Here is a 230,686-nt window from a genome sequence, read left to right on the forward strand (position 1 = left end):
CGGCCCGCGTCGCGTTCGCCGTCCCGACGGGGGGCCGGGCCCGCGTGTCGGTCGTCGACGTCCGGGGCCGGGAGGTCGCCGTGTTGGTCGACGGGGTCGTCGCGGCGGGCCGGCACGAGGCGGTCCTCGAGTCGGCCGGGCTCGCGGCGGGGGTGTACCTCGTCCGGGTCGAGGCCGGCGGGCGGGTCGCGACGCGCCAGGCCGCCGTCGTCCGGTAACGGGCGCCGGGCCGGGTGCTACCCAAACAGGCCCAACGGGGGCCGCCCCTCCGGGGGCGGCCCCCGTTGTTTTCGAAGCCTCCCGCCGGTCGCCTTTACACATTGTCCCCGGACCCGCGGTTGCGCGGGTGACGTCACGACAGGTATCCTGCCCGTGGTCGGCCACCCAGTGGTCACCTGATGGGGCTATAGCTCAGTTGGTAGAGCGCTGCAATCGCACTGCAGAGGTCAGGAGTTCGAATCTCCTTAGCTCCACACCCCAAGGGGCTCACGCTCACGCTGGTGCCCTCCGCGTTCGGGTACGAAGCGGGAGCGGAGGTCGGGGCGCTGGGGCACTCATTGAGGGGGGGGGCCGAGCCGAGGGCCGTCCGCCTCGGGCCGTGCGCGAAGCGCTTCCGCGGCGTAGCATCCGGGATCGCCCCACCCCGCCCGCATGGACTCGCTGCTCGGCTCGCTCGACTGGACCGTCGTCGCCCTCTACTTCGCCGTCGTGTTCGGCGTCGCCATCGCCGCCACGCTCCGTGAGCGACGGAGCGGGGGGGGCGAGGACTCCGCCGACTACTTCCTCGCCGGCCGGAACGTCGGGTGGTTCGTGATCGGCGCGTCGCTGTTCTCGTCGAACATCGGGAGTGAGCACCTCGTCGGACTGGCGGGCTCGGGCGCGACCAGCGGCGTGGCGCCGGGCCAGTTCGAAGTGCTGGCCTCAATCATCCTCCTGCTGCTCGGCTGGGTGTTCGTCCCGTTCTACCTCAAGAGCGGCGTGTTCACGATGCCCGAGTTCCTGGAGCGGCGGTACTCGGCCGGCGCGCGGTGGTACCTCGCCACGATCTCGATCCTGGCCTACGTCCTGACCAAGATCTCGGTGACCATCTTCGCCGGGGCCGTCGTGTTCTCGGCGATCGGCGTCCCCTTCTGGACCGGCGCGCTCATCGTGGTCGGCGTGACCGGCGCCTACACGGTCTTCGGCGGGCTCCGGGCCGTGCTCTACACCGACCTCCTCCAGACGTTCGTGCTCATCGGCGGGGCCGTCGCCGTCACGGTCGCCGGGCTCGGCGCCGTCGGCGGGTGGGGCGCCATGACCGAGGCCGTCGGGCCCGGCTTCCTCGATATGTGGAAGCCGATGTCCGACCCCGACTTTCCCTGGACCGGCATCCTGTTCGGCGCGCCGATCCTCGGCATCTGGTACTGGTGCACGGACCAGTTCATCGTGCAGCGGACGCTCTCGGCCAAGACCATCGACGACGCCCGCCGGGGCACGATCATGGCCGGCTTCCTGAAGCTGCTGCCCCTGTTCATCTTCGTCCTCCCGGGCATGCTGGCCGCGGCGCTCGTGGCGCAGGGGAAGCTCGAGCTCGGCGACCCGAACGAGGCGCTCCCGACGCTCGTCGCGGCGCTCCTGCCGATCGGCCTGCGGGGTCTCGTGGTGGCCGGCCTCCTCGCGGCGCTGATGTCGTCGCTGTCGAGCGTGTTCAACTCGTGCTCGACGCTCATCACGTGGGACGTCTACAAGAAGCTGAACCCGGGCGCGAGCGAGCGCCAGCTCGTGTGGGTCGGCCGGCTCTCGACGATCGCGCTCACCGTGCTCGGGCTGGCGTGGATCCCGTTCGTGGAGGCCGCCGAGGGCGGGCTGTACGTCTACATCCAGTCGGTCCAGGGCTACATCTCGCCGCCGATCGCGTCGGTCTTCCTGCTCGGCCTGTTCTGGTCGCGCCTCAACGCGCAGGGCGCCATCGCGTCGCTCCTGACGGGCCTCGTGCTCGGCGTGGCGCGGCTGTCGATGGAAGCCTCCGGCGTCGACGCCGGGCTCTTCACGGGGATGAACTTCCTCCACTTCGCCATCGCGCTGTTCCTCGTGTGCTCGGCCGTCCTCGTGGCGGTCAGCCTCATGACGGCGCCGCCGCCGGCCGACAAGATCGACGGCCTCACGTTCGGCACGGCGAGCCGCCCGCTGAGCGGCCCGGCCCAGATCGCCGTCCCGGAAAAGGTCCTGGCCTCGGACCCGGCGTGGCGCCGCGTCGACGTGATCCTCACGGCCGTCCTGCTCCTCTGCGTCGCCGCCGTCTGGATCGTGTTCTCGTAGCCGCCGGGCGCTGGCCCCTCGGCCTCGGTCGTCTCGTGCGGGACCCCACGGGACGACCGAGGCGGGCAACCGCACGCGCGGCGGCGGGTACGCCTCTCCCCTGCCCGCCCGACCGTGATCTACCGAAGCGCCCCCGACTACCGCCCCGCCCCAGACCGCTACGACGCGATGGACTACGTCCGCTGCGGGAGGTCCGGCCTGAAGCTGCCGGCCGTCTCGCTCGGGCTGTGGCACAACTTCGGCTCTGTCGACCCCTACGAGAACGCCCGGGCGATGGCGCTACGGGCGTTCGATCTCGGCATCACGCACTTCGACCTCGCCAACAACTACGGGCCGGAGGCCGGGTCGGCCGAGGTCACGTTCGGGCAGATCCTCTCGGACGACCTCGGCCCGTACCGCGACGAGCTGATCATCTCGACGAAGGCCGGCTACCGGATGGGGCCCGGACCCTACGGCGAGTGGGGCTCGCGGAAGTACCTCCTGGCGAGCCTCGACCAGAGCCTCGACCGGATGGGGCTCGAGTACGTCGACATCTTCTACAGCCACCGCTACGATCCCGACACGCCGCTCGAGGAGACGATGGGCGCGCTCGCCCACGCGGTCCACACGGGCAAGGCGCTCTACGCAGGCGTCTCGAACTACCCGCCAGAGCCAACCCGCGAGGCGGCCCGCCTCCTCGACGAGCTCGGCGCACCCCTCCTCATCCACCAGCCGAAGTACTCGATGCTCGTCCGCGACCCGGAGGACGGGCTGTTCGACGTGCTGGCGGACGAGGGCGTCGGCAGCATCGTGTTCTCGCCGCTCGCGCAGGGCCTCCTCACGGACAAGTACCTCGATGGGATCCCGGAGGACTCACGCGCAGCCAAGGCGACGGGCTTCCTCCGCGAGGACCAGGTGACCGACGACGTGATCGAGACGGTCCGGCGACTCCGCGAGATCGCTCGCGACCGCGGCCAGTCGATGGCGCAGCTGGCGCTCGCGTGGACGCGCCGTCGGCCGGAGGTCACCTCGACGCTCATCGGCGCCAGCCGGGTGGGGCAGATCGAGGAGGCCGTCGCGATGCTGAGCCAGCCGCCCCTCGACGACGACGAGGTCGGCGTCATCGCCGACATCCTCGGCTGAGGGCCGTGCGTTGGCTCGTCCCCTTCCTCGCCCTCGCCGCCTGCGCCGACACCCCGCAGTCGGTGACCGAGGCTCCGACGCCGCCCGCCTCGGTCGACCCGTCGGGTGCCCCCGGCCGGTCGCTCGACGGCGCCGAGGCGGGGCAGCTCGTCTACGTCCCCGCCTACTCCCACGTGTTCTCAGGCGACGGGGAGCGCGACCTCCTCCTCACGGCCACCCTCAGCGTCCGCAACGCCGACCCGGAGCGGCCGATCCGGTTGGAGGGCGTCCGCTACGTCGGCTCGGAGGGCCAGACGATCCGCTCCTACGTCGACGCGCCCCAAGCGCTCGGGCCCCTCGCGACGGCGTCGTTCGTCGTGGCCGAGAGCGACCGGGCGGGCGGCGTCGGCGCCAGCTTCCTGGTCGAGTGGACCGGCGGCGCCGGCGGGGTCCCGCCCGTCGTCCAGGCCGTCATGATCAGCACGGCCGGCCAGCAGGGGATCTCGTTCGTGACCGAGGGCCGCGTGGTCGCCGAAGCCGGTCAGCCGTAGATCGCGACGAGAGCGGCGCCCAGCGTGACGAGCCCGGCCCCGCCGAGCCGCGACCGCCCTGCGCCCCGCTCGCGCAGCAGCACGATGCCCGCGACGACGCCGAGCAGGATGCTCACCGACGAGAGGGCGATGACGTAGCCGGCCGGCGCCCGCTCGAGTGCGTTCTGGAGCCCGACCTGCTGGACCGCGTAGAGCGCGCCGGCCGCGGCCGTCCACCCGAGCCAGGACGTGGGGGAGGCCACCTCGGGCGCCGTGCGGAGGGAGCGGGGCAGGAAGGGCGCCGCCGCGAGGAGCGCGACGGCCGAGCCGAGCGCGAGCGTCACGGCCCACGGCATCGCCCCCGACGCCGCGATCCCGATCTTGTGGACGACGGCCGTCACGCTCCAGGCCAGGACCGAAACGCCGGCCCACCGGCCGGCCGGGTGCGTTGCGAGCGCCCGCAGCGGCTCCCAGAGGCCCCGAGCGCCCCCCAACCCCAGCACGTACACGCCGACGGCCACGAGCCCGATGCCCGCCAGCGCGCCGGCCGTCGGCTGCTCGCCGAGCGCGAGCGCCGCTCCCAATGTCACGGTGACGGGCAGAAGCCCGAAGAGGGGCGACACGAGCGAGAGCTCGCCCTCGCGGAGCGCGAGCGTGAACGCGACGGTCCCGACCAGCTCGAACGGGATCGCGATGGCGACGGCCCACACATAGTCCGACCCGACCGGACGCGCGAGGCCCGCGCCGACGACGAGCGCCAGCAGGAGCCCGCCACCGACGGCCCGATACGCCACCGTCGCGCCGACGGCACCCGCGCACGTCAGCGACCGTTTGAGCGCGAACCCCACGCCGGCCGCGCCGACCGCGGAGAGGAGCGAGAGCCAGATCCACATGGGCCGGAAGATGCGGCCGGAGTCGCGGCCAGGCCGCCAGCCCGCGGGGATTTCGCAGGGGACGGCTCAGGTGCCCCGGAGGAACTCCGCGATCCGCGCCGCCACCACCGGGTCGGCGAGGTAGCCGGCGATCCCGTGGCGGTTCTCGGTGAAGTTCTGGACGTCGCTCTTGTTCTCGATGGCGGGCGTCACGCCGAACGTGTGCTCGTCGAGCGGCGCCAGCGCCACGAGGTCGCGGTCGTCGTAGGCGTTGAACCAGTGGCCCACGCCCGGCGGCGACCTCAGCGGGGCGTCGATCTTCGACTTGATGGCCCGGATGCCGAGCGGCGAGCCCACCGTCACGAGCCGCGGGTAGGCCGGCGACGCGGCCCGGTTGTACAGCACGTTGTACGTGACGACGGTCCCGAGCGAGTGGGCCAGCACGACGCACGGCCCGTCGCCGAGGGCCTCCTGGACGACGGCGTCGATCTTCCGTCGGACGCCCCGGAACGTGAGGTACACGAACACGTCGCGCGTGAAGGCGTCGATCACCTTCGTGTTGAGGCCGGGGATCCGGTCGAGCGCCCGGAGCGCGCCCTGGACCCACTCCCAGTTGCCCGGCCCCTTCTCGGTCGCCACGTCGTCGACCTCTCGCCGGATGTCGGCGTCGTCCAGCTGCGCCCGCTCGGCGAGCTCCTGGAAGATCTGCCCCCGGAGATCGGCGTCCGCGCTGGCGTCCGGGTTGGGCCCCTTCGCGTTCACCTGCCGTCCCAACGGGGTGTTGACCTCCTCGACGAGACCCGCGAGGAGGTCGCCGTAGTAGGGGAACGCGACCTCGAGGTCGTCGGGGACCGAGGCGTTGGCGCGGGCGAGGCCGTAGGTGAGGGCGTCGAGCCACTCCTTCTTGAGGGCGACCGGGTCCTTGCCCTCCTGGGACCGGCCGTGGACCATGACGAGCTTCATGTCGGAACGGGTCGAGTGTGAGTTACCAGACGGTGCCGGCGGTGAGCGCCGCGCGGGCGATCTCGACGCCCTCGGGCGCGAGAGTCGTCCAGAGGGCGGGGATGACGTGGGGCCGGAGCGCCTCGTGGACGGGACGGTGAAGCGGATCGCCCGGGCTCAGGTGCGACCACCCCTGCGCGAGCATCGGCGCGAACGGCGCGACGTGGTCGAGCGAGACGGAGGCGAGGTCGAGCCCGCCCCGGACCGCCAGCAACAGCACGTCGAACGGAACCGGCGGCTCGTCGGCCTCCATGTAGCGGAAGACGTCGAGGGCCCGGTCGAGGCGGCCGGCTTGGGCGTAGCCGTAGGCTGCGTAGAGCCCCATGGTCGGGTCGATCCCCTTGAGCTGGCGGACCCGACTGGCGAACTGGGCCGCGTCCTCGCCCTCGGCCAGGAACCGGCCCTGCCGCGCCGCGGCGGCCGTGACGGCCTTCAAGCGTTCGAGCTCGTCGGCGCGGTGCTGGTAGTCCCCGTACCGCTCCGTCCCCTCCGACGGGACGTAGTTGACGCTCACGACCCGGCCGCCCTCGACCAACACGGTCCCGATGAACCCGGGAAGCACGGCGAGCACCGTGCCGGTCCCGTCGTCGAACGTGAGCACGAGCGAGGCCGGCTCCTCCCCCGCTCTCATCGGCCCGAGGCGGACGTGCCACCCCTCGACGCCGGGCGTGGAGCCGTCCTGGAACGGGTCGTCGGCGTGCCACCGGGACGAGACCGACGACGCCACGCCCGCCCCGATGACGGTGAAGCCCGTCCGCGTCTCGAAGTGCGGGCGGCCGCGGGCCCGGAGGAGCGTGTCGACCTGCCCGCCGAGGCCGAGGTCCTCGCCGAACTGCTCCATCTCGGAGGCCTCGTCGGGAAGCGCCCGCGGCGCGGACGCCGGCATGGGAGGAAGCTCGAACCGAGCTCCGAACCGCTCCTCGGCACGCCGGAACGTGGGCTCGGCGCCCGTCCCGACCGGACCGTGACCGCCCGCGCGCACCCCTCCGGTCCCCCGCGTGCCGCCATGGGTGGACGCGGGAGGCCGCGCTGCCCCCAACACGGCGAAGTACTTCGGGAGCGCGGTCTCGACACGGACCTCGGGGTCCTGAACCAGCGTCACGTTGACGCTCTCGGCGAGGAGCGGGACGGCCGTCTCGAGGTGCCGCTTGAGCTGGCGTGACGTGACCACCGACAGCCGGTCCGCCCCGACCTCCTGGAGCTCGGCGAGCGGGTTCGGCTCCAGTTCCAGGACGTCGAGCAGGCTGTCCGTAAACAGCCCGCGATAGGCGTCGGCCGCCTCGGCCTCGGGCACCTCGTAGGCCGGGTCGCCGGGCCGCGTCGCGTAGAACGTGTCGACCTCCCCCTGGGCCGGCGCCCGGCCGTCGTTGGGGAAGATGGCGCTCCCGTTCACGCGCCGGAGCTCTGGGCGGTCCGCCGCCGAGCGGCACGCGTCGGAGACGAACACGACGTGGGGGATGGCCGAGTTGCGGGCGTCGACGACGGCCTGCGTGAGGTTGACGGCCTCGCTCGGGTTGTACGGCGCGCCGGAGAGGAACCAGTGCTCGGCCCCCGGGGCGGTGAGAATCCCGTGGCCCGAGAAGTAGATGAGGAGCTGGTCGTACGTCCGTGCGCCGACCCACGCGGCGACCGCGTCGAAGAGGTCCGCCACGCGAACCTTCCGGTCGTCCTCGTCCGTGAGGAGGACGGTGTCACACCCCTGCCCCTTCGCCCAGGCCTCGAACTCCCGAGCTCCCTTGGATGCGGCCTGGAGCGGCATCATGCCGTTGGCCCGATCGACTCCGACGCAGAGAGCGGCCCGCTTGATCATGGTTCAGCGCAGAAGGTTGCCCCTCTCCAACGTAGGGCAACGGCGCCAAACGACCACCCCCTGGATCTCCAAATCCGTTCACTCCGGGATGCGCGAAGCCGTGCGGTCCCGCCCCGTCACCTCTCGCGTCGAACGGCCACGACCGTGAGGTCGTCGTCCTCGGCATCCGCCCCCTCGCCCCAGGCGTCCACGGCCGCGACGACGGCATCGACGAGCACGGCGGCCGTCGACGCATCGGCCCCTTTGAGCACACGGTCGAGGCCGACGGGGCCGAGCTCTTCGGCGTCGGGGTTGCGAGCCTCGGTGGCGCCGTCGGTGTAGAAGACGAGCGCGTCGCCGGGCGAGAGGTGCGCATGGGAGACGGAGAACACGGCGCCCGGGAGGACGCCCAGGAGCGGCCCGCCCGGCGCCAGCGCCTCGACGCCTCCCCCCGCCCGGAGCAGCCGCGGCGGCGGGTGCCCTGCCACCACCGACCACACGTCGCCCGACGGCTCGGCGACGGCCCACGCCAGCGTCACGAACTGGTGCGCCTCGGTGCTCGCGTGGACGAGCCGGTCGAGTTTGGCGGTCGCCGCCTCCAGTGCGGCCCCGAGGTCGGCGGCCCCGGCCAGTTCGGGGTCGACGAGGCGAAAGCCGGCCTGGAGCGTCGCCATCAGAAGCGACGCACCGATCCCCTTACCCACGACGTCGGCGACGGCGACGAGGGCGCGGCCGCCAAGGTCGGCGGCGTGGTACGTGTCGCCCGAGACGTCGCGGCTGGGCCTCCACCGCGCGGCGAGGTCGAGGCCGGGAAGCGCGGGCAGCGCCTCGGGCAGGAGCCGCGCCTGGACCTCCCGCGCGAGGCGGACCTCCTCCCGCATCCGCTCGCGCTCCAGCCGCTCCTCGACCCGGTCGGCGGTCTCGAGGGCGCCGACGGCAAGGGCCGCGAGCGCGGCCGTGAAGTCGGTCGTGTCGGCGTCGGGGGTCCAGTCGTCGCTGGCGAGGGCGGGCGGGCCGAGGAGGACGGCCCCGCGCGTGACGTCGCCGGCCCGAAGCGGGACGACCCACCGCCAGCCCTTGGCCACCAAGCCCGCGTCGTCGAGGGCCGCTGGCTCCGTGATTTCGCAGAGCGCCCGCGGGACCTCGATGGACTCGGCGCCGCGGGCGAGGACCGTGTCGAGCGGGCCGTCGGCGTCGGAGTCGCACAGCGCGACGGCGACGCGGCGGACGAGGAGTTGGCCCATGAGGGCGTACGCCAGCCGGTTGACGATGGCGTCGTGGTCGAGCGCTCGCCCGAACGCCTGCGCCAGTTCGAAGAGCGTCCGCAGCGCGTGGGCCCTCGACGCGAGGGCGCGGTTGGCGACGACGAGGGCCGCGGCCGACCGGCTGGCGGCCAGCGAGGCGGCCGTGGCGCCGGCCAGTGACCGCACCAACCCGATCTCGGCCGGCGCGTACGGCTCACCGCTCAGCTTCGGCCCGAGGGCGACGAGACCGATCCGTTCGCCGCCGTGAAGGAGGGGGGCTGCCAGCGTCAGCCCCGCTGCTTCGAGTGCGGCCGGCAGGCCGGTGCCCCCCGCCTCGGCGTCAGTCTGAATGAGGTCGCCCACGGCGACGTCGAGGCGGCCTTTCACGACCTCCACCCGGAGCCCGTCGTCCGTCACCACCGCGCCGACGGCTCGGGACGTGAGCAACCGGCTCATGAGGGCGAGCAGGAGCGCGCCGAGCGGGTCGTCGAGGTCGAGCGCGGAGTCCGTCGGGTCGTCGACGGTGCCGAGCGGAGCGGGGGCGGCCATGCCCGAAGCTAGCGCGGCCCTCAGGCCCGCTGCGGCCCCTCCTTCTCGAGGTGAATCACCTCGGCCTCGCTCATCTGCCCGTCCTCGACCCGCAGCCTCACGCACGTCTTGACCTGGTGGAACCCCTGGCGCCCCGCGGCGCCGGGGTTGAGATAGAGCATCCGCCCGAGGTTCGGGACGCGCTCGATGCGCAGGATGTGGCTGTGGCCACAGACGAAGAGGTCCGGCGGGTCGGCGCGGAGGGCCGGGCCGATGCCGGGCGCCCACCGCCCTGGCCGCCCGCCGATGTGCGTCATCCACAGCCGCACGCCGCCCACGCGGATCTTCACGTGCTCCTTGAACCGCCCGCGCACCGGCGGCCCGTCCACGTTCCCATACACCCCCACGACCGGCGCCAGCTTCTCGAGTCGATCCACCACCTCGGCGGGCCCGACGTCTCCTGCGTGGAGGATCAGGTCGACGCCCGCGAACACGTCGTCGAGTTCGGGGTGGTAGAAGCCGTGGGTGTCCGAGACGATGCCGAGGCGCACAGGGATGAGGGTGAGGGACGGGGAAGGTGCTTGCACGCCTCGCTCCTCACAACCCCAGGCCCTCGAATCCTCGCGATGCGCGATGGGCCGCTCTCTCCTCGAAACACCGGCTCCTTTGCCCGCCCCCTCACTCCCCGCCCCGGACGGCCCCTATCGCAACGTCAGGCGGAGGCCGACGCGGAGCTTCTCGATGCGCGGGCCGTGGCGGACGGGCTCGCCCTGGACGTCGGCCCAGGTAAACACCGGGACGCTCACGAACGGCGCCAGTTGGTAGTACGGCCGGCTGAACTCGACGCCCATCCGCATCCACCCGACGGCGCTCCGCACGCGGTCCGATGACTCCTCGGCGTCCTCGGAAAGGTCGTCGGTCGCGCCATCGGCCCCGCGAGCCTGGAGGATCGTGTAGTCCGTGGCCTCGGCCATGAGCCCGAACGCGACGCGGCTGCCGGCCGGGTCGAACAGGACGTTGTAGCCCCACGCCCCGCGGATCGACTGCCCGACGATGCGGGAGCGGACGAGGCCCGTCGTCCCGACGTTGAGGCGGCTGTCGGGCACGATGGGTTCGCCGGCCTCGTCCACGTCGAGCTCGCTGAGGACCGGGTCGCTGTACCCCGTGCGGAGGCGACGGATGCCGAGCGAGAGGTCGCTCGTGACCGACGGCGCGAGGGCCGTCTGGGAGAGGAACGCCACGTCGGTCTGGCGGAACCCGAGGCCGCCCTCGCTCACCGGGTCGACGGCGACGCGGATGGCGTAGTCGGTCCCCTCGTTGTGCCAGTACGGCTTGACGACGACCCAGCTCAGGCCCATCCGGCCGTTCTGGGCCGCCCCAGTCAGGTCGGCCACGAGCGCGAGGTCGACCTGGGGCAGGAGCGCGTAGTCAAGACGGGCGGAGAGCGAGAGGTCGCTGGGCGCCGGGGCGCCGGGCTCGACCCGATCGAGGAGGTCGGCGTCTCGGTAGGCCGCCTCGCCGGAGATCGCGAACCCGCCATAGAACCCGCGCCGCGCCGTCTCGCCGCCGTACGAGGGGTCGAGCGTTTGGAACGTGCCCTGGGCCACCGCCGGTGCCGCCATCCCCAACGCGATCGCAGCGAGCGCTCCTCGGATCGCGGTCGGGGTCATGGCAGAGGGGGCAGGTTCAGCGTGATAAATACGCGCGCAGGGAACGCACACGCAAGCGCGCACCCGCGAATAGGGCAGGCGCCTACACCTTCAGCCGAGCGCCGAGGCGGACGGGTAACGGACCGCCCGCCTCGGGCCTCGAACGCGCGGGGCTAGAAGCCCGGTTCCGCGGGCCGGCCGTCGCCGTCGCCCGAGGCGGGGGGGCGGATCACGCGGCGTTGCCCGCTCCGCGGCGGCATCGGCCGCTGGCGCCCCGAGGCGGGCCCATCCGGCGGGCCGCCCGGGCCCTCCGGGCGCCCGCCGCCGGACCGGCCGCCCGACGCCCGCTCCTGGCCCCCGCGCTGGGGGCCCGGCGTGGCGTTGCCGGACGTGCCTTGCGGAAGGTGCTCGCGCGGGATGCGAGGCGTCTCCGCGAACCGGCCGCGGTCGTCGAGCCGCACCCACGTAGCGGGGAGTTCATAGAGATACCTCCCGACGCCCCACTGGACGGCCGCCCGCTTCATGGCGCCAGAGAGGCCACCCTTGACCGCCTCGACCTGCGAGTTGTCGGCGCCGTCCCACTTCGTGACCCACTCGGAGATCGGCTGCCCGTCGGAGCCAGACCGCTCGACGCGGATCGAGATGCCACAGAGGACGCCGCCGTCGGGGCCCGGCTGGAACTCGTTGCGCCAGTCGGCCGGGCCGCAGACGTCGTCGAACCGCTGCTGGACGGCGCGGCTGGTGAGGTAGGCCATCGCGAGGCCTTTGGACTTGTCGCGCGTCGTCGCGCCCGGCTTCCACTCCACGTCGGAGGGCGGGAACGGGTCGGCGAGGCGGGGGAGGTCGGCGGCGTTCATGAGAGGACTGGAGGTTCTCCACGCAAGGTCGCGCGGGCGGGCGACACCTTTTTGTCACATCGCATCGACAGACGCACTCGGGCCGCCGCCTTGGTGGCGAAGGAATAAAAGCGCTTCCGACTCAACGACTGATCCGAAGCGCTTCCAATTCCTTGACTATCAAGGCACATCTCCTCTACTATCGACGACTCGTGCCCCCCATTTCGTCACCCACCTAAACAAATGAGGAAGGCTCTCGCCCTCGCCCTGCTCCTCGCACCGGCCCTCGTGCTGGCGCAGGACGCCACGCCGGACGCGGTTCAGACCAACCTGGACTACGTCTGGACGATCGTCGCCGCCGCGCTCGTGTTCCTCATGCAGGCCGGCTTCGCCCTGCTCGAGACCGGCCTGACGCGAGCCAAGAACGCCGCGAACATCATCATGAAGAACGTGATGGACGCCGCGGCCGGCTCCATCGTGTTCTTCCTCATCGGCTTCGGCCTGATGTTCGGCCCCTCCCTCGGCGGCTGGATCGGGACGGCCGGGTTCGGCCTGACCGGTCTCGAGGGCCAGGAGATGTCCTGGGTGTACACCTTCTTCTTCTTCCAGGCCGTCTTCGCCGCGACCGCCACGACGATCGTGTCGGGGGCCGTGGCCGAGCGGGTCAACTTCGCGGCGTACCTCATCGTGTCGCTCGTCATCAGCGGCCTGATCTACCCGGTCTTCGGGTCGTGGGCCTGGGGCGGCCTGCTCAACGGAGGTGGCTGGCTGGAGGGCCTCGGGTTCCTCGACTTCGCCGGTTCGACGGTGGTCCACTCGGTCGGCGGCTGGGCCGCGCTGGCGGGCGCGCTCGTCGTCGGCGCCCGCGCGGGCAAGTACGACGCCGACGGGAAGCCCGTCGCCATCCCAGGCCACAGCATCCCGCTGGCGGCGCTCGGCGTGTTCATCCTGTGGTTCGGCTGGTTCGGGTTCAACGCGGGCTCGACGACGGCCGGCACCACGGACATCGGGATCATCGCCGCCAACACGTTCCTGGCAGCCGGCGCCGGCGCCGTCGCGGCCATGGTCGTGACGTGGATCCGCGGCGGCATGCCGGACGTGGGGATGACGCTCAACGGCGTCCTCGCCGGCCTCGTCGGCATCACGGCCGGGTGCGACGCCGTCCTCCCGATCGGGGCCGTCGGCATCGGCCTGATCGCGGGCGTCCTCGTGGTCTACGCCTCGCTCTGGCTCGAGACGTTCGTCGACGACCCGGTCGGCGCGGTCGCCGTCCACGGCGTCTGCGGCGCGTGGGGCACGCTCGCCGTCGCCATCTTCGCGGCCGACGGGTTCAGCGTGGCCCAGCTCGGCGTCCAGGCCATCGGCGTCGCCGCGGCGTTCCTCTGGACGTTCCCGCTCGCCTTCGTCCTGTTCAAAGTGCTGAAGTCCGCGATGGGCCTCCGCATCGACGACGAGGTAGAGACGGGTGGCCTCGACCTCCACGAGCACGGGACGGTCGCCTACCCCGAGTTCCAGAACGCGGCCTACGCCGTCCCGGCCACTGCCGAGCCGGCTCACGAGCCCTCGACCAACGGCACCCACGCCCCCACCCCGGTCTCCGCCTGAGACCGGTCTTCCCCCCTGGTGGGCCAACGGCGGGGCCCGGGCGATGTCCCGGGCCCCGCCGTTTGTCGCGGCAGAGTGGCAGAGACGGCCGCCAGATCGGCACGAACGGTGTGGATCGGGTGAGCCTCGGGTAAAGGGTCGTATCCTGGGACAGCCCGGAACGGTTCTCGCCTCTGAAGCAGGCACCCCACGACCGGACCCATGCGCACGCCGACTCCTCCTGCCCCCTCCCGCCGACGCCGACTGGCGGCCCGAATCGCCGGGGCCAAGCGCCGTGCGATGGTCGTGACGAGCGCCGCGCTGCTCGCCGGCGGGGGCACCGCGCTGACCGTTGCGCCCTCGATTCTGACTTCGGACGCCCCGGCTGTGCCCGCCTCGGTGGCCGAGGCGCCGGTCGACGCCACGCCACCTCCAGCCACGCTCCTCCCGCCGGTCGCCCCGGTGAGCGACGTGCGTGAGGCGCCCGAGACGGACACCGAGGCGGGCGAAGCGATCGGAGGCGGCCGGGCGAGCTACTACGGCCGCGAACTGGCCGGCAACCCGACGGCCAGCGGCGAGCCGTTCGACCCGACCGCCCTCACGGCGGCCCACCGGACGCTCCCGCTCGGCACGCGCGTCCGCGTGACGCACGCCCGGACCGGCGAGAGCGTCGTCGTCCGTGTCAACGACCGCGGTCCGTTCCACGGCGACCGCGTGATCGACGTGTCGCGCGCCGCGGCCGACTCGATCGGCCTGACGCGTTCGGGTACGGCCGAGGTCGAGTTGGAGCGGCTGCCGAAGACGGGCGGCGCCCGGGGCTAAGGCACTTCCGCCTCCCCGGAGCGACGTCCGACAGTCTGCCGCACGGTGCGCAGTCGTGTCGGGCTGCCCTGCCACTCTCTCGGGGATCGAGGCTCAGACCGCGACGGATCGGCGCACGACGGCGCGTGAACCGTACTCGGAACGGCCTCTGCGTGTATGAGGACAGATTGATCTCTGGTTCCATGCACACACCCGACGACCCCCATCTTTCCTCTCGCACCTCGCACGGCAAGCGAGCCGCCGTCCGTCGACGCGTTGTCTCGCTGAAGCGACGCCTGAGGGAGAGCCGCAAACGAACCCGCGTCGCATCCGGGACGGCCGTCCTCGCGACGATCGCCGCGCTGGTTCTCGCTTTCCAGCCCGAGCCGGCGCCGCAGCCCGTCCCCCTCGGTTCGGGGCGTGCCGGCGTGTTCACCGTCTCGGATCGTGGCGAGCGGCCAGATCGAACGCCAGCCCGTCCCGCCGACCGTCCGACGGAGCCGGATGCGATGCGTGCTGACGCCTCTACGGAAGCTGACGCCTCTATGGAGGAAGGCGAGGCGAGCTACTACGGCGACGAGTTCGAGGGCCGGCCCACGGCGTCCGGCGAGCCGTTCGCCCAGGCCGCGCTCACGGCGGCCCACCGGACGCTCCCCATCGGCACGCGCGTTCGGGTGACGAACGTGTCGACCCAGGAGAGCGTCGTCGTCCGCGTTAACGACCGGGGGCCGTTCGCCAAGCGCCGCGTGATCGACCTGTCAAAGGCAGCGGCCCGCGAGATCGGGATGCTCGAGTCCGGGACGGCCCGCGTCCAGCTCGAGCTAGTGCGCGGGACTCACGTCTAGATCGGATCCTGTTCCGGCCGCCTCCGCCAGCCGCTGACGGAGCGCACCGACGTCCACGTTGCCGGGCGTGCCGGACGACGTGTAGGCCGCGAGCGCGTCCGCCTCGGTGGGCACGTCGAGGCGGTCGAGGTGGGTGCCGACCTCGCGGTAGGCGTCGCGGAACGGCGTCCCGGCCTCGACCCGCTTGAGCGCTTCGGCCGTCGCGAACAGGTCCGGCGACAGCGCCGCCCGCATCCGGTCGGCCTGCCACTCCACGCCCGGCAGCACGGCGGCGACGGCCGCCACGAGGTCCCGCGTCGCGCCGACGGCCCGCATCAGCGCCTCCTTCGTGAGTTGGAGGTCGCGGTGGTAGCCGCCCGGCAGGTTGGCCGGGAGCGTCAGGAGAAGGTGGAGCTCGGCCGTGAGCCGGTGCGCCGTCGCGCGGGCCAGCTCCAGCACGTCCGGATTCCGCTTCTGCGGCATGATCGACGAGCCCGTCGTGTGCTCCACCGGCAGTTTGACGAACCCGAATTCGGATGTCGCAAACAGGGCCAGGTCGCTCGCGAGCCGGTTCAGCGTGAGACCGAGTTGGACGAGGGCGTGGACGACGGCGCCCTCGGCCTTGCCACGCGACAGCTGGACGGCCGCGATCGCCTGCGTGCGCGCGAACCCGAGCCGCTCGGCGACGGCGTCGCGCGGGAGGTCGAGGACCGGCACGCCGTAGCCCGCCGCGCTCCCCCACGGCGACGTGTTGGCCCCGTCCGCCGCGGCGCGGAGGCCTTCGGTGTCGTCCGTCAACAGATCCGCGTAACCGGCGGCCCAGACGGCGACGGTCGTGGGCATGGCGCGCTGGCCGTGCGTGTAGCCGGGCATCAAGAGGGTCTGACCCGCCTCGGCGTGGTCGAGGAGCGCCCCGCCCACGTCGCGGGCGCCGGCGCCGATGCCCGCGAGCGCGTCGCGGAGCCAGAGGCGGAGGGCTGTGAGCACCTGGTCGTTTCGCGACCGGCCGGCGTGGATCTTCTTGCCCGCGTCGCCGAGCCGCGCCGTCAGCTCCCGCTCGATGACGGTGTGCATGTCCTCGTCCTCGGGCCGCACGACGACGTCGCCCGCCTCCCACGCTGCCCGGATTGCGTCGAGCGCGTCCGAGACCTCCGCCACCTCGGCCTCGGTCAACACGCCGACCTGCCCGAGCGCCCACGCGTGCGCCCGCGTGCCCTCGAGGTCGTACGGCAAAAGGATCGTGTCCCACCGCCAGTCCTCGCCGACGGTGAACCGCGTTACCCAGTCCTCGGCGGCCGTGCCTTTGTGCCAGATCGCCTGGCTCGAGGCTTGGGGGTCAGGGTTCGGGGCGTCGACTGGATCGGGCATGGGACAGCGGGCAGGCTAGACAAGAGAAGACTCCGAACTCACGACTCCGCGCTCGTGAAGTACCGCCGCGTGATGTCGGCGTAGACCTCGACGGCCCGCTCGAGCTGGTCGATCTCGACGTGCTCGTCGGGCGTGTGCGAGAGCTCGCTGCGGCCGGGGCCGATCTTGACGGCCGGAACGTCCGACAGGTGGATCCAGTCGGAGGCGGTGGGGCTGCCGAAGGGCTCGGCGTCGAGGCCGAGGCCGGCGAGCGCGGCGACCGTGGCGCGGGCGATGGGCGCGTCGGCGGGCGTCGAGCACGGGATGAGGCGGTCGGAGTAGACCTCGACGCGGCTCTCCAGCGCCCCGCGGATGAAGGAGGTCAGCTCGGCGTGCGTGGCGGCCGGCGTCGAGCGGACGTCGAGCGTGAACCGGCACCGATCCGGGACGACGTTCTTGGCCGTCCCACCCTCGATCAGGGTCGCCGTGAACGTCGGCTTGCCGAGGAGCGGGTCCGCCGTGTCATAGTCGAGCGCGTCGACCGCGAGGAGGTCGCGGGCGGCGACCGTCAGCGCGTTTTTTCCGAGGTGGGCGCGGGCGGCGTGCGCCGTCTCGCCGTGGGCCGTCGCGTTGAGGATGAGCAGGCCCTTCTGCGCGAGGCACGGCCGGAGCTCCGTCGGCTCGCCCACGAGCGCCGCGGTGGGCTCCGGGAGCGCGTCGCCGAACACGCGGGCCCGCATCTTCTCCATCCCGTTGTTCTCGGCGCCCGTCTCCTCGCACTCCGTCAGCGCGACGACGAGCCGCCCGCCCGACGGCGGCCGCCAGCCCGACTCGGCCAGTTCGACGAGCGCGGTCAGCATCGCCGCACCGCTGGCCTTCGCGTCGACCGCCCCACGGCCGTAGACGGCGCCGTCGACTCTCGTGGGCGAGAACGGCGGGTACGGGTGGCCCTCGCTCGGCGGCACCACGTCGAGATGGGAGCACAGAAGCAGCACCTCGTCGCCGTCGCCGAGGCTGGCCCACACGTTCTCGTCGAGCCGCCCCACGTCGAGACCGTCGACCTGGCGAAGCGTCATCTCGACGTAGTCGGCCGCCGCCTTCTCCTTGAACGAGAGCGACGGGATGCGGACGAGGTCGGCGTGGAGGTCGAGGACGTTCAACGGATCGGGTGAGTGAGGGCCGGACGAGGGGTGATGGGTCGGGATCGAGTCGGTCCGACTCGGTGTCGAGGCGGGCGGGGTCAGGGGACGACGGTGGTGCCGCCGCCGCCGGCGATGTCGGCCGGGGCGCAGACGCGGACGGCGGGCACGCCCCGCCGGAGCGCGGCGCGCGCGACCTCCAGCTTGGGCCGCATCCCGCCTGCGATCCAGCCCTCCGCCACGCCGGCCTCCACCTCCGCGGCCGTGAGCCGGTCGAGGCGGCTGTCGGGGTCGTCGGCGTCGCGGCGGACCCCGCCGGCCTCGGTCACGAGGTCGAGGCGGGTGGCCCCGAGCGCCGCCGCCAGCTCGAAGGCGACCGTGTCGGCGTTGACGTTGTACAGCGCGCCCGCGTCGTCGGCGCAGATCGTAGCGACGACGGGCGTGAATCCGGCGCCGAGGAGCGTCTCGACGAGCGCCGGGGCGACGCCGTCGACGTCGCCGACGTGCCCGAAGTCGACGGTCTCGCCATCCACGTCGCGCGGCGGCCGGCGGTGGACCCGGACGAGCCCGCCGTCGGCCCCGCTCACGCCAACGGCGCGGACGCCGGCCGCGCGCGCCGACGCCACGAGGCGGGCGTTGAGCTCGCCGCGGAGCGTCCACAGCATCACGTCGAGGTCGAGGTCGCTCGTCACGCGGCGCCCGGCAACGATCCGCGGCTCGTGGCCGAGGCGCCGTGCGAGCGCCGTCGCCTGCGGCCCGCCGCCGTGGACGAGCACGGCCGGCCCGCCCAGCGCCTGGACACCGGTCCAGACCTCGGCGACGGCCTCGGCATCGGCCAGGATCGCCCCGCCCAGCTTGACGACGACGGAACGGGAAACTCGGGGCTGAGGACTCTTCACGTCGGCCATTCCCTAGTCCCCGGTCCCGAGTCCCTCCAGTCCCCACACCCACTCCAGAACCGCCTTCTGCGCGTGGAGCCGGTACTCGGCCTGGAGCAGGTGGATCGCCCGCTCGTGGTCCAGCACGTCGCCGTCGACCACGACGCCGCGACGGACGGGGAGGCAGTGCATGAACGCGGCCCGGTCGGTCCGCGTCATGTCGCCGTTCGAGAGCCGCCAGTCGGCGTGGGACGCGCGCTGCCGCGCTTCCAGCTCCGGCGCGTCGTAGACCGTGCCGCCCGACCACGCCTTGGCGTAGACCACGCTCGCGCCGGAGAGCGCGTCGGGGCGGTGCGACGACTCCGTCACGGAGCCGCCGTGCTTGCTGGCCTCCTTCTGCGCGAGGGCGAGCACGTCGGCGTCGAGGCCGAACCCGTCGGGCCGCGCGACGATCACCTCCATCCCGAGCCGGGCCGCCATCATCACGGCCGAGTTCGGGACGGCGCGGGGCAGCGGCTTCGGGTGCGGGGCCCAGTGGAGCACGAACTTCTTCCCGCGCGGGTCGCCGACGTGATCGCAGATCGTCGCCGCGTCGCCGAGTTCCTGGCACGGGTGCCACCGCGCCGACTCGAGGTTGACGACCGGCACCGCCGAGGCGGCCACGGCGGCGCGGAAGGCGCGGTCCTCGTGGTCGGCCTCGTAGTCGCTCAGCGTCGCGAACGTCCGCACGCCGAGGGCGTCGACGTAGCGGCTCAGGACGCCGAAGGCCTCCTTGACGTGCTCGGCCGCGTCGCCGTCCATCGTCACGCCGTCGCGCGTCTCCAGGCCCCACGTGCCGGAGCCGGGCGTGAGCGTGACCGGGTGGGCGCCGAGGTGGGCCGCCGCGAGGTCCATCGACGCCCGCGTCCGAAGCGACGGGTTGAAGAAGACGAGCCCGAGCGCCTTGCCCGCCGCCGACTGTGTCCAGGCGCGGTGCTGGCGGTGCCAGAGCGCGCGGTCGAGGCACGCCTGCCAGGTCGCGGCGGGAAGGTCGGTCCAGGAGGTGAGGTGGTTCATCGGGGGAGCGGCAGAGGGGGTCGTCACAGTACGCCCAGGCGGCGCATGCCGCGGGCGACGCAGGGATTTATGCGTTCAAGACGTCCGCGAACCGGCCGAGGAAGTCGTCGACGTCGGCGTCGGGCGTCGTGAGCGGCGGCATGAGGCGGAGCGTGTCGGCCCGGCCGGAGGTCCCGACGATCACGCCGGCCTCGCGGAGCGCGCCGGCGACGGGCTTCGCCGGGCGGTCGAGCGACACGCCGATGAGGCAGCCGCGGCCCCGCACCTCCGTGACTCCGTCCACCTCGGCGAGCCCGTCGCCGAGGCGGGCGAAGAGCGCGACGGCCCGCGCCATGAGGTCGTCGTCGACGAGCTGCGCGAGCGTCGCCTTGACGGCCGCCATCGCCAGCATCCCGCCGCCGAACGTCGTGCCCTGGTCGCCCGCCTTGACCGTCGCCGCGATCGCGTCGTTCACGAGCACGGCGCCGACGGGGACGCCCGCGCCGAGGCTCTTCGCTAGGCTCACGAGGTCCGGCGTCACGCCGACGTGCTCGCCGTAGAGGAACGTGCCGGTCCGACCGACGCCCGTCTGGACCTCGTCGAAGATCAGCACGGTGCCCGTCCGGTCGCAGATCTCGCGGATCGCGCGGTAGAACTCGGGCCGGGCCTCGGTGATGCCGGCCATCGACTGCATCGGCTCGAGGATCAGCGCGGCGACGTCCTCGCCGGCCAGCGCATCCTCGACGGCGCCCTCCCAGCCGAACGGCACCCACGTCGTCTCGGGCAGCACGTCGCGGTACGGCGCGTGGTACGTGTCGCCGTAGGTCGCGGCCAACGAGCCCAGCGTCCGCCCGTGGAAGCCCTCGGAGAACGCGACGACGCGGTTCCGCCCTGTGACCGACCGAGCCAGCTTGAGCGCCGTCTCGTTGGCCTCCGTCCCCGAGTTGCACCAGAACGCGCGGCCCAGGCCGTCCGGCGCGAGGTCCACGAGCGCCTGCGCGGCCTCAGCGCGGACGGGGCTGTAGACGGCGTTGGAGTAGAACAGCATCTCGCCGGCCTGCTCCCGGATCGCCTCGACGACGCGCGGCGGACAGTGGCCCAGCAAGGCGACGCAGTGGCCGCCGTAGAAGTCGAGGTACTCGCGCCCCTCGTGGTCCCACACGTGCGTCCCCTCCCCGCGGACGAGCGCGACGGGCGGCTTGGCGTACGTCGGGAGCGTGACGGCGTCTTCGAGCGCCAGCGGATCGAGGACCATCGGTTGAGGGGGGATTGGGTGGAGGGAGCTTGGAACGGACAGGTCAACCGCTGGCGCCAACTCTCTCCCCTGTCCTCCCGAACGCAGTGACGGATCTCGCATCCGCTCGCGTCGCGCCCGTTTCAAGCGAAGCGGTCGAGTCCGGCGAGATCCTTCGCTCCGCTCAGGATGACACGGTGGCTGGGGTGGCGGTCGGCAGGGACGGCGCCTCCGTCGGGGCGGGGACGCCGGGCAGCAGCCCCAGCGCCTCGGGCCAGCCGAGGGCGAGGTTCAGGTTCTGGACGGCCTGCGAGGCCGCGCCCTTGAGCAGGTTGTCGAGCGCGAACCCGACGACGAGGTGCCCGTCCTTCTCGACCCAGCCGAGGTCGCAGAACGGCGTCCCGGTCGTGGGCAGCAGCTCCGGCAGTTCGCCCGGCGACAGGCGGACGCACGGACGCCCGCCGTAGGCCGTCTCGAACGCGGCCGTGACCTCGTCGAACGACGCGAGCGTCGCGACGTGGGCCGTCCCCCAGATCCCGCGCGTCCACGGGCCGCTCACCGGCACGAACTGGACGGTCGCCCCGCCGCCCAGCGTCTCGCGGACCTCCGCGAGGTGCCGGTGCGCCAGCACCTTGTACGCCCGGACGTTGCCATCACGGCGAGGGAAATGGGTCGTCGGCGAGGGGCGGGCGCCGGAGCCGGAGGCGCCCGTGAGCGCCGTCACGTGGGCCTCGAACGGCCCCTGCATCCGCGCGAACGGCCAGAGCGCGAGGCTGAGGCCGGTCGCGAAGCAGCCCGGGTTGGCAATCAGCGCCGCGCCCCGGAGCCGCCGGTGGTTCACCTCGGCGAGCCCGTAGACCGCCGCGCGCATCGCCTCGGGGTCCGGGTGTTCCAGCCCATAGACGGCCTCGTAGGTTTCGACCGAGCCGAGCCGGTGGTCGGCCGAGAGGTCGACGATCAGCCCGTCGAAGCCTGACCGGCGGAGCGCTTGGACGGCCGCGGCGCCCTGGCCGTGCTCGGCGCAGACGAACGCGACGTCGAACGCGGGCCCGCCCGCCTCGGCGTCGAGGTCGGCGGGGTCGGTGTAGGCGAGGTCGGTCTGGCCGCGGAGCTGCGGGTGCGTCGTGTGGACCGGCTGGCCGGCCTGGCTGCGGCTGGTGACGGCGACCGGCTCGACGAGCGGGTGGTTCAGAAGAAGCGCCAGCAGTTCGCCGCCGGCGTAGCCGGCGCCGTGGAGGACCGCGGCGCGGATCGGGGTCGGGGTGCTCATGACGAGGTCGGGATCACGCGGCGCGGGCCGTTGAACGAGAGCTTCGGCCCGCCGCCCGCCGCCCACGCCTTCCGCTCGGCGACGTCCTCGGCCACGAGGTCCGCGAGGGCGCCGGCCTCGGACCGCGCGTTGACGGCCGGGATGCCGAGCGACGTCTGGATGTAGCGCTTGCCCACGTCCGTGTCGGTCGCCGGCCCCACGACGACGCCGATCTCGGCGCGGTACCGCGTCCGGAATAGCTGATCGCAGGCCCACGCGCCCGCGAGGTCGGCCGCGGCGAGGACGTGCGTGGCCGTGAGCCGCTGGAGCTCCATGTCCTCGAGGATCTGGTCGACGCCGTACGGCCCGATCACGCCGTCGCCGAGCTCGAGGACGAGCGCGTCGGGCGGCGTGCCGTCGTCCGCCGTCGCGATCCGGTTGAGGTGGGCGATGATGCCCTTGGCGATCGGCACCATGTCGCGGCCGGTCGTGGCGACGGCGCCGGCCTGGAGGAAGCTGGCCGAGGCCACGGCCCCCTGCGCCACCATCGCGCGGACGTCGCGCTGGAGCGCCGCGCCCGTCAGCTTGGCCGCCGCCACGCGGAGCCCGCGCCCGGTCAGCTCGCCGACGAGCGCGGCGGCGGCGAACGTCTTGCCCGTGTTCATGGCCGTCCCCGACACCATCACGAGGGGGGCCGACTCGGTGAGGACCTCGACGGGGTCGACGGCCGTGTCCTGGATCCGCGCGTGCCGCGGCGGCTCGCCGGTGAGGACGGCGCCCAGCACCTCCACCCGCAGCGCCGGCCCGAGGTCGGGGTGCTCGGCCGCCACGCGCCCCAGAATGCCGCCCATGTTCTGGACGTGGAGCACGTCGCCCGGCGCGATGTGGCGCGGGATCCGCCCCGAGTACCCTTTCAATGCCTGCCGCTCGCCGAGCGCGCCGACGAGCGTCTGCCCTTTCGCGATGGTCCGGAAGACCCCGTCGGCGCCTTCGAGCTGGTTGTAGACGTCCTTGTCGTCGAGCGCGCGGACGGCGAGGCAGTACCCCTCCTCCGCCACGACGTAGGGCGAGACGCGGACCTCGTGGTCCAGCCGGCACGGCCCCGTGCTGCTGGCGACGTGGTCGACGGTGAGCGTCGTGATGGATCCGGTGGGCATGGCCTCGGGCGTAGGAGAGCGTGGGAGATCAGGTGCCAGCGCGGGCGGCCAGCCGGGCCTGGAGCCCGTAGATCTGGGCGAAGCCCTCGGCGTCGCGGCCGGACCACAGCGCGTTGTCCTCGCCGTAGCGGGCCACGCCCGCGTCGAACAGCGAGTGGAGCGACGTGGCTCCCTGGACGTGGATTGCACCCTTGAACCACTCGACGTGGACGTCGCCCGTCACGCGCCGCTGCGTGCTGTCGAGGAACGCCTCGAGGTCGCGGCAGATCGGGTCGAAGAAGAGGCCCTCGTGGACGAGCCGGCCGTAGAGATCGCCGAGACCGGCCTTCTGGACCAGCTGGAGCTGCGTGAGGACGAGCTTCTCCAACTCGCGGTGCGCCGCGATGAGCGTGAGCGCGCCCGGCGCCTCGAACGCGATCCGCCCCTTGATCCCGAGGATCGTGTCGCCGACGTGGATGCCCCGCCCGACGCCGTGCTCCGCGCCCTCGCGGTTGAGCGTCTCGACGAGCGCCACCGGGTCGAGCGATTCGCCGTCGATCGCCACCGGCACGCCCTGCTCGAAACGGATCGTGAGCTGGCGGCCGTCGTCGGGCGCGTCCTTGGGCGAGATCGTGTCAGGCCACGCCGCCTCGGGGAGGACGCCGTCGGTGTCGTGCGTCTCCTTCCCGCCGATCGTCGTGCCCCACAGGCCGCGGTTGACCGAGTACTCGGTCGTCTTGGCCTCGACGGGGAAGCCGCGCTCGCGGAGGTAGTCGGTCGAGGCCTCGCGAGAGAGCGAGAGGCTCCGGATCGGCGTCAGGATCTCCAATGCACCCTCGTCCCCTCGATCCGCCAGCAGGCGGAGGGCCGTGTCGAAGCGGATCTGGTCGTTGCCGGCGCCGGTCGAGCCGTGGGCCACGGCCGTCGCGCCGAGCGCGCGGGCCGCGTCGGCCAGGGCCTCGGCCTGCACGACGCGCTCCGGGCCCACGCACAGCGGGTACACGCCGCCGCGCAGCACGTTGCCCTTGACGAGGTACTGGAGCACGCGGTCCCACAGGTCGGCGCGGGCGTCGACGAGGCGGTGGCCGGCGGCGCCGAGGTCGGCGGAGCGGGCGGCGATCTGCCCTTTCTCCTCGGCGGTGAACCCGCCGGTGTCGACGGTGACGGTCATGACCTCGCGTCCGGTCTCCTCCTTGAGGTAGGGGACGCAGAACGACGTGTCGAGGCCGCCGGAAAAGGCGAGGGCGATGGGCGAGGTCTCGGGCATGGCGGGTACAAAAAACGCCGGCTCCTGGGGAGAGCCGGCGTCGGGGGATCGGATCCGCTGGGGTGATCGTGCGGTGCCGTCCGTCTAGGCGTCGTCTCCCGACCCGGGCTGAGCCGGTCGGCGTCGGGGACGTCGGGGGAAGGGACGGGCGGTCATCGCGGGGCGGATCGGAACCGACAGGATAGGCGCGACGCGTCGGATTCGTCAACGCAGGCGCGGTCCGGTAGCGCTTCCGTCCGTCAGAAACGCACGGTTGACCTCGCGGAGTCCCCGAATGCCCTTGCCCTGTCCGCCTCCGGCCCCCCTTCTTTGGGTCCGCCTCCGTCCCCAGACGATGCCTCTCCCCCTCCGCCTCGGCCTGCTCGTGGCCACCCTCGCCGTCGCCGGCTGCGACTCCGTCGGCGACGACGCCCTCATCACCCGCTACTCCGGCCCCGAGATCACCGAGGCGGACGCGACCGTCCCCAACCCGCCGTTCGGCCCCGCGGGCTGGCAGGCCAGCGGCGCGACCGGCACGGCCCCGCACGTCTCGCTCTCGCGAACGACCCTCTGCGGCGACGAGTGCAGCCGGACGCTCACGCTCCGCTTCGCCGGCTCCCCGCGCGACGAACTCCCCTCGTCGGTCGAGGGACGTGTCGTCGTCCAGCAGTACAATCCCGAGGGGCGCACGGAGACCGACCTGTCCGTTCGCCGCGTCGAGGTTCAGGACTGGGGACCAGAGGTCTACAGCGGCGTCGCCGTCGTCGACGCCGGGATTGGCGTGGACCGCGTCGTATTCTGGGTCGGCGAGCCGTTCCCCGTCACCGAGTAGCCCCGCCGGCGGCACGGAGCGCCAGCGGGGCGAGGGGTCCCGCCTCAGTGCCGAGGCGGGAGGAGTCGGCGGGCTACGCAGCCTTCTTCCGCTTGCTCACCTTGACCTCCGGCTCGGCCGTCGCCGCGCTGTCGCCGGACGTCGCGTAGCGGTCGCGCATCCGGTCGAGGAGGTCTTCGCGGTCCGCCGCGGTCAGCTCGTCGAGGTCCTGGACGCCGCAGTAATGACGCGCGGCGAGGAGCACCTGCGGGCGGCCGAGGCCGAAGCCCTCGGCCTCGGCGAGGAGGTCGGCGAGGGTGGGGCCGGCGGGGTGCGCGAGGGCCGGCTCGGGCAACACCCCCGGGGCAGGCGTCTCGACGGGCGCCGGGCCGACGCCGAGCTCCGCGAGCACGTCGGCGAAGTCCGGGTTCTCGAACACGGTCCCGACCGGGAGGTCCGGCGCGTTCGACTTCACGACGGTCGCGACGCGCTTCGTCTCGAACCCGTCCTGCCGCAACGACAGCTCCAGCATCACGTCGACGAAGTACTCCAGCCCGGACGACGTCATGGGCAGCACGCGGCCCATCTCGTTCTCCTCGCGGTCCTGCTTGCCGCGCGCCGCGATCTGGTCCGTGATGACGACGCACGCGCCGGAGTCGACGCAGAGGCGACGGAGGACCTCCTGGAACACGACCTGGTCGGCCTGGAGCTCCTCGGCGGACGGCTGGGCCGTCGGGTCGCCGGTCCGCTCGCGGACGGCCTGAACGGTCGCGCGGTGCTTCCGGCCGAAGTACATGGCCCACGAGTCGAGGGCGAAGCAGCCGTAGCCCTGCTCGGCGCGGCCCTCACCGAGGGCCCAGTCGACGAACGGGAGGAGCTCGTCGGGGTGCTCGACCTCAATGGCGTCGTAGTGCGAGCCGTCGGCACCGGGGAGGAGCCGGGCCTTCCGCTCGGTGTCGAAAAAGCAGAGGCGGCCGAGGCCGGCGTCCGCCAGGGAGGCGGCGAACCAGCTCTTGCCGGTGCCCGCAGGCCCGCGGACGGCGACGACGAGGCGCCGCTGCTGCGGCCGGCGGCTGAGGGGGTGGACAGTCATGGTTTCGTGGGGGATCGCCAGTGTGCTCCAGCGTAGGGCGGGCGGGGTGTCATCCATGCGTCACACGTGTGCGACAGAAGGTGGAGCGTGGGCAGATCTCCACCCACGCTCCACGCGCTACGACGCCTTCCGAAGCGGTGGCCGGTCGACCTCGACCTTCCGGAGCGGCCGGTCGGCGTAGGGGCCCCAGACAGACTCGAAGCGGCGGTCGAGCCGGCGGACGAGGACGTGGGGCGCCTGCCCGTTGGCGACGTGCCAGAGGTGCCGCTCGGGCGAGCCGCCGTCGGCGTCGAGCGCGTACGGGACGAGGACGCTCGGCTGCTCGGGTCGGACCGTGACCTGCTTCGCCTCCGCGCTCGCGAGCGTCCGGAGGTTGACCTGGCCCCGCTCCGAGAAGAGATCGGCGTCCCACTGGCTAGCGAGGTAGAGCACGTCGTCCATGTGGCCGAGGAGGTCCGACCCTCGGAGGCGGTAGATCGTGTCGACGGCGCCGTGGGCCAGGAGCGTGGCGTCGCGGCGGAGGCGCCGGTCGTGTTCGCGGAGCGCGCGGCTGCCCGTGGCGCCTCCCGACTCGAACGCGACACGCCGGACCTCGGGCGCGCCGTCGCCGGTGTCGACGGGCACCTCGACCACGAGGTCGAGCGTGAAGAACGCCGGGCCGGTCCCGGACTCGGGCCAGTCGGCGGAGGCGGGCACCTCGACCTCGACCTCGGAGCGGAGGTGGGCGTCCTCGCGGATGTGCTTGACAAGGTGCCAAGCCAGCTCGTCCTGGACGGCGCCGGGGTACGGCGGCTCGTAGTGCGGGCCGGCGGCGAGGGAGGTGGCCCAGTCGGTGGGGTCGCCGAGGCGGGCGGGGGTGGGTACGCGGGTCATGTCGACAGCGGTAGGGAAGGGCTGCGCGGGCTCTCGCGAACGCGCACGCGTATGGTATAGGGTGCGGGTGCCACCGGAATGTCACAGCCTGCCGGCCGGTGACAGCCCTCCCCCGCCCGCTTCCTCGACGGACCCCGAACGCCCTCCGCCCCCGGTTCCGGCTCAGCGCACCACGACGAGCGGCCGCCGCGCGAGCGTCGCCCCGCCGTCCACCACGCGGAGGACGTACGCCCCGGCCGCCAGCCCGCCCACCTCGACGGTCTGCTCAGCCGAGACGAGCGCCGCCGTCAGGACGAGCTTGCCGAGGGCGTCGTAGACCTCGACGCGCCGGTCGAGCGAGGGTGCCACACCGGACAGGGTGAACCGCCCGCGCGCCGGGTTGGGGAAGACGCGGATCGCCGCGACCTCCGGTCCGTCCTCGGCGGCCGTCCCCAGCGCCTCGACCACGATCCGGTCGAGGTTGAACGGCGCCTCGGTGCCGGCGTCGACCCGGAACCGGAACGGCTGGACGCCGGCGGCCAGCCGCATCGTCTGGCTCACGGCCGCGAGCGTCTGCCAGTCGCCCGTCTGCGGGACGGCGAACGTGGGGCTGAACGAAGGGCCGGACGCGAACGAGAACAGCCCCCCACCGTCCTGCGACGCCACGTACGCCGTGACCTCGTAGCGGGCCGTCTCGGCCACGTCGACGGTGTACTCGACCCATTCGCCATCGGCGACGTAGGCGAGCTGGAAGCCCCCGTCGTCGCGCGCCTCGAGGTCGACGCCCTCGTCCGGGCGATAGGCCCCAGGGATGTTCGCCGACTCGGTGTCGTGGTACGTCAGGCCCTCGCCGCCGACGTCGTAGTCCTCGGCCTCGATGGTGCCGGGAAGCGCGACCGGCGCGCCCCCGTACGGCGCCCGCTCGTACGGCACGACCGTCACGCGCTGCGGGTACGAGACCTTGTCCGGCCCGCCGTCCGTCCGCGAGACGACGCGGTAGGTGTAGTCGCCCGGCCCGCCGCGGAGCGTGTCGACGTAGGCCGTGAGCGCGCCGTCGATCTCGGCGACGGTCCGGTACGGCTCGGTCCCGAAGCGACGCTCGACGACGAGGCCGGCGCTCTGGGCCGGCGCGTCCCACGAGAGCACCACGAGGGTGTCGCTCGTGAGCGACGCCGCGAACCGGTTGGGGCCGTCGGGGAACGTGGAGATCAGGATGTCCTTGACGTCGTTCCAGTCGCGGTCCTGGCGCTCGTAGACGCGGAAGTCGCCGCCGTCGTCCCAGACCTGGAACGGGATGCCGTGCTCGAGGGCGCCGGCCACAAACGCGCCGTAGTGGCGCATCCTCGAGTTGTAGTCGCCGCTCCGGATCGCGCCGAACTCGCTCAGGATGGCCGGCACGCCTGTCGAGGCGGACCAGTCCGCGACCTGCTGGAAGGCCTGGGCGAGCTGGTTCCGGTCCGACGTCGAGCCCCACGTCCCCTGCCCTTCGAGCCCGAACAGGTAGGGGTCGTACGAGTGGTAGTAGCCGATGACGTACGGGTCGTCGGGGATCCGGGCGGCGAGGAGCTGCTGACGCGACGACCAGCTCGCGCCGGAGTAGAGCACGATCCGCGTCGGGTTCGTCCGGCGGATGATGGGGAGCACGCGGGCGTTCATGTCGTCCGTGTCCGCGAGCGTCATCGGGAGGAACGGCTCGTTGAGGATCTCGAACAGGAGCCGGTCGGACTTGTCCTGAAACCGCGTGGCGACCTGGCTCCAGAGGCTGTCGAGGCGGGCCTGGAGGACCGGGTTGTCGTAGTCCTCCTTGATCCAGTCGTCGTGGTGCGCGTTGAGGATGACGAAGAGGTCCCGTTCCAGCCCCCAGTCGACGACCTGCTCGACGCGGTCCATCCACGCCTCGTCGACCGCGAACGGGGCCGACGTGCCGAGGTGCTGGTCCCAGCGGACCGGGATGCGGACGGTCGAGAAGCCCGCCTCGGCGTAGTCGTCGAAGTAGTGCTCCTGGGCCGGGCCGTTGTTCCAGGCGCCCTCCTGCGGCGGCTCGAGCGTGTTGCCGAGGTTGATGCCGCGGCCCATCTGCGCGGCGGCCTCAGCGGGCGTGAGTTGGGCGTGGGCGGGCGTCGCGAGCGCGACGAGCGTCGCCAGCGGGAGCAGACGGGCCCAGTGCAGGCGGGCGGAGAGACGCGTCATGGCGACGACCTTGGGGGGCGGAAGGAAACACGCGGCGGCCGTGCGAAAACGCTTTCAGCCGCCTCGGCCGAAGATAGCGGCGAGCCCTGCCGGGCCAATCTGAGGCCCCGCCTGAGACTCGGCCCCGCCCCCGGGCGGCCTACCTTCCCTCCCCCCGGACGCCCCCCGATGCCCCGTCTCCGCCTCGTCCTCCTCGCCGCGCTCGCGGCGCTCGTCGCCAGCGGCCCGGCCGCGCAGGTCGGCTTCAGCTACTTCAACGGGCGGAACCACCCCGAGCTCGACTGGCAGGTGGCCACGACCGAGCACTTCGAGATCATCTACCCCGCCCGCCTCGCCGGCATCGAGGCCGAGGCCGCGGCGGTCGCCGAGGCGACCTACGACGCGCTCACCGTCAACTTCGCGACCGACTCGGCGGCCATCGCCTTCGACGACCCGATCCGGATCTACCTCTCCGACGAGGACGAGATCGCCAACGGGATCGCCTACAACGTCGGCGGGAGCGGGTTCACGACCATCTGGGTCCACGTCAACGACACGGCCGAGATCTGGACCGGCGACGTCAAGTGGCTGCGGAAGGTGATCGCCCACGAGGTGGCCCACCTCATCCACTACCGCGCGGTCCGCTCGAACCTCGGCCTCCTGGACATCTTCTTCGCCGACCCCTTCCCGGGCTTCTGGACCGAGGGCCTCGCCCAGTACGCGACCGAGCGGTGGGACGCCCAGCGCGGCGACCGCTGGCTGCGGACGGCGACGTTCGAGGACCGCCTGAGCTACACCGACGGCTCGTCGCCCCAGAACGGCCGGCTCCGCTACGCCGTCGGCAACAGCCAGGTGCGGTACCTCGCCCAGAGCCGCGGCGACTCGACGCTCGCGCAGATCCTCGCCCACCGGATCCCGGTGCTCCTCGGCCTCGGCCGCGTCCACGACTTCCGGACGGCGTTCGAGGCCGTGACCAAACAGAGCTACACCGAGTTCAACGAGGAGTGGCGGAAGCACGTCAACGTGTACTACAACACGCAGGCGGGGCAGATGGAGCGGCTCGACTCGCTCGACGCCAAGCCGTTCGGGCTGCCTGGCCAAGTCGTCTACGACGTCTCGTTCAGCCCGGACACGATGTGGGTCGCGGGCGTCGTCCTGCCGAGCCTCGCGCGGCCCGTCCGCCGCCTCATCGTCGTCGACAACCCCGGGGCCGACTCGACGCGGGCCCGCGAGCTGCGGATTCTGGCGGAGGGCTCGATCACCGGCCCCGTCGACTGGAGCCCGGACGGGCAGCGGATCGCCTTCGCGCGGACGCGCCGCGGCGCCTACGGCTCGCTCCTCAACGACCTCTACGTCGTGAACGCCGAGGGCGGCGGGCTCCGCCGGCTCACGACCGACCGCCGCGCCGTCTCCCCCACGTTCGCGCCCGACGGCCGGAGCCTCGCCTTCGTCGGCAGCGACGGGACGACGGCGAACCTGTTCGCGCTCGACCTCGACACGAACGAGGAGCGCCCGTTGACAGCCTTCACCGGCGACGTCCAGATCACGACGGCGCGGTGGAGCCCGGACGGGGCCCGCATCGCGTTCGCCCTGTTCGACGAGGACGGCACCCGCGACCTCGCCGTGCTCGACGTGGCCACGGGCGAGGTCGCCCGCCTCGGCACCGCGCCCGAGGCGGACCGGGCCGAGCGCGACGACCGGATCCCGATCTGGAGCCCGACCGGCGACTCGCTGGCCTTCACGTCGCTCCGCGACCGGGCGCCGAATGCGTTCACGGCGCCGGTCGAGCGCGCGAGCACCCGACCGGACACGCCTCCGGCTCCGGAGCCGAGTTCGCCGTTGGAGCCGACCGACCTCGGGCGTGGCATGGACATCGGACGCGGTGCGGTCCTCGGGCCCATCACCTCGCCGCCGGTCGAGGAGCGCGTCACCTTCCTCTACGACGGCGCGACGGTCCACGACTGGCTCCCGCCAGACAGCCTCCACCCGGCCGGGCGGCTGGTGCTCGTGGCGAGCGAGACGAAGCGCCGCGACCGCGTGTTCGTCGTCGACGCCCGCCGCCGGCCGACGGTCGTCTCGGACTCGGTCGAGGTCCCGCCGGCCTACGCCGCGTGGACGACGCACCGGCCGCCGCGGACCGTCCCCGACGCGATCGCCCCCGACCCGTCGCTCATCCGTGAGCGCCGCGAGTACAACTCGTGGACGAACATCACGCACGCCATCACGCTCGGCCTTCCCTACGGCGACCCCGGCGAGGACGGCGAGCTGTTCACGTCGGACGACGACTGGGGCGCGTTCGCCAACTCGCTGTTTCTGGAGCCGCTCGGGAAGCACCAGCTGGCGCTGCTGGCGGGCGTCTCCGTCACCCGGCCCGTCGACAAGTCGTTCCTGCTGCTGTCGTACGTCAACCAGCAGTTCACGCCGACGCTGACGCTCGACCTCTACCGCTTCCCGTCGCCGTCGAGCTTCTACGGGTCGAGCGTGCTCGTCGAGGACCTCACCGGCGGCGACGTCTCGGCGACGTGGACGCTCGACCTCCTCGACCGGCCCTACACCACGACGCTCGCCGGCACGCGGCTCCGCTACGCCTACGCCAGCCCGCTCGCGCTCGACCGGTTCGACGACCTCGACGACACCGGCCTCGGCGTGCCCGAGGCGGGCACCCGGTTCGACGCCCAGGTCGGCGCGGCCTACAAGTTCCAGCGGCCGTACCGGTGGAACGTGATCACGCCGCTCGACGGGACCGGGCTGCGGGCGCGCGTCACGGCGGGGATCCCGGCGCTCGGCGGCGACACGTTCGTCCGCCCCGACGTGCTCGGCTACTGGGTCTCGCCGTCGCTCGGGTTCGGGCGGCTGTTCGTGCAGGGCCGGGCGACGGCCATCTTCGGCGAGACGCTCGCGCAGGACTACGTCGGGCTGGCGCGCTACGACGACGTCGACCTCCAGGCCCCGTTCGTCGGCGCCGTCACGCTCGACGACGCCGAGCGCGTCCGCGGGTACCGGCGCTACGCCGTCGGCACGCGGGCGCTGTTCGGGTCCGCCGAGTACCGGCTCCCGATCGTGGCGGACCTCAACACGACGCTCCTCGGGCTCGTCAAGCTGGGCCCCGTCTCGCCGTCCCTCTTCGTCGACGGCGGCCTCGTGTGGACGGGCGCCGACGTCGACAACGCTGCGCGGCGCGTGGGCGTGGGGGCCGAGCTGGCGAACGTCCTGTCGCTCGGCGGCTTCGAGCTGCGCCACGCCGTCGGGCTGGCGGCGCCGGCCTCGACGCTGGACGAGCTCTGGAACGGCACGCGCGGGGTCGATGACCTCGACCTGTACTACCGGATCCAGGCGGCCGTGCCCTTTTAGCCCTCCCCACCTCGGCGCCGAGGCGGGGGGAGTGGGATGAGCCCGGTGAGCGACGAATTACGCTTGGGCAGGGGACGCTCTTCCCTGCCCCGATGCGCCTTCTCCTCCTCGCCGCCCTCGCGGTCGCCCTCCCGGCCGCCGCCCAGACGACCGTCACGGTCACCACAGACGCCGACGCGGGGGCCGGCTCGCTCCGAGCGGCCATCGGCGCCGTCAACGCGGCCGGCGGTGGGCGGATCGCGTTCGCCATCCCCGGCGACGGCGTCCACGTGATCGAGCTCGTGAGCAACCTCCCCGACGCGACCGTCCCGGTCGAGATCGACGGGCTCACGCAGCCCAGCGCCTCATGCGGCTCCGGTCCCCTGACGGTCCTCGTCGAGATCGACGGGTCGCAGATCGATCTCAACGCGCAGGGGGAAGGCGCCGCGGGCCTCGTCCTGCGCGGCGGCGCGAGCGTCGTCCGCGGCGTCGCCGTCCCGGCGATGGCCGGGTCCCAGAGTCAGGGTAACGGGACGTCCGTGGAGATCTTTGGCGACGACAACCGGGTCGAGTGCTCTGTGATCGGCCTCCGGGCGGACGGGACGGAGAGCGAGGGCACGGTCAACTTCTCCCTCATCGTCCGCGACTCCGGCAACGTGGTCGGCGGCGTCGGGCGCGGAAACGTCATCGGAAGCTCGTCGGCGGCCGTGAGCGGCGACGGCAACCGGATCGAGGGGAACGAGATCCGGGCCTCACTCCAGGTATCGGAGACCGGCCACACCGTCGGCGGCACGGGCGACGGAGAGGGGAACCGCATTCTCGGCGGCCTTCTGCTGAACGGCTCGGGCCACATCGTCCAGGGCAACGAGGTCGGTGGGACCCTCTCCGGAGGATCGGAGAGCGCAGGCATGGTCGTAGGGGGGACGGCGCCGGGCGCCCGCAACGTGGTGGGCGGGATCAGCCTGGACGGCGAGGGGTGGGTCGTTCAGGGGAATTACGTCGGAACGGACCCGGCGGGAACGGCCGTCGCCGAGGTCTCCCGGGGCGCCACCATCCGCGGAAGGGGCCACCTCATCGGCGGGACGGCCCCGGACGAGGGGAATCTGATCGTCGGCGGCGTCGTGATCCGCGGCGACGAGAACGTCGTCGTGGGCAACGAGATCGGGACGGACCGGACCGGCACCGTCGCGCTCGACGAGGGCGGCGTCGAGGTGGCGTTCGGAGCGACGGGCAACGTCATCGGCGGGACCGAACCGGGCGCAGGCAACGTGATCACGGCGGCTCCCTTCAGCTTCTACGGGGCGATCCGGATCTACGGCGGCTCATCGGCGAACCGGGTCCTTGGCAACTGGATCGGGACCGACCGGAGCGGGACCGTCGACTTCGGCAACCGGGGGATCGGCGTGCAAGTCGACGACGGATCCGACAACCAGATCGGCTCACCGGAGGCGCCGAACGTGATCGCGTTCGCGGACGACGCCGGCGTCCACGTCACGGGCGAGGCCACAGGCAACGCCGTCTCGGGCAACCTGATCTACGGCATCGGCGGCCTGTTCGTCGACCTCGATGGGTTCGACCCCGACGGCCCGACGCCCTCCGACGCGGGCGACGCTGACGAGGGTCCGAACCGGCTCCAGAACGCCCCGGCCGTCACGGACGCGAGCGCGACCGACGCCGCCGTTGCCGTCACCTACGCCGTCGACACGGCGGCCGCCAATGCGGCATACCCGCTCCGCGTCGAGGCCGTCGCTGTGTCTCCGTTCGGCGCCGTCTACCTCGGACACGACGAGATCCTGGAATCGGAGGCCGGGGACGCGCGCGACGCCACGTTCGCGCTCGGCGCCCCACTCGACGCGGGCACGTCGCTCGTGCTCATCGCGACCGACGCCGACGGCAACACGGGCGAGTCGTCGGCGCCCGTCGCCCTCACGGCCCCGACGGCCGCGGACGACGCCCCCGAGGCCGTCCCGTTCGCCGTCGCCGCGTGGCCGAACCCGGCGGCCGACCGGCTGGCGGTCACCGTCGTCGGGGCCGAGGGCACGACCACACGGATCCACCTTCTCGACGCGCTGGGGCGGCGGGTCGCCAAAGCGGAGGGCGCGCGAGCCGAGCTCGACGTGTCGGGGCTGGCACCGGGCGCCTACGTCGTCCGCGCGGAGGCCGGGGGACGCGTGACCACCCAGATGGTCACCGTTGCCCGCTGACCGCCTCCGCCTCGACGCCGAGGCGGGGCGACCTGACGGCAAAAAAACGCCCCGCCTCCGGTCGGAAGGCGGGGCGTACACGCGGAGGCGGTCGGTGCTAGGCCGCCTTCGCGTTGACGCGGTCCTCGGCGAGGAGCGTGAGCCGGTCGTCGGCCTCCTCCTCATCGGCGAGCGACTCGGCGAGGAGGTCGGCGGCGTCGGGGTGGCCGAGCTGCTCGGCCCACGTCGAGAGCGTGCCGTAGCGCGTGATCTCGTAGTGGTCGATGGCTTGGGCCGACGAGATGATCGCGGCGTCGCGCGTCTCGGCGTCCTCGACGTCCGAGAGGAGGTGCTTGGCCTCCTTCACGAGGCCGTCCATGGCCTCGCAGGTCACGCCCTCGGCCTTCTCGCCGAGCATCTCGAACACGCGCTCCAGCCGCTCCACGTGCTCATCGGACTGGTCGGCGTGCTCCTGGACGAGCGACTTGAGCTTCGCGTCGGTGGCGCGCTCGACGAACGTCGGGAGAAGCTTCCGGACCTGCTGCTCGGCGTAGTAGATGTCGCGGAGCGTGTGGAGGAAGAGGTCGTCGAGGGAGGTGATGGCGGACATAGAAGGAAAAGGATGTAGGAGAGGGCAGGAGGCGTACCGGGGCCTGCCATGGCCGTTCCTCCGATCGCGTGACCTCTGCATGAGTCCCGGGGCCGGCGCGAACCCGCCGCGACCCACCCGCGTGCCCGACGCCCCCCTCCCCTCCCCCTCGCATGACCCACTACGACCTCCACGACGTGTCGATGCCCGCGCTCGGCCTCGGCACCTGGCAGATGCGCGGCGCCGAGGCCCGCCGCGCTGTCGAGCACGCCCTCGCGATCGGCTACCGCCACGTCGACACGGCGGCGATGTACGGGAACGAGGCCGAGGTCGGCGCGGCCCTGGCCGCCTCGGGCGTCCCACGGGCCGACGTCTTCCTCACCACGAAGGTGTGGCGCGACCGCGTGGCGCCGTCAAAGCTGGGGGCGTCCGCCGACGAGAGCCTCCGCGCGCTCGGGACCGACTACGTCGACCTCCTCCTGCTCCACTGGCCGAACCCGGAGATCGAGTTGGAGGCCCAGCTCGAGGCGCTCGCGGCCGTGCGCGAGGCGGGCAAGGCGCGGCTCATCGGCGTCTCGAACTACCCCGCCGAGATGCTGCGCGACGCGCTCGAGCTCGTCCCGGACCTCGCCGTCGACCAGGTCGAGTACCACGCGGCGCTCGGTCAGGAGCCGCTGCTCGATCTAATCCGCGAGCGCGGCCTCGTGCTCACGGCCTACAGTCCGCTCGCGCAGGGCGAGCTCCTGCGGAACGAGACGGTCCGCGAGATCGCCGAGGCGCGCGGGGTGGGGCCGGCGCAGGTGGCGTTGGCGTGGCTCCTCGGGCAGGACCGCGTGACCGCCATCCCTAAGGCGTCGTCGGACGCGCACCGCCAGGCGAACCTCGACGCGGCCGAGCTGTCACTCACCGACGACGAGCGCGCCCGCCTCGACGCCCTGCCCAAAGACCGCCGGACCATCGACCCGGCCTGGGGGCCCGACTGGAACCGGTAGCTGGATTCGGAGGGCCGCGGGCCGGAGCTTGCCACCCCCTCACCGCCCGCCCATGTCGTCCCCCCTCTCCCGTCCCGACGTCTGGAACGCCGTCGCCGACGGCTACGCCGAGGACCTCGTCCCGCTCTTCTCGCGCTACGCCGCCGACGCCCTCCGGCTGGCGGGAGTCTCGGCGGGCGACCGCGTGCTCGACGTCGCCGCCGGCCCCGGGACGCTGTCGTTCCTCGCCGTCGAGTGGGGCGCCGAGGTCGTCGCCCTCGACTTTTCCGACGCGATGGTCGCCGCGCTCCGGCGCCGCTCCGAGGCGGAGAGCGTCGCCGTCGAGGTCGTCCCCGGCGACGGGCAGGCGCTCCCGTTCGACGACGGCGCCTTCGACCGGGCGTTCTCGATGTTCGGGCTCATCTTTTTTCCCGACCCCGCCGCCGGCCTCCGGGAGGCCCACCGCGTCCTGCGGCCGATGGGCCGACTGGCGGTGTCGAGTTGGGCCCCGATGGACGGCGTCCCGCTCCTCCAGACGTGCTTCGGCGCGGTCGCCGCACACCTGCCGGATTTCCCATTCGGCGAGGGGCGGGCGCCGTTCGGACAGCCCGAGGAGTTGCAGGACGCCTTCGAGGCCGCCGGTTTCCGCGACGTCGAGGTCCACACCGTGACGCACCGGACGGAGGCGACGTCGGCCGCGTCGTTCTGGGCGACGAACGAACGGAGCTCCGCCCCTCTCGCGCTGATCCGCCAGCACCTCGCGCCCGACGCCTGGGCCGACCTCCGCGAGGACGTGGTCGGAACCATTGAGCGCGACCTCGGCGACGGCCCCTACGCGATGGAATGGCCGGCCCGGATCGCCGTCGGCACGCGGCCCTGAACCGAAACCGCCCGCCTCGACGCCGAGGCGGGCGGACCCGAAAGCGAGACGGAGAGCGCGCTTACGCGCCGGCCGCCGTGATCTGCACCGGCACGCCGACCGTCCCCCAGTGGAGGACCATCGTCGCCGCGTCCTCCGAGACGTCCTCGAACCGGATCTCGAACTGCTCCTGCATGGGGGCGTCGGTCACCGGCTCGGCCATGACGCGGACGCGGTCCTCGGCCTCGTCGTAGCGGAAGGCGCCCCACTGCTCGGCCACGTCGTTGAGGATGACGGTCCACTCGCCGTCGCCGGGGATCGCGAACAGGGCGTAGGTCCCAGCCGGGACGTCCTCGCCGCCGAACGTCACGGCATCGGAGAAAGTGACGGTGGCCGCCTCGTTGGCGCCGGTGCGCCAGACCTCGCCGGCGGGGGCCAGCTCGGCGCCGTCGGTGAAGTAGGCCCGGCCGCGGAGGCTCGGGCGGCCGTACTGGACGAGCACGTCGGTCGTGCCGACGGTCGTGCCGACGTACGCGTTGGGGCTCGGGCGGGCCTCATCAGAGGCGCGCGGCGGGGCGTCCATGAACACGCCGTCGCCGGGCATGTCCGCGCCCATCTCGTCCGTCATGTCGTCCTGCGCACAGGCGGCGGGGACGAGGAGCACCGCGACGAGCGCGGCGAGAAAGGAGAATCGCATGGGGTGGAGGGTGTCGGATTGGGGAGCCGGCGAAGCTACGCGGCTCGCCCGTCTCCCGATCCCTCACGGCCGTGCCCTCCAGAGGCGCCGGTCCCGGTCGCGGGGCGAGTCGGCGAGTCGCCCTCTCCGAACGCGCGGAACGACCCCGCCCGCCTCGACGCCGAGGCGGACGGAGCCGACGCTACCGGACGGCCCGCGCGACCGCCAGCACGTCGGCGAGGACGCCGGCGGCGGTGACCTCGGCGCCCGCCCCCGGGCCCTGGACGACGAGCGGCGAGACGGCGTACCGGTCCGTCGCGATCTCGACGAGGTTGTCGGCCTCGGAGAGGCGGCCGAGCGGCGACTCCGCCGGCACCGCCCGCGCGCCGACGCTCAAGCGGGCGCCGTCGCCCTCCGCCCGGAGCTCGGCGACGTAGCGGAGCCGCTGGCCGGCCCGCTCCGCCTCGGCGGCCCGCTCGGCCCAGGCGGCATCGGCCGCGGCGAGGGCCTCGGCCACGAGCGTGACCGGCACGTGCTTCGCCTCGTCCGGCACGAGGCTCTCGACCTCGACGTCGCTCCGCTCCACCCGGAGCCCCGCCGACCGCGCGAGGATGAGCAGCTTCCGCGCGACGTCCTCGCCCGAGAGGTCGTCGCGGACGTCGGGCTCGGAGTAGCCCTGCTCGTGGGCCCATCGCGCGGCCGTCGAGAACGGCGCGCCCTTCTCGATCTGCCCGAACAGGTACGTCATCGTCCCGGAGAGGACACCCCGCACGGACCGGACGTGATCGCCCGTCGCGACGAGGTCTTCGATGGTGCGGACGACCGGGAGCCCGGCCCCGGCCGTCGTCTCGTAGCGGTAGTGAACGGCGCCGGACGCGCTGAGCTGACGGAGCCGGTCGTACGAACCCTGCGACCGCGTGTTGGCCAGCTTCGACGGCGTGACCACGCTGACGCCCGACGCCAACAGCCCTTCGACGAGGTCGGCGATCTCGGGCGCGCCGGTCGCGTCGACGAACACGGTCGGCGTGCCGGCGGCGTGCGCCGCCAGCCGGTTGACGAGCGCGGGCCAGTCGGGCGGGACCGGCTGGAGCCCGGGGGCGGCCGCGTCGAGCCCGTCGAAGTCGACCACGGACCGCCGACGCGAGCACGCGCCGACGAGCCGGAGCGCGCCGCCGCCGAGGCCGGCGATCTGACGCAGAAGTGCCCCGCCGACGGTGCCGACGCCGGCGACGAAGACGCTCAGCGGTTTGGCAGGCTCGGGGGACGGACAGAGGGCGAGCGAAGACATGAATCGGGGAGGAGAGAACGCACGCCGACGACGTCAGGCCGCGAGGAACCCGGTGTCGGCGAGGAAAGGGCGGACGAGCGCGTCGAGCGCGTCGAAGTCGACGAGAAAGGCGTCGTGGCCGAAGGGCGAGTCGAGCTCGGCGTAGCGGCCGGCGGGTACCAGGTCGGCGAGCGCGCGCGTCTCGGCGGGTGGGTAGAGAACGTCGGATGAGATGCCGACGCAGAGCGCGTCGGCGCGGAGCCGGCCGAGCGCCGTCGCGGCGTCGACGCGCTGCCCCCCGCGCCCGACGTCGTGCGTGTCCATCGCCTCCGTCAGGCGGACGTAGGCGCCGGCGTCGAACCGGCCGGCCAGCTTGGCGCCCTGGTAGCGGAGGTAGCTCTCGACGGCGAAGCGCGGGTCTGTGGGCTCGAAACGCGGTTCGTGCGGCGTCCGGCCGAACCGCTCGGCGTAGAGCTCGGCGCTCCGGTACGTCGTCATGGCCATGGCGCGGGCCGCGGCCAGGCCCGCCTCGGGCGGACTGTCGGCAGGGAAGTCGCCGCCCTGCCAGCGCGGGTCGGCGCGGATCGCCATCCGCTGGGCCTCCGAGATCCCGATCTGCCACGCCCCGTGCTGCGCGCCCATCCCCACGAGGACGAGCCGCCGGACGCGGTCCGGCCCCGCCTCGCGGTCGACGAGCGCCAGCTCCAGCGCCTGCATCCCGCCCATCGACGCGCCGACGGCGAGGGCCACCTCGCGCACGCCAAGGTGGTTGAGGAGCCGCGCGTGGAGCCGGGCCTGGTCGCGGATCGTGACAGACGGGAAACGGCTTCCGAAGCGGCGCCCGTCGGCGTCGAGCGTGCCGGGCCCCGTCGTCCCGTAGCACGAGCCGAGGGCGTTGGCGCACACGACGAACTGGCGCTCGGGGTCGACGAGGCGGCCCGAGCCGACGAGGCCGGGCCACCACGCCGCGGCGTCGGAGTCGCCCGTAAGCGCGTGGCACACGACGGCCGCGTTGGACGCGGCGGCGTCGAGCGCGCCCCACGTCCGGAACGCGACGGTCACGTCGGGCAGGCGCACGCCCGCCTCGGTCGTGAACGGACCGAGGCGGACGGACCGGAGCTCGCCGGCGGCCGGCGGGGCGCTCACCCGACCAGCAGAGGGCATTCGAGGGCGCGTCAGAGGAGTGGAGACAGACATGGGAAGGAGAGTCCGGGGCGGGAATCGAACCCGCGGGTAGCGGTTTTGCAGACCGCCGCGTTTGCCACTTCGCCACCCGGACCGGGGGCCGAACCGACCGTCGCTCGCTCTGGGGCGCCGCCTCACCCGACGGCGCCCCAGAGCCGACCGGTGCCGGCCGGGGCCTAGGCGGTCACGAGTGTCTTGGCAAAGGCCTGCTCGAAGTCGGCGAGGATGTCGTCGATGTGCTCGAGGCCGACCGAGACGCGGACGAGCTCGGGCGTCACGCCGGACTCGCGCTGCTCGCGGTCGGAGAGCTGCTGGTGGGTGGTGGAGGCGGGGTGGATGACGAGCGTCTTGGCATCGCCGACGTTGGCGAGGTGGCTCGCCAGCTCGACGCCCTCGATGAACGCCTGGCCGGCCTCCTTCCCGCCGCGGATGCCGAAGCTCAGGACGGCGCCGAACGTCCCCTCGCGGAAGTAGTGCTTGGCCCGCTCGTGCGAATGGTGGCCCTCCAGGGACGGGTGCCAGACCCACTCGACGGCGTCGTGCGCGTCGAGCCAAGCGGCGAGCTTGTTCGCGTTCTCGGCGTGGCGCTGGGCCCGCAGCGAGAGCGTCTCGACGCCCTGGAGCAGCTGGAACGCGTTGAACGGCGAGAGCGCCGGGCCGAAGTCGCGGAGCGCCTCGACACGCGCCCGGATGATGAACGCGATGTTGCCGAAGTCCGAGTCCGGGTTGAACACGTCCGAGAACACGAGCCCGTGATAGGCCTCGTTCGGCTCGGTGAAGAGCGGGAACTTGCCGTTGCGCCAGTCGAAGTTGCCCGAGTCCACGATCACCCCGCCGATCGACGTGCCGTGCCCGCCGATCCACTTCGTCGCCGAGTGCGTCACGATGTCGACGCCGTGATCGATGGGGCGGACGAAGTAGCCGCCGGCGCCGAACGTGCTGTCGACGACGAGCGGGACGCCCACCTCGTGCGCGGCGTCGGCGAGGCCACGGAAGTCGGGGACCGTGAGGTCGGGGTTGCCGAGCGTCTCGGCGAAGAAGGCCTTCGTGTTCTCGTCGGCGAGGGCCTTGTAGGCCTCGGGCGAGTCGTCGTCGCCCTCGACGAAGCGGGTCTCGATGCCGAGCCGCTTGAGCGAGACCTTGAGGAGGTTGTACGTGCCGCCGTAGAGCTTGCTGCTCGCCACGATGTTGTCGCCGGCCTGGGCGATCGTCGTGAACACGAGCGTGTGCGCGGCCTGACCCGAGGCGACGGCGAGGGCGGCGGCGCCCCCTTCGAGCGCGGCGATCCGCTGCTCGAACACGTCCGTCGTCGGGTTCATAATTCGGGTGTAGATGTTCCCGAACTCCTCAAGCCCGAACAGCTTCGCGGCGTGGCTCGCGTCGTTGAACGTGTACGATGTGGTCTGGTAGATGGGGACGGCCCGGGCGTTCGTCGTCGGGTCGGGCGTCTGCCCAGCGTGGAGCTGGAGCGTGTCGAAGTGGAGGGGGCGGTCGCTCATGGCGGAGGGGGTGTGGGTCTGGAGACCGCGGCGCGGAGGGGAACGCAAAAACCCCCTCCCGGCCGGGCCAGGAGGGGGTTGCGAAGGGGGCTCGTCCGGTGTCTACCGGCGCCCGTGGCGCGACCGCTCCTGGCCTGTGTGGGCCATACAGCACATAATCATCATCCCCATGCAGCGCATGGCGGCCGGAGCGGTGATGATGTGCGAGGAGCGGGTCACGAGAATGTGGGTGTCGACGGGGGGACCGTCTGCGAGACAAGGTGTGGGTCGTTGCGCCGCGAGCGCAAGTCCCTGGAAAACAAAAAGCGCTTCCGGAGTCCTCACGCCCTCATTTTCCCGGTTTCGGCCCTCCCCTCCCCACCGACTCCGCCCGCCTCGGGGAGTCCGAGGGCCGAGTCGCCGAGGCGGGCGATGGAGCAGCTCTAGACGGCGTTGCCCCTAAGACCGGTCTCCCCCCTTCCCGTACGAATGGCGAAAAGGTCAGGCTTCTTCCAACCATGGTAAGCAGTTGGCGATCGAGCGGCTACCAGAACAGCTTCCCGCAGATGCTCTTCAGGGACCACATACGGTTGCCATCTCTCAGACTTCTCTCCGCTCGCGCCGAACAGGAAAAAGTCTAGGTCCCTACGCCCTCCAAGTCGTACCGCTGGGATCACGAGGTAGTGGTACTTGGCATTGTCATAACCAGCCATGACATAGACATCCGCATCCTTCCCGGCCTTACCCTGGAGGTACCTGAAGCATAGGCGCCGCCTGGTTCCATAAGGCGTTTCAGCATCGAAAGCTACCGCATGTTTGATCTCGATCCGGATGTCACCCAGAAGTCCATCCACCTTGTGGTGGCCGGAGGTCTGTTGCGCGCCCAGGAGGTGACAGACGTATGCCTCCGTGAACTGGCTCGACTTCATTACGTCGAATCCCGCGTGCTCCAAGACCAAGCTGCGGAGAGCTTTCAACTCCATGGGGCGAAGACGCTATAGAACAAGAATTGGCCTTGCGGCGCGAGGGTTAAGGGAGATGGTAGTGCCAAGCCACATCGCCTGCCACTCATGAGTCACTCCCGCACTACGAGCCTTTCCCCCGCCTCGGGGAGTCCGCCGACCGAGTCGCCGAGGCGGAGGCGGCTAGACGAACGCCGACAGCCCGGTGACGGCGCGACCCGTGATGAGCACGTTCATCTCGCGGCTCCCCTCGTACGAGTACACGGCCTCGGCGTCCGCGAAGAGGCGGGCGACGTGGTGCTCCAGCAGGATCCCGTTGCCGCCGAGGAGCCCGCGCCCGATGCTCGCCGACTCCCGCATCTTGTCGACGCAGAACACCTTCGCGAGCGAGGCCCGCGCGTGGAGTTGCTTGGGGTCGTCGTAGGTGGCGGCGAGGGCGAGGATGAAGGCCTGCAGCGCGACGGCGTTGCCGAGCATCCGGACGAGCCCTTCCTGCACCAGCTGGAAGCTGGCGATCGGCTTGCCGAACTGGACGCGCTCGGTGCAGTAGCGGTGCGTCTGCTCGTAGAGGCCCATCGCCATCCCGCAGGCCTCCCACGCCACGCCCGCCCGGGCCGTGCCGAGCTGGGCCGAGACGTCGCGGAACGAGTCCACGCCCGGGAGCCGGTTGGCCTCGGGCACCTCGACGTTCTCCAGCCGGATGTCGACGTTCTGGACGGCCCGCTTGGCGATCTTGCCCTGGAGCTTCTCGACGTGGAAGCCGGGCGTGCCCTTCTCGACGAGGAAGCCCTTGACCTCGCCTTCGTGCGTCGACTTCGCCCAGATCACCGTGACGTCGGCGAAGGTGGCGTTGCCGGACCACTTTTTGGCGCCGTTGAGCGTCCACGTGTCGCCGTCGCGCGTGGCCGTGGTCTCCAGCCCGAGCGACGCGTCGGAGCCGTGGGCGGGCTCGGTGAGGGCCCACGAGCCGAACGCCTCCATCCGCTCCAGCGGACCGATCCACCGCTCCTTCTGCTCGTCGCTCCCGAACATCCAGATCGACACCATGCAGAGGCCCCAGCTCACGCCGAGGAACGTGCCGAGCGACGGGTCCACACGCGGGATCTCTAGGCCGACGAGGCCGGCGGCGACGGGGTCGGTGCAGTAGCGCTGCGCCGGGTTCTCGCCGAGCGCCTCACGGAGCGTCGCCGCGAGGGGGTCGACGAGATCGAACGGCATCTCGGCCCGCTCCCAGTAGTCGTTGGCGACCGGCTCGACCTGCTCGACCATGAACCGCCGGACGGTCTTCCGGATGTGCTGCTGGTCGTCGGTCAGGCTCCGCTCGAAGACCTCGTAGAAATCCTCCGGCGGCGGCTTCGGCCCGCGCGTCTTCTTGCTCGCCCCGTTCCCGCCGGCGGTCGCGCTGAGGAGCTTCGCGAGCTTCTCCTCGGGCATCGCGTCCAAAAACCGGAGAACGGTCTCGACGTCGAGCTTCTTGGAGAGGCGCTCGACGAGGGCGTCGTCGATGAGGGTCGTGCTCATGGGATCAGTCGTACAGATTCGAGAGCCGGCCGCGGTCGACGGCGCGCACGGCGGCGTCGCCGCAGGCGCGGACGGTGTGGATCAGGTGCTCGAAGCGGGGGTCTTTCGCGTGGCCGGCCGTCCAGCGTGCGTAGATCTGCTGCGCGATGACGGCCAGCTTGACGAGCCCGTAGACGTAGTAGACCACGGCGTCGCCGACGTCGCGGCCGGTCGCTTCGGCGTAGCGGGCCACGAGGTCGTCGCGCGTCGGGTTGCCGGGCCACCACGTCGGCGAGAGCGCGAGGGCCTTGAGCGCCGGGCTGTCGCCCTGCTCGACCCAGTAGCCGAGCGTCGAGCCGAGGTCCATCAGCGGGTCGCCGACGGTCGCCAGTTCCCAGTCGAGGATCGCACGGACCAGCCCGCCCCCCTCCGCCTCGGTGACTCCGTCGGCCGGCTCCTCGAGGCGGGCGGGGTCGAGGACGAGGTTGTCGTACTTGTAGTCGTTGTGGATGAGGGCAGCGCCGGACTCGCCCGGCTGGTTCGCGTCGAGCCAGACGAAGGCCGCGTCGAGGTCGGGGATCGCGTCCGTCTTCGCCGTCTCGTAGCGCCGCCGCCAGCCCTCGACCTGCCGGCGGACGTAGCCCTCGGGCTTCCCGAAGTGCGCCAGCCCGACCTCTTCGAGGTCGACCGCGTGGAGGCCGGCGAACGTCCGGACGAACGCGTCAGCGACGCGGGTCATGGCACCGGCGTCAATCGGGTCGTCCGTCGTGCGGAGGATGACGCCCTCCACGCGCTCCATCACGTAGAACGGCGCGCCGAGGACGTCGCCGGTCTCCTCGTAGCCGAGGGGCTCGGGGACCGGTACGTGGCCGTGAAGCGCCCCCAGGATCGTGGCCTCGCGGCCCATGTCGTGCCCGTCGGTCACGTTCGCGCCCGGCGGCGGCCGCCGCAGCACGATCTCGCGGTCGCCGACCGTGACGAGGTAGGTCAGGTTCGAGAACCCGCTCGGGAACTGGCGGACGTCGAGGTCGCCGTCGGCGCCGAGCGTGTCGCGGAGCCACGCCGCCAGCGCGTCCCGATCGAGCGGGACGCGGACGTCGGTCGGCTGGTCGAGGGCGGGCATCAGGCGATCAGGCGAGGAGGACCCAGCACGACTCCCCAGCCCGTGTCGTCCTGAGCGAGCGGAGCGAGTCGAAGGATCTCCGGCGAGCAGCACGCCCACGAGGACTCCCGGGCGCCGTGCCCTACGGAGATCCTCCGACTCCGGCCGCTGCGCGGCCTCCGCTCAGGATGACAGAGGAAGAGGATCAGCGCCATCAGGCCGCGGTGATGCCGCCGTCGAGTGGGAGCGCGAGGCCGGTGAGAAACCGCGCGTCGGGGCCGCAGAGGTAGAGGATGGCCGCGGCGATCTCCGCGACCGTCCCCAGCCGACCGACCGGGATCCGCCGTTCGAGCGTGTCGCCCAGCTTCGGGTCGTAGGTCTTGATGTCGTCGACCATCGGCGTGTCGGTGAACACGGGGCAGACGGCGTTGACCGTCACGCCCGTCCGCGCCACCTCCAGCGCCGCGGCCCGCGTGACGCCGACGGCCGCGTGCTTCGAGGCGCAGTACGCCACCGACCCCGCGAACCCGGCGATGCCCGCCACGCTCGCCACGTTGACGACGCTCCCCCGCCCCGCCGGCACCATGTGTCGCAGCGCGTGTTTCGTCCCGTAGAACACGCCGCCGGCGTTGACGGCCAGCGTCTTCTCCCAGTCGTGGTCCGGGTAGTCGGCCGTCGGCGCGCGGAGGCCGCCGACGCCGGCGTTGTTGATCATGGCGTCGATCCGCCCCCAATGCTCGACCGCGCCGTCGACGAGCGCCGCGACCTCGCCGGCGTCCGACACGTCGCAACGCTCGAACACCGCGGCTCCGCCCGCCTCGGCCACGAGGCGGACCGTCTCGGCCCCGCCGCCCTCGTTCACGTCGGCGACGACGACGCGGGCGCCCTCGCGGGCGAACTGCAGCGCCGTCTCGCGGCCGATGCCGCTGGCGGCGCCGGTGACGACGGCGACGGTGTCTTCGAACCGAGGGTCGGGCATGGGATCAGCGCTTGATGGAGTAGCCGCGCGCCTTCAACTCCTCGCGCGCGACCACCGATTTGTGGACTTCGTCGGGCCCGTCGTAGATGCGGGCGGCGCGCTCGTGGCGGGCCCAGAAGGCGATGGGCGTGTCGTCGAGCATCCCCAGCCCGCCGTGGGTCTGGAGCGCCCGGTCGAGCACGCGCTGGAGCACGCCGGCCACGAAAAACTTGATGGCCGAGACCTGGACCCGCGCGGCCTTCTGGCCCTCCACGATGGAGTCCGCCTCGGCGATGCGACGGGCCGTGTCGAGCACGTAGAGCCGGGCCGCGTCGATCTCGGCGCGGCTCTCGGCGATCCACGTCTGGACCATCTCGCGCGTCGCCAGCGACCGGCCGGGCGCCAGCTCGCGCGAGCCGGCGTAGTCGCACATGAGGTCGAACGCGCGCTCGCAGATGCCGAGCCACCGCATGCAGTGGTGGATCCGACCCGGCCCCAGCCGCTCCTGCGCGAGCAGAAAGCCGCCGCCCCGCGGCCCGAGCAGGTTCTCCGCCGGCACGCGGACGCCGGTCAGGCGGATCTCCGAATGGGAAAACCACCCGGCGCCCTCGGCGCCCATCACCGGCAGCTTGCGGACGTGCTGGACGCCGTCGGCGTCGGTCGGCACGATCACCATGGACGCCCGCGCGTAGCGGTTCTCGGCGTCGGGGTCGGTCACGGCCATGACAATGCAGAAGGCCGCGCCGTCGAAGGCCGTCGTGAACCACTTGTGGCCGTCGAGCACCCAGTCGTCGCCCTCCCTTCGCGCCGTCGTGGACATCACGGTCGGGTTCGAGCCGGCGTGCTCGGGCTCCGTCATCCCGAAGCACGAGCGGACGTCGCCGCGGAGGAGCGGCTCCAAGAACAGCCCGCGCTGGCGGCCGTCGGCGTGCGTGAGCAGGAGCTCCATGTTGCCGGCGTCGGGCGCTTGGCAGTTGAAGGCGTAGTGGCCGAGCGGGCTCCGCCCCAGCGCCTCGCTCACGCGGCCGAACCCGTCGAGCCCTAGCCCGAGGCCGCCGTGGTCGGACGACAGGTGCGGGTTCCACAGGCCGAGGTCGCGGACCTGGGCCCGCTTCTCCTCCATCGCCGGAATCAGCGCGTCGAAGTCGCCGGCGAGCAGGAGCCCTTCGAGCGGCACCAGCTCCGCATCGACGAAGCTGTGGACCCGGTCGAGGATGGCGTCGAGGCGGGCGGAGTCGGAGGAGGGCGTGTTGTTCATGGAATCAGGCGGTCGGTCGTCGGCCTCTCCCCCCTCTTGTCATCCTGAGCGAAGCGAAGGATCTCGTCAGCGTCACGCGGCTCGCCCACGACGAGCGTGGCGGCGAGGACCCGAGATCCTTCGACTCCGGGCTGCGCGCTCCGCTCAGGATGACACCCTCGGGGCGTTTCTGCTCCATCTCCTTGGGCGAGCGGGCGCATTCCGCCGGCGCGGCGGAGACGGCGCGGGGTGGCGGCGGGCATCACGCGACGAGGTAGCCGCCGTCGGCCGTGAACACGGCGCCGGTGCAGTAGGCCGAGGCGTCGGAGGCGAGGAAGACGGTGAGCCCGGCGAGGTCCTCGGGCTGACCGATCCGCCCCGCCGGGAGGTGGCGCGTGAACCGGTCGCGGGTCTTCTCATCCGCCCAGAGGGCCTCGCTGAACTTCGTCTGGATAAGCCCCGGGCAGATCGCGTTGGCGCGGACGCCATGCCGGCCCCACTCCTTCCCCATCACCTCGGTGAGCGAGAGGAGCGCGGCCTTCGAGACGCTGTAGATCCCGAGCCCGGTCTCGGGCTTCACGCCCCCGATCGACGACACGTTGACGATCGTCCCGCCGTCTTTCTTCAAGTATGGCAACGCCGCCTGTGAGAGCAGGAACGGCCCCTTCACGTTGACGTCCATGATCTTGTCGTAGGCCGCCTCGTCGGTGTCCTCGACCGGCCCGTAGACCGGGTTCGCCGCCGCGTTGTTGACCAAGACGTGGAGCCCCCCGGCCTCCTCGGCGATGGCGCCGACCGCGTCCGCCAGCTCGTCGAGGCGGCCGACGTGGAGCGCGCGTCCCGTCGCCTGCCCCCCCGCCTCACGAATCGACGCGGCGACGGCCTCGACCGACTCCTGCCGACGGCTGGTCACGATGACGTGGGCGCCGGCCTCGGCGAGCGCGCGGGCCATCGCCTCGCCGATGCCCTTGGAGGCGCCGGTCACGAGAGCGACGCGACCGTCGAGCCGGAAGGAGTCGGGGAGGTCGGCCATCGGAGATCGGAAGGAGGGGCGCCTCTCACCGGGACGGGCCGTCGGAGATCCGCACGGACGGGGGGGCAGTGCCGAACTGAACGCCGTTCAGGATAGCACTGGCTCCCCCACCCCGCAACCGCCCGACGCCGGGCGTGACCGGAGCGCCGAGTTGGACGGCGAGGTCGAGACGCGTAGACTGAACGCCGTTCACCCGGCACTCCCGCCCATGCCCGAGGCCTCCCCGACGACGAACCCGCGGCGCGTCCTGCTCCTCCTGTTCCTGGCCAACCTGCTCAACTTTTTCGACCGGACGATCCCGGCCATCCTCAACGAGCCGATCCGCCTGGAGTGGGGCCTGAGCGACCTCCAGCTCGGCCTCATCGGGGCCGCGTTCACGCTCGTCTACGCCATCGCCGGGCTCCCGCTCGGGCGGCTGGCCGACCGCGGCTCGCGCACGAAGATCATGGGCTGGGGGCTCATCGTGTGGAGCGGGTTCACGGCGGCGAACGCGGCGGCCTGGAACTTCGGCTCGTTCCTCGTGGCCCGGATGGGCGTCGGCGTGGGCGAGGCGAGCTACGCGCCGGCCTCGAACGCACTCATCGGCGACCTCTTCCCCGCCGAGAAGCGGTCGCGCGCGCTCGGGCTGTTCATGCTGGGGCTGCCGCTGGGGCTCCTCCTGGCCTTCTTCTCCGTCGGCCCCATCGTCGCGGCGTTCGGCGACTGGCGGGCGGCGTTCGTGGTCGCCGCCGTGCCCGGGTTCGTCCTGGCCGCGTTCCTGTTCCTTATCCGCGAGCCCGAGCGCGGCGCCAGCGAGAAGGTCCGGAGCGCGGGCGCCGAGGTGGACCGGCCCGTCCGCCGCGTGCTCACGACGCGGACTATTCTGTGGATCATCCTGTCGGGCATCACGATCAACTTCGCGGCCTACGCCGGCAATGGGTTCCTTGTCCCGATGATCCAGCGCTACTTCGGGCTGGAGCTCACGGCCGCGGCCATCACGACCGGGCTCATCGTCGGCGTCACCGGCCTGATCGGGCTGACGGTCGGCGGGTCGGTGGCCGACCGGATCTACGCGCGGAAGCCGAGCGGGCGGCTGGTCTACGGCGCCGCGAGCCTCGTCGTCGCGGCTCTCGCCACGGCGGCGGCGCTCGCGACCGGCGACGGGTCGGTGGCGCTCTTCGCCGCCCTGTTCGGGCTCGGGTGGCTGGCGCAGTACGCTTACTACACGAGCGTCTACCCCGCCATCCAGGACGTCGTCGCGCCGCGGCTCCGGGCGACCGCCGTGGCCCTCTACTTCGCCGGGATGTACCTGCTGGGCGGCGCGTTCGGGCCCGTCGTCGTCGGCGGGCTGTCCGACGCGCTCGCCCAGCGCGCGATGACGGCGGGCGGCGCGACGGCCCTCGACGGCGGATTCCGCGCGGTCGGCCTCCACGACGCCATGTATCTCATCCCCGTCGCGCTCGCGCTCACGGCCGCGTTCGTCTTCTTCGCCTCGCGGAGCTTCGACGCCGACGCCGCCCGGATGGAGCGCCAGCTGGCCGGCGACGTCTCCACCGAGTCGTGACCCGTCCCGCCTCGGTCGTCGCGAGGACTCACCGAGGCGGGCCTACTCCGGCAGGCGGAAGCTGTCGATAAGGTGGCGGATCGTCAGGTCGATGAGCCAGTCGGGGTCCGCCTTCGGGTCGACCTGGCGGGCGAGGACGAGCGAGAGCATCCCGTGGAGTGCGGCCCACACGAAGAGGGCGCCTTCCTTCGGGTTCGGCACGCGGAGGAGGCCCTGGGCGTCGGCCTCGGCGAGGGCGGTGGCCGTGTCGTCGAGCGGCTTGCGGGCGCGGCGATAGGCCTCGGGGACGGAGGCCGGGTCGAGGTTCAGCTCGAGGTACATCACCTTGTACTGCTCCGGGTACGTCATGGCGAACCGGACGTACGAGCGGCAAAACGCCTCGAGCCGCTCGACGGGGTCCGTGATGTCGTGCGCCGGCCCGTACGCGCCGACGAGGTGGACCACCGCCTCGTCGACCAGCGCCGAGTACAGCGCGTCCTTGTTGGCGAAGTAGAGGTAGAGCGTCCCGACGCTGCACCCGACGGAGCGGGCGATCTGGCGCATCGAGAGGTTCGCGTAGCCGTGCTCCGAGACGCCGGCCTGGGCGGCGTCGAGGATCGAGCGGCGGAGGTCGACGGAGGCGACGGCCATGGGCGGACGAGCCGGGTCTGGAGACTGGAGACGATCACGAGAGATACAACGCCGAGGGTCGCCGCGCGAGACGATCCTCCACGGAGTCTTGACATCGAAGCGCTTCCAGACGTATTTGGTGAACGGTGTTCATGAACACCGTTCACGGTCCCCGCCGCCTGCCTTCCCCCCGATGCCCATCCGCTTCCCCCTCGCCCGCCTCCTCGGCGCCGCCGCGCTCGTCGCGCTCCTCGCCAGCCCGGCCGCGCTCGCCCAGACGGTCTCCGGCGTCGTCACCGGCGAGGGCGGCGCGCCGCTCCCCGGCGTCAACGTCGTCCTCGACGGCACGTACGTCGGCCAGGCGACCGACGCCGACGGCCGGTTCGGCCTCGACGTCTCGTTCGACCGGGGCGCGCGGACGCTCGTGTTCTCGTTCACCGGCTACCAGACGCGGCGCGTCGAGGTGCCTGGGCCTACCAGTAGCCTCGCCGTCTCGCTTGAGCCCGACGTCCTCTCCGGCGGGGACGTCGTCGTGTCGGCCTCGCGGGTCGAGGAGAGCATCCTCGAGGCGCCGGTCACGGTCGAACGGGTGAGCATGGCCCAGCTCCAGCAGCGGCCGTCCACTGAGGTCATCGCGAGTCTCGACCGGCTCAAGGGCGTCGACGTGAGCCGGTCGTCGATGCTCATTTCGAGCCTCTCGACGCGCGGGTTCAACTCGGCCAAGTCCGAGCGGCTCATCCAACTCGTCGACGGGTTCGACTTCGTCGACCCGACGCTCTCGCTCTACGTCGGCAACCTCGGCGGCCTCCCCGAGATCGACCTGGCCGGCGTCGAGATCGTGTACGGCGCCAACTCGGCGCTCTACGGCGCCAACGCGTTCAACGGCGTCGTCCTGTTCCAGTCGCGCGACCCGTTCCAGGACCAGGGCCTCTCCGTGACGGCGCGCGGCGGTGAGCGCGGGATGATGGAGGCGCAGGGCCGCTGGGCGCAGCGCGTCGGCGACCGGTTCGCGTACAAGGTCGTCGGGTCGTACTTCGAGGCCGACGACTTCATCTCGGCCAACTACTCGACGCTTACGACGATCCCGGGCAACTTCGACGGCGGCGCGCTCCGGAGCGCGACCGACCCCCGCGGTGCCGACCTCGTCAACCGCTACGGCGAGGTGGCCGTCGTCACGCCCAACACGTGCCTCGTGCCGGCCGCCGGCGGCTGCGGGCTGACGATCGGCGCGCTCGGGCTCGAGGGCAACGTCTACACCCCGGGGTTCTCGGAGGGCGACCTCGTCCTCGGCGACTACCGCGCCATGGCGGCCCGGGTCGCCGGCGAGCTGAGCGTGCTCCTCGCCGACGACGTCAAGGCCTCGATCGTCGGGGCCTACGCCGACGGCAACGGGATCTACCAGAGCTCGAACCGCTACGCCTTCGACGGCGTCGGCTCGCGGCGGGTGGGGGCCACCCTCGAGGGGACCGACTGGGCCATCCGTGCCTTCGCCAACGACTCCGAGCCGGGCAACACCTACGACCTCGGCTTCCTCGGCTCGTTCATGAACCGGGCCCCTTACCAGGACCCCGACACGGGCGAGATGATCATGGTCCCGAACGGGGCCGGCGGCACGCGCCCGCTGATCTACGCCGAGCGCTACGGCCAGGTCTACGCCGCGACGTTCGCCGGGGCCCGCCAGCAGGGCGCCTCCGTCGCAGACGCCTACGCCGCCGCGGCCGCCGCCACGTCCGGGATCTACCCCACCCTCGGCGACCCGCGCTTCGACGCGGCCCGCGACCTCACGCTGGCCAACGAGACGCCCGGGTCGAGCCCGACGTTCAAGTCCGACGGCCAGATCTACAACCTCGACGGGCAGTACCGCTTCGACCTCGGCGGGATCGGCGCGTCGGTCGGCGCCAACGTCCGGCAGTACGCGCTCAACTCGCAGGGGACGCTCTACTCCGACGGGCCGAACTCGCCGCTCGTCTGCTCCGGCGGGACGTGCACGCGCGAGACGCGCGACGACATCTCGAACTACGACTTCGGCGGCTACCTCCAGCTCCGGGCGAGCCTCCTCGACGACGCGCTCGACCTCTCGGCCGTCGGCCGCGTCGACGCGTTCGAGAACTTCGACGCCCGGTTCTCGCCGCGCGCCTCGGCCGTCTACTCGTTCGGCCCGGCCGACCGGCACAACCTCCGGGCGAGCGTGTCGCGCGCGTTCCGCCAGCCGGCCCAGCTCGACCAGTTCATCTCGCTCGACGTCGGCTCGCTCCTCCTGCTCGGCAACATCGGCGACGGCTACGAGGGGCTCGCGTTCACGCCGACGGCCGCGACCGGCCCCGTCGGCGGCCCGATCACGATCGACCCGCTGACGGTCGAGCAGATGGACTCGTTCGAGGTCGGCTACAAGGGCCTCCTCGGCGACCTCTTCGCCGACCTCAGCTACTACCGGAGCCTCTACACCGACTTTATCGGGACGCGCCGGTTCTTCGGCCGCGAGACGGGCGACACGCCGAACCCGGCCGAGCTCGCGGCCCCGCCGGCGCCCTCCGACCCGGCGTACGCCAACCGGACGCGGCTCCTCCAGGTCTGGACCAACGCCGACCAGGAGGTCACCACGCAGGGCTTTCTCGCCAGCCTCGAGTACCGCGTCGATCGCGCGTTCATCCCGACCGTCAACTACACCTGGAGCGACATCGAGGAGGTCGACGACCTCATCCTCGGGTTCAACACGCCGGAGCACAAGGTGAACGTGGGCGCGAGCGGGCAGATCGGGCCGGCGCTCGGCTACGGCGTCAACTACCGCTGGGTCGACACCTACGACTACGCCATGCCCTTCGCGGAGGGGACGATCGAGAGCCACGGCGTCCTCGACGTCCAGGCCAGCTACGACGTCCCGACGTTCGGCGTGACGCTGCTGGCCGGCGGCACGAACCTGACTGACGCCGACAACCTCTCGGCCTACGGGGCGGCCCCGATGGGGCGCATCCTCTACGCCGGCCTCCGCTACAACCCCTAGCCGCCGGCTCCCCCCGCCTCGGCGCCGAGGCGGGGGGAGCCGGTCGGGCACGGCACCCCGCGGCGGTGGAGCGGGGCAGGACGAGGCCCCCCTCGCTCCGTCCAGCGCGGCCTCGTCAAGCGGGGTGGAGGGAAGCGGACCCCACGGGGCCCGCAGACGTACTCAGGGGGAGGGCTCTCGCTCCCGTTGCACTTCTCCCTACCCCATCATGGCCCCCCCACGCAAATCGACCGCCTCCACTGACGCCCCGAAGGACGAGGCCACCGAGGCCACGCCGGCCGAGACCAAGACGTCGAAGCGAGCCTCGACGAAGGCCGCCGGCTCGACCAAAAAGTCGACGGCCAAGAAGGCTCCCGCGAAATCGACGGCCAAGAAGGCCGCGGGCTCGACGGAGTCGGAGGCCACGACGTCGACGGCGAAGAAGACGACGGCCAAGAAGTCGGCCCCCAATAAAACGACCGCGAAGAAGACGACCTCCAAAAAGTCGACGGCGAAGGCCGACTCGGAGCTTTCAGCTGACGAGCGTATCTCCAAGCGGGCCTACGAGCTGTTCGAGGCCCGGGGTGGCAAGCACGGCTACCACCACGAGGACTGGCTCCAGGCCGAGAAGGAGATCAAGGGCACGTCCTAACCCGGACGGCCAAAGGCCGAATATGACCGGGGCGCCATCCGCAGAGGTGGCGCCCCGGGTCCCGTTTGCAGACGTCCCGCCAGCGGTCAGCCGGCGGGCGGACCGTCGAGCACCCGCTGGTAGAACGCGAGCGTCTGCCGCGCGACGGCCGCCCACGAGAAGTGGTCGACCACGCGCTGGCGCCCGGCCCGGCCCATGGCCCGCTGGCGGTCCGGGTCGGCGAGGATCGCAGCCGTCGCCTCTGCGAGGTCCCGCGCGAAGCGGTCCGGGCTCTGGGGCTCGACGCCGCCCTCGACCGTCTCGATGGGGACGAGCGTGCCCGTCTCGCCCTCGACCACGATGCCGGGGATGCCGCCGACGGCGCTCGCCACGACGGGCGTCTCACACGCCATCGCCTCCAGGTTGATGATCCCGAACGGCTCGTAGACCGACGGGCACACGAACACGGCCGCGTGGCTGTAGAGCGCGATGGCGGTCTCGCGCGGGAGCATCTCCTCGATCCACACGATCGGGCCCGACGCCTCGGCGCGGGCGGCGGCGACCGCCTCGCGCATCTCAGCCGCGATCTCGGGCGTGTCGGGCGCGCCGGCCGCCAGCACCACTTGCGTGTCGGGCGGGAGGTGCGGGAGCGCGCGGACGAGGTGGACGATCCCCTTCTGGCGCGTGATCCGCCCGACGAACAGGACGAACGGCCGGTCGGGGTCCACGCCGTGCTGGCGGAGGAGGTCGGGCTGATCGACGGGCCGGTACTCGTCCGGGTCGATCCCGTTGGGGATGACCTCGACGCGGCCCGGGTCGACGCCGTAGAGCTCCACGACGTCGTCCCTCATGGCGTCGGAGACGGCGACGACGCCGTCGGCCGAGCGGTAGGCGGTCCGCTCGATCCACGTCGTCGCGTCGTAGGCCGTCCCGAGCTGCTCGCGCTTCCAGGGGCGGTGCGGCTCGAGCGAGTGCGTCGTGAGGACGAGCCGGGCGCCGGCCAGCTTCGCCGCGAGGCACCCCGCGAGGTGGCTGTACCACGTGTGCCCGTGGACGATCTCGGCGCCCTCGGGCACGCGCCCGGCCATGACGAGGTCGCGCCCGAGCGTGTCGAGCAGCTTCGCGTGGCGCGGGTCCTGCGCCGGGATCTGGGCCGGCGGCTCGACCCCGTGGACCGTGAGGTTGCCCGCCCCGACGCGCTGGTCGCCGAAGGCGATCACGTCGACCCGGTGCGCGCCGCCGTCGAGGCGGACGAGCTCGCGCGTGAGGTACTCGATGTGGACGCCCGCGCCGCCGTAGATGTGGGGCGGGTACTCGTTCGTGAGCTGGACGATGTGCATGGGCTAGGCCTTCCGGCTGGCGGACGCCTTCGCGCCCTTCGGGGTCTTGCGGGTCGCCTTCTGGGCGGAGGTCGCGCGCGTCGTCGCTCCCGTCGCCTTCGGCTCGTTTTGGAGTTCGAGCACGAGGGCCGCCAACGGGGGCAGCGTGAGGACGAGCGACGCCGGGCGCCCGTGGTACGGCACCGGCGTCGTCTCGACCTCGCCGTGGTTGCCGACGCCGCTCCCGCCGTACGTCTCGGCGTCCGAATTCAGCCGCTCCGTCCAGACGCCGTCGCGGGGCACGCCCACGCGGTAGTTGTCGCGGACGACCGGCGTGGCGTTGAGGACGAACAGGAGCGTCTTCCCATCCTCCCCCTTGCGGAGGTAGCTCACGACGCTGTTGTCGCGGTCGCCGAAGTCGATCCACTCGAACCCCTTCGGCTCGTCGTCGTGGAGCGCCGGGTGCTCGCGGTAGAGCGAGAACACATCCTGCGTCCACCGCTGGACGCCGGCGTGGAGGCCGCCCTCGGCCGAGTGCCAGTCGAGCGGGTGGTCGTGCGTCCACTCACCGCGCTGGCCGAACTCCTGGCCCATGAAGAGGAGCTTCTTGCCCGGGTGCCCGACCATGTGGCCGTAGAGCAGCCGGAGGTTGGCCGCCTTCTGCCAGTCGTCGCCGGGCATCTTGCCCCACAGCGAGCCCTTCCCGTGGACCACCTCGTCGTGCGAGAGCGGGAGGCAGAAGTGCTCCGAGAACGCGTAGTGGAGCGGGAAGGTGAGGTCGTTGTGGTAGTACTTCCGGTGGACGGGGTCCTCGCTGAAGAACGTGAGCGTGTCGTGCATCCAGCCCATGTTCCACTTGTAGAGGAACCCGAGGCCGCCGGTGTAGACAGGCTGCGAGACGCCCGGCCACGCCGTCGACTCCTCGGCGATCATCATCACCTCGGGGTGGTGGGCGTAGGCCTCCGTGTTGAGCCGTTGGAGGAACCGGATCGCGTGGAGGTTCTCGCGCCCGCCGTGCTCGTTCGGCGTGTACTCGTCGCGGCTGTAGTCGAGGTAGAGCATCGAGGCCACGGCGTCGACGCGGATCCCGTCGACGTGGTACCGGTCGAGCCAGAACCGGGCCGACGAGAGCAGGAAGTTTTGGACGCCCGGCTTGCCGTAGTCGAACACGTAGGTCCCCCAGTCGGGGTGCGTCCGCATCCGCTCGTCGTGGGGCTCATAAAGGGGCGTCCCGTCGAAGTGGCTGAGCCCCTGGGGGTCCGTCGCGAAGTGGGCCGGCGCCCAGTCGAGGATCACGCCGATGCCCCGCTGGTGGAGCGTGTCGACCAAGAACATGAAGTCCTCCGGCGAGCCGTAGCGGAACGTCGGGGCGAAGTAGCCGAGCGTCTGGTAGCCCCACGAGCCGTAGTAGGCGTGCTCCATCACCGGGAGCAGCTCGACGTGCGTGAACCCGAGCGCCTCGACGTGGTCCGCCAGCGGCTCGGCGATCTCGCGGTACGACAAACTCTCGCCGTGCCCCTTGTGCCGCCACGACCCGAGGTGGACCTCGTAGATCGAGACGGGCTGCTGAAACGAGCCGGGGCCCTCGCGCGAGCCCATCCAGTCGCTGTCGCCCCAGTCGTAGCTCAGATCCGTGACGACGCTCGCCAGGCCCTCCGCCGTGCTCCCGCCCTCCGCCGGGGGCTCGATCTGGAAGGCGTAGGGGTCCGTCTTGTCGAAGGCCCCGCCGCCGTGCTGGATGCGGTACTTGTAGCGCGCGCCCGGCGCGGCGTCGGCCACGAGCCCGCTCCACAGCCCCTCGCCGGCGCGCTCGAGCGCGTTCGCGTCCGGGCTCCAGCCGTTGAAGTCGCCCACGACGGCGACGGCGTCGGCGTGGGGGGCCCAGACGGTGAACCGGGTGCCGTCCCCCTCGGCGTGGGCGCCGAGGTGGGTGTAGCTGTCGGTGAACTGGCCGTCGCGCCAGCGGTGGAGGGCGGTCGTGTCGAGCGTGGGCATACAGAGAGGGGCGGAGAATCAGAGAGGAGGAGGCGCGGCGCTAGGCGGGCGCGGGCTCGCCCGCCTCGGCCGGCTCGCGGAGGAGGTCGGCGAGGCCGCGGAGCGGGATCCAGGCCCAGTCGGGCCGGCTGCCGAGCTCGTAGCGGACCTCGTAGAGGGCCTTGTCGAGGAGGTACGCCCAGAGGAACGGGCGGCGGACGCCGCGCGGGAGGAGGAAGTCGGCGTCCTCGGCCGTGCGGAGGTAGGCGTCGAGGAACGACGCCTCGCAGGCACGGAGGAGCGCCGCCGCCCACCGCGCGAGGTCGCCGCTCTCGTCGTCGAAGTCGGCGAGGGGCGCGTAGACGGCGTAGGCGAACGAGCGGAGCATGCCGGCCACGTCGCGGAGCGCGTAGTCGCGCTGGCGCCGCTCCTCGGCCGGGCGGGCCGGCTCGCCCTCGAAGTCGAGGAGGTAGAGCTCGCCGCCGGCCACGAGCGTCTGCCCGAGGTGGTAGTCGCCGTGGACGCGGATCGTCTGGCGGACGGCCTCCGTGCCGGCGAGCGCGTCGAGGCGGGCGAAGGCGGCGTCCCAGTCGGCGTCTGCCAGCGAGCTCTCGACGCCGTCGGCGGCCTGGAGCATGGCGCGCGTCTCGTCGGCCTCGCGCCGGACGCGGGCGACGAGCGTGTCCGTGTCGTCGGGCGCGCCGGGCTCGGGCCGGAGGTCGGGGGCCTCGGCCTCGGCGAGCGCGAGGTGCATCTCGGCCGTCCGCACGCCGAGCGTGCGCGTGAGCTCGAGGAGCGCCGGGGCGAGGTCCTCGAACCACCCCGGCACCTCCCCGGCCCCGGCCCGCGCGACGTTGTCGGGCGGCGCGAGGTCCTCGACGCGGTCGTAGAACTGGTCGACGCGCTCGACGGCGTACGCCCACCCGTCGCGCTCGACGTCGGCGAGCGCCTCCTGGACGATGCCGGTCGCGAAGACGTCGTCGCCGTGCCGGAAGGCGGCCGTACCGAGGAGACGAGGCGCGAACCGGAAGCCGGCCTCGGTGAGCTGGCCGAGCAGCTCGACCTCCGGGTTCGGGCCGACGTCGAGGCGGCGGTACAGCTTGAGGAAGAGCGTCTCGCCGTCCTCCGTCGTCACGATCGCGGACGAGTTGCTCTGCTCGCCCGTGATCGGCATGGCCTCCACGGCCCTCGTGCCCCGGAGCGCCTCCGCCACGTCGCCGGTGTAGAGCCCGTGGAGCGAGCGCGCCGACTTGCCCGAGCGCCACCAGTCGAACAGGGCCACCCACGCGTCGGGCAGCGTCGTCGCGTCGATCAGGAGCGTCCGGCCCTTCGGCCCGTCGATCCAGGCGACGGCCGCGTGGGGCCGGTCGTCGAGGACCTCGTCGGCCTCCTCGCGCGAGACCGTCGTGAGCGGGAAGAGGTAGCGGTCGGTCCGGTCGCCGGTTTCGACGTGGAGGAGCGAGAGGTAGACCGGCCGCGGCTTCGTCTGGATGCGGACGGCGTCGACGACGTGGACGCGCCCGGCGCCGTCGGCCTTCCCCGCGAACCACCGCTGGCCCTTGAGGAAGTCGGGGAGGATGGCCTCCAGCTTCTCCATCCCGCCGCCCGAGGCGAGCGTCTTGACGAGGAGGTTCTGGAGCCCCTCGGGCACGCGGAGCTTGGGGATCTCGCCGCGCTCGGCCTCGACCGGGTGCGGCGGCGGCGGCGACGCGCCGTAGGCGGCCGACGGCGGCGGCGCGGTCGCCTCCGCCTCGGGGACGAGGGCGAACCAGAAGAACTGGTACGGCGCCAGCGGCAGGTGGTACGGGCTCTCGCCGATGACCGGGAACGGCGCCCGGCTGAAGAGCTCGACCGGCGACAGCCCCTCCAACCCGAGGTCCGGCGGCAGGAACGCCGACTGCGCGAACCGCGACAGGTTGGCGACCACGAGCACCTTCTGGTCCCCGTGCTCCCTCACGAACGCGAGCACGGCCTCGTTGGCGATGGGCAGCACGCGCATCGTGCCGCGGCCGAACGCCTGGGCGTAGTGCCGGCGGCTGGCCAGCATCCGCCGCGTGAAGTGGAGGAGCGAGTGGGGGTCGGCCTCGGCGTCCTCGACGTTGACGAACTCGTTCGAGTACGCGCCGCGCGAGATGGCCGGCATGAACAGCCGGTGGTGCGGCGCCCGCGAGAACCCGCCGTTCTTGTCCGGGCTCCACTGCATCGGGGTGCGGACCCCGTTGCGGTCGCCGAGGAACGGGTCGTCGCCCATCCCGATCTCGTCGCCGTAGTAGAGGACGGGGCTGCCGGGGAGCGACAGCAACAGCGCGTTGAGCAGCTCGATCTGGCGGCGGTCGCCGCCGAGCAGCGGCGCCAGCCGGCGCCGGATCCCGACGTTGATCCGGAACCGGGGGTCCGCGGCGTACTCGTTGACCATGTAGTCGCGCTCCTCGTCGGTCACCATCTCGAGCGTGAGCTCGTCGTGGTTGCGGAGGAACGTCGCCCACTGCGCGCCCTCGGGGATGTCCTCGGTGAGCTTGAGCATCTCCACGAGCGGCCGCCGGTTCTCGCGCCGCAGCGACATGTACATCCGCGGCATGATGGGGAAGTTGAACGACATCTGGACGCCCTTCCCGTCGGCGAAGTAGGGCAGCGTGTCCTCGGGCCACTGGTTGGCCTCGGCGAGGAGCACCTTGCCCGGCCCGTACCGCTCCTCGATGGCCTCCCGCAGCTCGACGATGTAGTCGATGGTCTCGGGGAGGTTCTCGCAGCTCGTCCCCTCGCGCTCGATGAGGTACGGGACGGCGTCGAGGCGGAGCCCGTCGATGCCCATGTCGAGCCAGTAGAACATGACCTCCTTCATGGTCTCGCGGACCTCCGGGTTGTCGTAGTTCAGGTCCGGCTGGTGCGAGAAGAACCGGTGCCAGTAGTACTTCTGCGCCTTCTGGTCCCAACTCCAGTTCGACACCTCGGTGTCGGTGAAGATGATCCGGACGCCCTGGTACTTGTCGGCCGTCTCGCTCCAGACGTACCAGTCGTGCTTGTCCGAGCTGGGGTCGCGGGCCTCCTGAAACCACGGGTGCTGGTCCGAGGTGTGGTTCAGCACGAGCTCGGTGATCACCCGCATCCCGCGCTCGTGGGCCTCGTCGAGGAACGCCTTGAAGTCGTCGAGGGCGCCGTGGACCGGGAGCACCTTGTAGTAGTCGGCCGTGTCGTAGCCGTCGTCCTTGAGCGGGCTCTCCAGAAACGGGAGGAGCCACAGCGTGTTGACGCCGAGCCGCTCGAGGTACGGGAGCTTCTGGCGGAGGCCGGCGAAGTCGCCGTAGCCGTCGTCGTTGGCGTCGAAGAAGGAGCGGACGTGGAGTTCGTAGATGACGGCGTCCTTGTACCAGAGCGGGTCCGTCAGGAAGTCGGTGGGCACGGTGGAGGGGTTGGTCGGTCGGATTCGTAGAAACAGTCGTCGGGGAGCCCGGCCACTCCGCCCGCCTCGGCGGCTCCCTTGAGCGAAGCCGGAGGGCCGAGACGGGCGGGGCCGCGGGGCCGTCGCGCGGCTAGGCGAAAGAGGGGAAGTCGCGCTCGGTGTGCGCCCGGCGCTCGACGCGGAAGACGTGGGCCGGCAGCGTGTGGGGGTCGAGCTCGACGTAGGCCCCGCCGCCCTGCCAGTAGTACCGCTCGCCGCCGAGCAGGTCGTGGACCTCGAACGGCCGTTCGTACGACATCCCCCAGGCGTCGAGCGGGAGCGAGACCCAGCCCGCCTGGCGGTGGTACGGGTCGAGGTTGACGACGCACAGGACGAGGTTGCGCGGCTCCCCCGACGCCGCGCCCGAGGCGGACCCGTTCGCGCCGGCCGGCGACTCAGCCGCCCCCGCGCGCGCCGGCTCCTCCTTCCAGTAGGCCAGGAGCATCGGGTTGTCGGTGTCGCAGAACCGGAGCGTCCGCATGTGGTGGAGCGCCGGGTTCTCGCGGCGGATCCGGTTGACCCGCTTGATGAGCGGCTGGAGGCTCGTCGGGTCGTCCCAGTCCCACGACCGGACCTCGTACTTCTCGTTGTCCTCGTACTCCTCGCGGGCGGGGTGTTGGCGGGCGTCGACGTGCTCGAAGGGCGGCCCGTAGAGCCCGTACGCCGACGACATCGTGGCGGCGAGGACGAACCGGACGGTGTGGGCCGGGCGCCCGCCGTGGGCCAGGTACTCGGTGAGGATGTCCGGCGTGTTCGGCCAGAAGTTGGGCCGGTAAAACTCGGCGATCTCCGTCTGGAACAGCTCCTCGCCGTACTCCCGGAGCTCGTCCTTCGTGTTGCGCCAGGTAAAGTAGGTGTACGAGTTGTTGTAGCCGAGCTTGGCGAGCGTGTACATCGTCTTCGGCTTGGCGAAGGCCTCGGCGAGGAAGACGAGATCGGGATGGGCCTCCCTCAGCTCGCCGAGGCACCACTCCCAGAAGGCGAACGGCTTCGTGTGCGGGTTGTCGACGCGGAAGACGCGGACGCCCTTGTCGATCCAGAACTCGAACACCGACTTCAGCTCGTCCCACAGCGCGCGCCACTCGTCCGTCTCGAAGTCGAACGGGTAGACGTCTTGGTACTTTTTGGGCGGGTTCTCGGCGTAGCGGATCGTGCCGTCGGGGCGGTGGCGGAACCACTCGGGGTGCTCCGTCACGTACGGGTGGTCGGGCGACGTCTGGAACGCGATGTCGAGGGCCACCTTGAGGCCGAGTCGGTCCGCCTCGGCGACGAACCGCTCGAACGCCTCCATCCCGCCGAGCTCGGGCGCCACGGCCTTGTGCCCGCCGTCGGGGCTGCCGATGGCCCACGGGCTGCCGGGCTCGCCCGGCGTCGCCGTCGGCGCGTTGTCCTTCCCCTTGCGGAACGTGGTCCCGATGGGGTGGACCGGCGGGAGGTACACGACGTCGAACCCGAGGTCCTTGACGCGCGCCAGCCGCTCGGTCGCGTCGTCGAGCGTGCCGTGGACCGGCTCGCCGTCCTCGTCGGGGTCGGCAGCCGAGCGGGGGAAGAACTCGTACCACGCCGCGAACCGGGCGTGCTCGGGGTCGACACGGACGCCGAGCCAGTCGCTCTCGACGGCGCCCGTCGCCGGGTCGTTGTCGCGCGCGAGCTGGACGACGGTGTCCTCCAGCGCCGCGCCGGCGTCGCCGGTCCGGAACCGGTCGATGTAGCGGAGGAGCCGCTGGCGGTCGGCGTCGGCGGCGTTCCCGGCCGCCCGGTCGAGCAGGCTCGCGCCGTCGAGGAGCTCCGAGTCGAGTTCGGCCTTCTCGGCCCCGCCCTCGACGCGGCGACGGAACTGGTCCTGCCACGTCCCGAACGCGTCGAGCCACGCGCGGACCTTGTAGCGGTACCGCCCGAGGCGGGCGACCTGGAAGCTTCCGACGTACTCGTCGTTGTAGCGGAGCCGGAGCGGGGCCGTGTGGACGTCGTCGTCGTCCTCGTGCCGCCACTGGAGCTCGGCCGCGATCTTCTCGTGGCCGTCGACGATGAGGCCGGCGACGACCTCGACGGTCTCGCCGACGGACCGCTGGATGGGCCAGCGCCCGCCGTCGATCCGGGGCGAGACGGAGGCGAGGACGACGCGGGACCACTCGTCCGGGGCGGGTGACGGAGCGTGCCAGGGGAGCGCGTCGCGCTCGGTGGCGGCGGCGTGGGGGGCGGTCATAGACGGGAGACGGGAGACGGGCCCGTATTGAATCGGGTGAGGCACTCAAAGGGTCCGGCGCGAGGGGGAAGCCGTGGAGAAAGCCGTCATCGGGGCGAACCCGGACTGCGCGCCAGGGTGAGAGGCACCGGATCCGACGAGTCTAGCTTCTCGCCCCTCCCCGACCGCCCCATGCCGATCGCCGCTTCCGCCCCGCTCGAATCCGCCGCCGGCCGTCACCTCCGGACGGTCCCCGGCCGCCCCTTCCCCCTCGGCGCGACCTGGGACGGGATGGGGATCAACTTCGCCCTGTTCAGCGCGCACGCCGAGGCCGTCGAGCTCGTCCTCTTCGACGACCCCGACGACGCGGCGCCCGCGGCGACCCTCCCGCTCCGCGAGCGGACGGGGCCCGTCTGGCACGGCTACGTCCCCGGCCTCCGGCCCGGTCAGCTCTACGGCTACCGCGTCCACGGGCCGTACGAGCCCGAGAACGGCCTCCGCTTCAACCCGAACAAAGTCCTCCTCGACCCCTACGCCCGCGCTATCGGCCGCCCGCTCCGGTGGGACGACTCGCTGTTCGGCTACGAGCTCGGCCACGACGACGGCGACCTCTCGTTCTCCGAGTCCGACAGCGCGCCCTACGCCCCGCTCGGGGCCGTCATCGAGGACAGCTTCGAGTGGAGCGGCGACCGGCCGCCCAAGGTGCCGTGGGAGGACACGATCATCTACGAGACCCACGTCAAGGGCATCTCGATGCGGCACCCGGACGTCCCGGAGCCCCTCCGCGGAACGTACCTCGGCGTCGCGAGCGATCCCATCGTCGACCACCTCAAGCAGCTCGGCGTCACGACGGTCCAGCTCCTGCCCGTCCACGCCAAGCTCCAGGACCGGCACCTCGTCGAGAAGGGGCTGGCCAACTACTGGGGCTACAACACGCTGTCGTTCTTCGCCGCCGAGCCCGAGTACGCAGCGTCCGGCCCGGTCGTGGCCGCACGCGACTTCAAGATGATGGTCCGCGGGCTCCACGCGGCCGGCCTTGAGGTCATCGTCGACGTCGTCTACAACCACACGTGCGAGGGGAACAAGCTGGGGCCGACGCTCTCGTGGCGCGGGATCGACAACGTCGCGTACTACAAGCAGAACCCGGACGACCCGCGCTACTACATGGACTACACCGGCACGGGCAACACGCTCGACGCCGGGACCCCGTACGTCCTCCAGATGATCATGGACAGCCTGCGCTACTGGGCGACCGTGATGCACGTCGACGGCTTCCGGTTCGACCTCGCCTCGGCGCTCGCGCGCGAGCTGTTCGACGTCGACATGCTGGGCTCGTTCTTCCAGGTCATCCAGCAGGACCCCGTCCTGAGCCAGGTCAAGCTCATCGCCGAGCCGTGGGACGTCGGGCCGGGCGGCTACCAGGTGGGCCACTTCCCGTGGCAGTGGGCCGAGTGGAATGGCCGCTACCGCGACGTCGTCCGCCAGTACTGGCGCGGCGACGCCGGCCACAAGGGCGAGTTCGCGACGCGGATCAGCGGGTCGTCCGACCTCTACGAGCGGTCGGGCCGTCGGCCGTTCGCCTCGATCAACTTCGTCACGGCCCACGACGGGTTCACGACGGAGGACCTGGTGTCCTACGAGCAGAAGCACAACGAGGCCAACGGCGAGGACAACCGCGACGGCCACGAGCCCAACTACTCGACCAACTGCGGCGTCGAGGGGGCGACGGACGACCCGGACGTGCTCGCCTGCCGCGAGCGGCTCAAGCGGTCGATCCTCGGCACGCTCCTCCTGTCGCAGGGCGTCCCGATGCTCCTCGGCGGCGACGAGATCTCGAAGACCCAGGGCGGCAACAACAACGCCTACGCCCAGGACAACGACGTCAACTACTACGACTGGGACCTGGACGAGCGCGAGCGCGAGTTCCTCGACTTCGTGCGTCAGGCCATCGCGTTCCGCCAGGCGCACCCGCTGTTCCGCCGGCGCGAGTTTCTCACGGGCGAGCCCGACGACGAGGGCGTCAAGGACGCGCTCTGGTGGCACCCCGAGGGCCGTGAGATGACCGACGACGACTGGGACGGCGAGGCGCTCCCCCTCCTGGGCCTGCTCCTCCGCGGCGACCGGATCGGCGAGGTCGACGCGCGGGGCCGGGAGCGGACAGACGACACGCTCTTCCTCGTGTTCAACCGAGGCGGCGAGCCGGTCGAGCTGGCGCTGCCGGTCGAGGAGGCCGGCCAGCCGACGGGCTGGGTCGGCATGCCGCCGTTCACCGGCGAGGGCTGCGGGAGCGACGGCGCTCCGCTCGCACCTGACGGCCCGGCGCACGTCGGGCCGCAGTCGCTGGCCGTCCTCCGCGCCGTGTTCGACGGGGTGTAGGGGAGCCCTCCCCTACTCTCGCACGAGCACAGCCCAGGACATCGGGAGGGCGTCCGTGCCGAGCGCGCCCTCGGCGTCGACGTGGGCGCCGGTGAGGGCGTCCGTCCACGCCGCGCCGTCGGGCAGGGCGACCTGCGCCGGCGCGTCGGTCCTGGCGAAGCGGGGGACGACGACCACGGCGACCTCGGCCCCCTCCGCCTCGGGCCCGAGGCGGGCGAAGGCGAGCCACGCGTCGGCGCCGTCGCCGGAGACGTCGAGCGCCTGGTAGTCGCCCTCGAAAAGGGCCGGGCGCTCGCGGCGGAGGCGGAGGAGCCGGGCCGTGAGGTACGGCTTGGCATGCGCGCTCCCGCTCTCCACCACCTGGCGGACGTCCTCGGCGTTGGGCGCGTCGAGGAGCGGCGTGAGGGCGTCGAGCGTGTCGCGTCGGCGGCCGTAGTCGACGGGCCGGCGGTTGTCGGGGTCGACGAGCGAGAGGTCCAGGAACTCGGTCCCCTGGTAGAGGTCGGGCACGCCTGGCGTCGTCAGCTTGAGGACCGTCTGCGTGAGCGTGTGCCGGAGCCCGAGCGCCGCGATCCGCTCGGCGACCGGGCCGACGGCCTCGGCCACGCGCTCGTCGGCGGCGATGGCGCGGACGAACGCCTCGAGGTCGCGCTCGTAGCGCTCGCTCGGGTTGATCCAGCTCGTCTCGAGCTTGGCCTCGCGCGCCACTTTCTGGAGGTAGTCCCAGAGCCGGTCCGGCAGCTCGGCGCGGTACGCCTCGGCGTCCGCGGCCGGCGGCGGGGCCCAGAGCGCGGCGAGCGTCTGGTAGGCCACATAACGGTCGAGGCGGCTCGGGCCGGTGGCCCCGCGGTGCGGCTCCGTCGCGGCGTCGAGCGCGGCGACGGTCTCGGCCCACCGCTCCGGCACCTCCGTGAGCGCCGCCAGCCGCATCCGCGTGTCCTCCCCACGCTTGTGGTCGTGGGTCGCCGTCGCGAGGAGGTTATGCGGGTAGCGGAGCGCGCGGAAACGGGCGTGCGAGTGAAACGCCTGGGGCGAGAGCGCCCCGTCGGCCGGCTCGCCCCCGACCTCGTTGAGCGCGAGGAGCCGGGCGTAGCGGTAGAACGCCGTGTCCTCGACGCCCTTGGCCGCGACGGGCGCCGTGTACTGCTGGAACCGCCCGACCCACAGACGCAGCCGCTCGGCCAGCTCCGGCGCGGGGTCCTCGACGGCCTCCCCGAGGATGACGCGGCCGACGAAGTCGTACACCGACGGCTCGGCGGCCGGGTTGCGCGCCTTCGCGCGGGCAATCGCCCCGAGCACGACCTCCCGCGCCTCGGCGGCGTCGTGGGGGAGGTACGTCCGGTACCGGTCGAACGCGGCGACGACCTCTTCGAGGGCCTCTTGGAGCGCGCCGAGCGTCACGTCGCGCGTGCGGTAGTCGGCCTCCGAGATCCGGTTGAGGCCGGTCGCGAGGCGGGCCAGCTCGCCCGGCAGCGACGTCTCCATCACGAGCCTCTTGCTGGCATGCACCGTCTCGTCCCAGCTCCGGGCGTCGGGGACGGCTCGCCGCCAGACGCGGTCGAGCGCGTCGAGCCCGTCCGGGCGGAGGACGAGGTGGGCCACGTCGTTCATGAACTCGTAGCCCGTCGTCCCCTCCGTCGCCCAGCCCTCGGGCAACGTCTCGCCGTGGGCCAGGATTTTTTCGACCCACACGTGCTGCGCGCCGAGCTCGCGGAGCGCCTGGAGGTACCCGTGCGGGTCGAACACCCCGTCGACGTGGTCGACGCGGACGCCGGTCACGGCGTCGTGCATGAGGAGGTCGCCGAGGAGGCGGTGGGCGTCCCAGAACACCTCGGGCTCCTCCATGCGGAGCGCCACGAGCCCGTTGATGTCGAAAAAACGGCGGTAGTTGATCTCGTGGCCGGCCGTCTTCCACGACGCGAGCCGCCAGAACTGGCCTTCGAGGAGGTTGTGGAGCGCCTCGCCCGTCACGTCCGCCAGCCCGGCGGCGACGTCGGCGCGCTGGGCGAGGGCGAGGAGCCGGAGCCGAAGGGCCTCAGCCTTCTCGACCTCGTGCGGCTCGACCCCGCGGTAGGCCTCGGCGAGGTCCTTGAGGTCGAAGTAGACGTCGTCGCGCTCGTGGGCGTCGAGCGCCGCGTCGAGCAGGCCGGCGTAGGTGGCCGGGCTGAGGGCGAACCGGTCGTCGTAGTAGGTCGCGTAGAACCGGCCGTCGTCGTAGGCCAGCTCGATCTCGCCCGCGTCGAGAACGTCGCCGTACGGCTGCCCGAGGAACGGGAGAAGGACCTTCCCTCGGAGCGCCGGCTTGAGCGGGGCCCAGTCGACGTCGAACAGGCGGGAGGCCGGGGCGTGGGGGCCGAAGGCGAGCGTGTCCTGCCACGCCGTGTTGCCGGGCCCGACGCCGGCGTGGTTGGGCACCCAGTCGAGCACGAGCCCCATCCCGCGCGCGGCGCACGCGTCGGCCAGCCGGTCGAACGCCTCGCGCCCGCCGAGCGCCTCGCTCACGCGGTTGTGGTCGACGACGTCGTAGCCGTGCGTCGAGCCCGCGCGGGCCTGCGTGATCGGCGAGAGGTAGAGGTGGCTCACGCCGAGGTCCGCGAGGTACGGCACGACGGCCTCGGCCTCGGCGAAGCCGAACTCGGGGCGGAGTTGGAGACGGTAGGTCGCGGTCATCAGGAGGGCAGGCGAGCGACGAGGGCGCCGGGGCGGGTGAACGTGAGCCAGGGGCCGGCCGGCTGCGGGGGCTGCGGATCGGGGGCGTGGTCTCGGTCCTCCGTCGTCAGGAGCAGCTCGGCCCCGTCCGGGACGGCCAGCGGCGTGCCCCCCGCGAGGTCCACGAGGAGGACGTGGCCGTTCCGCTCGACCCGGAGCGCGGCCGGTCCGAGCACGTCGACGGCCGCGTCGGCGGGGTCACCGAGGCGGGGGCGGAGGGCGAGGAGGGCCTTCGTGAGCGCCAGCGTGTGGGCGTGCCCGGGCGCGTGTCTCTCGTCCCAGTCGAGGACGGCCCGCCGGAACGTGGCCGGGTCCTGCGGGTCGGGCACCTCGCCCCCGAAGCCCGGAAAATCCCGGAACTCCTTCTTCCGGCCTGCGCTCACGAGCGGGCCCAACTCGTCGTTGTGGTCCGAGAAGAACGGGAACGGCGCCGTCGCGGCCCACTCCTGGCCCTGGAACAGGAGGGGCGTCTCGGGTGCGACCAGTAGGAGCGCCGTCGCCGCGCGGAAGGCGGCCGGCGAGACCTCGTGGTTCAGCCGGGCGCCGGTGGGCCGGTTGCCGACCTGGTCGTGGTTCTGGATGCACACGACGCACTGCTCGCGGCGGACCGACTCGGCGCTCGTCCCGCGCGGCTCGCCCGACTGCTTCGACGGGCGGCCGTCGTAGAACCAGCCGCGCCGGAGCGTCCCGGCGATGTCCTCGGCCGTGGTGTCGGCGTAGTCGGCGTAGTAGCCCTCGGTGTCGCCGGCCAGGAGGTTGCGGACCTGGTGGTGGAGGTCGTCGGCCCAGACGGCGTCGAGGCCGGTCCCGCCTCGGTCGAGGGGCCGGACGAGCGTGTTCAGGTTGCGCGGGTCCTCGGCGATGAGGAGCCGCCGCGGCCCGTCGAGCGCGTGGACCTGCGCCGTCAGCTCCTGGAGAAAGTGCGTCTCGGAGTCGTCGAGGAGCGCGTGGATCGCGTCGAGACGGAACCCGTCGAGGTGGTACTCGCGGAGCCAGTGGAGGGCGTTGTCGAGGAAGAAGCCCCTCAGCCCACGCGAGCCCTCGTCGTCCAGGTTCATGCCCTGGCCCCACGGCGTCTCGTGCTTGTCGGTGAACGCCGGGCCGAAGGCGGCGAGGTACGCGCCGTCCGGGCCGAGGTGGTTGTAGACGACGTCGAGGAGGACCGCCAGCCCCTCGGCGTGCGCGGCGTCGACCAGCCGCCTCAGGTCGTCCGGCCGGCCGTAGGCGCGCGAGGGCGCGTAGAGCGCGGCGCCGTCGTAGCCCCAGTTCCAGCGGCCGGGGAAGTCGGCGACGGGCATGAGCTCGAGGGCGTTCACGCCCAGCTCCTTCAGGTCGCGGAGCCGCTGGCGGACGCCGTCGAAGGTGCCCGCCTCGGTGACCGTGCCGACGTGGAGCTCGTAGATCACGAGGTCGCGGAGCGCCGGCGGCGCCCAGCCGTCGTCGGTCCACTCGAACGACGGGTCGACGACCTCGCTCGGCCCGTGGACGCCCTCCGGCTGGAACCGCGAGGCGGGGTCGGGGAATGCGTCGCCACCGTCGAGGCGGTAGCGGTAGTGCGCGCCGGCCTCGAGGCCGGGGACGAACGCCTCGTGGTGGCCGTCCTCGCCGACCGGGTCGAGGCGGACGGGCTCGCGGCCGACGATGTCAAGGTCGACGCGGTCGGCGTCGGGGGCCCAGACGCGGAAGCGGACGCCGTCGGGCTCGACGAGAGCGCCGAGTGGGGTTGGAGGATGCACAGAGGAGACCGAGAGAGGGGTGGCTCTAACGGGCGTCCGGCGCCGCGGCCCCCGCTTCACCTGTCTTTTGGGAGGCGCCCGTAGGTCGCGGTCAGGGACCGGAGCCAGCGTGAGGGCGCCTCCGCCAGTTGGGCATCGGTCATCCGCCAGCCCCAGTTGCCGGCGCCCTCGCCCGGCGTGTTCATCCGGGCCTCCGAGCCCAGCCCGAGCACGTCCTGCATCGGGGCCACGGCGAGGTCGGCGACGGACGCCCACGCCGACCGGAGGGCCGCGCGGTGGACCTCTTCCGTCGAGACGTCGAGGCCGAGGTAGCGGCCGGCGAACTCGCGTTCGTCGGGAGACGCGGAGGCCCACCAGCCGGCCGTCGTGTCGTTGTCGTGCGTGCCCGTGTAGGCGACGAGGTGGCGCCGGTGATGGTGCGGGAGGTACGGGTTGTCGGGGTCGCCGCCGAAGGCGAACTGGAGCACGGCCATGCCCGGCAGGTCGAACCGGGCCATGAGCTCGCGGACCTCGTCGGTGATCAGCCCGAGGTCCTCGGCCACGATGGGAAGCGGGCGCCCGACCTCGTCGGCCAGCGCCTCGAACAGGGCGTCGCGCGGGCCGTCGACCCAGCGGCCGTCGACGGCCGTCTCCTCGCTGGCGGGCACGGACCAGTAGGCCTCGAACCCGCGGAAATGGTCGAGCCGGACGCGGTCGACGAGGTCGAGCGTGCGGCGGAGGCGGCGGCGCCACCAGGCGTAGTCCCGCTCGCGCATCCGGTCCCAGCGGTAGAGCGGGTTGCCCCAGAGCTGGCCCGTCTCCGAGAAGTAGTCCGGCGGGACGCCCGCGACGGCCGTCGGCCGCCCGTCCGCGTCGAGGTCGAACAGGTCGCGGTCGGCCCAGACGTCGGCGCTGTCGAGGGCGACGTAGATGGGGAGGTCGCCGAGGACCTCGACGCCAGCCTCCCGGCACCGCGCGCGGACCGCGGCCCACTGGCGGTCGAGGACGAACTGCACGAACCGGACGCGGTCGACGGCCTCGGCGTGGTCGTGGCGGGCGGCGGCGAGCGCATCGGGGTCCCGGCGGGCGAGGGGCGCGGGCCAGTCCGCCCAGGCCGCGCCGTCGGACACGTCCTTGAGCGCGACGAACAGGGCGTAGTCGTCGAGCCACGCCACCTCGCGCGCGACGAACGCGTCGAAGGCCGGGCGGAGCCGGTGCGCCTCGTCGGCGCGGAACCGGTCGAAGACCGCCGCGATCAGGGCGTCCTTGAACGAGGCGACGGCCGCGAAGTCGACCTGGTCCTCGGGGAAGGCGGGGACGTCCTCCAGGTCGTCTGCGGTCAGGAGCCCATCCGCGACGAGGCGGTCGGGGCTGACGAGCAGGGGGTTGAGCGCGAAGGTCGACGGGCTCGCGTACGGCGAGTCGCCCAGCCCGGTCGGGACGAGGGGGAGCACCTGCCAGACGCGCTGGCCGGCCTGGGCGAGGAACCGGACGAACCGGTCGGCGCCGTCGCCGAGGTCGCCGATCCCGTAGCGCGATGGGAGCGAGGTGACGTGGAGGAGGAGGCCGCTCGACCGGGGGACGGGGGCAGCAGACACGGGCACGTGGCCTGGGCGTCCAGGCGGGGTAGGGAATCGCGACGAGCGCCGGGCCCGGACGGTGCCGGAGGCCGACGGCTGCCGTGTACCCCGCGCCCCGGCGGCGGGTCCCCCGCCTCGGCGGCTCTCCAGAGCGAAGCCGAAGGGCCGAGGCGGGGATCCTCAGGCTCGGCGCATCGACTGACGGAAGAGGTCCGCGAGGTCGCCGGCGCTCGGCGCCTTCGGGGCGAGGACGAGGAGCCGCTGCTGCTTCTCGGCGCCGGCCACGAGGTCGGGGATGTCCGCCTCGGTGTAGCCGAGCGTCTCGAGGTCGAGCGGCGCGCCGGCGTCACGCATCAGCGCCAGCAGGGCGTCGGGGAGCGCGTCGGGGCCCTCGGCGGGCGCGCCCGTAAGGAGGTGGGCCGCCTCGTGGTGCTTCTCGGGGAGCGCGTCGTAGGTGAACCTGAACGCGGCCGGCGCGGTCACAATCACGGAGAAGCCGTGGGGCACGAACGCACTCGGGTAGCCCTCGAACTGGACCTCGTGTCTCATCCCCGCGATCGGGTACGCGCAGGCGTGCGGAATGTGGACGCCGGCCGAGCCGAACCCGACGCCGGCCATCGTCGCCGCCAGCATCATCCACCCGCGCGCCTCGACGCCGCCGGCGACGGCCCGACGCAGGAACTCCCCCCCGAACCCGATGGCCCGCGCGCTCCACACGTCGGCGACGGGATTCGAGCCCTGGTACGGCGGCCGATCAGCGGGCGTCGCGGGGCGGGCGCGCTCGGTGTAGGGCACGCTCAGGAACGACTCGACGGCGTGGCACACCACGTCGAGCCCGGCCGACGCGATCACCGAGGCGGGCGCGGTCGCCGAGAGCTCGGGGTCGACGATGGCCTGCGCGGGGCGCATCGTCCGGTGCGAGATGCCGGTCTTGACCTGGAGGTCCGGGATATCGAGCACCGCGACCGTCGTGGCCTCGGAGCCGCTCCCGGCCGTCGTGGGGATGGCGACGAGCGGCATCAGTGGGCCGGGCGGTGTCCGGCCGCCGCCGATGGGCGGGTTGACGTAGTCGAGGATCTCGCCGCCGTGCGTGGCGAGGAGGTTCGCCACCTTCGCGTGGTCGATCGTCGAGCCGCCGCCGAGCGCGACGATCCCGTCGACATCCAGGCCCTTGGCGTGGTCGGCCGCGGCCTGCATCGAGGCCACCGTCGGCTCGACGCGGATCTGATCGTAGACGGAGTGCGCCACGCCCGCCTCGGTCAGTCGGTCGAGCACACGGCCGAGGGCGCCGGTGGCCTCCAGCGCCGGGTCGGCGACGACGAGGACGCGGTGGAGGCCGAGCCGCGCGACTTCGTACCCCACGTCGTCGACGGCGCCGGGGCCGAACGTGACGAGCGTGGCCTCGATGGTGAAGACGGTCTCGCGATCGGCCATTCGGATGCCCTAGAGCCGCTGAACAGTGTTTAGCTTGCCCAAGCTACGCGATCCCGCCCGCCCCGTTGGCCGCCTCCCGCCCGTCCCCGCCCGACCGCTCGGCCTACCGCGCCTTCGTGCCCATCACGACGCGCTGGCACGACAACGACGTCTATGGCCACGTCAACAACGTGGTGTACTACTCCTTCTTCGACACGGCCGTCAACCGCTGGCTCATCGACGCCGGGCTGCTCGACGTCGAGACGGCCGAGACCATCGGGCTGGTGGTGCGGACCGAGTGCGACTACTTCGCGCCGGTCGCCTTCCCCCAATCAGTCGAGGCCGGGGTCGCCGTCGAGCGCCTCGGCACGTCGAGCGTGACCTACCGCGTCGGCATCTTCGCCGACAGCGACGACGCGGCCCGCGCCGCCGGCCGATTTACGCACGTCTACGTCGGCCGCCAATCACGCCGCCCGGCGCCCCTCCCCGACGCCTGGCGGACCGCACTCGACGAACTCCTCGTCTCCTGACTCCGCACGCTCCACTCCGCCCGCCTCGGCGCCGAGGCGGACCGACTCGCTGCCCATGCCCTCTCTCCTCGACTCCCTCCAGGACCGCGCCGGCGACGAGCTCGGCGTCTCGTCGTGGGTCACGATCGATCAGGACCGGATCGACGCCTTCGCCGCCTGCACCGGCGACCGCCAGTGGATCCACGTCGACCGCGAGCGGGCCGCCCGCGAGAGCCCGTTCGGGAGGACCATCGCCCACGGCTACCTCACGCTCTCGCTCCTCCCGATGATGAACGAGGAGATCGGGATCGTGCCGGAGGGCGTCGCCTCGGCGCTGAACTACGGGTCCGACAAGGTCCGTTTTCTGGCGCCCGTCCCGAGCGGGTCCCGTGTCCGCGCCCGCACCGAGTTGGTCGCGGCCCTCGAAAAGCGGCCGGGGCAGATCCTCCTCACGCTCCGCAGCACGGTCGAGATCGAGGGCGAGGAGACGCCCGCCCTCGTCGCCGACACGCTCGCGCTCCTTCTCACCGACGCCTAGCCCAGCCATGTCCCTGTTCGAGAATCAAGTCGTCGTCGTCACCGGCGCCGGGCGCGGCATCGGCGCCGCGACGGCCCAGCTGTTCGCCGCGCACGGCGCGTCGGTCGTCGTCAACGACCTCGACGCCGAGCCGGCCCAAGAAACCGCCGACGCGATCCGCGAGGCCGGCGGCGAGGCCCACGTCGTGGCCGGCAGCGTGACCGAGGACGGCTTCGCTGAGGCGCTACTCCAGGAGGCCGTCGAGACCTACGGCAAGCTCAACGTGCTCGTCAACAACGCCGGGTTCACATGGGACGGGATGCTCCACACGATGACCGACGACCAGTGGCGGACGGTCATGGAGATCCACACGTTCGCGCCGTTCCGGCTGATCCGGGCCGCCGCGAAGCACCTCCGCGAGCCGGGCAAGCAGGAGTTGGCGGCCGGCGGGGGCTTTTCCCAGAACCGCGTGATCGTCAACGTGTCGTCCACCTCGGGCCTGCACGGGAACGTGGGGCAGGCGAACTACGCGACGGCGAAGATGGGCGTCGTGGGCCTCACGAAGACGGTCGCCAAGGAGTGGGGCCGGTTCGGCGTGCGGTGCAACGCGGTCGCGTTCGGCTACATCGACACGCGGATGACGCGGTCGAAGGACGACGGCGAAACGGCGACCGTGGGCGACCGGCAGATCGCGCAGGGCATCCCGGACGCGATCCGCGAGCAGGCCATGACGGCGAACCCGCTCGGCCGGCCGGGCACGGCCGACGAGGCCGCCGGCGGCGTCGTGCTGATGGCGTCGCCGCTGGCCGGCTACGTCACCGGCCACACGCTCGAGGTCACCGGCGGCGCCGGCATCTGACCCCGCCCGCCTCGGGTCCCTCACGGCGTCACCAAGGCGGGGCTACTCGCCCGGCATCTCGACGATCACCTTCCCCATCGCCTTCCGGTCCATCATCCAGCGGAGCGCCTCGCCCGTGCGCTCCAGGGGGAACCGCTCGGAGACGTGCGGGCGGACGTCGCCGGCCTCGACCCAGCCCATCAGCTCGGTCATGTTGGCCCGGTGGACCGCGGGCTCACGCTGGACGAACGCGCCCCAGAACACGCCGACGAGCGCGGCACCCTTGACGAGCGGGAGGTTGAGCGGGAACGACGGGATGTCGCCGGCCGCGAACCCGACCACGAGGTGCCACCCGCCCCACGCCAGCGATCGGAACGCGGCCTCCGACAGCGCCCCGCCGACCGGGTCGAACACGACGTCAGGCTTGTCTTTCCCGAGCACGCGGCCGAGACCGTCGCGGAGGTCCTCCTCGGCGTAGTTGATCGTTTCCGCCGCGCCGCGCTCGCGGCACAGCGCCAGCTTCTCATCCGTCGACGCCGCGGCGACGACGCGGGCGCCCATCCGCGCGCCGAGCTCCACGGCTGCCAGCCCGACGCCGCCGGCCGCGCCGAGCACGAGGAGCGTCTCCCCGTCTCGGATCTGCGCCCGCTGCCGGAGCGCGTGGTGCGCCGTCCCGTAGGCGAGCAGGAATCCCGCGGCGAGGTCGAGCGGCAGCGCCTCGGGGACCGGCGCCACGACGGCGGCCGGCGCGACCAGGGACTCGGCGAAGGCGCCGCGCCCGGTGAACGCGAGCATGCGGTCGCCCACGGCGACGTGCTCCACGCCCTCGCCGACGGCGTCGATCACGCCGGCCGCCTCGCCGCCGGGCGTGAACGGGAGCGCCGGCCGCTCTTGGTAGAGGCCCTGGATGATGAGCGTGTCGGGGAAGTTGACGCCCGCGGCGGCCACCTTCAGACGGACCTCACCGGGGCCCGGCTCCGGAGTCGGGACGGCTTCGACGACGAGGGACTCGGGCGGGCCGAGAGTGGTGCAGCGGACGGCGTTCATGGCGGATCGGGAGCGGGAGGCGGCGGGGATCCGGGAACACTAAACGCTGTTCAGGATCGCACGATCCGATCGGTCCCCCACGTCTCCCATGGGCCTCCTCTCCCGCCTCGACCCCGTCGCCCGCGCCGTCCGCAAGCACCGCGACGAGCTTCGCGCGAGAGCTGGCCTCGACGAGAACCGGCTCGCGCTCCCCGACGGCCGCACGATCGCGTACCTCGACAACGGGAGCGACGACGACGGCCGGCCGGTGTTGCTCGCGCTCCACGGCATCGGCGCGCAGAAGGACCACTGGCCGCGCCTCGCGCGCCGGTTGGCCGAGCGCGTGCGCACGATCGCCCCCGACCTCCCCGGCTTCGGCGACAGCGACCGCGACCCGGAGGCCGACTACTCGATGATGGCCCAGGCCACGGCCGTCGTCGCGTTCGCCGACGCGCTCGGGCTCGACCGCTTCCACCTCGCGGGCTCGTCGATGGGCGGGCGGATCGCGGCCGAGGTCGCGGCGACGCACCCCGGCCGGCTCCGCTCGCTGTGGCTCCTCGCCCCGGCCGGCGCGCGCGGCGAGCGGCCCAGCGAGATGATCGAGACGCTCGTCGGCGGGGGCGACGTGCCCCTCTTCTCGCGGACCGCCCGGGAATACGCCGACTCAGTCGCCTTCACCATGAGCCAGCCGCCCGAGATCCCGAAGCCCGCCCTCCGCGTGCTCGCCGCCGAGTCGGCCCGCGCGTACGACCTCAACCTCCAGATCTTCGCCGCGATGGCTGAGGAGCTCGACGCGCGGCCGACCACGGAGGAGTTGCTGGACGGCGTCCCCGTCCCGACCCTCGTCACGTGGGGCGAGGAGGACCGCGTGCTCCACCCCTCCGGCGCCCGCACGATCGCCGACCGGATGCCCGACGTGACCGTCCGCACCCATCCCGAGATCGGCCACATCCCGATGCTCGAGGTCCCCGACGCCCCCGCCAGCGACTTCCTGGCGTTCCTCGACGCACACGGGATGTAGGGAGCCGGGACGGGCAGATCGCCTCGGCTCACGCTTCGACCACCCCCGGCCCCGTGCCTCGCCCCGTCCGCCTCGGTGCCGAGGCGGGCCGACTCAGCCCCACACGATGCCTGACGCCGACGGCCGAGAGAACGAGATCCCGCGGTTCGACGACGACGACACCACCGAGGCCGCGAGCAGCCACGACCGGTACGGCCGTAACCGGTAGACCGGCGCCGCCCCCAGCCCCCTCCGCCTCGGCGCCGAGGCGGAGCATATTGGGGCCCGTTCCTCCGCTCCCGATGCCCCGCCTCCTCCTGCTCGCCGCCGCGGCCGTCGCCCTCGCCGCGCCGGCCCGCGCCCAGTGGACGAACCGCTACCCGGCCGTCCCGATCTACTCGCACCACGTCTACCTCGAAGGCTACGAGCTGCCCACCTCGGCGGCCGGCCCGACCGACCCCGCCCCGTCGCCCGACGGGCGGAGCGTGGCCGTCGCCGCGCGCGGCTGGCTGTGGCTCGTCGACCTCGACACGCGGCGCGCCCGGCGGATCACGGCCGGCCCCGCCGTCGACGCGCGGCCGGCGTGGTCGCCCGACGGCCGGCAACTCGCGTTCGTCCGCGACCGGAGCGACGAGACGGAGATCGTCGTGCTCGACGTGGAGGGCGGGGCCGAGCGTGTCGTGGCCTCGGCGCCGGGGCTGGAGCTCGACCCGGCGTTCACGACGGACGGCCGCGGCCTCCTGTACTCGGCCGCGCACGACGACGGGATCGGGCTCCGGCGGCTCGACCTGCAGACGGGCGCCGTCGAGGTCGTCTCGGACGCGCTCGGGCTGGCGCTCGCGGCGCGGCCGCACCCCGACGGCGAGCACGTCCTGTACCTGGCGAAGCTCGGCGCCGACGAGCTCCGCCTCCGGAGCCTGGAGACGGGCGAGGAGGAGACGCTCCACTCGGGCCGGATCCTCTCACAGACGCGCCCGGCGCTCGCGCCCGACGGCCAGACCGTCGCCCTCCCCCTCCCGCTCGACGACGGCTGGGAGCTCGTGCTGATGGACGTCGACGACCCGGTCCCGACGATCCGCCTCACGTCTGGCGCCGCGCCCCCACTCGCGCCCGCCTTCTCCGCCGACGGCCGGAACGTCTACTACGCCCAGGCCGACGCCGACGAGCGGTTCCGCCTGATGCGGATCCCGGCGGAGGGCGGCATGCCGGAGGAGGTCGCCGTCGAGGCGTGGGACTGGGGCATCGAGGTGGGCACGGTCACCGTCCGCACCACAATCGACGGGGCGCCCGCCCCGGCCCGCCTCGCGCTCACGACGGCCGACGGGCACCCGCTCTTCCCGGACGGACAGGCGTGGTTCGACGGGCAGAACGGCGTCGTCTACACGACCTCGCCCGGCACGCTGACGGTTCGGGCGCCGGCGGGCGGCGTCCGCGTGGCGGCGGTGCAGGGGCTGGCGACGCCGCTCGTCACGGCCGAGGCGACCGTTCCCGCCGCGGGCGACGTGACGGTGGATCTCGCCCTCGAGCCCGTCTGGGACGCCGACGGCTGGCTGGCGGCCGACCACCACTTCCATCTCAACTACGGCGGCCCCTACGGCCTCGACCCCGCCGACCTCGGCCCGCTCCTCGCCGCCGAGGCCCTCGACGTGGCGACCCCGCTCGTCGCCAACCTCCACAACCGGTACATCGACGACGAGGTCTGGGGCGACGACGCGACGGACGCGCGGCCGTACCGGGCGTTCGGGCAAGAAGTCCGGTCCCACTTTTTCGGCCACGTCGGCCTCGTCGGGATCGACTCCCTCTTCCACCCGTGGATTTGGGGGCCCGGCTACGAGGTGTTCGGCGACGACGACCGCGAGAACGCGACGGTGACGGCCTGGGCGCGGGCCCAAGGCGGCGTCGCGACCTACGTCCACCCCGTCGGCGTGCGCGACCCGTTCGCGACGGGCGCCGGCCGGTCCGTGCCCGTCGAGCTCGTGGCCGACGGCGCGCTCGGCGAACTCGACGCCCTCGAGGTCGTGTGCCTGTGGACCGACGACGTCGGGACGGCCGAGCTCTGGTACCGCCTCCTCAACCTCGGCCACGCCGTCCTCCCGATGGCCGGCAGCGACGTGATGAGCAACTTCTACCGCACGATGGCCCCCGGCGCGACGCGGATCTACGTCGCCGCCGGCGAGGACGCCTCGTACGCCGACTACCTCGACGCTCTCAAGGCCGGCAAGAGCGTTGTGACCACCGGGCCCTTCCTGGACGTGCGGATTAGCGGGGCCGCGCCGGGCGGCGTGATCGACGGCGGCCGAGCCGAGTGGACGGTCGAGCTGGCGTCGGCGGGGCCGGTCGAGCGCGTCGAGGTGGTCGTCAACGGCGAGGTCGTCGAGACGATGCCCGGGCTGGCAGAGCCCGGCCGCCGGTCGCTGTCGGGCGAGGTCACCCTGCCCGCGGGCGGGTGGGTCGCCGTCCGCGCCGTCGGCGACGAGCCCCAGGGCTGGCCCTCGATGGCGGCGTACCCGTTCGCCCACACGGGGCCGGTCTGGATCGGAGCCGTCGGGAGCACCGACCCGGCGGCCGAGCGGGCCGCGGCGCGCGACCTCCTCCGCGTGCTCGACGCCTCCGAGGCCCGGTTCGAGGCCGCCTACCAGGGCGTCGAGGCCCCGCGCCTCCGCGACCGGTTCGCCCGCGCCCGGCTCGCCCTCGAGGCCGTCGCCGAGTAGCTCCGCCTCGGCGCCGAGGCGGAGGGACCCGACACGCGGCCGCACGTACGACGAGCCGCCGCCGTCCCGCCCATGACGTCCCCGACGCCCCCCGCCTCGTTCGACCCTGACGCCTTCGCCGACGACGTCGCGGCCCGGCGCCGCGCCCACGTCGAGCGGGCCCCGTCCGTCGACCTCGCCGAGGCCGTCGTCGACGGCGCGCTCGCGCTCCTCTTCCCGGCCTTCGCCGCCGAGCGGCCGGGCGACGTCCGCGTCGAGGTCGGCCGGTTCCGGTCGCTCGCCCGCGACCTCCTGGCGCCCGTCGCGCCCGACCACGCCGAGGCCCTCGCCGACTGCCTGCTCGCCGCGCTCCCCGACCTCCGGGAGCGGCTCGAGGAGGACGCCCGTGCGACGGCCGCCGGCGACCCGGCCGCCGAGAGCGTCGAGGAGGTCGTCCTCGCCTACCCCGGCTTCACCGCCACGGCCGTCCACCGGATCGCGCACGCGCTCTACGGGCACGGCGTCCCGCTCGTCCCGCGCGTGCTGGCGGAGGTCGCCCACCGGCGGACGGGCGTCGACATCCACCCGGGCGCCCAGATCGGGCGGGCCTTCGCCGTCGACCACGGGACGGGCGTCGTGATCGGCGAGACGGCCGTCGTGGGCGACCGCGTGCGGGTGTTCCAGGGCGTCACGCTCGGCGCCCTCTTCGTCGACAAGGGCCTCGCGCGGACCAAGCGGCACCCGACGGTCGAGGACGACGTCGTGCTCTACGCCAACGCGACGGTCCTCGGCGGCGAGACCGTCGTCGGGGCCGGGAGCGTGATCGGCGGCAACGTGTGGCTCACGCGGTCGGTGCCGCCCGGCTCCGTCGTCACGCACGTGGCCCGGCTCCGCACGCAGGACGGCCAGACTCAGGCGATGCCGGAATACGTCATCTGAGGCGACCGCGCAGGCCGATGGTCGTTTGAACGAACAAGCAGATCCAACCTCCTCTCGTCACCGGGCGGTCCCGCCCTCCCTCCTATGCCTCTCGACAGCATCCTCGCCGCCATCGGCGGCACGCCCCACGTCCAGATCAACCGGCTCTACGGCCCGGACGCCCGCGTCTGGATGAAGCTGGAGCGCCAGAACCCCGGCGGCTCCATCAAGGACCGGATCGCGCTCGCCATGATCGAGGCCGCCGAGGCGAGCGGCGACCTGAAGCCCGGCGGGACGATCGTCGAGCCGACGAGCGGCAACACGGGCGTCGGCCTCGCGATGGTCGGCGCCGTCAAGGGCTACCGCGTGATCCTGACGATGCCCGAGTCGATGTCGGTCGAGCGGCGGACGCTCATGGCGGCCTACGGCGCCGAGTTCGTCCTGACGCCCGCGACGGGCGGGATGAAGGGCGCCATCGAGGGCGCTGAAAAGGTGCTCGCCGAGACCGAGGGCGCCTGGATGCCGCAGCAGTTCGAGAACCCGGCCAACCCGCGCGTGCACGAGGAGACGACCGCCCAGGAGATCCTCGACGACTTCCCCGACGGCCTCGACGCGATCGTGACGGGCGTCGGCACGGGCGGCCACATCACGGGCGTCGCCCGCGTGCTCAAGCGCGAGTGGCCGGACCTGAAGGTGTTCGCCGTCGAGCCCGACGCCTCGCCGGTCATCAACGGCGGCGACCCCGGCCCGCACCCGATCCAGGGCATCGGCGCCGGCTTCATCCCGAAGAACCTCGACACGGACCTGCTCGACGGCACGATCCGCGTGACGGGCGACGAAGCGAAGGCCTTCGCCCGGCGCGCGGCGAAGGAAGAAGGCCTGCTCGTCGGCATCTCATCAGGCGCCTCGCTGGCCGCGACAGAGAAGGCCCTGGCCGACCTCCCCGACGGCGCGCGCGTCCTGACGATGTGCTACGACACTGGCGAGCGGTACCTCTCGGTCGAGGGCCTCTTCGAGATGCCCGAGCCCCGCGAGCACCCGCTCCCGTAGCGCCCCACTCCCTCCGCCTCGGCGCCGAGGCGGGCCGGGTCAGCCGCGCCCGAGCCGGTCGGCGCCCTTTCTCAGGACCCGCCAGTAGCGGACCGGCATCAGCCGCTGCAGGAGCGCGCCGGACCGCGCGCCGCTCGCGACGAGCAGCCGTGGCGAGCGCTTCTCGATGGCGTCCGCGATGGCCTCGCCGACCGCCTCGGGCGGCGTCCGGAGGAACTGGCGCTCGAAGGCGGCCTGCTTCCGCGCGACCTCGTCGGCGTCGGCGCCGGCCGCGACGCGGGCGCTCGTCGAGATGGCCGTCGCCACGCCGCCGGGGTGGACGACCGTCACGCCGACGCCCGTCCCCTCCAGCTCGTGCCGGAGCGCCTCGCTGAACCCGCGGACGGCGAACTTCGACGCCGCGTAGGCCGCCTGCTCGGCCGGCGCGATGATCCCGAACAGGCTCGACAGGTTCGCGATCTGCGCCTCGCCCGCCGCCCGGAGGTGCGGCAGGAACGCTTTCGTGAGGCCGACGAGGCCGAAAAAGTTGATCTCCATCAGCCAGCGGACCTCGTCCATCGAGACCTCCTCGACCCGGCCCGCGAGCGCCACCCCGGCCGCGTTCACGAGGACCGATACGCGGCCGTGCTCCGCCATCACCGAGTCCGGCAGCGCCGCGACCGCGCCCGCCTCGGCGACGTCGAGGACGTGCTCGCTCACGGCGACGCCCAGGTCCCGAGCGGTGTCGGCGGTGGCGCGGAGCCCGTCGGCGTCGCGGTCGACGAGGGCGAGCGCGCAGCCGCGGCGGGCGAGCGCGAGTGCCGTCGCCCGTCCGATGCCCGAGGCGGCCCCGGTCACGACGGCGACGCCGGAGGCGAGGCCGAGGCGCGTCATGCCGGGACGGCGACGGCGTGCTCCGCCACGAACCAGCGCCAGCGGCGGAAGGCGGCGACCGTCGCCCGCCTGGCGCCGCGGCTGATGGGCGCGAGGTGGAGAAACCCGTGCGGCAGGCTCGCCTGGCGGTAGAGCGCCGTCGGCGTGCCGGCGGCCTTGAGGGCGCGGGCATACGCCTCCCCCTCATCCCGGAGCACGTCGAACCCGGCCGTCACGACAAACGCGGGCGCCAGACCGTCGAGCCGGCCGTAGAGAGGCGAGACACGAGGATCGTCCTCTGGCACGGCGCCCTGCGTGTAGACGTCGAAGAACGCCCGGCGGAGCCCGTCCGGGAGGAGGTAGCCGTCGAACCGGCGCCGCGACGGCCGGTCGGTCGGGTGGTCGGTGGCCGGGTAGATCAGGAGCTGGGCGACGGGCGGCGCGTCGGCGCGCGTGGCCTGGGCGACGCCGGCCGCGAGGGTCCCGCCCGCGCTGTCGCCACCGACGGCGACCCGGTCCGGGTTGGCGCCGAGGCGAGCGGCCTCGCGCTGCGCCCACCGAAAAACGCCGACGGCGTCGTCGAAGGCGGCGGGGAATGGGTGCTCGGGCGCGAGCCGGTAGGCCACGCTCAGGACGGCGTGCCCGGCCTGCCGGCACAGCAGCCGGCACGGCTCGTCGTGCGTGTCGAGGTCGCCCTCGACGAACCCGCCGCCGTGGAGGTAGACCACGAGCGGCGGCGGCCCGTCGGCGTGCTCGGGCGTGTAGAGCCGGGCGTCGAGCGGGCCGGCGTCGCCCTCCACCCAGAGGTCGCGGACGCCCCCGACACGCGTCGGCGTGCCGGTGATGCCCAGGACGTCGCGGCGGTACCCGGCGCGCGCCGTGGCGGGATCGTGGCGGACGAGCGGGACGGTGTTCGGGCGCGGGTGGAGTGCGAGCGCGAGGTGGACCGCCGGGTCGAGCCGCTGGCCGTCGACCTCGGGCGGAGGGCCGCCGGCGAGCGCGACCTGGGCCGCCTCGGGGAGCCGGGCGGCGGCCCGGGCGGCGGCCCCGAGCGCGCGGTCTCCGAGTGCCGGCTCGGTCTGGGGCGCCTCGCGGAGAGACGGCGGCGGGCCGGCCTGGCCATCGCCCGACGTCGCCCAGCGCGGGCGGAGGCGGTACTCGTCGGGGTCGAACGGCTCGACGCGGCGGCGGAACGCCGGGACGGAGCCCGGCCACAGCGCCGCGTTCCGCCCCGTCTCGTCGAGGTACCACGACGCGCAGCCGCCGGCCGTCCAAACGGTGTCCTCCGCCATCCGGTCGACCTCGGCGACCCACGCCGCCTGCGCCTCCGCCTTCGGCTCGACCGCCGCGAGGTCGCGCGCGTCCATCGCCCTCAATGCGCCCACGACGTGCTCGATCTGGGCCTCCGCCATCAGCACCACCGACGAGTGTCCGAGGCCGGTGTTCGGCCCCTGGAGCAGGAAGAAGTTCGGGAAGCCGGCGACCGTCGTGCCGAGGTGCGCCGTCGGGCTCGCGCCCCAAACGTCGGCCAGCCGGCGGCCGTCGCGCCCGGCGACGTACCGGGCGAACGGGAGGTCGGTCACGTAAAAGCCCGTCGCGAGCACGATCACGTCGGTCGGCCGCTCGACGCCGTCGGCGCCGACCGTCGCGTGCGGGAGGATGGTCTGGAGCGCGCCGTCGACGACGGTCACGTCGGGCTGCGTGAGGGCCGGGTAGTAGTCGTCGGACAGGAGGATCCGCTTGCAGCCGAGCCGGTAGTCGGGTGTGAGGACGCGCCGGAGCTCGGGGTCGCGGACCTGCTGGCGGAGGCGCCGGAGCATGACGCGCTCGACCTGCCGCGCGAGGCGGGGGTGGCGGAAGGGCAGCCCGTTGGCCTCGTGGTAGCCAAAGAGCGTGCGCCGGAGGAGGCCCTGGAGGCCTGGCCGCTCGCGGAACCGCCGCCGCGTGGCGTCGCCGAACGGCGCGTCGCGTCGCGGGATGACCCACGCCGGCGTCCGCTGGTACACGATCATCTCGCCCACGCGCGGCTGGATCGCGGGGATCACCTGGATCGCCGAGGCGCCCGTCCCCACGACCGCCACCCGCTTCCCGTCGAGGGCGACCGACTCGTCCCAGCGCGCCGTGTGCATGACCTCCCCCGCGAAGCCGCCGAGGCCGGGAATGTCGGGGAGCTTCGGCTCGGCGAGCGCGCCCGGCGCGGCGACGAGAACGTCGGCGGTGACGTCGCCCCCGCTCGTCTCGATGCGCCAGCGGGCCGCCGCGTCGTCCCAGGCCGCCTCGGTCACGGCGTGGCCGAACCGGACGCGCGGCATCACGCCGAACCGCTCGGCGACGTCCTCGAGGTAGGCCCGGATCTCGGGCTGACGCGAGTAGCGGCGGCTCCAGTCGGGGTTCGGGGCGAACGAGAACGCGTAGAGGTGGCTCTGCACGTCGCACGCCGCGCCGGGGTACGTGTTGTCGCGCCAGACGCCGCCGACGGTGTCGGCCCGTTCGAGCACGACGAGATCGTCGACGCCCTCTCGGAGGAGGCGGACGGCCGCGCCGATGCCGGCGAACCCGGTGCCGATGACGGCGACGCGGTGATGAGGAACAGACATCGACAGGTGAACAGCGTTTCGGGGGAGGATACCCTGGGCCCCCGCCGGCGTTCTCGGTCCGGGCCGTCTCCCTCCACCTCGGCGCCGAACCATCAGGTCGACGCAGTCAGGCGGGCCAGGCCGCAGGCGGCGGTTCTCGCGGCCTCTTCGCCCGCGCCCCGGAGCCGTCCGGGCCGGGGCCGGTAGCTTTCGGCCCCGGCCTCCGTTTCCGCCTCCCGATGCAGATCACGCTCCCCGACGGCTCCACCCGCGACCTTCCCGACGGCGCGACCGGCCGCGACCTCGCCCAGGACATCTCCGCCGGCCTCGCCCGTGCCGCGCTGGCCGTCGAGGTCGACGGCGAGGTCCGCGACCTCGACCGCCCGCTCCCCGACGGCGCGACGGTCTCGATCCTGACGTGGGACTCGGAGGGCGGCAAGGCCGCCTTCTGGCACTCGTCGGCGCACCTCATGGCCGAGGCGCTGGAGGCGCTCTACCCGGGCGTGAAGCTCGGCATCGGCCCGGCCATCGAGAGCGGGTTCTACTACGACGTGGACCTGAGCAGGACCGACCATCCGGTCCTCTCGGCCGACGACCTGCCCGAGATCGAGAAGAAGATGATCGAGTTGGCGCGGCAGGACAGCGCCTTCGAGCGGCGCGACGTCCCGAAGGCCGAGGCCGTCGCCCACTTCGAGGCGAAGGGCGACCCGTACAAGCTGGAGCTCCTGGAGGGCCTGGAGGACGGCGCGATCACGTTCTACACGCAGGGCGGCTTTACCGACCTCTGCCGCGGGCCCCACATCGCGAGCACCAAGCCGATCAAGGCCGTCAAGCTCCTCAACCTCGCCGGCGCCTACTGGCGCGGCGACGAGAGCCGCCCGCAGCTCACGCGGATCTACGGCGTGAGCTTCCCCAAGCAGAAGCTGCTGGAGGAGCACCTCGAGCGGCTGGAGCTGGCCAAGCAGCGCGACCACCGGAAGCTGGGCCGCGAGCTCGAGCTGTTCATGTTCTCCGACAAGGTCGGGCCGGGCCTCCCGATCTGGCTCCCGAAGGGCGCCCGCCTCCGCGAGACGCTCGTCGACTTCCTCAAGGAGGAGCAGGTCAAGCGCGGCTACGAGCCCGTCGTGACGCCGCACATCGGGCGGCTGGAGCTGTACCGGACCTCGGGCCACTACCCGTACTACAGCGACTCCCAGTTCCCGCCCATGTTCGAGAAGGGCGGCGCCTCCGGCTCTGCCGGCCTCGGCACCGAGGCGGAGGACGTCAGCGAGGGCGCGGAGATCGCCAACGCGGGCGACGGGACGGGCGCGGCGCCCGTCGTGGGCGATGAGCAGGGGTACCTGCTCAAGCCGATGAACTGCCCGCACCACACGCAGGTCTACGCCCACAAGCCCCACTCGTACCGCGACCTCCCGGTCCGCCTCGCCGAGTTCGGGACGGTCTACCGCTACGAGCAGTCGGGCGAGCTCGGCGGCCTCACGCGCGTCCGCGGCTTCACGCAGGACGACGCCCACATCTTCTGCACGCCGGCCCAGGTCAAGGACGAGTTCAAGAACGTGATCGACCTGACCCTGACCGTGCTCAAGGCCCTCGCGTTCGAGGACTTCACGGCGCAGGTCTCGCTCCGCGACCCCGCCAACACCGAGAAGTACATCGGCGAGCCCGCGCAGTGGGACGACGCCGAGCAGGCGATCCGCGAGGCCGCGGCCGAGATGGGGCTCGAGACGGTCGAGGAAGAGGGCGAGGCCGCCTTCTACGGCCCCAAGCTCGACTTCATGGTCAAGGACGCGCTCGGCCGGAAGTGGCAGCTCGGGACGGTCCAGCTCGACTACAACCTCCCGGAGCGGTTCGACCTGACGTACGTCGACGAGAACGACGCCCGCGTCCGGCCGGTCATGATCCACCGCGCGCCGTTCGGGTCGCTGGAGCGGTTCGTGGGCGTCATGCTGGAGCACACGGGCGGCAACCTCCCGCTGTGGCTCGCGCCGACGCAGGTGAAGGTCCTCCCCATCACGGACGACCAGAACGCCTACGCGCAGTCCGTCGCCGCCGACCTCAAGGGGGCCGGCCTCCGCGTCGAGGTCGACACGCGCTCCGAGAAGGTCGGGCGGAAGATCCGCGACGCCGAGGTCGAGAAGGTCCCGGTCATGCTCATCGTGGGCCGCAGCGAGGCCGAGGCGGACACGGTCAGCGTCCGCCGCCACGGCCTCGGCGACGAGTCCGACCAGGGCACGAGCGAGGTCCCGGCCCTCCGCCAGTCGCTCCTCGACGAGATCGCGCGCCAGCTCGGGCGGGCGTAGACCGCGGCCTCGCCCCACGAAGACGCCGGGACCGGCCGCCTCGGTCGTCTCATCGCCGGGGCCGAGCGCCGGCCCGGCGACTCCGCGGGGCCCGTCAGGCGTAGGTTCAGCGCACCCTCCTGGCCCCCCCATGCCCTCGAAAAACGCCACAATCCACGACGTCGCGACCCTCTCCGGGGTCTCGATCGGGACCGTCTCCGCCGTGCTCAACCGGAAGGGGACCGTCAGCGAGGGGACGCGGCGGCGGGTGCTCGACGCCATCTCGGAGCTCCACTACCGCCCCAGCGCCGCCGCCCGCCGCCGGCTCCAGCCGACGACGGCCAAGAGCGTCGGGCTCATCGTCAAGGAGGTCAACAACCCGTACTTCGCCGACGTCATCTTCGGCGTGCAGGACGCGGCCCGCGAGCTGGGGTACCACGTGCTCGTGGGCCACACCGAGCGGAGCTACGACCTCGAGCAGCGGCTGACCGAGCTCCTCGTGGCCAAGGACGTCGACGGGCTCATCATCAACCCCCTCCTCAACGAGGACACCGACCTCTCGCACCTGTTCGAGATCCGCTGGACGAACGTCCCGCTCGTCCTCATCGAGAGCATCCGGGGCATCCAGGCCAACATGGTCGACGTCGACAACGTGGCGGCGGCGATGGAGGCCGTCGACTATCTGGTCGGGCTCGGGCACCGGCGGATCGTCCACTTCGGCGGGCCGCAGTACTCGGGCCACAGCGAGGAGCGGATCGAGGGCGTCCGGCGGGCCTTCATCGCCCACCGGCTCGTGATGGGCGAGGACGACGTGGTCCACGCCGGGGCGAGCCTGGAGGACGGCTACCGCGCCGCGCTGGGCTACTTCCGCGACCGGGAGGGCGACCGCCCGACGGCGATCACGTGCTACAACGACCTCGTGGCGATCGGCGTCCTCCGGGCGCTCCGCGAGCTCGGCCTCCGCGTGCCCGAGGACGTCTCGGTCGTCGGGTTCGACGACATCGACGTGGCGAGCTACCTCAGCGTGCCGCTCACGACGGTGCGGATGCCGCGGCGCGAGATCGGCCGGCGCGCGACGCAGATGCTCATCGGGAGCGTCGAGGCGGCCGGGAAGGTCGCGCCCGAGAAGGTCGTGCTGGAGACGGAGCTGGTCGTGCGCGCCTCGACGGCGCCGCCCGCCTGAGTCGCGCCCTTGGGGCAACCGGCAGGGGAGTCGTAGGGAGTGTGGGGGTGGGAATGGGGAGCACGGCGCTCCGGGCTCACACACTCCCCGCTCCCATCCCCCCACGCGCCGTCTGCTCTAGGCGGAGGCGCCGGGCTCGACGAACTGGACCACGCCATACGTCCCGCTCGTCCGCCAGTCGGGCTCGGCCGCATCGAGCCCCCGCTGGCGGTCCGGGTCGACGCCGACGAGCGTGTCGCTCTTGATGGTGCGGAGCGCGACGACCGGCGCGGGGAAGCCGCCGAGCGCGTCGGCGAGCGTCGCGTCGAGCGGCCAGATCGCGTCGTTGGTAGCGCGGCGGTAGTTGGCGTCGCCCTTGAGGACGACGAGGCTGGCCCCGGCGAACGCGCGCCCGAGGCGGGGCGGGAGGTCCCAGAACCGGCCCGGCGTGTTCCAGAAGACGTCCGGGACGACGCGGAGGCGGCCGGCCTCCATCGACTGGCGGAGCCGGCCGGCGAGGCCCGCGGGCTCTCCCCCGCGGTCGACCATGAGGTCGAGGAGCGCGTGGACGTCCGGCACGATGGCGTCGCTGACGAGGACCGGCAGGGCCTTGACGTGGAGCACGACGCGCTCGGCCAGCTCGTGCTCCAGCAGGAGGTCCGCGAGGACGTAGTCGAGCACCTGCTCCGTCCCCGCGTTGTCCATGACGACGTGGACCGTGCCGGGCGCCGCCCGCCGGAGGGCGGCCTCGGCCGCCTCGGCGTGGTCGGCGAGGAGGTGGTCCTCGTGGGCCGCCGTGCCCTGGGCCGCGCTGGCGGCGATGCTGAGGTCGAGCCGGTTGCCCCACAGCGCGCGCCGCAACGTCCGGGCGACGACGCCTTCGCCCTCGCCGCGGTCGTCGAGCCCGTCGGCCAGCGCCTCCCAGAGGGCGTCCGACGTCATCTCGTCGCGCTTGACGGGGGCGAACGGGTCGCGGCCGGTGTCGAGGTAGCGGGCCGCGTCCATCGCCATCCGGTAGGCGAAGTACTCGGCGAACAGCCACTCCGTGTCGAGCCAGCTCTCGCCGTCGTGGGCCGCGCGGATCGGGCGCCAGAGGTCGGCGTCGGGGGCCAGCTCGAGGTGCGGGAGCGGGGCGTCGGCGGCGATGGCGTCGGCGAGGCGGCGAAGGCCGTCCGCCATCCAGGGCGCGTCGGCATTGCGGTCGGCCGTCTCGTGGAGGAGGCGGGGCACGCGCTCCCTCATCGAGACGTGGGCAAACGCGTTCGAGCCGTCGGTGCGGACGGCGGGGGGGCGGGGCATCGAGACGAGGGGCGGGCCCGGAAAGCTATTCCGAGCGAAGCGCCCGGATCCGCCCAATCGGCCCGGGGGGCCCAGTTAAAACGTTTCATTCACCTGGTCATCCGATCTATCTTTGTCGCCGCGTGCGGTCGCCGCCCGCCCCTTACCCATCCTCCCCCGCCGGAAGCGCTCCCACCCCGTCTCGCCATGGAATCCCCCGCCCTCGGCACCCAGGTCCGCTCGAACGGCACGGCCGGCCGCTCCGCCCGCGTCCCGCGGATCGGCCTGCTCGGCATCATGCAGGAGCTCTACGACGAGACGTTCCCCGACATCACCGAGCGCCAGGGCAGCTACGCCCGCGAGATCATCGGGGCGCTGGGCGACGGCGTCGAGGTCTCGTTCCCCGGCCCGGCCCGCAACCGCGCCGACATCGAGGCGCGCGTCCGCCAGTTCAACGCCGAGGGCCTCGACGGCATCCTCATCGTGATGCTGACCTACGGGCCGGCGCTCCGGACCGTCCGCGCCCTCCGCGAGAACCGGCTCCCCGTGATGCTGGCCAACACGCAGCCGCTCCGGACGATCACGGACGACTGGGACATGTCGCACCTGACGTTCAACCAGGGCGTCCACGGCGCGCAGGACATGGCGAACACGCTCGTCCGCCTCGGCGTCCCGTTCCCGGTGATCTCGGAGGACTGGCGGAGCGACGCGTTCCGCGAGTTCGTGACCGACTGGGCCCACGCCGCGCAGGCGGCCCAGTCGATGCGGACGATGCGGCTGGCCCAGTTCGGCCAGATGCCGGGCATGGGCGACATCCTCACCGACGAGGCCGCCTTCATGCGCGCGCTCGGCCCGCAGACCGACCGCGTCAGCCTCGGCACGATCGTGGAGATCATGGACGGCCTCCCCGACGAGGACGTCGAGGCGGCCATGGCCGAGGACCGGGAGAACTTCGAGATCGACGAGAACCTCGGCGAGGAGCAGCACGCCTACGCCTCGCGCCTCCAGGTCGCCTTCGAGCGCTACCTCGAACGCGAGGGGTACGACGGGTTCTCGGTCTACTTCGACGCGATCGGCGACGACGGGCGGTTCGAGCAGATCCACATGCTCGCGGCCTCGAACCTCATGGCGAAGGGGTACGGCTACGGCGGCGAGGGCGACATGTGCACGACGGCCCTCGTGACGGCCGGCCACGTCCTCGCGCCCGACGCCCACTTCACCGAGATGTACGCGATGGACTTCGAGCGCGACTCCGTCCTCCAGAGCCACATGGGCGAGGGCAACTGGAAGGTGGCCCGGAAGGACCGGAAGCCGAAGCTGATCGACCGGCCGCTCGGCATCGGCGGCCTCGACAACCCGCCGACCGTCCTGTTCCAGGCCGAGCCCGGGACGGCCACGCTCGTCTCGCTCGTCCCGCTGGAGGGCGAGCGGTACCGCCTCGTCGTCTCCGTCGGGGAAGTGCTCGACACGGAGGAGATGCCGAACGTCGAGATGCCTTATTTCCACTTCCGGCCCGACACGGGCGTCCGGGCCTGCCTCGACGGGTGGCTCCGCCACGGCGGGACGCACCACCAGTGCCTCCACCTCGGCGACGTGAGCCGGCGGTGGGAGATGTTCTGCGAGCTCACCGGCGTCGAGTACGCCCGCGTCTGAGTCCGCCGGGCCCGCTCCCAGGCCTTGCCCCAAACGGAAGCGCTTCTCCGTACCATTGCCCGCCATGCCCCGCGCCTACGCCCTCGGCCTCGACTACGGGACCAACTCGGTCCGCGCCCTCGTCGTCGACACGCAGACCGGCGCCGAGGTCGGGACCGGCGTCTTCGAGTACCCGTCGGGCCAGGCCGGCATCCTGCTCGACGCGTCCGACCCGAACCTCGCGCGCCAGAACCCGCAGGACTATGTGGACGGGCTCGAGGGCTCGGTTCGGGCCGCGCTCGAAGACGCTGCCGGCACCGAGGGCTTCGCCCCCGACCGCGTCGTCGGCATCGGGGTCGACACGACGGGCTCGACGCCGATCCCGGTCGACGCCGAGGGCCGGCCGCTGGGGCTCGACCCGCGCTTCCGTGACGAGCTCGCGGCGCAGGTCTGGCTGTGGAAGGACCACACGGGCCACGCCGAGGCGGCCGAGATCACCGCCGCCGCGAAGGAGCGGCACCCCGAGTACCTCGCCACGTGCGGCGGGACGTACTCCTCGGAGTGGTTCTGGTCCAAGATCCTCCGCTGCGCGCGCGTCGCGCCCGAGGTGTTCGAGGCCGCCCACACCTGGGTCGAGCACGCCGACTGGATGCCGGCCGTCCTCACGGGCACCGAGCACCCGGACCGCCTGACGCGCGGGATCTGCGCGGCCGGCCACAAGGCGATGTTCCACGAGCGCTGGGGCGGCTACCCCGACGCCGACTTCCTCGCGTCGCTCGACCCGCGCCTCGCCCGCGTCCGCCAGTCGCTGCCCGACTCGACCCGGACGGCCGCCGAGGCGGTCGGAGGGCTGACCGAGGAGTGGTCGGCCCGCCTCGGGCTCCCGGCGGGCATTCCCGTGGCGACGGGCGCCTTCGACGCCCACCTCGGCGCCGTCGGGTCCGGCATCGCGCCCGGCACGCTCGTCAAGATCATCGGGACGTCGACGTGCGACCTCATGGTCGCCCCGCTCGACGACGACTTTTCGGAGGCGCCCGGCCTGTGCGGCGTCGTGCCCGAGTCGGTCGTCCCGGGCCAGTACGGGCTGGAGGCCGGGCAGAGCGCCGTCGGCGACATCTTCAACTGGTTCGTTGGGACGATCCGGCCGGAGGGCGAGACGCACGGGTCGCTGACCGACAAGGCCGAGCGGCTGGCGCCGGGCGCGAGCGGGCTGCTCGCGCTCGACTGGCACAACGGCAACCGGACGGTCCTCGTGGACCAGCGGCTGACGGGGCTCGTGCTCGGGCTCACGCTTCACACGACGCCGGCCGAGCTGTACCGGGCGTTCGTCGAGGCGACGGCCTTCGGCGCCCGCGTGATCATGGAGCGGTACGAGGAGGTCGGCTCCGCGGTCGAGCGGATCGTCAACTGCGGCGGCATCTCGGCCAAGAACGAGATGGTCATGCAGATCTACGCCGACGTGATGGGCCGGCCGGTCTACCTCTCGCGGAGCGCCCAGACGTGCGCGCTCGGCGCGGCCATGGCGGGCGCCGTGGTGGCCGGCGCTGAGGCGGGCGGGCACGACAGCTTCCCCGACGCCGTCGACGCCATGACGGGCGTGCAAGACCGCGTGTTCGAGCCGGACGCCGACCGCGCGGCCGTCTACGACCGCCTGTTCAGCCACTATCGCCGGCTCCACGACGCGTTCGGCGTGGCCGGGCAGAGCGACGACCTCGCCGACGTGATGAAGGACCTCCTCGACCTGCGCGACGCCGTCCGCAGCGAGGCGTCGGGAGATCGAGAGAGCGAGTCGGTCGACGCCGCGGCCCACGAGGCATGAGCCTGTCCGACCTCAAGCGGGCCGTCTGGCAGGCGAACCGCGTCATCGTCGACGCCGGCCTCGTCGTGCTGACGTGGGGCAACGCGAGCGGCGTCGACCGCGGGGCCGGCGTGCTCGTGATCAAGCCGAGCGGCGTGGCCTACGACGACCTCTCGCCCGACGACATGGTCGCCGTCGACCTCGAGACGGGCGACCACGAGGGCCCCCTCCGCCCGTCGTCCGACACGCCGACGCACCTCCACCTCGTCCGCGAGTTTCCCCAGATCGGCGGCGTCGTCCACACGCACTCGGCGAAAGCCGTGGCGTGGGCCCAGGCCGAGCGCGAGATCCCGTGCTTCGGGACGACCCACGCCGACCACTTCCACGGGCCGGTCCCGGTCACGCGCCGCCTGACGGGCGTCGAGATCCGGGACGCCTACGAGCACCGCACGGGCGTCGTCATCGCCGAGCGGGTCCGCCAGGGCGGGCCCGACGCGCTGAAGGTGCCGGCCGCGCTCGTCGCCGGGCACGGGCCGTTCGCCTGGGGGGCGACCGTCGAGAAGGCCGTCGACAACGCGGTCGCCCTCGAGGCCGTCGCCGCGATGGCCCTCGACACGCTCGCCCTCCGGGCCGACTGCGGCCCGCTCGACCGGACGCTCCACGACAAGCACTTCCTCCGCAAGCACGGCCCCGGGGCCTACTACGGCCAGGACGCCGACGGCTAGCCCTCCCCACCTCGGTCGCACCGCCGAGGCGGGCACCCTCCCGCTTACCCACCCCCCATGACCCCGATCGACTGGACCATCATCGGCCTCTACTTCCTCGTCATCGTCGGGATCGTGTGGTGGTCCTCGAAGAAGACGTCGACCTCGGAGGACTACTTCCTGGCCGGCCGCGACGTCGGCTGGTTCGCCGTCGGCGCGTCGCTGTTCGCCTCGAACGTCGGGAGTGAGCACGTCGTCGGGCTGGCCGGCGGCGGGGCCAACAACGGGCTGGCGCAGGCCCACTGGGAGCTCCACGCCTGGCTCATGATCGTCCTGGCGTGGGTCTTCGTCCCGTTCTACTACCGCTCGGGCGTGTTCACGATGCCCCAGTTCCTCGAGAAGCGGTTCGACGCGCGCTCGCGATGGGTCCTCTCGATCGTGTCCCTTATCGCGTACGTGTTCACGAAGGTCTCGGTCACGGTCTACGCCGGCGCCCTCGTGTTCCGGACGCTCCTCCCCGACACGTTCGGGACGCCCGACAACGCGTTCTGGGTCGGCGCCTTCACGACGGTCATCCTCACGGGCATTTACACGGTGCTGGGCGGGTTGCGGGCCGTCGTCTACACCGAGGTGCTCCAGACGGGGCTCCTGCTCCTCGGCTCGGCCATGATCACCATCTTCGGGCTCGACCTCCTCGGCGGGTGGGGCGAGCTCCAGGCCGTGGCCGCCCAGAACGCCGACCGGTTCGCGCTGTGGCGGCCGAACTCGGACCCCGACTTCCCCTGGCTTGGCGTCATGATGGCCTCGGTCATCGTCGGGATCTGGTACTGGTGCACGGACCAGTACATCGTCCAGCGAACGCTCTCGGCGCGGTCGCTCACCGACGCGCGGCGCGGCGCGATCTGGGGCGGCTTCCTCAAGGTGTGGCCCGTGTTCATCTTCCTCATCCCCGGGATGATCGGGTACGCGCTCTACGAGAAGGGCCTGATCGGCCTGCCGCCGGGGCCCGACGGCGTGGGCGTCGTCGGCGACATGGTGTTCCCGACGATGGTGGCCGAGCTGCTGCCCGTCGGCCTCCGCGGGCTCGTCGTCGGCGGGCTCCTCTCGGCGCTCATGTCGTCGCTGGCCTCGCTCTTCAACTCGTGCGCGACGCTCTTCACGGTCGACATCTACGAGAAGCTCCGGCCGGGCCGGTCGGAGGCCGAGCTCGTCCGCGTCGGGCGGCTGGCGACGGGCGTCGTCGTGTTCTTCGGGATGCTGTGGATCCCGATCATGAAGGTCGTGGCCGAGGGGAACGCCGGGCTCTACGACTACCTCCAAAACGTCCAGGGCTTCCTCGCCCCGCCGATCACGGCCGTCTTCCTCCTCGGGCTCGGCAGCAAGAAGATCACGCCGAGCGGCGCCTTCTACGGCATGGTCATCGGGTTCGTCATCGGCATGGTCAAGCTGACGCTCCAGACGCTCGTCCAGAGCGGGGCGATGGCGCCGGACGGCGTGCTCGGGGCCATCGGCGCGTTCAACGGCTACTACTTCTCGGGCGTCCTCTTCGCCATCAGCGTCGTGCTGATGATCGGCATCTCGGCCGTGACGAAGCCCCGCGACGAGGCCGAGATCCGCGGGCTCACGTTCGGCTCGCTCACGCCGGAGGAGGCCGCCGAGAACCGCGCCAGCTGGGGCCTCCCGGACATCATCGGGACGGTCATCGTGCTCGGCCTCGTCGTCGGGATCTACCTCTACTTCAGCTTCTGGATCTAATGCGCCGCTCCCTCCTCCTCTTCGCCCTCCCCCTCCTGTTCGCCTGTGCGGACGACGCCGACCCGACCATGGCCGACGACACCCCCGCCCCGACCGATCCGGCCAGCCGCGTGACCTCCGAACCGTTCGGGACGCTCCCGGACGGGACCGAGGCCACGCTCTACACGCTCACGAACGCCTCCGGGTCGAGCGTGAGCGTGACCGACTACGGCGGGATCGTCACGTCGATCGTGGTCCCCGACCGCGACGGGACGCTCGCCGACGTCACGCTCGGGTTCGACTCGGTCGAGGACTACGCGTCGGAGGCCTACCGGAACGCGCTCCCCTACTTCGGCGCCATCATCGGGCGCTACGGGAATCGGATCGGCGGCGCCCAGTTCGAGATCGACGGCGAGACCTACCAGCTCGCGGCCAACAACGGGCCGAACCACCTCCACGGCGGCGAGACCGGCTTCGACGGGGTGATGTGGGACGCCGAGCCGGTCGAGGGCGAGGCGGCCGTCCGCCTCACGCGGACGAGCCCCGACGGCGAGGAGGGCTACCCGGGGAATCTGGACGTGGCGGTGACCTACACGCTCACCGACGACGACCGCCTCGTCATCGACTACGAGGCGACGACGGACGCCCCGACGGTCGTCAACCTGACGAACCACACGTACTTCAACCTCACCGGCGACCCGACGAACACGATCCTCGACCACCGGCTCCGGATCAACAGCGACGCCTTCACGCCGGTCGACGCCGGCCTCATCCCGACCGGCGAGGTCCGCCCCGTCGAGGGCACGCCGTTCGACTTCCGCGAGCTCACGCGGATCGGCGACGGGATCGACGCGGACGACGAGCAGATCGGGTTCGGGCCGGGCTACGACCACAACTGGATGCTCCGGGAGACGGGCGGCGGGCTCACCGAGGCGGCCCGGGTCGTCGAGCCGACGACGGGCCGCGTGCTCGTGGTCGAGACGACGGAGCCGGCGATCCAGTTCTACGCCGGCAACTTCCTCGACGGCTCGATCACGGGCAAGGGCGGCGTGAGCTACGGCCGCCGGACGGGCTTCTGCCTCGAGACGCAGCACGCGCCGGACTCGCCCAACCAGCCCGACTTCCCGTCGACGGTCCTCCGCCCGGGCGAGACGTACCGCTCGCAGACGGTTTACGGCTTCGAGACCCAGGCGGCCGACGCCAGCGCCCCCGCGGATACGACGGCCGACGCCTGACCCACTCCGCCCGCCTCGGTGACCACGCCGAGGCGGGCGACATCGTGTCTGGATTGTCATCCTGAGCAACGCGAAGGATCTCGTGGGCCACGACCGCTCCGGCTCAGTCGTGCGCGACCCCATCCGACACGAGATCCTTCACTGCGCCGCTACGCGGCTCCGCTCAGGATGACACGGGCGAGGATCAGCGGTGGCCCCAGGGGCACCGCCCTGTCCGCCTCGGTAAGCACCCCGAGGCGGGCGGACTCGGCGAGGGCAGCTAGAGGGCGATCCAGGCTTGGTCGTCCGCGCTCGACGCCTGGATCGCGTTGACGACGCGGATGTCGCGGAGGCCCTCCTCGCCGGGCGCAATCGGCGGGCGGCCTTCGAGAATCGCGAGGGCCTCGGCGTCCATCTGGCGCGCCTGCTGGTGACCGGGGTCGGGCGGGAGGCGCGTCCCGTCGCTCGTCTCGCCGCCGACGCCGGTGTAATTCATGAACGGCCGGAGGCGGTACCACCCGCGCTCGGCCTCGATGTCGAGGTAGTTCATCGTCTCCCCGAAGCTCGTCTCACCCGGGACCACAATCCCACCTGGGAACTCGAGCTCGAACGTGGTGAACTCGTCGACGTCGCCGAACAGGTCCATCCGCTCGGACCACTGGCGGCCGCGCACGGCGACCGGCTCGAGCCCCGTCGCGTAGCGCGCCGCGTTGATCGGGTAGACGCCCATGTCGTAGAGCGCGCCGCCGCCGAGCGCACCGACGCGCCGCCATGCCGTGGGGTCCGGGAAGCGGCCGACGAAGCCCGCGCCCGTCTTCACGCCCGTCACCGCGCCGTACGTCTCCTCCCGTCCGTATCGGATGATCGTCTGCGTGTTCGGCTCGTGGTGGAGGCGGTAGCCGATCGACAGCGAGACGCCGTTCTGCTCCGCCGCGTCGATGATCGACCGGCACTCGGCCTCGTCCATCGCCATCGGCTTCTCGCACCAGACGTGCTTGCCGGCCTCGGCGGCGCGGATCGCGTCGCGGGCGTGGAGCGACGGCGGCGTCACGATGTAGACGACGTCGATGGCGTCGTTGTCGGCGATCTCGTCGAGCGTGTCGTACGAGTAGACGTTCGCGTCGGGAATCCCGTAGCGCTCCTGCCAGACGGGGATCTTCTCCGGCGAGCCGGTCACGATCCCGCGGAGCTCGCAGTGTGTCGTCTGCTGAAGCCCCGGCGCCAGCCGCCCGGTGCTGTACCCGCCGAGACCGAGGAGCGCGACGCCGAGCTTGGCCGTCGGCCTCGAGCACGCGAGGGCCGGGACGCCGAGCACCGACGCGGCGAGCGCCGTGCCGGTCCCCTTGAGGAATCGTCTCCGAGTCGTGGTGGTCATCGCGGTGGGGGAATGGGGAGGTCGCCCGCCTCGGGAGAGTCGCCGAGGCGGGCGGGACTGGCTAGAGGCCGCTGAAGGAGCTGAACCCGCCGTCGACCGGGATCACGGCGCCGGTCACGAACGAGGCCGCGTCGCTGCACAGCCAGACGACGGCGCCCTGCAGCTCCTCCGGCTCGCCGAACCGGCCGGCCGGCGTCTGCTCCAGAATCGTCCTGGCGCGGTCGGTGTACGAGCCGTCGTCGTTGATCAGCACGGCCCGGTTCTGGGTGGCCACGAAAAAGCCCGGCGCGACGGCGTTGACGCGGACGCCCGGCGCCCCGCGCCGCGCCACGTCGACCGCCAGCCACTTCGTCACGTTGTCGACCGCCGCCTTCGCTGCCGAATAGCCCATCACGCCGCTGATGGCCTGCATCGCCGCCATCGACGAGATGTTGACGACGCTGCCCGCTCCGGCCTCCGCCATCGCCTCGCCGAACACGAGCGTCGGGTAGACGCTCGCGTGGAGGTTCAGCTTGACCACCTCGTCGAACGCGTCGAACGGGAGCGGGAAGACGTGGCCGCTGTCGGTCCGCGCCCGCGCGACGTTGCCGCCGGCCGCGTTGACCAGCGCGTCGACGCGGCCCCACTCGCTCAGGAGCGTGTTCTTGGCGGCGCGGAGGCTGCTCTCGTCGAGCGCGTCGGCGACGAGCGGCAGGGCGTCGGCGCCCCGGTCGCGGAGCGTCTCGCAGGCGGCCTCGGCCTTGTCGGCGTTGCGGCCGAGGATGGCGATGCGGGCGCCGGCGTCGGCGAGCCCGGCGGCCATGGCGCTCCCGAGCGTGCCGTAGCCCCCGGTGACGACGGCGACGCGGTCGGTGAGGTCGAAGGAGGGCATCAGTTTCCGGGGGCGTAGGGGAACGAGAGCGACTGGTAGTACGCCAGCGAGCGCTCCGGGGGGGCGTAGCCCTCGGGCAGCGGCCGGTCGGCGAACGTCTGGAAGTACGCGAGGCTCGCGTCGCGCCACCACTGCGCCTCGTCGCGCTGGATCGCCAGATTCTGCGACACGCTCTCGAACCGCTCGGGGTCGACGTAGCTCTCGAGCCCGGCCCACGTCTCCTGCATCGCCTCCACGCGGTCGACGCCGCGCGAGTAGCGGACGACGAGCTCGTGCCAGAGCGTCCGGCCGGACGACGCCACGGTGTAGTCCCACGGGAGGTGGTGGAACCAGAGCAGGAACGCCTCGGGCGTCGTCGCGGGGTCGTTCCACTGCGTCGCGAGCGGCTCGTGGTACTGGCTCACGGCGTCGCTTCCCGCGTCGGTCCGGTCGAAGCCGATGCCCTCGGCGTCGGCGTTGTGGTAGTAGGTCGGGTTCCACTCGGGCCGGCCGAGGTCGCCGACCCACGGCCCCGGGCCGTAGTGGTGGCCCGTCGCCATGAGGTGGTGGAGCCCGAGCGGCGTCATGTAGTCGACGACGGCCTGGCGGGAGTCCATCATCATCTCGACGACCGGCTCCAGCAGCGCCGGGTCGTCGGTGAACGTCTGGGCCACCCACTCGGCCGCGACCGCCTCGGCGCCGAGGCGGGGGGACCAGGCCATCCGGCCGAAGGCGTACCAGTTGGCCTGGTCGAAGATCGAGCCCGACCAGTTCCGGTCCGAGCCGATGTTGGCGACGCCGGCCATCCCGGTGATCGGGTAGTCGTGGAGGTCGCCGTCGATCACGTCGGCGACGGTCGAGCCGGGACCGTCGGCGTAGGTGTCGGCGCTCAGCACCTCCTCCCACATCGTCCCGAGGTAGGCGAGGTGCGTGGCGAAGCCGAGGTACTCCTTCGTGATCTGGAACTCCATCATGAGCGGCGTCTCCGGCATCGTCCCGAAGAGGGGGTGGAACGGCTCGCGCGGCTGGAAGTCGATGGCGCCGTTCTTGACCTGGACGAGCACGTTGTCGCGGAACGTGCCGTCGAGCGGGACGAACTCGTTGACGGCCTGCTTGTGGCGGTCGGTCGCGTCCTCGGCCGAGTAGACGAACGCGCGCCACATGACCACGCCGCGGTCCCCGACGGCGTCGGCCAGCATGTTGGCGCCGTCGGCGTGCGTCCGGCCGTAGTCCTGCGGGCCGGGCTGGCCCTCCGAGTTGGCCTTGACGAGGAAGCCGCCGAAGTCGGGGATCGTCTCGTAGATCTCGTCGGTCTTGGCCTGCCACCACGCGGCGACCTCGGGGTCGAGCGGGTCGGCCGTCTCCAGCCCGCCGGCCTCGATGGGCGCGCTGAACCGCGCCGTGAGGTAGACCCGGATGCCGTACGGGCGGAACACGTCGGCGAGGGCCTCGACCTTCTCGAGGTACCGCGTCGAGAGGACGAGCGCGTTCGCGTTCACGTTCGTCAGGACCGTCCCGTTGATGCCGAGCGAGGCGTTCGCGCGGGCGTAGTCGGTGTAGCGCGGGTCGACGAGGCCGGGCAGGCGGTGCCAGTCCCAGAGCGACTGGCCCGCGTAGCCGCGCTCGACGGTCCGGTCGAGGTTGTCCCAGTGATTGAGGACGCGGAGGTCGAGCGCCGGGGCCTCCGCGATGGCGAGCCGGTCGATCGGCTGCCGCGTCTGGAGCAGCCGCAAAAAGTGGAACGCCCCGTAGAGCACGCCGACATCCGTGTTCGCCGCGACGATCGTCGCCTCGTGGCCGTCGACCTGCCCGCTCCGGATGACGTAGCCCTCCTCCCCCGCCTCGGTGAGGTCGAGCCCGAGGCGGGCGATGAGGTCCGACGACCGCGGTGTCCCGATCACGACGGCGCCGCTCTGGGTGACGCGGTCGACCGACGCGACGCCGGTGTCGAGCAACCCGCTCAGGCCACGCACCAACTCGTCGCGCGCCGCCAGCAGCGTCGGCGACTCGCGCTCGAGGACCACCTGCGTGACGCGGGCGCGGTACGTCGCGAGGTGCTCGGCGCCGACGGGGTCGTAGCGGAGCCAGAGGCGGTAGCCGTCGTCGGCCTGAGCTGGGACGACGGCGGCGAGCGCGAGCAGGACGAGGGCGGCGCGACGGAGGAGAGAGGGCATGGGTCGTGCGAAGGTGTTGGCCAGGCTCCTGACAGGGGGGCGCTCTCGACCGGAACAGAGGGGCAGCGTACTGGCAATGACGCGGTCAACGCGTCACGGCACGATCCGGACGACGACGCGCTTGTACCGCGTCAGCGCCGGCGTCCCCCGGTCCGTCACGGCCGCGATGAAGTGGGTCGTCTGCGGCTCGTCGACCTCTGGCGCCCGGAGGTACACCCTCCAGAGGTTCTCGGCGTAGAGATCGATGGGCTCCGCGTACGTTCCGGGCTCGGGGTAGTGCGTCCAGAGGAACGTCAGCGCGTCGCCGTCGGGGTCGGTGGCCTCGCTCGCGTCGAGCACGAACGGCTCGCCGGAGCGGACCGTGATCTCCTCCGTCGGCGGGACCACGGGCGGGTGATTCGCCTCGGCGTACGGGCTCACCGTCCAGTCCATCCGCGCCGCGAAGTCGTTCTGGATCGCGTCGCGCCAGCGCCACAGCGTCACCTTGTTGTCCTCGATGACGGCCGTGTCGGGGCGGACGGACCGGCCGTACGCGTTCGGGAGATACGGGACGTAGCGGTCGTCGGCGTTCGTCCAGATCGGCCGCGGCTCGGGCGCGACGGGGACGCCCCCTGTGAACCCGTCGCGGTTGAGGGCCTCGTCGGCGGGCCGGTACAGTTCATAGCGGCCGCCCCACCCGCCCCAGTCCGGGCGGTCGGGAACGCTCAGGCCGTTCGGGATGAGGGCGAGGAACGTCGGCGTGTCGCCCTCGACGCCCCACGCCACGTCGGGGTAGACGGCGCCGAGCGGGCCGTGCCCCTGCTGGACGTGTTCGGCGAGCCACGCGTTGCCGATCGTCGCGTTGTCGATGCCCTCGACGACAGCGTTGATCCCCGTCCACGTCGCCGTGTCGTAGCCGCCGGGACTGACGATGTAGAAGAGGTCCGGGAACTCGGTCCGGATCCAGATCGCGCTTTCGTCCTGGTCCGAGATCGTGTAGACCCGGAGCTTCGCGACGAGCCGGTCGACCTCGGCCTCGGGCCGCGTCTCGCGGAGCCGGTAGAGCGCCTGGGCGAGCGTGTTCGGCCCGCCCCATACGCCGACCCACAGCGGGCGGTCGTCCTCGCGCTCCAGGACCTCGAGGATCCAGTCGGAGCCCTCCGAGTCCTTGCCGGCGCCGACGCCGCCCATCCCGTACTCCGGCAACCCGGTCTTGACGAGAGACTGGAGCGCCCGGGCCGTCGGATAGCCCGACTCGTGGAGCAGGAGGTTGGGCCGGGCCTCGCCATACGCACCGATCACGCGCTCGATGGACTCCGGGTGGACGCGGTCCTTCATGTGGACCGACGTCGTGGCGATGATCCCCTCGACGTCGATCTGGTTGGCGTACAGGAGGAGCCGGACGAGCGACTGGGTATCGTCGGGGTCGGCCTCCATGTCGGTGAGAACGAGGAGCCGGTGCGGCGGCGTCTCTTGCGCAGCGAGCGGCTGCCCCCCGAGGCAGACGAGAAGGAGAAGGCTCCGGAGCGTCTTCATTCCGAGCAAATCGGGATGGCGGAGTGGATGCCGAGGCAGAGGGCCGGAACCGTTCACTGGAGGTCCAGCCGTGACGGCCGGCATCAGCCGGTACGACACGGCGAACGGCTACAGCGGAACGTTGGGGACACGGGCGTCGTCGGGGTCGGCCCAGCGGTCGTTGGGGATGAGTGGCGTCCAGCCCGGGCGGAGCGGGTCCTGGTCGTAGGGGTACGTCCCGAGGCGGAGGTAGAGCTCGTGGTACTCGGCCAGCTTGTCGCGGTCGAGCTCGACGCCGAGGCCGGGCGCGGTCGGGACGGCGATGGCGCCGTCCTCGTACGTCATCTTCCCGCCCACGATCACGTCGTCGGTGAGGTGGTGGTAGTGGGCGTCGGCGGCGAACGAGAGGTTCGGGAGGACGGCCCCGAGGTGGAGCATCGTCGCGAGCTGGATCCCGAGCTCGCCCGACGAGTGGACGGCCACGCCGAGCTGGAACGTCTCGCACACGCCGGCCGCCTTGAGGCACGGCCGGATGCCGCCCCAGAACGTCGTGTCGAGGAGGATCACGTCGACCGCCGTGCAGAGGGCGTTCGCCGAGAGCTGCTCGAAGTTGACGACGACCGTGTTCGTCGCCAGCGGCATCGACACCTTCTCGCGGACGCGCCGCATGCCGTGGAGCCCGAAGACCGGGTCCTCGAAGTAGTCGTTGCGGACGTCGGCGATCTGCTGGCCGAACCACATCGCCTGCTCGGCCGACCACACGCCGTTCGGGTCAAACCGGAACGAGTCGCCGTCGAGCGCCTCGGCGACGGCGCGGTAGCAGGCCAGCTCGTGCTCGGGCGCGAACACGCCGCCCTTCAGCTTGTGCGACGTGAAGCCGTACGCGGCCTTGAGCCGCTCCGCCTCGGCGACCAGCTGCTCGACCGTGCGGACCTCGCCGGTCCCGTCCTTCGGGTGCGGGTAGCGGAAAAAGAGGTACGACGCGAACGCGACGCGGTCGCGGAGCCGTCCGCCCAGGATCTCGGAGACGGGGACGCCCCACTTTTTTCCGAGCAGGTCGAGGCAGGCGAACTCGATGGCCGCCATGACCTGCGTCCGGTTGTTGTAGAGCGAGGCCGTCGGGTTCGAGATCGCGAACCGGAGCTCCTCGATCCGCGACGGGTCGCGGCCGAGGAGGAGCGGCTTGAGGCCCTCGAAGGCGGCAACGGCGCTCTCGCCCCCGCCGCCCATCTCGCCGAGGCCGACCAGCCCGCAGTCGGTCTCGATCTCGACGATGGTCCGGACGAACCGGCCCCAGTGAGACCCGTTGGCATGACGCAGCGGGGCCTCCAGCGGCACCGTCACCGGTGTCGCGCGGATGTCCGTGATGCGCATCCCGCTACCGGCAGCGTGCCGTGCGGGGGGGGCGAGGTCGAGCGAGGGGGAGTACACGGGGGGAGGGAGCTAGTCGGCGACGCGAACGACGGCGCCGAAGGCCGGCTTCGGAGCCCCGTCGCGGTCGAACAGGAGCGGGTGGTTGGTCCGGCCGGGGATCGGGAAGCCGTTCTTCCACGAGTCGCCGTCGGTGACGCCCCAGAAAGTGACGCGCGAGATCGAGTCCTTGTGGTCGAGGAGGACCTCGAACAGCTCGGCGTAGCGGTCGGCGAGCGCCTGCTGCATCTCGGGCGGGAGGCCGTCGGTGTAGGGGTCGAGGTCGGCGGCGCCCTCCTCGCGCCGGCTCACGTCGGCCGACTGGCTGCCGCGGCTGGGGAGCACGTCGATCTCGAGCTCGGTCACCATGACGTCGCCGACCTCGGCGAAGGCGCGGATCGTCGAGTCGAGCTGCGCGACCGTCGGCCAGTCCATGTGGGCGTGCAGCTGCGTGCCGATGCCGGTCACGCGGACGCCGGCGTCCTGGAGCGAGCGGACGAGGCGGACGGCGCCGTCGCGCTTCGGCTTGTTCTCCAGCGAGTAGTCGTTGTAGTAGAGCTCGGCGTCGGGGTCGGCGGCGTGGGCGAAGCGGAAGGCGTGCTCGAGGTAGTCGTCGCCGATGATCCGGCGCCACGGCGAGTCGCGGAGCGTGCCGTCCTCGTTGAGCGCCTCGTTGACCACGTCCCACCCGTCGACGCGCCCTCGGTAGCGGCCGACGACCGTCGAGATGTGGTCCTCCATCCGCGCCAGCAGCGCCTCACGCGTGAGCGGGTCGCCGTTCTCGTCCTGGAACACCCAGCGCGGCGTCTGGCTGTGCCACACGAGCGTGTGGCCGAGGATCCACATGTCGTTGGCCTCGCCGAACTCCACGTAGGCGTCGGCGCCCTCGAAGTCGTAGACGCCGGGCTCGGGGTGGAGTGACTCCCACTTCATGACGTTCTCGGGCGAGATCGCGTTGAACTGGGCCGCGACGATGGGCCGGGCGCGGTCGTCCTGGTCGGTGTACTGGCGCTCGTTGAGCGCGACGCCCATGAGGAAGGCGTCGGCGTAGGCGTCCTTGAGCGTCGGCATCGCGGCGTCGGTGCCCGCCTCGGGGGCGTCGCCGAGGCGGTCAGAGTCGGTGGAGGCGCAGCCGGCGGCCACGAGGGCCGCCAGCGCGAGGACGGAGATGGAGGGGCGGAGGGTCATCAGGAGACGGGGACGGGGTCGATCATGACGTCGGCGGTGCCCCCGCCGCCCTGGCGGCGGGCGGCGAGTTCGGCATCCATCCGCTCGTTGAGCGACTTCGAGATGGGGTAGAACAGCATGCAGAGCACGCCGAGGGCGAACGGGATGCCCGAATAGATGGAGACCATGTACCGGATGCCCTCCAGCACCTCGGGCGCGCGGGCCGTCGCCTCGGAGTACCCGTAGGCGGCGAGGATCCACCCCGCGAACGCGCCGCCGAGGCCGAGGCCCGCCTTCAGCGCGAAGATGATCCCGGCGTAGACGAAGCCGGTCGCGCGGCGGTAGTTCTTCCACTCGGAGTAGTCGGCCGTGTCGGCGATCATGGCCCAGAGGAGCGGGATCGTCGGGCCGTAGAACAGGTTGCCGAGGACGGCGAGCGCGAACATCGCCGTCGTGGCCGTCGGGTCGAGGAAGAAGAACAGGAACTGGACGAGGGCGGCGCCCGCCAGCCCGACGGTGAATACGAGCTTCTTCCCGAACCGGTCGGCGAGGGGCTTCGCCGCGAGCACGCCGAAGATGTTCATCAGCGTGCCCGTCATGTTGAACAGGCTGAAGCCGACGGCCGTCGGGTCGTCGCCGGGCGTGAGGATGAGCCCGAACGTGTCGAGGATCCGTCCCCCGAGGCCGAACTCGGTGTCCGTCGAGAACAGGCCGAACGACTGGACGAGGTCCCGGAGCGCCTCCGAGTCGACGAAGTACGTGAAGTAATAGTAGTACGACGAGCCCCGCAGCGAGAGCGTGATGAACACGAACAGCGTCATCCCGAACATGGCCAGCCACGGCACGTTCGTCTTGAGGTCGCGGAAGTCCTGCTTCGCGTCCGACTTCTGCTCCGGCGGCGGCACGACGCGCTCGCGAACGCTGAAGAACGTGACGACGAAGAAGGCCATCGCGATGAGCGCGTAGATCCCGATCGTGATGGACCAGCCGAGCCCCTCGTCGACCGTCCCGTCCGGCTGCGCCCCGAACTTGTTGACGAGCGGGAGCGTGAGGCCCTGGACCACGAACGTGGCCACCATCGCCGCGAAGAACCGGTACGACGACAGGCTCGTCCGCTCGCTCGAGTCGCTCGTCATGACGCCGTTGAGCGCCGAGTACGGCACGTTGTTCATCGTGTACGCCATCATCAGCAGCGTGTAGGTCGCGATGGCGTAGACGAGGCGGCCGGTGTCGCTGAAGTCGGGGACCGTGAACGCGAGCCAGAACAGCCCGCCGAACGGGATCGCGCTCCACAGGAGCCACGGCCTGAACTTCCCGAACCGCGTCTTCGTCCGGTCCGAGATGATCCCCATGATGGGGTCCGTGATCGCGTCGCTGAAGCGGACCAAGAGGAGCATCGTCCCCAGCGCCGCGGCGCTGATCCCCATCACGTCGGTGTAAAACCCGGCCTGAAAGATGATGAGGAGTTGGAAGACGAAGTTGGCCGAGGCGTCGCTCAGGCTGTAGCCGACCTTCTCTCCGACGGAGAGTTTGACGTGGGCCGGGTCGGCCGAGGCCGTAACGGGGGTGGCGGTCATGCGGGGGGATCAGGGGGTGACGCGGGGCACGGCCGGCGAGCGGTCCGCGTCACGCGGGAGAAGGCGACCGGAGGGAGCAGCCGGTTCGACGTTGAGCGCGGTGCCGGTCGGCCGAGAGGCTAACGCCACCGGGCAGCGGTCCCGGCCGTCCGTTTCAGGCCGGGGCCGGTCGCGCGCGTCGCAAAGCGCTTCCGAACGCGGCGCCAGAGACGGGATCTGACGGGCCGGCGCGCGGTCCGCGAGGCGCCCCTCCCCCGCCTCGGTCGATCCGGACCCGAGGCCGCCGACCACGCGGGACGTGGCGGACCGAGGGGGCTCAGAGAGGGCGGGGGCCGACGGGTGCACGAGGGGGGCGTCGAGGCGGAGAACGCGGAGGGGTCGGGCGGCATGAGAAGTCGGTCCCCGCCTTGACGGGTCTTCCCGGGACCCCTACCTTGCGGACAAGTGATATTATCACTGGAAACCGGTTTCAGTCAAGGAAAGCCGCTATGCCTTCACCCCTCGGGCGCGTCTCTAAGACCACCCTCTCCGACGACCTCACCGACCGCCTCCTCCAGATGATCCGGAGTGGCGAGTACCAGCCTGGGGACCGCCTCCCGGCCATCATGCAGATGGCCCAGAGCTTCGGCGTCGGCCACCCGACGCTCCGCGAGGCGCTCCGGAAGCTCGAGGTCATCGGGGCCGTCGAGATCCGCCACGGCTCGGGCGTCTACGTCAAACGCGGCGAGGACATGCTCCTCGTCCGAAACCCGACGTTCGGCGGCAACGTCACGCAGAAGCTGCTGCTCGACCTCGTCGAGGCGCGGATCCCGATCGAGACGCGCACGATGGCCCTGGCCGCGACCCACGCCACCGACGAGAACCTCGACCGGATGGCCGAGCTCCTCGACCAGGCCGAGGCCCACCTCCAGGACGACGCGAAGCTCAGCGAGGTGAACATGGAGTTCCACCACGAGATCGCCGTGGCCTCCGGGAACGCCGTCCTCGCCCAGCTCCAGGAGGTCCTCTCGCGGCTGTTCCAGACGGAGCAGCGGCTCATCCTCGACATCTACGGGTCGCGCGAGCGGGACCACCGCGAGCACGTCGAGCTCCTCGACGCGCTCCGCCAGCGCGACCCGGAGCTCGCGGAGCGCCGGATGCACGACCACCTCAGCGGCGTGCGCGACGTCGTGCTCCAGTGGGACCCCGACCAGACGCCCCTCGCGTGACGCACCGCCGCGCCCTCGCCGGCTGGAGCCTGGCGCTCGCCCTCCTCGGCGCGGCCTGCACAGGGCCGGCCTCGGTCAGCTCCCGCGGGCCCGCGGCCCTCGCCCAGCCCTGCCCCGACGGCGCCCTCGTCTGCACCGAGGCGAGCCCGGGCCGCCTCGCCCTCATCGCCGACGGCCAGCCCGCCGCTCTCCACGCCGACGCGTCCGACGACGCGGGCGTGCTCCGCGCCGTCCGCAACCTCCAGTCCGACCTGGGGCGCGTGGCCGGTGGTTCCGTTGCGCTTGAGCTGGAAGCGCTCCCGTCGTCCGGCCCCGCCGTGATCGTCGGGACGTTGGGGCAGAGCGCACTCGTCGACCGGCTCGTAGCGGAAGGCAAGGTGGACACGACGGGCGTCTCCGGACGGTGGGAGGCGTTCGTCCAACAGACCGTCGAGGCGCCGTTCCCCGGCGTCGACCGCGCGCTCGTGATCGCCGGGAGCGACCGGCGCGGGACCATCTTCGGCGTCTACGACCTCGCCGAGGCGATGGGCGTCTCGCCCTGGCACTACTGGGCCGACGTCCCGGTCCAGCCGCAGGCGGCCCTCTACGTCTCGCCCGGCCGGCGCGTCGAGAGGCCCGCCGTCCGCTACCGCGGGATCTTCCTCAACGACGAGGAGCCGGCCCTGGGCACCTGGGCCCGCGAGACCTACGGCGGCCTCAACGCCGCCTTCTACGAGGACGTCTTCGACCTCATCCTCCGCCTCAAGGGCAACTACCTCTGGCCGGCGATGTGGGGCAAGTCGATCTACGACGACGACCCCGCCGCGCCCGAGCTGGCCCACGAGATGGGCGTCGTCCTTGGCACGAGCCACCACGAGCCGCTCTCCCGCGCCCACGTCGAGTGGGAGCGCTACGGCGACGGCGCGTGGAACTACGAGACGAACGCCGACGCGCTCCAGGCCTTCTGGCGGACCGGGATCGAGCGGATGGGCGACAACGAGAGCCTCGTGACCGTCGGCATGCGCGGCGACGGCGACGAGGCCATGTCGGAGGGGACGGCTATCGACCTGCTCGAGACCATCGTGGCCGACCAGCGCGACATCATCGCAGACGTGACCGGCCAGCCTGCGGAGGAGACGCCGCAGGTGTGGGCGCTCTACAAGGAGGTCCAGGACTACTACGACCAGGGCATGGAGGTGCCGGACGACGTCACGCTCCTCTTCGCCGACGACAACTGGGGCAACATCCGCCGCCTGCCGGACCCCGACGCCGCGCCCCGCGCCGGCGGCTACGGCGTGTACTACCACTTCGACTACGTCGGCGCGCCGCGGAGCTACAAGTGGATCAACAAGACGCAGATCGAGCGCGTCTGGGAGCAGATGCACATGGCCTACGAGCACGGGGCCCGCGAGATCTGGGTGGTCAACGTCGGCGACCTCAAGCCGATGGAGTATCCCATCTCGTTCTTCCTCGATTACGCCTGGGACCCCGACGCGTGGCCGGCCGAGCGCCTGCCCGAGTACCCGCGCCAGTGGGCCGTGAAGCAGTTCGGCGAGGCCCACGCCGACGAGATCGGCCGGCTCCTCCAGACGTACACCCGGTTCAACAGCCGCCGCACCGCCGAGCTCCTCACGCCGACGACCTACAGCCTCACCGGCTACCGCGAGGCCGAGCGGGTCGTCGATGACTACAACGCGCTCCTGACCGACGCCGAGCGGGTCGGCGAGCAGCTCCCGGCGGCCCACCAGGACGCCTACTTCCAGCTGGTCCTCCACCCCATCGTCGCCAGCGCGAACATCAGCGAGCTGTACGCGACGGTCGGGCTGAACCGGCTCTACGGGGCGCAGGGCCGCGCCGCGACCAACGCCCTCGCCGATCGCGCCCGCCAGCTGTTCGAGCGCGACGACGCCATCGACGCGCAGTACCACGCGCTGGGTGGCGGCAAGTGGAACCACATGATGTCGCAGGTCCGGATCGGCTACACGAGCTGGAACGACCCGCCGGAGGACGTGATGCCGGAGGTCGAGACGGTCCGCCTCGGGGACGCCGCGGAGATGGGCGTGGCCGTCGAGGGCTCCTCCGGCTGGTGGCCCGAGGCGGACGCCGAGGCGGTGCTGCCCGAGCTCTCGCCGTACGGGCCGGACGACGTCTACGTCGAGGTCTTCAACCGGGGGACGGCGCCGTTCCGCTACACCGTCGAGACCGGCGCCGACTGGCTGACCGCCAGCGAACCGGCCGGCGAGGTCGACCAGCAGACGCGGATCTACCTGAGCGCCGACTGGGACGCCGCGCCCGACGGCCGCCAGCGGGTGCCCGTCACGATCACGGGCGCGGGGCGGACGGTGACGGTGCAGGTGCCTGTCTTCAACCCGTCGCCCGCCGGCATCACCGGCTTCGTCGAGAGCAACGGCTTCGTCTCGATCGAGGCGCCGCACTTCGACCGTGCCGTGGTCGGGGACGAGATCTCGTGGCAGGTCATCCCCGGCCTCGGGCGGACGCTCTCGGCCGTGACGCCGATGCCGACGACCGCCGACGCGCAGACGCCGGGCGGCGACAGCCCGCACCTCGCCTACCGCATCTATGTCCACGAGGCGGGCGAGGTCGAGGTCGCGGCGACCTTCTCGCCGTCGTTCGACACCCAGGGGCCCGACGGCCTCCGCTACGCCGTCTCGTTCGACGACGCGCCGCCGCAGACGCTCGTGATGCACGACGAGGGCTCGATGCTCCCCGACGTCTACCACGCCGACTGGAGCCGGATGGTGTCCGACAACGCCCAGACCTCGACCTCGACGCACGTCCTCGACACGCCGGGCGAGCACGTCCTCCGGTTCTGGATGGTGGACCCGGGCGTCGTGCTCCAGAAGCTCGTCGTGGCGACCGACGACCTGCCGCCGAGCTACCTCGGCCCGCCCGAGAGCCCCCGCGTCCCGGGCCCCACCGCCGCCCGCTAACGACTGCCCTTCCGATGACGACCCCTCGCGGCCTGTGGGCCGCTCTCTTCGCCCTCGCCCTGACCGTGCCGGCGTGCGTCTCCGCCGACGCCTCTCGCTCGACCGCTGCCTCGCCCGTCGTGGCCGACGGCACGGCCCGGTTCGAGTCGTTCACGTACACCGGCGACGACGCGGTGTACAAGGAGCGCGTGCCCGGCCCAGGCCAGTTCACCAACCCGGTCCTCGCCGGCTACTACCCGGACCCCAGCATCGAGCAGGTCGGCGACGACTACTACCTCGTCAACTCGTCGTTCGCCCACACGCCGGGCATCCCGATCTGGCACAGCCGCGACCTCGTGAACTGGACGCAGATCGGGCACGCGCTCACGCGGCCGGCGCAGACGCCGTTCGAGGACATCGGCATCTCGCGCGGCATCTTCGCCCCGACGATCCGCTACCACGACGGGACGTACTACATCATCACGACGTGGATCGACAGCGGCGGCAACGCGATCATCACGGCGGAGGACCCGGCCGGTCCGTGGTCGGACCCGATCTGGCTCGACTTCGGCGGCATCGACCCGGACTTCTTCGTCGACGACGACGGCCGGGCCTACGTGGTCAACAACGACGCGCCGATCGGCGAGCCGCTGTACTCCGGCCACCGCGCGCTGTGGATCCAGGAGCTCGACCTCGAGACGATGGCGATGGTCGGCCCGCGCGAGCTGATCGTGAACGGCGGCGTCGACATCACCGAGCAGCCGGTCTGGATCGAGGGGCCGCACATCTACAAAAAGGACGGGATGTACTACCTCGTCTGCGCCGAGGGCGGGACGAGCGTGAACCACTCGGTCGTCGTGTTCCGCGCGGAGACCGTGTGGGGCCCGTGGGAGCCGTGGGACCAGAACCCGATCCTCACGCAGCGCCACCTCGACGACGAGGCCCGCGACTTCCCGATCACGTCGGTCGGCCACGCCGACTTCGTGCAGACGCCGGGCGGCGACTGGTGGGCCGTCTTCCTCGGGACGCGGCCGTACCGCGGCAACGAGTACAACACGAACCGCGAGACCTTCCTCCTGCCGGTCGACTGGCCGGAGGGCGGCTGGCCGATGATCATCGACCCGGACACCCGCGCCGAGGTCCCCTACATCGTCGACCGCCCGGACCTCCCGGAGGGCGACGCGCCCTACCCGACGTCCGGCAACTTCACGATCACGGACGACTTCGAGGACGGCCTCGACATCTACTGGACGTCCCTCCGCAGCTCGTCCTACGACTGGCGCCGCCTCGACGACGGCGCGCTCGTGCTCGACGCCCAGCCCGTCGGGCTGTGGGAGATGGGCGTGTCCTCGTTCGTCGGCCGCCGCCAGCAGCACCTCACGATGTCGGCCGAGACGACCGTCTCGTTCGACCCGCAGACCGCGTCCGAGCGGGCCGGGCTGGCGGCGTTCCAGCAGGACGAGGCGCACCTCCTCCTGAGCGTCGGCCTGCGCGGCGGCGAGCGCGTGGTCGAGGTCGAGCGCCGGTTCCAGGGCGAGGCGACCACGCTCGCCTCGGCGGCGCTCCCGGGCGTCGGCCCGGTCCGCCTCCGCGTCGAGGCGGACGGACCCGACTACGCCTTCTCGTACGCCGTCGCCGACGGCGGCTGGCAGCCGCTCGCCGCCGACGTCGACGGCAGCATCCTGAGCACCCAGCGGGCCGGCGGGTTCGTCGGCGTCCTCCTCGGGATGTACGCGTCGTCGGCCCACCCGGCCCCGCCGCTCCCCTAGCCCGCCGGGCTCGGATCGTTCTCTCGTCGTTCCCCGTCCTTGGTGTGGCCCCGTCCTCGCCCGGGCGGCCTCCACGGCGCCGGCCTCGGCGCCGGCCTCTCCGCAGCACTTCCGCTTCCCCCGACTTCGACAGTTCCATGAGCGTCCTCATCGGCGACACCGAGTATTTCCCCGAGATCAGCCAGATCGCCTACGAAGGCCCGGACTCGGACAACCCCCTCGCGTTCAAGTACTACGACGCGGACCGCGTGGTGGCCGGCAAGTCCATGAAGGACCACTTCCGGTTCGCCGTGGCCTACTGGCACGCCTTCAACCAGACCGGCGCCGACCCCTTCGGGCCGGGCACGATCGCGTTCCCATGGGACGAGGCCGACTCGGCCGAGCAACGGGCCCGCGACAAGATGGACGCGGCGTTCGAGTTCATCACCAAGCTCGGCGTCCCGTTCTACTGCTTCCACGACGTCGACCTCGTGGACGAGGGCGACAGCCGGGCTGAGACGCGCACGCGGCTCCAGGGCATCGTCGACTACGCCAAGGAGAAGCAGGAGGCCTCGGGCGTCCAGCTCCTCTGGGGCACGGCCAACCTGTTCTCGCATCCGCGCTACATGAACGGGGCCTCGACGAACCCCGACTTCGGCGTCGTCGCCTACGCGGCGTCGCAGCTCAAGGACGCCATCGACGCGACGATCGAACTGGGCGGGAAGGGCTACGTGTTCTGGGGCGGCCGCGAGGGCTACATGAGCCTGCTCAACACCGACATGAAGCGGGAGACCGAGCACCTCGCCCGGTTCCTCCAGATGGCCCGCGACTACGCCCGGTCGAACGGGTTCGACGGCACCTTCTTTATCGAGCCGAAGCCGATGGAGCCGTCGAAGCACCAGTACGACTACGACGCGGCGACGGTCATCGGCTTCCTCGAGCGCTACGGGCTGGCGGACGACTTCAAGATCAACCTCGAGACGAACCACGCCACGCTCGCCGGCCACACCATGGAGCACGAGATGCAGGTGGCCGCCGACGCCGGCATGCTGGGCAGCCTCGACGCCAACCGCGGCGACTACCAGAACCAGTGGGACACGGACCAATTCCCGACCAACCTCAACGAGACGGTCGAGATGATGCTGGTCCTCCTCCGGTCGGGCGGCCTCCAGGGCGGCGGCATCAACTTCGACGCGAAGGCGCGGCGGAACTCGACGGACTTCGTCGACCGGTTCTACGCCCACATCGGCGGGATGGACGTCTTCGCGCGGGCGCTCGTCATCGCCGACAACCTGATGCAGAACTCGGCCCTGGAGTCGATGCGGACGGAGCGCTATGCCAGCTTCGACAGCGGCGACGGCGCGACGTTCGAGAGCGGCGAGATGACGCTGGAGCAGCTCGCGGCGCTCGGCGACGAGGGCGGCGAGCCGGCCCTGACGAGCGGCCGACAGGAGCTCTACGAGAACCTGATCAACCAGTACATCCGCTAGCCCCGTCCGGACCGCGACCGAGGCCGCCTCGGTCGTGGCGCCGGGCCCCTCCGCCTGTGTCATCCTGAGCGGAGGGCGAAGCCGGAGTCGAAGAGTCTCTAGCGAGCACGGCGTTCGGAGGGCGCTCCCGGTGACGGCCCGAGACGGAGTCGCACTAGAGATCCTTCGACTCGCTCCACTCGCTCAGGATGACACGAGTGGACGACGTCTCATTCCGACCCCATGCCCTTCTTCCTCGGCCTCGACACCTCCACCACCGCCACGAAAGCCGTCCTCGTCGACGACGCCGGGCGGTTCGTCGGCGAGGCGGCCACGGCCCACGCCGCGCCGGCTTCGCCCGTCCCGTTCGGCAGCGAGCAGGACCCGGCCGACTGGTGGCGCGCGACGCGGGCCAGCATCCGCGACGTCCTCGACGAGACCGGCGTGACGGGCGACGACGTGGCCGGCGTCGGGCTCACGGGCCAGATGCACGGGCTCGTCATGCTGGACGAGGCGGGCCACGTCCTCCGCCCGGCGCTCTTGTGGAACGACGGCCGCGCCTACGCCGAGTGCGACACGATCCGCGAGGCCGTCGGCGGGCTCGACAGGCTCGTGGAGCTGACGGGCAACGACGCCTTCGCCGGGTTCACCGCGCCGAAGCTCCTGTGGGTGCGGGCGCACGAGCCGGAGACCTTCGGCAAGACGGCCCGCATTCTGCTCCCGAAGGACTACGTCCGCCTCTGCCTCACGGGCGAGTACGCGATGGACCGCGCCGGCGGCGGCGGGACGCTTCTGTTGGACCTGGAGTCGCGGGACTGGTCGGGGGCCCTCCTGGACGCGCTCGACCTCGACCCGTCGCTCCTGCCCCCGACGTTCGAGGGAACGGCCGTCACCGGCCAGGTCAGTGCCGAGGCGGCCGAGGCGACGGGGCTCAAGGCCGGCACGCCGGTCGTGGGCGGCGGCGGCGACCAGGCCGCGCAGGGCGTCGGCGTCGGCGCCGTGGAGCCCGGGACGTGGGCCGTGACGGTCGGCACGTCGGGCGTCGTGTTCGCGTCGTCGGCGGAGCCGCGCGTGGCGCCGGGCGGGAAGGCCCACGCGTTCCCGCACGCGGTCCCGGGCCTGTGGCACGTCATGGGCGTGATGCTGGCCGCCGGCGACAGCCTCGCGTGGCACCGCGACACGGTCGCCCCGGGCGTGTCCTTCGACGACCTCACGGCCGAGGCCGCCGACGTGCCGCCGGGCGCCGACGGCGTGGCCTTCCTCCCCTACCTCTCGGGCGAGCGGACGCCCCACGCCGACGTCCACGCGCGCGGCGGCTTCCTCGGGCTCCGCCGCCCCCACGGCCGCGGCCACCTTACGCGGGCCGTGCTGGAGGGCGTGGCCTTCGGGCTGAAGGACAACTTCGGGCTGCTCGTCGAGGCCGGCGTGCCGGCGCCCGAGCGGGTCCGCCTCTCGGGCGGCGCGGCCAAGAGCCCGCTCTGGAGCCAGATCCTGGCCGACGTGCTCGACGCGTCGCTGGAGGTCCCGGCCGTCGGCGAGGCCGCCGCGCTCGGCGCCGCGCTCCTGGCCGGCGTCGGGACCGGCGCCTGGGCCTCGGCCGAGGCCGCGACGTCCGCCGCCGTCCGGATCACCAAGACGACCGAGCCGCGCGATGCCGCGGCCTACGACGAGGCCTACGCCCGCTTCCGCCGACTCTACCCGGCCCTCCAGGGGCTCTGGGACCCGCAGGCGTAGGCACGACACCGCAGGTCCGCCTGCCTCGGCGCGTTCACCGGCCTCCCGCCACGCTCCCCACGATCCATGACCTATCGCAGACTCGGAAAGACCGGCTGGGACGTCTCGGCCGTCAGCTTCGGCGCCTGGGCCATCGGCGGGAGCTGGGGCTCCGTCGACGACGACGAGTCGCTGGCGGCGCTCCACCGCGCCGTCGAACTGGGCGTCACGTTCTTCGACACGGCCGACGTGTACGGCGACGGGCGGAGCGAGCAGCTGCTGGCCCAGCTCAAGAAAGACCACCCCGAGATCCGGATCGCCACGAAAGCCGGCCGCCGGCTCGACCCGCATGTGGCCGAGGGCTACACCCGCGAGAACCTGACGGCCTTCGTCGAGCGGAGCCTGAGAAACCTCGACACCGACGCGCTCGACCTCGTCCAGCTCCACTGCCCGCCCTCGGAGGTGTACTACCTCCCGGAGACGTTCGGCGTCCTCGACGACCTCACCGAGGCGGGCAAGGTGAGGCACTACGGCGTGAGCGTCGAGAAGGTCGAGGAGGCGCTCAAGGCGGTGGAGTACCCGAACGTGGCGACGGTCCAGATCATCTTCAACCTGTTCCGCCAGCGGCCGGCGGACCTGTTCTTCGAGCAGGCGCAGAAGCGGGACATCGGCGTCCTCGCTCGCGTCCCGCTCGCCTCGGGGATGCTGACCGGAAAGATGACGCCGCGGACGACGTTCGAGGCCGACGACCACCGCGCGTTCAACCGGCACGGCGAGGCGTTCGACCGCGGCGAGACGTTCGCGGGCGTCGACTACGACGCGGGCCTCCAGGCGGTCAAGGAGCTGAAGGAGATCGTGCCGGAGGGCCTCAGCCTCGTCCAGTTCGCGCTCCGCTGGATCCTGATGTTCGACGCCGTCTCGTGCGCCATCCCCGGCGCCAAGAGGCCGTCGCAGGCCGAGGAGAACGTCTCGGCCGCCGACCTCCCCCCGCTCACCGACGCGCAGATGGAGGCCGCGCGCGCGGTCTACGACCGCCACGTCCGCGCCCAGGTTCACCACCGCTGGTAGTCCCATGCCCCGCCTCCTCCGCCTCGGCGCCGCCGTCGCGGCCCTCACCGCCCCGCTCGCCGCCCAGACTGTCGACGACGGCTACGAGATCGGGACGTGGCAGGGCTTCCGCGACGGCGCCGTCACGATCTCGTTCGACGACAACACGGCGAACCAGCTGCCGGTCGCCCTCCCGATCCTCGACGCGGTTGGCCTCAAGGCCACGTTCTTCGTCACGACCAACTGGGTCGGCGGCCAGTGGCCGGGCTTCGCTGCGGCGGCCGCCAACGGGCACGAGGTGGCCGTCCACACGCGGTCGCACCCGGACCTCTCGACGCTGACGGTCGAGCAGCAGCGGGCGCAGCTGGAGGGGGCGCGCGACGCCATCCTCGCCAACGTCCCCGAGGCGGAGGCGCTCACGTTGGCCTACCCGTTCTGCGTCCCCGGCGACCGCGCGCTCGTCGAGGAGCTCTTCATCGCCGCCCGCGTGTGCTCCGGGCAGATCGACCGGGCGACGCCGGCCGACCTCTACGCCACGAGTTCGTACGTCATTGGGGCGGAGGTGAACCGGACGACAGCGGCCTCGCTCAACGCCCTCGCCGACGCGGCCGCGGCCCAGCGCGGCTGGGCGACGTACCTCCTCCACGGGATCGACGGCGACGGCGGCTACTCGCCCTTCCCGTCCGATGAGTTGGAGACGCACGTCGCGTACCTCGCCGCCAACCCCGACAAGTTCTGGGTCGCGACCTACGTCGACGTCGTCCGCTACCTCCGCGAGCGCGACGCCGCCTCCGTCACGGAGCTCTCGGCGACCGACGACGCAATCACCGTCGAGATCACCGACGACCTCGACGACGCGATCTACACCACCCCGATCACGGTCCGCCGCGTGTTGCCCGACGACTGGGAGGCCGCGACGGTGGCGCAGGATGGAGCCCCCGTCCCCGCCGCGATCATCCAGGCCGGCGCCGAGACGTTCGTCGAGTTCGACGTCGTCCCGGACCGCGGCACCGTGACGCTCACGAAGAGCGACGCCACATCGCCCGCCGGGGCGCCCGAGGCGGGCCCGTCGTACGTCGTCGGGAGCCGGCCGAACCCGTTCCGCGGGCGGACGACGTTCGTCTACGAGGTCGGCGAGGCGGGGCCCGTCACGGTCGAGGTGTACGACCGGCTCGGCCGCCGGCTCGAGACGCTGGTGGACGCCGTGCTCCCGGCCGGCCGGCACGTCGTGACGTGGGACGCCTCGCGCTACGGCGCGGGCGCTTACACGTACCGCCTCCATGCGGGCGGTCGCGCCGACGCCGGGCAGACGACGCTCGCACGGTAGGCCCGCCTCGGGCTGTGTCCCAGACGGACCTCCGCCCCGCCGGCACCGAGCGCCAGCGGGGCGGAGCGACTCGCGAGCGGGTTGGGCTAGCGGAGGACGGTGACCGTCCGCGACCGCCGGACGTCACCGGCCGTCAGGCGGACGACGTAGACGCCGGCGCTGAGGCCGTCCGTCGACACGTCGAGGCGGCCGGCGTTGGCGGGCCGCTCGGCCGTCCGGACCACGCGGCCCAGCGCGTCGACCAGCTCGACCCGGACCTCCGCGGCCTGCGGCACCGAGTACTCGAGCGTGAGGTTGCCGGCCGTCGGGTTGGGGAACGCGTCGAGGTACGGCCCGCGGACGCCGGGCTCGGTGCTCACGCCGTCGCGCGGGAGCCGGACGGCGAACACGCCGCGCGAGTCGCGGATCGGCTGGCTGGCGAACCACCGGCCGTACTCGGCGACGTAGATGACGCCGTCGGCCATCACGGCGTCGATGGGGAACACGAAGTCGACCGCGACGGCCTCGGTCGAGACGGTGTAGCCCTCCTCGCCCTTGTCGAGGTCAATGAAGACGAGGTCGCGGCCGTCGCTGGGGAACCCGCCGCGGGCGCCGGCGAAGCCGAGCAAGAACCCGCCGCCCTGGAGCCGACCGGCCAGCGCCATCTCGGTGTCGAAGACGATGCCCTGCGGCGACCGGCCGCCGGAAAACGACGTGACGCTGACCCCCTCCTCGCTGGCGTCGCGGACGGCGCCCGTGACCGGGTCGATGAACTTGTCGGCGTACGGCCCGACGTTCGGGATCGGCTCGACGAACGTCACGCCCTCCGGAGGAGCGGGGTAGCCCGGGTCGTTGCTGAAGTAGCACCCGGTATCGGCCGGGTTCGGGTTGCAGACCTCGGGGACGAGCGGGTCGTCGTTGGGTCCGTCGTACCCGTACGGCGCGCCGTACGGGCTGAACTGCATCGGCGTGTCGTTGCCGCCGATCCGCCAGGGGAACCCGTAGTGCTCGCCCTCCCGGTACCAGTTGAGCTCGCCCGGGTCGTCCCGGTCGCCGGCGTTGTCCGGGCCGATGAGGTCGCCGTTCGGAGCGAACGCGAGGTCGAACGTGTTCCGGTTGCCCTCGGCGTAGACGTAGCCGGCCTCCTTGAGCGCCTGGCGGTCGTTGGGCAGCACGATGTCGGTCCCGTCGGTGGGGACCTTCAAGAGCACGGCCGTCAAGGCCTCCTCTCGGACGCCCCCGTAGCTCTCGCCGTGGTCGGTCCGCGAGCCGGAGTTGACGATGAGCGTCGAGCCGTCCGGCGTGACGACCGCCCCGTTGGCCCGGTGGTCGAAGTAGGTGTAGCTGAGGAGGTAGGGCTCCGTGGTCGCGACCGTCGCCCAGTCCCACCCGTCGCCGTTCGGCGTGCCGCGCCGGATCACGATCCGCGTCTGCGTATCGCCCACCTCGTCGTTGCCGACAAGGTAGAGGTTGCCCTCCGGGCCGAACGTCATGCCGATGGCGCGGGGCGCCCCGTGCTCCTCGTGCGTCGTGACCGCGACGGGGTCGAACGTGCCGCCCTCGTTCGGAACGAGACGGTAGATCGTGCTGGTCGAGCCCGGGGTACGCCCGTCCGGCTGGCTGGTGGCGAGGACGTAGAGCGTGCCGTCCGTCGGGTCGCGGTCGATCCGGATCGGCCGCTCGTCGGACTGGCCTCCGGGAATGTTGGCTACGCGTTCGACCTCAACGCCGTCCATCACCGCGCACGGTGGTTGGACGAAGAGGCCGCAAGTGGGGTCAGGCTGGCCAGTCGCCGCCGTGGAGACGCCCACAAGGGCGAGGAGGATGAGGAACGAACGGATCATGGGAGGCAAACTGGCTTCGGGGTACGGGTTAGCGCGCTGTGCGTGTGAGGTCGTCGGCGGCGAGGGCGGCGTAGAGGAAGAGCGGGGCCATCGGGATGACGTACTCGCCCTCGTACCAGAGGAACGGCCAGTCCTCCTGGAGCTCCGGGAAGTCCGGCTGGACGACGACGAGGCCGGGGACCGGGCCGCCGGGGATGAAGGAGTAGTCGGCGCGGTTCATCCCGTAGGCGACCGTCTTGCTCCGCGCGCCGATGCCGGAGATCATCGAGACGTCGCTGCCGGGGTGCCGGCCGAGGACGTACTCGACGCCGCGGAGCGCGGGCTCGGGCCCGACGAGGTCGGGGAAGGCGCGGTGGAGGATGTGGTTCGTCATGGCGAACTGGAGCGCCCCGCCGGCGCCGCCCCATCCGCCCATCCCGACGGGCACGCCGTACGGGTTCTCCGCCTCCACCTCGGCGAGCCCGTCGGCGTACTCGGCCACGCCCTCACGGACGCGCTCGCGGAAGCCGTCGTCCATGTGCGGCATCGCGCGGACGAAGAGTGGCGCGGCGAACCCGAACATCCGCCCCTCCATCTCCCCGACCATCTCGGCGATCCGGTCGGCGTACGTCGCGTCGCCCTCGGTCGCGAGGAGGAGCTCGACGGCCGCGCCCAGTTCCTCGGCCGGGAGGAAGCCGCCCGTCGTGTTGCCGTGGCGGAAGAGGATCGGCTCGAGCCGGGCGTGCTCCTCGTCCCACACCCGGATCGCCGTCTGGAGCGCCTTCTCGGCGAGGTCGTCGCGGTAGCCGCGGAGGACGCGGCTGGCGGCCGCCAGCGCCGCGATCGACCCGTAGTCGAGCGCGGTCGACTTGCTGGTGAAGGCCCAGCGGTCGTCGAACGTGCCCGACCGATCGCCGCGGACCTCGAGGCTGTCGAGCGTCGGGTCGTAGACGCGATTGTCGGTCTTGGTCAGCCCGTCGCCGAGGTGGTGGTACTGGTGGAGGTGGGCCTCGACGATGCCCGGGATGGCGTGGCCCACGGCGTCGTACTGCGCTTGGAGTTGGAGGACGCCGTGCTCGACCTGCTGGAGCACGTCCGGAATCCCGTCGGGCGTCCGCATCTCGACGTAGCGGTCGTCCTGCTTTACCGTCGTCTCGTCCCAGTCGACGCCGAACGTCTCGTGGAGGAGGACGAGGTCGGAGACGGTCGCGTACTGGCTCTGCGTGCGGATGTCGTAGTCGCCCGCGTCGTACCACCCGCCGACGGCGAGGCCGGGGATGTGCTCGCCCGGCTCGTACGGCGTGTCCGTCGTCGGGCCCTGGGCGAACAGGTCGAAGTGCTCGTGGTTGACGGGGGCCTGCAGCGCGTCGTCGAGGTGGGAGGCCCCGTGCCACACGCGGTACCGGTCGTTGACGAACATGTGGTCCATCTGGACCGGCATGAACGTGTCGAGCGTCGCGCTCCACAGCGACGGCCCGTAAACGTCGTCGGCGATGCGGAACGGCTCGGTCGTCTCGCTGCCCGTCGACAGCGTGTAGACGCCGGGCTCGGTGACGTCGGAAAAGTCGAACGTGGCGTACTGGTAGCGGAGGAAGCCGCCCCAGGGCTCGGCGGCGGCCCGCTTCGCCTCGGTCGTCGTCCCATCGGCTTCGATCCGGGTGAGCGTGACGACGGGCGCGGGATCGGCGGCCGGGTCGAGCTCGATGACGGCGCTCTTCGGCTGCCCCGGCGCGTAGCCGACCTGCGAGTGGCCGATGACGGGCGCGCGTTGCCAGCCGGGCGTCCGGCTCGGCGTGAGCGTCCACTCGAGGACGGTCCCGGTCTCACCGGCCGGCAGGAGGGAGCGGACGACGAACCAGCCGTTCTGCGCCCGGTTGCGGCCGTCGTAGAGCGCGAGCGTCGCGCCGTCGTGGGCCTCGATCGTCACGCGGCGCTCCGCGTCCTCCGGGGCGAGGACGAGCGTCGCGCCCTCCGCCAGCGGCTGCGGCTCGTAGCGGCCCATCCACTCGTCCCACGCCATCGGCCCGACGGGCGAGCGGGGGAACTGCCCGGGCCGGCCGTCGGCGAGGTACGCCTTCCCGAAGTACGCCGACGGCAGGAACTCCAGGTTGAACCCGGCCCGTCCCTCAAGCGCTTCCGGAACGGGCTCCGAGAGAACGACGCGGATCGTCACGCCGCCCTCCGGCCGCGCCTCCGTCTCCACCTCGTACTCGAAGTCGTAATCGGGGTACGCGCTCGTCGCCGAGATCACACCGGCCTCGCGGTCGACGGCCCGCTCGCCAAACTCCGGCGTCGGGTCCCACTGCTCCGGCGCGTTCGAGAGGCGGACGTCGCCGTTCGTGCCCGTCCGCACGCCGTGGTGGATGAGCTCGACCCCGCTCAGCTTGGAGTCGCTGAACAGGCCGCTGTAGCGGTTGTTGTAGACGAGGACGTCGACGCTCTCCGAGTCGAAGTACTCGCGGTCGTGGATCTGGAGCGGGGCGTCCTGCGCGGTGACGGCGGCGGCGAGGCCCCAGAGAAGCAACAGGCGGGCGGTCATGTCGGGTGATCGGGTGACCTGATCAATATCGGGACACTCGCCGGGCCCGACAGCGCTTCCACAGAAGAAATGAAACGTTTCAGCCCCCTCCCGGTGCCCCCGAGGCGACCCGACCCTTTAGCGCCGGGCGGGGCCGGTGGCCCCGATGGGCGGCAGGCTCGCCAGGAGCGCGCGCGCCTGCGCGTGGTCGGGCTGGACGTGGAGGAGCGCCTCGACGGCCCCGCGCGCCTCGGCGTACCGCTGGGCGAAGGCATAGGCCACGCCGAGGTTGTAGAGCACCTGCGGATTGCCCGGTGCGAGCGCGCGGGCCTCCTCGTAGTAGCCGATCGCCTCCGGCACGTCGCCGCGCCGGACCTCGACGGCGCCGAGCATCGAGAGCGGGTCGGGCGAGCGCGGCTCGCGCTCGGCGGCCTTGCGGAACGCGTCCGCGGCCTCGTCGAGGCGGCCGGCGCGGAAGTACACGCCGCCCAGCCCGAGGTACGGCTGGCCGAACATCGGGTACGCCGAGACGACGGCCTGCCGGGCCTGGAGCGCGGCCTCCAGATCCCCCTGTTGCTCGTAGACCGTCGCCAGTTCGCCCGTCGCGTCGAGCCACGGGGCCTCATTCGTGTACAGCGCCTGGACGATCCGGTCGAACGGCGTCCGCACCGTCAGCGTGTCGCCGCGGCGGACGGGCTGGCCCTCGGGGACGAACGGCCAGTACGACGTCATCCGCCGGACGCGGAGGAGGCCGACGAGCGAGTCGGCCGGGGTGAGCGGGAGGTCGCGCCGGGCGAGGTCGTCGGGAACGGCCCGGCTCCAGTCGCCGATGGCGCCGGCCTCGCGGAGGGCGTCGTAGAAGGCGTCTGCGATGAGGAAGTAGCCGTCGAGCGTCGGGTGGAGGTGTTCGAGCATGTGCTCCTTCCCGATCGTCCCGCCCGGTGCCTCTTGGCGGAGGCGCGCCTCCGCCGCGACGACGGTCGCCCCATGCGCCGCGGCGACGTCGCGGATGACGGCGTTGATCGCCCTCGGCGCGCGGAAGCGGAGGGCGTCGCGATCCCGCGCGGCGACGAACGCCTCGCGCGCCGCCGCCGTGTCGCCCAGGGCCTCCTCGACCCGGGCGAGCGCGTAGAACCCGTCGGCCGCGAGCGAGTCGAGCCGGACCGCCTCAGCGAATGCGGCGCGCGCCTCGGCGAGATCACCGCGCCGGCCTGCCCCGACGCCTCGGTCGTACGCCTCCCGCCACGCCGCTTCGTCGGTGCCCGCGGCGAACGCGCTCACGAACGGCCGTTGGTCCCGCTCGTTCGACGCGACCGTCGCGATGAACACGGGGACGCCGGCTCGCTCGTAGGTCGCGAGGAGGTCGGAGAGGTTCGACCGGAATTGCCGCAGGCCGAGCTCGTACTCCGGTGAGCCGTAGGGGACCGTCTGCTCCCCGGCCATCTGCGCCATCATGGTGCCGCCGTCGGCCTCCCCTCCCCCATCCGGCGTGGGTGCCTCCGCGCCTCCGCCGAGGCCGGCGAGGACGTTCCGGAGAAGCTGGACGGTCCGGACGTGCCGCAGTCTCAGGTACACGTTGACGAGGCCGCGGAACCGACCCAGCGACTCCGCCGAGCCGACCCCGAGCGCGCCGTAATACTCGTTGTGGCCGGCGTAGATCAGGACGGCGTCCGGCTCCTGGGCCACGATCTCGTCGGCGAGGTCGAGGAGCGTGTACGAGCTCACGGCGTCCATCGCCGTGTTGATGACCTCGATCGTCCGGTCGGGGAAGGTGTCCTGGAGGCGCCGCTCCAGCATCCGCGAGAACGCGCCGCCGCCGTAGAAGGGGAAGCCGGCCGCCGTCGAGCCGCCCTGCACGAAGACGCGGTACTCGTCGTCGCCCTTCTGGGCGGCGAACACGTCGTGGAGCGGCGCGGGGACGCTCGCCTGCTGCGCGAAGTAGCGCCGCGCGATGTCGGCGTTGCGAACGAGGTACTGTGGGTTCTCGTCGAGCGGCTCGAAGAGCGGGTAGTCGTCGCCGTAGTCCGCCAGCCGGAGCCCGCCTTCCAGCACGGCGAAGAACAGGACGGGGATGAGCAGCATCACCCCGGTGAACACGATCCGCCGCCGCCGCGAGAGGACGGGGGCCGGAGGCGGGGCGGGGGCGGTGCGAGCGCTCATCCGGTCCGGGTCGCGCTACTGCGGCCCGCCGAGGACGCGCGCCCAGAGCGCCTCGTCCACCTCGACCGCGTACCGCTCGCGCAGTTCGGCCTCGACCTCGGCCGCCAGCCGCTCGCGGTGGTGCTCGGTGAACGCCTCGACCACGCGCTCGCGGACCTCGTCGAAGCCCAGTTGGCGCTCGTCGAGCCGCCGCGTGGCCTTGACGACGGCGTACCGCCGGCCCTCCGGCGTATCGTAGGCGACCGGGCCGGTCACCTCCCCTTCCCCGAGGCCGAACGCGACCTCGCCGAGGTACGGCGGCTCCTGGATAAAGCGGGCGACGATCTCGCCGTCTCGCGTCCGCCCGAAGGAGCGGCGGAGCCGACGGTCAGAGGCGTCTTCGAACGGCGTCCCAGCCTGGAGCCGCGCCCAGACGTCGTCGGCCTCGGCCTCGGTCTCCCGCTCGATGACCTCCGTGTACACGGTGGGCAGCTGGTAGAACAGCGAGTCGGCGTGGGCCTCGTAGAACGCGCGGAGCGCGGGCTCCGTGGGCTCTGGGAGGCGCGCCTCGATCCGCTTCCGGTCGTAGTACTGCTCGAAGGCCTCGGCGAGCACGGGGCTCGGCGTGCCGGGCCGCATCAGCTCCTCGTCCAGCCCGAGCTCGAGGGCGACGTCCACCATCCGGTCGGCCCGGACGGCCTCGAGCAAGTAGTCGCGCACGAAGAGCACGCTGTGCCGTCCGGAGGAGCGGCTCACCGCCAGGACCTCCCCGATCAGCCGCGGGAGCTCGCTGAGCCGGAGCTCGCCCGCGCTGTCGGTAAACACGACGGCGTCGCCGCTCTCGGCGACGTGGGCGCGGACCGTCTCGGCGTAGTCCGTCTCGAAGAACCCGGGCGTCCGCGCCCACTCGACGATCTTCGAGACCACCTCGTCATTCCAGCGCACCGTCGTCGAGTCGACCGTGGCCTGCCGCTCCTCGTAGTACGCCTGGTTGGCCTGCTCGGAATACCGCCCGCGCTGGACCTCGACGATCCGCGGTCGGACCTGCGCGAGCGGCGGGACCGGGACCTCCTCGACGCGCTCGCCGACGACGATGACGAAGGCGTCTCCCCGGTCCAGGCTCAGGGCCTCGCCGGGCTCGAGACGAAACGTGACCGCCATCATCGGCGACCGGGTGCTCCGCTCCCAGGTGACGGGGGCCATGAGCCCGCCGGTCCGGACAGAGGCCTCGTCCTCGGAGTACCGCGCGACGAGGGCCTCGACCGACGCGCCCTCATCGAGTTGGCGTCGGACCTCCTCGACCGTCTCGCGGAGCGCGGCCAGGGTCGCGGGCGTCGCGCCGGGCGGCTTCCGGAGCACGATCTGGCGGTAAAAGACGACTCGGCCCATGGCCTCATGTTGGGCCCGGATCGCGTCCTCGTTCAGGAACGGCTCCTCGTACGTCTGCTCGTAGTACGCGACGAGGAGCTCCTCCGCGTACCGTGGGCCGAGGCCGGCGAGGAACGCCGGCTCCTCGTCGTAGCCGAGGCGGAAGAAGTCCCGGCCTTTGAGCCGTTCGAGCGTCGCCTCCTTCAGCGCGATGCGGAGCTGCTCGGTGGGGTCCATCACCCCCCGGTAGAAGATGCGCTCCGCGCGGTCGCGGAGCTCGCCCATCGTGACGTCGACGTCGTCTTCGACCGTGGCGACGACGGCCTGTCGGCCGGCCGGCTGGCCGAGGGCGGGGACCGTCCCGAGCACGACGAGCAGGCCGAGCGCGAGCGAACGAGAGAGGCGCATGGGAAAAGTCGAGTGGGATCGGAACGTCACAACAAACCCGGGGCCCCGGCCGACATTGTGACCGGGGCCCCGGGAGGGTGCCGATGCGTCGGAGTTTACCGGACGATCACCATCCGGCGGGACTCGACGGAGTCGCCAGCGCGGAGCGTGTAGACGTACACGCCGCTGCTGAGGGACCCGGCGTTCCAGTCGGCGGTGTGCGCGCCGGCCGCGAGCTCGCGGTCGACGAGCGTGGCCACGCGGCGGCCGAGCGCGTCGAAGACCTCGAGGGTCACGTCGCTCGCCGTCGCCAGCTCGAACTCGATCGTCGTCGCGGCGCTGAACGGGTTCGGCCGGTTCTGGCCGAGCTGACCGATCAGGGACGGCCCACGCTCGTCGGCCGTGATCAGCGTCGAGCCCGTCGCGAGCGCGTTGTCGATCGCGGCGTACTCGGCGTCACGGGTCGCCATCCAGGCCGACTTCTCCGCCGGGAACCAGTTGAGGTCACCGACCGGGTAGCCGTTGTAGCCACCGGAGAGGTACGTGTCGTTCGAGTACGAGAGGTCGAGCGGGATCGGCCAGTCGAAGACGATCCAGTTGTTTGTGTCCTCGGTGTCGATCTCGTTGCCGGCCTCGTTGCCGGCCGTCCGGATCTTCGGGAGGAGGTCGGAGACGGCGACGTCGCTCGAGGCCGAGGCGAAGCCCCAGTCGTAGAGCTCGTCGACGCGGCCCGGGCCGTTGGCGAAGCCGGGGGCGCCGGCCTCGTACCACGTGCCCCACGTGATGAGCGGGTACGTGGCGTCGTCCATGAAGACCGACATCGTCCGGTCGTTGGCGAGGATCGCCTGGTCCGACCACTGGAGCGACGCGTCGCCCTCGAGGCAGCCGTCACCGGCGCAGACGTCGCCCTCGACGCCCTGCGCGTTGAGCGCGTCGTCGATGGTGAGGAGGCTCTCGTCCCAGTACGCGGCGTTCGCGTCGACGAGCACCTGCCGGTCCGCCTCGGTGAACGGCTCGCTGTCCGGGTACGCCGCCGAGGTCGCCGCGATGGGCTGGCCGGCGTCGTTCGTCGGGAGCGGCGCGAGGTTGATGATGCCGTGCGGCTCGAACGCCGACGCCGGCAGCTCGTCCGGGTTGAGGTACATCTCACCCGCGTCCAGGCCGGGGTAGTACGGCTGGTAGTTGCTGTTGACGATGAGGTTGTTCGTCGCCGCGAAGTTGGTGAAGTAGCCGTTGCTCAGGAAGACCTGACCGGCCGCGTTCACGAACGTGTTGTGGTTGAACTTGACCTCCGAGGGGGAGAAGTTCCGGAATTTGTACTGCATGCCCGCGTTCTGGACGTGCGTCGTGTTCTCGACCCACATGACGTCCGTCGGCGCCTGCACGTTGTCGTACACACCGCCGTTGCGCCGCGAGGGCTGGTCGGTCGCGTTGGCGAAGTAGCTGTTCGAGACGTAGAAGCGGGTCCCGACGTTGTCGTTGGAGTTGATCATCGTCCAGCGGTTGTGCTCAGCCAGGACGTTGTCCCACACGATGTCAAGGTTGTTGCCGTCGACGTTGACGAAGCTCCAGCCTGCCTGCCCCTCCGTGCTAGCGCTCGTGAAGTGCAGGTTCTTGAGCGTCAGGTCCTGGTCGACGCTGATCGACGGGTTCACACCCGTGCCCGAGGCGTCCGTGTAGCCCGAGATGGTCGGCGGGCGGCAGTTCGGGTCGTCGCCCTGGACCATGATCCCGCAGTTCTCACCGACGATGGTGAGCGGGCGGCCCTGCGCGCCGATGGCGGCGTCGAGGAGGTACAGCGCGATGTTGCCCGATTCGAGGGAGCCGTTGGACCCCGCGTGGAGCATGTAAACGCGGCCCGCGGGCGCGCCGGTGTCGGCCGCGATGACGGCGCCGAGCGTGCTGGGCACGCCGCCGGCGTCGAAGAAGTCGGCGATGACGAGGGTGTCGCCGCGGGTCTCGAGGACGTAGTCGCTCAGGGGGTCCTGAGCGTTCGCCCCGTAGGCCACCAGCGCGACCACCCCGAGGGTGAGTAGCGTTCGAGTCATGGAAGGGTCCCTATGGGAAATGATGGTGAGAGAAACAACGCTGGGGGAGCGAGGGGCTCCCCCAGCGTGACAGGCCCTACAGGCCGTATCGGAGGCCGAGTTGGAATCGGCGCGGGTAGTAAGCGATCTGAGTGATGGCGTTCGACGGGGCCTCGGCGTCGGGCCCCACCACGAGGCTCCGGTTGTTGTTCTGGGCCGGGTGGCTCAGGTTCACCCCGTTGAGGAACAGCGAGAGCCCGTCGATCGGGAGCCGCTGGCGGAGCGAGAAGTCCCAGCCGTAACGCGGCTCGGCGAACGTGTCGAGCGCCGGGTCGCGCTGGTCCAGCCCGACGAGGATGTCGCCCTGGTAGCGGAACGAGACGCGGCCGGAGAACCCGCCGATGTCGGCGCCGAGCGCGACGTTCAAGACGTCCTCGCCCTGCTGGAAGAGGCGGCCCGTCCGGACCGTGTCGACCTGGACCTGGGGCGAGAACGGCCCGGTCCGCTCGAGGAAGATCGACTGGTAGTCCATCTCGGAGTTCAGCCGCGTGTAGTTCACGTTGAACACGATGCTCCGGAGCACGCCCGGGAGGTACCAGAAGTTGGTCTGCCAGTCGACCTCGAAGCCGGTGAGCAGGGCGTCGTCCGGGTTGTTCACGAAGGTCGAGATCAGACCGACCGGGTTGATGTCCGGCACGGCCTGGCCGTCGGGGGACCCGTTGCCATCCACGTCTTCGCAGGACCGGCGGACGCGGCCGTCGTCACACGTCGGGTACCCGATGGCGACCGGCGCCCAGAAGGTCCCCTCGAACAGGTCGAGCGTCTGGCGCTGGATGCTCACGCCGCGGATCACGTTCGAGAGGTTCTTCGCGAACACGCCGACCGTGAAGAGCCCGATCCGGTTGTTGTGGAAGGAGAGGTAGGCGTCGTAGTTGTCCGAGATCGTCGGGAGGAGGTTCGGGTTGCCGGCCGCGCCGTCGCTGCCCTGGTTGACCCAGGAGCTGGCGAGGAGCGACTGGTAGTCCGGGCGCGAGGTCGTCTTGGTGTACGCGAGCCGGATGTCGAACCAATCCGTCGGGCGGATCTGAGCCTGGATGTTGGGGAACCACTGCCCGATCGAGCGATCGACGCTCACCGTGTCGAACACGGCGCCCTGCCCGTCATACAGCGTCTGGTTGACGAACGGGGCCGTGTTGCCGAAGCTGAAGTTCTCGTATCGGACGCCGCCCAGGAGGTTCAGGAACCGGCCGAAGTCGAGGTCGGCCATGAGGTACCCGGCGGCGATCTCCTCGTTCGCGGTGTAGTCGAAGCGGTTGGACTGGGCCACGGCCGGCGTGGGCCACCCGGTCTGGGCGTCGCGGAAGTACCGGTCGAGGTACTCAATGTTGAGCGCGCCTGAGAACGCCCGGCGACCGCTGAGGAAGTACTGCCCACGCCCCTCGTCGTAGTCGGGGTCGAGGAACGGCTGGAGCTGGAGCGACGGCGTGGGGTCGAGGCCGATGCTGCGGAGGAACTCGGCCGCCCCGCTGTTCTCGCCGGAGTCGGCGAGGCGACGGTAGTACTGGAGCAGGTCCCGGTCCCGGTCGAGTTGGGTGTACTTGCCGCCGCCCTTGAACTCGCCCGTGACGAGGCCGACCGTGACGGGGACCGTCAGGTTGAGGGCCCCCGCGAGACGGCGCTCGCCGAAGTCCTCGTAGGTCGTAATCCCCTCATTGACGCCGCCTGGAGAGCCTGTGCTCAGGAACTCGATGTCGAAGATCTGCTCCTCGGAGGTCCAGTTCTCGAGCCGCTGCCCCTCGAAGTAGCCCGTCCCGGCAAAGTCGATCTGGTACCCCAGGTCGTCCTCCCGGCGGCTCCGCGAGTGCGAGAGGGACCAGTCGATACCGAACCGCTCGAACAGGTGCTCGCCCTGGAGCGAGTTCACGAGGAGGAAGCGGCTCCCGACGGTCCGGTTGAGGAGGAACGTCCGGTTCCCCGACTCGAGGAGAAGGCGGTCCGTGAGCGTCGCGTTGTCGAATTCCTCCGCCGAGTACGCGTTCTGAAGGATGAGCTTGCCGCCCGGGAGGCGGAAGTCGAGGAGGAGGCTCCCTCCCACCTCTTCGTCGACGTTGACCTGGTCCTGGAAGTTGTACTGCTGGATCCCGTACGGCCGGCGACCGCCGACGACGTCGGCCTGCGGGAGCGGGGCCCACGTGGCCGAGCCGATGTCGCCGCCGCCGTTGAACCGGCGGGCGTTGCCTTGGACGAACACGCCGAGGCGCTCGCCGAGGAACCGGTTGCTGACGCTGGCCCAGGCTCGGTAGTTGTCGGCCGTGTTGTCCTGGTCGTTGTAGTCGCCCTGCAGCATCGTGTCGAAGTGGAGCCCCTCGGGCGCCTCCTGGAGCCGGAGGTTCACGTTGCCGCCGATCGAGTTGGCGTCCATGGCCGGCGTGACGGCCTTGGACACCTCGATGCCCGCGAGCATGTTCGACGAGATGAAGCCGAGGCTCGTTGAGCGGTCCGTCGTCGTCGACGGGAGCTGAATGCCGTTGACGGTGATCGTGTTGTACTTGGCCTCGATGCCGCGGACGACGATCTGGTCGCCGTTCTGGAGCGAGACGCCCGGGAGCCGGCTCACGGCCGTGGCCGCGTTCTCGTCAGGCAGCTCCCGGATGCGCTCCGCCGACACGACGTTCGTGATGGTCTGCGCGTTGAGCTGCTCGTTGATGGCCGTCTGCTGGCCGAGCGCCTGGCCCGTGATCTCGATCTGGATGCCGCCGTCGCCGTACGAGAGCGAGAGGTCGACCTCGACCTCGCCGCCGGCCGGGACGGTCACCTGGGCGGAGTCGCTCTGGAACCCGACGAACGAGGCCACGATGGTCTGCTCGCCCGCGGGCGCCCCGACGATCGTAAACCGGCCGTTGACGTCAGTCGCCGCGCCGATCGTCGTGCCGGCGACGACGACGTTGGCGCCGGGGAGAGTGTTGCCGCCGCCTTCCGTGACGGTCCCCACGACGCGACCCGACTGGGCCGCAGCGACGCCGGAGAGCGCGAGGAACAGGACGAAGAGCGACGCGGATCGGAGTCGGCGGGTCGCGTTCATGAGAGGCATGGGGGGAGCGTAGGCCTCCGGCGCCGGACGGGTTGTCCGGCGCCGCGAGGCCTGTCGGGGAACGGGAGTGTAGGCGGTGACCATGCGGGCTAACGCGCGACCACGACGGGGACGGCGGTGACCGCGTCACCGGCCTGGAGCCGGACGAGGTACGTCCCGCTGGCGAGCCCGCGGGCCTCGAAGGTGGCCGTGTGCGCACCGGCGGCCTCGGGGCCGTCGGCGAGTACGGCCACGCGGCGACCCAGGAGGTCGTAGACGGCGAGGCTCACATCGGCCGCCTCGCGGAGCTCGTAGGAGACGCGCGTCGAGGTCGAGAACGGGTTCGGCGCCGTGCTGAGGAGCCGGACCGCCCCATCGACCTCGGCCTCGTTCGCCACGCGGAACTGGGGGAGGTACTCGTCCTCGAGCCAGTCGAGCGCGGGCCGCTGCTCGCCGTTGGACCGGACGAGGTACGCCTCCTCCTCGTTCCGCCAGAGGCCGGGCCGCCAGCCCCAGAACGTGATGCCTTCGACCGACGGGTGCTCCCACAGCAAGGGGAAGATCCGCTGCATGTCGCGGAGCTGGTTCGCGTCGGACTGGGCCTCCGTCACGAACGCGCTCCTGTTCGGGTTGCCGTCGACGTCGAACTCGGTGACCTGAATCGGGAGCCCGGTCTCGCCGAGGAGGTCGAGCACGGCCGTGATGGGCGCGCCGGACCGCGTCGAGAACGCGTGACCCTGAACGCCGATCACGTCGATCAGCCCCTCGGCCTGGAGGTCCTCGATGATGCCGCGGTACTCCTGCGCGGCCTGGATGCTGCTCAGGATGCCGTAGTCGTTGAGCATCAAGCGCTGGTCGTCACCAAAGACCTCGCGGGCCATCCGGAAGATCTCGATGACCCAGTCGTAGCCGGTATCGCCGTCGCCTCCGAAGGCGTCCTTGTAGTCGGCCCGGCCGTTCTGGCCGTCCGGCGGGTTGTGGGTCCGGAGGACCTCGTTGGACACTTGGACGACGTCCATGTCCGGGTAGCGCTCGGCGACGGCCTCCATCCACTCGCGGATCTCCTCGCGCTGCTCGGCCGGCTCGAGGCCGGAAATCCAGTCCGGCTGCTGCGCGCCCCACGTGAGGACGTGGAAGTTGTAGTCGAGCCCGTTCTCCTGGGCCAGCTCGTACGAAGCGTCGAGGCCGCCCCAGTTGAACTGGTCGCGGGTGCCCTCGACGGAGCCCCACTTCCCGGCGTTCTCAGCGATGACGTAGTTCCAATAGAACTCGAAGTCCTCGGTCTGCGCCGGGCTGTAGATGTTGCCGATGAACTTCTCAAGGCCAGCCCCGAGCGGCTGCTCCGGGAGCTCGATCGGCTCCCCCGCGTCCACCGACCCGGGCTCGCCGTTGTCGAGGTTGGTGACGGTGTAGAACAGGTCGGAGCGGCCGAACGCGAGCTTGTCGATCAAGAGGCCGTTCTCGCGCGCGCCGATGGTAAACGTGTGGGTGAGCTCGCCCGGAGCGACGTAGAAGGAGTCGGCGGGGACGTCGTTGAAGTTGTTCTCGGAGAGGTTCACCCACTTCCAGACCTCGGCGCCCTCGGCGCCCAGCCCGGACACGAACTCGTCGGGCGTCGTGAAGCCAGCCGCGGCGAGTTGGTTGGCGACGATCCAGCCGTCGGCGACCGACGGGTCTTGGTCGCCGAAATCGTTGGCGTAGAAGAAGCTGTCGTCGTCGAACGTCGAGGCGCCGACGTAGACGCGGGCGAAGAGGTCGTACCAGCCCGGAGCGTCGAACGTGACCTCGTAGGTCGCCGTGCGGTTGGCGCCCGGGAAGCCGGCGCCGCCCGTCGTCTCCGTGACGTCGGTCGTGATGTCGATGTAGTCGACGCCGGCGTCGGCGTCGGTCGCCGTGGCGTACTCGCTGCCGAGGTCGCCGTCCTCCGCCTCGACGACGATGGGCGTCGCGCCCGCCTCGGGGTCGACGATCGAGAGCCCGTCGATGTAGATCGCGTTGCCGACGTTGGCGGCGTAGCTGAAGTGGACCGGCGCCCGGACCTCGGTCTCCTCGTCGGTGATCGTGAACTCGAACGTGAACTCCTGCCACTCCGTCGTCAGGTCGACGTTGTCGCGGAGCGCGGCGTACTCGTTGAACGCCTGGTTGCCGACCGAGAAGGTCGCCGTCGCGCCGTCCTCGTCGGCCTTGGCCCAGATCGAGAACTGGTACGTCCCGTCCGGCATCACGGTGACGGGGAAGGCCGTCGCCTCAATGTGCCACGGGTTCGCCCCGGACGCGGCGACGGTGACCTTAAGCGCCTTCTCACCCTCCTGGGCGTCGTCGACGATCTCGAAGACGGCGGGCGGGTCGACGTCGGCGTTCACCGTCAGCTGCCAGCCGTCGATGCTGGCGAGGTCCTCGATGACGCCGAGGTCGGCGGATTCGAAGCCGCCGTTCGTGACCTGGGCTGAAGCGCTTCCGGCTCCAAAGACGGCGGCCAGGAGAAGGCCGAAGAACGTGCGGACCAGCGCGGAACGGCCGCGCGTGGCATTAAAGTCGGTGGAGATCAAAACAGGTCTGGAGCAAGAGACAGAAAGAAGAGCGGGCTGTGCCGTCGGTACGAGAAGGCGGTGGCCCAAGGCCCGAAGCGCTTCCGTGACGGTGGGAAAACGAGGCGCCTTCACGGCGTCCAGGGGCTGAAGGCGGAGGCACTCGGCCCGGAATGGTAACGTCATATGACGAGTCGGTGTAGAGGCTACGAAGGGCGGCTCGCCATGTCAAGGCACCACGGAGTGGCCCACACAGTGTTGCCACATACAAAAAACGTGGCGGTACTGCTCAACTGGGGGCGGTTCCTTCGTCTCGGGGGCCGGAGGGCGAGGCGGCGAGCGAGTCCAAGGGCAGGGGCTCTTCTCATTCCACGTCGGCGCGTCGACTGAAACGCTGAACACATGGACAGCGGCGCGTGGGCCTCGGAGGCATCCATTGTCGTCCGACCCTGGTCCCCACCGACAGACCGGGGCGCCGAGGTCGGGACAGGGCCATTGGCGGCCGCCCACCGGAGGGCGACGCGACGCGACTCGGAGCGTGGGCAGGAAAGGGAACGCACGGGAGCGCGAGGCGGAGGGGTCGGAGGGGATGACGGCGAGGCCGCTCGGACCACCAAGGGGTCGGAAGCGCTTCTCTAATCTAATGAAACGTTTCAAACATCCGAGGTTTCCTCGCCCCGTCTAGAAAAAAGAGGAGCGGGACGCCCGGGTCTCTGCCGATCGCGTCAGCGATCCGAGGGGTGGATCTCCACCGTCGCCGGTGCCAGCCCGTCGCTCGAGATCGTCACCGTGAGCGGCGCCGTCGCCCCCGGCGCGAGCCGGACGATCCCGAGCGCGAGCCCGTTGAACGCCTGCCGGCTGGCGGACTGAAACGGCTCGAAACTCGTCGGGTCCCCGTTGTCGGTCGCCACGACCTCACCTGGGCCGTCGACTTCGAAGCGGACGCGATTCGACGCCTCGGGCACGACGCGTCCTTCGGCATCGAGCACGCGGACCGTGAGGAACGACAGGTCGCGGCCATCCGCGGCGATCACGGCCCGGTCCGCCTCGGCGTCGAGGCGGGCGGGCGCGCCGGCCGTCTCGACGCGGTCGCGAGCCCACACGTGGCCGCCCTTATACGCGACGACCTCGAGGGTGCCGGGCTCGTACACCACGTCGTCCCAGCGGAGGCGGTATTCGTACTCGCCCTTGCGCTTGCGGCCGAGCGACGCGCCGTTGAGGAACAGCTCGGCCTCGTCGCCCGAGGTGAACACGTGGACCGGCGTGACCTCCCCCACGCGGCCCGGCCACGTCCAGTGCGGCAGGATGTGGGCCATCGGGTGGTCCGGCCGCCACTCCGACTGGTAGAGGTAGAACCGGTCCTTCGGGAAGCCGGCCAGGTCGATCACGCCGAAGTACGAGCTCCGCGCGTCGTAGTAGGGTGTCGGCTCGCCGAGGTAGTCGAACCCGCTCCACACGAACCCGCCGCCGACGTACGGGTGCTGGTCGAGCGACCGGAACACCTTGTCGGCCGACGACCCGAACGGCGCCGTGTACAACTCGTACGCGCTGACGTAGTGGCGGACCGGATCGCCGCCGGTCGAGTCGCTGACGGGCGCGCTGATGCCGGGCGCGACCGGGAAGACGTAGGTCCCGCGGCTGCTCACGGCCGCCGCGTTCTCACTGCTCACGATCACCTTGTCGGGGTAGGCCGCGTGGAAGGCCGGGTACAGCGGCGACGTCGTGATGCCCTGGAGGTGCGAGTACGCCGGGGCGTCGCGGATCCCCTCGCCCTGGTAGTTCAGGTTGATGAGGTCGGTCGCCGTGGGGAACGCCATGTCGGGCTTGGCGAAGTTCATCGACGCCGTCGTCGGGCGGCCCTGCGGGTCCTCCTCGTGGACGATCGCGCTCAGCCGCCGGCCCACGTCCGCGCCGGCCTCCTCGGTGTACTGCTCGCCGACCTCGTTCCCGATGCTCCACAGGATCACCGACGGGTGGTTCCGGTCGCGGCGGACCAGCGCGCGGGTGTCGGGCTCGCCCCAGTCGGGGAAGATGAGGTGGAAGTCGAGCGGCGTCTTCCGGCGCTCCCACACGTCGAACGTCTCGTCGACCACGAGGAAGCCCATCCGGTCGGTCAGTTCGAGGAGTTCCGGCGCCGGCGGGTTGTGGGCCATTCGGATGGCGTTCGTCCCCATCTCGCGGAGGATCTCGAGCTGGCGCTCCGCCGCGCGCACGTTGAATGCCGCCCCGAGCGCGCCGAGGTCGTGGTGCTGGTTCGCGCCCCTCAGGTAGACGTGCTCGCCGTTGACCACCACGCCCCGGTCCGGGTCGAACTCGAGGCTACGGATGCCGAACGTCGTCTCGACCTCGTCGACGGGCACGCCGTCGCGGGAGACGGTCGTCACGGCGACGTAGAGGGTCGGCGTTTGCGTCGGCGGCGGGCCCCAGAGGCGCGGGCTCTCGACCACGGCCGCGCCCTCGACCGTGGCGCTCCCGCCCGCCTCGACCGTCGCCGTCAGCGGGTCGAACCGCGCGACGGCCGGGCCGACCCGGTCGCCCTGGGCGTCGAGGCGGACCACCTCGGTCACGACCTCCACGCTCGCGTCCGCGTCGCCGTCGTTGTCGACGGTCACCGCCAGCTCGACCGTCGCCGCGTCCTCGGACACGTCCGGCGTCGCGACGGCCGTGCCCCACTGGGCGACGTGGACGGGGTTCGTCTTGACCAGCCACACGTTCCGGTACAGGCCGCCGCCGGGGTACCACCGCGACGAGTTCGGCGGGTTGTCGAGCCGGATGACGAGCTGGTTCTCGCCGCCGAACGCCACGTACGGCGTCAGGTCCACGCGCCATGAGGCGTAGCCGAACGGCCAGCCGCCGACTAGCTGCTCGTTGAGCCAGACGGTCGCGTACGACATCGCGCCGTCGACGTCGAGGAAGATCTGCCGGCCGGCGTCCTCTGCCGCGAGGTCGATCGCCTTTCGGTACCAGCCGACGCCCCAGCTCGGCAGGCGGCCCATCCCACCGTACGGGCCCTCCTCCAACCACGGGCCCTCGATGGCCCAGTCGTGCGGGAGGTCGACGCGCTCCCAGCCGGAGTCGTCGAAGGCACGCTGGACGTACGACACGTCGGCGCCAGGGTGGCCCGGCGGGCGCTCGTGCCGCTCCGCCGGATCGTCGAGGAAATCGTTGGCCGTCGGGAGGACCCACGGCTTGAGGACTCGTTGCTGGGCCTCGACGTCGACGGCCGCTTCGGGCTCGGCGTCGGCCGGCCGGTCGTCCTGGGCCTCCGAGTCGTCGGGGCGGACGTCGTAGAGCAGGCGTCCCTCCGCGTCGACCGGGTCGCCCATCGTGAACCGCCAGCCGTCGTTGATCGACACGCGCTCGCGGCCGGCGCTCGGACTCGCCGTGGCGGCTGGGGCTTGAACGGACGGCCCCGAACTGCACGCGGCGAGCACGGTGGCGAGGAGGAGGAGAGACTGTCGCATGGGTGGGGTCCGCGAGTCGGAGGACGCCGCATCCGTCGGGGACGAGCCCGCTGAGGCGTTCGCCAGTCTACCCCCGCCCCACCCCGGCGTCGACGCCGGGGTGGGGGCGTCGGGGGCTACTCGGCGAGCAGCTCGTTCGCCGCGTGAACGAGGTAGACGTAGGACGCGCTGACGTCCAGGACGTACTCGTTCTCTCCCCAGAAGAACGGCCAGTCCTCCTTGTTCTCGAAGAAGTCCGGCTCGAACATCAGCACGCCCGGCACCACCCCGCCCGCGATGAAGCCGAAGTCGGCGCGGTTGATGCCGTAGGCGACCTCCTTCGACACGGTCCCCACGGCCGAGACGAACGAGACGTTCGAGTACGGGTGGCGGCCCAGGACGTAGTGGAGCCCGTTCAGGACGTCCTCGCGGCCGACGAGGTCGGGGTAGTGCTCGTGGGCGTGGAAGTTCGTGATCGCGAAGTCGACGATCTGGCTGTTGCCGGCCCAGCCGCCCGTCGAGATCGGGACGCCGTACGGGTTCTCGTCCGCGATCTCGGCGAGCTGTTCGCGGTAGGCCTCGACGTGGGGGCGCAGCCGGGCCTTGTAGTCGTCGCCGAGGTGGGGGACGGCCTCCAGCGCGATGCCGATCGGGCTCCAGCGGCCCGGCGTGTTCTCCATGGCGGGCCACAGCAGCGCCTCGAACCGCTCGGCGTAGGCCTCGTCGCCCGTCGTGCGGTACATCTGGAGCGCGGCGGCTAGCTCGCCGCGGGCTCCGAACCACCGCGCGGGGCCGTCCGCCTCGGGCGCCTCGCCGGCGTTGTCGTCGAGGAGCTTCTGCGCCGAGGCCATCGCCCGCCGGGCGAGGTCCGGGTTGAAGTCGCTCAGCACGCGGGCCGCCGCCGCGAGGGCGCTGACCGTCGAGAACTCGCGGCTTCGCGAGCGGCCGGTGAAGGCCCAGCGGTCGTCGGGCGTCCCGCTCGAGACGCCGTCGGTCTCGTAGGGCGCGAGGTCCGGGTTGTACGGGAGGTTGTCGGTCTCGGTGCTCGCGTCGCCGAGGTGGTGGTACTGGTGGAGGTTCGGGACGATGATCCCGCGCGTCGGGTGGCCGATGTTCTCGATTTGGGCAACGAGGTTGAGCGTCCCGTGCTCGATCTGCTGGAGCAGGTCGGGCTGGCCGTCCGGCCGGTGGATGTCAACGTAGCGGGTCTCTTGATCGATGAACGTCTGGTCGCGGTCCACCTCGAACCGCTCCCAGAGGGTCGTCATCGTGCGGACGACCTCGTTGTGCCGCTCGGTCTGGATGTCGAAGTCGCCGGCGTCGAACCACCCGCCGACGTCGAGCCCCGGGATCCGCTCGAGCGCCTCGTACTCGGTGTCGGTCGTCGGGCCCATCTCGTAGCCGTCGAAGTGCTCGATGTTGGGCGGCGCCTGGAGCGCGTCGTCGAGGTACGGGACGCCGTGCCACAGCCGGTAGCCCTCGTTGACCGCCATGTGGTCCATCTGGACCGGGAAGAACACGTCCATCGTCGGGTGCCACGCGTCGGCGTAGACGTCGGGCTTGATGACGAACGGGGTCGTCGTCTGGTCGCCGTACCGAATGGCGTAGACGCCGGGCTCGGTCACCGACGAGAAGTCGAACGTGAGGTAGCGGTACCGCGTGAACGCGCCCCACTCCGTCGCCGGCCCGGCGAACGCCTCGACGTGCTCCCCGTCGGCCGTAATCCGGTGGAGCGTCGCCGTCGCGAGCGGCGCGTCGTTGGCGTCGAGCTCGACGATGGCCACTTTCTCCTGGCCCGGCGTGTACCCGACCTGCGAGAACTGGACGACCGGCTCGCGCGTCCAGCCCGGCGTCGCGTTCGGCGTGACGGTCCACTCCAGCACGCGGCCCGTCCGGCCCTCGGGGAGCAGGCTCCGCACGACGTACCACCCGTTCTGGGCCAGGAGGCGGCCGTCGAACAGCAGGAGGTCGGCGTCCTCGGACCGGATCACGACGCGGTGCGCGGGGTCCTCGGGCGCCAGCACGAGCGTCCGGCCCTCGGCGATGGGCTCGGGCACGATGAACTGGCCGAGGCCGCGGTCGTCGAACGTCGTCTGGCCGTTGTACTGCGGCACCTTGTCCGCCAGCGGCGCGACGCGGCTCGGGCCCGACGGGTGGCGGGGGAACACGTTCGGGACGCCGTCGACGAGGTACGTCTTGCGGAAGTAGGCGGAGGGCAGGAACTCCAGGTTGAACCCGGCCTTGCCGACGAGCGCGGCCGGCACCGGCTCGTCGAGGTCGACGCTGAGGCGGAGGCCGTCGCCCTCGGGGACGGCGTGGACGTCAGCTTCGAATCCGTAGTCCTCGTACCGCAGCGTCACGTCGATCGCGCCCGTCTCCGGATCGACGGTCCGGGAGACGACGTCGGGGATGAGGTCCCACTGCTCCGGCGTGTTCTGGAGGCGGACACCCCCGTTCGTCGCCGTCCGGATGCCGTGGTGGATGATCTCGATGCCGGCGTTCTTCTCGTCGTAGAACATCCCGTCGTACTGGTTGCTGAACACCAGGACGTTGACGCCGTCGGCCTCGTAGTACTCGCGGTCGTTGAGTTGGAGCGTCTGGGCCGAGGCCGGGACGGCGAGCGCCAGACCGAGGACCGAGGCCGCCGCCGCTCGCGCGAGCGCGCTCCGAAGTCGGCGGGACGGGGTGCCCGCACGCGACGCGCAGGCTCTAGTGGGGGACGTGGGCATGGATCGGGATCGGGTGGGGATGAACTGCAGAGGAGAGAATGGGCGGGAGCAGGCCTACTCCGGCGGCTCGACGATCACGACGAACCCGCCGGCCGGGCGCATCTCGACGACGTCGCCCGCCTCGGTGTCGTGCTGGCGGACGTCACGGGCGCCGTCGCCGTCGGCGATCAGCGCGCCCCGCCAACCGGCCGGGAGGAACGGGAGGTCGAGGCGGACGGACCGGGCCGCCGCCGTGCCGTTGAGCCCGCCGACGTACCAGCGGTCGCCCTTCCGGCGGGCAATCACGACGGTCTCGCCGGGGAAGCCCTCCACGAACCGCGTCTCGTCCCAGGCCGTCGGCACGGTCGACAGGAACTCGGACACGAAATCCGGGGCCGCCGCGAGGTCGGCCGGCGTGACGCCGAGGTGCTGGACGCCCGACTCGAACACGACCATCATGGCGAGGTCGTAGGCGTCGCTCGTCCGCCGGACCGAGCCGCCGACCGTGTCGGTCAGCATGACCGGCGTAAAGTCCATCGGGCCGACGACATTGCGGGTGAACGGGAGGACGGCCCCGTGCTGTGGCGCGGCGTCGGCGATGCCCTGGCTGAACGTGATGTACTCGTAGCCCATCACGGCCTCGGCCGTCACGAAGTGGGGGTACGTCCGGCTCCACCCGCGCGGCAGCGTGGCCCCGTGGACGTTGACCATCAGCCCGTAGTCGGCCGCGTCGCGGAGGATGTCGAGGTAGAGCCGGATCACCGACTGCTTGTCGCCGCCGAAGAAGTCGGCCTTGATGCCGCGGACGCCCATCTCGCGGAGGCGGGCGAACTCGGCGCGGCGGGTCTCGGGGTCGTTGAGCTTGTCCTTCGGCGTCTGCGGCGCTCCGTTGTACGGGCCGTTGCTGTTGTACCAGACGAGGAGGTCGACGCCCCGGCTGGCGGCGTGGTCCGCCAGCTCCGCGAGGCCGTCGTAGCCGAGCTCTACGTCCCAGTTGGCGTCGACGAGCGTGTAGGGGAAGCCGCGGTCCGCTGCGAAGTCGACGAACTCGCGCTGCTCGGCGGGATTCATCGAGGGGTCCTTGAGTGGGAGCCAGCTCCACGTGGCCGAGCCGGGCCGGATCCAGCTCGTGTCCTCCACCACGGAGGCCGGGCTCACGTCCGTCACCAGCGTCGACTCGACGATCGGTGCCAGCGTCTCGCCCACGATCACGACGCGCCACGGTGACCCGAACGGGAGCGCGAACGTCGGGTCGACGGGGTCATCGGGGCCGGTCCCCTCGCCCGCGTCGGGAAAGGCGATCCGGTAGAGCCCGCGGTCGGCGTCGGCGTCGAGGCGGCTGCCGACGTACGAGCCGTCGAGGCCGGCCTCGGTCACGAGCGCCCACCCGGCGGCGGTCTGGAACAGGCCCGGGAACGCCCAGCCCACCTCGTTCGGCGCCTCGCCGCCGACGGGCTCGCCCTGCGTGTAGAGCGCCTCGTACGACGGGTTCGTGTTCATCCAGCCCGTCTGCGGGTGCGTCATCGGCATGAGCCAGCTCCGCGTGGCGGGGTCGAAGCGGAAGCCGGTGACCTCGCGCCGCGCCGTGACCTCGCCCGCCTCGGCCTGCTCGGGGATCCGGTACCGGAAGGCGACGCCGTCGTCAGACACCTGGAAGACGACCTCCAGCACGCGCCCCGCGGCGTCCCCGAGGCGGACGGAACGGCGGTTGGCCGTGTACGTCACGTCGCTCTGCTTGCCGTGGACGAGCCGGTAGCGGTCCTCGACGGATTCGACCTCGCCCGCCTCGGCGACCGTGAGGTCCCGGTCCCACCGCGCCAGCGTGGTCACGAGCCCGAGCGGCGACGGCTCGAGGATCGGCTGCCCGCCGAGGTCGACGGCGTACGTCGGTGCCCCCACGTCGTCGAGGCCGAAGCGGACGGCGACGCGGCCGTCGGGGCTGCTCACGAACACGGGCTGGGCGACGGCGGGCATCGCCAGCAGGAGGCAGAGGAGCGTTCGGGTCATCAGGGGTTAGTCGGTAAAGAGGTCGAGGTCGACGGCCTCGGCCATCATGCGGTGGCCGGCCACGCTGGGGTGGAGCCCGTCGCCGTCGTCGGCGGCCGGGAGGAGGGTGGTGGGCGCGTCGGGGTTCTGGATCGCGGCGTCGAGGTCGATGACGGCGTCGAAGGCGCCGCTCGTCCGGATCCACGCGTTGACGGTCTGGCGGGCGGCCTCGTGCTCGGGCGAGTCGTAGAACGAGCCGCCGAACGGCGTGATGGTTGCGCCGTAGACCCTGATCCCCGCGGCGTGGGCTCGGTCGATCATCGTCCCGTAGGCTGCGATGAGGTCCTGCGCGACCTGCGCCGACTCGTCCGGCGCCGAGCCGCCGATGTCGTTGACGCCCTCGAGGATCACCAGCCACTCGACGCCCGCCCGCTCCAGCACGTCGCGGTCGAACCGATCGAGCGCCGCCGGGCCGAGGCACGCCCGCAGGACGCAGTTGCCGCCGATGCCCATGTTGAGCACGGCCACGTCTTCGGTCGCCGGGTTCGCGCCGAGGCGGGCCGCCAGCACGTCGGGCCAGCGGTTCTGTGCGTTCGTGGTCGACCCGCGGCCGTCGGTGATCGAGTCGCCGAGGATCGCGACCGCGGCCCCGTCGCGCTCGACGTCGAGCCCTTCGATGCCGTACCAGTGGTCGGTCCGCTCCGCCTCGGGGAGCGCGGCGGCCGAGACGGCGTCGCCCGCGACGATGTACGAGGTCGTCCGCGAGCCGGGGTGGCCGGTGACGACGCTGTCGGAGATGGCCTCGACGTGCATCGTGACCGCGAGGTCGGTACGGGGTGGGAGGTCGTAGTCGAGCGGGTCGGAGACGACGGACCCGCCGGGCGGGATCGTGACGCCGGGCCGGCCGCCGAAGGAGAGCGCGGCGTCGGTCGCCGGGTCGATGGCGCCCTCCCCCAGGGATGCCGCAAGGCGGACGGCCCCGATCACGATCGGCGCGTCGCCGAACCGATTCGACAGGTGAAGGCGCACGCGGTCGCCGCCGACGGACGGGCGGACGACCTGCCGGAGCGTCGTCCCTCCAAGCGCGACGGGCGGGAGGTTGCGCGGCTCCGTGAGCTGGACGGCCGTGCCCCACGTCCCGAGCCAGTCAGAGTCGGTGCCCCCGTTCCCAGAGGCACCGAGGCTGGCGCAGCCGCCCATCGTGGCGGCAAAGAGGAGGACGACGAGCGAAGCGAACGGTCGCATGAGAGGGAGTCGGTTCGACGGAGGCACCTGGCCCGCCCCGCCTCGGGCGTGGCGTCGCCAGACCTGTGCGGTCGGGTTACGGCGCGGGGTCGAGGCGGAAATAGTCGAAGTCGGCCGTGCCGCCCGGCGTCTCGGTCGCGTAGGCGAACAGCGCGAACCGGTAGCCCATGAAGTGCTCCAGCGTGTACCGCATCGCGAGCGTGTCGCCGATGGGCGTCCACGCCTCGCCGTCGAGGCTGTAGAAGAACGTCCCCTCGTCGCGCTGGTCGCGGAAGTCGGCGTGCGCCCGTAGGTGGACGACGTCGCCCTCGACCGGAACGCGCTCGACGACCTGCGCCTCGCCGTCGCGATACGCCACCATCACGACCGACGTCCGCTCGTCCTCCTTCATCACGCCGACGTACCCGTAGTCGGCCGCGAGGAGCCCGAGGCCGGCAATATCGCCGTCGTTCAGGCCGCTCACGTCGAGCGCCGTCTCGGCCCCGCTCTCCGGCCCGAAGGTCCGCTGCGTCAGCGAGTTGCGGGCGTCGACGAAGCTCCGGTCGCGCCGGCCCGTGCGGATCCGGAAGTAGCCGGGCCGCTCGGTGAGCGACCACAGCCGGCTCTCGGGGTTGTGGTTGAACTGCCACTCGGGGCGGAGCTCCGGCCCGTCGAACGCGTCGGAGGCCACGATGCCGGAGGCGCCCGTCCCGTCGGAGACGATGTCGAGCGTCTCCGGGACTCCACCGTCGACGCCGAGGACCGGCCAGCCGTCGTCGCTCCACGTCACCGGGATGAGGTATGGGATCCGCCCGACGGCGCCGCGGTCGCCGAACATCAGCGCGTACCAGTCGCCGTCCGGCGTGTCGACGATCCCGCCCTGCGCCACGCCGTCGTCCTGGAGCACGGCGCGGCCCTCCCACGGGCCGTCGAGGCTCTCGGCCCGCTGGACCACGACCGTCCGCATCCCGCCACGCGGCCACGCGATCAGGAAGAGGTAGTACGTCCCGTCGACCTTGAACAGCTGGGCGCCCTCGCCGTGGAGCCCCAGATCGTCGCCCGCCGGCGAGCCCACATCCTGCACGAGCACGCGGTCGACGCCGCCCCGCTTGACGGCGCTCGCGTCCGCTTCGAGCTCGAGGATCTGGAAGTCGCCGCCGCCGCCGTAGATCAGGTAGACGCGCCCGTCGTCGTCGAAGAACAGCGACTGGTCGTGGTAGAGGTCGCCGAGCGACTCTTTGTGCCACGGCCCGTTCTCGACGTCGCCCGTGGTGTAGATGTACGTCTCGCCGGTCGTGTACGAGAACACGGCGAGGTAGAACGTCCCGTCGTGGTAGCGGAGGCTGCTCGCCCACGAGCCGCGGCCGTACGCGTTCTGGCCCTGCCGCTGGAAGAGCGCGTCGGCGTTCGCGAGTTCGTCGTAGACGTACCCCGCCAACTCCCAGTCGACGAGGTTCGGCGACTTCAGGATGGGCACGCCCGGCGCCATGTGCATCGTCGTGCTCGACATGTAGTACGTGTCACCGACGCGGATCGTCGAGGGGTCGGGCACGTCGGCCCAAATGATGGGGTTGCGGGCGAGGTCCTGCGCCGCAGCGACCGGCCCGAGGGGGCCGACGAGGAGTGCGAGGATGAGCAGACAGAGGGGACGGGGCATGCGACGAGGCGATAGGGACCCGGGACGACCCCCGATGAGGAGCACCTGGACGAGGTCCCGATTGAAAAATATTGATACGTTTCAATCGGCGAGGGCGCAAGCGCTTCCTGTCGAGTTGCACCCGGGCGGCGCTGGAGTCCACCAGAGCGACCACGGGCGCTGTAGCGTCAGGAAACCGCTTCCGATACCTTCAGTCCGCAAGTCATCAAATCTATTCTCGAGCCCCCGCCCCGATGCGCCTTTCTCTCCTCTCGGTCGCCGCCTTCGCTCTCGGCGCACTCCCCGCGGGCGCACAGGAGGCCCCGCTCCACCTCGGCGACCTGTTCCACCACCACGCCGTCGTCCAGCGCGACGCGCCCGTGCCGGTCTGGGGCACGGCGACGCCCGGCGAGACGGTCGCCGTCGAGCTGGCCGGCGAAACCGCCGAGGCGGCCACGGACGCCGAGGGCCACTGGTCCGTCCGCCTCGAGGCGCTCCCGGCCGGGGGCCCGCACACGCTCACGGCCCGCGCCGGCGGCGCCACGGCGACGGCCGAGGACGTCCTCGTGGGCGACGTCTTCCTCTGCACGGGCCAGTCGAACATGCAGTTCACCGTCGGCCGGTCGACGTTCGGGCCGTTCGTGGCGCGCGGGATGGGCGACGAGCAGGTGCGGATGCTGACCGTCCCCAACGTCTCGAGCCCGGAGCCGCTGGAGGCCTTCGCCGACACGGTCGCCTGGGAGGTCGCCACGCCGGAGACGGTCCCCGGGTGGTCCGCCGCGTGCGCGTTCTTCGCCCGCGACCTCCGGGCGGGCCCGCTCGCCGACGTCCCGGTCGGGCTGATCACGTCGGCCTGGGGCGGCTCGGCCATCCGCGCGTGGACGCCCGCCAGCGCGCTCGAACAACTCGGCGGCTACGAGGCCGACGTCGAGGCGCTCCGCCTCTACACCACCGACGAGCGGCGGGCCCAGCAGGCGTTCGGCGCGACGTGGGAGGACTGGTGGCGCGACCGGACCGGCGTCGCCGCGGGCGCCGGGCCGTGGCAGCCCGCGACGGGCGCCGACTGGGACGCCGCCCCCGCCGGCCTCGGCGACTGGACGCAGTGGGACGGCCTCGCGGGCTACACCGGCATGATTTGGTTCCGCACGACCGTGACCCTCACGGCCGAGCAGGCGGCCCAGGGCGCCGACCTCGCCCTCGGCGCCATCGACGAGGTCGACCAGACGTGGCTCAACGGACAGGTCGTCGCCAACACGTTCGGGTACGGGACGGAGCGGACGTACACGATCCCGGCCGAGCTTCTTCAGGAGGGCGAGAACGTCGTAGTGGTCAACGTGCTCAACACGTACGCCGCGGGCGGGATGACGGGCGACCACACCCTCCGCGCGCTCCACCTCGACGACGGCACCCGCATTCCGCTCACGGACTGGCAGTACCGCGTGGCGCGTGAGCGGACCGGCCCGCCGCCACGGGCTCCGTGGGAGTCGGTCGGCGGCCTCGCCACGATCCACAATGCGATGGTGGCGCCGCTCCGCAACATCGGCCTCCGCGGCGTCCTGTGGTACCAGGGCGAGTCCGACACCGAGCGCGGCGACGTCTACGAGGGGCTGCTGCGCGCGCTCATCGGCGGCTGGCGGGCCCAGTTCACCTCGCCGACGGGCGACCCGATTCCGGCGCTCATCGTCCAGCTCCCGAACTACGGCCCGTGGCCGACGGCGCCCGGCCCGTCCGGGTGGGCCGAGGTCCGGGAGGCCCAGCGCCTCGCGACCGTCGGCGACCCGTTCGCGGCGACCGTCGTCACGATCGACGTCGGCGACCCGCGCGACCTCCACCCGACCCACAAGCAGCCCGTCGGCGCCCGGCTCGCGCGGGCGGCGCGGCACGTCATCTACGGCGAGGACGTCGCGCCGAGCGGCCCCGTCCCCGTCCGCGCCGAGCGCCGGGGCGACGCCGTCGTGGTGTCGTTCGACGACGTCGAGGACGGGCTCGTGGCCTACGGCGGCCTCGGCCCCATCGGGTTCGAGCTGTGCGGCGCCGACGCCGAGAGCTGCCGCTACGTCGAGGCCCGCGCCGAAGGATCTGAGGTCCGGATCCCGCTCGACGGCGAGCCCGCCGCGCGCGTCCGCTACGCCTGGGCCGACAGCCCCATCGTCACGCTCTTCGACGGCGCGGACCTCCCGGTCGTCCCGTTCGAGCTCTCCGTCCAGCCGGCCGGCACCGACTGAGCCCGCCCGCCTCGGCCACGGCCCGCCCGAGGCGGAGGCCCCCGACCCCACACGTCCCCTCTCATGCGCTCCCTGCCCCTGCTGATCGCGCTGGCCCTCGCCGCGCCCGCCCTCGCCCAGAACGACGGCGACGGTCCGCCGCCCCGGTTCGGCGGCCCCGTCGAACTCCACGAGGACGACATCCCGGCGTTCCCCGAGCCGCCGGCCGACATCGTCACCGTCCGCGACGACGTCCCGCACGGGACGCTGGAGATGATCGCGTACGAGTCGGAGACCGTCGGGACGACGCGCCACATGCAGGTCTACACGCCGCCGGGCTACTCGACCGACCGCGCGTACCCGGTGCTGTACCTCCTCCACGGCATCGGCGGCGACGAGACGGAGTGGCAGCGGTTCGCCACCGTCGACGTCCTGCTCGACAACCTCATCGCCGACGGCGAGGCCGAGCCGATGATCGTCGTGATGCCGAACGGCCGGGCGCAGCCGAACGACCGCGCCAAGGGCGACGTGTTCGCCTCGGCCCCGGCCTTCGCCGTCTTCGAGGGCGACCTCCTGAACGACGTGATCCCCGCCACCGAGGCGCGCTACAGCGTCGCCGCCGACCGCGAGCACCGCGCGCTCGCCGGGCTGTCGATGGGCGGTGGCCAGTCCCTGAACTTCGGGCTCGGCCACCTCGACACGTTCGCGTGGATCGGCGCCTTCTCGTCGGCGCCCAACACGGAGCCGCCGGCCGAGCTCGTCCCCGACCCGGAGGCGGCGGCCGACCAGCTCGAGCTCCTCTTCCTCTCGTGCGGCACGGAGGACGGCCTCTTCGGGATCAGCCAGGGCGTGCACGCCTACCTCGCCGAGCACGACGTCCCGCACGTCTGGCACGTCGACGGGAACGGCCACGACCCGACGCACTGGCGGAACAGCCTCTACCACTTCGCCCAGCTCCTGTTCAAGTGATGACCCGGCCCCTCCTCGCGCTCTCGCTCCTCTGCGCCGTCGGCGCCGCGGCCCAGAATCCGCTCATCACCGACCAGTTCACGGCCGACCCGACGGCCCGCGTCTTCGGCGACCGCGTCTACGTGTACCCGTCCCACGACGTAAACTGCGGGACCGACTGGTTCTGCATGAAGGACTACCACGCGTTCTCGTCCGAGGACCTCGTGACGTGGACCGATCACGGCGAGATCCTCCACCAGGACGACGTGCCGTGGGTCGACGCGTCGCAGAACGCGATGTGGGCCCCCGACGCCGTCGAGAAGGACGGCCGGTACTACTTCTACTTCCCCGCCATCGGCGACTCGACGACGGACGCCCGGGGCCGGCGGATCGGCGTCGCGACCGCAAGCGCGCCCGGGGGCCCGTTCACGCCCGAGCCGATGCCGATGGAGGGTGTCGGGGGGATCGACCCGAACGTGCTCATCGACGATGACGGGCAGGCCTACCTCTACTGGTCGGGCCGCGGCCTCTCCGGCGCCCGCCTCTCCGACGACATGATGTCGCTGGCCTCCGAGCCCGTCCGCCTCGATGCGTCGTTCCCGGAGGGCTTCAAGGAGGGGCCGTTCGTGTTCAAGCGCGACGGGACCTACTACTTCACGTTCCCCCACGTCATCCACGAGACCGAGGCGCTGGCGTACGCGACCGGCCCCTCGCCGCTCGGGCCGTTCACGTACCGCGGCGTGTTCATGGAGGAGCACGCCTCGGGCTGCTGGACGAACCACCACTCGTTCGTCGAGCGCGACGGCCAGTGGCTCCTGTTCTACCACCACAACGACCTCTCGCCGGACTTCGACAAGAACCGCTCGATCCGCGCCGACAGCGTCTTCTTCAACCCCAACGGCACCATCCAGAAGGTCACTCCCACGCACCGCGGCGTGGGGCTCGTCGACGCCCGCGAGCCGATCCAGGTCGACCGGTACAGCCACACGAGCGGGGCCGGCGTCAACGTGTCGTTCCTCGACCCGGACGACCCGCACGAGGGCTGGAGCGTCGCGCTCGCGCAGAACGGCGCGTGGGTCCAGTTCGACGCCGTCGACGTCGGCGCGGCCCCGCCCGCCTCGGTGCGCCTCCGGGTCCGGTCGGAGAGCGGCGGGACGGTCAAGGTCCGCGTCGGGCGCGACGGCGCCTACACGACCGCCGACATCGAGCTCGACGCGGGCGACGGCTGGCGGACCGTCGAGGCGCCCATCGAGAACGTGCCGACGGGCGTTCGCGACGTGTGGGTCTCGCTCCGGTCCGACGGCATGGTCGAGGTCGACTGGGTCCGGTTCGAGTAGGGCGCCCGTCTCCTGGCGGCGGGCGCCGCGGCCCGCCGTCAGTCGAGGTTCTTCGTCTCGATCCGCCAGTCCGGCGACGCCGCGAGGCCGGGCGGGTCGCCGGTGAACAGGGCGCCGGCCTCCTCGTCACCCGTCAGCTGCCACAGGTACCACGCCGTGGCGACGCGGGCGAACTCGCCGCCGTGGGGCTGGCGGTAGGTCCCGCCGTGGCCCACGTCCATGTTCGCCACGGCGACCGGGACGTGGTCGATCCGCCGGTAGTCGTCCATCCCGTTGCCGTAGGCGATGTCGGACTCGCCGCCGAGGAGGTAGAGCGTTGGGGTGTGGAGGTCGGCGAGCCGGTCCTTCGTGAGCGCCGGCATGCCCGGCATCCCGCCCGTCGGGGTTGGGAGGATCCCGCTGTTGAACACGCCGACGGTCGTGACCCGGGGGTCGCCCGCGACCTCGAGCGTCTGGAGCCCGCCGCACGACATCCCGCTGACCGCGACGTGCGCCGTGTCCACCTTGCCGTAGTAGTCGCTCCCCTCGTCCTCGTTCTGCGCGACTGCCCAGTCGATGGCGTCGGTCAGCTGGGACGACGTCGACCGCTCGTACGGTTGCTCACCCTCGCCCGCCGGCATCGGGCCGATGGCGACGACGAGGAAGCCGTGCGACGCCACCTCGTTGAGGAAGTTGACGTGCTCCCACGGCGAGTTGGCGCAGGCCCCGTTGCCCCAGGCGATGACCGGGAGCGCGCGGTCGTCCCCGAACGCGCCGAGGTCGGCGGGCCGGAAGACCGTATGGGTGGGCAGGCTCGCCTCGGAGAGCATGAGGGCGGGGTACGGGCCGGTCCCACCGTCCTCGACCGTCCTCGACGTCGTCTGCGCGAGCGCTGCGGGCGGGAGGGTCCAGGCCGCGCACGCCAGCGCCACCGTGAGGACGTGGAGGCGGGGTCGTGCGAAAGGAGTCGTTTCCATGATCGGGTCGCTGAGTTGAGAGCGGACGAAGTCCGTCGAGCATGACGCCGAGGCGGGCCGAGCCCTCCCCCCGACGGCCACAACGTACACGTCCGGGTCCGGGACCGCTTCCGCCGTGCCTCCTCGACGGGCCGAGCTCCACGATGGAGACACGGGCGTCACCTCCACGTTCACGGGCGGTTTGCCCAGGGTAGCCCCCCGGCGTACGCTCCCTCAGGCCACGCGCGCGACCCGCCGGCGGAAGCGCGGCCGAGGCTCCCCTTTCCTCCCCTCCCGCTCCCATGCGACCCGATCTCTCGCGCGCTCTCGCCACCGCCGGGCACCTGCTCCTCCTTGGCCTCCTCCTGGCGAGCGTCGGCCACGCGCAGGACGCGTTCGTCCCCGCCTCGACGAACGTTGGGGGCGCCGAGTACCCCCGCGTGAGCGAGGACGGGCGCGTCCAGTTCCGCCTCGAAGCCCCCGAGGCGACCGCCGTCCGGGCCAACTACTGGAGCGGCCCGAAGGAGGACATGGAGAGGGACGCCGAGGGCGTCTGGACGGTCACGGCGCCCGCCGTCGCGCCCGGCCTCCACTACTACACGTTCATCGTGGACGGCGTCGAGTTCGCCGACCCGAGCAGCCGGTCGTTCTACGGGGGCAGCCGGTACGTCAGCGCGGTCGAGGTCCCGGAGCCCGGGGTCGACTACTACGCCGTCCGCGACGTGCCGCACGGGCAGGTCCGCGAGGTCTGGTACGACTCCGACGTGACCGGGTCGTGGCGGCACGCCTTCGTCTACGTCCCCCCGGGCTACGACGCGGACCTCGACACCCGCTACCCGGTCCTCTACCTCCAGCACGGGGGCGGCGAGGACGAGACCGGCTGGGTCCGCCAGGGGAACGTCAACTTCATCCTCGACAACCTCATCGAGGCCGGCGAGGCCGAGCCGATGCTCGTGGTCATGGCCAGCGGCTACGCCCGCCGCGCCGACGCGGCCGACGAGCCCCCGCCGGCGAACCGCTGGGAGGGCCTCCAGCGGATGTTCTCGGTCTTCGAGGACGACGTGACGCAGGAGCTCATCCCGTTCGTCGACGAGACGTTCCGGACGATCCCGGACCGCGAGCACCGGGCGATGGCCGGCCTCTCAATGGGCGGGATGCAAACGTTCCACACGACGCTGAACCACCTCGACCTCTTCTCCTACATCGGTGGGTTCAGCGGCGCCGCCATCCCGGGCGGCGCGAACGGCCTCGACCTCGCGACCGCCTACGGCGGCGTCTTCGCCGACCCCGACGCGTTCGCCGACCGGGTGAACCTGCTCTGGATCGGGATCGGGACGGACGAGCCGGAGGGGATGTACGCCGGCGTCAACGGCGTCCACACCGCGCTCGCCGAGGCGGGCATCGACCACGTCTACTACGAGTCGCCCGGGACCGACCACGAGTGGCAGACGTGGCGCCGGTCACTCCACGACTTCGCCCCCCGGCTGTTCCGGTAGCGGCGGACGATCGGCCCCCTCGCAGAGACCGCCTCCCCCCTACCCCACGAGCCGGGCCGACGGCGTCGCCAGCGGCACGGGGTGGCGCACGAGCCGCTTGCTCTGCGTCGGGCGCGCACTCATCTTATCTCTCCTCAACGAAAGCGCTCCCGGAGGGTCTGGGGGCGCTGCCCGTCGTCCCCTCCCCGACGCCCATGCGCCTCCCGAGACTCTTCGCGCCCGCGCTTCTCACTGGGCTCCTCTTCGGCTTCGGGACGGCGCCCGCTTCGGCCCAGACCGGTGACGTCGTGTTCCTCGCTGGCCCGAAGGACCACGGCTGGCCGGGACGCCACGAGTACGAGAAGGACCTCCGCGCGCTCGCGTGGTCGCTGGAGCACGCAACGAACCTCGACGACGTCACGACGCGCGTCTACGTGGGTGAAGCGCCGCGCGACCTCTCGGTGTACGAGGACGCCGCGGTCATCGTCATCAACAGTTCGTCGGACCGGACGGAGCGCGAGACGCACCCGCTCTTCCCGCCCGCCCCCGAGACCGACTACCACGGCTACGACGAGGAGACGACGGCCTTCCTCGACGGCCTCGACTCGCTCATCGCCGAGAAGAACATCGGCGTCGTCGTGCTCCACTACGCGACGTGGGTCGAGAACTGGCGGGCCCGCGAGGCCTACATGGACTGGCTCGGCGGGATGTGGGTCCAGATCGGCTCGAAGAACCCGACCGACACCTGGACGATGACGCCCCAGAACACGGGCCACCCGATCAATTACGGCGTCCGCCCCTGGACATACCGCGACGAGGTGTTCTGCCGCTTCTTCCTGCCGGACGACCCGCGGCGGACCGACCTGCTCCTCGGGACGCCGGCCGAGCACCCGGTCGGGCCGCAGATCGCGTCCTGGGCCTACCAGCGCGACGACGGCGGGCGCGGCTTCGTGATGGGCGGCGTCGACTTCCACGACAACATGCGGAGCGTGGACGACTACCGCCGGTTCCTCCTCAACGGGATCGTGTGGGCCGCCGGGATGGACGTGCCCGACGGCGGCGTCCAGGCCCCGGCGCTCCCGCCCGACGAGACCGCCGAGGCGGACTGAGCCATGCGCCGCTCCCCCCACACGCTCCGCCTCGGCGGCCCGACGGGCGGGCTCGCCTCCGCCCTCTGCGCCCTCCTGCTGGCGGGCTGCCTCGATGCCGAGTCGCGCCCCGGCGACCCCGCGGCGTACGCCGACCAGCACCGGACGTGGGAGGACTACGGCGGCGGCCCCGACATGTCGCGGTTCGTCGAGACGTCGGCTCTGACGCCTGAGACTGTTGGCGACCTGGAGGTCGCGTGGAGCTACCAGACGGGCGACGAGAACGTCTACCAGTTCAACCCGCTCGTGGTCGACACGACCATGTACGTGCTGGCGAAGGACAACTCGCTCGTGGCGCTCGACGCGCGGACGGGCGAGGAGATCTGGATCCACGCCCACCTCCGCGGCATCGCGCGCCGCGGGATCAACTACTGGGAGAGCGCCGACGGGACCGACCGGCGGCTGCTGTTCCAGATGAACGACTACCTCCAGGCCATCGACGCCACGACCGGCCAGTCGATCCTGAGCTTCGGGACGGACGGTGTGGTCGACCTCAAGGAAGGCCTCGACCGCGACCCGACGACCATCTCGCGCGTCCAGTCGGGGACGCCGGGGAAGGTGTTCGAGAACCTGATCCTCCTCGGGTCGTCGCCCGGCGAGAGCTACCTCTCGGCGCCGGGCCACATCCGGGCCTACGACGTCGTCACCGGCGAGCGCGTCTGGACATTCCGCACGATCCCGCAGCCGGGCGACGTCGGCTACGACACGTGGCCGGAGGACGCCTACCGCTACGCCGGCGGCGTCAACACGTGGGGCGAGATCTCGGTCGACGCCGAGCGCGGCATCGCCTTCGTCCCGACCGGCTCGCCGACGTACGACTACTACGGGGCCGACCGGCACGGCGCGAACCTGTTCGGCAACTCGCTGCTGGCACTCGACGCGCGGACCGGCGAGCGGCTGTGGCACTTCCAGCTCGTCCACCACGACCTCTGGGACTACGACCCGGCCGCCGCGCCCCAACTCGTCACGATCCGGAACGACGGGCGAGAGATCGACGCCGTCGCGGTCGCGGGCAAGACGGGCTTCCTCTACGTGTTCGACCGGGTGACGGGCGAGCCCGTGTGGCCCATCGAGGAGCGGCCGGTGCCCCCCAGCGACGTGCCCGGCGAGCAGGCGTGGCCCACGCAGCCGTTCCCGACGGTCGTCCCGCCCTTCGCCCGCCAGTCGATGGGCGTCTCGGACCTTTCGCCGTACCTCATGGACGACGCCGAGCGGGCGCGGTGGACGGCCAAGCTCGACTCGCTCGAACGCGACGGACGGATGGGCCTGTTCACGCCGCTCTCCCACCAGTACGAAACCCTCGCGCTGCCGGGCGCCGTCGGTGGGGCGAGCTGGGGCAACACGGCCGCGAACCCCGAGGCCGGCACCGTCTACGTCATCAGCATCGACTGGCCGTCGTTCTATCCGAAGCTCGAACGCCAGGAGGCCGAGCCCGAGGCCTCGAGCGCGCGCCCGGTGCCGGCCCGGTGGCGTGGGCCCGAGCTGTTCGCCACGAACTGCCAGGCCTGCCACGGCGCTGACCAGGCCGGGACGCCCGTCGGCCCCTCCCTCCTCGGCGTCGAGCGGCGGCTCGGCCTCGCCGACTTCCAGCAGGTCGTCCGTGCGGGGCGCGGCGAGATGCCCGCGTTCGGCCACCTGTCGGAGGAGGAGGTCACGGCGCTCTACCAGTTCCTCGGCGGGTCGCGCGACGGCGCGGTCGTCCGCCCGCCGGAGGGCAACGTGGTGGCGACGGGCGGCGCGCCCGCCGGGCTGGCGGCGCGTCCGGTCAGCCGGGCCGGCGGGCGCCTCGGCCCGCCGTACCCCGAGGGCATCGAAGCACCCGCGGCGCGCTACACCATCGGCGGCTGGGGGCTCGGGCACGCCTACGTCCTCGCGCCGCCGTGGGCCACGCTCACGGCCTACGACCTCAACACGGGCACGATCACGTGGCAGCGCGCGCTGGGGCTCGACCGCGACGCCGCCGCCGAGGGCGCGACCGACACGGGCGTCCCGCAGGCCCAGCGGAACGGCATGATCGTGACCTCGACCGGCGTCGTGTTCGCGACGGCCAAGGACGGCCGGGTCTACGCCTTCAGCGCCGAGACCGGCGACGAGCTGTGGTCGGCCGCCCTCCCGACCGGCACCGAGGGCATGCCGACGTACTACGAGATCGACGGCCGGCCGTACCTCGCCGTCGTCGCCACCACGCCGCTCCAGTTCGGGCGCGAGGGGAGCGAGGGCGGCAGCGGCCCCACGGGCCCCAGCGCGCCCGGCAGCTACGTGGTTTTCTCACTCCCGACGGCACCGTGACGCTCTCCCGCCGCGCCTTCCTGAAGTCGTCCGCCGCCCTCGCTGCCGTCGCCGGCTGCGCCCCGGGCCTGGCCGCCTCGGGCGGCGCCTCGGCCGACCCGATGGACCGGATCGCGCTCACGACGGTCACGTTCCGCTTCCGTTTCGCGCAGACCCGCCCGGCCGACTACGCCGGGACCGATCCGTTGATGACGCTCCCGGAGTTTCCGGCCTACGTCCGCGACCGGTTCGGCGTCCGCAATGTGGAGCTGTGGAGCCAGCATGTCGACTCGACCGAGGCGGGCCACCTCGCCGAGATCCGCCGGGCCGTCGAGCGGGCCGGGTCGCGCGTGGTCAACCTCCAGATGGACCAGCCCTACAATCTGGCCTCATCCGACGAGGACGAGCGGCAGGCGAGCGTGGACCTGGTGAGCGAGTGGGTCGACGTGGCACGCGCCGTCGGGTCGCCGTCGATCCGCGCGAACGCCGGGACCGGGACGATCGAGACGGCCGTCCGCTCGCTCCGCCAGGTCGCCGACTACGCCGACCGCCAGGGCGTCCGGCTCCTCACCGAGAACCACGGCGGCATCTCGACCGACCTCGGCGTGCTCCTCCAGATCCTCGACGCGCTCGACGGCGACGCCCGCGCGGTCGCCGACTTCGGCAACTTTCCGGACGGGACCGACCGCTTCGACGCGCTCGCGCGGCTCATTCCGTACACCGACCTCATCTCGGCCAAAACGCTTCTCTTCGACGACGGCGGCGAGCACATGTCGTTCGACTTCGACCGCTGCGTCCGGACGGCCGAGGCGGCGGGGTTCCAGGGGATCTACTCCGGCGAGCAGTGGGACCCGTCGACGGACCCGCTCGACGCCGAGGCCATCGCGGAGTGGATGGTCGCCCACCTCCGCACGAGCCTCCTCGCCGCACGGGGTTAGGGCCGGATCGTCACCGGCACGCCCGCCTCGGGGTCGAGTTGGCGGACCTCGTCGCCGAGGCGGACGCGGACGGGACCGCCGCGCTCGGACCGAATCGTCGCCTCGCGGAGCCGGCCGTCCTCCCACGCGATGTCGACGGTCAGGCCGCCTCGGGCCTTCAGGCCGCGGACCTCGCCCGACGGCCACGCCCCCGGGAGCGCGGGGAGCAGGTGGACCTCGCCGGCGTGGCTCTGCATCAGCATCTCGACGATGCCGGCCGTCGCGCCGAAGTTGCCGTCGATCTGGAACGGCGGGTGCGCGTCGAAGAGGTTCGGGTAGACGCCGCCCGTGCCCCGGTAGCCCGTCGACCGCGTGAGCGTGAGGAGGTTCGAGAGGAGCCGGTGGGCGCGGTCGCCGTCGTGGAGTCGGGCCCAGAAGTTGACCTTCCACGCCTTCGACCAGCCCGTCCCGTCGTCGCCGCGGAGCTCGAGCGACCGGCGGGCGGCGTCGAACAGCTCGGGCGTGTCCCAGCGCGTGATCTCGGCGCCCGGGTGGAGGCCCCACAGGTGCGAGACGTGCCGGTGGGCGTCGTCCGGGTCGTCCGTGTCCTGTAGCCACTCCTGAAGCTGCCCGAGGCGGCCGATCTGGTTCGGCGCGATCCGGCCGCGCATCGTTTGCAGGGTGTCCCGGAGCGCGGGGTCGACGCCGAGGATCTCGGCCGAGCGGATCGTCCTCGAAAAGAGGTCGCGGATGAGCTGGTGGTCCATCGTCGGCCCCATGACCACGCCCCGGTTCTCCGGTGAGACAGACGGGCCGGAGATCAGATGGCCTGTTTCGGGGTCTTCGACGAGCGTGGCGACGAAGAACCGCGCGGCGTCGCGCAGGATCGGGTAGGCCGTCTCGCGGAGGAACGCCTCGTCGCCGCCGTACTCGTAGCGCCACCAGAGGTGCTGCGTGAGCCACGCGCCGCCGGTCGGCCAGAGGCCCCAGAACGGGCCGTCGATGGGCGCCGCCCCGCGCCAGAGGTCCGTGTTGTGGTGGACGACCCAGCCCGGCGCCGCGTAGTGCTCGCGGGCGACCGCCCGGCCCGTTTCTGACAGGTCCTCGATCAGCGAGAACAGCGGCTCGCTGAGCTCCGCGAGGTTCGCGGGCTCGGCCAGCCAGTAGTTCATCTCCGTGTTGACGTTGACGGTGTACTTGCTATTCCAGGCCGGCTCGTTGCTCTCGTTCCAGATGCCCTGGAGGTTGGCCGGTTGGCTGCCGGGCCGGCTCGACGCGATGAGGAGGTAGCGGCCGTACTGGAACAGCAACGCCGCCAGCCCGGGGTCGTCGTTCTCGCGGTACTGGGCGATCCGGTCGACCGTCGGGAGGTCGGTCCGCGCGGGGCCGAGGTCGAGAGAGACGCGGCGGAACAGGGACCGGTGGTCGGCGAGGTGGCGCTGGCGGAGCGCGTCGTACGGCGTGCCCCGGACGGCGGCGACGGTGGTGTCGTTGCGGGCGATCGGGTCGCCCGTGACGTCGTCGTAGCGGACGAAGGTGGTGGCGCCGGCGAGGACGATCGTCGCGGCGTCGGCGCCGGTCACGGTCGCGACCGTGTCGGAGACGGCCACCTCGCCGCCCTCGGCCGTCACCAGCAGCCGGGCCTCGAAGCGGATCACGCCGTCCTCCACGATCCCCTCCATCGCGATCTCGCCCGGCCCGACCACGCGGTACGAGCGCGTGCCGTGGAGGCTCGTCGGGGCGACGGATAACGAGACGTGGCCGGGTCGGTCCGCCTCGGTGCGGATCACGAGGACGTCGTCAGGGAAGCTGGCGAACACCTCGCGGGTGTAGGTCACGTCGCCGACGCGGAAGGTCGTTCGCACGATGGCCTCGTCGAGGTCCAGCTCGCGGTGGTAATCGGTGACCGCCTCCGCGTCGACGCCGGGCATGGCGATCTGGAGGTCGCCGAACGACTGGTACGACCGCTGCCGGAGCGGGGCGCTCATGAACCGGACCGCCGCGAGGTCCGACGCCTCCTGCTTCTTCCCTTCGAACAGGAGCCGGCGGATGTCGCCCAGCGCCTCGTGGGCGCCCGGCCGCTCGTACCCGTGCGGGAACCCGTTCCAGACCGTGTCCTCGTTGAACTGGACCCGCTCCTCGGCCGTGCCCCCGAACGTCATGGCCCCGAGGCGGCCGTTGCCGACGGGGTAGGCCTCGACCCACTCCGACGCGGGCTCGGCGGCCCACAGCGACAGCCGTCCGTCGGCGGGCTGCGCCGCCAGCGGGACGGCCGCGAGGAGCGTGGCGAACAGGAGACGAGTCACGGTGGGAACGAGAATGCGTGGGAGGCGGACAGGCGATCGGGAGCGGAGGCCGCCGCGTCAGTCGGCGACGTCGACGGTCAACCGCTGGCGGACGTCGTCCGAGGCCGCGCCGACCTGGACCTCGACGCGGCCCGGCTCGACCGCCCACGCGTCCGCCTCGGGGTCCCAGTAGGCCACTTCACGAGCGGTGAGGGGGAACGTGACGGTCTGCGTCTCGCCCGGCGCGAGCGTGATCCGCCGGAAGCCGCGGAGCTCTTTGACCGGCCGCGCGACCGCCGAGGCGGGGACGGCCACGTAGAGCTGGACGACCTCGTCGCCCGTGACCGCGCCCGTGTTCGTCACGTCGACCGAGACCGTGATCGAGTCTTCGAGCGTGGGCGCACTGGCGCGGAGGTTCGCGTAGTCGAACGTCGTGTAGCTCAGGCCGTGGCCGAAGGCGTAGAGCGGGTCGCCCTCGAAGTAGCGGTACGTCCGCCCCGCCATGTCGTAGTCCTCGAACGGCGGGAGGTCGGCGGTCGAGCGGTAGAACGTGACGGGGAGCCGCCCGGCCGGGTTGTAGCGGCCCGTGAGCACGTCGGCGACGGCCGTGCCGCCGGCCTGGCCCGGGTACCACGCCTGGAGGATCGCGTCGACGTTCTCGTCGGCCCACGGCATGGCGACGGCGCTGCCGGAGAGGCTCACGAACACGACCGGCTTTCCGGTCGCCACGAGCGCTTCGAGCAGGTCCTGCTGGAGCGCCGGGAGCTCGATCGCCAGCCGGTCGCCGCCGTCGAAGCCCGCGTAGTCGACCGGCATCTGCTCGCCCTCGAGCTGGGCCGAGATCCCGCCGACGTAGACGACGGCGTCGGCCGCCTCGGCGAGCGCGAGGGCCTCGTCGACGCCCGAGGCGGGCGGCGGCGTGTTCCACTCGAACGAGACCGCCAGCGGCCCGTCGCCCTGGGTGTACTCGAGGCGGAGCGGGAGCTCGGCGTTGTCCGGCAGCCGCGTCGTGACGCGGACCTCCCGCATCTCGCCCTCTTGGCCGGCCGGCGCCGTCCACGAGTCGATGACGGCCTCGCCGTCGATCCACAGCCGGAACCCGCCGCGGCCTTTCACGACGAGCTCGTAGTCGCCGTCGAGCGTCGTCACGAGGTGGCCGTTCCACAGCGCCGAGGCGCCGCGCTCGGGGACGCCCGGCGGAAGCGCGCCGTACCGCTCGCGCGAGCCGACGTCGAAGTTGAGCGGCCGCTCGGTCCGCGTCGCCGCCGGCTCACCCGCGAGGTCCGGGTTGTCGAAGTACTCGCCGTGGAACCAGCCGAAGGCGATCGGCCGCACCTCCTGCGAGCGATCGGCGTACTCGACGCCGTGCGCGTAGGTCACCTCGACGCCGGCCGGCTCCAGCGCCGCCCGGAGCCCATCGAGCACGGTGACGGGCGCCGACGGGACGCCGTTGTAGTTGCCGACGAGGACCGGCACCGACGTCGCGCTCGGCCCGATGACCGCGACGCGGTTCAACTGCGACGGGTCGAGCGGGAGGACGCCGTCGTTTTTCAGCAGCACGAGGGACTCGCGGGCGGCCTGGAGTGCCAACTGGCCGTGCTCAGGCGCGTCGTTCAGGGAGGGGGCGATGGCGTTGAACGGCACCTGCTCCTCCGGGTCGAAGAACCCGAGGCGCACCATCGTGCGGAGGAGCGGCGCCAGCCCGGCGTCGATCTCCGCCTCCGTGACGAGCCCACGGCGCACGGCCTCGCGCAGGTTCCCCGACTCCCCGCCGCAGCGGACGTTCATGCCGGCCTTGAGCGCGAGGGCGTTCGCCTCGGCGCCGTCGGCGGCCACCCGGTACGTCTGATGGAGGTCGCCGACGGAGCCGCAGTCGGACGTCGTGTGGCCGTCGAAGCCCCATTCGTCCAGCAACCCGTAGAGGAGCGGGCTGATCGAGGCCGGGACGCCGTAGACCGCGTTGTAGGCCGGCATCACGATCTCGACGTCGGCCTCGCGCACGGCGGCCTCGAACGCCGGGAGGTACGTCTCGTAGAGGTCCCGCTCCGACGGCGACGCGTCGAAGTCGTGCCGGAGCGGCTCGGGGCCGCTGTGGACGGCGAAGTGCTTCGCACCGGCCGCCGCCAGCAGGTAGTCCGGGTGGTCGCCCTGGAGCCCACGGATAAAGGCGACGCCGAGGCGGGACGTCAGGTACGGGTCCTCGCCGTACGTCTCCTGCCCGCGCCCCCACCGCGGGTCCCGAAAGATGTTGATGTTGGGCGACCAGAACGTGAGCCCGCGGAAGATCTGCCCCTCGAGCGGCGTGCCCTTGTAGCCGTTGAACTTCGCGCGCCCCTCGATCCCGATCACGCCGGCGATCTCCTCGTGCAGCGGCGCGTCCCACATCGCCGCGAGCCCGATGGCCTGGGGGAAGACGGTCGCGTGGCCCGCGTTCGCGACGCCGTGGAGGGCCTCGCTCCACCAGTCGTACCTGGGGAGGCCGAGCCGCGGGACGCCGGGCGTCGCGTTGCTCATCAGGTCCGTCTTCTCCTCCAGCGCCAACCGCGAGAGGAGGTCGTCGACGCGAGCGTCTTCGGCGAGATCAGGATCGCGGTACGGCTGCGCGCTGGCGGTCGCGACAAGCGCGAGGGCAAGCATCAGCGCTCGCACGGAGTGGCCAGAAACGGTGGTCATGGTGGGGGCGAGCTAGTCGGCTTCGAGGATTCGGACGTCGAACACACCGCCGGCCATCGAGCCAGGGTGGGCTTGGAAGCGCGTCACGAGGACGCCGTCGCTCCGCCGCGCCTCGTCCGGGATTGGGTAGTCGACGTGGAAGAAGGCGTCGGGGTGGCCCGTCGAGGTCACCGTCTCGATCCGGACGTCGTTGATGAGGATGTCGAACGTCCGGCCGCTGTCGCCGCCGGAGTAGGTCACGCGGAGGACGGCCGCCTCGGCCTCGGGGTCGGCGAACTCGTAGCTGAACCAGCCTGAGGCGTGGCGCCAGTAGCCGCCTCGGAAGTAGCCCGACTCGGTCCCTTCGCCCGCGAAGTTGTGCTCGACCTCCGGCTGCTGCTGGCCCGGCGTCACCTGGTCGACCGTCCGCGCGTCCAGCAGCTCTTGCTCGCGCGCCGCCGCGGCGATCGAGTCGAGGCGGGCCTGGTACTCGGCCTCCGTCGCCTGCGGCCAGTAGATCACGTAGCGCGAGTCGTGGAGCCGGAAGAACGGGATGAGCGTGAGGGTCTCGTCGGTCCCGCGGAGGCCATCGGGCGCGCGGAACGTGAGCGGCTCGCCCGCGACCGGCTCGAGGCCCGCGAGGAACGCGTCCGTGTCGCCGACGAACACGGGGGCGGCCGTCGGCGGGCAGAGGGCGCCCTGCGCGACGTGGCCCATCCGGGAGCCATCGGCCTTGTACTCGAGCCGCTCGCCCTCGAACGGGTCGGTCTTGGCCGCCAACACGACGGGCCCGTGGAGCACCGCGTAGTGGCTCGACCCATCGGGCAGCGCCTCCAGCCGCGTGGTCATCGGGAGCGTGACCGTGACCCGGTCGCCCGCCGCCCACACGCGCTCGACGCGGACGAACCCGCCCGCCTCGGCCCCTCGGCTCCGCTCAGGGGACCCGCCGAGGTCGACCGACTCGCCGTTGACGGCGACGCGCATCGCACCCTCGGTCCACGCCGGCCGACGGAGGTTCAGGGCGAAGTGGCCGCCCGCCTCGACCGCGATCGTCACCTCCTCGGCGTCCGGGAAGCGCGTGTCGAGGCGGAGCCGCACCCCGCGCTCGGCCCAGTCCAGCGTCGAGGGGATGAACAGGTTGACGAAGAGGTCGTCGCCGCGGTGGGCGTAGATCATCTCGCCGTACTTCGCGTGGTTCTCGATGCCCGAGCCCACGCAGCACCACATCGCGAGGTCGGGCTGCGAGTAGACGCGGTAGTGGCTGGGCCGCATCGGCGTGAAGTAGACGAGGCCGCCCGTCTCCGGGTGCTGCGAGCCGAGGATGTGGTTGTACAGCGCCCGCTCGTAGTAGTCGAGGTACCGGGCCTGGGGGTCCGACTCGAACAGCAGCTTCGTCAGCCGGAGCATGTTGTACGTGTTGCACGTCTCGACGCCCTCCGGCTCGGTCACCATCGACGAGAAGTCGTCGGCCGGGTGGAAGTGCTCGGCCACGCTGTTCCCTCCGATGGCGATCGTCCGCTCGCCCACGACCGTGTTCCAGAAGAAGGCCGCCGCGGCGGCCCAGCCGTCGTAGCCCGCGACGCCGTGCTGGCGGGCCACGTCGGCGACGCGCTGGAAGCCGATGACCTTCGGGATCTGTGTGTTCGCGTGGAGGCCCGTGAGGCGGTCCTCGTTCGCCTCCAGCGGGTCGAGGATCGCGCGGTGCGAGAAGCGGTCGGCGAGGCCGAGGTACCGGTCGTCGCCGGTCAGCGCGGCCGCGTCGGCGAACACCTCGTTCAGCCCGCCGTGCTCGGAGACGAGCATCTGCTGGACCTCGGCGTCGCTCAGGCCGCCGACGAGCGCGAGCGCCCAGTCAGCGAGGGCGACGAATAGGGGCCGGGCCGCCTCGACGCCGCCGTGGACGTACGCGTCGCGAAGCCCGGCGTACGTCTTGTGGATGTTATAGAGCGGGACCCACCGGTCGTTCAGCCCGAAGTTGGTCTCACGGATGTCGCCGGCCGCGACCTCGGCCCACATCGCCTGGCCGTCCGGCAACCCCGCGAGGTACCCGGTCCCGATCGCGTCCTGCGCCCGTTTCAGCTCCGAGACCATGTAGTCCAGCCGCTCTCGCAACCCCGTATCACCGGTGGAGGCCACCATGAACGCGAGCGCGCTGAGGTAGTGGCCCCCGATGTGGCCGTCGAGGCCGGTCGACTCCCAGTTGCCGTACGGCTCCGCCTTCGGCTCCAGTCCGGCTTCGCGGAGGTACGGCGCGAGGAGCCGGTCGGGCTCCATCGCCAGGAGGTACTGCCGGTCGAGGTCCTGGGCCCGCTGGAACGGACCGTCGAGCAGGCGAACGTGGGTGAGCGGGAACGCCTCGACGGGCCCCTCCTGCGCACGCACCGAGGCGACGAGGGTGAGGCCCGCGAGGGCGAAGGCGGCGAGACGGGGCGTCCACATGGTGCGAGGGGCGATGCGAGCGGAGAGCGGACGAACAGAGGTCATCGGGCGACGACCATCGGGCGGGTCACCACCTCTCCGTCCGCGTTCAGACGCGTCAGGTAGAGGCCCGGCGGCAAGCCGGACACGTCGACCACGGCGTCGTGCGTCCCGGCCGGCCGGACGCCGTCTATGAGCGTCGCGACCTCGCGGCCGAGCGCGTCGATCACGGACAGCCGGACGGGCCCGGCGCCCGCGAGGGTGAAGGCGACGGTCGCCGTGTGGGCGGCCGGGTTCGGGTAGACCGCCCTGAAGGTCGGACCGTCGGGTGCGCCCGCCTCGGTCGCCACGCCGGCGAGGTCGCCGACGAACGTGGTCGCGCTCGACGGGCCCAGCGTCACGGCGAGCGCGCCGCCCGACGCCGCGACGTCGGCGAGGCGGACGGCGTCCTGCGTCTCGCTCGTGACGGTGCGACGGAACGTCCCGGCCGTTCCGCCCTCCAGCGAGAACGAGACGTCCCGCGCCGTGTCGGTCCGGTTGATCGCGACGATCACCAGCTCCCCGTCCCCGGCGTAGGCCGTCGCGGTGACGCTCGAGAACCGGGTCGGCCGGTCGGTGTGGAGGCGGACGAAGCCGGGGCGGACGAACCGCGCGAACTGGGACATGACGTGCCCCTTCTTGGTCACCTCCCCCTTGGCGCTGTAGGGGTCGTCGGGGCTCGTCGCACTCGTCTCCCCGTCCGCGATCGGCCCGTAGTAGCGGACGACGTACCACCAGACGTAGGCGTTCACCCCCGCGAACATGACGTCCTGGATCTCCTCCCCCACCTCCAGCGCGAGCGGCCAGACATCCGCCGACCGGCGACTCTCCGTCAGGTGCTCGGTCATCCAGAGGTCCTTGCCCTTCTCCTTCGCGAGGGGGTACGGCTCGAGCCCGGAGCCGTAGATGTGCCCGCCGACGATGTCGAGGTTCGCCGCCGCCTCGGGGTCGTTGAGGGTCGGGTCCGACCAGTCGTGATCGAAGTGGAACGACTCCGGGGCGATGACGCGCGTCCCGATGGCGCCGGCGCTCTCGGCCATGAACCGGCGGATCTCCTCCGGCGTCCAGTCGCACGACTCGTACGAGACCTGGATGTCGGGCTCGTTCTGGACCGAGACGGCGTAGATCTCGACCCCGTTCGACGCCATGTAGTCGACGAAGGCGTCGAGGTGGGCGGCGTAGGCGTCGTATCGGTCGTCGCGGAGCCGGCCGCCGATGGGACTGCCGTTGGTCTTCATCTCGGCCGGCGGCGTCCACGGCGACGCGATGATCGTCGCCCCCATCGCTTGGGCCGCCTGCGCCGACGGAACGCTGGCAGCCCAGTCGCTCGGCTCGGGCGCGATGCGGAGGCGGAGGATCGAGAAGCCGAGCTCGCCGTCGCCCGTCCCGAACGCCGTCTGGACCTCGGCCTCGGTCATGTCCGGCCGCCACCCCACGATGTTGGCCGCGCCGAAGCCGCGGACGACCTGCGCCGTGCTGTCGAGGTGGATGCGGAGGGCCTCCTGCGCACGCGGTGCCCGCGCGGTCAGCGTCGTGACCGCGATGAGCGCGAGGATCTGGAGGAGCGAGCGCATTCGAGCGTGGGCTACTGGAGGTCGAGGGCGACGACGGACATCGGCGGGAGCGTGACCGTGAGCGTCTGGCCATCGAGGCGGACACCACCGAACGGGGCCGGGACCACGACGTCCGGGTCCTCGAACGTGTTGTGGGCCGTCATCTCGCTCGCGGTGAGCACGCGGCCGGAAACGCGCGAGAGGCGGCCGCCGCGCATCTCGGCCGAGACGGTCCGCGCCCGGTGCGGGTCGAGATTCGTCAGCGTCACGTGGACGTGGCCCGTCTCGTCGCGCGAGGCCGTCGCGCTGACGGCCGGGACGGACTGGCCGCCAAACGCGTACGTCCCCGCGTCGAGCGTGAACGGAAGCCGCTCAGCGTCCTGGTGCGCCTTGTAGAAGTCGAACACGTGATACGTCGGCGTCTTGACGACGCGCTCGCCGTCGACGAGGAGCATCGCCTGGAGCACGTTGATCGTCTGCGCGATGTTCGCCATCTTGACCCGCTCGGCGTGGCGGGCGAACACGTCGAGCGTGACCGAGGCCACGAGCGCGTCGCGGAGCGCGTTCTGCTGGTAGAGGAAGCCCGGCGTGCTCCCCTCCTCGGGTGCGTGCCACATGCCCCACTCGCCGACGATGAGCCACACCCGGCCCTGCGGGTCGTACCGGTCCATGATGGCGGAGACGCGGCGGATGTGGCCGTCCATCTCGAGCGCCCGCGCGAACGCGCCGACCCATCGGTCCTCGCCGAACTCCGTCGCCCGCGTCCGGTCGTCCCAGTCGCCGACGATGGTGTAGAAGTGCATGTCGAGCCCGTCGATCATGCGCCCGGCGTCGCGCATGACCGCCTCGGTCCACTCGGGGACGTCCCGGTTGATCGTGGCGTCGGGCCCGGTCGCGATCCGGAACGGGCGGACGTCGCCGTAGCCGTGGAGGAACGTGGCGTAGCGCTTGTAGAGGTCGGCGTAGTGCTCGGGCGACATGTTGCCGCCGCACCCCCAGCTCTCGTTCCCGACGCCCCAGAACCGAACGCCCCAGGGCTCCGGGTGCCCGTTCTCGGCGCGGAGGTCGGCCATCGGGCTCGGGCCGGGGTGGTTCACGTACTGCCACCAGTCGGCCATTTCGCGGACCGTCCCGCTGCCCACGTTGCCGACCACGATGGGCTCAGCGCCGAGGGCCTCCGCGAGCGCCACGAACTCGTGGGTGCCCACCCCGTTGTCCTCCGTCACCCCGCCCCACAGCGTGTTGACGATCGTCGGCCGCTCGCGGGCCGGCCCGACGCCGTCGCGCCAGTGGTAGACGTCGGCGAAACAGCCCCCGGGCCAGCGGACGTTGGGCGGGTCGAGTGCGCGCATGGCCTCCACGACGGGCGCATTGAGCTCCCACCCGTCGGCGCCCTCGGTCCAGAAGCCGCCGTAAATCCCGCGTCCGAGGTGCTCGGCGAAGTGGCCGAAGAGGTGCCGGTTGATCGTCGGGCCCTCCGCGTCGAGCGTGAGGACCATCCGGTGCGCCGCGTCTTGCGCGCTGGCGCCGACGGCCAGCGCCGCGAGCAAGACCAGCCCGAACAGCCGCCCGAGGCGGGCGGACTGGACGGGACGCTCGGGACTCACCGAGCCTCGGGGATCGAGGCGATGCCCGGAAGGGCTTCGGAACGGTGCCCTGGGAGGGTGGGCGAGACGGCGGCGGGTCATCGCGGCCGGCACGGGAACGCACATACGGTTTGATTGCGGCGTTTGAAACGTATCAATATATTTCAAGCCGATCGCATCAGCCGCGTGGTCCCGACCCCGAAGTCTCGCCCGAGGCGGCCCGGCACAGTATCTCCGGCACCGCTTCCGCCCCGCCCCGCGGTCCGACCCCGCTCGACCTCTCGGCCCCCCGCTTTTCTTCCCCCGCCATGCCCCGAGCCGCCCGTCTGCTCTCCCTCGCCGCCGCCCTCCTGGCGGCCGGCGCGACTGCCCAGCCGACCTACGTCAACGCCGTCATCCCGGGCGACCACCCGGACCCCACGCTCACGCGCATCGGCGACGACTACTACACCACCGGCTCGTCGTTCAACGTCACGCCGAAGATCTACCACTCGACCGACCTCGTCCACTGGCGGGTCATCGCCCAGCCGGTCTCGGCGGCGTGGGAGCTCTACGACGACCGCCCGGCCGGCGGCGTGTGGGGCGGCCACACGGTGTTCCACAACGGCCAGTACTGGCACTTCTTCGGGCTCGACCCGAACGGCCGCCAGATGTACTTCGTCACGGCCGACCGGGTCGAGGGGCCGTGGAGCGAGCCGACCCGGATGATCGTGCCCCCGGGCGAGCGTGGGTTCGGCGTCGACAACTCCGTCTTCATCGACGACGACGGTCGGTGGTTCCTCCTCACCAAGAACGGCGAGGCGTTCAACTTCTTGGTCGAGCTCGGCGACGACGGCCAGCCGAACGGGGTCGTCCTCGACCTCTCGTGGCTCAACCCGGAGCCCGAACTGCCCTACGGGTGGGCCGAGGGCCCCGTCATGTGGAAGCACGACGGGTACTACTACTACAGCTTCGCGCAGCACCTCGTCGGCAACCAGTACGTCATGAAGAGCGCGGTCCAAGGCGCCCCGCTCTCCGACGACCCGGCCGCCTGGGAGACGCCCCGCATCCTGTTCGAGGGCCCGCGCGGCGCCTTCAGCACGCCGAACCACAGCTCGCCCGCCGTCACGACCCCGAACGGGACCAGCTGGGTGATCTCGCAGTCGTACGACGCGAGCCGGAGCAGCGAGTGGCAGGCGCTCGGGCGGCAGGGCGTCCTCAGCCAGATCGGCTACGACGCCGACGGGTGGCCGACAGCCCAGTACCCGAACGGGCCCGAGGACGCGCCCGACCTCCCCAGCAGCGGGATCCCGTGGACCGTCCCGCGCTCCGACTCCTTCGACGGCGCGGAGGTCGCGCCCGACTGGTCCTTCCTCGGCTACACCCCGGACGACACGTACTCGCTCACGGCCCGGCCGGGCTGGCTCCGCCTCACGCCGACCGGCGGCCGAACCTTCCCAGCGACTCCAGGCCAGAACACCGTCATACAGAACGCCGCCGAGAAGGCGTACTCGCTCGTCACGCGCGTCGACTTCGACCCCGAGGACAGCGAGGACGAGGCCGGCCTCTGGACGTTCAACGGGCCCGAGACGCTCGTCGCCAAGGTGTTCGTCTCGTCCGACGTCGGCGACGTGCCCGCCGTCGTCTCCTTCTTCGACGACGCGTACACGGGCGTCGCCCCGCTCGAGGCCGAGGGCCCGGTCTGGCTCCGCCTCCACCGCAACGGCCACGACGTCACGAGCGCCTACAGCACCGACGGCCTCACGTGGACCGACCTCAGCACGGTCGACGTCTCGCGGATGGACCGCCACCAGCCGGTCTCGGAGGGCGGCATGGACTTCAACGCGTTCACGGGCAACCAGCAGGGCCTCTACGTCCGTGGTGAGGTCCCGGCCGACTTCGACCTCTACGTCTACCGCGACGCCTACGCGCCCATCCCCGCCCAGTACCCGTCGAACTACAACGGCGTGACCCCGTCCGCCTCGGGCGCCCTCGGGGGGATCCACGACGGCGACTGGGCGATGTACGCCGGGGTCGAGTTCGGCGGCCCGGGCGACGGCGGCGACGACGTCGACTACCCGTTCGCGCCGGAGGCCCTGACCGTCGAGGCTGCCGGCACCGTCGGCGGGACCATCGAGGTCCGCCTCGACTCGCTCGACGGACCCCGAATCGCGGAGATCACGGTCGGGCCGACGGGCGGCACGTCGACCTACGAGACCTTCGGCGCCGAGGTCGACGCGATCAGCGGCCAGCACGACGTGTTCCTGACGTTCTCGGGCTCGGGGACGGGCGCGCTGTTCACCCTCCGGAGCCTCACGTTCACGCCGCAGGCGCTCGACACCGCGTCGGACGACGCGCCGCGACCGACCGCGTCGCTCGCCCCCAACCGACCGAACCCCTTCGGGATGGAGCCGACGACGATCGCGTTCTCGCTCGACGCCCCCGGCCGCGTCACGCTGGCCGTCTACGACGTGCTCGGCCGCGAGGTCGCCACGCTCGTCGACGGCGTCCGCCCGGCCGGGACCCACGCCGTCCCGTTCAGCGGCGCCGGCCTCCCGAACGGGCTGTATGTCTACCGGCTCACGGTCGGCGAGCACACCGAGGCGCGGACCATGACCCTCGTCCGCTAAGCTCCCCGTCCTCGTCGCCCCCCTGCCCTCCCCCTCCCCCATGCCCCGCCTCCTCCTCTCCCTCGCCCTGCTGGCGCTCGCCGCCAGCGCGTCGGCCCAGCCGCTCCGCATGATCGTCGACGCCGAGGCCGGCGAGACCACGATCAACAAGCACATCTACGGCCACTTCGCCGAGCACCTCGGCCGCGGCGTCTACGACGGCCTCTGGCGCGAGACCGACGACGGCTGGGAGATCAACGACGACGTCGTCGAGGCGCTCCGCCAGATCCAGATCCCGAACCTCCGCTGGCCCGGCGGCTGCTTCGCCGACTACTACTTCTGGGAGGACGGGATCGGGCCCGTCGAGGACCGCCCGACCGTCGTCAACAACCTGTGGGGCGGCGTGACGGAGGACAACGGGGTCGGCATCCACGAGTTCATGGAGCTCGTCGACCGACTCGACACGGAGCCCATCGTCGTCGGCAACGTCGGGAGCGGGACGGTCCGGCAGATGGCCGACTGGTGGCAGTACGTGAACCACCCGGGCCCGAGCCCGATGGCCGACCTCCGCGCCGAGAACGGGCGCGCGGAGCCGTGGAACATCCGGTTCTGGGGCGTCGGGAACGAGAGCTGGGGGTGCGGCGGCAACATGGACGCGGCGTACTACGCCGACCTCTACAAGCGCTACGCCACGTTCCTCCACGGGTACGGCAACGTCCGCCCGTTCCGGATCGCCGCGGGCCCGGCCGGCGACGACTACGACTGGACCGAGACGCTCATGCGCGAGGCCGGCGGCATGATCGACGGGATCGACGTCCACCACTACACGATCAACGGCGACTGGACGACCTCGAAGGGCCCGGCCGTCGGGTTCACCGAGGCCGAGTGGTTCGAGCTCATGCAGCGCGCGCTCCAGACCGACGACATCATCCGCGGGCACTCGGCCATCATGGACCGCTACGACCCACAGAACCGCGTCTGGCTCATCATGGGCGAGTGGGGCACGTGGCACAACCCGTACCCGGGATCGAACCCCGGCTTCCTCTACCAGCAGAACACGCTCCGCGACGCGATCGTGGCCGCGGCCTCGCTCAACATCTTCAACCAGCACGCGCGGCGCGTCAAGATGGCCAACATCGCGCAGACGGTGAACGTGCTCCAGGCGATGATCCTGACCGAGGGCGACCAGATGATCCTGACGCCGACGTACCACGTGTTCGACTTCTACAAGGCGCACCAAGACGCGACGCTCCTCCCGATGCAGATCGACCGCGGCACGTACACGTTCGAGGGCCAGTCGATCCCGGCCGTCAGCGCGTCGGCCTCGCGCGACGCCGAGGGCCGCGTCCACGTCACGCTCGCCAACATGCACCCGCGCGACGGGTTCGACATTCAGGCCTCGATCCGCGGGCTCGGCGACCGCTCGGTCTCCGGCCAGATTCTCACGGCCGACGCGTGGGACGCCCACAACACGTTCGAGGCGCCCGAGACGCTCGTGCCCATGGACTTCGACGGCGCCCGCCTCGACGGCGAGACGCTCTCGATCGACCTCCCGGCCAAGTCGGTCGTCGCGCTGACACTGGAGTAACGGCCCCGCCCGCCTCGGGCCGATTCCGGACGCGGGAAACCGGGTGGGGCGAGTCGTATGATGACTCCGCCCCACCGCACCGCCCGTGCCTCCTCTCGCCCTCGGCCTCCTCGCCCTGCTCCTGACCCTGCCCGCCTCGGCGCAGCCCGCGTGGCGGTCGATGTCGCCGGAGGAGCGGCAGGCCTATGTCGCCGAGCTCCAGCGCGAGGCCGAGGCCGATCGCCAGCGGATGATGGAGCTCCTCGGCGTCGAGACGCCGTCGGGGCTGCCGTCGTGGGAGGACGACCCGAACCGGCCGGCCCACATCGTCCCCCGCGAGGGGACGGTCAACTGGTACGACGAGGCCGGCAACGTCCACGTCCGCGGCGAGTGGGGGCGGTGGTCGAACTACGTCGAGGCCGAGGCGGGCGGGCCCGAGCCCCTCGACCCGCTCGTCCTCCGCTCCGGCCGCCGGGTCGAGACGCCGGAGCAGTGGTGGACGCTCCGCCGCCCGCAGATCCTGGAGGACTACGTCGTCGAGCTCTACGGCCGCACGCCGGCCGGCACGCCGGGGGTCTTCTTCCGAGCCGTCGGCCCCGACTCAACGGCGGGCGGGGCCACCGTCCGCCAGGTCGTCGGGCGGATCGAGGACGCGCGCCTGCTCCCGACCGCGCCGCGGATCGAGATGACGCTCTACCTCCCCGAGGGCGCCGAGGCCGTCCCGGTCGTCGTCCAAGTCGGCGGGTTCTGGGGACAATCCGATGAGCTCCCCGAGCCGGTGCGGCAGGCGCTCGACCGCGGCTGGGCGTTCGCGACGGTCGAGACCGGGCCGATCCAGATGGACAGCGGCGCCGGCCTCGACGAGGGCGTCATCGGATACATGAACGGCGGTCGGCCGCGCGACCCGGACGACTGGGGCGTCCTCGCGGCCTGGGCCTGGGGCCTAAGCCGCGCGCTCGACTACCTCGATCAGGCGCCCGAGACCGACGCCGCCCGGGCCGCCATCACGGGCCACTCGCGGAACGGCAAGGCCGCCCTCCTCACGGCCGCGCTCGACACGCGCTGGGCCGCCGCCTGGCCGTCGTGCGCCGGCGCGATGGGCACGTCGCTCGAGAAACGGGACTGGGGCGAGACGATCGACAACGTGGCCTCAGCGGGCGGCTACCACTGGATGGCCGGGACCTTCCTCACCTACGCCGGCCGCTGGGACGCGATGCCCGGCGACGCCCACTTCCTGATGGCCCTCGTCGCCCCGCGCCCCCTCTTCGTCACCGGCGGCACGACCGACCAGTGGTCGGACCCCCACGGCGAGTTCCTCGCGGCCGTCGCCGCCGACCCGGTCTACGAGCTCTTGGGCGACCCGGGCCTCCCCACCACGGAGATGCCTGCGCCCGACGTCGCCCTCACGAGCGGCGCGCTCGCCTTCCGCAACCACGAGGGCGGCCACACACCGGCCCCCGACTGGCCCGTCTTCTACGACTGGCTCGGCCGCTACGTCGAGTAGCCGACCTCCGTGCCGGTCCCGGAGGGGAGCCGACGCCGGGCCGCCGACCTCGCCGGCGCCCTGCAGAAGGGCCCACGAGTGGTGGAGGCGTCCCATATGGGCAGGTCCGCCCAGACACTGAGCGGTAGGAGTCGAGTAGCGTGAGGGCACGCCGGCCCGTTTCCGGGCGGTCCCCCGTCTCTCTTCCAACGCTGATGATCGCCTCCTCCTCTCCTCCACCGTCGTCTCCCCGAGTTCTCGTCGTCGGCGGGGGCATCGGCGGGCTCGCCGTGGCCGTCGGGCTCCGGCGGGCCGGGCTCCCGGTCGAGGTCGCCGAGGCGGCCCCGGCGCTTGAGCCCGTCGGGGCCGGCATCGTCCTCTGGCCGAACGCGCTCCACGCGCTGGACCGGCTGGGTCTGGGCGCGGCCGTCCGCGCGGTTTCGCAGCCGAGCGCCGGCGGGGCCATCTGGACGCCCGACGGAAGGCCGCTCGTCCGGGTCGACCCGGAGGCGCTCGCCGCCCGCCTCGGCGAGGCCCCGCGCGCCATCCACCGGGCCGACCTCCAAGCGGTCCTGGCAGACGCGTTCGACGGCCCGCTCCACCTCGGCGCCCGCGTCATCGGCATCGAGGACGAGGGCAAGCGCGTGCGGGTCCGGGTGGCGGACGACCGGGAGTTCGAGGCCGACGTCCTCATCGGAGCGGACGGGCTCCACTCGGCCGTCCGGTCGGCGCTCCACGGGGCCGCCGCTCCGGCCTACGCCGGGTACACGGCCTGGCGGGGCGTCGCGCAGGCGGACGGGGCGGTGCTGGACGGAGAGGCCGTCGGCCGCGGCCAGCGGTTCGGGCAGGTCCCGCTCCCCGACGGCCGGGTCTACTGGTTCGCCACGGCGACCGTCCCAGCGGGCGGCCGAGACGCCGCCCGAGACGAGTTGGTCCGCCGCTTCACCGAGTGGCACCCGTCGGTGCGGTCCCTCGTCGAGGCCACTCCCGAGGGCGCCGTCCTCCGCAACGACGTCTCGGACCGGCCGCCGCTTGGCGTGTGGGGCCGGGGCCGGATCACGCTCCTCGGCGACGCCGCGCACCCGTCGACGCCCAACCTGGGCCAGGGGGCGGGGCTCGCGCTCGAAGACGCCGCCGTGCTGGCCGACCGGCTCGGCAGCACACGCGACGGGCTCGCCGCGCTCCGGGACTACGAGGCCGCACGGTCCGGCCGGACGGCCGCCGTCGTTCGCCGGTCACGCCGCGTCGGCGCGCTGATGCAGGCGTCGAACCCCGTCGCGGTCGCCGCTCGCACCCTCCTCCTCCGGCTGACGCCGCCCCGCGCCGTCCTCGCCCAGACCGCTCGCGTCGGGGCCTACGACGCCTTCAGAGACGAGCCTCCCTCCCTGCCCGTGACGTGACCGAGGCCGACGGACCCGGCGCGGAGGCCCTACCCCTCATGCGGGACGCCCACCGAGGGGCGTCCCGCAACGCTCGGACTGGGGAGGGCGGAGACGAGAGGGCGGGCCGGCTCGTCACCGAGCGACGGTGAGCGGGCGGGTGACGGCCCCCACGGCGGTCCCCACGCGCACGAGATAGAGGGCCGGCGGGAGCCGGGAGGCGTCGACCTGGAGCTCGTGGCTGCCGGCCGCCAGCGGGCCCTCGTGGAGGAGCGCCACGCGCCGGCCGAGCGCGTCGAGCACCTCGGCGACGACCTCGCTCGCCGCCCCCAGGGAGAGGGTGGCGCGGGCCCCCACCGGCGTCGGGTTCGGCCACACGCCCAGCCCCACCTCCGGCGCCTCGTTCGGCCCGCCCTCGCCCGCCGTGCCGACCGCGAGCCGCGTCTCGACCTCGATCCAGTAGATCGACAGGGCTCCGAACGGGGCCTCGAAGTCCAGGGTGACCTCCGAGCTGTACGCCCCCGCGTTGCGACGGCGGATCTCCATCGGGCCGTCCGTAGGCACGTGCCGCGCCGAGATCCGGTAGCGACCGATCGGGACGTCGGCCACCGCCCACCCGTCGCCAGTGTGGACGGCGGCCCGTGTGATCGTCGCGCCTGCGCTCCCATCCACGAGCGGGCCGACCGGCGCCAGGGTCAGCTCCACGTCCGACTCCGTTATCCCGAGCGGGACGTAGACGAGCACGGGGCTCCCGTAGAACCGGCCCTCGGCCCTCGGCCCGGCGATCCGCCAGTCGAAGGACCGGACGGCGCCGAGGTTGCCCGCGAGCGGGCCGGCGTCGGGGTGGAGGTCGAACCGGAAGGTCTGCCCGCCGAACTCCCGGTCGGTCGTCGCCACCACGGACCACGTGGAAGGGATGGGCAGGAGGTCGAGCCGGTAGCACCCGTTGCTCCCCGTCGTCCCCTGGACGGTCGACCCGGGGAGGGACTGGCTGTGGGCCGTCACGAGGGCGCCGGCGAGCGGCCGGCCCTGCGTGTCGACGGCCCCGCCGGTGACGACGTACGGAGTCACGCTCGACCCGCATGGGGGGGCCGGGCCGCCCTCGCCCACGGTGACCGTCGCCCGGTACGCGCCGGTCTCGGCCGGGGCGTAGGACGTGACGACGACCCGGTAGACGCCGGATTCCGGGGCCACCTCCTCGATGTAGGAGCGGGTCCGGCTCCCCTCGTAGTCGTCGTTCTCCCACGCCCCGCCGTCCGGGCGGACGACGAGGAGGTAGGGGTCGAATGCGGTCGAGACGAGGTCGACTTGAACGAGGTGGCCGGCCTCGACGTCGACGTCGTACGCGTCGAAGTACTCGCCGGACGCGAGCGTCGGGTCGCCCGATTCGAGGCGGCCGTCGAACGTCTGGGAGGTCGTGGACTGAGCGGCCGAGGCGGTCGTGGTCAGGGCCAGCGCGAAGGCGAGAAGGGCTCGCATGGGTCGGTTGGGTTGGGGTGAGCTCCGAGGCTACCGGCCGCCGATCCGGGCATGGATGGGCAACCCTGCCCATTTCCTCCGCACCCGGCCGGAACCGACCCCGAGCGCCCGACCCGAGCCATCGGCGCCCCAGGCCGGGAAGGCCTCACGACGAGGGGCAGGCGGTGCGGCCCCGCCACAAATAGGCCGTTCTGCCCACGGAGCGCGAACGGGCAGACGGGTACCGTGGGACATCGCCGGTCTCCGCGCTCGAGATCGGACGTCCTCTTGCCCCACCCTCTCATGCCCCCCTACCCCTACACCATCGACAACGGCCTCGGTGAGCGGCTCACGTTCGTCCGCCGGATCGCGACCCCACGCGGGGCCCGCCTGGAAGGCAAGACCCTCGTCGCCCCAGGCGCCGGGCCGCCGATGCACGTTCACCACTTCGAGGACGAGGCGTTCACCGTCGCCGAGGGCCGGCTCGGGTACGAGCGGGCGGGCGAACCGCCGGCCTTCGCGGGACCGGGCGAGACGGTCATCTTCCGCGCGGGCGAGGCCCACCGGTTTTGGAACGCCGGCGACGGCGACCTCCGGTGCTCGGGGTGGATCGAGCCGGCCGGCAACGTCGAGTATCTCCTCCGTGAGCTGTTCGCGTCGCAGAAGCGGAACGGGGGCAGCCGGCCGGACCCGTTCGACGCGGCGTTCCTCGCGCACCGCTACCGGAGCGAGTTCTCGATGACGGCGATCCCGGCATTCGTCCGGAGGCTCGTCTTTCCCATCGTGGTCGCTCTCGGACACGTTCTCGGGAAGTACGCGGCGTACGCCGACGCCCCCGCCCCGCTCGACCGGCCGGCAGGCCCGTCGCCCGTCACTCCACCCATCGCCGGGCCGAGGCGGGCCGTTACGCCGGCTGCATGAGCCGGGCGGCGACGGCCGCGCGGCCGGGCACGTCGAGCTTGAGGAGGATGGCCTCGACGTGGTGCCGCGCCGTGTGCTTCGAGACGAACAGCCGCGCGCCCAGCGCCTCGTTGCTCAGCCCCTCGGCGAGGAGGAGGGCCACCTCGGCCTCCCGCCGCGTCAGCCCGTGCCGCGCGCGGACCGCCTCGTGCGTTGGGAGCGCCGGCCCGCCCGGCGGGTCGACCGTCACGAGGAAGGCGTCGGTCCCACCGAAGGCGCCCGGCGCGACGAGCACGCCGCGGAGCGTGTAGCGCCCGCAGGCCGTCTGCACCTCGCGCACGACCGGCGTGGGCGCCGCGCCGGTCGCCTTGAACGCGAGCGGGGCGAGCGCGCGGGCGACGAGCCGGAGCGCTCCCTCGACCCGCTCGCGCTCGGGGTCGGCGGCGAGGGCGGCGACGAGCGCGGGGTTGCGGTGCGCCTCGCGCCCGTCGGCGTCGAACGCGGCGAGTGGGTCTTGGACGACGTCGAGTGAGCGCCGGTGCGCCGCGAGCCGGCCGAGCGCGTCGAGCCCGGCGGTGAGGGCCGGCGCGAGCACGCGCAACAGCGGCACGTGCTCGCCGGGCTCGGGCGGGCGGCGGAGCTGCGTCGCCGTGAGGTGGACGATCCCGGCGGGCGTGGCGCAGACGATGGACTGCGCGTCGGCCGTGCCGAAGGGGCGGAGCACCTCGTGGTAGAACAGCGTGTTGAAGGCCGTCCCCGTCGCGCCGAGCAGGTGGTCGACGGTGTGGAGGTCGCCCACCGCCGTCCCCGGCCGCGTGATCAGCCGGTACGCCTCGTCGAGGAGCGGGTCCGGCCCGCCGCCCCCTTCGGCGACAGGACCGCAGAACGTGCGCAGCATCTCGGCGTGGGCGTCGTCGTGCCCGTGCACGAGCTGGGGCCGCGCCGGGGAGGTAGAGCGTGCCGCCCTCGGCGCCGAACGCGTCGGCGACGGTGCGCATGACCTCATGCCCCCACGCCTCGGGCGTGGAGGCCGCCAGCGGCGAGAGCAGCGCGCGCTGGGCCGCTTCGACGCGGGCGAGGTCGGCCGACGTGAGCGAGAGGGCCATCGTCAGGCGGGCTGGAGGAGCCTCGCGGCGACGGCGGCCCGGCCGGGCACGTCGAGCTTGAGCAGCACCGCCTCGACGTGGTGCCGGGCCGTGTGGGGCGAGACGAACATCCGCGCGGCGAGGGCGTCGTTCGTGAGCCCCTCGGTGAGGAGGAGGGCCACCTCGGCCTCCCGCTTCGTCAGCCCGAACCGGGCGCGCAGGGCCTCGGGGGACGGGAAGGCCGGCCCTCCCGGCACCTCGACCGACACGAGGAGGGCGTCGGTCCCTCCGAACGCCTCGGGCCCGACGAGCACCCCGCGGAGCGCGTAGCGCCCGCGCGCCGTCGACACTTCGCGGGCGACGACCGGCAGGGCGGGCGCGCCCCCAGCTCGGGGGAACGCGAGGGCGCGGAGGCCGGCCGCGAGCGCGCGGAGCTCGATCTCGACGCGCTCGCGGTCGGGGTCGGCGGCGAGCGCGGCGGCGAGCGCGGGGGTCCGGTGCGTCTCGCGGCCGTCGGCGTCGAACGCGGCGACGGGCTGGTCGAGCGCGTCGAGCGCCCGGCGGTGGGCGGCGTGGCGGGCGAGCGCGTCGAGACCGGCTGCGAACGCGGGGCGGAGCGCGGCGAGCAGGGGGAGGGTCTCGCCGGGTTCCGGCGACCGCCGGAAGGCGTGGGCGGTCAGCATGGCCGCCCCCGACGCGCCGGGGACGAAGACCGCGTGGGTCTCGTGGGCGCGGCCAGGCGCGAGGACCTCGTTGTAGAACGTCGTGCCCCACGCGAGCCCCTGTCCGCCGAGCAGCTTGTCGGTCACGTAGAAGTCCCAGACGCCGACGTCGTGACGGACGAGCGCGTCGTAGAACACGTCCAGGGCGGGGTCGGGCGAGGGGCCGGCGCCGGACCAGGGACCGGACGTGAACGCGTCGATCCCGCGGGCCGTCTGGTCGTCCAGGCCGTGCGCCACCACGACCTGGGGCTGGCCCGCGAGCGTGAACGTGGCCGTCTCCGCACCGAGCGCGTCGGCGAACGCGCGCATGGCCTCGGCCCTCCACGCGTCCACGGACGGCGCGGCGAGTGGGGAGAGGAGGGTGCGGGTGGCGACCTCCATCCGGGCCAGGTCGGCCGACGTGAGCGAGAGCGCCATCGGGGCGGCGGCGAAACGCGGCGAAAGTAGAGCGTGGCCGGGGCCCCGCCTAGCCCGGCCCCTTCGAAAACGGGAGGCCACCGGATGCGCCCCACGGTCTCTTCACGGGGGCCCGGCGGGAAATAGGCAACGATGCCCATAAGGCGACCCCCTTCAGCCCGGTAGCGTGGGGCGTCGGCGAGGGGCCACCCCCCGCCTCCCCTTTACCACCCCAACTCCGATGGAAATCGAGGCCCTGCCCACTCTCCTCACCTCCCCCCGCCGCGTCCACTACGTCGGCCCCGAGCGCGTCGAGGTGCTCCTCTCGACCGACGAGACCGACGGCCAGTTCGGGATGTTCACCTCGGACGTCCCGCCCGCGAGCGGCCCGCCGCCGCACGTCCACGAGCGCGAGAGCGAGACGCTCTACGTCGCCAGCGGCCGGTTCGAGTTCTGGGTCGACGGCGAGACCGTCGTCTGCGATCCGGGCCAAGTGGCCCACGTCCCGGCCGGCGTGCCCCACACCTTCCGGAACCTCAGCGAACACGAGAGCCGCCTCGTCGTGGTCGTCGCGCCGGGCGGGTTCGAGGGGTACTTCGCCGCGGTGGGCACGCCCGAGCCGGGCGTCGTCGACGGCGAGGTCGTCGAGCGGCTGATGGCTGCCGCCCCCGACTTCCACATCGCGTTCCTCCCGCCGCCCTCGGCTGCCGGCGCACGCTGAGCGCCGCCCCCCACTCCGCGCGGGCGGCCCGCCCGAGAGGCCGCCCGCGCCCCTTTCCGACACAAAGACCATGACACGCCTCTCTCTTCTGGCCATCGTCCTCGCCTTCGCAGTTCCTCCGACCGAGGCGCAGGGCCTCCTCGGCCGCGCCCGCCGGGCCGCCCAGCGCGGGGTCGAGCAGGCCGTCGACCGTGAGGCCGAGCGCCGCGCCGACCAGGCCGCGACGGACGCCATTGATGGCGCCGTCGGCGCCCCGACCAGCGCCCCAGCCCCAGACCCCGTCGATCCCGCCGGCGGCCCGGCCGTCGCGGCCGCCCTCGTCAACTACGACTTCGTCCCGGGCGAGCACGTCCTCTTCGCCGACGACTTCACGGCCGAGACGCTCGGCGACTTCCCCCGTCGGCTCGCGTTCGTTTCCGGCAACATGGAGACGGCCGAATGGCAGGGCCGCCGGTGGCTCCGCGCGACGTCGTGGGCCGAGTTCGCCATCGAGCTGCCCGAGGCGCTCCCCGAGCGGTTCACGTTCGAGTTCGAGGCGGCCATCCCGCACGGGGCCTCCCAGGACCTGTACTTCAGCGACGACCCCACGCACCACGTCGGGCTCAGCCTCTACGAGAGCGGGGTCGAGTCGCGGAACCGCTCGGCCGCACGGCCCTCGGCGCTCCCCCAGCCCGACGCGCCGTTCCCGGTGAAGGTGATGGCCGACGGCGACTACGTGAAGGTGTACGTCAACGGGACGCGCGTGGCGAACGTCCCGAACGCGGCGCTCGGCCGCTCGCGACGGGTCCGGTTCGTCGTGAAGGCAGAGCAGGGGAAGCCGGCCTACTTCGGCGACTTCCGCCTCGCCGAGGGGGGGCGCGACCTGCCGGCCGTCGCCGCGGCCGTCGTCGAGGCCGCGCCCGAGGCCCCGCTCGTGCTGACGGGCGTCGTGTTCGACACGGGCCGGGCCACGCTCCGGCCGGAGTCCGGGCCCGTCCTCGACGCCGTCGCGGCCTCGCTCGCGGCGCACCCCGAGGTCCGCGTCCGCGTCGAGGGCCACACCGACGCGACGGGCTCGGCCGAGACGAACCGGACGCTCTCCCAGGCCCGCGCCGAGGCCGTCGCGGCAACCCTCGCCGCGAAGGGCGTGGCGGCCGACCGGCTGGAGGCCCAGGGATTCGGGCCGGACCAGCCCGTCGCCGACAACGCGACGCCCGAGGGCCGCCAGCAGAACCGGCGCGTCGCGCTCGCCCGCCTCTAACCCGACACCGCGCAGCCCCGACGGCCCGTGTACGGCGGCCGGGGCCCTCCGTCCAGACGAGCCCCCCGCCGCCGGGCGGGTCCGTCGGCGCCGCGGCGCCGGCGGCACGGGTCCCCTACGCCTTCTCGCCATGCCGACCGCTCCGAACACCCCCCACCGCCCGACCGCCCGCCGGCTCCTCCGAATCGCCGGGCGCGCCGTCGCCGGGCTGGCCCTCGTCGTCGCCGTGCTCGCCGTGGCCGTCTACGGCCTCAGCGAGCGGCGTCTCGCCCAGCGGTTCGCGGTCCCCGAGGCCGTGCTCCTCGCCGACGCCGAAACCGACAGCGCCGCCGTCGCGCGGGGCGCCCACCTCGCCGTCACGCGCGGGTGCACCGGCTGCCACGCCGGCGACCTCGGCGGGAAGGTGATGATCGACGACCCGGCCTTCGCGAGGATCGTCCCGACGAACCTCACGCCGGGCGGTCGACTGGCCGGCTGGACGGCGCGGGACGTCGACCGGGCCGTCCGCCACGGCGTCGCGCCGGACGGGCGCGGGCTCCTCCTCATGCCGTCGCACGAGTACCACGGGCTCTCGGACCGCGACGTGGCCGACCTCGTGGCGTACCTCCAGACGGTCCGGCCCGTCGAGCGGGCGCTCCCCGCGAGCCGCGTCGGCCCGGTGGGGCGCGCGCTCTTCCTCGCCGGGCAGGTCCCGCTCCTCCCGGCCGAGACGATCCCGCACGCGGCGCCCCGGGCGGCGGCGCCCGAGGCCGGCCCGACCGTGGCCTACGGGGCTTACCTCGCCACGAGCTGCCAGGGGTGCCACGGCCCCGACCTCGCGGGCGCCCCGGCCCACGGCCCCGACGGCGTGCCCGCGCCCGACCTCACCGCGACCGGCACGGCCGGGCGGTGGACGGAGGCCGCGTTCGCGCACGCCCTCCGCACCGGCCTCCGCCCCGACGCCGCGCCGATGGACTCGCTCGTCATGCCGTGGACGATGACCCGGCCGATGAGCGACGACGACCTCCGCGCGCTCTACCTCTACCTCCGCGCGCTCCCCGAACGGCCGGCCGGCGATCCGCTGGCGGTCTCGCGCTGAGCCTTTCCTACCGCTTCCATGCGCACTCTCCACCTTGTCGCCGCCCTCGCCGTTGCGCTCATCGCGGCGTTCGCGGGCCTCGTCTCGCCCCCGAGCGCGCCCGCCGCGTCGGGCCGGCCGGCCCCACTCCCCGTCCCTCTCGCCGGACCACTCGTCGCCGGGCCGACGGCTGCCGCCAGCGCGGCGCGGGCCCACGACGGGCGTGCCGGCGGCTCCGACTTCCACGCCGCCGGGTCGGCCGGGACGGGCCAGGACCGCATCATCGCGGGCACCGCGAAGTCCATCTACGTGAGCACGAGCGGTCTGGTGGAGACCATCGAGGCGGAAGTCCGCTTCCGCCACACCGAGACCGACGAGATGATCGAGACGTACCGCCTCCTCGACGGCTCGGCCGTGTGGACGGCGAGCGGGCAGAGCGGCTCGTGCGAATACTCGGGCTCGCGAACGATCTCCCTCCAGCCCGACGGCGACCAGCGGGTCTCCGGGCAGGTCTTCGTGAACACCGCGGACAGCACGTACGACGCCGGGCTCCTGGTCGACCTCTTGGGATTGGGGGTGAAGGGAACCCGGACGTGCGAGACCCCCAGCGGGACCCAGGTCTACGAGCACACCGCGAGTGCGCTCGGCCAGGTCCTCAAGAGCTTCAGCACGACCGAGGAGTTTTACATCCGCAACGGCGTGCTCGAGGGGGAGAACGTCGAGTGGCCGAGTCAGACCATCCCGCAGCTTCACTACGAGTGGCGGCTGACGTGGCAGGGCGCTCCGCAGGAGGTCGAGCTCATCGTCGAGCCCGACGGGTACGCCACGTGGCTCCCCGAGGCCGGCGCGGACGAGGCCGCCGAGGGCAACTCCATCGCCGTGGCGGCCCGGCTCCGCTCGGCGGGCGGCGAGCCCGTCCAGGCCGCCCGGTTCCGGTTCGAGCTCGTCGGCACGTCGCGCGAGCCGGGCGTCTCGATGAACTACCCCCGCCCCTCCCTCGCGCGCACGACGCTGGACCTCAAGCTCACAGCCGTCACGAACGAGACGGCCCGCGACGGCGAGGACGGCCAGTGGATCGAGGCCGGGCCGGGGACTGACGCCGCGGCCGACGTCACGTCGTACGACTGGGGGGGGTGGACCGCGCTCCGCGTGACGGCCACGCTCCCCGGCGGGCGCGAGATCGTCGGCCACCTCATCGGCGAGCCCGGCGTCGAGGCGGTCCCGCTCCCGAAGCGAGCGCCGGGCTCGCTCGTGGCCGACGCGTGGAAGGCCCGCGTGGGCGGCGGCGGCGACGCCGACGACCTCGACGCGCTCCCCGAGGGGGACGGCCACGCGGGCGACGGGCTTACGCTCTACCAAGAGTACCGGGGGTTCGTCGAGAACGGCCGGCACTTCAGGGCCGACCCCCGCCGGAAGGACCTCATGGTGCTCAACACGATCGGCGGGACCGTCGCCGAGGGCATCTTGCTGTTCGAGGCCATCACCGGGCTCGCCGTCCACCACCAGTTCATGTGGTGGGAGCTCGACGACACGCGGGTCGTCAACCCGAACCGGGCGGCCGGCCCGCACGCGGTCGTCCAGCACGGACTGTGGCTCCGCCAGGTGACCTCTGGCCCCGGCGGGGCGGCGGGGACCGGGCCCGGCACGCCGAGGCACACCCGGCACATCGACCTCGCCGACTACGGCTACGCCACGGCCCTGCCCAACGAGCCCGCCGTGGACCGGCGGTACCGGCTCGCCCACGTCGCGCACGAGCTCCTCCACGGCGTCAACGTGTGGCACCACGGCGAGCGCGACGAGTGGGGCGCCCGCTGGCTGGTGAAGCTCGGCCCCGACGGGCAGCCGGCCCGAACAGACGACGGCTCGTACGTCTTCCGGGATGGGTCCGGGCGCGACCTCGACGTCCGCTACGAGCAGGGCGGGCCGTTCATGCCCGTCCTCGCGCAGTTCCCCGACGTCGGCCGGCCGGGGGTCGAGGTGTTCGTCGGGTACGACCACGGCCAGCACAGCGGCGACGACGACTGCGTGATGCGGTACAAGGTGGCCGAGATCTCGGCGGAGTCGCCCGCGACGACGCTCCGCTACTGGAACGCGACGCCGCAGCACGTCGGGCTCGGGCTCTGCCGGCTGGCGGCCGGGACGGGCGCGAACGCGCCGGGTCACGCCCCCCGGCCCCGCTACGGCGACGCCGACGCCAACGCCCCCGGCCGCCGCGTGCGTGGCGGGTGCACGCACCAGCTCTGCGTGAGCGACGCCCACACCCATCCCCGCTGAGCCCCCGGCGTGGTCCCCCACCGCGTCGTCCCCTCCTCTCGTCCACTCCCCCCGCCTCGATGCGCCCCGTGATGACCAGCCACAGCGCCCGCCGCTCCGTGCACCCGCCCCTCCTTTCCTCCATGCTCTGGGCGGTCCTCCTGTTCGCGGGCACACCGCCGGCCGCCACGCAGGACGCGCCCGTCGTGCTCACGGTCTCCGTCGACCACTCGGCCGACGCCCGACTCGTCCAGGGGCGGCCCGCCCTCGTCGTCGCGCAGCTCCTCCACCGCCAGGCGTTCACGCCCGAGGCGGAGCCGGTCACCGTGGTGCCGGTCGGCGGCGGGTGGGCCGGCGCGTTCCGGCTCGATGTCGCCGACGCGCAGGGCCAGCCCGCGCTGTGGCCGTTCGAGGCCGCCACCGCGCCGGCCGGGGCCGTCCAGGTCACGGGGGAGGAGGGCGCGACGTGGGCGTGGGCGCTCTCGTCCGACGCCACGGCCGCGCTCGTGCCCGGAGCCTACACCCTCCGCCTCACGCTCGATGCGATGGCGCTAGGGTTGACCGACGACGTCTCCGCGCCGATGATCGAGGTGACGGTCGAGGCCGCGCCGTCGTCGCCGACGGCCGACGACGTGGCCGCGCACGCACTCCGCGTGGCCGAGGTCGCGGCGGCCCGGGGCCGGACGGCCGAAGCCCTCGCAGCGCTGGAGGCCCTCGTGACCGAGCAGCCGTTCCACGTCGGCGCGCGGCTCCGGCAGGCGCTCCTGCTCCGGGTCGAGCGCCCGGTCGCCGCGCTCGCGGCGGTCCTGTTCGCCGTCGAAGGCCTCCCCGAGGCGGACGGGGCCGAGCCGCCCGCCGTCCTCTACGCGCTCCAGAACGAACTCGTCCACGCCGTCGAGACGGCGACCGAGTTCGAGGTCACGCTCGCGGAGAAGCCGCCGACTCACCCGCTCGCCGGCCGGGGGTCGGCGCAGGCGTTCGAGTTGGACGGGATCTCAGGCCGCGAGGTCGTCCTCCGGCGCGGCGTGACCTACACGTTCCGACTGGCGGGCGTCCCCGCCGCCACGCCATTCGGCCTCGCCACGGACGAGGCCGGGGCCGCCCCGTACACGGCGGGCGTCGTCGGCGCGCCGGCCTCGGACGGCGACTTGGTCACGGTCACGCCGGACGAGGCCACGCCGGCCGTCCTCTACTACGGGAGCCCAGAGGCGCCGTACGCCGGTTGGCGGCTCCACGTCGAGACGGCCACGCCGACGGCGGACGAGCCCGACCCGTGGGACCCGACGCAAGGCGCCCTCGCGCTCTCGCCGCCCTCGCCAAACCCGACGCACGGACCGCTCACGCTCCACCTCGCGGCGCCAGTCGGGCAGCACGTCGAGGTGGCCGTGTTCGACGTGCTCGGCCGCCGCGTCGCCGTCGTCTACGAAGGGGCGACGTCGAATCCGACCCGGCTGGCCGTCGACGCCTCGGGGTGGCCGGCAGGGACCTACATCGTCCGCGCCCAAGCCCCTGGCGGGTCGGTCTCTCGCCTCGTCGTCAGACGCTAGGCCCTCGTCCGGCCACGACTTCCGCCCCACGCCCGCTTCCCTCCAGATGGCCGAGTTGTGCTGTGCTGGACCGCGACCGGGTGGGTCTTGTCGAGGCCCTTCGTTCGGACCCCCGCCGCACCGTTCCAGACGCAGAGAGCTCGTTCCTGCTTCCCGAAGCGCTCGACAGTAGCGCGCACCCCTCTAGCCCTTGCCACATGCGTCAGCGCACTCCCCTGCGGATGCGGGCGGTCCGCCTTGAACTCCTCTCAGCCAGACTCGATCACATGGCCGGCGAACTCGACGCTCCGGAACGGCTCTCCTCGCTCCTCGATGCGGAGGTGCCGAAGAGTTGCCTCCCGGGGAGTACGATCGCGACGCCGTGGCGTATTTCCATGAGCGGTGGTTCCAGGACGGACCGGCCGCCGTGGGGTGGTACGGGTGGTATGCCATCTCTCGTCCGGAGGCCGAGGAACCGAGACGCCTCATCGGCGCGGGGGGGCTATCCCGGCCCACCCGAGCCCAACGGCGCCGTAGAGATCGGATCCTCTACCGCCCCAGAGCGCCAGGGGAACGGATTCGCGACCGAGCTCGCGCAGGCCCCCGTCGAGCGGGCGCTGACGGCCCCCGAAGTCGCGCGCGTCGTCGCCCACACGACGGTTGAGAACGTGGCGTCGGTCCGAGTGCTGGAGCGGTGCGGGTTTGCGCCGATGGGACCGGGCGCGGACGTGGGGACGGTGCGGTGCGAGGGGGCGCGGTGCTAGGCGGCCTCCCGCTCACCTCGGCCGACGGCGTACGGAAAGACGCGGGGTCGGGAGGGGACCGGACACTGTTTCTGAATGGGTTTCCGTACGGAATCGGCCCCACCAGGGCCATTGTGGGAGGACTGCCTCAGCGCCGGCGAAAGGGGCCGTTGTGAGACGGGAGGCGTGACTGTCGCACCGGCAACGAACCCGCTACAGCGAGGCTCTGCACCGACCACCCCGCTGCCATCGTGCCTCCGCGAGGACGGACCGGTTGTGGGACCCCTCTGCAAATTGGGCCCGCTCGACGGTTGCCGCGTCAGTTGGGCTCTCCCACAGCACGCCCTACGATCGTCCCCCGAGCTCTGCGCTGGCCGAGCTCTCCGGAAGCTCGGACCGCTCAGGCCATCACGGGTTGAGCTGCGCGAGCCCGATGATCTCTTGGGGGGAGAGCTCCGAGAGCTCCAACACGGTCTTCCCCGAGTTCGCCATCGCCCGGTGCACGAGGTACCGGCCCGTCCGGTAGCCGATCGCTTCCCGTCCGTCCGGGTGCGCGAACATCCACTCGACGTAGTCCGCGTCGTTCGGGAGCGCCAGGATCTCGCGGGCCCACTCGTCCACGTCGTCGGGGTACTCGTTGGCCGCGAGCACCCGCCCGGTCTGCTCCTCGGCGAACACCTCGGCCAGCCCCTCATTGACCGCCGCGACGGCGATCCCCGGCCCGAAGCGGTTCTCGCGGATGGTCCAGCCCCGCGCCTGATGATGGAGCTCGTGGAAAAGCGCGTTCCGGAGCCCGGCCGCCGCGGCAGGCCCCCCCTCGAGCCGGCGGGAGATCTCGATGAGCACTTCGCCTGGCGCGTCCGCGCGCCCCGACACTCCGCCGACGCCCGAGAGGTCGCGGTCCACGCGCGCGACCACGACGCGAATCCGTCGGGGGAGGTCCGCCAGGAGCGCGCGGGACCTCGCCTCGACGTCGACGACGACCTCCGCGATCCGCGCCTTCTCGTCCACCGTGAACGGGGTGGCCGCCAGGTCCGGCGGGGCACTCCCGGCGAAGTCGAACGTGGGGCTCTCGGCGAACTCGACCTCCAGGCCGGGCTCCGCCGAGGGCGCCCGCGACGCGACGAGCGACGCGAAGAGGAGGAGCGCGACGCGGTGACAAACCATGAGACGCGAGGAGGGCGAGACAGGGTGGGGCGGTAAGCCGTGACGATCAAACTGCTTAGCCGGACGTCGGCCACCCCGCGAAGGTTACAGGGGCGCGGAGAAGCTCGGCGAGGGGATGAGCATTGCGATGGTGGTCGTGGCCACCTCGTCGAGGTGGTCGCCGGTCGTGAGGAGGACTTCGCTGGGCTCCCTTCCCGCGCGAAGATCTGTGATCTGGCCCTCAGGCCCGGTTGCCTAGGCACGACCACGCCGGCAAGAACTTGTGGGCGCCTCAGGTAGCGCTGGGCGCGCAGAGGGCTCCTTGCTGTTCCCAACGCCCTCTGAACCTCGCCATGGCGCAGGATCGAGCGCGTCGAGCAGGAGGTCGAGGAACGCCTGCGTCCGCGCCGAGCGGCCGCGTCGGGACCCGAGGAGGGCCGTGACGTCGGCGGGGGGGAGGGTGTACTCGGGGAGGACGCGGACGAGGCGGCCGGCTCGGACATCGTCGGCCACGTGCCACTCGGATCGAACCATCATACCGAGGCCGTCGAGGGCCCAGGTCCGCAGCACCTCGCCGTCGTTCGACGCGAGGGCGGGCGTGACGCGCACGGCGTCCTCCCGGCCGTCGCGCGTGAACCGCCAGAGCGACGTGTCCTCCTCGTTCTCGCGGAGCACGAGGGGGGCATGGTCTACGAGGTCGACCGGGGCGGCAGGCGTGCCGGCGTCTGCGAGGTAGGCCGGCGCGGCGACGAGCCACCGGTCGTTCGGGGCCAGGCGGCGGCCGACGAGCGAGGTCTCGCGGAGCTCGCCGATGTGGACCCAGAGGTCGTACGCCGCCGCCGGTACCCGGGCAGCGGTGAGCGTGAGGTCGAGCGTGACGGCGGGGTAGTGCTCGCGGAACCGGGCGGCGAGAGGAGCCACGTGGCGCCGCCCGAAGCCGAGGGAGGCCACGACGTGGAGGTGACCGCCGACCTCCTCGCGACGGGCGGCGAGCGCGTCGGAGAGGTCGTCGATCTCGGTCACGAGAGGCGCGGCGCGGTCGGCGAGGAGGCGGCCCTCGTCGGTCAGGCGGAGCCCCCGCCGGTCGCGGTCGGCGAGGCGGACCCCAACGCGCTGCTCCAGCGCTGCCAGCCGCTGGCCGGCCGCCGAGGGCGTCACGCCGAGCCGGCGGGCGGCGGCGGCGACCGAGCCGGATCGCGCGATGACAGAGAAGAAGCGGAGGTCCTCCGACGTGATCACAGGCTCAGCCTTCGGATTGCATCAAGTCCAAGCTACGCAACCGCCTCCGGAGGGCGCCTCGTAGGGCCGTCACCTTGTCCTCGGTCCAGTGCTGACGATCTCCCATCTCTCCAAGACGTACCCCGGCGGTGTGCGGGCGCTCCACGACGTGTCGCTCACGATCGAGCCCGGCCTCTTCGGCCTGCTCGGCCCCAACGGCGCTGGCAAGAGCACGCTCATGCGGACGCTCGCGACGCTCCAGGCGCCCGACACCGGCACGATCACCTTCGACGGCGCCGACGTGCTCGCCGACCCCGTGGGCCACCGGCGGCGCCTCGGGTACCTGCCCCAGGACTTCGGCGTCTACCCCGGCGTCTCGGCGCTCGTGCTCCTCGACCACCTCGCCCAACTCAAGGGGCTGGCGGACCGGGCCGCGCGTCGCGAACAGGTCGAGGCGCTCCTCGCCCAGACCAACCTGTGGGCCCACCGGCACCAGGCCGTCTCGGGCTTCTCGGGCGGGATGCGCCAGCGGTTCGGCGTCGCGCAGGCCCTCCTCGGGAGCCCGCGGCTCCTCATCGTCGACGAGCCGACGGCTGGGCTCGACCCCGAGGAGCGGAACCGGTTCTACACCCTCCTCGCCAGCGTCGGCGACGACGTGGTGGTGCTCCTCTCGACGCACATCGTCGAGGACGTCCGTCAGCTGTGCCCACGCGTGGCCGTGCTGGCCGGCGGCGAGGTCCGCGCCGAGGGCCGCCCGGCCGACCTCGTCGCCGCGCTCGACGGGCGCGTGTGGCGTGCGACGGTCGACCGCGCCGAGGCCGACGCGATCCGCGCCGAGGTCCCGGTCCTCTCGTCGCAGCTGGCGGCGGGGCGGACGCGGCTCCACGTCCTCGCCGACGCCTCGCCCGGGCCGGCCTTCGCGCCCGTGGCCCCCGACCTCGAAGACGTCTACTTCGCCACCCTCGCGGCCTGATGCGTGCCCTCGCCCTCTTCGAATGGCGCCTCCAGACGCGCCGGCTCCTCTTCGCCCTGGCCGCGCTCGGCTTCGCCGGGATGTGCGCGCTCCTCGCCGCGACGGGCCACGGGCCAGACGGGGTCCTCCGCAACGGGCCGTGGAACGTGGCGGGCATGGCCGGGCTGCTCTCGCTGCCGGCGATCCTCGTCGCAACGGTCGTCGTGGCGAGCGCGGCGCTCCGCGACGCCGAGACCGGCATGGCCCCGCTCGTACACGCGGCCCCGCTGACGCGGACGGACCTCCTGCTCGGCCGGTTCGCTGGGGCGATGGCCGTCGCGGCGGTCGTCCTCGCGCTCGGGTTCCTCGTCCTCGCCGTGCTCCCGTTCGCCGTCGGGGCCGAGGAGGTCGGGCCGTTTCGGCCGGGCGCCTATCTCTGGGCCTTCGGCGTGCTGGCCCTGCCCAACCTGCTCGTCTCGGGTGCGGCGCTCTACGGAGTGGCCGCCCTCACGCGGTCGTCGCTGGCGACCTACGTGACGGCCATCGGGCTGTACCTCGGCTACTTCGGCGCGTCGTTCCTCATGGGCTCGCCGATGATGGCCGGTTCAGAGCCGGCGACGGGGGCGCTCCTCGCCCGCGCGGCGGTCCTCGACCCGTTCGGCGTGATGGCCGTCTACGCGCAGACGCGGGCGTGGACCCCCGACATGAAGAGCGTCGAGGCCGTGGTCCTGACGGGCCCGCTCCTGGTGAACCGGCTGCTGTGGCTGGCGGTCGTCGCGGCCGGGCTCGGGGTCGTCCACGCCCGCTGGCGGCCCGAGGCGATCACGCGCCAGCCCCGCCGACGCGCGCAGGCCGACGTCCCGGCGCCGACGGCGGCCTACGCGCCCGTCCTGCCGACGGGGGGCGCCTGGACTGCGTTCGTCGCCTCGCTGCGGCAGGGCCTCCGCTTCCTCGTCACGAGCCGCCCGCTGTGGGTGCTCGCCGTCGTCTGGGCCTACGTCGCCTGGGAGGTCCTCGGCGTCACCGACGGGGCCGAGTACGGGACCCGCCAGTGGCCGACGACGGGGCTTCTGCTGGGCCAACTCTGGGGTGTGCTCCTCGACGTCGGCGCGGTGGCCGTCGTCAACGTCGGCGCCGAGCTGGCGTGGCGCGACCGGTCGACCGGGATGGACGCCCTGCTCGACGCGACGGCCGCGCCAGATGGCGCCCGGTTCGCGGCTCATGTGGCGACGCTCGTCGCGGGCGTCGCGTGGCTCGTCGGGATTGCGATGATCGCGGCTGTGGGCGTCCAGCGCGTCGAGGGCGGCGCGGCCCTGGAGCCGCTCCGACACCTCGCCTTCGCCGCGACGACCCTGGGACCCCTCGCGCTCCTGGCCGTCGCCGTCCTCGCCCTCCAGTCGCTCGTGCCAAACCGGTACGTCGGCCTCCTCGCGGGCGCCGCGCTCGCCGTCTCGATGCGGCGGGGCGGGGCGGTCGGTCTGGAGCACCCGATGCTCCGGTTCGCCGACGGGCCGGTCCTGCCCGCCTCGGCGTTCGGGCCGAGCGCCCACGCCGTCACGTCCTTCGTGGGGCTGATGGCGTTCTGGGCCGTCGTCGCGGTCGCCCTGGCCCTTGTCGCGCCGGCGCTTGCGCCGCGCGGACCCCTCGAGCCTCTGCGCCAGCGGCTCGCAGCATTGCCCGCCCGTCTCGGCGTACGCGGCCGTCGCCGCGCACTGGCGGCGGGCGTGGCCGTCGCCGTCGTCGGAGGGTGGACCGCCTACCAGACGACGGTCGCGGCCGGGTTCGAGACCTCCCGCGCGCAGCTCGTGTGGCGCGCGGACTACGAGCGGGCCTACGCCCGGATCGACGCCCTCCCCGAGCCCCGGCCCGTCGCTCTGCGTGCCGCCATCGACCTCCGCCCCAAGGCGCAGGCGGCCGACGTGGCCGGCACGCTCCGCGTCGTCAACCGCGAGGCGATTCCGATCGACACGGTCTGGGTCACGGTCCGTCGCGACCTCGACCTGGCCGCGCTCACGCTGGACGGCGCGGCGCCCGCGGTCTCGGACGAGCGGTTCGGGATGCACGCGTTCGCCGGCCCGCTCGCGCCCGGCGACACGGCCGCGCTCGCCTTTCGCGTCCGCCTCCGCCCGCGCGGCCTCTCAGCCGATGGCGGCGACCGCTCGGTTGTGGCCGACGGCACGTATCTCACCTCCATGCGGCTCATCCCGGAGGTCGGCTACCTGTCGAGCTTCGAGGTCGAGGACGCCCGCGACCGTCGCCGCCTCGGCCTTCCTCCGAAGGACACCGAGACGACGCCTACCGCCCCCGAGGCGGGGCCCGACCCGATCGGGATGACGCTCGACCTCACCGTCTCGACCGCGCCCGGCCAGACGGCCGTGGCCCCGGGCGACCTCCGCCGGACGTGGTCCGAGGACGGCCGCCCGCACGCCCGCTTCGTGACGGCCACGCCCGTGACGCCCGTCTTCGGCGTCGCCTCGGCGCGCTACGAGCGGCACGTGGCGGAGCACGACGGGGTGACGGTCGAGGTGTACGCCCACCCCGCCCACGGCGCCAACGTGCCCCGGATGCTCCGCGCGGCGACGGCGTCGCTCGACGTGCTCGGCGCGGCGTGGGGGCGGTACCCCCACCGGACGCTCCGGATCGCCGAGGTCCCGGCGGGCTGGCCGTTCGCGGGCTTCGCCTTCCCCGGCCTCATCGCGTTCACCGAGGACCGCGGCTTCCTCACGGACCCGCGCGACGCCGACCGCCTCGACCTCGTCTCCCGTCGGGTCGCGCACGAGGTGGCGCACCAGTGGTGGGGCCACACGGCCCGGCCGACCGGTGGCCCCGGCGACGTGTTCCTCGTCGAGTCGATGGCGAAGTACGGCGAGCAGAAGGTGATCCGCGCGCTCTACGGCGACGGCCAGGTGGCCCGCCTCGTGGGCTACGACCGGGACCGCTACGCCTGGGGCCGCACCGAGGCGGCCGGCCCCGAGCCCCCGCTGGCGGACGTGACCGACCAGCCGCACCTCTACTACGGGAAGGGGGCCGTCGTCATGAACGGGCTGTACGGGCTCCTCGGCGAGGACGCGCTCGACGCGGCGCTGGCGACGCTGATGCGCCCAGAGCGCCGCGTGTCGCCCGCCGACTGGCGCGCCGCCGTCCGCGCGGTGGCCTCGCCCGAGGCGCGGCCGCTCGTGGACGACTGGGCGCGCCGCGTCGTCCTCTACGACCTCGGCGTCGAGCGCGCCACGGCCACGCCTCGCGCCGACGGGCGGTTCGACGTGACGGTCCGTCTCCGGATCGCGCGCACCGATGGCGACCGCCAGCTCCCGGTCGATGAGCCCCTCGACCTCGGCGTCTACGCCGAAGACCCCGCTGAGGGGGCGGAGCCGACCTCCGTCCGCACCGTCCGCGTTCAGGGGGAGCGCCCCGTCGTCCGGCTCGTCACGGACCACCGGCCGGCGTTCGTCGCCGTCGATCCCCTCGTGCGCCGCGTAGACGTGGACCCTGAGGGGCACGTCGTTGCCGTGGGAGCGGGTAGGTCGGGAGCCACCCCTTAGAGGTCGTACTGCTCGCGTGTCGGGAGTACGCCCTCGGGCTCCCGTGAAGGAGCAGTCCTACGAGCGGGACCGACCTCCGTCGAACAACCACGGTCTGCCTCCATGGGCAGTGGCGGTCGGAGACCTCACACGGCGGCAGCCTGGGCGGCGTGTGCGAGCGCCGACGGCGTCCGGCACCCGACGATGGCCGGGGCCTCGTGGACGAGGTCCTCGTTCTCGAGCGCCTCCACCATGAACAGGGCGAAGTCCACCCGCCGCGTGCGGTTGCTCGTGAGGATGGGGTCGCCGACGTGCCGGCTCCACACCGGGAGCCCCTCGCTCTCGCCCTCCTCGAGGTCGCTCCCCCGCACGACCGTCCAGCGCGTGTCGCTCTCGAAGATCCGCCGGCACGCCTCCACCTGGTCGTCGAGGTCGGCGAAGCGGGTGAGCCGCGCGAGCGCCCCGAAGACGGCGACGAACGCCCTGAGCTTACAGGGGTAGACGTCGCGGCCGTCCTTCGTGATGTGCCAGCCGCAGGAGAAGACGAGGCGGGCGCCGGGCTCGGCGAGGTCGAGCACGGCCTGGGCCGTCCCCGTCGAGTACTGCTCCACGCCCCAGGGCGCGAGCACCGTGAGGACCCCGTCGCACCCGGCGACGGCCCGCTCGATCACTGCTTGGTCGTCGGTGGGGCCGGGGACGACGGTGATGCGGTCGGCGAACGCGTCGAGCTTCCCCACGCTCTGCTCCCGGCAGACGCCGACGACCTCGTAGCCGCGGTCGAGCGCGTGCTGGACCATGTACCGCCCGAGTTTCCCGGAGGCCCCGACGATGCAGACCTTCCTCATGCCCTCGCTACGTGAGGTCGGTGGGTCGCCGTGCTCATGGGGAGCCTGCTACGTGGGAGGCGGTCATGGGAGGGCAAGCTACAAGGCCCTACGCGGTGCGGGCCTGTCGTCCACGCCGACACGACGGCCGGCGCCGTCCACGAGGCCACCCGAACCGACGCTATCCTCGGCACCCTCGACCAGCACGGGCTCTCGGCCGCCGAGCACTTGGCCGACGCGGACTACGTCAGCGCCGACCTCCTGGTGAGCGGCGTAGACCGCTACGGGGTCGGGCTCGTCGGGCCGCCGAGGGGGACGTGAACTGGCAGGCACGGACCGACGGCGGGTACACGACCGACCGCTTTCGCCTAGACTGGGGCCACGAGGTCGCGACGTGCCCCGGGGGCGAAGAGAGAGGGGCGTGGCGGACCTACACCGACCGAGGCCGGGGCGAGTATGGCGTCGTCGAGTTCGATCCCGCGGCCTGTCGGCCCCGTTCGGTTCGGGACCTCTGTGTCCAGTCGAAGCGGGGCGGCCGGACGCTTCGGCTCCACCCGGAGCGGGAGCAGGGCGCGCTGGAGAGGTCGCCGCCCCGACAGATCTCGCTACTGCGGGATTTTACACGATCCGGCTCACTACCCTTACACAGGCTCTGCAGTCTGGTGTACGGCGGCGCCAGCACCTTTCGTCTCCGACACGTCCACCGCGAACAGCGCCACCGGCCGCTCCTTCCCCCGGAGCACTTGGTCGCCGACCGGCCGGAGAGTCCACCCGTCCGTCTCCTCGAGCCGCGCCGCTAGCGCGTCGCCCACGAGGACGTCCTCGCCGAGCGGTTTGCAGAGGGCCTGGATACGGGCCGTCTGGTTGAGCACGTCGCCGGTGAACACGATCTCCTTCTTCAGGGCACCGATCTCGCCCGTCGTCACGTCCCCTGTCTGGACCCCCGCCCGGAGGTCCGGCGCGACGCCGAACTCTCTCTCGAACCAGCCCGCCCGCGCCCGGAGCGCCGCCCGCATCGCGAGCGCGCACCGGACGCCGTTGGCGTCGCGGAGCCCGGCCTCCTCCGGCCACGACACGACGATCTCGTCGCCGATGTACTGGTACACCTCGCCCTCGTGCCGGACGACCGCGTCGGCGAGGGCGTCGTAGTACGCCCGGAGGAACTCGAAGTACCGGGCGTGGCCCAGCCGCTCCGTGATGGCCGTCGAGGACTTCATGTCGGAGAAGAGGAACACGCGCCGCTCCCGCTTCGGCGTGTGGTACCGCCCCGTGAGGAAGTTGGTGAGGACGCGGGCGCCCAGGTGCTCGCTGATCTCGGCGTAGAACAGCGAGACGACGAGGGACGCCGTGATCTGGACGCCCGTGCTCAGGCTCTCCATGCTGACCGCGAACGCCCCGAGGCGGTCCCAGACGCGGGCGTCGGCCAGCCCGGTCCCCATCTCCATCGCCGCTGCGATGGGGTAAAGGACGACCACGACGACGGTCAGGAACGCGACGTAGAACAGGGTCTTGCCGACCAGCTTGGCCCCGAGGCTCCTCGCGGCGAAGGCCCGGTTCAGGAACAGCAGTTCGACGACCCCGACGAGGCACCCGACAGCGAACGACGCCAGGCTGGCGAAGACGTAGATCCCGGCGTCGAGTTGGATGCCCTCGTGGGAGTCGGCCGAGAGGCTCCCGACCGCCGCGTAGTTCGAGACCGAGAACACGTGGTCCACCAGGAGCCAGATCACCCCGAAGGGGGCGACGCGGCGGACCGTGCGCCGGGCGTTGGGGGAGAGTCGGGTGCTCATGTCACGTCGCCCGCCGAGGGCTGGCGTAGACGTCGGGGGCATCGCGCGGCGACGGCCAGCTCGAACACGCCCGCCCCCCAGGCCGCCCCCGCTGAGAAGCCGGTCAGCGCTTGCGCCAGAAGAAGGGCGGCGACGCCGACACTCCCGTGTGCGACCATCTCCCTCGCAGCGTCCTGGCAGCCCTGCCACCACGCCCCGACGGCGAGAGCGACGAGCACGCCGGTCACGACGACCAAGAACTCGGCCCCGAACCATCGCGCCCCGCGCCGCCAGCCCCCCCGCGAGCGGGGGGTGTCCAGGACGGGGGCGGCCGGGGTGTCGGACACGTCGGGGGCTAGGCGGTGGCGCTCAAGCCATCCGAGCAGGGAGCCAAACGGTGAACATGGCACCCTCGCCCGGCGCGCTCGCGGCCGTGAGTCGCCCGCCGTGGCCCTGAACCACGACGTCATAGCTGAGGCTAAGCCCGAGGCCGGTCCCCTCGCCCGGTGGCTTGGTCGTGTAGAACGGCTCGAACACCCTCGCGCGGACGGCTTCCGGCATCCCCGGGCCGTCGTCGGCCACCTGGACCTCGACGCCGCCCTCAGCCCGGCGCGTCGACACGGTCACGGACCCGACCGCCTGGTCGCGGACAGCGTCGAGCGCGTTGTCGATCAGGTTGACGACGACCCGGCCGATCTCCTGCGGGTCGGCCTCGACGGCGCCGACGCCACCGCCGAGGTCGAGTGCCAGGACCGCCTCGCTCTCCGGGTGCCGCGCGTGCTCAGCGTGGAGAGCGTGGGCCGCGTGCTCCTCGACGAGGGCGTTGACGTCGACCCGGCGGCGCTCCCCGCTCCCGCCCCGGGCGTGGGCCATCATGGCCCGGACGATGGCGTCGGCCCGGCGGCCGTGGTGGCCGACCTTCTCGACGTTGGCCCGGAGGTCGGCCCGGAGCGCCGCCCGCTCGTCGGGGTCGGGCTCCGCGTCGAGGTCGTCGAGCAGCTCCTCCGAGAGCCCGGCGAAGTTCGTCACGAAGTTGAGCGGGTTCTTGATCTCGTGGGCAATCCCGGCCGTGAGCGCGCCGAGGCTCGCCATCTTCTCCTGCTGCACGAGCCGCGCCTGCGCCGCCCGGAGCTCGGCCAGCGACGCCTCCAGCTCGGCCGTCCGCGCCGCCACCTCGCGCTCGAGCACGTGGGTCCGCCGCGTGAGCGCCTCGACGAGCGTCTCGCCCTCCTCCATCACGGCGTCGGCGATGGAGAAGTGGAAGTGGGCGAGGAGCCACCGGCCCGAGCCCCGGTCTAGGACCATCGAGACGCGGGGGTCGACGGCGTACGTCTCGTCGCCGACAGCGACCGTCGACTGGACCTGGCCCTCGACGACGGCGAGGTCCGGCCGAAGCAGGCGGACGTCGAGCCACTCCATCCGGTAGTTCGGCTCGTGGGCGTCCCAGTCCGCCGCCGCCTTCTCCTCGATGAACATGTCCCGGACGGCCTCCCGGGTCGTGTACCGGTCGCCGGGGCCCGTGCCGAGCCCGGTGAAGTCGTCGGCGACGAGGGCGTAGGCCGCGTCGGCGCCCGACGTGCCCGGGGTCATCCACGTCTCGAAGAACGCGCGGACGACCTCGGCGACCTCGGCGTGGACAGGCTCCTGGGCCATGGGGACGGGCGTGGGGCGTGGCTGGATGGTACCGCCCCGGGTGGGACCGGCGCCCAGAGCCGCTGGCACGTCCCTCGCGCTCACCGCGCTGTGACCCGCACCACCTCCCCGTCTCGGGCCTCGAGGTCCGTCGCATCACGTAGGACCAGGAGCGCCCCGCTCGGGAGCTGGGCCACGTCCCGGATCCGACCCGCCGCCTCGAGCAGGATGGCGGTCCGGTCGGTGGCGGGGTCGTAGGCGACGAGCCGGCGCTGGGCCAGCGCCCCCCAAGCGAACGCCCCGTCCCACGCCGGGAACGCGCTCCCCGCCAGCCGGACGAGCCCCGACGGGGCCATGTTGAACTCGGACCCCCACGCCTTGACCGGGAGCACCGTCGCCTCGGCCGCCTCCGCCTCGGTCATCTCGCCGACGGGCGTCCCGTCGTAGTTCAGGCCGTACGAGAACAGGGGCCACCCGTAGTTCCCGCCCCGCTCGATCACGTTGAGCTCGTCCCCGCCGAGCGGGCCGTGCTCGTTGGAGTACACGACGCCGCCCTCGACCAGCAGGCCCTGCGTGTCGCGGTGCCCGTAGCTCCAGACGCTCGTGGGCTCCGTAGCGCCGTCGAACACGGGGTTGTCGGGGGGCACCGAGCCGTCCGCACGGAGCCGGTGGATCTTGCCGCTGTGGTTGGCGAGGACCTGGGCTCCCGGATCGGGGAGCGGGTACCCTGCCATCCCCTGCGTCACGAGGAAGTGGCCGTCGTCCAGCCACGCGATCCGGGAGCCGATGGAGAACGCGTTGGAGTGGAAGACGACCTCGAAGTCCCGGACGGTCCGGTCGGAGAAGTCGAACCGGCCGACGGCCATCCGGTAGTCCGACCCGACGTAGGCGAGGTAGACGAGGCCGTTCGTCTCGAACTGGGGGTGGAGGCTGACGTCGTTGTACCCGCCGATGTAGAGCGGGGGGACGGGGAGGATCTGGCCCGTCGGCAGCCCCTCGAGCGTGCGCACCTCGCCGTCCCGGACGTGGACGAGCTGGCCGAACCGCTCGGAGACGAGGAGCTCGTCTTCGCCGAGGACCTCGACGGCCCACGGGATCCGGAACCCGGAGGCGACAACCTGGAGCGTCGCCTCGAGCGGGGCGTGCTCGACGCCGTCGGGGAGCGGGGCGCCGTCGGTGCCGGGGATCGCGCCGCTGCCGGGGGCCTGCGCGGCGCCGGGGGCCGCGGCGAGCGCGAGGGACACGAGGAGCAGACCGAGGCGGGCGGGCATGGGCACCAAAGCGAGACCCCTCTTGGGACGGGACGGCGGGCGCCGAGTTGCGCGCTCGACCGTCCACGGGCCGCTCAGCTTGAAGCTGCGGCAGCCACTCTGAATGTCCCCGGTCCGGTGATAGTGAAAGTCAGCGATACGCACCGTTATCGACCGTGGACTCCGCCCGATCAGGACCGATGCCTCCCTCGCCATCGGCCGGTCGGCGGAGTCGAGGTGTCGGACCGTCGCGGTTGTTCCACCCTCGTTCCACCCATTGTCACAAACCCCGGTATCCCACAACAGGATACCGGGCTTCGGAGTGGGCCCTGTTGGATTTGAGGCACTGCGACCGAGTGCGATCCGGACTCGCAGGATAGGCCATATCGGCCACGAGAGCCCGTGGGCGATGATCCATGACAACCCGGTGTCGCACACCGCGCCGTAGAATGTTGTACCCATCGTTGTACCCCTGAGCCCGTGGCCGCCTCCGTCAAGCTCGTCCTCCGCACGCAGAAGACCCGCGCCGACGGGCTCGCGCCCGTCTATCTCCGGGCGACCGCGAACAGGAAGAGCCGGTTCACGTCGACCGGAATCTACGTCCGGCCCCGGGACTGGAACGACCGGCGCCAGGAGGTCCGGTCGTCGTGCGACCTCGCCGACGCCTACAACCGCCGGCTCGGCGAGCTCCTCAACGACGCCCGGTCCGCCGCGCTCGACGCCTCGTCGGCCGGGACCGTCGTGGCCGCGCTCACGGGACCGGCCGGGAGCGCGACGGGCTACTTCGAGCGCCACGTCGGGCGGCTCGACGAGGCCGGACGGTACTGGCAGCACAAGCACTTTGGGGTCACGCTAGGGCACCTCCGAGCCGCGCTCGGTCAGGACGTCCTCTGGGCCGAGCTCGACCGCGACGCGCTCGGCCGGTTCGAGGCCCACCTCCGGGTCCGGGCGAAGAACGCGCCGAACACGATCCGGAACCACATGAAGCGGCTCCGTCGGGTCGTCCGGGAGGCGATCCGCGAGGGCGAGCTCGAGGCGGGGCAGGACCCGTTCCTGACGTACACTCCCCCGCGCGCCGCCCCCGTCCACCGCCGGAAGCTGACCATGCCCGAGATCCGAGCGCTGGCCGACGCCGAGCTCCCCGAGGGCTCGACGGAGGCGCTCGCCCGCGACGTCTTTCTCTTCTCGTTCTACGGGGCCGGCGTCCGGGCTTCGGACCTCGCCGCGCTCCGGGCGACGGACGTCCGCGGCGGACGACTCCGATACCGGATGATGAAGACGGGCGAGACCGTCACGGTCGGTCTCCCGCCCGAGGGCCGGGCGATCGCCGAACGGTATGCCGAGACGGCCGCCGACCGGGGTGGCCTCCTCTTCCCGCTCATCACGGCGGCCGACACCCGGGACCCTGTCCGACTCCGGCGGTCGGCGAACCGGGCGAACAGCCGGATCAACGCGGCGCTCAAGCGGGCGGCGTCGGGCGTCGAGGTCGACGACACGGGGCTCACGATGCACGTCGCCCGCCACAGCTTCGCCGACCTCGCCCGGCGGCGGGGCGGCAGCCTGTTCGACGTGTCGAGGGCGCTCGGGCACTCGTCGCTGAGCACGACGCAGGCGTACCTCGCGAGCCTCGATCAGGAGGCCGCTGACCGTTTGGCCGGCATCATGTGGACCGATGGTTGACAGCCAGGACTACTCCCGGGAGCGTAGAGTTGAAGCCGTCGCCCAAGCGCTTCAGCCAGGGCCTGAATCGCATCCCGTCCCGATCCCAGGCAGTCTCGTCCGCTCGTACCTCTCTGCCCTCGGGAGACCGACGCCGGAGGGGCAGGACGTGTCGTCCGAAGACGCCCAGTCTCTTTTGGACGGGGCCACCGCACTCGTCGCTGAGTTCGTCAGAACGAGCGGATATCGCGCCCTGGTGGATGCGGAGTCAAGGTGCCGCACTCGAAGAGACTCTCTAGCTTCGCAGTATGAAGAGGCCGTTCGGTACGAGGAGGGGTACAAGTCGCTGGCTCGGCTGATCCGAGTTACACGAGATCACGAGGGCAAACTCGTCCTGATCCACAGGAACCTTGTCGAGGAGGAGAGTGACCCCCACGTAGAAGTCTTGTCGTGGGACATCTATGACGGGCCTGCTCAGCACGACCTCTTCGGTCTCTCGTCGGTCGTGCTCGGGGTCTGGAAGGACGCCGATGACCCCTGGATCCATAGCCCTGGAAACACAAGTGCCGGTGCCGTCCTTTTCACTGAATGGCTCCGCTTTAGGGTAGCGACCAACCTCCGCGCGCTCCCTGAGGACTGGGACGACGTCGACCCACTTCGGGCGATCGACCGAGTGGTGGCACAAGCGGAGAATCGTAGGAAGCCGCTCGCGCTGGAGGTAGGTGCCGCCGAGTTCGAGTGGACCGTCCTCAACCAAGCGCTCGACCGCCCCCTCCTCTTCGGAAGGCCCGTCAAGGCCACTGCGGTCGTCGACCTTGATGCGGTCACACGAGTACACCGACGGACTCTACTCAGGTCGGATCACCTCTTCTTCCGTGCCGCTGTGGCCGCGCTCGTCTGGGGGGGTAGGGCGAGCTCTCTCAGTAACGCGTACGACCTCCTCGTCACCGAGGTACTTGGTGGCCCTCCCCGATTCGATGAGGAGTGGACGGAAGCGACCAGCCCCGTGCCATACTCCAGCGCGAAGAGCCTAGAGAACTGGTTCTCCAAGAAGAGGGTGCAGATGGAGCGCCTGCGAGAGCAAGGGGTCAGAGTGTTCGAGGACGAGGACCTCAGTACAGAGCGCGAGCGGCAAGCACTCCGGGACTGGGCAGGCCTCCTGTACCTATCGGTCGTGCCGCGACCGACCTAGCCCCTCGCTGAGAGGGAGCGATCGAGCGTGCCCATCGCTCGTGGGTAATGCACCCCATCGTTGGTGGGATGATGGGGGCCGGAGGAATCGGTCTATTGCGGCACACAACCGCAAGCGGTCGCCGTGGACTTCCGAGACCTCCACCCTGCTCTCCAAGCGTTTCTGATCGCGCTCGTCGCCGAGGCCGTCCGGCCGGCCGTTGCCGACGCGCTGACCGACGCGCTCCCCGAGGTCCTCCGCCGGGCCTCGATCCCGACCTACCTCTCGCGACAGGAGGTCCTCGCCCTCACGGGATGGAGCGACCGGCACCTCAGCTACCTCCAGTCCGAGGGCCAGATCCCGTTCCTCAAGCGCGGGCGGACCGTCAGGTTCCGCGCCGACGACATCGAGGCCTACTTGATGGAGGGCTACGTCGTGCCGAAGGGGCGCGGCCGGGGCACGCAGTAGCGGTGGCCCCGATGACAAACCGGCCCACGGCGGCGCTCCAGCGCCGGCCCACCCACAGCGTCTTCCCCGACTTCGTCCGGAACCGAGTCGACGGGTTCTGGGCACCGGACTGGGTCCTCCGGTCCCACCCGGGGTTCACCGGGAAGGAGGACGCGTTGGGCGAGGTGTACGCCGAGTCGGCGTCCCACGAGAACCTCTACATCCAGAACGGCCCGAGCGGGCTCTTGGTCGCCGGGAGCCTCCGGAACTGGGCGGTGGCCGTGGGCCTCCTGTCGGCCGACGACCCATTCGGGCCCGACGAGGTCGCCCGGGTGCTCGCGGCCCTCGACGACCTCCTCGAGGCGCCTGCGGGCACGGTAGCGAGCGGCCGGCTCACGAAGATCGAGCTCGCGGGCGACCTCGCCCTCCCCCGTCCGGTCGGCGCCTACGCCGACGCGAGCGAGGACCTCCCGGGCACGACGCCCTGGCGGGTCGGGCACCGGACGGCCTACCACAAGGCGGACAAGTTCGAGGTCCGGCTCTACGACAAGGTCGAGGAGGCGCTCGACAATGGCCGCCCGCTCCCGACCGCTCACGTCGGCGCCCACGTCGGGCGTGTCGAGTACGTCCTCCACCGGGGCGGCGTCCCCCGCTACCTCGGTCACCTCAAGGACGAGGGGGGCGTCGTCCGTGCCGGCGTCCTCGCTGACCCCGAGGCGCGCGACGAGCTCGCCCAGGTCTGGGCCGCCCGAGTGCGAGACCTCTCGTTCCGCCGGGTCCCCCACCCAGCCTACACACCAGAGAACGCCACCGACCGGATCCGGTGGCACGGGGTCCAGCGGATCCTCGCGACGGGCGGTCTCTCGGCGGAGATCGCCCGGATCGACGCTGACCGGCGTTCCGACGGGCTAACGGCCCAGCAGGCGAAGGACCAGAAGGAGACGGTCCGGAAGTGGGTCCTGAGCCCCCGCTACTCGTCCGTCTCGGACCTCCAGGCCGAGTTCGAGGCGGCCGTCGACGCCGTCGCCCGGACCTACGCCACCTGACCACCCACCGCGCCCCAGGCGCACTCCCATGAAGTTCTACGCCGTCCGCCGCGGCCGCAGACGCGGCGTCTACGAGACTTGGGCCGAGGCCCAGGAGCAGGTCGCCCTCTACCCCGGGGCGGAGCACAGGTCGTTCCGGACGCGGGCCCAGGCCGAGGCCTACCTCGGCCGCCACGTCGACGACGAGGCCGACGCCCTCCCCTACGTGGAAGTCCACGACGGCGGCCGGACGACCGTCGTGGCGCTGACGGACGAGGTCCGCGCCGCGCTCCGCGAGGCCGGCGTCGCCATCGCCTCCGAGTAGCCCGGTCTCCACAACTGTGGAGACCGCCCCCACACCCCACGGACATGGATACCCCTACGGACACGAACACCCCCACCGCCCCGATCGCCCCCGACGGGCTCACCGACGACGACCGCGTCGAGCACGACCGGCTCGTCGCCGACATCAAGGCGGCCGACCGCGACACGCTCCCGGCCATGGTCCGCGTCGGCGTCGCGATCCTGGCCCTCATGGCGTTCCGGAGCCTCCGTCCCCGGCACGAGCGGGCCCGCCCGTGGGCCCGCGTGGCCGAGGAGGACCTCGAGATGAGCGAGAGCCGGTCGTACCAGCTGAAGGACCTCGCGGTCGTCGACCGGGCCCTCCGCGAGGCCGGGGTCGAGCCGGTCACCGTCGTCTCGCACGCGGTCGCGCTCAGCCCCCTGCGGGACGACCCCGACCGGATCGCCGAGGCCGCCCGCCTTGGCCGGGCCATGGCCGAGGCCGAGGCCACCGCGCCCGCGGCCCGGCACTTCGCGGCGGCCCGGTTCCGAGTGCTCAACATGGAGGAGCCCGGGGAGCAGGTCGAGGGCGACGTGGCGCTCACACACAACGACGAGTCCGAGCGCGACCCGTGGCCATGGGGCGCGCTCGCGCGGGACCGGTTCACCAAGGTCCCGCGCGTCGACCGGGACGCGGTCGTCGAGGCGCTCACGCTCGCCTCGCTCTCGGAGGACGTCACGCCGGAGCTCGTCGGCGAGGCCGCCGAGGTCGTCCGGGCCGAGCGCGTCGAGGACGGCGGTCGGGGCGGACGGCCGGTCGTCGTCGGCGTCGCCGTCGGGATCGTCGAGGTCAGCCGCCGCCGGCTCCTCTTCGACGACCACCCGGAGCTGATCGAGGACATCGAGATCCTCGAAGACGAGGGGCTCGACGCGCGCGCCGACGACGCGGTCGTGGACGAGCCCTACGTCCCCGAAGGGCCGACCGACCGGCCCCCGCTCCTCGTCGTCGTCCCGGTCGGCCTCTGCCCCGACGCCCTCCTCGACGCCCACAACGCCCACGCGGCCGTGGTCGGGCGGGCCGAGGTCGTCGTCGAGCTCGGCGAGCTCCACGAGTACGGCGGACCCGTCGAGCGGGTCGGCGACGAGCTCGTCCTCGACGTCGACGCCGTCCGCCGTGCGGCGCGCGCGGCCGGGATCCGGAAGACGTTCAACAACACGGGCAAGCTCGTGGGCTGGGCCATGTACTCCACCAACGGGTCGACCGGGTGCACCCACCGCTGCGGCCGGAGGTTCTGCTACGCCTCCGACCTCGCGCTCAAGTTCTACCCGCAGGCGTTCGTCCCGACGCTCCACCCGGCTCGGCTCGATGCGTTCGACCACACGCCGGTCCCCGACCCCGACCGGTCCCCCGAGTGGGCGCGGGAGTGGTTCCGCTCGGTGTTCTACGGGTCCATGACGGACATCATGAACGGGGTCTTCCCCGACTGGTGGATCCAGGCCGTCATCGACGAGATCGCCGCCCACCCCGAGTGGCACGTGTTCGTCCTGACGAAGCTGGCGGGGCGGCTGGGGGACTTCGTGTGGCCGCCGAACGTGATGGTCGGCGTGACGGTCACGACGCAGTCCGAGGTCCGTGCGGCCGCCGCGGGTCTGGCGGCGGTCCGTGGCGGAGGGGGCAAGTGGGTCTCGGTCGAGCCGTACCTCGGCCCGATCGACCCGGCCCCGCTCCTCGACGCCGAGGCCACGTTCTTCGCCGTGGGCGGCCAGAGCGCCACGCGGTGGGACGGCGAGCGCCAGCCGGACCCGGCGTGGGTCCGCGACCTCGTCGGGGCGGTGTGGGCCCGGGGCGGCCACGTCTACATCAAGGACAACACGGACTTCCGGGGCCACATCCCGTTCCCCGGCACCGTCCCGTTCGACGCCCCTCCCCCGTTCGCTGCGGTCGAGCCCGACCCCGAGCCCGACCGAGCCGCTCTGGACCGTGCCCCGGTCCGGCCGAAAGGCCCGCGGTCCGCAGGGCGCCCCGCCTGACCCCTATCCCAAGCGCCACCGCGCCCCGGACCTCAGGAGGGGAGGTCACCGCCGACGTCTCCGATGGCCCACCGGTGCCCGTCAGCAAACGACGCTAGTCTCTCCGCAGCGACTGGACGGCGGCCCGGAGAGCGCCGACCGCCCTCGGGTCGTCGGGCGCCCGCCCCCGGTGGAGCATCGCGTGGCAGTTCGGGCAGACCGGGACGAGGTCGGCGACCGGGTCCGTCTCCCGCTCCCCGCCCGCCGCCAGCGGCCGGACGTGGTGGACGTGGACGTACCCTGCCCCGAGCGGGCCGTACGTCTCGGCCATGTCGACCTCGCACACCCGGCACACGGACCCGTAGTGCGCGAGGCACGCGTCGCGGAGGGCGGGGTCCCGCTCGTACCGGTCGACCCACACGCGGACCCGACCGCCCTCGGCCCGCGGGCCGACCGGCTCCACCTCGTCGGGATACGGGCCGTCGGCCGGCTCCCGCTTCCGGACGACGTCGAACCCGTTCCGCTCGAGGGCCCGGAAGCACGGGGAGCCCAGCCCGCCCTTGATCGTCGAGGCCGGATCCCCGTCGTCGGAGTGGGGCCGGAGCGGCCGGCCGAACACGGACTCGGCCGCGAGCGCGGCGACCCGGAGCGGGGCGTACCGGCGCCCGTCGTGGACGACGTCGTAGTCCCGGGAGTCGGCGAACGCCGTCTCGGCCCCGGCGTCGAGCGCGGCGATGGCCCCGAGGAGCTGGTCGCGCGTGAGCCGGTCGAGGGCCTCGGCGGCCGTCGACGGCGGCGTGCCTCGCCGGTCCCGAGCGACGACCCGGCCCCCGTCCCAGTCGAGGTCGGGGTGGAGGTGGACGAGCGCCGTCTCCTTCGTCACCGTGTAGTTCAGCGTCCGCGCCCCGGTCCGGCCGCCGGCCGCGTTGAGCGCGACGACGGCCCGGCGGACCTCGACCGGCGAGAGCGTCTCGGCCTTCGAGGCGTCGAGCCGGTCGATGGTGATCCGGCCATCGTCGGCGCCGGACACCCTGTACCGCCGGCCCCGTGACGGGCTCTCGAACACGTCGCCGACCGACCGCCGCGCGGCGGCCACTACCTCGGCCCACGCCCGGTCCGGGTCGACGTGCCGCTCGGCGTCCGGTCGCGCGACCGTCCAGTAGCCGGGGGCCACGTTGGCCAGCCGACCGGCCACCTTCTCGGCCTTCAGCGCGTTCCGGAGGTTCCGGTGCCACCCCGGCTCCTTCGTCGGCCGGCCGCGGAGCGTCGGGGGGACGAGGTCGTCGGCGTCGAGTGCGACGGCCCGTTCGACGGCGTCGTACAGCCGGTCGAGGGCGACCGGCCCCGGGGCCTCGGCTTCGAGGAGGCGGACGGCGGGGGCGAGGAGCGCGGACTGGGCCGTGGTCATGGCACGGGCCGGGAGGGCGGAAGGTAGTGGGGGCGGGCCTGACCCTCGCCGATCGCCCCACGGCGGCCTCGGATCCCGCGTCGACATGTGAGACCTCAGGGGCCGACCGGCCTCCCCTGGCCATCCCGACGGGCGGGACTACCAGCTCAAGACCTAGACTGCGCCCCCGACCGTGTCACCCGTCGTCCCGGTCTACAGTGTTACCCGTCGTCCCGGCCGCTACAGGTGGAAGTGCGTGGAGGGGGTGACGCCAACAGCTCATCCACGAACTCCTGGAAGTCCGTGTTGAACAGAAACCGCTCGCTCGTCCACGCCCACGACATGAGCCGCCTCCGAACCTCGATCTCACCCGAGGGCCCAGCCGTCAAAGGAGGCCCTGCGTAACTCGATATCTCGCGAACGACCGAGTCGTAGATCGCGGGGTCCACGGTCCCATTCAGGTGCTGCCGGTGGACGTTGGACCAGATGTGGAACAGCGCCCGCCAGAACCCGAGCATGAGCACTTGGGCCTCTCCGGGGGCGGAAGCAGGGTCGGCGGCGTGGGCCGCGAAGGCACTCGCAAGCGCGGGGCTCGTTGCCTGGGCCAAGCTCAACTCCCGGAAGGAGTCGGCGATGGCCGCGTCCGTGGCCGCCCTCGTAGTGACCGAGTTCTGCCTGATCTCGATGCCGACGAAGATGAGCGAGCCGATGACGCCGATGATCCCGATGGTTTCGACAATCCGGCGAGCGGCCTTGCTTTCCATGCGGGTTCAGATTGGTGAAATGGCAGCGCCGTAGAACAGCTGGCCGCTTAGCCGCCGGGGCTGGCGGCGCGGCGGGTGGACGAGCGAAGGTAGGCGCCGGCGCTCGGACGAGACGGGGACGCTGAAGCCCCCGGTCGGCCTACAGCGGCGGGTTCTGCCGCCCGCTTCCGTCGTGTCCTTCACTCGCTCCTGGACAGCTCGAACCGCTGGCGGTAGCAGACCCACCTCTCCTCGTGCTCCCCGTAGCGGACCACCACTTTCCCTCGGCTGAAGAGCTGCTCGCTGAGGAACGACTCTGGCCCGGTGGGAATGAGGGTGTACGTGACCACGATGTGCCGGAAAGAGGAATCCCCTCCTGGGATGACGGCTCGGGCATCGACTCGACCGCCCACCACGCGGTAGTTCCCTCGTGAGACGATCGGGCCGTAGTCGTCCCGGGATGTGAGCGAAGTCCGCATGTCCTCGACGGACCGCGCCACGAAGAAGTCTCCGTCGGTAGAGAAGGCCATCGCACGGCCGTTTAGGGTTCCCTCCCCGTCCGTAACGCGGGGGTCCGTCCGGCCGCATGACTCGTTCCCACCGACCGCGACGTAGACGCCAACGTTCGAGAACGGGAGGGCAGACGCCACGGAGGGTTCGGCGTGGAGCCGCCCGCTCGTACCCCGCCAAGCGCACCCGGCAGTGATAGCCGTCAGGAGGACAAAAACAGAGAGCGCGGGGCGGTTCAACGGACGGGACGCGAGGGACTCGCTCCAGCATAGGTCGGTGCGGGAGCGGCCCTCTGGTGCAACCGAACTACAGGCGCCGGGGCGGCAGAACGATTGGCGATTCAGCCGCCTGAGGCGGCGCGACGGTGATCCGAAGCTAGGAGCGGCGCCGACGCCAGCAACGGCCGAGAGCGCTGACGCCCCCGGTCGGCCTACAGCGGCGGGTTCTGCGGCCGCCCCTCGGGCGAGCCCCTACGCCGTCGAAGCCGAGAAGCGACGGCGGTACACCTCATGGGCCGCCCAGCCCAGCATCAAGTAGTAGAACGAGAACTCGTAGGGCTCCCAGTTCTCAACGCCCCGGATCCCGATCGCCAGCGTTGCCACGACGAAACCGACCGTCGTGAGGAGGGCGAATGTGGCCTTCGACATGGTGCACCTCGTGTCCGAATGAAGGGGAGCTACGGAATGGTAGGGAAGCAGTTGCACGCTTGGCGCACAGGCCGCAGAACAGGGGGCCACTAAGCCGCAAAGAGCCGGCGGCAAAGCGGTGGTACGGCGGCAGCATACGACGGCGCCGAGGAATCCGAGAGCGCTGATGCTCCTTGTCGGCCAGCAGCGGCGGGATCCTTCCAATCAGGAGACCATCCTTCGGATCCCACTCGCCGCCGCCGCCATGACCTCCTTCACCGGCCTCGACCTCCACAAGCGCTCCGTCACCGCGACCACGCTCGACGCCGAAGGCGTCGTCGTCGCGACGGCCAAGATGCCGTGCCGGCCCGACGCCCTCCGGGCCTACTTCGCCCAGCAGCCCGGGCACCACGCGGCGACCGTCGAGTGCACGACGGGCTGGTACTGGGTCCGCGACGCGCTCGCCGACCGGGCCGACGGCGGCCCCGAGGTCGACCTCACGCTCGCCCACGCCAAGGGCGTCAAGGCCATCGCCGCCGCGAAGGTCAAGACGGACGCCGCAGATGCGAGGACGCTGGCCCATCTTCTCCGGACCGACCTCCTGCCCGAGGCCCACATGATCTCCGACGAGATGCGCCCGCTCCGCGACGTGCTCCGGACCCGGCTTCGCCTGGTCGAGCGCCGGGTGGCCGCCCAGAACTCGGTCGCCCGGCTCCTCGAGAAGCACAACGTCCGCGACGTGGCCGACCTCGACGCCTTCGGGAGGCTCCAGGCCGAGACCCACATCGAACAAGCGGAGCTCCTGCACCAGCAGATCAAGCGGCTCGAGAAGCACCTCCGCATCCACCTCGTCCCCGATGCCGATGTCCAACGCCTGTTCCGCATCCCGGGCATCGGCCAGGCCGTCGCCTTCTCGATCCGCCTCGAGGTCGACGACGTCTCGCGCTTCGAGACCGACCGCCAGTTCTTCAGCTACTGCCGCCTCGTCCCGGGCGCCGACAACTCGGGCGACCGGGTCCGCCACAAGCGGTCCCGCGACGGGAACAGGTACCTCAAGCTCGCCTTCAGCCACGCCGCCGTCCGGGCGATCCAGTACTACCCGGAGGTCCGCGACTGGTACAAGACGAAGCGGCGGCGGAAGCCGGAGGCGGTCGCCCGGGCGCTCGTGGCCAAGGAGATCGCCCGGGTCGTCTACCATGTCCTCCGCAAGCAGGAAGACTTCAACGGCCGGTTCAAGGGACGCCCCCTGAGCCGGCTGAAGAAGGAGCAATGGCCGCTCCTCGCAAGCCCGGCCGGTATAACTGGCGACGGCGAGCCCCAAGCTCGACCGCCCTCGGCGGGAATGGGAAGCGAGTAGCGGGCCGCCTCGGGGGCTCTCGCCCCGACGGCCCAAGCCGCCGACAGAGATCTGGGACGCCGAGCCCCGACGCTCGGCCGTCGTCGTGACCGACGGCGAGAGCCCGAATGGGGGTGTGGCCCGCCAGCGCTTCGAGAAGCGACTGACGAGGACCCTCTCGATCTGACGACGCGGTGCCAAGGCTCCGAGAACCGAGCGCTCCTCAGACCGAGGGGCGCCGGGCGAGACTGGCCCTACCGCGCCGGAACCGCCCTACTTGACAAAGACCTGATTATGGGGGTTCTACGGCGCTCCGGCTACGGCAGCCCCGCTCCCTCAATCTCCGCCAGCGCCGCTCGGAGGACGCGGACCGCCTTCGGCCCCACACCGTGCAGCGCAAGCAGGTCCGCGTCGGAGCGTGCTGCAACTTGGCTGAGCGTCGTGACCCCGGCGGCGGTCAGGGCACGGAGTGCAGGCTTGCCGACCTTGGCCGGGATCAACGTGTCGGAGCGTGGGCTCATGGAACGTAGTGAGAGCGCCGTAGAACAGATTGCGGCTCACCCGCGAAGGGCGACGGCCGCTGGCGGTGGTTCGGAGCGGAGGATACGCCGATGGCGGGACAGCGCGGGGACGCCAGAGCCCTTCGTCGGCGTGCAGCCGCGGGTTAGGCAGCGAAGCGTCTCCGCCGGGTGTGTGCCAAGGCCCCACCTCTCCCTGGACGCGGCCACACCGTTCGCTCATTCGCCTTCTGCCGAAGAGACCGGACGATAGACACAGATGAGAACGTCGGTCTTGGCCTGCGCCACCGACACGAGATCCAGGGGGCGGGCGCGCCCGTCGGATGGGAAGATCGTCTTCCCCCCACCCAGGAGGATCGGCTCGACCATCAGCCTGTACTCGTCCACCAGGTCGTTCTCTACGAGCTGCTGGGCCAGCGAGGCACTGCCCATCACTTGAATGGTGGCGTCGCCCCCCTTCGCCCGGAGCGAGCGGATGGAACCGATCGCGTCCGCGTCACCGCCGAGCACCTTCGTGTTGCCCCAGCGCGAGGCGGCCTCCTCCGCCGAGAGCGTGCGCGACGCGACGTACTTCGGGATCTCGTTCATCATGTCGGCGAAGGGGTCCCCAGCCCGCGCTGGCCAGGCGTCGGCCATCACCTCCCAGGTGCGCCGCCCGAACAGCAGCGCTTCGGTGCTCTGCATCGCGTCGCTGAGGGCGGCCCCCATCGACTCGGGATCGAAGAACGGCATCGACCAGCCGCCGTGCTCGAACCCCCCGTCAGGGTCTTCCCCTCTGCCACCGGGAGCTTGCACGACGCCGTCTAGGCTGATAAAGTCATTGAGCACGATGCGCATTCAGCTTTGGGATGGGTGGTAGCTGCCTAACAGTTGACCGCTCAGCCGCAGCACGCTGACGACTGGCGGTGTGGACGAGGCAACGTAGACACCGCCGCTCGGACGCAGCAAGAACGCTCGCGCGTGCTGTCGGCCTGCAGCGGTGAGTTATACGGCAGCGAAGCAGCCTTACTTGCCGAGGAACTCCGCGTAGCTCTTGCGGACCCAGCTGATGTAAGCGGCACACTCATCAGGAGTCCCATCCTGCACGCGGTCCCTAAACTGAGTAGTCCAATAGTCGCGGCAGAACGTGTCAGCATGGTCGAACCCAGTCTCAGGTCCGTACTTATCGGCCTGCTCGACTGTGTTGTCCTGAGGTAGCCCGATCGCGTCAAGCACGAGATCAAGCAGGTTCACGTCGAAGTACGAGAAGTCGATGTCGGGGTGAAACTTGCCGACCTTGGCCCACTGCTGGTGATCAAGCTGCAGGAGCCTGATCAGCAGCGTCTCACTAGTCATCGGTTCGAGCATGGGGGTTGGGCTGCCGTATAACAGCTGGCCGCTCAGCCGCCGGGGGCTGAGGGCACGAGGAGTGTGCGAGCGAATGTAGGCGCCGAATCGCACACGCGCGAGGACGCTGAAGCCCACGGTCGGCCTGCAGTGGCGGGTTCTACCGCGCCCGCGCCCTAGCCCTCTCGGAGAGCTCCCAGCACCTTCTCGATCCGCCGCCGCCGGGTGTCGGCCGCCTTCGCCCCCTCGACCGAGAGGACGTGCCCCCGCTGTTTGCTGTAGGACAAGGCGTCGAACCGCTCGCGGGCAGCGGGGTCCTCGGCCATCGCGGCCGCGAGGTCGGATGGGACCTCGACCTCCCGCGGCGCCGTGTCGAGCGCCAGCGAGACCTCGACCTCGTCCCCCGCCTCGACCCCGGCCGCCTCGCGGTGCTCCGCGCTGACGGGGAGCATGTACTTGCCGCCCCGGGGAGCGATGGTGCTCCGGTACGAGTACCCGTTGAGGGTGACCCGAACGGGCGGTCGCTTGTGCGAGCCGAGCGCCTCGACGGCATCGGCCGGAACCTCGATTCCGGTCGCGGTCTTGCCGTGGAGTTCCAGACGTGCGGTGAAGGACATAGAGGGTGTGTCAGCGCGGTAGAACAGAGGGCCGCTCAACCGCGAAGGGCTAAGGGCACGGAAGCGGAACTAAGCGAAAGTAGCGCCGACGTTCGGACGAGCCGAGAGCGCTGACGCCCTTCGTCGGCTTGCAGCGGCGGGATCATTCCAATCAGGCAGCCATCCCTGAGATCCCATCCGCCCCCGCCGCCATGACGTACTTCACCGGCCTCGACCTCCACAAGCGGTCCGTCACCGCGACCACCCTCGACGCCGAGGGCGCCGTCGTCGCCACGGCCAAGGTGCCCTGCCGGGCCCCGGCGCTCCGGGCCTACTTCGCCCAGATCCCCGGCGACCACGCGGCCACCGTCGAGTGCACGACCGGCTGGTACTGGGTCAAGGACGCGATCTCCAGCGAGGTACACCTCCACCTCGCCCATGCCAAGGGCGTCAAGGCGATCGCCGCCGCGAAGGTGAAGACGGACGCCGCAGATGCGAAGATGCTGGCCCATCTTCTGAGGACCGACCTGCTCCCCGAGGCCCACATGATCTCCGACGAGATGCGGCCCCTCCGCGACGTGCTCCGGACCCGGCTCCGGCTCGTCGAGCGGAGAGTCGCCGCGCAGAACTCGATCGCCCGCCTGCTGGAGAAGCACAACGTCCGGGACGTGGCCGACCTCGACGCCCTCGGCCAGCTCCAGGCCCAGTGCCACATCGAGCAGGCCGAGTCCTTGCATGCCCAGATCAAGCGGCTGGAGAAGGCGCTCCACCCCCACCTCGTCCCGGACGACGACGTGCAGCGCCTGCTCCGGGTCCCGGGGATCGGGAAGGCGGGCGCGTTCACGGTCCGACTGGAGGTCGATGACATCGCCCGCTTCCCCACCGAGCGCCAGTTCTTCAGCTACTGCCGGCTCGTGCCGGGGGCCGACAACTCCGGCGAGCGGGCCCGGCACAAGCGGAGCCGGGACGGGAATCGGTACCTGAAGCTGGCGTTCTCGCACGCGGCGGTCCGGGCCCTCCAGTACTACCCGGAGGTGAGGGCGTGGTACGGGACGAAGAAGCGGAAGAAGCCGGAGGCCGTCGCCCGCGCGCTCGTCGCCAAAGAGATGGCCCGGATCGTCTATCACGTCCTCCGCAAGCAAGAAGACTTCAACGGCCGGTTCAAAGGGAGACCTCTGAGCCGCGCCAAGAAGGAGCAATGGCCCCTACTCCCGAGCCCGGCCAGCATAACTGGCGCCGGCGAAGGCCCCGTCCTTCGACCGCCCTCGGCGGGAATGGGAGGGGAGTAGGCGTGCCGCCGACAGAGATCTGGGACGACGTGCTGAACGCGTCCGCTGTCGGAGACCGATAGCGAGAGCCCGTTTGGGGGTGTGGCCCGCCGGCGCTCCGCCGGTGGCAGCCCAGCCGATCTAGCAACGCGGTGCCGTAGCTCCAAAGACCGAGCGCCCCGTCAGACGCGGGGTGCAGGAAGAGACTGTCCGTACCTCACCGAGAACGCCCTACTTGACATCTACCTGATTTTGGGGGTTAGGCGGATCGTGGGGTAAGCGTTACCGAAGAATGCCTACGAGACAGTAAAACCGGACAGTAAAGTTCCAGTCCTTCCGCTGTTGCTAACAGTAACAGTCCGGGGGCCGGCAGAAGCTTTGACTTCCACGCTGAGGCGCGCAGAGATCTCCCCGTCGCCAACGACTGTAAAAGACTCTACACATACTCCCGTCCCGAATCCCACGTCAGTAGCGTTCGTGAACTGATCCCCGTAATCGTGACTGTGAGAGCATCGCCAGGCGCTGCCGTGTTGGGGGTGACTTTCTGTGGATATGGCATATCGCAGGAAGGGTAGAGCGAGACGATCAGATCCGCCTAACAGACGGCCGCTCAGCCGCCGAGGGCGACGAGCGGTGAGGCGTGAATTGGCAGGAGGATACGCCACCCTAAATGAAGTTGAGGACGTGGCCGCCCTCGGTCGGCCTGCAGCGGCGGGTTCGGCGGCGCACCACCCGACGGGCGAGGGCCCGATTCCCCGTCCTCCCGCCAGCGCCGAGACCGGAGCGCCGGCGATGCCGCGACCGCCGAGGGGGCGCGGCTGCCCGCGGCGGCGCCGGGCGACGGGCTCGACGCCAGCGACCGAGCGAGGCCCGGTGAGGAGCGGCGGGGCCCGGAGCGAGCGGAGCGCCGCAAACGGAGCGAGCGCCGAGCCCCGGCTTGCGGCGCGGGAGCGAGCGGGAGGGCCGCAGAGCGACGAGCGGGGCCGGACGCTGGCGACGGCCGCCAGCGGGACGGGCCGGCACCCGAGGCAGAGAGCGGGAAGCGTCCGGTTGGCACCGCGCCGCCGAACAGTTGACCGCTCAGCCGCAGCACGCTGACGACTGGCGGTGTGGACGAGGCAACGTAGACACCGCCGCTCGGACGCAGCAAGAACGCTCGCGCGTGCTGTCGGCCTGCAGCGGTGAGTTATACGGCAGCGAAGCAGCCTTACTTGCCGAGGAACTCCGCGTAGCTCTTGCGGACCCAGCTGATGTAAGCGGCACACTCATCAGGAGTCCCATCCTGCACGCGGTCCCTAAACTGAGTAGTCCAATAGTCGCGGCAGAACGTGTCAGCATGGTCGAACCCAGTCTCAGGTCCGTACTTATCGGCCTGCTCGACTGTGTTGTCCTGAGGTAGCCCGATCGCGTCAAGCACGAGATCAAGCAGGTTCACGTCGAAGTACGAGAAGTCGATGTCGGGGTGAAACTTGCCGACCTTGGCCCACTGCTGGTGATCAAGCTGCAGGAGCCTGATCAGCAGCGTCTCACTAGTCATCGGTTCGAGCATGGGGGTTGGGCTGCCGTATAACAGTTGGCCGTTCAGCCGCCCGAGGCGGCACAACCCACAACAGAGCGATGGACGACGAGAACGCGGAGGGGACCGAGGACGCTGGCGCCGAGGGTCGGCCTGCGACGGCGGGTTCTCCCGCCCCGGCGGGCGACCCGCTCCTCCTCGCCCGCCAGTTCATCCGGCGTGTCCAGATGGCGATGGCGGAGGAGGCCCTCTCAGTTGCTTCCGAGCGCCGCCTTGAGATGGGTGATGACGGTCTCTAGGACCGGCGACGCCTCGCCCGTCTGTTCCGCGAACACCTCGGCTACGGCCTCGGGCGTGATCCCGTGGACACGGGCCGCTTGGGCGTACGCGTCCTCAAGCACCCGCGTCGCGGCGAACGGGTCGCGCATGAGGAACGCCATGTACTGCTCCATCACGGCGGCGTACTCGGAGAGGTGCCTCTGAGGGTCGGCCATGTCGGGGTGAGGGGAGGGCCGTTGGGCCCGTGTTCTTTTGGAGACTGAAACGGGGGCAGGGCTGAAAGCCCCACCCCCGGCCCGCTCAGGTGAACAGGCGCTCGGCGATCTGAACGAGGCTCCACAGGCCAGAGGCCCAGAGGAGGAATCGTTCGACGCCTCGCGTCACCTTGTCACGGGACTTCGTCTGCTGATCGTCCACGGGGGTCGAGTTCAGCGACGGAGCGCTCCGCCGGTGGAGGATCCGGTGGCGGATGTGGATTTAACGTGGCCGGTATCTCACCACGGCGCCGTACTCGCACGTGCACGTGCTTTTGGGCGCTGGGCTACACCGTGCGCGGCTGTTGTCAGCCCCACGGCTCTGCGGGATGCCGCCCGCAGGGCTCACCCGTGGCATCGGGTGTCGTGCCCATTTGAGAGCGGGCCGGGGTTCCGGCCCAGGTTCGGCAGGAGAAAGAGCGGCCCCAAGGTAGTCGGTCGCGGGGGGAGGGGCGGAAGAACGAGGGGCCGCTTAGCCGCCGGAGGCGATGGCACGGCGGGTGGACGAGCGAAAGTAGGCGCCTTCGCCCGGACGAGCCAGGAACGCTGAGGCCCCCGGTCGGCCTACAGCGGCGGGTTGGGCCGCCCGGGCTCAGCGCGGGTACACCATCTGGTTCCGCTCTGCATGGACCACGAACACCTCGTCTTCGAGTCGGCTCACCCACCGCTCCTCGCGCCCCTCCGGGACCCCGAAGACGACGAGGTCCTGACCCCGGTACACGTTGACGACGTCGAGCCCGCCTTGGGCCGCGATGAGCGCCCGGACGTGCTCCTCGTCCGCCGCACGCCGGACTACGACCTCGACCCCGTCCCCCCGCCACACCCGCGCCGTGTCGACGAGCGGGTCGGCGGACAGCGCGGCGAGGTAGTCCTCGGGGGCGCCGGAGCGGACGACGGTCTGGACGAGGTACACCGGGGGGAACGCGACCTGCTCGACCTCGATGCTGTGCTCGCGGGCGTACGCCTCAAGAAAGGCCGGCTCGACGTATCGGACCGAGGCAACGACCTCTCCGGGGATGAACGGGTCGTCGGACTCGAAGGCGTCGCACCCAGCGAGGAGCGCCGGAGCGAGTAGGAGTGCGAGAGCGGGGACGGAGCGCACGGTGATCGGGCAGAGGTGAGCCGCAACGGTAGGTCGGACGACGAACCTTGTAAAGTGCCAAGCAGAGCGCCCAACGTGAGGCGGCCCAACAGGGGGCCGCTCAGCCGCCGAGGGCGACGAGCGAAACGGGACGGATCGGCAACAGGATACCCCGATGCCCCCGAAGTCGAGACCGCTTACGCCCTCGGTCGGCCTGCAGCGGCGGGTTCTGCCGCGCGCCCATGGCCCGAGACCGCTCGATGCCTCCCCCGCTCCGACCCGGACGGGGCACGACGCCCGGTGCTCGCGAGACGTCGGCGGCGCGGAGCGCGGCCGGTGCGGGGGGCCGCCAGCGGGTCGGGACGAGCTGAGGCCCGGCGAGCGTCGGCGCGAGCGGGGCCGGACGATAGCTGCGCAGACCGGGCACGCCGGCGACTGGCGAAGCGCGAGCGCGGCAGAACAGGGGGCCGCTTAGCCGCCCGGGGCGACGGGCGGAACGGGTCGACGTGGCAACGTAGACGCCGGCGCGCGGAGCGAAGCAACAGCGCTCACGCCCCGGGTCGGCCTACAGCGGCGGGTTCTACCGCGCGGGGCTACAGCGCGCTACTGCTCCCACGGCGGCGTCTCCGTTCGGTCGCTGACCCGGAAGCTCCCGTAGGCGCAGGTCCCCTGGGTCCCGTCCGGGGTGAACTCCGTCCCGAACCCGTGTGTGACGAACCCCTGGTACCCGTCGCTCACGTCGAGTCTCGCTTCGAGGATGCCCCGGCCTACCACGCACGCTTCAAGCGTGTATTGGCCGATCCCGAGCGCCTCGGCCTCGTACGTCCACGGGAGCGAGACGTTGTCGAACCGGACCGTGTCGCCGGCGGCCGGGGCGACCCCAGGGGCGACGAACACTACGTCCGCCGTGGCCGCAGGGTTGTCGTGCTCGCCGGGGTAAGGGAGGACAGCGATGTCGACGTCGAAGGCCGTAGGGGGGGAGCCCGAATCGCAACCGGCGACGACGAGCAGGGCAGCGGAGAAGGTGAGGAGCGGTCGCATCAATCAAGACTGAGGTAGGGTCCGGGCCCAACCCCTGGCTGCGCCTCCTATTGCAGGAGGGAGCGCGGTAGAACAGGTATTGGGCGTCGCGGGGCCGGATAAAACCAGCGGGCCGCGACGGATAACGTGCGGAGGTTACGTACAAACCCCGTGGCGGTCTAGGGGATACGCCAGCCCCCCGTCTTTATCCGGCCCGACGACGCGTATGCAGAACACGACCCCATACAAGACCCCGACCGGGTCCGCCCCGACCGGGTCCGCCCCGACCGGGTCCGCCCCGACCGGGTCCGCCGTCGCGGAGCCCGGCCCCGGGCGGGACGGCCCTGGGCACGACGGCCGGCTCCTCGACGCCGTCCGCTCCGCCTGCCGCGTCCGGCACTACTCGGTCCGGACCGAGGCCGCCTACGCCTCGTGGGCCAAGCGCTTCTGCCTCTTCCACCGCGACGCCGACGGCCGGCCCCGTCACCCGTCCGACATGGGCGAGCCCGAGGTGGCCGCCTACCTCGGCCACCTCGCCGAACACCGGAACGTCGCGGCGTCGACCCAGAACCAGGCCCTCGCGGCCCTCCTCTTCCTCTACGGCGCCGTCCTCGGCCGGCCCCTCGAGGAGGTCGGCCCGTTCCCCCGGGCCAAGCGGCCGAGACGCCTGCCGGTCGTCCTCACGCGCTCGGAGGTCGCCGCCGTGCTCGGGCGGATGGACGGGACGCCCCGGCTCGTCGGCGCGCTCCTCTACGGGTCCGGCCTGAGGCTCCTCGAGGCCCTCCGGCTCCGGGTCAAGGACGTCGGGCTCGCCGAGGGCCAGATCGTCGTGCGCGAGGGGAAGGGGGACAAGGACCGGGTGACCGTCCTCCCCGAGGCCGTCGTCCGGCCGCTGGCGGCCCAGCTCGACTACGTCCGCGCGCTCCACGAGAAGGACCTCGCCGGCGGCCACGGGTCGGTCTACCTCCCCTCGGCCCTCGCGCACAAGTACCCGTCGGCCGCGACCGAGACGGCGTGGCAGTACGTGTTCCCGGCCGGGCGGCTCTCGGCCGACCCCCGCTCGGGGGCCGTCCGGCGCCACCACCTCACCGAGAGCCCGGTCCAGAAGGCGGTCCGCCGAGCGGCGAAGGCGGCCGGCGTCGAGAAGCCGGTCTCGCCCCACGCGTTCCGGCACTCGTTCGCGACGCACATGCTCGAGCGGGGGGCCGACATCCGGACGGTCCAGGAGCTCCTGGGCCACAAGGACGTCCGGACGACGGAGGTCTACACGCACGTGCTGAACCGGGGCGTCCGCGGCGTCGTGAGCCCGCTCGACACGCTGTAGCGTGGCCGGCCCGGACGAGGCCCATGCTCAAGCCCCGACGACGGCGATCTCGTCCCACCGCGTCGTGTACCGCGGGCTCATCCGCTCGCGCCGCATCTCCCACCGCGGCGCGCCGGTCGAGCCGTCCCGGGTCTTGCGTAGGGCGTTCGGCGGGCCCATCGTCGCGAACGCCACGGCCCGCTTCCCGAACCGCCGGTTGCACGCGTCGACCGCGTCCATGAGCCGGCCCTGCGCCGCCGTCCACTCCGGCGTCCGCTCGTCGGCGTGGAACAGGGCGCCCTGCTCCGTCCCCGCCGGCCGGAGCTCGCCGAGGACGACCCCGGCCTTCCGGTACCGATACGGCCGGCCCCGGTCGTCGGTGCCGACGTACGCCTCGCCCAGCGACAGCAGCGCGGCCCGGATGAGGTCGGGCGTCCGGGCCGAGGCGACCGCCAGCTCGCGCTCGACCCACCCTGTCCGGTGCGGCCCTGGGCCGTGCCCCTTCGTCGTGCAGAACGCGCCGACCCGCCCGGCCACGAGCCCCTCCCGCCTCAGCTTCTCCGCCGCCCGCGCCGCGTGCGTGGCTACGGCCCGACGGATCGTCTCCAGATCCTCGACCGGCTCGCCGAAAGAACGGGAGCGGACCATCGTCTTCCGCTCGACCGGGCCGTCCCCGTCCCGGACGCACGCCATCCCCCGGAGCTCGTAGACCGTCCGCAAGAGGACGACGTTGAACCGCCGCCGGATCACGGCGTCGGGCGCCCCGGCGAGCTTGGCCGCCGTCCCGTACCCGAGGTCCCGGAGCCGCTGGCCCCACCGTCGCCCGACGCCCCACACGTCGCCGACGTCGAGGTCCTCGAGGAACGCCTCCCGGTCGGGGTGGCCGTAGAAGCAGACGACGGGCTCCTCGCCAGCGCGGAGGAGCGTCCGGGCGTACTCGCTCGCCGCCTTCGCGAGCGTCTTCGTCTCGGCCACGCTCACGCGGACGGGGACCCCTGTCCACCGGAGCACGCGCCGCCGGATCTCGCGGGCCGTCGCCTCGGCGTGCTCGCGGAGCGCGTCGCCGGTCCGGCCGCCCGTGGGGAGGTGGACGAACGCCTCGTCGATCGAGTACGGGACGACGTCGGGCGAGACCGTGAGGAGCGTGTCCATGACCCGCCGGCTCATGTCCCCATACAACGTGTAGTTGCTCGAGAACACCCGGGCGCCCATGGCCTCGAGCTCGCGGCGGTGCTTGAAGTACGGGGCGCCCATCGGGATGCCGGCGTCCTTGACCTCCTGGCTCCGGGCGATGACGCACCCGTCGTTGTTGCTGAGCACGGCGACGGAGACGCCTTCCAAGGACGGGTCAAAGACCCGCTCGCACGAGACGTAGAACGCGGAGCAGTCGACGAGGGCGACGAGGCGACGGGGGGTCACGGCTCGCCCCCCGACAGGGCCGCCTCCGAGAGCTCGGCGATCCGGCCGACGTTCTCCCACCGACCGCTCCGCCGGAGGTAGTTCGGGTGGTACGACCGGAACGAGGCCGCGGGGAGGGCCGGGTGGCGGAGGCGGACGAGCTCCCGGGGACCGTGGCCGTCGACGGCCTCGAACTCGACCCCCGGGAACTGGCACTCGATCTCGTCGGCGTACGGCTCGGTAGGCCCGACGAAGAACACGATGACGTGGGGGCGGGCGGCGTCGAGGGCGTGGCGGAGGAGCCCGTGCGGGGGGACGGCCTCCCGGTACAGCCGGCGGACCGACCGGAAGGGCCGCCGGCCATCGACGTCGACCGGGGCGAGGTTGGCCCAGAGGACCGGGGCGCCCTCAACGCCCGTGAGCCCGTCGGCCAGCTCCCACGCGGCCCGCCAGAACGGGGAGTGGGACCGGCCGTGGACGAACCCGTCGGCGGGGTAGTGGGCGAGCTGGGCGTCGACCGTGGGCTCGTCGGGCCACGTCTGCGTCTCCTGCCCGACCACAGCGACGCGGACGGGGGCCCCGCCGAGCCGGTCGGGGATCCGAACGAGGTGGACCCCCGAGGCGCCCTCGGTGGAGGCTGAGGCCTCTCGGAGGCGGGGCCACGCACCCTCGTACACGGACCGGAGCCGGGCGTTGGCGGCGGCGACGTCGAGGCCGGCGGGAACAGAGGAGGGGGGCATGGAGGCGGGGTGCGAGGGGACCACACGCTAAGGGCGCAGGGGAGGCCGTGCGATCAGGCGGCCACCCGGCGGAGCCCCTTCCCGGCCGGGAGGTGGAACCCGACGTGGCTCGTGACCACGCCCCACACGACGAGCTCCTGCCCGTCGTGGAGCTCGATGGGGTCGTGCTCCGGGTTCGCGGCCAAGAGGATGACTCGCTGGCCTCGGCGGACGTACCGCTTGACCGTGAGCTCGCCGTCGACGGCGGCCACGACGATCATCCCCGACTCGGGCTCGACGGCCCGGTCGACGACCAACACGTCGCCGTCGCGGATCCCCTCGTCCCGCATCGACCACCCCTCGGCCCGGCAGAAGAACACGGACGGGGACGAGGCCCCGAGGAGGTCGCGCATGTCGAGCTCACCCTCGGCGTAGTCGTCGGCCGGGCTGGGGAACCCGGCGGCGACGGCCGAGGCGAAGAACGGGAGCCACGGGCCGGGCGGGAGGTCGGCCGCCGTCCCGATGACGGTGACGCGGCCCGAGGGCGGGGGCGGCGGGGGCGTGAGCGAGAGGGACATGGGGGAGAGGTGGGGTCCGCCCTGACGGCCTGAAGGACGGCCTCCCCCGGTGACACCCGTCCCGTCATGGGCCCCCTCGCGCGCCACGCCACCGCCTGACGCGCGGGGACTCGGGCGCGGGGTGGGGTAGGGACCCCGGCCCCGGCCAGCGCGGATTCCGGCGTGAAACCCCGGCCCGGGCCCGGACACCCCTCTCCCGACTCGCGGAGCGGAAACGCCGGTCCGCTCACGCGGAAGCGCCAAACCAAACGGTTCCGGGCCGATTCCGGGGCGGCGGCCGGCCGCGAGACGCCCCCGGACGGCCCGCCCACTGCGGCAAACCGTCCCACGTCGGCCGGGGCCGCGCAGGTGCCCTGGTCCGTGGGGCCCGGGTATTGACGGCCGACCGGAGGGGGCCCGAATCCGGCGCGGCGTCCGGACGCCCACACCGAGTCCCCGGCCCCGGTCGGTCGCCGTTTCGAGGTGGGGGGGGGTCTTCTGTGGGAGCCCCCGCAGAGGTCCCCCTCTCCGACCGAGCGCCGGGACTCGCTCGCCGACGCCCAGGCGTCGACCCCTTCCACGGCGGACCGTCGTCCGCCACCGCCACGGCTGAGGTGCCGTGCGCCATGACCCCCCAACCCCAGGCAGAGGTCCGCCCTGCCGACACGCCGCCCGCGCGGCCCACCGTCCCGCTCCTCCGGCTCCGAGGCCGCGAGCGCCGGGCGATCGCCCCCGAGGCCTGCCTCCTCGGCCCCCGGTGCCTCGTGTGCCGGTGGCGCCGCGAGGGGCTCATCCCCCCGGCCGACCGCTGACCGGGCCCCCTGCCACGTCGGGACTCGCCCGACACCCCCGCGCGGAGGCGCGCGGGCACGCCGCCGACTCCGGCGGCACCCCCACCGCACGCGCCCGACCCGGACTCCCCTGGGCGAGGTGCGCGCGGCAACCCCACCGGCCCACAGGGCCCTCACCATGTCCATCTACTCCCTTCCCGGCCCCGGCGACCAGTGCCTCTGCGGCGCCTACTACGGCTGTCGGTGCCCGCCTGAGCTCGACCACGACGCCTACTACGAGGCGTCGTACGAGGCCGGGTACGACCACTGCACCGCCGACGGGTACTCCGAGCGCCCGCTGACCGAGTGGGTCTACCGCACCGGGTACCGCGTCCGCTACGAGCGCGACGCTGACGGCCGCCGGAGCGTGACGCACGTCATGACGAGCCTCCGGTTCACCGAGTTCACGTGGCGCCACTGGCACCGGACCGAGGCGGCGTACGCCGTGTGGTTCGAGCGCCAGTACGGGTTCGACCTCGCGGCCTACCTCGCCGGCTACGACGACGCGGGCGCCGGCCTGCCGAGCGCGGTCGACGACCCCGACCGTCACGCGCTCTACGCCGAGGCCCTCGACGGCTACGAGCCCGCGCCCGACCTCTACGACGAGCGGCTGGGCCCGTGGCCGGCGGTCGCCGAGGTCGACCCGTGGCTGCCCTTCTAGCGAGGCGCTAGCCACCCACTGCGGCGACCGCCGCGACGGGCCACGGCCCGGGCTCCCAGAGAGCCGAACACACACGACGCCCGCCCCGAGAGATCGAGGCGGGCGTCGCCATGTCTGGCCGGTCGGCTCTGCCGTCGGGCCAGCATCGCCCAGGCCGGAAGGACCGGCCGGGCTTCACGACGCCAGCGCTCTAGAACAGCGCGGCGCCTCAACCACGACAGGGGATGAGGTCCCCACGTCATGTCGAACACCCACGATACCACTCCCGCCGTACGCTCCCAGCACGGCGCCCACACTACGCCCGACGAGACCCGCGCGGCCGAGGTCGCCGCCCAGGCCGGCCGCTGGCTCGCCTTCGCGACCGAGAGGTCCCGGATGCGCCCGGACACGCTCCTCGCGAAGGCCCTCACCTCGGCCACGTTCAGCGCGCTCCACCGGGCCTCGTCGCTGGCCGTCCCGTCGAAGCTGGCCGGGACGTCGAAGCACCAGCGCGCCCTGTGGGATCTCGTCCGGGACCCGGCCGAGCCGTGGGCCGAGCTGCGCTTGGGCGTCACGGCCGAGACGATCACCGCGAGCCTCGGCGACGAGGCCCTCGGCGGGATCCAATCGAAGCACCTCGGGTGGGTCCGCCCGCTCGTCCCGTTCGGGCTCACGGTCCACCTCGCCCGCGTGACGGGGAGCGAGACCGGGGGGTACACGCTCGGGGCCAACGTCGCCTTCGGCCACGTCGGCGAGGCCCTCGACCGGATCCTCGACGCGCTCGGCGACGGATCGTCGGTCAGTGGCGACGGCGCCGCGAGCGCCGAGCCCGAGCCGCCATCCAGCCCGCTCCGCCTCGTCGTCCGGCCCGAGGCCGACGTCCTCCGCCCCGGCTACGACCCCGACGACGTCGTGCTCTACCGCCGGATCGACGGGACGGCCCACGCCTCGGTCCCCCACGCCCCGAGGCACTCGCCGACCGGCATCGAGTGGGGCTACTGCGGGAGCGGACCGGCCGACCTCGCCCGGAGCGTGCTCCTTGCGCTGACCGACGAGCCGACGGCCGAGCGGCTGTACCAGGCCTTCAAGGCCGACGTCGTCGCCCGGGTCCCGCGTGCCGGCGGCGTCCTCCGCGCGGCCGACGTCCGGGTCTGGGTGGCAGCCCAGACCACCCCAGCCGCCTAGCTCACCCATCCACCGACCGAGAGGCCGGCGCTCCCACCGAGGGGCGCCGGCCTCTCTCCATTCCAGACACTCCCATGACCAAGAACCACGCCCCGAACCAGCTCGCCCTCGGCCTCACGACGCCCGTCCTCTCCGCGGCCCAGCGCGACGCCCGGCCCGACCGCCAGGTCCGCCTCGACGCCGCGAAGGCCGTCCTCGCCCGCGGGCTCGCCGGCGTCCGCGACGACCCGGCCGCGCTCCGGGCCTACCTCGCCTTCCGCGCCCGCTTCCATAACTACTCGCCCCGGAACACGCTCCTCATCTGGATGCAGCGCCCGACGGCCCGGCACTGCGCGGGGTTCAAGACGTGGACGAGGCACGGGCGCCGGGTCCGGAAGGGCGAGCGGGGGATCACGGTCCTCGCGCCGATCCTCCGCCGCCCGACGGAGGGCGAGGTCGCGGCGGGCCACGACCCGGATGACCGGGTGCCTGCCGGGTTCCGCACGACGACGACGTTCGACTACGAGCAGACGGAGGCCGTGACCGACGACGCCCTCGTCTACACGCCTCCGATCCCTCGTCTCGACGCCGACGGACCCGACGGGCTCCTCGCCCGGCTCGAGGCCGCGGCCGAACAGATCGGATGCTCGGCCCACTACACCTCGCTCGGGTACGCCGACGGGTGGTACCGGGAGGCCGACCGGACGGTCTGCGTCCGGGCCTCGCTCTCCGGCGCCGACCGGTGCGCGGTCCTCTGTCACGAGCTGGCCCACGCCGTGGCCCACACCGGCGACCGGGAGACGCCGAGGGCCTCGAAGGAGGTCCAGGCCGAGGGCGCGGCCTACGTCGCGCTCGCGGCGCTCGGGCTCGACACGGCCCGGGCGAGCCTGCCCTACCTCAAGGGCTGGGGCGACGACGAGCGGATGGCCGCGGAGCTCGACGCCATCGACCGGATCGCTGGCCGGCTCCTCGCGCTCGTCGACGCCCCCACCGAGGCCGCCAGGTAGACCACCCACTCCCGGGCAGCGCGCCCGGGATCCCACACTTCCGACTACCGACCGACAGGCCGGGCTCCCACCGCGGGGCCCGGCCTGTTGTCGTCTCCGACATCCCCATGACCACCAACCAAGCCCATCACACGAACACGTGTTCGCCCTCCACGCGCCCCGAGCCGACCGGCCCCGGGCACACGCTCGACCTGTTCGCCGAGCCCATTGACCCTCCGCGCCTCGACGTCCCCGTCTTCTCCGTCCGACTGGTCCGGGAGCGGAGCCACGAGACGACCGTCGTCCGGACTCCCGCCGACGCCGCGCGCCTGTGCTGCGAGATGCTCGACGGGTACGACCGGGAGGTCTTCTTGGCCGTCGCGCTGTCCACGGCCACCCGCGTCATCGGCGCCCACGTCTGCCACGTCGGGACGGTCGACGCCTCGGTCGCGAGCCCGCGCGAGGTCTTCCGGTTCTGCTTCCTCTGCAACGCCCGGTCGGTCCTCGTCGCGCACAACCACCCGAGCGGGAACCTCGAGCCGAGCCGGGCCGACGTGGCCGTGAGCAAGCAGCTCCGGGCGGCCGGCGAGGCCGTCGGCGTCGGGCTCGTCGACTCGCTCGTCGTCGGGTACGACGGGCGGTACACGTCGCTCGTCGAGCGCGGCCTCCTCTAGCCGGCCACGGTAGACCCAAGCAAGCGGGGTCACGCGGCCTCCCGCGACGGCGTACGGGGAGACGAGGGGCCGGGGGTTCCCGGACGCTGTTTCCCGGACGGGTTGCCGAACAGGATCGGCCCGATCAGAACCGTTGCGGGAGGACGGCTGGAGAGGCGGCGAAAGGGGCCGTTAACCGGACTACTGTCAGTAAAGCCGAGCGCTCAACCACTCGCCGCCGGACCCGCCCCCGTCGGTCACGTCGGCGGCGCCGGCCACTCGCGCCGGTCTAGCCGGGTCGCCGAAGGCCCGTGCGTCCGCGTTGCGAGCGTGACGGTCACGGCGAAGCGGTACGCCCTACTCGCCGTCCGCTAGCGCGTCGCACACGACGTCGCAGAGCCGCCGGAGCGTCGGGTCGGTGATCCGGTAGTACACGAGGAGCCCGTCCCGGCGGCCGGCCACGACGCCGGCCTGGGCGAGCTGGCGGAGGTGCTTCGAGGTGTTCGCGTGGCTCTGGCCCGTCGCGTCGGCGACCGCGTGGACGGGGAGCTCGTCCGCGTCGTAGAGGGCGCGGAGGAGCCGGAGCCGCGTCGGGTCGCCGAGCAGGCGGAACCGGGCGGCGGCCGCGTCGAGGAGGTCGGCGGGGACGAGGACGTCGGTCGGCATGGGGCGTCGGGGCGTGCCGGAAGGTACGGGGGCTCTTTGTCGTTCCTTCGTGGACCAACTGTTCAACTGACGAGTTGATTGTGCAACCAACCAGTTGAGCACCGCATGTCCCCCCTCCCTTGGTACGTCGCTGGGCCCCTCATCGGCCTCGTCGTCCCGGCCCTCCTCCTGTTCGGCGGCAAGGCGTTCGGCCTCTCGGCCAACCTCCGCCACGCCTGCGCCGCCCTCCCGGTCTCCAACCGGGCCAAGCCGGGCTTTCTCCGCTACGACTGGCGGACGGCCGGGCTGTGGAACCTCGTGTTCGCCGCCGGGATCGCCGTTGGCGGCTTCCTCGGCATCCGCGTCTTCTCGGACCCGTCCGCCGCGATGGGCCTCTCGGCCGACACGGTCGCCGCGCTCGCTGACCTCGGCGTGACCGACCTCACGGGGTTCGTCCCCGCCCAGCTCATCTCGTGGGGCGCCCTCGCGACCCCCGGCGGCGCCCTCATGGTGCTCGGAGGCGGCTTCCTCGTCGGCTTCGGGGCCCGGTGGGCCGGCGGCTGCACCAGCGGCCACGCCATCTCGGGCCTCGCCGACCTCCAGCTCCCGTCGCTCGTGGCCGTCGCCGGCTTCTTCGTCGGCGGGCTCGCCGTGACGCACTTCGTCCTCCCGCTCCTCCTCGGATAGCCATGACCGACTCCGCCCTCCGCTTCCGCCAGTCCGACGGCGCCGGGGACGGCGCCTCGCCCCGCGTCGAGCCCCCCATTGAGTGCCTCGATACCGAGCAGGTGGCGCCCGCGCTCCGCCCGCGCGCTCTCGCCGAGGGCAACGCCCCCCTGGCCCTCGCCGTCTACGGCCTCCTCGGCGCCGCCCTCGGCCTCGTGTTCACCCAGGCCCAGGTGATCTCGTGGTTCCGGATCTACGAGATGTTCCGGTTCGAGTCGTTCCACATGTACGGGATCATCGGCTCGGCCGTGGCGACCGCCGCGCTCTCGATCTGGGTCATCAAGAAGCTGGGCCTCACGACCGTCCACGGCGAGCCCATCCAACTCAGCGCCAAGGCGTGGGGCGGCTCGCGCGTGCCAGGCGCTCGCTACTGGATGGGCGGCGTCACGTTCGGCCTCGGGTGGGCGCTCCTCGGCGCCTGCCCCGGCCCGCTCGTCGCCCTCCTCGGCGGCGGCGTCTCCGTGATGCTCGCCGCGCTCGTGGCGGCCCTCGCTGGGACGTGGACCTACGCCTCACTCCGCGACCACCTGCCCCACTAGCGCCTCCTCTTGCCATGCCCACCTTCGCCCACACCCGCACGCTCGACACAGACCTCGCCGACGCCGAAGAGCGCGTCCGCGCCGCCCTCCAGGACGAGGGGTTCGGCGTGCTGACCGAGATCGACATCCAGGCGACGCTCAAGGCCAAGCTCGACGTCGAGACGGGGCCGTACAAGATCCTCGGGGCGTGCAACCCGCCGGCGGCTCACCGCGCGCTCGAGGCCGAGCCCCTCATCGGGACGATGCTCCCCTGCAACGTCGTCCTCCGCGGCGTGGGCGACGGCCGGACCGAGGTGGCCGCCATCGACCCCGTGGCCTCGATGGCCGCCGTCGAGAACGACGGTCTCGACGAGATCGCGGCCGAGATCCGCGACCGCCTCCGCCGCGCCGTCGACGCCGCCTGACCACCAACACTCAAGAACCCGACCGACCCATGCTGTTCCGACAGATCGCCGACCCCAAGCTCGCCCAGTACGCCTACCTCATCGGTTGCCAGAAGACGGGGCAGGCCCTCGTCGTCGACCCCGAGCGCGACGTCGACCGCTACCTCGCGGCCGCCGCCGAGGAGGGGCTCACGATCACGCACGTGGCCGAGACCCACATCCACGCCGACTTCCTGTCGGGCGCGCAGGCGCTGGCGGAGGCGACGGGCGCCCGCCTCTTCCTCTCGGCCGAGGGCGAGGACGCCGGGTGGGGCTCGGCCTGGGCCCAGGACCGCGACGACGTCACCTTCCTCCGCGACGGCGACACGTTCGAGGTCGGCAACATCGAGGTCCGGGCCGTCCACTCGCCGGGCCACACGCCCGAGCACCTGAGCTACCTCGTGACCGACCACGGCGGCGGGGCGAGCACGCCGATGGGCATCGCCAGCGGGGACTTCGTGTTCGTCGGCGACCTCGGCCGGCCCGACCTCCTCGAGAGCGCGGCCGGCCAGGCCGGCGCTCAGGAGCCCGCCGCGCGGGCCCTCTACGAGTCCGTTCAGCGGTTCCTCGAGCTCGACGACCAGATCCAGGTGTGGCCCGGCCACGGCGCCGGGAGCGCGTGCGGGAAGTCGCTCGGCGCCATCCCCCAGTCGACGGTCGGCTACGAGAAGGACTACAACGGGGCCATCGACGCCGCGCGCCGCGGCGAGGAGGCCTTCGTCGAGACGATCCTCGACGCCCAGCCCGAGCCCCCGCTCTACTTCGGCCGGATGAAGCGGCTCAACCGCGACGGCGTGCCCCCGCTGGCGGCGCTCCCGATGCCGCGCGCCCTCGCCCCCGGCGAACTGGCGGGCCTCCCGGAGGGCGCCGTCGTCGTCGACACGCGGGCCGACCGCTCGGCGTTCATGGCGGACCACCTCCCGGGCGCGCTCTACGCCCCCTTCGACAAGCAGTTCAACACGACGGTCGGGTCGTACGTGACGGACCCCGAGACGCCGGTCGTCCTCCTAATCGCCGAGGCCGACGTCGAGGAGGCCGTGCGCGACCTCGTCCGGATCGGGCTCGACCAGGTCCCGGCGTACGCCACGTTCGAGACGCTCGCGGCCCACGTCCAGGGCGGGGGCGAGACGGCCTCGATCCCCGAGGTCGACTTCGAGGCCGTCCTCGACCGGGAGGCCGGGGCCGCCGTCCTCGACGTCCGCCGCCAGGCCGAGTTCGAGGCCGGCCACGTGCCGGGCGCCACGAACGTCGCCCACACCCGGCTGGCGGATCGCCTCGGCGAGGTGCCCGAGGGCAGCCCGCTCTACGTCCACTGCCAGAGCGGCGTCCGCTCGGCCGTCGCGTCGGCCCTCCTCGCGCGCGAGGGCCACGACGTGGTCTACGTCAACGACGGCTTCCCTCACTACCGTGAGATCGCCGACACGGTCGAGACCGGTGCCCCGGCCGACGCCACCGCCTGACCCTGCCCCCTTCCAACCCCTCCTGTCATGACTGAGTCATTCGTCCGCTTCATGGTCTCGCCCGCCGGGCGCGCTGCCCGCGTGGCCGCCGGCCTCGGGCTCCTCGCCTGGGGCCTCGGCCGCCGCGACACACCCAGCGGCAAGGCCGCCGCTGTGCTCTCCGCCGTCCCGTTCGCCGCCGGCGCCCTCGACGTGTGCGTGCTCGGCCCCGCCCTCGGCTACCCGCTCGAGGGCGACTCCGCCCGCCGCGCGACCTCCTGACCTCTATGCTCTACGCCCTCCTCGGCGCCGTCGCCATCGGGCTCGTCCTCGGCCTCCTCGGCTCCGGCGGCTCGATCCTCACCGTCCCCGTCCTCGTCTACCTCGCCGGCCAGCCCGAGAAGGTGGCGATCGCCGAGAGCCTCGCCATCGTCGGCGCGATCGCGGCGGTCGGGGCGCTCCCGTACGCCCGCCAGAAGCTTGTCGACTGGCACTCGGTCCTCTACTTCGGCGTCCCGGGCATCGTCGGGACGTACGGCGGGGCGTGGCTCGCGAAGTGGGTGCCCGGCCCGGTCCAGCTCGTCCTGTTCGCCGTCGTGATGCTGCTGGCGGCCGGGCTCATGTTCCGGGGCCGGAAGGCGCCGGCCGAGGGCGAGGTCCGCGAGCGCCAGCCGCTCTGGCTGATCGCCGTCGAGGGCCTGTTCGTGGGTGTGCTGACCGGGCTCGTCGGCGTCGGGGGCGGGTTCCTGATCGTGCCGGCGCTCGTGCTCCTGGGGGGGCTCTCGATGCGCTTGGCCGTCGGGACGAGCCTCCTCATCATCGCGGCCAAGAGCGCGGCCGGCTTCTTCAAGTACGTCGACGTGCTCGCCGAGGCGGGGCAGGCCGTCGACTGGCGGCTCATCGGCCTCTTCGCGGCCATCGGCATCGCCGGCTCGTTCGTGGGCAACGCGCTGAGCCAGCGCGTCCCGCAGGCCCAGCTCAAGCGCGGGTTCGCCGTCTTCCTCGTGGTCATGGGCGTGTTCATCTTGGTCAAGGAGGCGCCCGGCGCGTTCGCCCCGGCGGAGGCCGCCGCCGCCCCGCTGGCGGCCGTCGCCAGCGCGGACACGGTCGAGGTCCCGCGGCTCTCGCCCGCCGAGGCCGCGGCCTACCTCAAGGCGACGCCCGAGTCCCAGGTCCTCGACGTCCGCCGGCCGGCCGAGGCGGCCCTGAGCGGGCGGCTGGCGGCGGCCGTCCTCGTCGACGTGAGCGTGCCCGGGTTCGGACCGCGGGCGCTCGCCGTGCTCGA

170 protein-coding genes, 2 tRNA genes and 1 pseudogene (1 of these 173 only partly in view) are annotated in these 230,686 nt (G+C 72.2%); 80 read left to right on the forward strand and 93 right to left on the reverse strand.

Annotated features, from left to right (window positions below):
• The 5 genes from BSZ37_RS21700 to BSZ37_RS00030 form a co-directional block, all read left to right on the forward strand.
• A partial coding sequence (locus tag BSZ37_RS21700) for a T9SS type A sorting domain-containing protein (protein WP_179299402.1) occupies positions 1-218 on the forward strand: 218 nt, incomplete at its 5' end.
• Between the two features lie 182 nt (positions 219-400).
• Positions 401-473 (forward strand) — tRNA-Ala (locus BSZ37_RS00015).
• A 178-nt stretch (positions 474-651) separates the two neighbouring features.
• Positions 652-2,298 carry a sodium:solute symporter gene (locus BSZ37_RS00020; RefSeq protein WP_095508575.1) on the forward strand — a complete coding sequence of 549 codons (1,647 nt, stop codon included), beginning with the start codon at positions 652-654 and terminating at the stop codon, positions 2,296-2,298.
• 168 nt (positions 2,299-2,466) lie between these two features.
• Positions 2,467-3,420, forward strand: a complete 954-nt coding sequence (locus BSZ37_RS00025; protein ID WP_095512261.1) for an aldo/keto reductase — start codon at positions 2,467-2,469, stop codon at positions 3,418-3,420.
• A gap of 5 nt (positions 3,421-3,425) precedes the next feature.
• Entirely contained in the window at positions 3,426-3,950 is a 525-nt protein-coding gene (locus tag BSZ37_RS00030) for a DUF3124 domain-containing protein (protein WP_218830347.1), read from the forward strand.
• Here BSZ37_RS00030 and BSZ37_RS00035 read toward each other — a convergent pair.
• The 7 genes from BSZ37_RS00035 to BSZ37_RS22300 form a co-directional block, all read right to left on the reverse strand.
• Positions 3,941-4,822: a DMT family transporter gene (locus BSZ37_RS00035; protein ID WP_095508576.1), complete on the reverse strand. Its 882-nt coding sequence runs from the start codon at positions 4,820-4,822 to the stop codon at positions 3,941-3,943. The two genes, BSZ37_RS00030 and BSZ37_RS00035, sit on opposite strands and share 10 nt — an antisense overlap.
• A 66-nt stretch (positions 4,823-4,888) precedes the next feature.
• The gene (locus BSZ37_RS00040) at positions 4,889-5,764 is read right to left on the reverse strand and encodes a hypothetical protein (protein WP_095508577.1); all 876 of its coding nucleotides are present in this window, start codon (positions 5,762-5,764) and stop codon (positions 4,889-4,891) included.
• Positions 5,765-5,786: 22 nt separating this feature from the next.
• Positions 5,787-7,613: a caspase family protein gene (locus tag BSZ37_RS00045; RefSeq protein ID WP_095508578.1), complete on the reverse strand. Its 1,827-nt coding sequence runs from the start codon at positions 7,611-7,613 to the stop codon at positions 5,787-5,789.
• Positions 7,614-7,729: 116 nt separating this feature from the next.
• Entirely contained in the window at positions 7,730-9,385 is a 1,656-nt protein-coding gene (locus BSZ37_RS00050) for a PP2C family protein-serine/threonine phosphatase (protein WP_095508579.1), read from the reverse strand.
• 20 nt (positions 9,386-9,405) lie between these two features.
• Positions 9,406-9,915, reverse strand: a complete 510-nt coding sequence (locus BSZ37_RS00055) for a metallophosphoesterase family protein (protein WP_095508580.1) — start codon at positions 9,913-9,915, stop codon at positions 9,406-9,408.
• 150 nt (positions 9,916-10,065) lie between these two features.
• Positions 10,066-11,034, reverse strand: a complete 969-nt coding sequence (locus BSZ37_RS00060) for a hypothetical protein (RefSeq protein ID WP_095508581.1) — start codon at positions 11,032-11,034, stop codon at positions 10,066-10,068.
• Between the two features lie 152 nt (positions 11,035-11,186).
• A complete protein-coding gene (locus BSZ37_RS22300) occupies positions 11,187-11,870 on the reverse strand; it encodes a Rad52/Rad22 family DNA repair protein (RefSeq protein ID WP_143537518.1) in 684 nt (227 codons plus the stop codon).
• Between the two features lie 222 nt (positions 11,871-12,092).
• On the opposite strand from BSZ37_RS22300, the gene BSZ37_RS00070 reads away from it, so the two are divergent.
• The 3 genes from BSZ37_RS00070 to BSZ37_RS00080 all read left to right on the forward strand — a co-directional run bounded on the left by BSZ37_RS00070 (position 12,093) and on the right by BSZ37_RS00080 (position 15,079).
• Positions 12,093-13,454 (forward strand): ammonium transporter, encoded by a 1,362-nt coding sequence (locus BSZ37_RS00070; protein ID WP_095508582.1) that lies wholly within the window; start codon positions 12,093-12,095, stop codon positions 13,452-13,454.
• Between the two features lie 201 nt (positions 13,455-13,655).
• Positions 13,656-14,255, forward strand: a complete 600-nt coding sequence (locus BSZ37_RS00075; RefSeq protein ID WP_218830348.1) for a septal ring lytic transglycosylase RlpA family protein — start codon at positions 13,656-13,658, stop codon at positions 14,253-14,255.
• A gap of 488 nt (positions 14,256-14,743) precedes the next feature.
• On the forward strand, positions 14,744-15,079 hold the full coding sequence (locus BSZ37_RS00080; protein WP_095508584.1) for a septal ring lytic transglycosylase RlpA family protein: 336 nt from the start codon (positions 14,744-14,746) through the stop codon (positions 15,077-15,079).
• Here the strand turns inward: BSZ37_RS00080 and argH are convergent.
• From argH to argG, 8 genes are all read right to left on the reverse strand, one after another.
• Positions 15,056-16,426, reverse strand: coding sequence for an argininosuccinate lyase (argH, locus tag BSZ37_RS00085; protein ID WP_095508585.1), 1,371 nt, complete (start codon positions 16,424-16,426; stop codon positions 15,056-15,058). The genes BSZ37_RS00080 and argH overlap by 24 nt on opposite strands.
• A 38-nt stretch (positions 16,427-16,464) precedes the next feature.
• Positions 16,465-17,565, reverse strand: a complete 1,101-nt coding sequence (locus BSZ37_RS00090; RefSeq protein WP_218830349.1) for a M20/M25/M40 family metallo-hydrolase — start codon at positions 17,563-17,565, stop codon at positions 16,465-16,467.
• 80 nt (positions 17,566-17,645) lie between these two features.
• Positions 17,646-18,443, reverse strand: coding sequence for an acetylglutamate kinase (gene argB, locus BSZ37_RS00095; protein WP_218830350.1), 798 nt, complete (start codon positions 18,441-18,443; stop codon positions 17,646-17,648).
• Between the two features lie 12 nt (positions 18,444-18,455).
• Positions 18,456-19,478: an N-acetylornithine carbamoyltransferase gene (locus BSZ37_RS00100; RefSeq protein ID WP_095508587.1), complete on the reverse strand. Its 1,023-nt coding sequence runs from the start codon at positions 19,476-19,478 to the stop codon at positions 18,456-18,458.
• A 67-nt stretch (positions 19,479-19,545) separates the two neighbouring features.
• Entirely contained in the window at positions 19,546-20,712 is a 1,167-nt protein-coding gene (locus tag BSZ37_RS00105) for an aspartate aminotransferase family protein (RefSeq protein ID WP_095508588.1), read from the reverse strand.
• A 163-nt stretch (positions 20,713-20,875) separates the two neighbouring features.
• Positions 20,876-21,961, reverse strand: coding sequence for an N-acetyl-gamma-glutamyl-phosphate reductase (gene argC / locus BSZ37_RS00110; protein WP_095512264.1), 1,086 nt, complete (start codon positions 21,959-21,961; stop codon positions 20,876-20,878).
• Positions 21,958-23,097, reverse strand: coding sequence for a hypothetical protein (locus BSZ37_RS00115; RefSeq protein WP_095508589.1), 1,140 nt, complete (start codon positions 23,095-23,097; stop codon positions 21,958-21,960). Before BSZ37_RS00115 ends, argC begins: the two co-directional genes overlap by 4 nt.
• A 28-nt stretch (positions 23,098-23,125) precedes the next feature.
• Entirely contained in the window at positions 23,126-24,343 is a 1,218-nt protein-coding gene (gene argG, locus BSZ37_RS00120; RefSeq protein ID WP_095508590.1) for an argininosuccinate synthase, read from the reverse strand.
• Positions 24,344-24,677: 334 nt separating this feature from the next.
• Between argG and BSZ37_RS00125 the strand changes: the two genes are divergently transcribed.
• Entirely contained in the window at positions 24,678-25,154 is a 477-nt protein-coding gene (locus BSZ37_RS00125; protein ID WP_095508591.1) for a hypothetical protein, read from the forward strand.
• A gap of 73 nt (positions 25,155-25,227) precedes the next feature.
• On the opposite strand, the gene BSZ37_RS00130 is transcribed toward BSZ37_RS00125, so the two are convergent.
• From BSZ37_RS00130 to BSZ37_RS00140, 3 genes are all read right to left on the reverse strand, one after another.
• Positions 25,228-26,226, reverse strand: coding sequence for an AAA family ATPase (locus BSZ37_RS00130; RefSeq protein WP_095508592.1), 999 nt, complete (start codon positions 26,224-26,226; stop codon positions 25,228-25,230).
• A gap of 117 nt (positions 26,227-26,343) precedes the next feature.
• On the reverse strand, positions 26,344-27,099 hold the full coding sequence (locus tag BSZ37_RS00135) for a hypothetical protein (protein WP_095508593.1): 756 nt from the start codon (positions 27,097-27,099) through the stop codon (positions 26,344-26,346).
• A gap of 162 nt (positions 27,100-27,261) precedes the next feature.
• Complete coding sequence (locus BSZ37_RS00140) at positions 27,262-29,268, reverse strand: cellulase family glycosylhydrolase (RefSeq protein WP_095508594.1); 2,007 nt, start codon at positions 29,266-29,268, stop codon at positions 27,262-27,264.
• A 168-nt stretch (positions 29,269-29,436) separates the two neighbouring features.
• Here BSZ37_RS00140 and BSZ37_RS00145 point away from each other — a divergent pair, with 168 nt between their 5' ends.
• Positions 29,437-32,598, forward strand: a complete 3,162-nt coding sequence (locus BSZ37_RS00145) for a PD40 domain-containing protein (RefSeq protein ID WP_095508595.1) — start codon at positions 29,437-29,439, stop codon at positions 32,596-32,598.
• 92 nt (positions 32,599-32,690) lie between these two features.
• Positions 32,691-34,781: a T9SS type A sorting domain-containing protein gene (locus BSZ37_RS00150; RefSeq protein ID WP_095508596.1), complete on the forward strand. Its 2,091-nt coding sequence runs from the start codon at positions 32,691-32,693 to the stop codon at positions 34,779-34,781.
• A gap of 97 nt (positions 34,782-34,878) precedes the next feature.
• On the opposite strand, the gene BSZ37_RS00155 is transcribed toward BSZ37_RS00150, so the two are convergent.
• Complete coding sequence (locus tag BSZ37_RS00155) at positions 34,879-35,370, reverse strand: YciE/YciF ferroxidase family protein (protein ID WP_095508597.1); 492 nt, start codon at positions 35,368-35,370, stop codon at positions 34,879-34,881.
• Between the two features lie 152 nt (positions 35,371-35,522).
• On the opposite strand from BSZ37_RS00155, the gene BSZ37_RS00160 reads away from it, so the two are divergent.
• Both BSZ37_RS00160 and BSZ37_RS00165 read left to right on the forward strand, forming a co-directional pair.
• A complete protein-coding gene (locus BSZ37_RS00160) occupies positions 35,523-36,341 on the forward strand; it encodes an aldo/keto reductase (RefSeq protein ID WP_095508598.1) in 819 nt (272 codons plus the stop codon).
• A gap of 52 nt (positions 36,342-36,393) precedes the next feature.
• Positions 36,394-37,200 (forward strand): class I SAM-dependent methyltransferase, encoded by an 807-nt coding sequence (locus BSZ37_RS00165; protein ID WP_095508599.1) that lies wholly within the window; start codon positions 36,394-36,396, stop codon positions 37,198-37,200.
• Between the two features lie 61 nt (positions 37,201-37,261).
• Here BSZ37_RS00165 and BSZ37_RS00170 read toward each other — a convergent pair whose 3' ends face one another.
• The 11 genes from BSZ37_RS00170 to BSZ37_RS00215 all read right to left on the reverse strand — a co-directional run bounded on the left by BSZ37_RS00170 (position 37,262) and on the right by BSZ37_RS00215 (position 48,577).
• Positions 37,262-37,876 (reverse strand): DUF2911 domain-containing protein, encoded by a 615-nt coding sequence (locus tag BSZ37_RS00170; RefSeq protein ID WP_095508600.1) that lies wholly within the window; start codon positions 37,874-37,876, stop codon positions 37,262-37,264.
• A 181-nt stretch (positions 37,877-38,057) separates the two neighbouring features.
• On the reverse strand, positions 38,058-39,143 hold the full coding sequence (locus BSZ37_RS00175) for a homoserine dehydrogenase family protein (protein WP_095508601.1): 1,086 nt from the start codon (positions 39,141-39,143) through the stop codon (positions 38,058-38,060).
• Between the two features lie 33 nt (positions 39,144-39,176).
• A complete protein-coding gene (gene metX, locus BSZ37_RS00180) occupies positions 39,177-40,286 on the reverse strand; it encodes a homoserine O-acetyltransferase MetX (RefSeq protein ID WP_095508602.1) in 1,110 nt (369 codons plus the stop codon).
• Positions 40,287-40,328: 42 nt separating this feature from the next.
• Positions 40,329-40,401: transfer RNA gene (locus tag BSZ37_RS00185), tRNA-Cys, on the reverse strand.
• 82 nt (positions 40,402-40,483) lie between these two features.
• Positions 40,484-41,806 (reverse strand): O-acetylhomoserine aminocarboxypropyltransferase/cysteine synthase family protein, encoded by a 1,323-nt coding sequence (locus BSZ37_RS00190; protein WP_095508603.1) that lies wholly within the window; start codon positions 41,804-41,806, stop codon positions 40,484-40,486.
• Between the two features lie 422 nt (positions 41,807-42,228).
• A complete protein-coding gene (locus BSZ37_RS21330) occupies positions 42,229-42,768 on the reverse strand; it encodes a hypothetical protein (protein ID WP_143537519.1) in 540 nt (179 codons plus the stop codon).
• A gap of 162 nt (positions 42,769-42,930) precedes the next feature.
• Complete coding sequence (locus BSZ37_RS00195; protein WP_095508604.1) at positions 42,931-44,268, reverse strand: acyl-CoA dehydrogenase family protein; 1,338 nt, start codon at positions 44,266-44,268, stop codon at positions 42,931-42,933.
• Between the two features lie 4 nt (positions 44,269-44,272).
• A complete protein-coding gene (locus BSZ37_RS00200; RefSeq protein WP_095508605.1) occupies positions 44,273-45,370 on the reverse strand; it encodes a phosphotransferase family protein in 1,098 nt (365 codons plus the stop codon).
• A 193-nt stretch (positions 45,371-45,563) separates the two neighbouring features.
• Positions 45,564-46,328: an SDR family NAD(P)-dependent oxidoreductase gene (locus tag BSZ37_RS00205; protein WP_095508606.1), complete on the reverse strand. Its 765-nt coding sequence runs from the start codon at positions 46,326-46,328 to the stop codon at positions 45,564-45,566.
• Positions 46,329-46,332: 4 nt separating this feature from the next.
• A complete protein-coding gene (locus tag BSZ37_RS00210) occupies positions 46,333-47,565 on the reverse strand; it encodes an acyl-CoA dehydrogenase family protein (RefSeq protein WP_095508607.1) in 1,233 nt (410 codons plus the stop codon).
• A gap of 241 nt (positions 47,566-47,806) precedes the next feature.
• A complete protein-coding gene (locus BSZ37_RS00215; protein WP_095508608.1) occupies positions 47,807-48,577 on the reverse strand; it encodes a glucose 1-dehydrogenase in 771 nt (256 codons plus the stop codon).
• A gap of 208 nt (positions 48,578-48,785) precedes the next feature.
• On the opposite strand from BSZ37_RS00215, the gene BSZ37_RS00220 reads away from it, so the two are divergent.
• A complete protein-coding gene (locus BSZ37_RS00220; protein WP_095508609.1) occupies positions 48,786-50,120 on the forward strand; it encodes a spinster family MFS transporter in 1,335 nt (444 codons plus the stop codon).
• A gap of 42 nt (positions 50,121-50,162) precedes the next feature.
• Here BSZ37_RS00220 and BSZ37_RS00225 read toward each other — a convergent pair whose 3' ends face one another.
• Positions 50,163-50,750, reverse strand: a complete 588-nt coding sequence (locus BSZ37_RS00225) for a TetR/AcrR family transcriptional regulator (RefSeq protein WP_095508610.1) — start codon at positions 50,748-50,750, stop codon at positions 50,163-50,165.
• Between the two features lie 172 nt (positions 50,751-50,922).
• Here BSZ37_RS00225 and BSZ37_RS00230 point away from each other — a divergent pair, with 172 nt between their 5' ends.
• A complete protein-coding gene (locus BSZ37_RS00230; protein WP_179299403.1) occupies positions 50,923-53,730 on the forward strand; it encodes a TonB-dependent receptor in 2,808 nt (935 codons plus the stop codon).
• A 208-nt stretch (positions 53,731-53,938) separates the two neighbouring features.
• A complete protein-coding gene (locus tag BSZ37_RS00235) occupies positions 53,939-54,361 on the forward strand; it encodes a DUF2934 domain-containing protein (RefSeq protein WP_095508612.1) in 423 nt (140 codons plus the stop codon).
• Positions 54,362-54,447: 86 nt separating this feature from the next.
• Here BSZ37_RS00235 and glgA read toward each other — a convergent pair whose 3' ends face one another.
• From glgA to BSZ37_RS00255, 4 genes are all read right to left on the reverse strand, one after another.
• A complete protein-coding gene (gene glgA, locus BSZ37_RS00240) occupies positions 54,448-55,680 on the reverse strand; it encodes a glycogen synthase (protein WP_095508613.1) in 1,233 nt (410 codons plus the stop codon).
• 3 nt (positions 55,681-55,683) lie between these two features.
• Entirely contained in the window at positions 55,684-57,654 is a 1,971-nt protein-coding gene (gene glgB, locus BSZ37_RS00245) for a 1,4-alpha-glucan branching protein GlgB (protein WP_095508614.1), read from the reverse strand.
• A 40-nt stretch (positions 57,655-57,694) separates the two neighbouring features.
• Positions 57,695-61,033 carry a maltose alpha-D-glucosyltransferase gene (gene treS, locus BSZ37_RS00250; RefSeq protein ID WP_095508615.1) on the reverse strand — a complete coding sequence of 1,113 codons (3,339 nt, stop codon included), beginning with the start codon at positions 61,031-61,033 and terminating at the stop codon, positions 57,695-57,697.
• Between the two features lie 130 nt (positions 61,034-61,163).
• Positions 61,164-63,278 (reverse strand): alpha-1,4-glucan--maltose-1-phosphate maltosyltransferase, encoded by a 2,115-nt coding sequence (locus tag BSZ37_RS00255; RefSeq protein ID WP_095508616.1) that lies wholly within the window; start codon positions 63,276-63,278, stop codon positions 61,164-61,166.
• 171 nt (positions 63,279-63,449) lie between these two features.
• Between BSZ37_RS00255 and glgX the strand changes: the two genes are divergently transcribed.
• The gene (gene glgX, locus BSZ37_RS00260; protein WP_095508617.1) at positions 63,450-65,633 is read left to right on the forward strand and encodes a glycogen debranching protein GlgX; all 2,184 of its coding nucleotides are present in this window, start codon (positions 63,450-63,452) and stop codon (positions 65,631-65,633) included.
• Positions 65,634-65,645: 12 nt separating this feature from the next.
• Here the strand turns inward: glgX and treY are convergent, their stop codons facing one another.
• The 4 genes from treY to BSZ37_RS00280 form a co-directional block, all read right to left on the reverse strand.
• The gene (gene treY, locus BSZ37_RS00265) at positions 65,646-68,303 is read right to left on the reverse strand and encodes a malto-oligosyltrehalose synthase (RefSeq protein ID WP_095508618.1); all 2,658 of its coding nucleotides are present in this window, start codon (positions 68,301-68,303) and stop codon (positions 65,646-65,648) included.
• Positions 68,303-70,078 carry a malto-oligosyltrehalose trehalohydrolase gene (gene treZ, locus BSZ37_RS00270; RefSeq protein WP_095508619.1) on the reverse strand — a complete coding sequence of 592 codons (1,776 nt, stop codon included), beginning with the start codon at positions 70,076-70,078 and terminating at the stop codon, positions 68,303-68,305. The genes treY and treZ overlap by 1 nt, the downstream gene beginning before the upstream one ends.
• Positions 70,079-70,134: 56 nt before the next feature.
• Positions 70,135-71,655 carry a 4-alpha-glucanotransferase gene (gene malQ, locus BSZ37_RS00275; RefSeq protein WP_095508620.1) on the reverse strand — a complete coding sequence of 507 codons (1,521 nt, stop codon included), beginning with the start codon at positions 71,653-71,655 and terminating at the stop codon, positions 70,135-70,137.
• 162 nt (positions 71,656-71,817) lie between these two features.
• Complete coding sequence (locus BSZ37_RS00280; protein ID WP_095508621.1) at positions 71,818-73,071, reverse strand: hydroxyacid-oxoacid transhydrogenase; 1,254 nt, start codon at positions 73,069-73,071, stop codon at positions 71,818-71,820.
• Between the two features lie 65 nt (positions 73,072-73,136).
• Here BSZ37_RS00280 and BSZ37_RS00285 point away from each other — a divergent pair, with 65 nt between their 5' ends.
• Genes BSZ37_RS00285 through BSZ37_RS00295 form a run of 3 tightly spaced genes read left to right on the forward strand, consistent with a single transcriptional unit; the run spans position 73,137 to position 74,935 of the window.
• Positions 73,137-73,580, forward strand: a complete 444-nt coding sequence (locus BSZ37_RS00285; protein WP_095508622.1) for an acyl-CoA thioesterase — start codon at positions 73,137-73,139, stop codon at positions 73,578-73,580.
• A gap of 55 nt (positions 73,581-73,635) precedes the next feature.
• Entirely contained in the window at positions 73,636-74,097 is a 462-nt protein-coding gene (locus BSZ37_RS00290; RefSeq protein WP_095508623.1) for a MaoC family dehydratase, read from the forward strand.
• 7 nt (positions 74,098-74,104) lie between these two features.
• Positions 74,105-74,935 (forward strand): SDR family NAD(P)-dependent oxidoreductase, encoded by an 831-nt coding sequence (locus BSZ37_RS00295; RefSeq protein ID WP_095508624.1) that lies wholly within the window; start codon positions 74,105-74,107, stop codon positions 74,933-74,935.
• Positions 74,936-74,977: 42 nt separating this feature from the next.
• On the opposite strand, the gene BSZ37_RS00300 is transcribed toward BSZ37_RS00295, so the two are convergent.
• Entirely contained in the window at positions 74,978-75,961 is a 984-nt protein-coding gene (locus tag BSZ37_RS00300) for an NADPH:quinone oxidoreductase family protein (RefSeq protein WP_095508625.1), read from the reverse strand.
• A gap of 88 nt (positions 75,962-76,049) precedes the next feature.
• On the opposite strand from BSZ37_RS00300, the gene BSZ37_RS00305 reads away from it, so the two are divergent.
• The 4 genes from BSZ37_RS00305 to cysK all read left to right on the forward strand — a co-directional run bounded on the left by BSZ37_RS00305 (position 76,050) and on the right by cysK (position 81,598).
• Entirely contained in the window at positions 76,050-76,961 is a 912-nt protein-coding gene (locus BSZ37_RS00305; protein ID WP_095508626.1) for an alpha/beta fold hydrolase, read from the forward strand.
• 281 nt (positions 76,962-77,242) lie between these two features.
• Entirely contained in the window at positions 77,243-79,651 is a 2,409-nt protein-coding gene (locus BSZ37_RS00310) for a CehA/McbA family metallohydrolase (protein WP_095508627.1), read from the forward strand.
• A gap of 72 nt (positions 79,652-79,723) precedes the next feature.
• Entirely contained in the window at positions 79,724-80,569 is an 846-nt protein-coding gene (gene epsC / locus BSZ37_RS00315; RefSeq protein WP_095508628.1) for a serine O-acetyltransferase EpsC, read from the forward strand.
• Positions 80,570-80,653: 84 nt separating this feature from the next.
• Positions 80,654-81,598: a cysteine synthase A gene (gene cysK / locus BSZ37_RS00320; protein ID WP_095508629.1), complete on the forward strand. Its 945-nt coding sequence runs from the start codon at positions 80,654-80,656 to the stop codon at positions 81,596-81,598.
• A 39-nt stretch (positions 81,599-81,637) separates the two neighbouring features.
• On the opposite strand, the gene BSZ37_RS00325 is transcribed toward cysK, so the two are convergent.
• Both BSZ37_RS00325 and BSZ37_RS00330 read right to left on the reverse strand, forming a co-directional pair.
• The gene (locus BSZ37_RS00325) at positions 81,638-82,471 is read right to left on the reverse strand and encodes an SDR family NAD(P)-dependent oxidoreductase (RefSeq protein ID WP_095508630.1); all 834 of its coding nucleotides are present in this window, start codon (positions 82,469-82,471) and stop codon (positions 81,638-81,640) included.
• Positions 82,468-85,047, reverse strand: a complete 2,580-nt coding sequence (locus BSZ37_RS00330; protein WP_095508631.1) for a flavin-containing monooxygenase — start codon at positions 85,045-85,047, stop codon at positions 82,468-82,470. Before BSZ37_RS00330 ends, BSZ37_RS00325 begins: the two co-directional genes overlap by 4 nt.
• 218 nt (positions 85,048-85,265) lie before the next feature.
• On the opposite strand from BSZ37_RS00330, the gene thrS reads away from it, so the two are divergent.
• Together thrS and BSZ37_RS00340 are read left to right on the forward strand one after the other, a co-directional pair.
• Positions 85,266-87,326, forward strand: coding sequence for a threonine--tRNA ligase (gene thrS / locus BSZ37_RS00335; protein WP_095508632.1), 2,061 nt, complete (start codon positions 85,266-85,268; stop codon positions 87,324-87,326).
• A 130-nt stretch (positions 87,327-87,456) separates the two neighbouring features.
• Positions 87,457-88,488: a LacI family DNA-binding transcriptional regulator gene (locus BSZ37_RS00340; protein WP_095508633.1), complete on the forward strand. Its 1,032-nt coding sequence runs from the start codon at positions 87,457-87,459 to the stop codon at positions 88,486-88,488.
• A 117-nt stretch (positions 88,489-88,605) separates the two neighbouring features.
• Here BSZ37_RS00340 and BSZ37_RS00345 read toward each other — a convergent pair whose 3' ends face one another.
• Positions 88,606-89,766 carry an ARMT1-like domain-containing protein gene (locus BSZ37_RS00345; RefSeq protein WP_095508634.1) on the reverse strand — a complete coding sequence of 387 codons (1,161 nt, stop codon included), beginning with the start codon at positions 89,764-89,766 and terminating at the stop codon, positions 88,606-88,608.
• A 186-nt stretch (positions 89,767-89,952) separates the two neighbouring features.
• On the opposite strand from BSZ37_RS00345, the gene BSZ37_RS00350 reads away from it, so the two are divergent.
• From BSZ37_RS00350 to BSZ37_RS00370, 5 genes are all read left to right on the forward strand, one after another.
• Positions 89,953-91,398, forward strand: a complete 1,446-nt coding sequence (locus tag BSZ37_RS00350) for an L-fucose/L-arabinose isomerase family protein (RefSeq protein WP_095508635.1) — start codon at positions 89,953-89,955, stop codon at positions 91,396-91,398.
• Between the two features lie 64 nt (positions 91,399-91,462).
• Complete coding sequence (locus tag BSZ37_RS00355; protein WP_095508636.1) at positions 91,463-93,196, forward strand: ribulokinase; 1,734 nt, start codon at positions 91,463-91,465, stop codon at positions 93,194-93,196.
• Positions 93,193-93,900: an L-ribulose-5-phosphate 4-epimerase AraD gene (gene araD / locus BSZ37_RS00360; protein WP_095508637.1), complete on the forward strand. Its 708-nt coding sequence runs from the start codon at positions 93,193-93,195 to the stop codon at positions 93,898-93,900. Before BSZ37_RS00355 ends, araD begins: the two co-directional genes overlap by 4 nt.
• 57 nt (positions 93,901-93,957) lie before the next feature.
• Positions 93,958-95,634, forward strand: a complete 1,677-nt coding sequence (locus tag BSZ37_RS00365) for a sodium:solute symporter (protein WP_095508638.1) — start codon at positions 93,958-93,960, stop codon at positions 95,632-95,634.
• Positions 95,634-96,848: an aldose epimerase family protein gene (locus BSZ37_RS00370; protein WP_095508639.1), complete on the forward strand. Its 1,215-nt coding sequence runs from the start codon at positions 95,634-95,636 to the stop codon at positions 96,846-96,848. The genes BSZ37_RS00365 and BSZ37_RS00370 overlap by 1 nt, the downstream gene beginning before the upstream one ends.
• A 259-nt stretch (positions 96,849-97,107) precedes the next feature.
• Here BSZ37_RS00370 and BSZ37_RS00375 read toward each other — a convergent pair whose 3' ends face one another.
• The 7 genes from BSZ37_RS00375 to BSZ37_RS00405 all read right to left on the reverse strand — a co-directional run bounded on the left by BSZ37_RS00375 (position 97,108) and on the right by BSZ37_RS00405 (position 106,874).
• Complete coding sequence (locus BSZ37_RS00375; RefSeq protein ID WP_095508640.1) at positions 97,108-98,202, reverse strand: Gfo/Idh/MocA family protein; 1,095 nt, start codon at positions 98,200-98,202, stop codon at positions 97,108-97,110.
• 61 nt (positions 98,203-98,263) lie between these two features.
• Positions 98,264-99,073 carry an SDR family oxidoreductase gene (locus BSZ37_RS00380; protein ID WP_095508641.1) on the reverse strand — a complete coding sequence of 270 codons (810 nt, stop codon included), beginning with the start codon at positions 99,071-99,073 and terminating at the stop codon, positions 98,264-98,266.
• Positions 99,073-101,226 (reverse strand): alpha-glucuronidase family glycosyl hydrolase, encoded by a 2,154-nt coding sequence (locus BSZ37_RS00385; RefSeq protein WP_095508642.1) that lies wholly within the window; start codon positions 101,224-101,226, stop codon positions 99,073-99,075. The genes BSZ37_RS00380 and BSZ37_RS00385 overlap by 1 nt, the downstream gene beginning before the upstream one ends.
• Before the next feature lie 93 nt (positions 101,227-101,319).
• Positions 101,320-102,741, reverse strand: coding sequence for a DUF1593 domain-containing protein (locus tag BSZ37_RS00390; protein WP_095508643.1), 1,422 nt, complete (start codon positions 102,739-102,741; stop codon positions 101,320-101,322).
• Between the two features lie 108 nt (positions 102,742-102,849).
• Positions 102,850-104,094 carry an enolase C-terminal domain-like protein gene (locus BSZ37_RS00395; protein ID WP_095508644.1) on the reverse strand — a complete coding sequence of 415 codons (1,245 nt, stop codon included), beginning with the start codon at positions 104,092-104,094 and terminating at the stop codon, positions 102,850-102,852.
• Between the two features lie 69 nt (positions 104,095-104,163).
• Positions 104,164-105,318 (reverse strand): endo-1,4-beta-xylanase, encoded by a 1,155-nt coding sequence (locus tag BSZ37_RS00400; protein ID WP_095508645.1) that lies wholly within the window; start codon positions 105,316-105,318, stop codon positions 104,164-104,166.
• Positions 105,318-106,874, reverse strand: a complete 1,557-nt coding sequence (locus BSZ37_RS00405) for an MFS transporter (protein WP_095508646.1) — start codon at positions 106,872-106,874, stop codon at positions 105,318-105,320. The genes BSZ37_RS00400 and BSZ37_RS00405 overlap by 1 nt, the downstream gene beginning before the upstream one ends.
• A 488-nt stretch (positions 106,875-107,362) precedes the next feature.
• Here BSZ37_RS00405 and BSZ37_RS00410 point away from each other — a divergent pair, with 488 nt between their 5' ends.
• The 7 genes from BSZ37_RS00410 (at position 107,363) to BSZ37_RS00440 (ending at position 118,295) form a co-directional block, all read left to right on the forward strand.
• Positions 107,363-108,082, forward strand: coding sequence for a FadR/GntR family transcriptional regulator (locus tag BSZ37_RS00410; RefSeq protein WP_095508647.1), 720 nt, complete (start codon positions 107,363-107,365; stop codon positions 108,080-108,082).
• The gene (locus BSZ37_RS00415; RefSeq protein ID WP_095508648.1) at positions 108,079-111,012 is read left to right on the forward strand and encodes a glycosyl hydrolase 115 family protein; all 2,934 of its coding nucleotides are present in this window, start codon (positions 108,079-108,081) and stop codon (positions 111,010-111,012) included. The genes BSZ37_RS00410 and BSZ37_RS00415 overlap by 4 nt, the downstream gene beginning before the upstream one ends.
• A gap of 14 nt (positions 111,013-111,026) precedes the next feature.
• Positions 111,027-112,760, forward strand: a complete 1,734-nt coding sequence (locus BSZ37_RS00420) for a glycoside hydrolase family 43 protein (RefSeq protein ID WP_095508649.1) — start codon at positions 111,027-111,029, stop codon at positions 112,758-112,760.
• 137 nt (positions 112,761-112,897) lie between these two features.
• Positions 112,898-114,229, forward strand: a complete 1,332-nt coding sequence (xylA, locus tag BSZ37_RS00425) for a xylose isomerase (RefSeq protein ID WP_095508650.1) — start codon at positions 112,898-112,900, stop codon at positions 114,227-114,229.
• A gap of 222 nt (positions 114,230-114,451) precedes the next feature.
• Positions 114,452-115,942 (forward strand): xylulokinase, encoded by a 1,491-nt coding sequence (gene xylB, locus BSZ37_RS00430; protein ID WP_095508651.1) that lies wholly within the window; start codon positions 114,452-114,454, stop codon positions 115,940-115,942.
• A gap of 66 nt (positions 115,943-116,008) precedes the next feature.
• Complete coding sequence (locus tag BSZ37_RS00435) at positions 116,009-116,989, forward strand: aldo/keto reductase (protein WP_095508652.1); 981 nt, start codon at positions 116,009-116,011, stop codon at positions 116,987-116,989.
• 4 nt (positions 116,990-116,993) lie between these two features.
• On the forward strand, positions 116,994-118,295 hold the full coding sequence (locus BSZ37_RS00440; RefSeq protein ID WP_095508653.1) for a polysaccharide deacetylase family protein: 1,302 nt from the start codon (positions 116,994-116,996) through the stop codon (positions 118,293-118,295).
• Positions 118,296-118,381: 86 nt separating this feature from the next.
• Here BSZ37_RS00440 and BSZ37_RS00445 read toward each other — a convergent pair whose 3' ends face one another.
• From BSZ37_RS00445 to BSZ37_RS00500, 12 genes are all read right to left on the reverse strand, one after another.
• Positions 118,382-120,118: a T9SS type A sorting domain-containing protein gene (locus tag BSZ37_RS00445; protein ID WP_095508654.1), complete on the reverse strand. Its 1,737-nt coding sequence runs from the start codon at positions 120,116-120,118 to the stop codon at positions 118,382-118,384.
• A gap of 28 nt (positions 120,119-120,146) precedes the next feature.
• Positions 120,147-122,636 carry a glycoside hydrolase family 9 protein gene (locus tag BSZ37_RS00450; protein ID WP_095508655.1) on the reverse strand — a complete coding sequence of 830 codons (2,490 nt, stop codon included), beginning with the start codon at positions 122,634-122,636 and terminating at the stop codon, positions 120,147-120,149.
• A gap of 117 nt (positions 122,637-122,753) precedes the next feature.
• Positions 122,754-124,775 (reverse strand): SGNH/GDSL hydrolase family protein, encoded by a 2,022-nt coding sequence (locus BSZ37_RS00455; RefSeq protein ID WP_095508656.1) that lies wholly within the window; start codon positions 124,773-124,775, stop codon positions 122,754-122,756.
• A gap of 15 nt (positions 124,776-124,790) precedes the next feature.
• On the reverse strand, positions 124,791-126,530 hold the full coding sequence (locus BSZ37_RS00460) for a peptidylprolyl isomerase (RefSeq protein ID WP_095508657.1): 1,740 nt from the start codon (positions 126,528-126,530) through the stop codon (positions 124,791-124,793).
• 95 nt (positions 126,531-126,625) lie between these two features.
• Positions 126,626-128,557 carry a T9SS type A sorting domain-containing protein gene (locus tag BSZ37_RS00465; RefSeq protein WP_095508658.1) on the reverse strand — a complete coding sequence of 644 codons (1,932 nt, stop codon included), beginning with the start codon at positions 128,555-128,557 and terminating at the stop codon, positions 126,626-126,628.
• Positions 128,558-128,633: 76 nt separating this feature from the next.
• Complete coding sequence (locus tag BSZ37_RS00470; protein ID WP_218830351.1) at positions 128,634-131,627, reverse strand: TonB-dependent receptor; 2,994 nt, start codon at positions 131,625-131,627, stop codon at positions 128,634-128,636.
• A gap of 89 nt (positions 131,628-131,716) precedes the next feature.
• The gene (locus tag BSZ37_RS00475) at positions 131,717-134,155 is read right to left on the reverse strand and encodes an endo-1,4-beta-xylanase (RefSeq protein WP_218830352.1); all 2,439 of its coding nucleotides are present in this window, start codon (positions 134,153-134,155) and stop codon (positions 131,717-131,719) included.
• Between the two features lie 704 nt (positions 134,156-134,859).
• Entirely contained in the window at positions 134,860-137,598 is a 2,739-nt protein-coding gene (gene galB, locus BSZ37_RS00480; protein WP_095508660.1) for a beta-galactosidase GalB, read from the reverse strand.
• Positions 137,599-137,714: 116 nt separating this feature from the next.
• Complete coding sequence (locus BSZ37_RS00485) at positions 137,715-140,306, reverse strand: glycoside hydrolase family 9 protein (protein ID WP_095508661.1); 2,592 nt, start codon at positions 140,304-140,306, stop codon at positions 137,715-137,717.
• Positions 140,307-140,360: 54 nt separating this feature from the next.
• Positions 140,361-142,292 (reverse strand): glycoside hydrolase family 97 protein, encoded by a 1,932-nt coding sequence (locus BSZ37_RS00490; RefSeq protein ID WP_095508662.1) that lies wholly within the window; start codon positions 142,290-142,292, stop codon positions 140,361-140,363.
• Positions 142,293-142,298: 6 nt separating this feature from the next.
• On the reverse strand, positions 142,299-143,516 hold the full coding sequence (locus tag BSZ37_RS00495; RefSeq protein WP_095508663.1) for an SGNH/GDSL hydrolase family protein: 1,218 nt from the start codon (positions 143,514-143,516) through the stop codon (positions 142,299-142,301).
• A gap of 76 nt (positions 143,517-143,592) precedes the next feature.
• Positions 143,593-145,152, reverse strand: a complete 1,560-nt coding sequence (locus tag BSZ37_RS00500; RefSeq protein WP_095508664.1) for a glycoside hydrolase family 43 protein — start codon at positions 145,150-145,152, stop codon at positions 143,593-143,595.
• Between the two features lie 233 nt (positions 145,153-145,385).
• On the opposite strand from BSZ37_RS00500, the gene BSZ37_RS00505 reads away from it, so the two are divergent.
• The 3 genes from BSZ37_RS00505 (at position 145,386) to BSZ37_RS00515 (ending at position 149,620) form a co-directional block, all read left to right on the forward strand.
• Positions 145,386-147,356, forward strand: a complete 1,971-nt coding sequence (locus tag BSZ37_RS00505) for a sialate O-acetylesterase (protein ID WP_095508665.1) — start codon at positions 145,386-145,388, stop codon at positions 147,354-147,356.
• A 63-nt stretch (positions 147,357-147,419) separates the two neighbouring features.
• The gene (locus tag BSZ37_RS00510; protein ID WP_095508666.1) at positions 147,420-148,304 is read left to right on the forward strand and encodes an alpha/beta hydrolase; all 885 of its coding nucleotides are present in this window, start codon (positions 147,420-147,422) and stop codon (positions 148,302-148,304) included.
• Positions 148,304-149,620 (forward strand): family 43 glycosylhydrolase, encoded by a 1,317-nt coding sequence (locus BSZ37_RS00515; RefSeq protein WP_095508667.1) that lies wholly within the window; start codon positions 148,304-148,306, stop codon positions 149,618-149,620. The genes BSZ37_RS00510 and BSZ37_RS00515 overlap by 1 nt, the downstream gene beginning before the upstream one ends.
• A 38-nt stretch (positions 149,621-149,658) precedes the next feature.
• Here the strand turns inward: BSZ37_RS00515 and BSZ37_RS00520 are convergent, their stop codons facing one another.
• Positions 149,659-150,576: a poly(ethylene terephthalate) hydrolase family protein gene (locus tag BSZ37_RS00520; protein ID WP_218830353.1), complete on the reverse strand. Its 918-nt coding sequence runs from the start codon at positions 150,574-150,576 to the stop codon at positions 149,659-149,661.
• 281 nt (positions 150,577-150,857) lie between these two features.
• Between BSZ37_RS00520 and BSZ37_RS00525 the strand changes: the two genes are divergently transcribed.
• The 4 genes from BSZ37_RS00525 to BSZ37_RS00540 all read left to right on the forward strand — a co-directional run bounded on the left by BSZ37_RS00525 (position 150,858) and on the right by BSZ37_RS00540 (position 156,384).
• The gene (locus BSZ37_RS00525; protein WP_095508668.1) at positions 150,858-152,051 is read left to right on the forward strand and encodes an alpha/beta hydrolase-fold protein; all 1,194 of its coding nucleotides are present in this window, start codon (positions 150,858-150,860) and stop codon (positions 152,049-152,051) included.
• A gap of 194 nt (positions 152,052-152,245) precedes the next feature.
• Positions 152,246-153,139, forward strand: coding sequence for a type 1 glutamine amidotransferase family protein (locus tag BSZ37_RS00530; protein WP_179299404.1), 894 nt, complete (start codon positions 152,246-152,248; stop codon positions 153,137-153,139).
• 3 nt (positions 153,140-153,142) lie between these two features.
• Positions 153,143-155,467, forward strand: coding sequence for an outer membrane protein assembly factor BamB family protein (locus BSZ37_RS00535; RefSeq protein ID WP_095508669.1), 2,325 nt, complete (start codon positions 153,143-153,145; stop codon positions 155,465-155,467).
• On the forward strand, positions 155,464-156,384 hold the full coding sequence (locus BSZ37_RS00540) for a sugar phosphate isomerase/epimerase family protein (RefSeq protein ID WP_095508670.1): 921 nt from the start codon (positions 155,464-155,466) through the stop codon (positions 156,382-156,384). Before BSZ37_RS00535 ends, BSZ37_RS00540 begins: the two co-directional genes overlap by 4 nt.
• Here BSZ37_RS00540 and BSZ37_RS00545 read toward each other — a convergent pair.
• Genes BSZ37_RS00545 through BSZ37_RS00565 form a run of 5 tightly spaced genes read right to left on the reverse strand, consistent with a single transcriptional unit; the run spans position 156,381 to position 166,917 of the window.
• Positions 156,381-158,669: a glycoside hydrolase family 95 protein gene (locus BSZ37_RS00545; RefSeq protein ID WP_095508671.1), complete on the reverse strand. Its 2,289-nt coding sequence runs from the start codon at positions 158,667-158,669 to the stop codon at positions 156,381-156,383. The genes BSZ37_RS00540 and BSZ37_RS00545 overlap by 4 nt on opposite strands.
• A gap of 57 nt (positions 158,670-158,726) precedes the next feature.
• On the reverse strand, positions 158,727-161,321 hold the full coding sequence (locus BSZ37_RS00550; RefSeq protein WP_095508672.1) for a glycoside hydrolase family 3 C-terminal domain-containing protein: 2,595 nt from the start codon (positions 161,319-161,321) through the stop codon (positions 158,727-158,729).
• Positions 161,322-161,333: 12 nt separating this feature from the next.
• Positions 161,334-163,739, reverse strand: coding sequence for a glycoside hydrolase family 127 protein (locus BSZ37_RS00555; RefSeq protein ID WP_095508673.1), 2,406 nt, complete (start codon positions 163,737-163,739; stop codon positions 161,334-161,336).
• A gap of 41 nt (positions 163,740-163,780) precedes the next feature.
• Positions 163,781-165,331, reverse strand: coding sequence for a T9SS type A sorting domain-containing protein (locus BSZ37_RS00560; protein WP_095508674.1), 1,551 nt, complete (start codon positions 165,329-165,331; stop codon positions 163,781-163,783).
• Between the two features lie 11 nt (positions 165,332-165,342).
• Entirely contained in the window at positions 165,343-166,917 is a 1,575-nt protein-coding gene (locus BSZ37_RS00565; protein WP_245838588.1) for an alpha-N-arabinofuranosidase, read from the reverse strand.
• Positions 166,918-167,204: 287 nt separating this feature from the next.
• Between BSZ37_RS00565 and BSZ37_RS00570 the strand changes: the two genes are divergently transcribed.
• From BSZ37_RS00570 to BSZ37_RS00585, 4 genes are all read left to right on the forward strand, one after another.
• The gene (locus BSZ37_RS00570) at positions 167,205-169,505 is read left to right on the forward strand and encodes a family 43 glycosylhydrolase (protein WP_095508675.1); all 2,301 of its coding nucleotides are present in this window, start codon (positions 167,205-167,207) and stop codon (positions 169,503-169,505) included.
• Between the two features lie 40 nt (positions 169,506-169,545).
• Entirely contained in the window at positions 169,546-171,072 is a 1,527-nt protein-coding gene (locus BSZ37_RS00575; RefSeq protein ID WP_095508676.1) for an alpha-N-arabinofuranosidase, read from the forward strand.
• 85 nt (positions 171,073-171,157) lie between these two features.
• Positions 171,158-172,555 (forward strand): HMG-box domain-containing protein, encoded by a 1,398-nt coding sequence (locus tag BSZ37_RS00580; RefSeq protein WP_095508677.1) that lies wholly within the window; start codon positions 171,158-171,160, stop codon positions 172,553-172,555.
• A gap of 194 nt (positions 172,556-172,749) precedes the next feature.
• Positions 172,750-173,934, forward strand: a complete 1,185-nt coding sequence (locus BSZ37_RS00585) for an FAD-dependent monooxygenase (RefSeq protein WP_095508678.1) — start codon at positions 172,750-172,752, stop codon at positions 173,932-173,934.
• Positions 173,935-174,048: 114 nt separating this feature from the next.
• Here BSZ37_RS00585 and BSZ37_RS00590 read toward each other — a convergent pair whose 3' ends face one another.
• Complete coding sequence (locus tag BSZ37_RS00590) at positions 174,049-175,392, reverse strand: hypothetical protein (protein ID WP_095508679.1); 1,344 nt, start codon at positions 175,390-175,392, stop codon at positions 174,049-174,051.
• 282 nt (positions 175,393-175,674) lie between these two features.
• On the opposite strand from BSZ37_RS00590, the gene BSZ37_RS00595 reads away from it, so the two are divergent.
• Positions 175,675-176,292: a cupin domain-containing protein gene (locus tag BSZ37_RS00595; RefSeq protein ID WP_095508680.1), complete on the forward strand. Its 618-nt coding sequence runs from the start codon at positions 175,675-175,677 to the stop codon at positions 176,290-176,292.
• Here the strand turns inward: BSZ37_RS00595 and BSZ37_RS21710 are convergent.
• Together BSZ37_RS21710 and BSZ37_RS00605 are read right to left on the reverse strand one after the other, a co-directional pair.
• Positions 176,276-177,199: a helix-turn-helix transcriptional regulator gene (locus BSZ37_RS21710; protein WP_218830354.1), complete on the reverse strand. Its 924-nt coding sequence runs from the start codon at positions 177,197-177,199 to the stop codon at positions 176,276-176,278. The two genes, BSZ37_RS00595 and BSZ37_RS21710, sit on opposite strands and share 17 nt — an antisense overlap.
• 180 nt (positions 177,200-177,379) lie before the next feature.
• Positions 177,380-178,495, reverse strand: coding sequence for a helix-turn-helix transcriptional regulator (locus tag BSZ37_RS00605; protein WP_095508681.1), 1,116 nt, complete (start codon positions 178,493-178,495; stop codon positions 177,380-177,382).
• A gap of 220 nt (positions 178,496-178,715) precedes the next feature.
• On the opposite strand from BSZ37_RS00605, the gene BSZ37_RS00610 reads away from it, so the two are divergent.
• The 6 genes from BSZ37_RS00610 (at position 178,716) to BSZ37_RS00635 (ending at position 186,035) form a co-directional block, all read left to right on the forward strand.
• The gene (locus tag BSZ37_RS00610) at positions 178,716-179,195 is read left to right on the forward strand and encodes a quercetin 2,3-dioxygenase (protein WP_095508682.1); all 480 of its coding nucleotides are present in this window, start codon (positions 178,716-178,718) and stop codon (positions 179,193-179,195) included.
• Positions 179,196-179,265: 70 nt separating this feature from the next.
• Positions 179,266-180,435: an OmpA family protein gene (locus BSZ37_RS00615; protein ID WP_095508683.1), complete on the forward strand. Its 1,170-nt coding sequence runs from the start codon at positions 179,266-179,268 to the stop codon at positions 180,433-180,435.
• Positions 180,436-180,565: 130 nt separating this feature from the next.
• The gene (locus BSZ37_RS00620; RefSeq protein ID WP_095508684.1) at positions 180,566-181,513 is read left to right on the forward strand and encodes a c-type cytochrome; all 948 of its coding nucleotides are present in this window, start codon (positions 180,566-180,568) and stop codon (positions 181,511-181,513) included.
• Positions 181,514-181,531: 18 nt separating this feature from the next.
• Positions 181,532-183,766: a hypothetical protein gene (locus tag BSZ37_RS00625; RefSeq protein WP_095508685.1), complete on the forward strand. Its 2,235-nt coding sequence runs from the start codon at positions 181,532-181,534 to the stop codon at positions 183,764-183,766.
• A gap of 122 nt (positions 183,767-183,888) precedes the next feature.
• Positions 183,889-185,292 carry a T9SS type A sorting domain-containing protein gene (locus tag BSZ37_RS00630; protein ID WP_095508686.1) on the forward strand — a complete coding sequence of 468 codons (1,404 nt, stop codon included), beginning with the start codon at positions 183,889-183,891 and terminating at the stop codon, positions 185,290-185,292.
• Between the two features lie 197 nt (positions 185,293-185,489).
• Positions 185,490-186,035, forward strand: a complete 546-nt coding sequence (locus tag BSZ37_RS00635) for a GNAT family N-acetyltransferase (protein ID WP_095508687.1) — start codon at positions 185,490-185,492, stop codon at positions 186,033-186,035.
• 387 nt (positions 186,036-186,422) lie between these two features.
• Here BSZ37_RS00635 and BSZ37_RS00640 read toward each other — a convergent pair whose 3' ends face one another.
• Positions 186,423-187,181 carry a DUF2268 domain-containing putative Zn-dependent protease gene (locus BSZ37_RS00640; protein ID WP_095508688.1) on the reverse strand — a complete coding sequence of 253 codons (759 nt, stop codon included), beginning with the start codon at positions 187,179-187,181 and terminating at the stop codon, positions 186,423-186,425.
• 234 nt (positions 187,182-187,415) lie between these two features.
• Positions 187,416-188,399, reverse strand: coding sequence for a LysR family transcriptional regulator (locus tag BSZ37_RS00645; RefSeq protein WP_095508689.1), 984 nt, complete (start codon positions 188,397-188,399; stop codon positions 187,416-187,418).
• Between the two features lie 88 nt (positions 188,400-188,487).
• On the opposite strand from BSZ37_RS00645, the gene BSZ37_RS00650 reads away from it, so the two are divergent.
• Together BSZ37_RS00650 and BSZ37_RS00655 are read left to right on the forward strand one after the other, a co-directional pair.
• On the forward strand, positions 188,488-189,351 hold the full coding sequence (locus BSZ37_RS00650) for an ABC transporter ATP-binding protein (RefSeq protein WP_095508690.1): 864 nt from the start codon (positions 188,488-188,490) through the stop codon (positions 189,349-189,351).
• Positions 189,351-192,872, forward strand: coding sequence for an ABC transporter permease/M1 family aminopeptidase (locus BSZ37_RS00655; protein ID WP_095508691.1), 3,522 nt, complete (start codon positions 189,351-189,353; stop codon positions 192,870-192,872). Before BSZ37_RS00650 ends, BSZ37_RS00655 begins: the two co-directional genes overlap by 1 nt.
• A 125-nt stretch (positions 192,873-192,997) precedes the next feature.
• On the opposite strand, the gene BSZ37_RS00660 is transcribed toward BSZ37_RS00655, so the two are convergent.
• Positions 192,998-193,696: an NAD(P)-dependent oxidoreductase gene (locus tag BSZ37_RS00660; protein ID WP_095508692.1), complete on the reverse strand. Its 699-nt coding sequence runs from the start codon at positions 193,694-193,696 to the stop codon at positions 192,998-193,000.
• Positions 193,697-193,732: 36 nt separating this feature from the next.
• Here BSZ37_RS00660 and BSZ37_RS00665 point away from each other — a divergent pair, with 36 nt between their 5' ends.
• Positions 193,733-193,996 (forward strand): hypothetical protein, encoded by a 264-nt coding sequence (locus tag BSZ37_RS00665; protein WP_143537520.1) that lies wholly within the window; start codon positions 193,733-193,735, stop codon positions 193,994-193,996.
• A 320-nt stretch (positions 193,997-194,316) separates the two neighbouring features.
• Here the strand turns inward: BSZ37_RS00665 and BSZ37_RS00670 are convergent, their stop codons facing one another.
• The 4 genes from BSZ37_RS00670 to BSZ37_RS00680 form a co-directional block, all read right to left on the reverse strand.
• Positions 194,317-195,465, reverse strand: coding sequence for an adenylate/guanylate cyclase domain-containing protein (locus BSZ37_RS00670; protein ID WP_179299406.1), 1,149 nt, complete (start codon positions 195,463-195,465; stop codon positions 194,317-194,319).
• Complete coding sequence (locus BSZ37_RS21715; protein ID WP_179299407.1) at positions 195,462-195,791, reverse strand: hypothetical protein; 330 nt, start codon at positions 195,789-195,791, stop codon at positions 195,462-195,464. The genes BSZ37_RS00670 and BSZ37_RS21715 overlap by 4 nt, the downstream gene beginning before the upstream one ends.
• Positions 195,792-195,813: 22 nt before the next feature.
• A complete protein-coding gene (locus tag BSZ37_RS00675) occupies positions 195,814-197,097 on the reverse strand; it encodes a sensor histidine kinase (RefSeq protein WP_095508695.1) in 1,284 nt (427 codons plus the stop codon).
• Between the two features lie 80 nt (positions 197,098-197,177).
• On the reverse strand, positions 197,178-198,347 hold the full coding sequence (locus BSZ37_RS00680; RefSeq protein WP_179299408.1) for a PQQ-dependent sugar dehydrogenase: 1,170 nt from the start codon (positions 198,345-198,347) through the stop codon (positions 197,178-197,180).
• Between the two features lie 459 nt (positions 198,348-198,806).
• On the opposite strand from BSZ37_RS00680, the gene BSZ37_RS00685 reads away from it, so the two are divergent.
• The 6 genes from BSZ37_RS00685 to BSZ37_RS00710 all read left to right on the forward strand — a co-directional run bounded on the left by BSZ37_RS00685 (position 198,807) and on the right by BSZ37_RS00710 (position 204,941).
• Positions 198,807-200,006 carry a site-specific integrase gene (locus BSZ37_RS00685; protein WP_095508697.1) on the forward strand — a complete coding sequence of 400 codons (1,200 nt, stop codon included), beginning with the start codon at positions 198,807-198,809 and terminating at the stop codon, positions 200,004-200,006.
• Complete coding sequence (locus BSZ37_RS00690) at positions 199,999-201,177, forward strand: hypothetical protein (protein ID WP_095508698.1); 1,179 nt, start codon at positions 199,999-200,001, stop codon at positions 201,175-201,177. Before BSZ37_RS00685 ends, BSZ37_RS00690 begins: the two co-directional genes overlap by 8 nt.
• A 123-nt stretch (positions 201,178-201,300) precedes the next feature.
• On the forward strand, positions 201,301-201,624 hold the full coding sequence (locus tag BSZ37_RS00695) for a helix-turn-helix transcriptional regulator (RefSeq protein WP_095508699.1): 324 nt from the start codon (positions 201,301-201,303) through the stop codon (positions 201,622-201,624).
• An 11-nt stretch (positions 201,625-201,635) separates the two neighbouring features.
• Entirely contained in the window at positions 201,636-202,649 is a 1,014-nt protein-coding gene (locus BSZ37_RS00700) for a hypothetical protein (RefSeq protein ID WP_095508700.1), read from the forward strand.
• A 28-nt stretch (positions 202,650-202,677) separates the two neighbouring features.
• A complete protein-coding gene (locus tag BSZ37_RS00705; protein WP_095508701.1) occupies positions 202,678-202,953 on the forward strand; it encodes an RNase H1/viroplasmin domain-containing protein in 276 nt (91 codons plus the stop codon).
• A 44-nt stretch (positions 202,954-202,997) separates the two neighbouring features.
• Positions 202,998-204,941, forward strand: a complete 1,944-nt coding sequence (locus BSZ37_RS00710; protein WP_095508702.1) for a DUF5131 family protein — start codon at positions 202,998-203,000, stop codon at positions 204,939-204,941.
• A gap of 94 nt (positions 204,942-205,035) precedes the next feature.
• Here the strand turns inward: BSZ37_RS00710 and BSZ37_RS00715 are convergent, their stop codons facing one another.
• The 4 genes from BSZ37_RS00715 to BSZ37_RS21720 all read right to left on the reverse strand — a co-directional run bounded on the left by BSZ37_RS00715 (position 205,036) and on the right by BSZ37_RS21720 (position 208,207).
• Positions 205,036-206,328 carry an HNH endonuclease gene (locus tag BSZ37_RS00715; RefSeq protein WP_095508703.1) on the reverse strand — a complete coding sequence of 431 codons (1,293 nt, stop codon included), beginning with the start codon at positions 206,326-206,328 and terminating at the stop codon, positions 205,036-205,038.
• A 200-nt stretch (positions 206,329-206,528) separates the two neighbouring features.
• Positions 206,529-207,071 (reverse strand): hypothetical protein, encoded by a 543-nt coding sequence (locus BSZ37_RS00720; RefSeq protein ID WP_095508704.1) that lies wholly within the window; start codon positions 207,069-207,071, stop codon positions 206,529-206,531.
• Positions 207,072-207,250: 179 nt separating this feature from the next.
• Entirely contained in the window at positions 207,251-207,700 is a 450-nt protein-coding gene (locus BSZ37_RS00725; RefSeq protein WP_143537521.1) for a hypothetical protein, read from the reverse strand.
• 330 nt (positions 207,701-208,030) lie between these two features.
• Positions 208,031-208,207: a hypothetical protein gene (locus tag BSZ37_RS21720; protein WP_179299409.1), complete on the reverse strand. Its 177-nt coding sequence runs from the start codon at positions 208,205-208,207 to the stop codon at positions 208,031-208,033.
• 166 nt (positions 208,208-208,373) lie between these two features.
• On the opposite strand from BSZ37_RS21720, the gene BSZ37_RS00730 reads away from it, so the two are divergent.
• Positions 208,374-209,543, forward strand: coding sequence for an IS110 family RNA-guided transposase (locus BSZ37_RS00730; RefSeq protein ID WP_095508706.1), 1,170 nt, complete (start codon positions 208,374-208,376; stop codon positions 209,541-209,543).
• A 716-nt stretch (positions 209,544-210,259) separates the two neighbouring features.
• On the opposite strand, the gene BSZ37_RS00740 is transcribed toward BSZ37_RS00730, so the two are convergent.
• The 3 genes from BSZ37_RS00740 to BSZ37_RS00750 form a co-directional block, all read right to left on the reverse strand.
• Positions 210,260-210,877: a dihydrofolate reductase family protein gene (locus BSZ37_RS00740; protein WP_095508708.1), complete on the reverse strand. Its 618-nt coding sequence runs from the start codon at positions 210,875-210,877 to the stop codon at positions 210,260-210,262.
• Between the two features lie 168 nt (positions 210,878-211,045).
• Positions 211,046-211,387 carry a hypothetical protein gene (locus BSZ37_RS00745; RefSeq protein WP_095508709.1) on the reverse strand — a complete coding sequence of 114 codons (342 nt, stop codon included), beginning with the start codon at positions 211,385-211,387 and terminating at the stop codon, positions 211,046-211,048.
• Positions 211,388-211,542: 155 nt separating this feature from the next.
• A complete protein-coding gene (locus tag BSZ37_RS00750) occupies positions 211,543-211,983 on the reverse strand; it encodes a YdeI/OmpD-associated family protein (RefSeq protein ID WP_095508710.1) in 441 nt (146 codons plus the stop codon).
• Positions 211,984-212,174: 191 nt separating this feature from the next.
• Here BSZ37_RS00750 and BSZ37_RS00755 point away from each other — a divergent pair, with 191 nt between their 5' ends.
• A complete protein-coding gene (locus BSZ37_RS00755; RefSeq protein WP_095508711.1) occupies positions 212,175-213,251 on the forward strand; it encodes an IS110 family RNA-guided transposase in 1,077 nt (358 codons plus the stop codon).
• 1,186 nt (positions 213,252-214,437) lie between these two features.
• Here the strand turns inward: BSZ37_RS00755 and BSZ37_RS00760 are convergent.
• From BSZ37_RS00760 to BSZ37_RS00775, 4 genes are all read right to left on the reverse strand, one after another.
• Positions 214,438-214,779, reverse strand: coding sequence for a hypothetical protein (locus BSZ37_RS00760; RefSeq protein WP_095508709.1), 342 nt, complete (start codon positions 214,777-214,779; stop codon positions 214,438-214,440).
• 218 nt (positions 214,780-214,997) lie between these two features.
• A complete protein-coding gene (locus BSZ37_RS00765) occupies positions 214,998-215,240 on the reverse strand; it encodes a hypothetical protein (RefSeq protein ID WP_095508712.1) in 243 nt (80 codons plus the stop codon).
• Positions 215,241-215,871: 631 nt separating this feature from the next.
• Entirely contained in the window at positions 215,872-216,381 is a 510-nt protein-coding gene (locus tag BSZ37_RS00770) for a hypothetical protein (RefSeq protein ID WP_095508713.1), read from the reverse strand.
• Between the two features lie 582 nt (positions 216,382-216,963).
• Complete coding sequence (locus BSZ37_RS00775) at positions 216,964-217,401, reverse strand: hypothetical protein (protein WP_095508714.1); 438 nt, start codon at positions 217,399-217,401, stop codon at positions 216,964-216,966.
• Positions 217,402-217,606: 205 nt separating this feature from the next.
• On the opposite strand from BSZ37_RS00775, the gene BSZ37_RS00780 reads away from it, so the two are divergent.
• Positions 217,607-218,704, forward strand: a complete 1,098-nt coding sequence (locus tag BSZ37_RS00780) for an integron integrase (protein WP_095508715.1) — start codon at positions 217,607-217,609, stop codon at positions 218,702-218,704.
• Between the two features lie 27 nt (positions 218,705-218,731).
• Here the strand turns inward: BSZ37_RS00780 and BSZ37_RS00785 are convergent, their stop codons facing one another.
• Genes BSZ37_RS00785 through BSZ37_RS00795 form a run of 3 tightly spaced genes read right to left on the reverse strand, consistent with a single transcriptional unit; the run spans position 218,732 to position 221,378 of the window.
• Positions 218,732-220,102 (reverse strand): Y-family DNA polymerase, encoded by a 1,371-nt coding sequence (locus BSZ37_RS00785; protein WP_095508716.1) that lies wholly within the window; start codon positions 220,100-220,102, stop codon positions 218,732-218,734.
• The gene (locus BSZ37_RS00790; RefSeq protein WP_095508717.1) at positions 220,099-220,821 is read right to left on the reverse strand and encodes a hypothetical protein; all 723 of its coding nucleotides are present in this window, start codon (positions 220,819-220,821) and stop codon (positions 220,099-220,101) included. Before BSZ37_RS00790 ends, BSZ37_RS00785 begins: the two co-directional genes overlap by 4 nt.
• A gap of 53 nt (positions 220,822-220,874) precedes the next feature.
• Positions 220,875-221,378: a LexA family protein gene (locus BSZ37_RS00795; protein ID WP_095508718.1), complete on the reverse strand. Its 504-nt coding sequence runs from the start codon at positions 221,376-221,378 to the stop codon at positions 220,875-220,877.
• A 605-nt stretch (positions 221,379-221,983) separates the two neighbouring features.
• Here BSZ37_RS00795 and BSZ37_RS00800 point away from each other — a divergent pair.
• From BSZ37_RS00800 to BSZ37_RS00820, 5 genes are all read left to right on the forward strand, one after another.
• On the forward strand, positions 221,984-222,169 hold the full coding sequence (locus BSZ37_RS00800; protein ID WP_095508719.1) for a hypothetical protein: 186 nt from the start codon (positions 221,984-221,986) through the stop codon (positions 222,167-222,169).
• Between the two features lie 157 nt (positions 222,170-222,326).
• Positions 222,327-222,848, forward strand: a complete 522-nt coding sequence (locus tag BSZ37_RS00805) for a hypothetical protein (RefSeq protein WP_095508720.1) — start codon at positions 222,327-222,329, stop codon at positions 222,846-222,848.
• A gap of 240 nt (positions 222,849-223,088) precedes the next feature.
• Positions 223,089-224,012, forward strand: a complete 924-nt coding sequence (locus tag BSZ37_RS00810) for a DUF6166 domain-containing protein (RefSeq protein ID WP_095508721.1) — start codon at positions 223,089-223,091, stop codon at positions 224,010-224,012.
• 74 nt (positions 224,013-224,086) lie between these two features.
• Positions 224,087-224,998, forward strand: a complete 912-nt coding sequence (locus BSZ37_RS00815) for an ArdC-like ssDNA-binding domain-containing protein (RefSeq protein ID WP_095508722.1) — start codon at positions 224,087-224,089, stop codon at positions 224,996-224,998.
• Between the two features lie 107 nt (positions 224,999-225,105).
• The gene (locus BSZ37_RS00820; RefSeq protein WP_095508723.1) at positions 225,106-225,651 is read left to right on the forward strand and encodes a JAB domain-containing protein; all 546 of its coding nucleotides are present in this window, start codon (positions 225,106-225,108) and stop codon (positions 225,649-225,651) included.
• Between the two features lie 336 nt (positions 225,652-225,987).
• On the opposite strand, the gene BSZ37_RS00825 is transcribed toward BSZ37_RS00820, so the two are convergent.
• Positions 225,988-226,296: an ArsR/SmtB family transcription factor gene (locus BSZ37_RS00825; protein WP_095508724.1), complete on the reverse strand. Its 309-nt coding sequence runs from the start codon at positions 226,294-226,296 to the stop codon at positions 225,988-225,990.
• 105 nt (positions 226,297-226,401) lie between these two features.
• On the opposite strand from BSZ37_RS00825, the gene BSZ37_RS00830 reads away from it, so the two are divergent.
• The 7 genes and pseudogenes from BSZ37_RS00830 to BSZ37_RS22750 all read left to right on the forward strand — a co-directional run.
• The gene (locus tag BSZ37_RS00830) at positions 226,402-226,962 is read left to right on the forward strand and encodes a YeeE/YedE family protein (protein ID WP_095508725.1); all 561 of its coding nucleotides are present in this window, start codon (positions 226,402-226,404) and stop codon (positions 226,960-226,962) included.
• A 2-nt stretch (positions 226,963-226,964) separates the two neighbouring features.
• Positions 226,965-227,540 (forward strand): YeeE/YedE thiosulfate transporter family protein, encoded by a 576-nt coding sequence (locus tag BSZ37_RS00835; RefSeq protein ID WP_218830355.1) that lies wholly within the window; start codon positions 226,965-226,967, stop codon positions 227,538-227,540.
• Between the two features lie 14 nt (positions 227,541-227,554).
• Entirely contained in the window at positions 227,555-227,944 is a 390-nt protein-coding gene (locus tag BSZ37_RS00840) for a DUF302 domain-containing protein (RefSeq protein ID WP_095508726.1), read from the forward strand.
• 29 nt (positions 227,945-227,973) lie between these two features.
• Positions 227,974-229,422: an MBL fold metallo-hydrolase gene (locus tag BSZ37_RS00845; RefSeq protein ID WP_095508727.1), complete on the forward strand. Its 1,449-nt coding sequence runs from the start codon at positions 227,974-227,976 to the stop codon at positions 229,420-229,422.
• A 27-nt stretch (positions 229,423-229,449) separates the two neighbouring features.
• Positions 229,450-229,683: a YgaP-like transmembrane domain gene (locus tag BSZ37_RS00850; RefSeq protein WP_218830356.1), complete on the forward strand. Its 234-nt coding sequence runs from the start codon at positions 229,450-229,452 to the stop codon at positions 229,681-229,683.
• 5 nt (positions 229,684-229,688) lie between these two features.
• Positions 229,689-230,444: pseudogene (locus BSZ37_RS22745) on the forward strand (sulfite exporter TauE/SafE family protein); the annotation flags it as partial.
• On the forward strand, positions 230,418-230,686 hold the 5' portion of the coding sequence (locus tag BSZ37_RS22750) for a rhodanese-like domain-containing protein (RefSeq protein ID WP_425442612.1). The gene runs 157 nt beyond the window's last position; only the first 269 of its 426 coding nucleotides appear in the window; its start codon is at positions 230,418-230,420; the stop codon falls past the right edge of the window. The pseudogene BSZ37_RS22745 and the gene BSZ37_RS22750, both read left to right, overlap by 27 nt.

The organism is Rubrivirga marina (assembly GCF_002283365.1).
GTDB classification, from domain to species: Bacteria; Bacteroidota; Rhodothermia; order Rhodothermales; family Rubricoccaceae; genus Rubrivirga; species Rubrivirga marina.

What these genes read in the sequence shown, in the direction of transcription:
- BSZ37_RS00155 (WP_095508597.1), bottom strand. Translation starts at nt 35,370, where the DNA reads ATGTCCGCCATCACCTCCCTCGACGACCTCTTCCTCCACACGCTCCGC.
- BSZ37_RS00810 (WP_095508721.1), top strand. Translation starts at nt 223,089, where the DNA reads ATGTCGAACACCCACGATACCACTCCCGCCGTACGCTCCCAGCACGGC.
- BSZ37_RS00660 (WP_095508692.1), bottom strand. Translation starts at nt 193,696, where the DNA reads ATGAGGAAGGTCTGCATCGTCGGGGCCTCCGGGAAACTCGGGCGGTAC.
- BSZ37_RS00570 (WP_095508675.1), top strand. Translation starts at nt 167,205, where the DNA reads ATGCCCCGAGCCGCCCGTCTGCTCTCCCTCGCCGCCGCCCTCCTGGCG.
- BSZ37_RS00340 (WP_095508633.1), top strand. Translation starts at nt 87,457, where the DNA reads ATGCCCTCGAAAAACGCCACAATCCACGACGTCGCGACCCTCTCCGGG.
- BSZ37_RS00295 (WP_095508624.1), top strand. Translation starts at nt 74,105, where the DNA reads ATGTCCCTGTTCGAGAATCAAGTCGTCGTCGTCACCGGCGCCGGGCGC.
- BSZ37_RS00710 (WP_095508702.1), top strand. Translation starts at nt 202,998, where the DNA reads ATGGATACCCCTACGGACACGAACACCCCCACCGCCCCGATCGCCCCC.
- BSZ37_RS00220 (WP_095508609.1), top strand. Translation starts at nt 48,786, where the DNA reads ATGCCCGAGGCCTCCCCGACGACGAACCCGCGGCGCGTCCTGCTCCTC.
- BSZ37_RS00550 (WP_095508672.1), bottom strand. Translation starts at nt 161,321, where the DNA reads ATGACCACCGTTTCTGGCCACTCCGTGCGAGCGCTGATGCTTGCCCTC.
- BSZ37_RS00390 (WP_095508643.1), bottom strand. Translation starts at nt 102,741, where the DNA reads ATGAAGACGCTCCGGAGCCTTCTCCTTCTCGTCTGCCTCGGGGGGCAG.
- BSZ37_RS00350 (WP_095508635.1), top strand. Translation starts at nt 89,953, where the DNA reads ATGGAATCCCCCGCCCTCGGCACCCAGGTCCGCTCGAACGGCACGGCC.
- BSZ37_RS00705 (WP_095508701.1), top strand. Translation starts at nt 202,678, where the DNA reads ATGAAGTTCTACGCCGTCCGCCGCGGCCGCAGACGCGGCGTCTACGAG.
- BSZ37_RS00755 (WP_095508711.1), top strand. Translation starts at nt 212,175, where the DNA reads ATGACGTACTTCACCGGCCTCGACCTCCACAAGCGGTCCGTCACCGCG.
- BSZ37_RS00380 (WP_095508641.1), bottom strand. Translation starts at nt 99,073, where the DNA reads ATGCCCTCCTTCGACCTCACCGACCGCGTCGCCGTCGTCACCGGGGGC.
- BSZ37_RS00795 (WP_095508718.1), bottom strand. Translation starts at nt 221,378, where the DNA reads ATGTCCCTCTCGCTCACGCCCCCGCCGCCCCCGCCCTCGGGCCGCGTC.
- BSZ37_RS00115 (WP_095508589.1), bottom strand. Translation starts at nt 23,097, where the DNA reads ATGCCCACCGGATCCATCACGACGCTCACCGTCGACCACGTCGCCAGC.
- BSZ37_RS00515 (WP_095508667.1), top strand. Translation starts at nt 148,304, where the DNA reads ATGACCCGGCCCCTCCTCGCGCTCTCGCTCCTCTGCGCCGTCGGCGCC.
- BSZ37_RS22300 (WP_143537518.1), bottom strand. Translation starts at nt 11,870, where the DNA reads ATGAACGCCGCCGACCTCCCCCGCCTCGCCGACCCGTTCCCGCCCTCC.
- BSZ37_RS00635 (WP_095508687.1), top strand. Translation starts at nt 185,490, where the DNA reads ATGCGTCAGCGCACTCCCCTGCGGATGCGGGCGGTCCGCCTTGAACTC.
- BSZ37_RS00165 (WP_095508599.1), top strand. Translation starts at nt 36,394, where the DNA reads ATGTCGTCCCCCCTCTCCCGTCCCGACGTCTGGAACGCCGTCGCCGAC.
- BSZ37_RS00840 (WP_095508726.1), top strand. Translation starts at nt 227,555, where the DNA reads ATGCCCACCTTCGCCCACACCCGCACGCTCGACACAGACCTCGCCGAC.
- treY (WP_095508618.1), bottom strand. Translation starts at nt 68,303, where the DNA reads ATGACCGCGACCTACCGTCTCCAACTCCGCCCCGAGTTCGGCTTCGCC.
- BSZ37_RS00750 (WP_095508710.1), bottom strand. Translation starts at nt 211,983, where the DNA reads ATGTCCTTCACCGCACGTCTGGAACTCCACGGCAAGACCGCGACCGGA.
- xylB (WP_095508651.1), top strand. Translation starts at nt 114,452, where the DNA reads ATGCCCTTCTTCCTCGGCCTCGACACCTCCACCACCGCCACGAAAGCC.
- BSZ37_RS00720 (WP_095508704.1), bottom strand. Translation starts at nt 207,071, where the DNA reads ATGGAAAGCAAGGCCGCTCGCCGGATTGTCGAAACCATCGGGATCATC.
- BSZ37_RS00690 (WP_095508698.1), top strand. Translation starts at nt 199,999, where the DNA reads ATGGTTGACAGCCAGGACTACTCCCGGGAGCGTAGAGTTGAAGCCGTC.
- cysK (WP_095508629.1), top strand. Translation starts at nt 80,654, where the DNA reads ATGCCTCTCGACAGCATCCTCGCCGCCATCGGCGGCACGCCCCACGTC.
- BSZ37_RS00805 (WP_095508720.1), top strand. Translation starts at nt 222,327, where the DNA reads ATGTCCATCTACTCCCTTCCCGGCCCCGGCGACCAGTGCCTCTGCGGC.
- BSZ37_RS00440 (WP_095508653.1), top strand. Translation starts at nt 116,994, where the DNA reads ATGCCCCGCCTCCTCCGCCTCGGCGCCGCCGTCGCGGCCCTCACCGCC.
- BSZ37_RS00460 (WP_095508657.1), bottom strand. Translation starts at nt 126,530, where the DNA reads ATGCGCCTCTCTCGTTCGCTCGCGCTCGGCCTGCTCGTCGTGCTCGGG.
- BSZ37_RS00575 (WP_095508676.1), top strand. Translation starts at nt 169,546, where the DNA reads ATGCCCCGCCTCCTCCTCTCCCTCGCCCTGCTGGCGCTCGCCGCCAGC.
- BSZ37_RS00680 (WP_179299408.1), bottom strand. Translation starts at nt 198,347, where the DNA reads ATGCCCGCCCGCCTCGGTCTGCTCCTCGTGTCCCTCGCGCTCGCCGCG.
- BSZ37_RS00790 (WP_095508717.1), bottom strand. Translation starts at nt 220,821, where the DNA reads ATGCCCCCCTCCTCTGTTCCCGCCGGCCTCGACGTCGCCGCCGCCAAC.
- BSZ37_RS00280 (WP_095508621.1), bottom strand. Translation starts at nt 73,071, where the DNA reads ATGGCCGATCGCGAGACCGTCTTCACCATCGAGGCCACGCTCGTCACG.
- BSZ37_RS00450 (WP_095508655.1), bottom strand. Translation starts at nt 122,636, where the DNA reads ATGACCGCCCGCCTGTTGCTTCTCTGGGGCCTCGCCGCCGCCGTCACC.
- glgX (WP_095508617.1), top strand. Translation starts at nt 63,450, where the DNA reads ATGCCGATCGCCGCTTCCGCCCCGCTCGAATCCGCCGCCGGCCGTCAC.
- BSZ37_RS00435 (WP_095508652.1), top strand. Translation starts at nt 116,009, where the DNA reads ATGACCTATCGCAGACTCGGAAAGACCGGCTGGGACGTCTCGGCCGTC.
- BSZ37_RS00760 (WP_095508709.1), bottom strand. Translation starts at nt 214,779, where the DNA reads ATGCTCGAACCGATGACTAGTGAGACGCTGCTGATCAGGCTCCTGCAG.
- BSZ37_RS00145 (WP_095508595.1), top strand. Translation starts at nt 29,437, where the DNA reads ATGCCCCGTCTCCGCCTCGTCCTCCTCGCCGCGCTCGCGGCGCTCGTC.
- BSZ37_RS00670 (WP_179299406.1), bottom strand. Translation starts at nt 195,465, where the DNA reads ATGAGCACCCGACTCTCCCCCAACGCCCGGCGCACGGTCCGCCGCGTC.
- argC (WP_095512264.1), bottom strand. Translation starts at nt 21,961, where the DNA reads ATGAGCACCCCGACCCCGATCCGCGCCGCGGTCCTCCACGGCGCCGGC.
- BSZ37_RS00675 (WP_095508695.1), bottom strand. Translation starts at nt 197,097, where the DNA reads ATGGCCCAGGAGCCTGTCCACGCCGAGGTCGCCGAGGTCGTCCGCGCG.
- BSZ37_RS00825 (WP_095508724.1), bottom strand. Translation starts at nt 226,296, where the DNA reads ATGCCGACCGACGTCCTCGTCCCCGCCGACCTCCTCGACGCGGCCGCC.
- BSZ37_RS00195 (WP_095508604.1), bottom strand. Translation starts at nt 44,268, where the DNA reads ATGAGCACGACCCTCATCGACGACGCCCTCGTCGAGCGCCTCTCCAAG.
- BSZ37_RS00730 (WP_095508706.1), top strand. Translation starts at nt 208,374, where the DNA reads ATGCTCCTTGTCGGCCAGCAGCGGCGGGATCCTTCCAATCAGGAGACC.
- BSZ37_RS00490 (WP_095508662.1), bottom strand. Translation starts at nt 142,292, where the DNA reads ATGACCCGAACGCTCCTCTGCCTCCTGCTGGCGATGCCCGCCGTCGCC.
- BSZ37_RS00080 (WP_095508584.1), top strand. Translation starts at nt 14,744, where the DNA reads ATGCGTGCTGACGCCTCTACGGAAGCTGACGCCTCTATGGAGGAAGGC.
- BSZ37_RS00740 (WP_095508708.1), bottom strand. Translation starts at nt 210,877, where the DNA reads ATGCGCATCGTGCTCAATGACTTTATCAGCCTAGACGGCGTCGTGCAA.
- BSZ37_RS00510 (WP_095508666.1), top strand. Translation starts at nt 147,420, where the DNA reads ATGCGCTCCCTGCCCCTGCTGATCGCGCTGGCCCTCGCCGCGCCCGCC.
- BSZ37_RS00775 (WP_095508714.1), bottom strand. Translation starts at nt 217,401, where the DNA reads ATGCGACCGCTCCTCACCTTCTCCGCTGCCCTGCTCGTCGTCGCCGGT.
- BSZ37_RS00175 (WP_095508601.1), bottom strand. Translation starts at nt 39,143, where the DNA reads ATGTCTTCGCTCGCCCTCTGTCCGTCCCCCGAGCCTGCCAAACCGCTG.
- BSZ37_RS00200 (WP_095508605.1), bottom strand. Translation starts at nt 45,370, where the DNA reads ATGCCCGCCCTCGACCAGCCGACCGACGTCCGCGTCCCGCTCGATCGG.
- BSZ37_RS00420 (WP_095508649.1), top strand. Translation starts at nt 111,027, where the DNA reads ATGACGACCCCTCGCGGCCTGTGGGCCGCTCTCTTCGCCCTCGCCCTG.
- BSZ37_RS00210 (WP_095508607.1), bottom strand. Translation starts at nt 47,565, where the DNA reads ATGAACAACACGCCCTCCTCCGACTCCGCCCGCCTCGACGCCATCCTC.
- BSZ37_RS00555 (WP_095508673.1), bottom strand. Translation starts at nt 163,739, where the DNA reads ATGTGGACGCCCCGTCTCGCCGCCTTCGCCCTCGCGGGCCTCACCCTC.
- BSZ37_RS00235 (WP_095508612.1), top strand. Translation starts at nt 53,939, where the DNA reads ATGGCCCCCCCACGCAAATCGACCGCCTCCACTGACGCCCCGAAGGAC.
- BSZ37_RS00665 (WP_143537520.1), top strand. Translation starts at nt 193,733, where the DNA reads ATGGGGAGCCTGCTACGTGGGAGGCGGTCATGGGAGGGCAAGCTACAA.
- BSZ37_RS00585 (WP_095508678.1), top strand. Translation starts at nt 172,750, where the DNA reads ATGATCGCCTCCTCCTCTCCTCCACCGTCGTCTCCCCGAGTTCTCGTC.
- BSZ37_RS21330 (WP_143537519.1), bottom strand. Translation starts at nt 42,768, where the DNA reads ATGGAGTTGAAAGCTCTCCGCAGCTTGGTCTTGGAGCACGCGGGATTC.
- BSZ37_RS00560 (WP_095508674.1), bottom strand. Translation starts at nt 165,331, where the DNA reads ATGCGCTCGCTCCTCCAGATCCTCGCGCTCATCGCGGTCACGACGCTG.
- BSZ37_RS00050 (WP_095508579.1), bottom strand. Translation starts at nt 9,385, where the DNA reads ATGGCCGCCCCCGCTCCGCTCGGCACCGTCGACGACCCGACGGACTCC.
- BSZ37_RS00395 (WP_095508644.1), bottom strand. Translation starts at nt 104,094, where the DNA reads ATGCGCATCACGGACATCCGCGCGACACCGGTGACGGTGCCGCTGGAG.
- BSZ37_RS00035 (WP_095508576.1), bottom strand. Translation starts at nt 4,822, where the DNA reads ATGTGGATCTGGCTCTCGCTCCTCTCCGCGGTCGGCGCGGCCGGCGTG.
- BSZ37_RS00040 (WP_095508577.1), bottom strand. Translation starts at nt 5,764, where the DNA reads ATGAAGCTCGTCATGGTCCACGGCCGGTCCCAGGAGGGCAAGGACCCG.
- BSZ37_RS00140 (WP_095508594.1), bottom strand. Translation starts at nt 29,268, where the DNA reads ATGACGCGTCTCTCCGCCCGCCTGCACTGGGCCCGTCTGCTCCCGCTG.
- BSZ37_RS00075 (WP_218830348.1), top strand. Translation starts at nt 13,656, where the DNA reads ATGCGCACGCCGACTCCTCCTGCCCCCTCCCGCCGACGCCGACTGGCG.
- BSZ37_RS00100 (WP_095508587.1), bottom strand. Translation starts at nt 19,478, where the DNA reads ATGAACCACCTCACCTCCTGGACCGACCTTCCCGCCGCGACCTGGCAG.
- BSZ37_RS00410 (WP_095508647.1), top strand. Translation starts at nt 107,363, where the DNA reads ATGCCTTCACCCCTCGGGCGCGTCTCTAAGACCACCCTCTCCGACGAC.
- BSZ37_RS00215 (WP_095508608.1), bottom strand. Translation starts at nt 48,577, where the DNA reads ATGGCCGACCTCCCCGACTCCTTCCGGCTCGACGGTCGCGTCGCTCTC.
- BSZ37_RS00445 (WP_095508654.1), bottom strand. Translation starts at nt 120,118, where the DNA reads ATGATCCGTTCGTTCCTCATCCTCCTCGCCCTTGTGGGCGTCTCCACG.
- BSZ37_RS00160 (WP_095508598.1), top strand. Translation starts at nt 35,523, where the DNA reads ATGACCCACTACGACCTCCACGACGTGTCGATGCCCGCGCTCGGCCTC.
- BSZ37_RS00130 (WP_095508592.1), bottom strand. Translation starts at nt 26,226, where the DNA reads ATGACTGTCCACCCCCTCAGCCGCCGGCCGCAGCAGCGGCGCCTCGTC.
- BSZ37_RS00455 (WP_095508656.1), bottom strand. Translation starts at nt 124,775, where the DNA reads ATGAGCGCTCGCACCGCCCCCGCCCCGCCTCCGGCCCCCGTCCTCTCG.
- BSZ37_RS00105 (WP_095508588.1), bottom strand. Translation starts at nt 20,712, where the DNA reads ATGGTCCTCGATCCGCTGGCGCTCGAAGACGCCGTCACGCTCCCGACG.
- galB (WP_095508660.1), bottom strand. Translation starts at nt 137,598, where the DNA reads ATGCGACAGTCTCTCCTCCTCCTCGCCACCGTGCTCGCCGCGTGCAGT.
- BSZ37_RS00640 (WP_095508688.1), bottom strand. Translation starts at nt 187,181, where the DNA reads ATGGTTTGTCACCGCGTCGCGCTCCTCCTCTTCGCGTCGCTCGTCGCG.
- BSZ37_RS00255 (WP_095508616.1), bottom strand. Translation starts at nt 63,278, where the DNA reads ATGACCGCCCCCCACGCCGCCGCCACCGAGCGCGACGCGCTCCCCTGG.
- BSZ37_RS00290 (WP_095508623.1), top strand. Translation starts at nt 73,636, where the DNA reads ATGCCCTCTCTCCTCGACTCCCTCCAGGACCGCGCCGGCGACGAGCTC.
- BSZ37_RS00025 (WP_095512261.1), top strand. Translation starts at nt 2,467, where the DNA reads ATGGACTACGTCCGCTGCGGGAGGTCCGGCCTGAAGCTGCCGGCCGTC.
- metX (WP_095508602.1), bottom strand. Translation starts at nt 40,286, where the DNA reads ATGCCCTCTGCTGGTCGGGTGAGCGCCCCGCCGGCCGCCGGCGAGCTC.
- BSZ37_RS00780 (WP_095508715.1), top strand. Translation starts at nt 217,607, where the DNA reads ATGCAGAACACGACCCCATACAAGACCCCGACCGGGTCCGCCCCGACC.
- BSZ37_RS00125 (WP_095508591.1), top strand. Translation starts at nt 24,678, where the DNA reads ATGCCTCTCCCCCTCCGCCTCGGCCTGCTCGTGGCCACCCTCGCCGTC.
- BSZ37_RS00525 (WP_095508668.1), top strand. Translation starts at nt 150,858, where the DNA reads ATGCGACCCGATCTCTCGCGCGCTCTCGCCACCGCCGGGCACCTGCTC.
- BSZ37_RS00060 (WP_095508581.1), bottom strand. Translation starts at nt 11,034, where the DNA reads ATGACCCCGACCGCGATCCGAGGAGCGCTCGCTGCGATCGCGTTGGGG.
- BSZ37_RS00535 (WP_095508669.1), top strand. Translation starts at nt 153,143, where the DNA reads ATGCGCCGCTCCCCCCACACGCTCCGCCTCGGCGGCCCGACGGGCGGG.
- BSZ37_RS00620 (WP_095508684.1), top strand. Translation starts at nt 180,566, where the DNA reads ATGCCGACCGCTCCGAACACCCCCCACCGCCCGACCGCCCGCCGGCTC.
- xylA (WP_095508650.1), top strand. Translation starts at nt 112,898, where the DNA reads ATGAGCGTCCTCATCGGCGACACCGAGTATTTCCCCGAGATCAGCCAG.
- BSZ37_RS00020 (WP_095508575.1), top strand. Translation starts at nt 652, where the DNA reads ATGGACTCGCTGCTCGGCTCGCTCGACTGGACCGTCGTCGCCCTCTAC.
- BSZ37_RS00150 (WP_095508596.1), top strand. Translation starts at nt 32,691, where the DNA reads ATGCGCCTTCTCCTCCTCGCCGCCCTCGCGGTCGCCCTCCCGGCCGCC.
- BSZ37_RS00845 (WP_095508727.1), top strand. Translation starts at nt 227,974, where the DNA reads ATGCTGTTCCGACAGATCGCCGACCCCAAGCTCGCCCAGTACGCCTAC.
- BSZ37_RS00850 (WP_218830356.1), top strand. Translation starts at nt 229,450, where the DNA reads ATGACTGAGTCATTCGTCCGCTTCATGGTCTCGCCCGCCGGGCGCGCT.
- BSZ37_RS00605 (WP_095508681.1), bottom strand. Translation starts at nt 178,495, where the DNA reads ATGGCGCTCTCGCTCACGTCGGCCGACCTGGCCCGGATGGAGGTCGCC.
- BSZ37_RS00615 (WP_095508683.1), top strand. Translation starts at nt 179,266, where the DNA reads ATGACACGCCTCTCTCTTCTGGCCATCGTCCTCGCCTTCGCAGTTCCT.
- BSZ37_RS00465 (WP_095508658.1), bottom strand. Translation starts at nt 128,557, where the DNA reads ATGACTCGAACGCTACTCACCCTCGGGGTGGTCGCGCTGGTGGCCTAC.
- glgB (WP_095508614.1), bottom strand. Translation starts at nt 57,654, where the DNA reads ATGCCCACGCTCGACACGACCGCCCTCCACCGCTGGCGCGACGGCCAG.
- BSZ37_RS00820 (WP_095508723.1), top strand. Translation starts at nt 225,106, where the DNA reads ATGACCACCAACCAAGCCCATCACACGAACACGTGTTCGCCCTCCACG.
- BSZ37_RS00230 (WP_179299403.1), top strand. Translation starts at nt 50,923, where the DNA reads ATGCCCATCCGCTTCCCCCTCGCCCGCCTCCTCGGCGCCGCCGCGCTC.
- BSZ37_RS00325 (WP_095508630.1), bottom strand. Translation starts at nt 82,471, where the DNA reads ATGACGCGCCTCGGCCTCGCCTCCGGCGTCGCCGTCGTGACCGGGGCC.
- BSZ37_RS00330 (WP_095508631.1), bottom strand. Translation starts at nt 85,047, where the DNA reads ATGTCTGTTCCTCATCACCGCGTCGCCGTCATCGGCACCGGGTTCGCC.
- BSZ37_RS00470 (WP_218830351.1), bottom strand. Translation starts at nt 131,627, where the DNA reads ATGCCTCTCATGAACGCGACCCGCCGACTCCGATCCGCGTCGCTCTTC.
- BSZ37_RS00405 (WP_095508646.1), bottom strand. Translation starts at nt 106,874, where the DNA reads ATGACCGCCACCCCCGTTACGGCCTCGGCCGACCCGGCCCACGTCAAA.
- BSZ37_RS00610 (WP_095508682.1), top strand. Translation starts at nt 178,716, where the DNA reads ATGGAAATCGAGGCCCTGCCCACTCTCCTCACCTCCCCCCGCCGCGTC.
- BSZ37_RS00400 (WP_095508645.1), bottom strand. Translation starts at nt 105,318, where the DNA reads ATGACCCTCCGCCCCTCCATCTCCGTCCTCGCGCTGGCGGCCCTCGTG.
- BSZ37_RS00045 (WP_095508578.1), bottom strand. Translation starts at nt 7,613, where the DNA reads ATGATCAAGCGGGCCGCTCTCTGCGTCGGAGTCGATCGGGCCAACGGC.
- argG (WP_095508590.1), bottom strand. Translation starts at nt 24,343, where the DNA reads ATGCCCGAGACCTCGCCCATCGCCCTCGCCTTTTCCGGCGGCCTCGAC.
- BSZ37_RS00830 (WP_095508725.1), top strand. Translation starts at nt 226,402, where the DNA reads ATGTCCCCCCTCCCTTGGTACGTCGCTGGGCCCCTCATCGGCCTCGTC.
- BSZ37_RS00225 (WP_095508610.1), bottom strand. Translation starts at nt 50,750, where the DNA reads ATGGCCGTCGCCTCCGTCGACCTCCGCCGCTCGATCCTCGACGCCGCC.
- BSZ37_RS00765 (WP_095508712.1), bottom strand. Translation starts at nt 215,240, where the DNA reads ATGGCCGACCCTCAGAGGCACCTCTCCGAGTACGCCGCCGTGATGGAG.
- BSZ37_RS00135 (WP_095508593.1), bottom strand. Translation starts at nt 27,099, where the DNA reads ATGACCCGCGTACCCACCCCCGCCCGCCTCGGCGACCCCACCGACTGG.
- BSZ37_RS00345 (WP_095508634.1), bottom strand. Translation starts at nt 89,766, where the DNA reads ATGCCCCGCCCCCCCGCCGTCCGCACCGACGGCTCGAACGCGTTTGCC.
- BSZ37_RS00800 (WP_095508719.1), top strand. Translation starts at nt 221,984, where the DNA reads ATGACCCCCCAACCCCAGGCAGAGGTCCGCCCTGCCGACACGCCGCCC.
- BSZ37_RS00815 (WP_095508722.1), top strand. Translation starts at nt 224,087, where the DNA reads ATGACCAAGAACCACGCCCCGAACCAGCTCGCCCTCGGCCTCACGACG.
- BSZ37_RS00485 (WP_095508661.1), bottom strand. Translation starts at nt 140,306, where the DNA reads ATGCCCACGTCCCCCACTAGAGCCTGCGCGTCGCGTGCGGGCACCCCG.
- BSZ37_RS00310 (WP_095508627.1), top strand. Translation starts at nt 77,243, where the DNA reads ATGCCCCGCCTCCTCCTGCTCGCCGCCGCGGCCGTCGCCCTCGCCGCG.
- BSZ37_RS00700 (WP_095508700.1), top strand. Translation starts at nt 201,636, where the DNA reads ATGACAAACCGGCCCACGGCGGCGCTCCAGCGCCGGCCCACCCACAGC.
- BSZ37_RS00300 (WP_095508625.1), bottom strand. Translation starts at nt 75,961, where the DNA reads ATGAACGCCGTCCGCTGCACCACTCTCGGCCCGCCCGAGTCCCTCGTC.
- BSZ37_RS00170 (WP_095508600.1), bottom strand. Translation starts at nt 37,876, where the DNA reads ATGCGATTCTCCTTTCTCGCCGCGCTCGTCGCGGTGCTCCTCGTCCCC.
- BSZ37_RS00530 (WP_179299404.1), top strand. Translation starts at nt 152,246, where the DNA reads ATGCGCCTCCCGAGACTCTTCGCGCCCGCGCTTCTCACTGGGCTCCTC.
- BSZ37_RS00505 (WP_095508665.1), top strand. Translation starts at nt 145,386, where the DNA reads ATGCGCCTTTCTCTCCTCTCGGTCGCCGCCTTCGCTCTCGGCGCACTC.
- BSZ37_RS00655 (WP_095508691.1), top strand. Translation starts at nt 189,351, where the DNA reads ATGCGTGCCCTCGCCCTCTTCGAATGGCGCCTCCAGACGCGCCGGCTC.
- BSZ37_RS00385 (WP_095508642.1), bottom strand. Translation starts at nt 101,226, where the DNA reads ATGCCCTCTCTCCTCCGTCGCGCCGCCCTCGTCCTGCTCGCGCTCGCC.
- BSZ37_RS00305 (WP_095508626.1), top strand. Translation starts at nt 76,050, where the DNA reads ATGGGCCTCCTCTCCCGCCTCGACCCCGTCGCCCGCGCCGTCCGCAAG.
- BSZ37_RS00070 (WP_095508582.1), top strand. Translation starts at nt 12,093, where the DNA reads ATGAGGAAGGCTCTCGCCCTCGCCCTGCTCCTCGCACCGGCCCTCGTG.
- BSZ37_RS00190 (WP_095508603.1), bottom strand. Translation starts at nt 41,806, where the DNA reads ATGAGCGACCGCCCCCTCCACTTCGACACGCTCCAGCTCCACGCTGGG.
- BSZ37_RS00370 (WP_095508639.1), top strand. Translation starts at nt 95,634, where the DNA reads ATGCGCCGCTCCCTCCTCCTCTTCGCCCTCCCCCTCCTGTTCGCCTGT.
- BSZ37_RS00205 (WP_095508606.1), bottom strand. Translation starts at nt 46,328, where the DNA reads ATGCCCGACCCTCGGTTCGAAGACACCGTCGCCGTCGTCACCGGCGCC.
- glgA (WP_095508613.1), bottom strand. Translation starts at nt 55,680, where the DNA reads ATGCACATCGTCCAGCTCACGAACGAGTACCCGCCCCACATCTACGGC.
- BSZ37_RS00495 (WP_095508663.1), bottom strand. Translation starts at nt 143,516, where the DNA reads ATGCGACCGTTCGCTTCGCTCGTCGTCCTCCTCTTTGCCGCCACGATG.
- BSZ37_RS00365 (WP_095508638.1), top strand. Translation starts at nt 93,958, where the DNA reads ATGACCCCGATCGACTGGACCATCATCGGCCTCTACTTCCTCGTCATC.
- thrS (WP_095508632.1), top strand. Translation starts at nt 85,266, where the DNA reads ATGCAGATCACGCTCCCCGACGGCTCCACCCGCGACCTTCCCGACGGC.
- BSZ37_RS00375 (WP_095508640.1), bottom strand. Translation starts at nt 98,202, where the DNA reads ATGACCACCACGACTCGGAGACGATTCCTCAAGGGGACCGGCACGGCG.
- araD (WP_095508637.1), top strand. Translation starts at nt 93,193, where the DNA reads ATGAGCCTGTCCGACCTCAAGCGGGCCGTCTGGCAGGCGAACCGCGTC.
- BSZ37_RS00520 (WP_218830353.1), bottom strand. Translation starts at nt 150,576, where the DNA reads ATGGAAACGACTCCTTTCGCACGACCCCGCCTCCACGTCCTCACGGTG.
- BSZ37_RS21720 (WP_179299409.1), bottom strand. Translation starts at nt 208,207, where the DNA reads ATGTCGAAGGCCACATTCGCCCTCCTCACGACGGTCGGTTTCGTCGTG.
- BSZ37_RS00835 (WP_218830355.1), top strand. Translation starts at nt 226,965, where the DNA reads ATGACCGACTCCGCCCTCCGCTTCCGCCAGTCCGACGGCGCCGGGGAC.
- argH (WP_095508585.1), bottom strand. Translation starts at nt 16,426, where the DNA reads ATGCCCGATCCAGTCGACGCCCCGAACCCTGACCCCCAAGCCTCGAGC.
- BSZ37_RS00595 (WP_095508680.1), top strand. Translation starts at nt 175,675, where the DNA reads ATGCCCCCCTACCCCTACACCATCGACAACGGCCTCGGTGAGCGGCTC.
- epsC (WP_095508628.1), top strand. Translation starts at nt 79,724, where the DNA reads ATGACGTCCCCGACGCCCCCCGCCTCGTTCGACCCTGACGCCTTCGCC.
- BSZ37_RS00355 (WP_095508636.1), top strand. Translation starts at nt 91,463, where the DNA reads ATGCCCCGCGCCTACGCCCTCGGCCTCGACTACGGGACCAACTCGGTC.
- BSZ37_RS00630 (WP_095508686.1), top strand. Translation starts at nt 183,889, where the DNA reads ATGCTCTGGGCGGTCCTCCTGTTCGCGGGCACACCGCCGGCCGCCACG.
- BSZ37_RS00715 (WP_095508703.1), bottom strand. Translation starts at nt 206,328, where the DNA reads ATGACCACGGCCCAGTCCGCGCTCCTCGCCCCCGCCGTCCGCCTCCTC.
- BSZ37_RS00500 (WP_095508664.1), bottom strand. Translation starts at nt 145,152, where the DNA reads ATGCCCCGTCCCCTCTGTCTGCTCATCCTCGCACTCCTCGTCGGCCCC.
- BSZ37_RS00745 (WP_095508709.1), bottom strand. Translation starts at nt 211,387, where the DNA reads ATGCTCGAACCGATGACTAGTGAGACGCTGCTGATCAGGCTCCTGCAG.
- BSZ37_RS00590 (WP_095508679.1), bottom strand. Translation starts at nt 175,392, where the DNA reads ATGCGAGCCCTTCTCGCCTTCGCGCTGGCCCTGACCACGACCGCCTCG.
- BSZ37_RS00625 (WP_095508685.1), top strand. Translation starts at nt 181,532, where the DNA reads ATGCGCACTCTCCACCTTGTCGCCGCCCTCGCCGTTGCGCTCATCGCG.